Here is a 201,091-nt window from a genome sequence, read left to right as displayed (position 1 = left end):
TGGGTATATTCCACCGGCCGAGGCTGAGGCAAACTACTATCGGCAACTCGCCGAGAAGACCGAAACCCCGGTTTCACTTTAACTAACTGGCCTCCACGAAACCCGGGGCGATTCATTTCTAGCGGAAGAACTTGCTGGTTCTGTGTTGGTTTTTGCGTCATTGAAGACCGAAATCACACAAAGTGAGGCCGCCGCAATTCGTTCCATTGTGCAAACACAGCGTCGGCGGCGGTTAAGACGGCAGCCAAGTAGTCATGTAGTGGTCCTAACTGGCACGGAGTTGCTTTCAGAGCGAGGTGTCCCATCTTGTTGGGAAGGAAAAGGCGAATTACAGGAAAGACTCATTTCGGGCCATCGCACTTTCCACGAGCTGGCGGAATTGGCAGATGCGACTCAGCAAATCTATTTGGGTATGCCGGGGTGGTTCGATTGGTCTGAGTCTGAGCGGGCCAAAAGGCACGCGCGCAAGAAGGCAAAACCATGAGAGCAAGCCGAGTTGAGTCGGCGTTGGGCGTCATGCTTTGTTTGGTCTTTGCTAAATGCTTTGTTAGCAAAGGCCAAACAGCTATTTAAACAAAGCCATGCAAACCCCCTTCTCCCTCCGCATCTTCGTCGCCGACGGCGATCCCGACGGCCTGCGCATCGTCGACAAGTCCAACTGGATCGGCAAGGCGCTGGTGTTCCCGCGTGCGCTGCTGACGCAGGTCAAGGCCCGGCCCGAGCTGGCCCAGACCGGCGTGTACCTGCTGCTGGGGCCGCGCCCGGACGGTGAGGGCGATATGCTCTACGTGGGGGAGGGCGACCCGATCCGCCCCCGGCTGGAGAGCCACTATGCGCAAAAAGATTTCTGGACCCGCGCCATCGGCTTCACCACCACCACGGCCGGGCAGCTCAACAAGGCGCATGTGCAGTTTCTGGAGTCGCGCCTCATCGCTCTGGCCCGCGCCGCCAAGCGCATGCCACTAGACAACGCCAACCAGCCCGCCGAGCCGTCCCTCAGCGAGGCCGATCGGGCCGACATGGAAGTCTTTTTGGGCCACATGCTGGGCATGCTGCCGGTGCTGGGCGTGCACGCGTTTGAGCAAGCGCCCAAGGCCCCCGCCGCCAAGGTAGGCCCGGCGCTCACCTGCAAAGGCAAGGGCGTCCAGGTCACGGGCTACGAGGCGAGCCAGGGGTTTGTGGTGCGAGCGGGTTCACAGGCGGTGGCAGACACCGTGCCCAGCATGGCGCAGCACGTGCGCGGCATGTTTAATCTGCGCCAGGAGCTAATCAGCAACGGCGTGCTGGCGCTGCAGGGCGCGCTCCACCAGTTCACGCAGGACTACAGCTTTAGCTCCCCCAGCACGACTGCGGCCGTAGTGCTGGGCCGCAGTGCCAATGGACGGGTGGAGTGGAAGGCGGCGGATGGACGGACGTTGAAGGAGCTGCAAGAGGCGGAGGCCGCGCAGTAGCCCGTTTTGCTTCTGTTTTGATAGCTGCCTGGGCAAATTCCGCGAGGGCTGGAGCCTGATTTAACATGGAGCCGATGAAGACACTACCCATTCGCCTCACGCCCGGCCAGGACTTGCGCGCTGCGCTGGAGGCAGCGGTGCTGGCCCAGAACTGTCGCGCCGCCTTTGTGTTGTCCGGCATCGGCAGCCTGTCCCCGGCATCAGCCCACGCGGTTGACCGAGAGCATGGAAATCCTCACGCTATCCGGCACGGTGGCGGTGGACGGCAAAAAGACCGCATCCCACATGCACATGGCTATTTCCTCCGCCACAGGGGCAGGTGCTGGGCGGGCATGTGGCACCGGGTTGCATCGTGCTCACAGAGTTGGTGATACAGCATCGAAACTGACGTTTGCTGCGATTTTGATAGCTGCTTACGTAATTTTTGTGGGGGCTAGAGGCCAATTTCATTCATGACTTGCCTTGGAGTGGCAATTCATTTACATTCAATATTCGCGATTCACGAATATTAAATGTAAATGCAACTCAAACCCCAAGACTTCCTGGTAGCCCTCAAGCTGGTGGCTTGGGGTGAGCAGCGCTGGACGTACGCGCGGCTGGCGCAGGAGTTGGGCATCAGCGTGTCCGAGGCGCACGCCTGCATCAAGCGTGGGCTGCAGGCGGGGCTGTTGGTACAAAACTACCTGGCGTTGGATGCTGCGACCGTGGCACTTTCGGTGCAAGAGCCAACAGCCATTTACCGGGTTGCCCGGCGAAAGCGCCTGCGTGCCGATGCTTCCGCTGGCGAAGTGGCACAGAGCAAGGCCACCACGGCAGACAACCCCGTGCGCCCCCATTCAAAGCAACTTGCAGAGTTCGCCTTGCATGGCGCCAGGTATGCATTTGCGGCAGACAAAACGCCCTCCACGATTGGCGTGCCCACCAGCCACAGTGCGCCGGCTTTTGCAGGTGTATTTGCGCCGGGCTCAGAAGACTATGTTTGGCCACATCCCAATGGCTCGGTGCGTGGCGTGGGCGTAGAGCCACTACACCCCAGCGTGCCTTTCGCCGCCATGCAGGATGACAAGCTCTACGAAATGCTGGCTTTGTTTGACGCCCTGCGCGTAGGCCGCGCTCGCGAACGCGGTATGGCGCTGGACCGACTGCAAACACTTATCGACCCATCCGCACCAAAGAAAATAAAGGGCCCCATGTATGGCTAACCCAAACTTGGCTCTGTTGGTGGGCATGGCGAAGGCCATGGGCCCGCTGTGTGACAGGGTAGTCTTTGTGGGTGGCTGTGCTACGGGTTTGCTGATCAACGATCCTGCGCTGCTCCATGTGCGTGCCACTGAAGATGTAGATGCCATCGTGGAAGTAGCCACCCTAGTGGGCTACCATGCCTTGGCAGGGGAACTGATGCAGCGCGGCTTCAAACAAACCATGGCAGACAACACGCCGCCGTTTCGTTGGTACTGGCAGCGCATGCAGCTGGACTTGGTACCGTTGGATGAAAAAGTGCTTGGCTTTGCCAACCGCTGGTATCGCCCAGGATTCGACGCTGCTGTGCAAACCCAGGTCGCACCGGGCATGGCGCTGCGGCACTTATCAGCACCCTATTTCTTGGCAACCAAGCTTGAAGCTTTCAGTGACCGCGGCAACAATGATGTGTATGCCAGCCATGACCTGGAAGACATACTCACCGTGGTGGAGGGGCGCGCCGAGTTGGTCGAGGAGCTAGCCAACGCGTCTGCCGATGTGCGTACTTATGTGGCGACATGCATAGCCCAACTCCTTGGCCACTCTGATTTCGATAACGCACTGGGCGGCCTGCTCAGTCAGCCCAGTCGTGAGCCCCTTGTACGAGCAAGACTGCAGCAATTTACTCAATAGAGAACAGCATGAATACCACCACTAACTCCCTCGTCCAGAAGCTCTGGAATTACTGCAACGTGCTGCGCGACGACTGCATGAGCTATGGCGACTATGTGGAGCAGCTCACGTATCTGCTGTTTCTCAAGATGGCTGACGAACGCGCCCAGCCGCCCTACAACCAGGCCAGCATCGTGCCAGGGGCCTACTCTTGGCCGTCACTGTTGGCCAAGGATGGCGATGAGCTTTTCGACCACTACCGCCATGTGCTGGAGGCCTTGGGCCAGCAAAAGGGCACGCTAGGCCTGATCTTCGGCAAGGCACAAAACAAGTTTCAAGACCCGGCCAAGCTGCGCCGCGTGATCGTCGATCTGATTGATGCCGAAACCTAGACCATCTTGGGTGCAGACGTGAAGGGCGATGCCTATGAAGGCCTGCTGGAAAAAAACGCGCAAGACACCAAGAGCGGCGCAGGCCAATATTTCACGCCGCGTGCACTCATCCAGGCCATGGTGGACTGCATTGCGCCGCAACCCGGTGAACGCATTACCGACCCGGCCTGTGGCACGGGTGGTTTTTTGTTCACCGCACACAACTACATCACGGCGCACAACAAAAGCCTGACGCGCGAGCAGCTCAAGCACCTGAAGGAAAAAGCCTTCACGGGCTACGAGCTGGTGCAAGGCACGGCCCGCGTGTGCGCCATGAACATGATGCTGCACGGCATTGGCTCTGAAAAATCAGTGCCCGTGGTGGTGGGCGACGCGCTGGCCGCAGACCCCGGCGAGCGCTTTGAGGTGGTGCTGGCCAACCCGCCGTTTGGCAAGAAGAGCAGCACAGTCATCGTGGGTGAGGACGGGCGCACCAGCACCGAGAAAGACACTATTGAGCGTGACGACTTCTGGGCCACCACCAGCAACAAACAGCTCAACTTTGTGCAGCACATCAAGACCCTGCTGGCCACCCACGGCCGTGCGGCGGTGGTGTTGCCCGACAACGTGCTGTTTGAAGGTGGCGCGGGCGAGACCATCCGCAAGAAGCTGCTGCACGAGTGCGATGTGCATACGCTGTTGCGCCTGCCTACGGGCCTGTTCTATGCGCAAGGGGTGAAAGCCAATGTCCTGTTCTTCGAGAAGAAGGGCGCTAGCGAAACGCCTTGGACCAAGAAGCTGTGGATTTATGACTTGCGCACCAACAAACACTTCACACTGAAGACCAACCCGCTGCGCCGTGCAGACTTGGAAGAGTTTGTCGCGCTGTACCTGGCTGGCAACCGCAACAAACGCCAGGCCACGTGGTCACCGGAAAACCCCGATGGCCGCTGGCGCGCCTATGGGTATGACGAACTGGTAGCACGCGATAAAACCAGCCTGGATATCTTCTGGCTGAAGACGATTCATTAGCGGACAGCGACAACCTGCCCGCACCGGGTGTGATTGCCCTGGAAATTGTGGAAGACCTGCAGGCGGCGCTAGAGCAGTTCAAGCTGATTGCTGGTGATCTGGCCGAGGAAGCAATCGACTGGGTCTCGGGTTAACCGCATGGCAGCCTGTGCAAGAGTCCGGTGTAATGGCTTGATTCGCTGATAGACACACCGTTAGATAGAACCTTCACCCAGGAGCCCCCCACCATGCAACGCCGCCACGTCGTACAACTCGCCGCCACCACACTCGCCACTCGCTTGCTCGACGCCCAGGCGCAGGCCGCTTCCTTCCCAACCAAGCCCATCAAACTGGTGATCGCCTTTCCGGCAGGCGGCCCGACCGACATCACGATGCGTTCGTTGGCGGACGCCGCCAGCAAGATCCTGGGCCAGCCGGTCATCATCGAAAACAAGCCCGGTGCGGGCGGCACCATGCCGGCCCAGCAGTTACAGACCGCACCGGCCGACGGCTACACGCTGGCGCAGATTCCGTTGGGTGTGTTCCGGCTGCCCTACACCACCAAGATCAACTGGGACCCGGTGAAGGACATAACGTATGTGCTCAATGTCACCGGCTACGCGTTTGGTCTGGTCGTGCCGGCCGATTCGGCGCTGCGCACCTGGACCCATTTCGTAGCCTGGGCCAAGGCCAACCCCGGCATGTTGTCTTATGGCTCCACCGGCACACTGACCAGCCCGCACCTGACCATGGAGTTGATTGCGCAGAAGTTGGGGCTGGAGCTGTTGCATGTCCCGTTCAAGGGCAGTGCTGATCTGATGCAGGCCATTCTGGGTGGCCAGATCATGGCCGCGGCCGACTCCACCGGCTTTGCACCCCAAGTGGCCGCCGGCAAGCTGCGCGTGCTCAACACCTGGGGTGCCGAGCGGCTGGCCAAGTTTCCCGATGCGCCCACGCTCAAGGAGCTGGGGCTGGACCTGGTGCAGAACTCACCCTTCGGCATTGGCGTGCCCAAGGGTACCCCGCCCGCGATCGTCAAGCGCCTGCACGATGCCTTCAAACAGGCCATGGAGCAGGAGAGCTATGTGACCGCGTTGGCCCGCTACGACATGGTGCCGATGTACATGAACTCCGCTACCTACCTGAAGTTTGCGCAGGAGACCTTTGCCAAGGAGAAGGCCCTGGTGGAGAAACTGGGCCTGGCGCGCCAACCGCAATAACCCCAACCACGAGCCGGACGATGATTACCTTTTACAACCACCTGCACGCCCAGCACCAGGGCAAGGTCGAAATGTTCCGCGGCGCGCTGGTGCCCTGCTTTGAGGTGCCCGCCCGCGCTGACCATGTGCTGGCCGAATTGCAGCGCCGCAAGCTGGGCACGGTGCAGCACCCGCATGCGTTTGATGACGCGCTGCTGGAGACCATCCACAGCCCGCGCTACCTGCGCTTCCTGGCCACCGCATGGGACCAATGGGTGGTGCTGGACCCGGCCAACGCGGACAAGGACATCCTGCCCTCGGTCTGGCCCACGCGCACCTTCCGCACCGATGTGGAGCCCGACAACTTTGCCGCCAAGGTCGGCTTGTATTCGTACGACGCCGGCTCGCCGTTCACCGCGGGCACCTGGGTCGCGGCACGCGCCGGAGCCCACTGCGCTCTGAGCGCGGCCCAGCAACTGGTACAGGGTGACCGCGCCGCCTTTGCGCTGAGCCGCCCGCCCGGCCACCACGCAGGAGCCGACTTCTTTGGCGGCTACTGCTTTTTGAACAATGCGGCGCTGGCTGCACAGCATCTGCGCAATGCCGGCATGGCCAAGGTCGCGGTGCTGGACATCGACTACCACCATGGCAATGGCACCCAGGCCATCTTCTACGACCGGCCCGATGTGTTCTTCGCCAGCATCCACGGCGATCCTCGGACCGAATACCCGTTCTACCTGGGCCACGCCGATGAGACAGGTACTGGGGCAGGGCAGGGCGCCAACCTCAACATTCCGCTGCCGCGTGGCACGGGCTTTGCGCGCTGGTTGGAAGCGCTGGAGCACAGCCTGCGAGCCATCGAGCGCTTCGGCGCCGATGCACTCGTGGTGTCGATGGGCATGGACACCTTCGAGGGCGACCCCATCTCCGGCTTCACGCTGCAAAGCGCGGACTATTTGCGCGTGGGTGAGCGGCTGGCCGCTGCGGGCTTGCCCACCGCGCTGGTGTTCGAAGGAGGCTATGCGGTGGCCGAGGTCGGCGTCAATGCCGTCAACGTCTTGGAGGGATTTCTAGGGGCTTGACGCTGGGACGCCGCAGGCGCTAACCTCAGGCCGTGTACGCCACTGTGAAAACTATCCTGCTGATGTGATGGCTTTGCGCACCCTGCAAGGCTGGAAACCCAAGTCTGCCAAGGCTTCGCTGGCCATCATCGTCGTGGTGGCATCCACACTATTGATGGGCATATTCGCAGCCGGTAGCTACTGGATGACGGACCAGCGCCTCAAATCGCAGCGCGCCCAACTGTGGGCCCGGATGCAACGCCACTTGGCTCAGCCGGTGGCCACGGCACTGTGGAATTTCGACCTTCGGGGGGTGCATGCCGCGTTGAGCTCCGAGGTCGGCGGCTCTGTGCTCGGGTTGGCGGTCGTAGACGAAACCGGCAAAGTGGTTGCGCAGGTGGGCCAGACCCTCCCGTTGGCCGGCGGCACCTTGCCGGCCAACGCCGAGGTGCTGTCCATGGATATCCCCCAGGTTGAAGGAAATACGCTGGGCAAGGTGCTGGTCGCATGGTCCGACGCATCTCTGCGCCAAGCCCTCAATGCCACGCTTTGGCTGGCGTTGGCGCAGCTCATTGGGGTCAGCCTGGCGCTCTTGGGCGTTGTGTGGGTGGGTGTGGACAGGCTGATATTCCGGCGCGTGGAAGCATTGCAGCATGCGCTGGACCGCGCGGTAGGCCGTGACGCCGCCGCCGACATCGTTCCCCTGCCAGAAACCTCGGACGATGAATTCGGAGCCATCACACGCAGCATCAACGCCATCACGCAACGCCTGGGCGACGAGCTGGAGGCCGGCAAAGAGTCGGAGGAAGAAGCACGTGCCGCGCTGTCCAACATGGAGAACGCCCAAGAGGGCCTGGTGCAGGCCGAAAAGATGGCTGCGTTGGGGCGCCTGGTGGCGGGCGTCGCCCATGAGCTCAACACACCCATTGGCAACATCGTCATGGTCGCCAGCACGCAGCAAGAGGTTGCTAAAAGCCTGACGCGCTCGGTGGCATCCGGCGGGCTGACCCGCACCGCACTGACCAGTCTTGCCGGCCAGATCGACGAAGGCGCCGCCCTGATGCTGAGCAGCTCGCGGCGCGCGGCCGAGCTGATCCAGAATTTCAAGCAGGTCGCCGTGGACCAGACCACCGACCAGCTGCGCGACTTCGAACTGGACCGTCAGATCGCCGAGATGCTGTCCGTGATCTCCCACGTGCTGTCCAAGACGCCGATCAAGCTGGTGCAGCATCTGGAGCCCGGCATCGCCATGCACAGCTATCCCGGCCCGCTAGGCCAGGTGCTGACCAACCTGGTCATGAACGCTGTAAAGCACGGCTTTAACGACACCCAGCCCGGCACGATCACCGTGGCCTGTATGCGCCAAGGCGAGCGGGCCTGCATCACCGTGTCGGACGACGGTGTGGGCATCCCGGCGGAAAACGTCGGCAAGATCTTTGACCCCTTCTTCACGACCAAGCTGGGCCAGGGCGGCACGGGCTTGGGCCTGCACATCTCGCACAACATGGTTTACGGCCCGCTGGGTGGCCGCATGGCGGTGGTCAGCAAACCGGCTGGGGGAACCAGCTTCACACTGCTGCTGCCGTTATACGCGCCGGGATCCGACCGGCTCTGAGCTGTTTTTCTCTGACAGGAGATAGAGCCCTGATGGTGCAGAGCACCACGTTCGGGAACCAGGTATTACAGGCAGGTCATCGCCCTGCCATCGCTTGGGCTATGGCCGCCGCCACCTCCGCAAACCCCGCTCCACGCTCGCTGGGCGTGATGTAGCGCGGCAGGTGCGTCAGCTGGGTTTCAAAGCGGCGGATGTTGGCTACGCCTACGCTGTGCGTGAAGTGTTCGAACATGGCTTGGTCGTTGCCCGAATCGCCAACGAACACCCAGCGGTCGATCTCCTTTGCCAAGTCGCGCTGCAGCAGTTCGCGGGTGATCCAGTTGGCGCCCTGCCATTTGTTGAAATCGCCAAAGCAGCCGTGGATGTGGATGCTGCTGACGGTGGTGTGCATGCCAAAGCCCTGCAGCAGGTCCACCACGCGCTGCACGGTGTCTGGCGGCAGGCGGGCGTGCTCGTGGTAGTCGAAGGCCAGGTCGGTCTCGCGGCCGTCACTGTCGTGTGTGATGAAAGCACCGGGTACCTGGAACATTACCCGGGCGCCGATTTTTTGCATGCGCTGGCGGTTGTCGGCCAGCGTGGCTGCATCCTGTTGATACAATTTTGATAGCGGCTTACGCACGTCTGGCGAGGGCTGCAGCCCGTTTTGACCTAAAGACTTGGCTGGGACCAGCGCCACGGCACCGTTTTCGGCAACGATGGCATCCACCGGCCAGATGCCGGCAAACGCCTCGCACCAGCCCACCGGCCGGCCGGTGATGGCGATCACAGTCAGGCCCGCCGCCTGGAGTTGCGCCAGCGCCTGCAGGGCATCCGGCGTGATGGCGCCGTCGGTGGTCAGCGTGTCGTCGATGTCGGTGAACACGCCGGCAATGCTGCGGCGCTCACTGGCTGGCCAAAGATGCAGGGGGAGCATGTCAGGTAGGCGTTGGTATGCTGTGGCGGGAGTGCAAGTGTATCGGCGCCCCATCGGCGCCAGAGTCGCCAACTTTCCAGGAGATGCGCGTGCGAATGCCGGCCTTTAAAACCCTTTTGATTGCCATCGCCTTGTCCGTGGCATGGGCCTTGCCATCTGCGGCGCAAACCCGCGGCGACCAGGCCTTTACCTGCAACCGCGCAGCGGACAAGATCGACAGCATGATCGAAGAATGGCGTGACGACGTGGTGACGTACAAGGGGCAGGCCCAGAATGCCGCCGTGTTCAAGATGGCGGCCGAGCACCGCAAGGGGCGCTTGAAGGCCAACTTCAAGAAACACTGCAATGCACAGTGGGCCACGCACCAAGCCATTTTTGTGTGCTTCAGCGGGTCGGTATCGGCGCTGGGGCTGGCGCTCTGCCGTGCGCCTGACGACAACCCGAACAACTGGCAGTATTGATCTGCAGACAGCCCTGCTTAACCTGCAGTCTGCAATGCCAAGCCGGCGTGTTCGCGCAGCGGGTGAAAATGGATCTTGGGGAAGCGTTCCTGCGCCAGCCGCACGTCATACGGGCTGGTGCACAGATAGGCCAGCGTGTCGGCCGCGTCGCGCGCCATGCGCATCGGGTAGGCATCGCAAAAGGCTTTCAGCTCAGCGGGCGTGTCGGCGGTGATCCAGCGGGCACCGGTGTATTGGCAGCCTTCCAGCCGGATGTCGGCGTCGTATTCGCCCTTTAACCGGTGCTGTACCACCTCAAACTGCAGTTGCCCCACGGCACCCAGCAGCATATTGCCGCCGATTTCGGGTTTGAACACCTGGATCGCGCCTTCTTCGCCCAACTGCGCCAGCCCTTGTTGCAACTGCTTGGTGCGCAGCGGGTTGCGCAGCACCACGGTCATGAACATTTCGGGTGCAAAGAAGGGCAGGCCGGTGTACAGCAGGTTGACGCTGCCATCGGTAATCGTGTCGCCCAGTTGCACGCCGCCATGCGTCGTGAAGCCGACGATGTCGCCAGCGTAGGCCTCTTCCACAGCCTCGCGGCGCTGGCTCATGAAGGTCACCACGGAGGTTGGGCGCAGTTCCTTGGCGGTGCGCATGACCTTGAGCTTCATGCCGGGTGTGTATTTGCCCGACGCCATGCGCACAAAAGCGATGCGGTCGCGGTGGTTGGCGTCCATATTGGCTTGCACCTTGAACACCACGCCGCTGAAGGCCGGGTCCTCAGGCTGCACTTCTTTAACCACGGGCTGCCGGTTGACCAGCGTGTTGCTGATGCGCATCTGCGGGCTGGGGGCCAGGTCGACCAGTGCGTCCAGCACTTCCATGACACCAAAATTGTTGACGCCGGAGCCAAAGAACACCGGGGTCTGCTTGCCGGCCAGAAAGGCGGCGTGGTCCCAGGCGGGGGACGCACCGGTGGCCAGCTCCATGCTTTCCATCGCCGACGTCCATTCATGGCCAAAACGCTTTTCCAGCGCAGCCTGGTCGCTCAGCGGCATCGACTCAAATTCTTGCGGACGACGGTCCTTGCCACCGTCAAACACCGTCATCATCTGTGTGCGCAGGTTGACGATACCGCCGAAGGATTTGCCTTGGCCCACGGGCCAGGTCATGGGCACGCAGGGCATGCCGAGTTCGCGCTCGATTTCGTCCAGTATGTCCAGCGGCTCGCGCACTTCGCGGTCCATCTTGTTGACGAAGGTGATGATGGGCGTATCGCGCTGGCGGCACACTTCAATCAGGCGGCGGGTCTGGGCTTCCACACCGTTGGCCGCATCAATCACCATCAGTGCGGAATCCACCGCGGTCAACACGCGGTAGGTGTCTTCGGAGAAGTCCTTGTGCCCGGGCGTGTCCAGCAAGTTGACCACATGGTCGCGGTAGGCCATTTGCATCACGGACGATGCGACCGAGATACCCCGCTGCTTTTCAATCTCCATCCAGTCGGATGTGGCGTGGCGCGTGGCCTTGCGTGCCTTCACCGAGCCCGCAATCTGGATTGCGCCCGAGAACAGCAACAGCTTTTCCGTCAGCGTCGTTTTACCGGCGTCTGGGTGGGAAATGATGGCAAAGGTGCGGCGACGCTTGGTCTCGGCAAGAAAAGTCATGGAGGCGGGGGCTGCAAGCAGCGGCAGGGGCAAAGGGCGTGATTTTAAGGGAAGCCCCCCGGTCGCCCATCCTCAGTTGGCGTCCACCCCGATGAAGTCGGCCAGGGCCTTGGTTTCCAGTGCACCGAGTGCGCTGACGACCTCGCCGGTGCGCGCGTGCTTGGTCAGAATGAACGGGACCGATTCCACCTTCAGCTGGTTGAACAGGTCGGTGTTGCCTTTCAGGGCAGCAAACGTCGGTGCCGGGATGCGGCCCATGGTGATGACGCCACCCTTGCCTGCCATCATCGATGCCTCGTGGGACACCATGGCCTGCTGGGGATCGGCCGCGCCGAGTATGGCCGCCCCTTGCGGCGCGCTCTTGGTGTTCAGAATCGCAACCGGGATCCACACAAACTTGGCCTTGCCCAGCAGCGGCTGCGAGGTTTTCCACAGGTGGCCGCAGTGGGGGCATTGCGCGTCAAACATCACGTAGACGGTATTTGAGCTGCTGGTCGACCCCACGGTAAAGCCCTTGGTCTGGGTGCTGACCTGCTCCAGCGCCTGTGCGGGGTTGGCTACGGCGGGAGGAGGCGTTGCGTCCTTGGCCGAGGCCGTCAGGCCTAAAAGGGCCAGTGTGAGACCCAGGACAATGGTTTTGGTGCGTGTGAATCGTGTCATAGCGCGGAATATTACTCCGCTGCAGGGCGGCCGCTCGTTGTCACGATTGCGCAGTGTCCGCATAGCTCCGTATAATCCAAGACTTCCGAGGAGCGTTGCAGCTCGAACCCCTGACCTGGATGAAGCGAATTCAAGGCACAGGATGCGAGTGAGGCTCGGAACACGTTGTTTTCAATGAAGGCAACGCAAGTCAACGGCGCTCACCCACTGGTCTGTGCGGTGAGTCCATTTGCCCTGGTTCTCTCTGGATTCGCGCGTAGCCTAGTGGCCTCAATTTTTTATTGGAGCACACCATGAGCGCATTGAAACTTGTTTCCCAATTCGAAGACTACAAGATCGCTGATCTGAGCCTGGCCCCTTGGGGTCGCAAAGAGCTGACCATCGCCGAGACCGAAATGCCCGGTCTGATGGCCATCCGCGAAGAGTTCGCCAAGGCCCAGCCACTGAAGGGTGCGCGCATCACCGGCTCGCTGCACATGACCATCCAGACCGGCGTGCTGGTCGAAACCCTGCAAGCCCTGGGCGCCGAAGTGCGCTGGGCTTCGTGCAACATCTTCTCCACACAAGACCACGCGGCCGCTGCCTTGGTTGCCAAGGGTACGCCCGTGTTTGCGCACAAGGGCGAGTCGCTGGAAGAGTACTGGGACTTCACCCACCGCATCTTTGAATTCAACGGCAAGAAGGGTTCTGCTGCAGAAGGCCCCAACATGATCCTGGACGACGGCGGCGACGCCACGTTGCTGATGCACCTGGGTGCCCGCGCCGAGAAGGACATCAAGGTCCTGGCCAAGCCTGGCAGCGAAGAAGAAATCTGTTTGTTCAAGGCCATCAAGGCCAAGCTCAAGCAGGACCCCACCTGGTACAGCCGCCGCCTGAAGAACATCATCGGCGTGACAGAAGAAACCACGACCGGCGTCATGCGCCTGGAAGAAATGTCGGCCAAGGGCTCACTGGCTTTCCGCGCCATCAACGTCAACGACTCGGTAACCAAGAGCAAGTTCGACAACCTGTACGGCTGCCGCGAATCGTTGGTGGACGCCATCAAGCGCGCTACCGACGTGATGATCGCCGGCAAGGTTGCACTGGTCGCCGGCTACGGTGACGTGGGCAAGGGCTCTGCCCAGGCTTTGCGCGCACTGTCCGCCCAAGTGTGGGTGACCGAGGTGGACCCGATCAACGCGCTGCAAGCCGCGATGGAAGGCTACAAGGTTGTGACCATGGAATACGCTGCTGACAAGGCCGACATTTTCGTGACCGCCACCGGTAACAAAAACGTCATCACCTTCAAGCACATGCAGGCCATGAAGGACCAGGCCATTGTTTGCAACATCGGCCACTTCGACAACGAAATCGATGTCGCGTCGCTGGAAAAGCTGCAGTGGGACGAGATCAAGCCGCAGGTCGACCACGTGATTTTCCCCGCCACCAAGGGCAAGCACGGCAAGCCTGAGAAGCGCATCATCCTGCTGGCCAAGGGCCGTTTGGTGAACCTGGGTTGCGGCACTGGCCACCCCAGCTTCGTGATGTCGTCCAGCTTTGCAAACCAGACCATCGCCCAGATTGAACTGTTCACCAAGCCCAAGGAATACAAGTCCGGCAAGGTGTATGTGTTGCCCAAGCACCTGGACGAAAAGGTTGCCCGTTTGCACCTGAAGAAGGTGGGCGCGCAGTTGAGCGAGCTGTCCGACGAGCAAGCCGCCTACCTCGGCGTCAGCAAGTCCGGCCCGTACAAAAAAGACACCTACCGGTATTGATAGCCATCCATGCGCATTGACCAACTACTCGTTCAACGTGGCCTGGCCACTACCCGGTCGCAGGCCCAGCGCCTGATTGCCGATGGTGTGGAATGGCTGCACGGCGAGGCGTGGAAGCGCGTGGCCAAAAACGGTGACGAAGTACCTGAGACGGCCGACGTCCGTTTGCTCGACGACTCCGAGGCCCGCTACGTATCCCGCGGCGGCTTGAAGCTGGAAGCGGCGCTTAAACAGGTGGGCCTGTCGGTCGACGGACTGGCCTGCCTGGACGTGGGCCAATCCACCGGTGGCTTTACCGACTGCCTGCTGCAGCACGGCGCGCGTTTGGTCGTGGGAGTGGATGTCGGGTCAGCCCAACTGCACCCGCAACTGCGCGAAGACGGCCGTGTGCTGTGTGTGGAAAAGGTCAATGCCCGTAATCTGGTTGCTACAGATTTTGAAGCAGCATGTCTAAACTACACGGGGGCTGGCGGCCAGTTTGATCCAGAGGCTGAGGGCGCAGAGCCGTTTGTGCCGGAGTTTGATGTGGTGGTGGGCGATTTGTCCTTCATCTCGCAAACTTTGGTGTTGCCGGCGGTGCTGCCTTTCTTGAAGGCGGGCGGCACGCTGCTGTCTTTGGTCAAACCGCAGTTCGAACTGCAGCCAGGCCAGGTGGGTAAGGGTGGCATCGTCCGGGACGACGCCATGTACGCAGTAGTCGAGCAGCGCCTGCGCGAAACCTGCGCCGAGCTGGGTCTGACCGTGACCGCGTGGTTCGACTCGCCGATTGAAGGCGGCGATGGCAACCGCGAGTTTTTCATTTGCGCTAAAAAATCGTAAACCCTGTTGGGGCGGATGGTGGTGTGACGCAGTGCACGCGCCCCGTCCCTGACTGATTGGAAAGCTATGTCCGATACATCCCGCATCCCCCTGAGCGTGGAATTTTTTCCACCCAAAACGCCCGAAGGCGTAGCCAAGCTGCGCACGGTGCGCCAGCAGCTGTATGCCCTCAAACCCGAATTCTGTTCGGTGACCTTTGGTGCCGGTGGCTCCACGCAAGAGGGCACATTCAACGCGGTATCCGAAATATTGGCCGAAGGCGTTAGCGCCGCATCGCATTTCTCGTGCATTGGTGCCACGCGTAGCACGGTCCGCGCGCAGTTGGCCACGCTGAAATCAATGGGCGTCAAACGCCTGGTGGCGCTGCGCGGCGACCTGCCCAGTGGCTACGGCGCCGGTGGCGAATTCCATTACGCCAGTGAACTGGTGGCCTTTATCCGCGCCGAGACCGGTGACGACTTTTTCATCGAAGTGGCCGCCTACCCGGAGATCCACCCCCAGGCGCGTTCCCCGGAGAGTGACTTGAAAGCCTTTGCCGCCAAGGTGAATGCCGGTGCCAATTCGTCTATCACCCAGTATTTCTACAACCCGGACGCGTATTTCCGTTTTGTCGACGACGTAGCGGCGATGGGTTTGAACGTTCCGGTCGTGCCCGGCATCATGCCCATCACCAGCTCCACACAACTGATGCGTTTCTCGGATGCCAGCGGCGCCGAGATCCCGCGCTGGATACGCCTGCGGCTGCAAAGTTTTGGCGACGACACCGCGTCCATCAAGGCCTTTGGCCTGGATGTGGTGACCAGCCTGTGCGAGCAATTGCGAGCCGGTGGCGCACCGTCGCTGCACTTCTACACCATGAACCAGAGCGTCGCAACGATTGCGCTGTGTGAGCGCTTGGGGTTGACGGGCTAAACCCCTTCAAACTCCATTGCTGGCCGGTGCTCGTCGGCGCTGACGAACTGCCAGCGGCCCACAAAGCAGGCTGCCAGCCAGGCGATGGCGCCAATCAGGCCTATCACCAGCCAGGCGCTGAGCCAGTCGCCATCAAAAGCGCCAAACATGCAGGCACGCAAGCCCTTGATGACCCATGTGAATGGCAGCCAGGGGCTGACGGCCTGGTAGATGCCACCGGACAGTTCCACGGGCAGCACGCCGCCGGCCGACGACAGCTGCAGCACCATCAACAGCAGAACGGCGGCTTTGCCAGCGTCCCCAAAAGCGCGGGTGATGGCCACGATGAGTGTCAAAAAGGTCAGCGAACTCAGTACCAGCGTTAGTGCGTAAGGCCCCAGTTGCGCTACATGCAGTTGCAGCACAAATAGCGACATCAGCATGATGACCAGGGCCTGGGCCACGACCAGGCCCGCCAGGATGCCGAGTTTGCCCAGCAAGCGGGCGGGGCGAGACGTGCGGGCCGCGGCCTCGGGCAGTCGTCGCAGATGGAATAGAAAGGCCGACATCACCGCGCCCAGCCACAGTGAAGTGGCCAGAAAGTTCGGCGCAAAGCCGGCACCATTGTTCGGAACGGGCGCCACGATTTCTATGGCGGGTTCTACAGAATCGGCCAAGCCGCGCGCGCTGCCATCGGGCGCGCGCACGTCACCGGGTAGAGAGTGTTTCAACAGTTTTACGCCCGAAGCCAATTCTTTGGAGCCGGTCCTGAGCTGGGTCAGGCCGTTGCGCAGGTCTTGGGTACCAGCGCCGACGGACCGGCTGGCACCGGTCAGCTCATCCAGCTTCGCATCGGCTGGCACTTTGCTGGCCGCTGTGTGGATTCCGCCGCCCAATGCCGCCATGCCGTCGGTCAGCTTGGTAATGCCGGTGTTCAGGCGGACTGTTCCATAGTTCAGCTGCGTCTGGCCCAGGCGAGCGGTTTCCAGGCCCGTCGCCAGCTGCGTGGCCCCAGCCGTGAGCTGGGCAGCGCCCTCGGAAATGCGGGTACCCACGATGGGGATTCCCTTGGTTTCATCCCGCATCTTGGCGCTGCCATCAGCCAGTTCCAGCGCGCCGTTGTGCAGCTCCTGCAGGCCGCGGGCGAGGTTGGCATGGCCGACCAGCAACTCGGCGGGCCCGGCCTTGAGTGCGGCCAGATCTTGCGTAGACGGGCGCTGTTGGTCCATGGTGCGCAGGCCCGCACCCAGCTGTTTGACACCATCCGTCAGTTGCACGACGGCTGAGCCCAGCGTATCGCTTCCGGTGGCCAGTGTCTTGGACCCGGTTTCTGCCTTGGCCAAGCCTGCCTCGAGCTTGGATGCGCCGTCGTCCAGCGCTGCCACCGCTGTGCGCAGCTCGGCCAGCTTGTCGCGGGAACCCGTGACTGTGTTCAGTACCAATGACCAGCGGTTCTCATTGAGGTTGATGTTGACCTGGTGGCCCAGTTCAGACGCAAAGCGCTTGGCAATGTTGGCGCCGTTGTAGTTGTTTCCCTCAGACACGTACATCACCAATCGGCCGCCTGCGGCTTCCTGCCCCGGTACGGCGTTGGCGCTGAAGTCCTTGGGGATGATCAGTGCAAAGGCCAGCCGACCCTGGCGCACCGCGCGCTTGGCTTCGTCTTCTTCCAGGTAGTCGACAAAGCCGAAGGTTTTGCGCGCGCGGATCGAGGTCGCCACCTCTTGGCCCACATTCACATCCTGGCCCCGGTAGTTCAACCCCTGGTCCAGATTCACCAGGGCAGCCTTGAGGTCGCCGGTGTGGGCGGCGGGGTCCTGCACGCTGGACAGGTAGATCAGCGCATACAGCGCCGGGATGATGATGACCCCGATTGCCGAGACCTTGAGCTTGGGGAAACGCCTGAACAGCGTCGCCTCCATGCGGAAAACCGCAAAAGCATCGCGAAGCACGCGCATGGCCGACTCCTGACGCAGGCCCTAGCCGCCGGAGTCCAGCGTAAAGGCCGCGTTGGCGTCCTGCTTCAGCAGTTCCACCATTTGCGGCAAGGCCTTTTGCAGGCCGGCCTTGAGCGTGTGGGGCGGGTTGATGATGAACATGCCGCTGGCGGGCAGCCCGGGACGTATCACCTCGCCTTCGTCATCCTGCAGCAGCTTGCTGGATTTGACGGTGAGCGTGGCACCCAGCCAACTCTTGCCGGCCTTGTTGGCAAGCGTCTTGAGCTTCTTGGGCAGGTCGTGCGCTTCGGGGCGGGGGATGATGGGGTACCAAACGGCGTAGGTGCCGGTGGAAAACCGCACCAGGGCATCTGCCACCATCTCTGCGACACGACCGTAGTCGGTTTTGAGTTCGTAGCTGGGGTCGCACAGCAGCAGCGCGCGGCGCGACGGCGGCGGCAGGAATTTCTTGATGCCTTCAAAGCCGTCTTCGCGCAGGATGGCGATCTGGCGCCCGGCTTCTAGCTGGGCGATATTGGCAGTCAGCGTTTTGGTGTCGGTGGGGTGCAACTCGAACAGCTTCAGCTTGTCGCGGTCACGTTCCTGGATGACGCGGTGGATGATGAACGGGGAGCCGGGGTAGACCTTGTGGCTGCCGGTCTTGTTGAAGCTGGCTACCAGGTCCACATAGTCCTGCAGCAGCGGCGCAAATGGCTGCGCAGGCTTGCCGGCCATCAGCTTGAGAAAACCGTCGGCCGCCTCTGCGCTGGTCTGGGCGTAGTCGCCGTCCAGGCGGTACAGGCCGGCGCCGGCATGGGTGTCGAAGACGGTCAGCGCGGCGTCTTTTTGCGCCATGTGCCGCAAAACAGCCAGCAAAACGGTGTGTTTGAGGACGTCGGCGTGGTTTCCGGCGTGGAAGGCGTGGCGATAACTGAACATGCTTGGATGGTAACCGCCCTGGCCCCCCGGCTGATTTCTGAATGGTAAATTGGCATCCAGCCCTCGCCGGGCGCGCGTAAGCAGCTATTGTTTTGATAGTGAATCTGCGACGCCCCCAGTCTGCTGGCTGCAACAAAACCAGGCAGATATAGCTGTTTTTGGCCAAAACCCATATAATCGAGGGCTTCGCAGCGCTTTTGTGGCTCCGCGGCGAAGGCTTTTCGTAACGTCTTGCGACCGCGCGCCGAGTAACCCCACCTAAGAGATTCCCATCAGAGGAACGCCGACCGTGGAAAAGAGCCAACGTTCGCGGACTCACGTGGAGCCCGCCAAACCTCTCCTTTTTTAGGAATATCTCATGTCTACTTTCAGCGCAAAACCCGCTGAGGTCGTGCACGAGTGGTTTGTGATTGACGCGACCGACAAGGTCCTCGGACGAGTAGCCAGCGAAGTTGCTCTCCGTTTGCGCGGCAAACACAAGGCCATTTACACGCCTCACGTCGATACCGGCGATTTCATCATCGTCACCAATGCAGCCCAGCTGCGCGTCACCGGCGCCAAGTCGCTGGACAAGGTGTACTACCGCCATTCGGGTTACCCCGGCGGCATCTCGTCCACCAACTTCCGTGACATGCAAAACAAGTTCCCCGGTCGCGCTTTGGAAAAAGCCGTCAAGGGTATGTTGCCCAAGGGTCCCCTGGGTTACGCCATGATCAAGAAGCTCAAGGTTTACGGCGGTGCTGAGCACCCCCATACAGCCCAGCAGCCCAAGGTTCTGGACATCCCCGGTATTTCTCCCGCAGCAGTGAAACGTGAGGCAGCCAAATGATCGGTGAATGGAACAATGGCACCGGCCGTCGCAAATCCAGCGTCGCCCGCGTGTTTCTGAAAAAAGGCTCCGGCCAAATCGTCGTGAACGGCAAGGACATCTCCAAGTTCTTCGGTCGCGGCACTTCCATCATGATCTGCAAGCAGCCCCTGATGTTGACCAACCACGCTGAAACGTTTGACATCATGGTCAACGTCGCTGGCGGCGGTGAGTCCGGCCAAGCTGGTGCAGTGCGCCACGGTATCACCCGTGCCCTGATCGACTACGACGCAACGCTCAAGCCAACACTGAGCCAAGCCGGCTTTGTGACGCGTGACGCGCGCGAAGTGGAACGTAAGAAGGTCGGCTTCCACGGCGCTCGCCGTCGCAAGCAGTTCTCGAAACGTTAATCGACGCAACACCCCGTTGCAAATAGAGCGACCGCCAGGGTGCAAACCCTTGCGGTCGTTTTACATTGTGTTGTTAGACTTCGCGCTCCATGCGTTTCAAACTCCTACGCCGCCGCCTCACGATCAGTGCGCCCCGCATGGCTATACGCAGTGCCATGCCTTGGCCTTTTCGCTGGGCCATCGTCGCCATCGTGTTGGGGTTTTGTGCTGCCATCGGGCTGTGGGCCTTCGAGTTTGGCAAGGACATTGCCGGCTTGGAGAAGGGCTCCAAGGAAGAGATGCTGCGCTTGCGGACCGAGTTGACGGACGTCAGGGCAGAACTGGCAAAGGCCAAGCTGGATCGAGACCATGCACAGTCCATTGCCAACACGGCGGACACGCTGGTCACGGCCGAGAAGGCATCGCATGAAAGCCTGCTGGCGCAGCTGAAGCAACTGGAAGCGGACAACCGCACGTTGCGCGACGACCTGGGCTTCTTCGAAAGACTGATTCCTGCGGCCGGCGGTGACGGTTTGGCTATCCGCAGCATGCAGGCAGATTTGCAGAATGGCGGCAAGTTAAAATGGCAGGTGCTGGTGATCCAGTCGGGCAAGAACCCGGTGGAGTTCAACGGCCGGCTGGAGATATCCTTCTCCGGTGTACTCGATGGCAAGCCCTGGACTGCCAGCCTGATGGGTGATGCCCCCGCGATCAAGGTCAAGCAGTACGGCCGCATGGAGGGCCTGTTTGACATACCCGCGCAAGTCGTTGTGAAGGGCATGTCTGCCAAGGTGATGGACGGTACCGTGGTCAAGGCGACCCAGTCCATCAAGTTGTAATTTTCTTTGCCAAGGATGAATGCATGTTCAACAAAAAGAAACAGCCGGCGATCAAAAGCCTGATCGCCGAAGGCAGTGAAATTGTTGGCAACATCAGCTTTACCGACGGACTGCGGGTGGACGGCAGCATCATCGGCAACATTCGCGCCGGCGTTGAGGTGGCCAGCATCCTCGTGATTTCCGAAATCGCCAGCATTACTGGCGAGGTGGTTGCCGACCACATCATCATCAACGGCAGCGTCAAAGGGCCCATTTTTGCCCGAAAAATGCTCGAACTGCAGCCAAAGGCGCGTATCGAGGGCGATGTGGAATATGCGGCCCTCGAAATGCACCAGGGCGCCTTGATTACCGGACAGTTGCGCCCCATCTTGGGCGAAGGGGAAGAAAAGCCCACACTGAAACTGGCGGCAAATAACCAGTAACAGAATTCCCGAGCAATTTACCGTACTATTCCAGCTATTCCCCAGATTTCACCGGAGTCATCCATGAGTGCCCTAGCCGAAACCATCCCCACAGAAATGCCCGCGCCCATCCTGTTCACCGACAGTGCAGCGGCCAAGGTGGCCGACCTGATCGCCGAAGAGGGCAACCCAGATTTGAAGTTGCGCGTGTTCGTGCAAGGCGGCGGTTGCTCCGGCTTCCAGTACGGCTTCACCTTCGATGAAATCACCAACGAAGACGATACCGTGATGAGCAAGAACGGCGTGTCTCTGTTGATTGACGCGATGAGCTACCAGTACCTGGTCGGCGCTGAGATCGACTACAAAGAAGACCTGCAAGGCGCCCAGTTCGTCATCAAGAACCCCAATGCCACGACCACCTGCGGTTGCGGCTCGTCCTTCTCTTAATACAAAAGACGGACGCCCAGCCTAGGCTAGGTAGATCCCACCCAGTATGCGGGCGCCCAGTGCGCCCGTAACGCTTTTCAGGCTGGATGTTTTTCCCAGCATGGTCTGGCGGGCCAGCCAGGCGAAGGCCGTGGCTTCCACCTGTAATGGCGGCAAACCCAGTTCAGAAGATGAAGTGACGCGGCAGTGGGGCAGGGCTGCCTGCAAACGCACCATCAAATAATCGTTCAGCGCCCCGCCACCGCACACCACCAGGGTTTGGCAGCCGGGGCTGGTCTCCAGCAGGCTACTGGCACACGCCCGCACGGTCAGCTCTGTCAGCGTGGTCTGCACGTCCTGCGGGGGCACGCCTTCTACTTGCGTCAATTTGGCTGCCATCCATGGGCCGTTGAACAAATCGCGCCCGGTGCTTTTGGGTGGTGGCTTGGTAAAGAAGGGTTCGTCCAGAAAACGGGCCAACAGATCAGCGTTCACCCGCCCTAGTGCCGCCCAACGGCCTGCATCGTCGTATTCCTTCTCGGTGTGCGCAAGGCACCAGGCATCCATCAGCGCATTGCCAGGCCCGCAGTCAAAGCCCAGCAGGTCGGGCGCGGCCGGGTCCAGCACGGTGATATTGGAAATCCCGCCAATATTCAGCACAGCCATCACCTGGTCGGACTGGCCAAAAAAGGCCTGGTGAAAGGGCGGTACCAGCGGCGCCCCCTGACCGCCGGCTGCCACATCGCGACTGCGGAAATCGGCCACCACGGTAATGCCGCAGAGCTCGGCCAGCAGCGACGGGTTGTTGAGCTGCAGCGTATAGCCGGTGCCATCAAACTCCTGGGGCCGGTGTCGCACGGTCTGGCCATGGGCGCCAATGGCTTTCACCGCCTCCGCCCGGACACCGCATTGCGCCAGCAGGGCCGCAACCTGGTCGGCATACAGGCGGACCAGACCATTGGCGGCCAGCGCCGCGCGGTGCAGTTCGTTATCGGTGGGGGCGTTCAGGGCCAGCAATTCGGCCCGTAGCGCAGCGGGCATAGCTGCGCTGCTATGGCCTATTACATGGGGTTGGGGACCATCATCAAACTCCACCAGCACGGCATCCACACCGTCCAGCGAGGTGCCCGACATCAGGCCAATGTACAACCCGGACATTACAAACCCGACACGGTGTGACCCGTCAGGCTTACTGTGCGCTGCCCACTTGCATATAGGCCGCGGCAGCCAGCTGCGTGCGCACCTGGGCGGCCGCCTGGTTAAAGGCTGCGCGCGCCGATGCGGCGACCGGCATGGATTCGCTCTGCTTGGCAATCGTTAGCGGGTCTTTGTGCACGCCGTTGACGCGGAACTCAAAATGCAGGTGCGGGCCGGTGGCCCAGCCGGTCTGGCCGACGGCGCCAACGTTTTGGCTCTGGCTGACGCTTTGGCCGGTGCGCACGTTGATGCGGCTCAGGTGGGCGTAGACCGTAACATTGTTGTTGCGGTGCTTGACCATGACGACATTGCCGAATCCGTTCTGGGTGCCGGCAAATTCCACGACACCATCGGCGACGCTGCGCACGGCTGTACCGGTGGGTGCCGCATAGTCCACACCCAGGTGGGCGCGCCAGGTTTGCAGAATGGGGTGGAAGCGCATCTTGAAGCCGCTGGTCACGCGCGAGAACTCCATCGGTGATGCCAAGAAGGCGCGGCGCAGGCTTTCACCGGCCAGTGTGTAGTAGCCGCCCTTGCTCAGCGTGTGGCTGGCGGTCGATGCTGCGGCATTGCCGGCCGCTACCGGCTCCTGGAACCACATGGCCTGGAAGCTTTTGCCCGCGTTGACGAATTCGGCGCTCAGCACCCGGCCGGCGCGCATGGGCTCGCCATCGCCTTCCAGCGTTTCGTAGGTCACCGAGAAGCGGTCGCCCTTGCGCAGCGCGCGGTGGAAGTCGATATCGCCGGCGAAGATCTCCGCCAGCTGGATCGCAATGGTGTCCGGTATGCGGGCATCGTCAGTGGCGGCAAACAGCGATGTCTGGATGCTGCCGCTGGCCAGGCGCGACGAGGCCGTCATCGGCAGGGTTTCGAGCTTGGACTGGAAGCCGGTGCGGGTTTTCTCAATCGTCAGGCGCTTGAACATGCCGTCGTCTTCAGGGCTCCAGCGGGCGCTGAGCTTGAGCAGCGTATTGCTTTCGCTGGCTTCCACGGTGACGTTGCGGCCGGCGCGGCCCATCAGCGTCTGCTGGACCACGGTGTCGGAGCGTATGAAGGCAGCAGCCTGTGGGTCGTAGACGCCCAGGCGCTTGAGCAGGGTTTCGGCCGTGTCGGACGAGCGGGTGGCGTCGGAGCGGTACAGGCGCATGGCCTGGGTTTGCACGGCGTCGAACTGGCTGAGCAGTGGCAGGGGTTGGACGTCTTCCACAATGGTGCGCACCGGCAGATCGGCTGCGTCGGGCGCGAGGGAGGCCACGGCATAGGTGGCGCCCGCACCGCACAACAAGAGTGCGGCAATTGCGAGGCTGAGTTGCTTAGGATGGCTGTGTACAAGACGGGCGGCGGAGGCAAAAGAAACCTCGGCGGCCTGTAGCAGGCGTTGTATCAAAATTCAGGGCTCCATGGATTTGGGGGTGAGGCCGTGCGGCGCTACACCCCAAACTGCAACGCAGTCGCGACTAAAATCTAGCCGCCGACCATCAAACGCGGTTGCAGGAGGAAGGCCAGTATAGCGGCCTTCCGCACAGACACATCGATAAAAACCCTTATGAATCAAGCCCAAAGTCCCGAGTTAGTTGTAAGCGATCGTGTCCGTGAGGCCCTGGCTGTGACGCTGCGCGGTGTGGAAGAGTTGCTACCGCAAGACGAGTGGGTCAAGAAACTCGCCAAGTCTGAAGCCACCGGTAAGCCGCTGCGCATCAAGCTGGGTCTGGACCCCACCGCGCCCGACATCCACATCGGCCACACCGTGGTGCTGAACAAGATGCGCCAGCTGCAAGATCTGGGCCACACGGTCATCTTCCTGATTGGCGACTTTACCAGCATGATTGGCGACCCCAGCGGACGCAATAGCACCCGCCCGCCACTGACGGCTGAGCAAATCAAGCTCAACGCCGAGACCTACCGCGCCCAGGCCGACAAGATTCTGGACCCCACCAAGACCGAACTGCGCTACAACAGCGAATGGAGCGACCCACTGGGTGCCCGCGGCATGATCCAGCTGGCCAGCCGTTACACCGTCGCCCGCATGATGGAGCGCAACGATTTCCACGACCGCTTCAAGGCCGGCACCCCGATCGCCGTGCACGAATTCCTGTACCCGCTGATGCAGGGTTATGACAGCGTTGCTTTGAAGAGCGATCTGGAACTGGGCGGCACTGACCAGAAGTTCAACCTGCTAATGGGCCGCACGCTGCAGGCCGAATACGGCCAGGAGCCGCAATGCATCCTGACCATGCCGCTGCTCGAAGGCCTGGACGGCGTCGAGAAGATGTCCAAGAGCAAGAACAACTACATCGGCATTTCTGAGGACGCCAACACCATGTTCGCCAAGGTGCTGAGCATCTCGGACGTGCTGATGTGGAAGTGGTTCACGTTGTTGAGTTTCCAGAGCGAGGCTGCGATTGCAGCGCTGAAAGCGGAAGTGGACGGCGGACGCAACCCCAAGGATGCGAAAGTGGCGCTGGCGAAGGAAATCACGGCCCGCTTCCATAGTGCAGCCGCGGCCGATGCGGCCGAGCAGGATTTCATCAACCGCAGCAAAGGCGGTATGCCGGACCAGATCGACGAGATCAGCTTGCCGCTGGGCGAGGGCGGTGCCGCCTTGGGCATTGCCGCGCTGCTGAAGTCCGCCGGGTTGGCGGCCAGCAGCGGCGAAGGCAACCGCCTGATCGACGGCGGCGGTGTGCGGGTGGATTCCAACGTGGTCAGCGACAAGGGCCTGAAGCTGGCCGCTGGCACCTATGTGCTGCAGGTTGGCAAGCGCAAGTTTGCGCGGGTCACGCTGGCGTGAGTCAGCAGATATTTGCTATGGAATCAGGAGCTGCTTACGCACAGTCCACGAGGGCTAGCGGTCGTTTGTCCTTATGATCTCCGTGCTACAAAGGGTGAGCTCCGCCCGTGTTGATGTGGATGGGCAAACGGTGGGGTCAATTGGCGCGGGCCTCTTGGTGCTGGTCTGCGCCGAGCAGGGCGACACCCAGGCGCAAGGTGATAAGTTGCTGGCCAAGATTCTGAAGCTGCGCATCTTCAGCGACGCCAATGGCAAGATGAATCACAGCGTGCAGGACATGGATGGTGCGGGTACTGCGGGTGGCTTGTTGATCGTCAGCCAGTTCACGCTGGCGGCAGATGTGAGTGGTGGCAACCGCCCCAGCTTTACAGGGGCCGCAGCGCCGGAGGATGGAAGGCGTTTGTTTGACGGCTTTGTGGAGGCTGCGCGGCGCGCGCATGCGGTGGTGCAGACCGGCATCTTTGCAGCGGATATGAAGGTTAGTTTGGTCAACGATGGGCCCGTGACGATACCGTTGCGCGTCGCACCGGCGGTTTAAAGTGCTATTGTTTTAGTAGCTACTTACGCACATTCCGCGAGGGCTGCAGCCCGTTTTGTCTTGTGTCGCGCGGCCAGGAGCCTGGGCGCCAGTGCGTTCTGCTCCGTGTCCCCCGGCCTTCGGCCTCCTCCTTTACCTGCGCAGAACGCACTGGCACCCAGGCCCCTAGCCGGGCATCAGCGCGCCGTGTTCCCCGTTATCCCACACAGAGGGCAGGTGCTGCGCCAACGGCGCGTCCCACACGGCATGCACCCAGCCGCGCAGGCTGTTGACGAAGGCCATGCCCTGCACCCGGGGTAAATCGTCTAGGTGCACCGCAGCCTCCGCCACGCGGCCCGCCGCCAGCCAATGCGCACGCCCGACTCCGGGCAGCAGGCCGTAGTTGGCTGCCGGCGTAACCCAGCGGCCATCCAGCAGCAGGGCAATGTTGCCGCGGGTGCATTCGGTGATTTCGCCTTTGGCGTTCCACAGCACGGTGTCAAACACGGTGGAGTTAGTGGGCGCAAACTCTTCGTAGTGGGCTCGCCGAGTGGTCTTGTGGCGTACAAATTCGCTGCCGGCCAGCAGCATCGGTCGGGTCGCTAGCCCCAGGTGCACGGTGGCGGGCGTGGCGGGCAGTGCAAAGGCCTCGGCGCGGGGTGTGCCCCCAGCATCCAGCAGCAGGCGCACGCGCCAGGCCCCGCTGGGGTGCTGCTGGCTGAGCGCAGCCAATGTCTGTTGCACGGCGTCTGGCCGCCATACAAACCCGAAGTGTGCGGCAGACGCCGCCATGCGTGCCAGGTGGGCGTCGGCATGCTGCAGCTTTCCGTCGTGCAAAGCCAGGGTTTCCAGCAATTCAAAGGATTGGCTGGCCCGCGTCAGATACGTCTGCTTGTGCCGCCATTCCTGCCACTCGCCAGTAGCCTCGGCATCCGACGTGATGCCGCTGCCGGTGCCGGTGCGCAGGCGATCGCCCTGGGCCAGTACGGTGCGTATCGGCACGTTGAAGGTGGCGCTGCCGCCCGGGCGCACCACGCCGACGGCGCCGCAGTAGACGGCGCGGTCGCTATCTTCCAGTTCGCGTATCAGGCGCATGGCCTGCACCTTGGGCGCCCCGGTGACGGAGCCGCAGGGGAATAGCGCGGTGAAAACGTCCACCAGGCTCGTACCCGGGCGCGTGTCGGCGTGCACGTCGGTGACCATTTGCCACACGGTGGACAAAGCCTGCACGCGGCACAGCCCGTCCACAGTCACGGAAAACGGCTTGGCCAGGCGCGACAGGTCGTTGCGAATCAGGTCCACGATCATCACGTTTTCCGCTCGCTCTTTGGGAGAACTGCGCAGGGCCTCGGCCAGGGCGGCGTCCTCTTCTGGGTTGCGTCCGCGCGGCGCCGTGCCCTTCATCGGGCGCGTGACGATGTGGCCGTCGTGCCAGTCGAAAAACAGTTCGGGCGATGCGGAGAGCACCTGTTCTCCACCGGTGTCGATAAAGGCGGCGAAACCCCCAGGCTGGGCCTGGCGCATGGCGGTGAAAAGATCCCACGGGGGGGTGTGCAACTGACCGACATTGCGTGCCGTGAAATTGGCTTGGTAAATTTCGCCGTCGGCTATGGCCTGGTGCAGGCGGTTGAGCGCTGCATCGAACTGTGCGCGCTGAATGCCGGGCTGCCACGTAGCGCGGTGCGAAGCCTCAGCGCCCAGGGCCCAATCACAAAAGCTAGCCGTATGGGGGCTGTATGCCGCGTGGTCCGCCGTTGGCAGCGGCGCGTCGTGCACACCAAACCACGCCAGCGGCCCGGTCGCCGCGTGCACGGTTAGCGCTTTGTCAAAAGCCGGTGCGGCTTCGTAACGCAAATAGCCCACGCACCACTGGCCACCCCGTGCGCGCTCTTGCACCGCCTGAAGCACTGGTTTGATCTGGTCTAGCGTATGCGCAACCAAGACTTCCACAGGGTCGCCAAATGCGACCCGCAATGCGCCCGAGCCTGCGGGCAGGGCCTGGGCGTTCGTAGCGTTGAGCTTATCGGGCTGTGCGCTCGGTGGAGCCTGTATGGCGGCGAAGTCGATCAGTGCGCGCATGGTGAGGGTTGGAACTTAGGCTGCCGATTATGCTCAGGTGTTGGGACCCCTAGGGAGTGATGGCAGAAATGGCAAGAAAGCTACTGGTACAACATGGCGCGGCTCCTGCGCACGGCCAAGAAGCGGACACAACGCCGGTCAACAGTTTTGCGCCGTTGTCATGTCCAGGTGCGCGCGTGTTGATTCTGGGAAGCATGCCGGGCGTGGCGTCGCTAACGGCGCACCGGTACTACGCACACCCACGCAACCATTTCTGGCCGATCATGGGCGACATCGTTGGGTTTGATGCTGCCGCGCCGTATGCCGAGCGTGTGTCCGCGCTGACCTTGGCGGGTATTGCGGTGTGGGATGTGTTGCAGAGCTGTGTGCGACCCGGTAGCCTGGACAGTGCCATCCGGGCCGGCACGCGGGTGCCCAATGATTTCGCCGGATTTTTTGCCGAGCAGCCCGGCATCACACGCGTGTGTTTCAACGGGACCGAGGCACAGAACAGCTTTACCCGGCATGTGTTGCCAGGCTTGACCTTGGAGGGGGTGGATTGTGTGCGTTTGCCGTCAACCAGCCCAGCGCATGCTGTGGCCTTTGCGACGAAGCTGGCGGCGTGGCGGGCGGCCGTGGCGGGCCGGTAAACCGTCCGCCAGGGCGCCTTGTCATCGAATTACTGTTGTTGCTTGTTGCGGCGGCGGCGCGCTACGCCACCAACCAGTGCCAGACCAGCCAGCATCAGTGCATAAGTTTCAGGTTCTGGCACGGATGACACCATGTACAACTGATCCTGCGCATTGACCGTGTATTGGCCACGGTTGTCCTTGCTGTACAGGTTGAGTACGCGCACATTGCCGATGCCGCTCCAGGCGCCGGAGCTGACGGCCGTGGTAGCCATATTTTTGTAGTTGGTGGCCAAAGTGTTCATCGTGCCGAAAGATTCACCTTCCAGCGACCAAATAGCTTGCTGCACGGCCGTGTTCTTGGTGGCTTGGCTACCGTTGCCCCAGATCGCGCTGTTGGACAGGTTGGTGGTGAAGAACTGGGTGAACAACCATGCGGTGCTGGCGCTGATGGGGTCTTGGGTCGACGTGTGGCCGGATTCGGAGCCGGTGTACGTGCCGTAAGCGCCCGGTGCGTTGACCGTGTGGTTGGTCACGCCGCCCACGCGGTAAGTGGTACCAAAGCCGATGTGTTCGTTGAACTCCAGGCAAAAGCTCTGGAACGAATTGTTCCAGGTGCCAGACGCGCCGGATACTACCGATCCGTTAAACGCGCCGCCTGGGTTATTGCCGACGCCGTCGGCGAACTTGATGAGCGTGCCGGTAACAACCGTAGCTGCCGCCCATTGGCTGCCCGCAAGCAGAGCGACAGCCATGGTGGCCTTCAGAATCGTCCCGAGTTTTTTGTTGTTGCGCATAATTCGAATCCCTGATGAGTGACAGATGTAAATCTTTGTTACCCAGACTGTAGGGGTTCGCGCTGCTGCGGTAAATAGTCCGATCGGACTAAGCGCAACGTTAGCAAGCGCACCGTTCGCAACCGTCAATTGTTGGGTACCAGCTCCACCCGGCGGTTCTTGGCCTTGCCGTCATCGCTGGTATTGGGCGCAATGGGGCTGGCGAACGACACGCCCACCGGGGTCAAGCGTTTGCGGTCCGCCTTGTACTGGCTGGCCAGAATGGTGATGACCGCATCGGCACGGCGTTTGGACAGGTCCATGTTGGACGCGAACTCGCCGACGTTGTCGGTATGCCCCACGACCAGCAGCTTCAGTGCAGGCGAGCTGCTCAGCAGCTTGGCGATCTGGTCCAGCGTGTCCTTGGATTCGGGTTTGACATCGGCCTTGCCCGAATCAAAGTACAGGCCATACAGCGCGACGCGGCCATTGGTGGTGATGGACTGGGCCATCTCTTCGGCCTTGACCGTCACCATCTTCTGCTCCATGGCCTTGAGCTCCAGCACGTCCAACACGACGACCGTGCGGTTGGCAAATGCCTTGCAGTAGGTGCCGCCGTCCAGGCTGTAGGCCAGCACCGATACAAAGGCATTGGACTTGGGCAGCTCCAGCGCGGCATAGCGCTGCTCGCCGGTGCGACCAGTCTGGGCGCAGCTGCCGTTGGTAAAGGCCTTGTCCTTGATCTTGTCTTCGGGCGTCAGGATCATGGCGATGCTCTGGTCGCCACCGCCGCCCTCGCTGCTGCGGGTGCCGTCGCCACCGCAGTCGGGGCTCTTGCATTCAAACAGCGTTTTGCCGCCCTTGGCCGTGGCGTCGTTCTGGTAATTGCGCACGGCTTGTAGCGGCGACACATTGTCGGGCAGCACATAGACCAAGTGGGTACGCTTGCCTTCCAGTCCCTTGCTTTGCGCGGGCTCGAAGACGATGTTGTTGTGCGTATCGCGCTTGGCTTTGTCGGCAACGGGTTTCAGCGGCCCCAGCGGTAGTTTGAGCTCGTCGAAATCGCGGTTGTCTTGCGACACGATGAATGAGCCGGCAAAGCGGCCGATCAGCGGTGAGTCTTTAGCGCCGGGGATGTCGGCCTTGGGCAAGGTGGCATCGGCCAGCGCAACGCCGGCTAGCAGCAGGCCCGCAAGTGCAAGTCCAAATCGTTTCATAGTCCATCCTCCGGTTGGGTAATCTAAAATCTTTTGCTATACATTGCATAGCTGCTTACGCCCTACTGGCGAGGGCTATCGGCCAATTTGCCTAATACGGATTCTTGAAACTGAGCCGCGCCATGATCTCGGTCTCACGCATTTCCATGACCTGCGCATCCTCGTCTATCTCGTGGTCCCAACCCTGGGCGTGCAGCGTGCCGTGCACGATCAGGTGGGCGTAATGGGCTTGCAGCGTCTTCTTCTGCTCCTTGGCCTCGGCGGCCACCACGGGCGCGCACAGCACCAGATCGGCGCTGACCACTGGCTCCTGCGTGTAATCAAAGGTCAACACATTGGTTGCGTAGTCCTTTTTGCGGTACTCGCGGTTCAGCGTCTGGCCCTCTTCGGCATCGACGATGCGCACGGTGATTTCGGCATCGGTCTGCAGCGCGTGGCGAATCCACTTTTTGACCATGTGGCGGGGCAGGGCTTCGCGGTGTTTTTCAGGCCTGGCAAGGGCGCCGAATTGCAGGGACAGGGTGAGTTCGGGCAGCATGTTCTATAGAAAAAATCAGGATTTTTTGACCACCGGGCGGCGGCTGGGCGTGCGCAATTTTGGCAGGCCTACGCGCGATAGCTCTGGCTCTTCGTCCGGAATGGCGATAGACGGCAGCTCGTCCAGGCGCGCAGCGTCGTACGCATCCACGACGCGAGCCACCAGCGGATGGCGCACGATGTCAGCACTGGTGAGGTGCGTGATGGCGATGCCGCTCACGCGGCGCAGCACACGCTCGGCATCCACCAGGCCGCTGAGCTGGGTCTTGGGAAGGTCAATCTGGCTGATGTCGCCCGTGATGACGGCCTTGGCACCAAAACCAATGCGTGTCAAAAACATCTTCATCTGCTCGGGCGTGGTGTTCTGCGCCTCGTCCAGAATCACAAAGGCGTTGTTCAGCGTGCGCCCGCGCATGAAGCCCAACGGCGCGATCTCCAGCTGCTGCTTCTCAAACGCCTTGTGCACCTGGTCGTAGCCCATCAGGTCGTACAGTGCGTCGTACAGCGGGCGCAAGTAGGGGTCGACCTTCTGGTTCAAATCGCCGGGCAAGAAGCCCAAGCGCTCACCCGCTTCTACCGCCGGGCGGGTCAGGATGATGCGCTGCACCGCGCTGCGCTGGAGGGCGTCCACCGCGGCGGCCACGGCCAGGTAGGTCTTGCCGGTGCCGGCCGGGCCAATACCAAAGGTGATGTCGTGCTCGGCAATATTGTCCAGGTACAGCGCCTGGTTCTTGCTGCGGGGTTTCAGGTCGGCGCGGCGCGTGGCAAGGCTGGGGCCATCGCCTTCATTGGCCGAACCATCGCCCGACAGCATCAACTGCACCGTGGCAGCACTGATGGGCTTGGCCGCCAGCTCGTACAGCGCCTGCAGCATCTCCATGCCGCGCTGGGCCTTGGCCTTGGGGCCTTCGATCTTGAACTGCTCGTGCCGGTGGGCGATGCGAATCTCCAGCGCCCCTTCCATCGTGCGCAGGTGCTCATCGGTCGGGCCGCACAGGTGGGACAGGCGGGCGTTGTTGAGCGGTTTGAAAGTGTGTCGGAGGATCAAGCTGATAATTCCGGTCAGTAGAGAGCCGGGGGCTGACCAGCTCGCTGTTTAAAAAGGCCCCATCATAGGCAAAACAAACGTCAAACAATCTAGGGCACACGATGATCGGCAAACTCACAGGCATTCTCAGCGACAAAAACCCGCCCCAGGTGCTGGTGGATTGCGGCGGCGTGGGTTACGAGGTGCAGGTGCCCATGAGCACGTTTTACAACTTGCCCGCCAGCGGCGAAAAGGTGTCGCTGCTGACCCATTTTGTTGTGCGTGAGGACGCGCAGATTTTGTACGGCTTCCAGTCGGCAGAGGAGCGCGCCGCCTTTCGCGAGCTGATCAAGATTTCCGGTGTCGGCCCGCGCACGGCCTTGTCGGTGTTGTCCGGCATGAGTGTGGGCGAGCTGTCGCAGGCGGTGACGCTGCAAGAGGCGGGGCGCCTGATCAAGGTGCCGGGAATTGGCAAGAAAACTGCCGAGCGTTTGTTGCTGGAACTCAAAGGCAAGCTGGGCGCGGACATTGGCGCCAGCGCCACACTGGTCAATGATGCCCAGGTCGACATCCTGCAGGCTCTGCTGGCGCTGGGTTATAGCGACAAGGAAGCGGCTGCTGCGCTGAAGGCATTGCCGGCCGATGTGGGGGTTAGCGACGGGATCAAACTGGCGTTGCGGGCACTTGCAAAGTAGGGCTTATAAACATGTACACGTGACCCAGACGTGATGCACTTCTTTCAACAACACCGCGCTACCATTCTGGTGTGTGTGCTACTGGGCACGTTGGGTACGGATATTTTTGCCCAGCCCGTTCCAAAGCCCGCCACCCCATCATTGCCACAGACTGCGGCGCAGTGGCGGGATGCAGCTATACGCGACATTCAGGATGGGTACGCCATTACCGTAAAGAATCACCCCGGTACCTATGACCGCGCCAACCCCAATTTCGTAACGAATCTGTTGGCTGCGAAGCAGGAGGGACTGCTGCTGGCCGCGAAGGTGCACAACGGAGCCGGCTACACCGCCGCTGTCGACGCGTTCAATGTGCGCATACACGACGGCCATGCAGGCATGGTCACCAGACTAGACTCTTCGGCCCTGCCGCCCGAGCGTTGGCCTGGCTTTGTCACGGTATGGCGCGGCGACGCGCTGTACGTTGCTGCTGCAGAGTCAGGGCAACCCCCCGCAGGTGCGAAGTTACTGTCGTGTGACGGCGTGCCGATGTCCACACTGATTGCCAAAAATGTCTTCATGTTTATGGGGCGCATGGATGAGCCAGGAAATTGGTGGTCTCTGGCTCGCGCGGTGTTTGTAGACCGGGGCAATCCGTTCATTGCGCTGCCGCAGAGTTGCGATTACGAGGCGGGCGGCACGACAAGTACTCAGCAATTGACCTGGGTGCCCATGACCGACCAGGCCAGACAGTGGCTGTACGCCACTTACAACGGGGACCAATTGGCGGTCGGTATCACCGAGCCACGCGCCAAACTGTACTGGGTGGCCATGCCCACGTTCCAGCCCGATGACAAGCAACGCGACGCCTACCACGCTATGACCGACGAGGTCCACCAACAGCGGCAACGTTTTCTCCAGGCTGATGCCGTCGTCATCGATCTGCGCCACAACCACGGAGGCTCATCCATGTGGAGTCGTGAGTTTGCGGGCGCGCTGTGGGGTAAGGGACGGGTTGAACGACGCCTTCAGGCCTACTTTGCCAAGACCGAAGTGTGGTGGCGCGCATCCAAAGACAACACCATCTACGTGGAAAACTTGGTGAAGATGTTGACCCAAGAAAAGCAAACGGAAATCGCTCAATGGTTCAGGGGCTCTGCCACCGGCATGCGTAAAGCCCTAAGCGGGGGGCAAAAGTTTTTTATGGAAAAGCGTGCAGCACCGGTAGCCCAAGCTGCGGAACCGACGGTCGACGTGGCAGGTGACCCTGCGGCCTTCAACCAACCGGTGTATGTCGTGGTGCCAGGCCAATGCGCCAGCGCCTGTCTCGATGCCTTGGATGTGTTCACCCGATTCCCCAACACCAAATTGATTGGTGCACCCAGTTCGGCGGACTCCACTTACATGGAAGTGCGCTCTCAGACACTTGCGTCGGGCCGGTCAGTTGTCATCGTCCCCAACAAGGTGTATGTCAACCGGCCACGCGCCAATGGGCAAGTCTACAAGCCCCAGATTTATGTGAACGATCTGGACTGGTCCACCGCGAACTTTTTGGCCGTGGTGGAGAGGGATTTGCTTGGCACAGCCAAATAGCATCCAGACCCTGCCTGACTTTTATACTTCGCGTGTTGAAGAGAAAACATCATTTCCGAACATCGCTCCACCGTTGGATGAAGGCCTCAAGCAGCGTTCTCTGGTTTTCGGTCAAACAGCGGTACGGCAACGGAACTGCCCATCCAGATTTTTGAATCAGATAGCTTTGCATAAGCGGTGGTCAGCAATGACGCAGCAAACCTCGCTTAAAAGCTCCACTCTAGAGTTCAGCGTCGGCTAACCGGAATAACGATTCGGTTTGGCTTATTGGTAAGGCACGGCTTGACTCGCAGACGGCCCCATTCAACATTTTTGGATAATCGGTATACGAAAGAACTCATTTTTTAGTGGACAAGTTGTGTGTGCGCCCGTTTGCATCCACAAAGGCAAATTCGGTAACCTTAGGCTTCATGAATCGGGCGGACTCCTCTTTGGAAAGCATCGAAATAACATGGTAGTTCGCCGAATCAATGGTTGTCCGTTTTCGCTTTCCGTTTTCCCAGATGTAATTAACCATGAAGCGGCCACGCGCCACTGATATATCTGCCGGTGTGCAGGCTAGCTCTTCGCAAATCTCGTCATCGGTCCAATCGTCATTGAGATATTCAACAATCTTGGCCTGCTTTTGCAAGTAAGCATTTTGCATAGCCAGAGAATCCATATTCGCCCTTGAAGAGTGGTCGGTAACTTGTATCAAGCTACGTGGCGACGAATGGTGGAAACTCAATAACGATCCGCTGAAAACTACTGCGCTTCTCGCACCGCCCGCCCGTTGAGCGCCTGCACCGGCCGCGCATTGTTGGGGTACAGCTGGGTGAACAGCTTGTACTGCCCCTTGCTGATGGTGACGGGTTGCTTCATCACCATCCACAACACGCCCTCAGAGCAAGGCGGTGTCGTCAGCGAGCCCATGAACTGGTAGTAGCGCTGGTCGGTGGGCAGCAGCTCGGCCAGGTTTAGCAGGCCCGCGGGCATGCGCACGCGGTCGTTGGCATCCAGCGGCATATAGGTCCAGACCTTGTCCACCAGCGGGTTGGCGTTGCCTTCGTCCAGCAGCACGGCGACGACGGCCAGTTGCCCTTCGCTATTTTTGTGCACCAGGTGCGCCACCATGGGGAAGCGGCGGGAGTTGATCTGTTCTTCAGACGGTGTGTGGAAGTGGAACTGCAGCAGCCGGTAAGTGGAGCCGCGCACGGTGATGGCGTTTTCGCCCTGTACGTCCACTTGTATCGTGTGCCCGTTATTGACGACCGTGCCATTGCTGGGCGCGTACGCAAACTGCACCGGCTCGGCCGGGCCCTGCAGCGTGTTCCCGGCTTCGATGTTGATTGGCGACTGCCGCTTGCCGGTGGCGCAGGTGCCGAAGTCGGGCTTGAGTTTGCCCCAGGCCTGCGGACCGGTGTCGCCTTCATAAGCCCAATGCACATCGCCAGCGTGGGCGTTGGCCGTAGCAACAGTGGCGGCCGCGGGTGCATCCCCTGCAGCATGTCCGGCCACCGCAGCCGCGCGGGCCTGCTTGTATTGCGTGCTGGACAGTGCGCGCGCTGCAGTCGTCGCGGGCACAGGTGCCGTGGTGCGCGGGGGCGGCGGGGTTTTGTCCTCGACCGTGACGGTCATCTTTTTGCTGACCACCGTGGTGCCGGTCAGCGCAGCGCGAATCTTCTCAGCCATGTTGCTGCCATTGTTGGTGGGCAGGCTGTCCACTGGCGCAGTCTTGTCACGTGCTTCCTTGGACGCCGCCTTGGCCGGGGCGGATGCGCCAGCGGAGGCCGCTGGGGCGTGCGATGCGCCATGCTCGGCGGCGGGTGCCGCGCTGTCTGCCGCCCACGCTGCGCTGGGGCCCAGGACGATACTCAGAGCAATACTCAGAACGATACCCAGAACGACACCCGGAGCTGTACCCCGAGTCAGGCGCAACAGGGTGCGCGGGCCGGGTGGGGAGAGGGAAGTGGGGAGCAGGGTCATCTCCTTCGTATCGGCGCAAAGCCCGGCAACTTGAATTGTGGCGGTGGCGATGGCGGCTGTGTGCGTCCGGCCGCGCGCTATAGTGGGCATCCGCCAGCCCCCACTTCATGAACCTGTACCCGCCGTGAGCATCCAGACCGACGATTTCGCCGCCCCACCGTCCAAACGTATGGTGTCTGCCGCACCCACCTCGCCCCAGGAAGAGGCCATCGAGCGCGCGCTGCGCCCCAAGCTGCTGGACGAGTATGTGGGCCAGGCCAAGATCCGCGAGCAGCTGGAAATTTTCATCAGCGCCGCCAAGATGCGCGGCGAGGCGCTGGACCATGTGCTGCTGTTCGGCCCGCCCGGCCTGGGCAAGACCACGCTCTCCCATATCGTCGCCGCCGAGCTGGGCGTCAACCTGCGCCAGACCAGCGGCCCGGTGCTGGAAAAGCCCAAAGACCTGGCCGCGCTCTTGACCAACCTGGAAAAGAACGATGTGCTGTTCATCGACGAGATCCACCGACTCAGCCCGGTCGTCGAAGAAATTTTGTACCCCGCGCTGGAAGACTACAAGATCGACATCATGATTGGCGAAGGCCCCGCTGCCCGCTCCATCAAGCTCGACCTGCAACCCTTCACGCTGGTAGGCGCCACCACCCGCGCCGGTATGCTGACCAACCCGCTGCGCGACCGCTTTGGCATCGTCGCGCGGCTGGAGTTTTACACCCCCGAAGAACTTGCCCGCATCGTCAAGCGCAGCGCTGGATTGCTGAAGGCGCCGATGGACCCAGATGGCGGCTTTGAGATTGCCCGCCGATCCCGCGGCACACCCCGCATTGCCAACCGCCTGCTGCGCCGCGTGCGCGACTATGCGGACGTGAAAGGCAGCGGCCACATCACGCTGGACATTGCCAACCGCGCACTGGCCATGCTGGACGTGGATCCGCAAGGCTTTGACATCATGGACCGCAAACTGCTGGAGGCGGTGATCCACCGCTTCGACGGCGGCCCGGTCGGGTTGGACAATATTGCCGCCAGCATTGGCGAAGAGCGCGAAACCATTGAAGACGTCATCGAGCCCTATTTGATCCAGCAAGGCTATCTGCAGCGCACGCCGCGCGGGCGCATTGCCACGCTGGCGGCTTACCGGCACCTGGGCGTGGCGCCGCGCAATCCGCCCGAGGGTGCGTTGTTTGCCGAGTGAGGTCTGGGCGCTTCGGGATAGATTTATGCCAAATGGGCTTGGAACCCTCGAGTACTGTGCGTAACCAGCTATTAAAAAGGTAGCAATCCATGGAAGTCATTTTTGAAGTTCTGTTTGGATTCTTTGGCGAACTGATACTGCAACTCCTGGGCGAAATTCTGTTGGAGATCGGCCTGCACTCGGTGGCAGAGCCCTTTCGCAAAAAGCCTTCACCGTGGTTCGCGGCTATTGGCTACGCGTTCTTTGGCGCGTTGATTGGCGGCTTGAGCCTGCTGGTGTTCCCCGACTACCTGATGGCCAACAAGAGCCTGCGCGTGGCGAACACGGCGTTGTCGCCCATCGTCGCCGGCTTGAGCATGGCCGCTATCGGCAAGTGGCGCGCCAAGCGCGGGCAAGATGTGCTGCGCATTGACAAGTTTGCCTACGGCTACCTGTTCGCGCTGGGCTTTGCGCTGGTGCGGTTCTGGTTTGCGAGCCCGGGTTAATAAAGCCCCGGCGGGAAATTGCGGCTTCCACGCTTCACCGCTGCGGCGGCTATTCGCCGCCCGACACCCGCCCCCTTAGCTTCTTCACATCCCCCCGCACGGCCTTGCCCTCTAGGCGCTTGCGCTGCGAGCTTTTGGTTGGTTTCGTAGCTTTGCGCCGCTTCGGCAGCACGGCCACGCTGTCCACCAATGCCTGCAGGCGCTCGATAGCGTCCGCCTTGTTTTGATCCTGGCTGCGCGTGGTCTGGGCCTTGATGACAACGACGCCATCGGCGGTGATGCGCTGGTCGCTGAGGGCCAGCAGCCGTTCCTTGATGGTGTCGGGCAGCGAGGAGGCGGGAATGGCGTAGCGCAGGTGGATGGCGGACGACACCTTGTTGACGTTTTGCCCCCCGGCGCCCTGCGCGCGTATTGCGGAGAAGTCGATCTCGTCTTCGTTGATCGGTACCAAAGGGTTGGGCATGGAGCAGATTAAGGCGCGGCAGTAGGCGCTTGTTTGCGTGTGGTGGTGTAGATGTGCCAAACGGCCAGGAACATCGCGGCAATCGCCGGGCCGATGACAAAACCGTTGATACCGAACACGACCATACCACCCAGTGTGGTGATCATCACCACATAGTCTGGCATGCGCGTGTCCTTGCCGACCAGGATCGGGCGCAACATATTGTCGGCCAAACCGATCACCAGCACGCCCCAGGCGCACAACGCAATCGCTTGCCAGGTCGCGCCGGTTACGAACAAATACAGCGCTACCGGCAACCACACCAGCCCTGCACCAATCGCGGGCAACAGGGATAAAAATGCCATCACCACGGCCCACAGCAGCGCGCCGCCCACGCCCAGCACCCAGAATGCCAAGCCGCCCAGCGCGCCCTGGATGATGGCCACTACGAGATTGCCTTTGACCGTTGCTCGCACGACAGTCGTGAACTTCTGGAACAGTTCCCTTTTGTGCTCTGGAGCCAGCGGAATGGCTTCACGCAGCGCACGAGCGACGGAATCGCCATCGTGAATCAGGAAGAACGCCAGGTACAGCGTGATGAACAGGCTGGTAACGAAGTCAAACGTCAGCTGGCCGATGCTGAGCGCTTGTGTGGCGAGAAACTGGCTGCCCTGAGACAGTGCAGCGGCCAGTCGGCGCTGTAAGGCCGCGAAGTTGACGAGGCCCACGCGGTCAAGCAGCCCCGTCAACCACGACGGCAAGGCGTCGAACACGCCTTTAAAGTACACCGAGGGTTGTATCTCGCCAGACTCCAGTTGCTGGAAGAGCTGTGCGGCTTCGCTGGCCAGGGCTGCTGTCAGCAGAGCGAACGGAAAAATCAGGACCAGCAGCACGGCTAGTAGCGTCAGCAAAGCCGCCAGCGTGTGCCGCCGAGGGAACCGCGCCCGTAGCCGCCGGTACAGCGGTGCAAACAGCAGCGCGATGATGGCTCCCCACATGATGGCGCCATAAAAAGGCAGCAAGATCCAGCCCAGCGACAGGGTGACCACGATCAACAACGGCATCAGGGCACGGTTTTGAGAAGCCGCAGGGGCTTGTTCTTCGCTGGGGGGCATAGGGTCGTCTTCGCAGGCAGCCGGGATTGGCGGGTTCATCGTAGCAGCCCCGTCTGTGCGATGGACCCGGTTAGGGGTGAGCGACTACGGGCGAGGTGGGCGCGCGTTGTGCACGATCAGCAGTTGCGCCGCATAGTAGGTCGCCAGAATCCACAGCGATGACAGCGCCACTGGCGTTACAAACTTGTTGATGGCGATCAGTGAATCGCTGACCATGAAGATGCAAGCGCCCAGCGCCACCCAGCTGGCACCACCGTCGTCGGGTGATGCGGTGGCCCGGCCAATGGCCTGCGCCGCCATCAGCGCGATGACGCAGACGTAGGCCGCCACAGCGATCTTCAGCACCGGGTCATTGAGGCCGCTCCAGACGATGGCGTACATGGTTGCTCCCACGGCCAGCACCCAGGCCAGCGCCTTCTTGCTGGGGAACCAGGTCTGGCCCTGGCCGAACAACGCGATGTAGAACAGGTGCGCCACCAGGAAGGACGCCAGACCGGGTATGAAGTAGTTTCCGGGCAGCATGAGGAACACGTCCCCGACCAGCGAGAACACCAGCGCAGCGATCAGCAATGCGGTAAATCGGCCTGTAGCCCCCGTGGAGTGACCACGAGCAGCTATGAAAATGATAGCGATCACCATGGTCAGCGGTTTGAAGAGCATATAGCCATCCATCAGCCCCAAGGCACCGAGCGTGGCCAGGGTGCCGCTTTCTACCACCAGCACCTCCAGCATGGACAGCCTGCCGTGCATGAAGTGGCCGTTGGCCCACAGGCCGGCCGCTATTGCGGCGCCCCAAATGGCGACTTGGCCAAAAGCTAAGGTGTCTACATGCCACAGCAGGGCTGGCACCGCGACCAGGGCCATCGCAAACTGCAGGCCGGCAAACCATTGCTGTCCCTTGCTGAGCGGCGGGTCATACAGCGACACCGATGCCAGCGCGAAGGCCGGCTTGGGCTGCGTGCGGGCCATCTCGGCGCTTTGCCAGCCGGGGGGCTTGAACCAGAGTTTGATCTTGTCACCCCAGTTGGGCGTGCGCCACGAGTCCTTGACCAGCGACCAATAGGTGTCGGCGTTGGCCCACAGCGGGTCCCAGCTGTTAAGTAGGCCACGGGTGCCGTAGACGCAGGGCTCGGTCTCTTCGCGGAATGTGCCAAACAGGCGGTCCCACAGTACCAGGATGCCGCCGTAGTTCTTGTCAATGTACGGGTCATTCACTGCATGGTGCACGCGGTGGTTGCTGGGCGAGCAGAACACCCGGTCAAACCAGCCGAGCTTGCCCACTTGCTCAGTGTGCACCCAGAACTGGTACAGCAGGTCGATCAGCGCCACGGTGCCAAACACCACGGGCGGCACGCCGGCCAGTGCCATCGGCAGGTAGAAGATCCAGCCAAACAAAAAGCCGGTGGATGTCTGGCGCAGCGCAGTGGTCAGGTTGTAGTTTTGGCTCTGGTGGTGCACCACATGCGCGGCCCAAAACAGCGCTACCTCGTGTCCCGCCCGGTGCAGCCAGTAGTAGCAAAAGTCGTAGAACACCAGCGCCAGCAGCATGCCGTACCAGGTGCTCCAAAACTCCAGTTGCGGATATAGCGCCAATGCGTTGAAGGTCAGCACATAAATGCCGATGCTGAACAGTTTGCTCAAGAGTCCAGTGACCTGGCTCAGCATGCCCAGGCTGATGCTGTTGATGGCGTCGTTCAGCCTGTAGGGCCTTTGCCCGGCGGTGCGGCTACTGGGGCGGCGGCTCCACAGCATTTCCAGCGCGATCAGCAGCAGAAAAACGGGGGTGGCGAAAACAATGACTTTGCTCATACCCGTATTTTCGCCGAGCGGATGCTTTGCAAAATACGGGGCAACCCTATGTGCGGGTCGCCGCGATGGGTTGGGCGCCGTCCGTCGCGCTTGACCCCAGGGGCCCTCGCGCCCATACTTTGGCGGTGTACGTATCAAAGTGAGAGAGTCTATGAAAACCAGGAAGCTTTGCCTGGCCCTGTGTGTGGCGCTTTCTTTGGGTGGCTGTGCCGCCCCCGTCACGTACAGCGCGCCGCCTGCTGCCGTGTGGCAGGACAAGCTCTTTGACTACGACCGTTCGCTAGTGACCGAGACGAAAGAGGACTTGTTTGCGCTGGACCCTGAGATCGTGCAGAGCCTGCGCGCAGACGATGGAGGCGTTCGTTCCTCCGAGCGCCGCCTTAACAAACTGGTTGCGCGGCTGTATGGGCGCAATGGAATACAACTGTCCTATGCCACTGGGCATACCACCAACGCCTCAGAGACCTGGCGCAACAAGCGTGGTGATTGCCTCTCCCTTACTGTTCTTGCGTATGCCGCGGCGCGATTCCTGGGCATTGATGCGCAGATGCAGGAAGTTGACGTCCCCGCCGCCGTAGACCGGCGTGATGGCGTCGATTTCGTCAGTGGCCATGTCAACGTCGTCGTCCGCAACGAGTCGGAAGTCCTGCTCAATGGCCAAGTCTTTGGGGTTGGAAGTTTCGTCATCGACTTCGAACCGCAGGTAGGCTCGCGTCGGCATGGTCGGCGGCTGTCGGAAGAAGAAATCCTCGCGCGCTTTTACAACAACCGTGGGACCGAGTACTTGGTACAGAAAGACGATGCCCGCGCGTACGCGTACTACCGCGCTGCCATCGACGCTGCTCCGAATTTTTCCCCTGCGGTTGCCAATCTGGCGCAGCTCTACATCCGAAGGGGCCAGTTGCCTGGGGCCGAGCAGTTGCTGAGGCACGCCATGTCGCTCGGTGCCGCGTACTACGGGCCGATGCGCAGTCTCCATCAGTTGTTGTTGACACAAGGGCGCAATAGCGAGGCGCAATACTACGCACAACTGCTGGCCAAACGCCAGGATGAGGACCCCTACTATTGGCTGAGCCGGGGGATCATCGCGCTGCGGGAGGCACGGTTTGGTGCTGCAGTCAGCGCTCTGGAGCGTGCGGAGTCACTGACCACGGGGTTTGAGGAAATCCACTACCACTTGTCCTTGGCTTACTCACTGAATGGCCAGCGCGAAGCGGCCAATAAACAGCTCTCGGTATTGAGGAATCTCGACCGCGAGGACCCCGGCGTCGCCCTACTGAGCAGAAAGCTGAGCGCGGTGGCGAGTTCTAGGCCCGTGCATTAAGTCGCGCATCGGGATCACCTATTCACCGCCGCGTGGTGGCGTAAATGGCTTTCGATAAAACTGCTGATGAAGTAGTAACCGTGGTCATAGCCCGCGTGGCGGCGTAGTGTCAACGGCTGCCCGGCCTGCGCGCAGGCTTGCTCCAACAGGTGCGGGTGCAGCTGGGTCTCCAGAAACTTGTCGCCCAAGCCCTGGTCGATGAGGATGCCCTGCGCAAACAGCGGGCTGCTGCGCAAGCCCATCAGCGCCGATGCATCGTGTTGCTGCCAAGCATCCACCGCATTGCCCAGATACGCGCTGAAAGCCTTGTGGCCCCAGGGGCACTGGCTGGGTGCACAGATGGGCGCCAACGCAGACAGCGATCGGAACCGGCCCGGGTGGCGCAGCGCCAGCGTCAGCGCGCCATGGCCGCCCATGGAGTGACCGGTTATCCCCAATCGCTCTGTGTCTATGGGCAACGCGTCGCCAATCAGCGGCACCAGGTCTTGCAGCAGGTAGCTCTCCATGCGGTAGTGCATGGCCCAGGGGGCCTGCGTCGCATCCAGGTAGAAGCCTGCGCCCAGTCCCAAGTCCCAGCTATCGGCTTCACCGGCAACGCCTGCACCGCGCGGGCTGGTGTCGGGTGCGATCAGCGCCAGGCCCAGTTCAGCGGCGACACGCTGCGCGCCGGCTTTGGTCATAAAGGTTTCTTCGGTGCAGGTCAGCCCCGCCAGGTACAGCAGACCGGGAACCGGGTGGCTGCTCGCTTGTGGCGGCAGGTAGACGGAGAACCTCATCGGCAAGCCGATGGCAGCCGAGTCATGCTGGTAAAAGCGCTGCACGCCGCCAAAGCAGGCATGCTCGCTCAGGAGTGTCAACGATGGCTTAGTCATTGTGCTATTGAATGCATAGCTGCTTACGCTATACCGGCGGGGGCTACAGCCTGATTGGTCAAAACAAAACGACGCCGCGGATGGACTCGCCGCTCTTCATCAGATCGAATCCCTTGTTGATGTCTTCCAGCGGCATGGTGTGGGTGATCAGGCTGTCGATATTGATCTTGCCGTCCATGTACCAGTCCACAATTTTGGGTACATCGGTACGGCCGCGTGCGCCGCCAAAGGCTGAGCCTTCCCACTTGCGGCCGGTGACCAGTTGAAACGGCCGCGTGCTGATCTCGGCACCGGCTTCGGCTACGCCGATGATGATGCTGCGGCCCCAGCCCTTGTGCGTGCACTCCAGTGCCTGGCGCATGACGTGGGTGTTGCCAATGCACTCAAAACTGTAGTCGGCACCGCCATCGGTCAGTTGCACGATCGCATCCACTACATTGCCACCCGCCGCTTCGATGTCCTTGGGGTTGATGAAATGTGTCATGCCAAACTGGCGGGCCATCGCCTCACGTGCGGGGTTGATGTCCACCCCAATGATCTTGTCGGCACCCACCATCTTCAGGCCCTGGATCACGTTCAGGCCAATGCCGCCCAGGCCAAAGACCACGGCGTTGGCACCCGCTTCTACCTTGGCGGTGAAGATGACTGCGCCAATGCCGGTGGTGACGCCACAGCCTATGTAGCAAACCTTGTCAAAGGGCGCATCGCTGCGGATCTTGGCCAGCGCAATCTCGGGCACCACGGTGTGGTTGCTGAAGGTGCTGGTGCCCATGTAGTGGAAGATGGGGTCGCCATTGAGGCTGAAGCGGCTGGTGGCGTCGGGCATCAGGCCCTTGCCCTGTGTGCCGCGAATCAACTGGCATAGATTGGTCTTGCGGGAGAGGCAAAACTTGCAGGTGCGGCACTCGGGGGTGTACAGCGGAATGACGTGGTCGCCCTTCTTGAGCGTCGTCACACCGGGGCCTACGTCCACCACGATGCCCGCGCCTTCATGCCCCAGGATGGCGGGGAAGATGCCCTCAGGATCGGCGCCACTTAGCGTGTAGTAGTCGGTGTGGCAAATGCCGGAGGCCTTGATCTCCACCAAAACCTCGCCGAACTTGGGGCCTTGCAGATCTACGGTTTCTATGGTCAGCGGTTGGCCCGATTTCCAGGCGACGGCGGCTTTGGTTTGCATGGTGATATTCCTTTGTTTAGCTTAGTTGAGCCGACAAATCCGCGCCGGGCCGCCCCAAGCGGATTTAGCCCCCTCGGGGGGGCAGCGACCCGCGCAGCGGCGGAGCGTGGGGGCAATTTCATGTGCTTGTCTCGTCTAGTGTCGCGTCGTCCAAATGGCGGGTGTCGGACCAGCCGACCAAGCTCAATCCATCGGGCGTCCACAGCAGTCGGTTGATGGACGCATTGCCCAGGTCCCAGGTGCGAGGCGATTCAATCTCTTGCCGTGTTGCCAGGCGGTACAGCGCGTCCATGACGCCGCCGTGCGCCACCAGCACGATCTGCTCGCCCACATGCAAACCGGCCAGGATGTTGACCGTGCTGGCAATACGGTCGCGCACCTGCACCAGCGATTCGCCGCCGCGCGGGGCAAAGTTCGGGTCACGCTGGCGCCAGCGCAGCGATTCCTCGGGCCAGTCAGAGGCGACCTGCGCATAGGTCAGGCCTTCAAAAATGCCGAAGCCGCGTTCGCGCAGGCCGGCGTGGGCATGCACGGGGCGTGCGCCAGGGCTGGCGTTGCGGTTGGAGATGGCCGTTGCGGTGGCAAAGGCGCGGGTCAAATCACTGCTGTAGATGGCGGCCATCTCTTCGTCGGCCAAGGCCTCGGCGGCACGCTCGGCCTGCCACTGTCCACGTGCGTTCAGGCCAATGTCCAGGTGGCCTTGCAGCCTTGTCTCCACGTTCCACGCGGTCTCGCCATGGCGTATGGCGATGATGCGGGTCGCGCCAGTCATCTGCGCGGGGCTCACGCCATCAGGACCGACAGACCGGGCAGGCCTGACAGCTTGGGCGCTACGGGCTCTTCCTGGTCAAAGGCGGTGTCGCCGTCAGCGTCGGGTATGCCGGTGGCCTTGATGGCCTTGAAGTCGTGTTTGGTGTGGTCCATCAGGTGCGATGGCACAACGTTTTGCAGCGCAGTGAACATGGTTTCGGCGCGGCCGGGGTATTGCTTCTCCCACTCGCGCAGCATCTTGCCGATCTGCACGCGCTGCAGGTTTTGCTGGCTGCCGCACAGTGTGCACGGGATGATGGGGAACTGGCGGTGCGCGGCCCAACGGATCAGGTCTTTCTCGGCCACGTAGGCCAGCGGGCGGATGACGATGAATTCGCCGTTGTCGCTGTTGAGCTTGGGTGGCATGCCCTTCAGCTTACCGCCGAAGAACATGTTCAAGAAGAAGGTCTGCAACATATCGTCGCGGTGATGGCCCAGCGCCAGCTTGTTGCATTTGAGCTTGCGCGCCACGTTGTACAAAATGCCCCGGCGCAGGCGGCTGCACAGGCTGCACATGGTCTTGCCTTCGGGAATGTTTTTCTTGACGATGGAGTAGGTGTCCTGCGTCTCGATGTGGTACTCCACACCCAGGTTTTTCAGATACTCAGGCAGGATGTGGTCGGGGAAGCCGGGCTGCTTCTGGTCCAGGTTCACGGCGACGATCTCGAAGTTTATCGGCGCGCGCTGCTGCATTTTCAGCAGGATGTCGAGCATGCCGTAGCTGTCTTTGCCGCCGGACATGCACACCATGATGCGGTCACCTTCCTCAATCATGTTGAAGTCGATGATGGCCTGCCCCACCTGGCGGCACAGGCGCTTTTCCAGCTTGTGGGTTTCGTGGGCGGCGCGTTCCAGTGCGGATTGTTCAGCTTTGGTATCTGCGTTCATGGAGTTATCAAATCATCGACAGGTGTAAGGGCTAGTAATGGGTTGCGCTTGGGCTTGAATTCTGCTGCGGGGAACCACTGCGACACCTGCGCGGCCGGTGTTGGAGCCTGGATCAAGGATGCCAGTCGAGGCACGTAACCCAGTATTTTAATATTTTTATCGTTTCAGCTAGCAACTGGCACTAGCGCGTCTGTTAGCGATTGAAGCCTCTTGTGCTAGGGCTACCTGGCCGATTGAGAAATAACCCCACTGAGAGACGGTCCAGTCAAGCAACGGGCGCAGTACGGATTCAATCGCCAGCTGTAGCCGCTAATTTCCTAGCTTTCCAGTGACACGTGTTCATGGACGTCTGAAACAGCGCCTGTTGGTTGGGTTTGGTTTTATCTTATAACTCTTATGCACTATGCATTTATTTGAGGTTTTGCACCTCAGTTTGCTTGAGATACACCCGCCTTCGTTTCGCGTATGCCCAATTCCTGCTGTGCAAAGACGCGGTACTGTTTGGCGAGTGCGTCGCGTGTCAATGGCTGTGCGTCCAATTCAATCTTCATTGAGGCAACTTCGCCCAGCCGGATTCGGTTTTCAAGGTGGCTTGTCATTTGAACTGCGGCGAGACAGGCACCCAGTTTCTGATTCTCAGGGTTGGCGGACGCTGACGGCAATGTATCGGGTCGCGCCATTTCAAGTGCACGAAATGCATCTAGTTCTTCACGTAAGGGGTTCAGTACTTGGTCTCCCCAGCCCAAACGTTCACCTAACTTTACGCCCAAGGCCCGGCTGATGAGGGAACTCTGGTCACGAATCAAATTCGCGCCTATGTCATTGCAGACTTGCCTGCGATTGGGGTCGCGCAAAGCGGTGGTTTGGCAATAGTCCATTCCGCTTTTGTATTCCGGCAGGGTGAGGTTGGTGAACACACCGTTGACTAGCTTGGTCACCGCGGGGCGAACTGTGACGTTGTCACTCTGCATCGACTCGCTACTTTGCAGTCGCGACAGTGACGACAGGCCTAAATCGAATTTTTTTGCGCGTGAGAATCGGAACATCGCTTCCTCAAACTCGCCATTTCTTCTCTCGTTTGACGCTTGACCAGCAACATAAAGCCACGCAGTGCCGTTGCCGGGGTCTCTGTGAGCCCATTGAGTTGCAGAAATTTGAGAGCAATAGCCCCTTACTGGGCGGGCTTGTCTTTGGCAGGCATGGAAGGCGAGCGCGTATTGCCGTGGGTCGGTGGAATAGATCGCAAGTTTGGCGATTTCGTCAATGTTTTTGAACATTGCGGCTGCGGATGTGGCGTTTGCTTGTTGCAGGCAGAGCTCGGTGTCTTCACAGTTTTGATGCTGCCTGTCAAATTCGGCTCTGACTTTTGCCTCTAGGAATTGCGCGCTTACATACAGTGCAGCAGCCCGTTCCAGCGGGTCATTGGCGGCGACAGCGCGGGTCAATAGTCGATCAATTTCCGAGGCGCTTTCAAGGTATGCCAACTGTATTTTTGCCATGAAGGCTGCTCGAGCAACCAAGCTTAACGACAAGGCTTTGCACAAAGATTCGTCAAAGGCTGGCGGCTCCCCGTCTGTCAAGCCATTAGCGGTTGATCCTCCATCCCAAGTGCTGCTGGTGGGCAAACGCGAAGCAAGAGTGCTTACCGACGCGGCATCGGGCGATTTGATCGATGGATTTGCGGGCTTCGTGCGCTGATCGTCGTTGTGGTACACAACAAAGACCACCATCAAGGCCGAAAATACCAACAGCCCGGCCCACTGCTTGGAAGACATCTACTGCCTTACCACTGGCCCGCTTCGACGCGGATCGCCACTTCGCAGTCGTCAAAAATCTCCAGCTTGGCGATCTTGACGCGCACGCCCAGCACGCCGGGCAGTTGCATCAGGCGGTGGGCCAGCTTGCCGATCAGGGTCTCCAACAGGTTCACGTGTTCGGCCGTGCATTCGTTGATGATGATCTGGCGCACCTTGCGGTAGTCCAGCACGTGGTGGATATCGTCGTCATGTGGCAGCAGGGGCTGGGCGCCCAGGCTCAACTCGGCGTCTACCTGTATCGGCTGGGGCGCGAGTTTTTCGGACTCCAGAATGCCCAGGTTGGCATTGAAGCGCAGGCCGGTCAGCGTCAGTGTCTGGTTTCCCGTGGTGTGTTGCATGGTTGGTAAGGCTTTCACATCAGGGAAAAATCGCGCTCAAAGCGCATCAGGTGTTGGCCGCCGTCGACCAGCAGCGTGGTGCCGGTGATGGATTGGTTGGTCAGAGCAAACAGCACGGTGGCCGCTACGTCCTGCGGGGTAGAAGATCGGCCCAGCGGCGACAGCTTGTGCAGGGCCTGGAACTTATCATCGCTGAGCATATGGCTGGTCAGCGTCAGGCCCGGCGCCACGCCGACGACGCGCACCAGCGGGCTCAGGGCCATGGCCAGCATGGTGTTGGCGGCCTCCAAAGCGGCCTTGGACAGGGTGTAGCTGACGAAATCGGGGTTCTGGTTCCACAGCTTTTGGTCCAGCAAATTTACGACTGCGCCACCGAAGGGCTGTGTCCCAGGGGCTGCACCGGGCCGGCGCTGACTCAGGTGCGCATGCAGGGCCTGGGCCAACAGAATCGGCGCGCCGGCGTTGCTGCGCATGTGCTTTTCCAGTGCCGCAAAGCTGAAAGTGGCGCTGCTGTCATGCTCAAACGTGGATGCGCTGTTGACCACGGCGTCCACATGCCCCATGGATTGGATGACGGTTGGCAGCAGGTTGCGCACCGCGGTTTCGTCGGAAAGGTCAGCATGAAAAGCGGCTGCACCCCCAGTCAGGTGGCCACAAGCAGCTACGGTTTTTGTAGCATCTTCCAGCGAACCCCGGTAGTGCACGGCGACACGCCAGCCAGCCGCTGCCAGCGCCAGCGCGATATCGCGGCCCAGGCGCTTGGCAGCGCCCGTCACCAGAACGGTGGGCACGGATGTGCGGGGTGCGGTAGTGGGGGACATGGGATGAAAGGAGGCTGGGGGATGGTAGAAGCTCCGATTTTAACGACCCGGCCATTCCTCGGCCACAATACGCCCCGCCAAAGCGCTGTACAGCGCTGCCCCCTTAACCCAGTCTCTCTTCATGATTTCTATCAAAGACAAGCCACTCGTGCAATGGATGATCGGTTTTGCCGCGCTGGTGGCGCTGACCGTCGTGCTGCTCGTGGGCTACACCTTGCTGGTACTGGCGCCAGGCTTGCCCAGCCTGGAAGCCGTGACCGATTACCGGCCCAAAATACCTTTGCGCATCTACACCGCGGACAACGTGCTGATCGGTGAATTTGGCCAGGAACGCCGGGATTTTGTGTCCATCGAAGACACCCCGCAGATGCTGAAGAACGCCTTGCTGGACATCGAAGACGAGCGCTTCTACAGCCACAGCGGCGTGGACTTCAAGGGTGTCTTGCGCGCGCTGGTGTCTGATGTGACCGGCGGCGTCAAACAGGGCGGCTCCACGATCACGATGCAGGTGGCACGCACCTTTTTCTTGAACCAGGAATGGACGCTGCCGCGCAAGCTGAAGGAGACCCTGCTGTCCTACCGCATCGAAAACGCACTCTCCAAAGACAAGATATTGGAGCTGTACATGAACCAGATCTACCTGGGTCAGCGCAGCTATGGTTTCTCCAGCGCAGCGCGCACCTACTTCGGCAAGACTTTGCCGGAGTTGAGCATTGCGCAACATGCGATGCTGGCCGGTCTGCCGCAAAACCCCTCGCGCCACAACCCGGCTGTCAACCCAGAGCGCGCTAAGAAGCGGCAAATGATGGTGTTGAAAAACATGCTGCGCCTGGGCCACATCACCCAGGCCCAGTTTGACAAGGCCAGCGTGGAGCCCATGCCCATCAGCACCAGCCCCAGCGTGGAGGCGCACGCCGCCTTTGTGGCCGAAATGGCCCGCCAGAATATGGTGACCCAGTACCAAGATGCCGCGTACACGATGGGCCTGAAGGTAGTGACCACTGTCAACAACGCAGAGCAGTTGGCTGCGTACCAGGCGGTGCGCCGCAATGTGCTGGCCTACGACCAGCGCCACGGCTACCGCGGCCCTGAGGCTTTCATTGAGTTGCCTGGAGACGAGGACGCGCGCGATGACGCCATCGACGCATTGCTACAAAAACACCCAGCCAGCGACGGCCTGCTGCCTGCGGTCGTGACCGAGGTGGCGGGCAAGTCGCTGAAGGCTGAGTTGGCCTCCGGCGAATCCATACAGATCAGCGGCGCGGAGCTGGGGTTTGCGGCGGGCGCCCTGCAGGCCAATGCCAACAAGGCCGTGCGCCTGCGCCCCGGAGCGCTGGTACGCGTCACGCAAAACGCCAAGCAGAAGTGGGTGATGTCGCAGATGCCGGAGGTGGATGCGGCCTATGTCTCGCTGAACGCGCAGAGCGGCGCGTACCGCGCGCTGGTGGGCGGCTTCGATTTTCGGCGCAAGAACTTCAACCACGCTACCAGCGCCTGGCGCCAGCCGGGTTCGGCCATCAAGCCTTTCATCTACTCCGCTGCGCTGGAGCGTGGCTTTGCCCCGGCCACCATCATCAATGACGTCCAACTGTCGGCTACGTCCAACGAAAACCTGAAGTGGGACCCGCGCAACGACGATGGCAAATACGACGGCCCCATCCGTATGCAGGACGCGCTGGCCCAGTCCAAGAACGTGGTGTCGGTGCGCATCCTAAAAGCCATAGGCGTGCCCTATGCGCTGGAATATCTGCCGCGCTTTGGCTTCGAGGCAGACAAGCACCCCGCCAACCTGACGCTGGCGTTGGGAACTGGCTCCGTCACGCCGGTGCAAATGGCCAGCGCGTACGGCGTGTTTGCCAACGGAGGCTACCTGGTCAAGCCCTGGCTGGTACAGCGCGTCAGCGATGGGCGGGGCAAGGTGCTGTTTGAATCGGACCGCACGCCTGCGCCGGCAGAAAGCGCGCGCGCGATCGATGCCCGCAATGCCTTTGTCACCGACAGCATGCTGCGCGAAGTGACGCGCACGGGGACTGGCGCGTCGGCCAACCAGAAGCTCGCGCGCCAGGATTTGGCCGGCAAGACCGGCACGACCAGCGACGCAGTGGACGGCTGGTTTGCCGGTTATGCCAACAACATCGTATCGGTGGCGTGGATGGGCTATGACGAACCCCGCTCCCTGGGTGGCCGCGAATTTGGCGCCACGCTGGCATTACCGATCTGGATAGACAGCATGCGCCAGGCGCTAGTGGGTTCTGTGGCCAGTGAACGCCCAGTGCCGGACCAGGTGATCCAGGTGGATGGGCGATGGGCTTTCAGCGAATTCGACAGCGACGCCGGGGTCAAGACCCTGGGGCTGGACGAGCCGGTGGCCGAGTAGGGGAACACTATGACGTCGAGCCGCAATGAAACCTTGCTGCAACGCAGCCGCGCCGCCGTGTGGCACCCGTGCACGCAAATGAAACACCACGAGTCGCAGCCGCTGGTGCCCATCGTCCGCGGCGAGGGCGCCTGGCTGTTTGATGCCGATGGCAAGCGCTACCTGGATGCTGTCAGCTCCTGGTGGGTCAATCTGTTCGGCCATGGACACCCGCACATCAAGTCCGCTTTGCACGACCAATTGGAGCGCCTGGACCATGTGATGTTGGCCGGGTTGACGCACGAGCCTGTCATTGAGTTGTCGGAGCGCTTGGCACAGTTGACCGGTCTGGGCCACGCCTTCTATGCCAGCGACGGCGCCAGCGCCACCGAGATCGCGTTGAAGATGAGCATGCACTACTGGGGCAACCAGGGCCGGCCCGAGAAGAATGGCTTTGTGAGTCTGGCACAGGGCTACCACGGTGAGACGGTGGGCGCGCTGGCGGTTACCGACATCCCGCTGTTTCGCAGTGCCTACGCGCCCCTGGTACGCGGTGGCGCCGTGGTGCCCAGCCCCGATGCGCGCCTGGCAGCGCCGGGCATGGATGCCGAGCAACATGCCGAGTCGGCGGCGCAGGGGCTGGAGATTTGGCTGCAGCAAAACCATGCGCAAACCGCTGCGCTGATCGTCGAGCCCATGGTGCAGTGTGCTGCCGGCATGGCCATCTACCACCCGCACTATCTGCGCCGTGCGCGGGCTCTTTGCACGGAGTATGAAGTGCACCTGATTGCTGACGAAATCGCTACCGGCTTTGGTCGCACCGGCGAGCGTTTTGCGTGTGAATTGGCCGGCATACGTGCTGACTTCATCTGCCTGTCCAAGGGCCTGACCGGTGGCACTTTGCCTTTGTCGGCCGTGCTGACCACCGATGCGATCTACGCGGCGTTTTACGATGACGACACGGCTCGGGGGTTTCTGCACTCACACTCGTACACCGGCAACCCGCTGGCGTGCCGTGCGGCATTGGCCACGCTGGATTTGCTGGACGATGCCCAATTGTTACGTAACCGCGACACGGCCCAGCGCCTGAGCCAAGCTGCGCAGCCGTTGGACGCACATCCCAGCCTGCAGAACGCCCGCCGTCTGGGCATGATTTGGGCATGGGATGCGGTGACCGAAGACCCGCTGTTTTCGCGCCGCTTCCACCATGCCGCGCTGGACCGAGGGCTGCTCTTGCGTCCTATAGGCCGCACGCTGTATTTCATGCCACCGTATGTCATAAACGATGCGGATATGGCCCATCTGGTGGAGGGCAGTCTGCAGGCTTTGCACTGCGCGCTGACATGAGCATCCTGCAAAGCGGGGCGATGCCCCAAGGCGCCGCGTGGTTTGTGACTGGCACCGACACGGGTGTGGGCAAGTCGCTGGTGGCGTGCGCGCTGATGGTTCATCTGCGTGCGCGTTATGGCCGCATCGCTGGCATGAAGCCGGTAGCCGCCGGTTCGGAGCGTGCACCTGACGGTGGGTGGAGCAATGAAGATGTGCTGGCTTTGCAAGCCGCCGCAACGGTGGATTTGCCGCGGTCTTTGGTCAACCCCTATTTACTGCACGCACCAGTGTCGCCCCATATCGCGGCACAGCGGGACGGCGTCAGCATTGAGCTGAACACCGTCGTGGACGCCTGCACCAAGCTGCGTGCGCAGACCGATGCGCTGGTTGTAGAGGGCGCAGGTGGCTTTCGTGTGCCGCTGTCCGATACGCAGGATGGTGCGGACCTGGCTGTGGCGCTGGACCTGCCCGTGGTGCTGGTCGTCGGCCTGCGCCTGGGCTGCTTGAACCATGCCGTGCTGACGGCAGAATCCATCACCACCCGCGGCCTGCGCTTGGCGGGCTGGGTGGCCAACCATATTGATCCGAATATGCCGGAGCAGCAGGCCAATATCGCCTGGCTGCAATCGCAACTGAACGTGCCGTGCCTCGCCGACCTGCCGCATAGCGCCGCACCTGACGCGCAGCAGATGGCCGCGCACTTTGACTTGCCGCAGGAATTTTTTGCATGAGCGTGCTCGACAGCCTTTCCGAAGAGATTGACTCGCTGGATAGCGCGAAATTGCTGCGCGTGCGCCGTACCGTGCAAGCGGTGCAGGGCGCCTACCTGCGCGTGGATGGCCGCGACATGCTGGCCTTTTGTGGCAACGACTACCTGGGTCTGAGCCAGCATCCGGCGGTGGTAGAGGCCGCACAACAGGCCGCGAGCCGCTGGGGCGTAGGCGCCACTGCGTCACCGCTGGTGTGTGGCCACAGCGCGTCGCACGAAGCGCTGGAGGCCGAACTGGCGGAGTTTTTGGGCCTGCCCCGCGCGCTGTATTTCGCGTCCGGGTTCACGGCCAATGTGGGTCTGGTGCCGACACTGGTGGGCCGTGAAGACGCCGTGTTTTGCGACGCACTCAACCATGCCAGCTTGATCGACGGCGCCCGCCTGTCGCGCGCGCAGATCGGCGTCTACCGGCACGCGGACCTGCGGGCGCTGGAGAGTCTGCTGCAGGCATCCGCGGCGCGCCGCAAGCTGATCGTTACCGACGCCGTCTTCAGTATGGATGGTGACATTGCCGACCTGCCCGCGCTGGTGCGCCTGGCCGAACAGTACGACGCATTGCTGCTGGTCGACGACGCGCATGGCTTTGGCGTGTTGGGTGCCAGCGGCCGCGGCATTGCGGAGCATTTTGGCGTGCAATCGCCGCGCCTGATCCTGATGGGCACGCTCAGCAAGGCCGCTGGTTCAGCCGGTGCCTTTGTCGCCGGCGATGCCCGAGTCGTGGAGTTGGTGATGCAGCGTGCACGCAGCTATATTTTTGCGACCACATCGCCAGCCATGGTGACCGAGGCCTTGCGGGCCAGCCTGCACGTGATACAGACCGAGGGTTGGCGGCGCCAGCGCCTGCAGTCGCACGCGGCGCAATTGCGCGCGGCCTTGGCCGACCGCGCGGACGTGGGTCAACTGCTGCCCTCGATCACTCCCATACAGCCGCTGGTGATCGGCGAAAACGCGCAAGCGCTGGAGCGCATGGACCAGCTGTGGGCACACGGCATCTGGGTGCCGGCGATTCGCCCTCCTACCGTGCCGGCCAGTACGGCGCGCTTGCGCATCTCACTGTCAGCAGCACATAGCGACGCGGATGTGGACCGACTGATCAACGCGCTCCTCACCAAGGTCTAGGGGCCAGGGCGCCCAAGCCTTCTGCGCAGGTAAAGGAGGAGCCCGCAAAGCGGGCGGGGGACACGGAGCAGAAGGCTTGGGCGCCCTGGCCCCTAGACCGCACCCAAGCCTCGCTCCTTGAAAACCTCTTGCGCCGCAAACAGTCCGTTCAAGGCAGCAGGAAAACCAGCATACACAGCCATCTGCATCATCAATTCCACAATTTCGTCGCGGCTGCACCCCACGTTGAGCGCCCCGTGCACATGCACCTTGAGCTGGGGTGTGGCGTTGCCCAGCGCCGTGAGTGCAGCAACGGTTGCAATCTCGCGCGACTTCAAATCAAGTTGGGGCCGCGAATAGATATCGCCAAATGGAAACTCGATCAGGTAGCGCGCAAAGTCAGGTGCGATCGGTGCCAGCGCGTCGATGACGCGTTGCCCGGCTTCGCCGTCGATCTCACGCAATTTTTCCAGGCCGCGCTGGTAGCGTGTGTCATCGTGGGAAGAGGGTACTGTCGAGTCGGGTGCATTCATTTTTTGGATGTGGGTTTCACCCTGCCACCTGTCCGCATCGACTGGCGGTACACGCCAATCTTGTCGTCCAGCGCCGCAAGGTTGTGGGAAAGCTCCTGGATACTGACCAGCAGACGTTCGCGGTGGAGCTCAAGCACCGCAAGCCGTTGTGGCACCGTCATCACCCCCTGCGAACGCAATACCGCGTACTGCCTGATCTCGGCCAGCGGCATGCCCGTGGCCTTGAGCCGCAGCACAAAGGCCAGCCACGCGACATCACTGGCGAGGTAACGCCGGTGGCCGTTGGCCGCGCGCGTGGCGGGCGCCAACACCTCTGCCTTTTCGTAAAAGCGCAGTGTGTGCTGGCTGACTCCGCTTTGTTGCGAAAGCTCGCCGATGGAGAGTGTGGTGGTGTTCGTAAAAGTGGTCACGCATGCATCTTAAAAGTTAGAGCCCACTCTAAGTCAAGCACTACAGTCGCCGCCGGGCCGCCCCAGGGCGACTACAGCCTCCTTAGGGGGGGGGGAGTTCCGCACTCGCAGTGGCAAGCGTGGAGCACAATTTACGCGGCTATGGCGTGCAGGCTTTCCAGCACCCCGCCCTGAGAACGCATGCCCGGGATCGCTCCGGGGTGCCGCAACTTTGAGGCCTTGCTAACTGACCGGCCCCGCTCGCCTGGATGCAGCGCGCTGGGACCCTACGCGGCCCATAATTTTCCACTGCGCCAGCTGGTGTTGCCGCTCCAGAACCCCCATGGTGTCACGGCGGCTTTCGCGCAGCAGCTTGTGGTAGTTCTTCACCCGTTCCGGGCTGACCTGCGCGCGCACGGCACAGCCGGGCTCATTCTGGTGCTGGCAGTTGCGGAAACGGCAGGTGTGGGCCAGCGTGCTGATGTCCTCAAACAGCTGACCCAAGGTGTAGCCATCTACATCGGGCCGCAGCGTGCGCACGCCCGGTGTGTCGATGACGCAAGCGCCGCTGGGCAGCAGGTGCAGGGTGCGCGCCGTCGTCGTGTGTTTGCCGCGGCTGTCGTGCTCGCGCACCGCGCCGGTGTCCTGTGTGGCGCTGCCCAACAGGCTGTTTGTCAGCGTGCTTTTTCCGGCGCCGGACGAGCCCAGTAGCACCAGGGTTTGGCCCGGTGACAAATAGGGTTGCAGGGTCGCTGGTGCATCTGCACTTCGCCCGTCCACAGCGACCACATCCACATGCTGGCCGACGCGCGCGCGCACCGCCTGCACGCGCTGCTGCACGCTGCCGCAATCCGCCTGCTCCGCGACATCGGCCTTGGTCAGTACGACCACCGGCAGCACGCCGCTGCTGCCCACCAGTGCCAAGTAGCGCTCCAACCGTTGCAGGTTGAAATCCAGGTCCAGGCCCATGACCAGCAACGCGGTATCCACATTGCTGACCACGGTGTGGCGGCTGCCGTCCGCATCGCGGCGCACGATCTGGTTCAAGGGTGGCACGCGGGCAGCGACCCAGAGCTGGCGGTGCGCGTCCTCTGTGCACAGCACCCAGTCGCCCACGGCCAGTGCACTGCCTTCGTCCAGCAGGTTTCGGGTCAGGCGCGCGGCGCAACGGGCGGATCGTTGTACGTTGCCATCGTGCACCTCCACTGTTTCGCGGTGCACCGCGGCGGCGCGCATCCACTGGGGTGCTGGTACGCCAGTGTCGTTGTTGTCGGCCACATCAGCAGTGGCCAGGCTTTGCGCCATGGCTGGAGTCAGTCCCAGGCGGCGCAGTGTCTCAAAAGAAAATTCGATATGCATGATCGTGTGTGTATGTCTTTGCGTGACCCTGCAGCCAGGCGTGCGAAAACAGCACGCCATAAACGGCGACAGAGCCAAATTAAAAATGGAATAGGCGGAACCGGCTGGCGGCCCGACAAAGACAGAGATCACACACACGCCCCGTGCAACAGGGCGAAAACCAGCGTTGGTGGTGTTTAGTTCAGGTAACGCGGGTGGTTGGCGAACTCAAGCATCTCAGGCGGCCAGCACGCAGGAGGAGGCAGGTGTATGAACAATCATGGAAGCACTCCTTCACGGTGGGGTTGAGAACAGTTGCCGTGCGGCGCGGGGCCGCTGCGGATGTGAAGGCGCAATTGTGTAGACATGGGTTTGGCTTGTCAACGCATGGCCGTGTGGCTGGTGCCGTTTTGCAACAGGGCCGTGGCGCCCTGCCATAGCCCCGCTTGGGGGACAATTCATGCCGCTATGACGACACCACCACTCCACCATTCCACCGGCGCTGCCATGCAGGCGCATATGCAACAGCTGATCAATGCCAGCGGCGGCTGGATAGGCTTTGATGCCTTCATGGAGCAAGCCCTGTATGCGCCCGGCCTGGGCTACTACAGCCGTGGTGCCACGGTGTTTGGCGCCATGCCGCAGGGGGGCAGCGACTTCGTCACCGCACCCGAGATGACACCCTTGTTCGGCCAGGCCTTGGCGCGCCAGATTGCACAGGCCCTGCACGTGACCGGTACCGATGAGATCTGGGAGTTTGGTGCTGGCACCGGCGCGCTGGCCCTGCAGATATTGGATGCGCTGGATGCCTTGGGCGTGCCGCTGCGCCGCTACACAATTGTGGATTTGTCGCAGCCCTTGAAAGAGCGCCAGCAAGCCACACTGAAAGCACACACCACCCGCGTGCAGTGGGTCGATGCCTTGCCTGCCGAGATGCGCGGTGTAGTAGTCGGCAACGAGGTGCTGGACGCGATGCCGGTCAAGCTGCTGGCCCGCACGGGCGGTGTGTGGCACGAGCGCGGCGTGGCGTGGGATGCCGCAAACGCGCGCCTGGTTTGGGCGGACCGGCCCACTGAACTGCACCCACCCGACGAGGTGGCCGGTACACACGACTACGTGACCGAGATTCATCCGCAGGGCGAGGCCTTTGTGCGCACGCTGGCCGACCGTTTGAAAGCCGGTGCCATCTTCCTGCTGGACTATGGTTTCCCCGAGCGCGAGTACTACCACGAGCAGCGACACATGGGCACTGTGATGTGCCACCGTGCCCACCAGGCAGATGGGGACCCGTTGGTGTTGGTGGGTGAGAAGGACATCACGGCCCACGTCAACTTCACCGGCATCGCCGTGGCCGCCCAGGACGCCGGCCTGGAGGTTTTGGGTTACACCAGCCAGGCGCACTTTTTGATGAACTGCGGCTTGGTGGATGCGATGCAGGCGGCGTCCCTTGCGGACCGCGTTGCAGCGCAAAAGCTGATCCTGGAGCACGAGATGGGCGAGTTTTTCAAGGTTATCGGTTTGACCGTGGGCAGCGCGTGGGACCCCATGGGTTTCAGTCGCGGAGACCGCACGCACCGGCTGTAACCAGGTGGGGCACTTCACGTATGCGCCCGCAGCGGGGCTGGGGTAAACGCCGCCGTTCGTGTCCTCCGGCCTTTGGCCTCCCCCTTTACCTCACTTTGGCGTTCACCCCAGCCCCGCTGCTCGATGGTCGAGAGCCTAGAACGCCAATTGCAAGCCGACCTTCACGGTACGTCCCGGCAGCGGCGCCTTGCCCGGTGCGCTCTGCGTCAGGATGGACGTGGCCGAATAGGCCAGCACGTCGCCGACGTTATCCAGGCGGGCGAACCACAGCGCGGTCGTCGTACCCATTTGCTGGCGGTAGCTCAGTGATGCGTTGACCAGGGTGTAGGCCTGGCTCGCCAGCTGTGTTGCGGGTCCGTCGGTCTGGGCCCGGTTGTGGTTGGCGTCCAGCCGCGCGCTCCATGCGCCTTGTGCCCACAGCAGGGACGCCCCCACGCGCACCGGCGCAATGCGGGGCAGCCATTCGCCGGTGGCGGTGTTGACGGCCCGCACCCAGTCGCCGTGCAGTTCCACGTCCAGCGTTTGGGCGGCGTCCAGCAGGCGCATCTTGCCGCTGGCCTCAATGCCGGTGAAGCGCGCCGGCACCTGGGTGTAGACATATTCGGGCAGGACATTAGCGCTGCCGCCGGACTCTACCGATTTGCCGCTGCCGTCGTCCGTAACGCCTGTACCGCCCGCACCATTGCCCTCGGTATCGCGCAATACGCCAGTGGCCTGCTGCGACAGGTAGTTGTTGAACTGGTTTACGAAAGCGCTGACCTTGAACGTGTGGTGGCCTTGCTTCCATTGCGCGCCGATGTCCATATTGGTGGATTGCTCGGCCACGGCCTGGCTGTTGCCCACCTCGTAGGCGTGGGTGGCGATGTGCGGGCCGTCGGCAAACAGTTCGTAGTCCTTGGGTGCGCGTTCGCTGTAGGCAATGTTGGATGTCAGCTGCCAGCCGGGGGCTGCATTCCACAACGCGCCCAGCGCCAGGCTGCGTGGCTGGAAGCTGCGGCTGGCCGGCACGAAGCGCGCCACCAGCGGGTTGCCACTGGACTCCACCTGCACCGATTCCAGACGTGCGCCCAGACTGAAGCGGCCCCAGTCCAGCGGCAATTCTTCAAAGGCAAACACAGCGTTTTGTTGAGTGCGGCTATAGGGCGCAAATGCCTCGCTGCCATCCGCGGAAAAGCGCACTGATTCGCTGTGCAGGCCCAGCACGCCTTCCCACGCGCCCAGCTTGGCGTGGCGCGCGGTGATGCGCACATCGCTGCCGGTGTTCTTGAACACGGTGCCGGGCTCCGTGTCGTTGTACTCCGCGTGCTGGTAGTCGCTCTGGCTGGCGCGTAACTTGACGCTCTGGATCCAGCCGGGCAGTTGGTCGACGTCCCACTCCAGCGCCGCGCGGTTGGAACGCATGCCTATCGTCACAGCATCCTCAGCCACGGTGCCGTAGGTTGACGAATAGCTACTGACCGATGCACCCAGGCGGCTGTGGCCAAAAAACAGGCTGCCGCCCAGCGCACCGCCCTGCGCCTGTGCGCTGGAGTTGCAGATGGCGTTGGCAACGGTGGGGGCGCCGGGTTTCTCGCAGGCCAGGGCGATGGGTACGGCGACATCGCTTGAGCGGCGGTTGAAGGCATCGGCATGCAGTGTGAAGCGGTCGGTGCCGGTCTCCAGCAGCACAGCACCGGAGCGTGCGGCGTCGCCGCTGGCGGCTTCCAGGTTCAGTTTGCCTGAGACACCGCCCTTGGCATCAAACACGCGCTCCTGCGGGATGCGGTTGTCGATGACATTGACGACGCCACCCACGGCGCTGCCGCCGTACATCAGCGCGCCGGGGCCGCGCAGCACCTCGATGCGCTCCATCGAGATCGGGTCGGAGGGCACGGCGTGGTCATTGCTCAAACCCGAGGCGTCGATGCTGGCGCCGCTGTTTTGCAGGATGCGCACGCGGTCGCCATCCAGCCCGCGGATGATGGGGCGGCTGGCATTGGGGCCAAAGTAGCTGCTGCTGACGCCGGGCGTGCCGTCCAGCGTCTCGCCCAGCGTGCTCTTGGAGCGCAATAGCAGGTTAGCCCCCGAGTAGCTGTCGGTTGGTGCTATTAAATCCGTAGCGCCCAGCGGGTTGCCGGTGATGGTGACTGCGGGCAATGCGGCGTCTGTACGCGGGGCGGCGGATTGCGCACTGGCACTGGCAGCGCCCAGGCTGGCAAGCGTGGCGACCATGGCCAGGCTCAGGGGGTGCAGGGGAAAGGCACGCGCGGTGGCGGTGCGGTTAAAAAGGCGTGTCATGGCAATGTCCGTTGAATCTGAAAAAAATGCAAGGCTCCCGCAGGCCAAAAGGCAGCGAGAGGCTGGAAAGGCAGGGATTCAGCGGACGGAAGGGGGGCCACGCGCCTGGAACAGCGCGTGCCAGCGGGCCACGGCCAGTGCATGGCTGACCCGCACAATCTGGGGCAGGTTTACCAGGCCCAGCACCACCGCGGTGGCGGTGTCTACACCATCGGCGTGGCTTAACTGGTCAAATAATTGGCAGTCGGCGTCGGCATGGTGGTTCGAGAACAGTTTGGCGGACAGGGTTTGCACCTGGACCCGCTTGGCGGTATGGCCTGCGTCAAAGTGCACCATGCGGTGCCACAGGCCCAGACTCTGGGTCCACAGCAATGCCAGAACCAGGAGGCCGGCCAGCACCAGCCGCGCCGTGCGTTGGCGGTCGGTGTGGTGGGCGGTGGCGAGCTTGTGGTGCACGGGCGGGAGTCTACAGGACGGCGCACGGCTCCTTGAATCGGGGGCCATTAGCCCCACCTGCTGCGCTCAGCCAACAAACTATCTCCCCATGACCGAATCCCTGCACATCGTGTGTCCGCATTGCCACACCACGAACCGCGTCAAGACTGCGGACCAGGCCAAGGCGCCGGACTGCGGTAGCTGCCACAAGCCGTTGTTTGTGGCGCATTCTGTGGCGCTGGACGAGGCTGCGTTTGACCGCCACATCGGGCGTAGTCAGATTCCGGTGTTGGTGGACTTCTGGGCGCCGTGGTGCGGGCCGTGCCGGCAGATGGCGCCGGCGTTTGAGCAGGCGGCGGCGCAGCTGGAGCCGCATGTGCGCGTGGCCAAGGTGGATACCGAGGCGGTGCAGAACCTGGGAGCGCGGTTCAATATCCGCAGCATTCCTACGCTGGCGCTGTTTGTGGGCGGGCGGGAGGTGGCGCGGCAGGCTGGGGCCATGGGGGCTGCTGACATTGTGCGGTGGACGCGGGCGCATTTGCCTGCTTAGCGTGTGCTGGCCCGTAGGCTGGGCGGCAGAGCGTTTTGCTCCGTGTCCCCCGGCCATGCAAGCATGGCCTCCTCCTTTACCTGCGCAAAACGCTCTGCCGTCCAGCCTACTGGATGCTGTTGGCTACCGCTTCGACGCGTGCCTTGTGGATCCATTCGCCGATCTTTGGGCCTGTAGCCCCCGCCTGCTGTGCGTGAGCAGCTATCAAATCTGTAGCAACCGATTGTGCCCTTTGCAGCGCGGCTGCCAGGCGTGGGGCTTGCGGATAGGGGTTGCCGTCCATTCCTAGGCGGCCACGAGCATCGCATTCGCAGGCCAGCAGGATCTCGGCAAAGCGGGCCGGCTTGCGAAAGGCATCACAACGTTCCAGCAGGCGCACGATCGCCGCTGCGTTCAGCGATTCGCTGCGGTGGATGTTGCCGTGCTCGCGCGCCACCACCTCGGCCAACTCCTTGCATTCGACCGGGATGCGCAGGCGCTGGCAGACGGTCTTGAGCAGCTTGACGCTGCGTTCCTCATGCGCGATGTGGCGGGGCAGCACGTCGGCTGGCGTCGTGCCCTTGCCCAGGTCGTGCACCAGGCAGGCAAAGCGCACGGCCAGTGGCGCTTGCAGCTGGGCTGCCATATCGACGACCAGCATCACGTGCACGCCGGTGTCGACCTCCGGATGGTGCTCCACGCTTTGCGGCACGCCCCAGAGGCGGTCCAGCTCGGGTAGCAGGCGCGCCAGGGCGCCGCAGTCGCGCAGCACGGCGAACATGCGCGAGGGTTGGGCTTCCATCAGGCCGCGGGACAGTTCCTGCCACACGCGCTCGGCCACCAGGTGGTCGGCCTCGCCAGCCTCCACCATCTCGCGCAGCAGGGTCTGCGTTTCGGGCGCCACCGTGAAGTCGGTGAAGCGTGCCGCGAAGCGGGCCAGCCGCAGGATGCGCACCGGGTCTTCGCGGAAGGCCGGCGTAACGTGGCGCAGCACTTTGTCAGCAATGTCCCGGCGCCCACCGTAAGGGTCGATCAGGGCATCTTCTTGTATGGCAAACGTGGCTGCAGCCCTCGTCGGATGTGCGTAAGCAGCTATTGAATTGATAGTGAGATCGCGGCGGGCCAGGTCTTCTTCCAGCGTCACATCGGGCGCGGCGTGCACCGCAAAGCCGTGGTAGCCCGGCCCGGTGCTGCGCTCGGTGCGGGCCAGCGCGTACTCTTCCTTGGTCTGTGGGTGCAGAAACACCGGGAAATCCTGGCCAACCTGCAGGTAGCCCTGGTCCAGCAGCTGCTGCGGTGTGGCGCCCACGACCACCCAGTCGCGGTCCTGCACGGGCAGGCCCATCAGGGCATCGCGCACGGCGCCGCCGACCAGGTAGGTTTTCATACTGGATTCAGGGCTTGATTCGATACGGTTCTTCAAAATCCAGAAAATCCTTTTCGGCTAGCGCTTGCTGGATCCACGCGGCCACGCCGGGCAAGGCGGAGACGCGGTCCACGTAGGCGGCTACGGTCGGAGGCACGGGCAGCGCGTAGGCCTTCAGGCGCATACAGACGGGCGCGAAGTAGGCATCGGCAATCGTGAAGCTGCCAAACAACAGGGGGCCGCCGTGTTCGGCCAGCAATGCCGTCCACATGTCCACCAAGCGCTGCACGTCGGCGCGCACGGCGGGCTTGTCGCGCCAGATCAGCGCGCCGGCGTCTGCCAGGTCAGCTTCGATGTTCATCGGGCAGTTGCCCCGCAGCGCGGTGAAGCCGCTGTGCATCTCGGCGCAGATGCTGCGGGCCCGGGCGCGAGCGGCCGTGGTTGCGGGCCAAAGTTGTTTGGTGGGGAACTGCTCGGCCACATATTCGGCAATGGCCAGCGTGTCCCAGATCGCCAGGTCGCCGTCGACCAGCAGCGGCACCTTGCCGGTGGGGGAGGCACCCTGCAAAGTCTTCTTGAAAGTGGAGTCGGCGTCGAAGGAGTCGAAGCGCACCATGACTTCTTCGAACGGAATGCCGGCCTGCTGCAGCAGTACCCATGCCCGCATGGACCAGGAAGAATAATTTTTGTTGCCAATGTAGAGTTTCAGCATAGTTTCATCTTAGTAGGGGCTGCCATGTTACGGCCGGGGTGCCATCGGATTGATGACGAACCGCGCCCCCATTGATGCTTACGGCAGGTCCAGCCCGGTATCCACCGTGGCGGCGTCCTTGGGGCCAATGGTGCCCAACCGTGCTTTCAGCGACTGGGGCTGGCCAGTGATCAACGCGGCGTAGTTGACGGTGTTGGCCAACACCTTCTTCACGTAGTCACGGGTTTCGTTGAAGGGTACGTTCTCAGCCCAGATGGCGCCCTCCATGACCGGACCGCCGGTCTGGCCACGCCAGCTGCGCGGGCGGCCCGGGCCGGCGTTGTAGGCGGCTGCTGCCAGCGGCATGGAACCGTCAAAGCTGTCCAGCACCAGCTTCAGGTAGCCGGTGCCGATGGCGATGTTGGTGTCGCGGTCGTTGATCTGGTATGGCTGAAAGTTGGTCAGGCCGATCTTCTTGGCCGTCCATTTGGCCGTGGCGGGCATCACCTGCATCAGACCCGACGCGCCAACGCCAGACTTGGCGTCCATGATGAAGCGGCTCTCCTGGCGGATCAGTCCGTAAACGTAAGCCGGGTCCAGGCCGATGTGGTGGGAGCGGGACAGTACCGCGGTCTTGAACGGCATCGGAAATCGCTGGTCGGCATCTATGGCCTGCCGGGTGCGTTCGCTGGTGTTGATGCAGCGGTCCCATACCTCGAAACGGCAGGCCATGTCGGCTGCGGCCAGCAGCGCGCGGTCGTCCATGCCGCCGCGCACATGCAGGTTTGTGCTGTAGTTCCACTCGCGCACGCCTTCGGCCCGCAAGCCCATGTTGATGGCATACAGCGCGCGGTTCAGGCCGGGGTTCAGACGGGCGGCCTCCTTCTCTTCGCCGAGCAGCGGTGTCGGTTTGGCTGGGGTTGCGATACGCAGGCCCAGTTCTTCTTGCGCCAGCTGCTCGTAGAAGCCGCGGGAACTGGCAATGCTTTCAAACAGTTGTTGGGCCTGGGCGCGGGCGTTCTCGGAATTGGGCTGCTGAGAGCTGGGTTGTTGCGAGTTGGGTTGTTGCAGTAGTGCGCGGGCGCGCCAATAGACCCAGGTCGGCTCGTTGCGCAGTGATTCGGGCATGGCAGCGATGGCGCTCAGCACCTGCGGCCAGCGGCCCATGCGCAGCGCGGCGCGCACCTGCCAGGCCAGGTGGTCTTCGTGCATGGCGCTGGCCTGGCCATTGGCAAAGTAGCCAGCCGCATCGTTGGACAGCCGTTGCGCGGCACGCTTGCCGATGACACCCCAGACCCAGCTGCGCTCTTCGTCGGTCAGCTGGGTCTTCCAGCGCAGCTTGTTGATCTCGGTGGCCGCTTCCAACGGGTCCTGCGTAGCTTGGCGTATCAGTGCCAGCGACACCAGTTCTCGCGTTTTGGGCTGGAAGGCGGTGAGCTTGTCGTTGAGGTATTTGCCGGGGTTGAGGTAGATATCGTTGAGCTTGGGCAGCGAGCTCGGGCTGACGATTCCCACAGCCTGTGTGACGACGCGCAGGCGGTCGTTCTCCATACCCAGGCGGGCGCGCTGCCAGGCCATAGGCGTAGCGGTAGCCGGCTGGTCCCTGACCAATTGTTCAGCGGCCGCAGCGCAGCCTTCGTCAGCGTCTTTCAGGTTCAGCCAGTTGTCCTTCACCAGGGCCGTGTTGTCGACACCACTGGCCATGTGTTCCGCCAAGAGGGCGTAGCAACGCACCGACTTGTCGTCGTTCATCCGGTACAACGGGTATTCGCGGTTGAAGGACGCCCAGTCGCGGTTGCGGCCATACTGCAGCAGCAGCTCGGCACGCAGCCGGTCTTCCTGGTAGCTGCCGCTGTAGCGGTTGAAGAATTCCTGGATCTCGGTGGGGCCCGCTTCGTCCAGCCGGGCCGATAGGTCCCAGTAGGCGGCCCAGGGCTCCAGCACGTGGCCGCGCACCTGGGGAAGCAGCGCGATCAGACGCTTGCGATCCCGAATTTTGTACGATTGCGCCATGTCCAGAAGGACGCTGTCGGCGCGTGAACTCTCCCGGTTCTGCGCGAACGCTGGAGCGGGAGTGGACACCAGAGTCACGCCAATGAGCGCTATCGATGTCAGAATGGCTGAAAACTGCATGTGGGAGATTATGGACAACTCAGATGATTTGAAAGCTGCGGCAAAGAAAGCCCTGCGCAAACACTTGCTTGAACAACGCCTGAACCTGCCCGACCGGCTACAACAGGCCGATCTTTTGCAGCAGGTCATGCGCATCTGGCTGGTGGGCCGGCCCGACACCGTCATCGGTGCCTACTGGCCCATCAAAGGCGAGTTTGACCCGCTGCCCGCGCTGCACCGCTGGAAGGAAGACGGCGAGCTGCTCGACCAGCCCCAGCTGCGCCGCATCGGCCTGCCGGTGGTCAACAAAGAACACAAGACCATGACCTTCCACGCCTGGTACCCGGGCTGCCCGATGGAAGAGGACGCTTATGGCATCCCCAAACCCAAGGACACCGAGGTCATCACCCCCACGTTGCTATTTGCTCCCTGTGTGGGCTATGGACCGGGCGGATACCGGTTGGGCTATGGCGGCGGCTTCTATGACCGCATGATGGCTGCGTTGGACCCCAAGCCGTTCACTGTCGGGCTGGGCTATGGCGTGGGCTTTGTCGAAGACTTCGAGCCCGAGCCGCACGATGTGCCGCTGGACGCCATTCTTAACAACCACGGCGTCGTCTGGCCGGTGTGACCCTGACGGAATGTGGGGTGGGCAGGGGGCCTAAGAGCGTTTCTTGGATGCTGTTTTGCTGACTGGCTTCTGCGGCGCGGGTCGCTTCTCTGCGGTACGTGGTTTGGGCGTCTTTCTGGTCGGTTTGGCCGCCTTTGCGCTCAGCGCCGCCTCCATCGCCAGTCTGGCCCAGGGCGCCATGGCGTGCGCCGCGTCCATGGCTTCTTCGGGTGCGCTGTAGTAGTTCATGCCGCGGGACACCGTCTCGCCATCTTTGGTGGAGGCATAGGTAAAGCGCTCGCAACCCGCGGCCTCCCACTGGGGGCGGTTGTCATCACTGGCCTTGAGCCACAGCTTTTCGCCCGAGCCCAGGTCGGCAATGATGGCGATGGTCAGCCCATCGGTGCTGATACCCCAGCCACCAAACATGCGTTTTGCCGTGCAGGAGCCGGCGCTGGACAGAAGTTCGCAGCAGTATTGTGCGAAGTCGGAGTGGGTGCTGGCCATGGGTGGTGTGTATCTGTTCAAGGCTTTTGGTTGGCCAGCGCGCGCGCGTCGCCCTCGTAGCCTTGCAGGGCTTTGAGCAGACGTGTGCGCTGGGCGCTGGTGCTGGTGTTGTGCAACGCAGCCGTGGTGCTACAACTTTCATCGGTCAACCGGTCAATGTACTGGCGAAAGGCCGGGTCTGGTGCCTTGAGCGTCCGTTCGAGCAAACCTCGTATTTCAGACGCTGCCTGGGCAGCAGGCACGCGTGCCGTACGCAACCCAGTGAGCACCTGGATGGCGTCCTGATGGCGGCGCAGCATTTCGCGGTGTTGCCTGGGGCCGTCGAAACTGGAGGCCTCGATACGGGCTCGTACGGTGGCGATCTGCTCGGGCTCAAGGCTGCCGTACAGCGATTCGGCACGCTCCACAATCTGCTTGACACGCCGGTCCGTCCGCTCGGCCAAGCTACCTTCGAGCCACTCTTCGCGCCATTTCTTGTCGCGCTTGTCGAACTCCCGCGCCACCTGCTCTACCTGGCCCGCTTGCAATGTCGGCGCAATGGCCGCGATAGCAGGCGCTGCCCGCTCCAGCGTGACCTGGACGCGCGTCTGCAACTCCGCCACCATGCTGCACACCTGTGCGGGCGTTACAGGTTTTGGTGCCATGGCCTGCAGTTCTTTGAGCGTCTGGATCAGCAGCGGCAGCTCTTCCTTGCGGTGCCAGTCCTGCACGGCCTGCAGATCAGCCTTTATGCGCAGGCTTTGCTGCCCATCAAAGTCAAAATAACTGTCCAGCCACCAATACGCCAGCGAGGGCGCATTGTTATAACCCAGGCGTACCGCGCTGCATCCCACCGCGGTCAGCATCAGCACCACCGCGCAGATAATGGATGCTGACCGAACAGATACACGCACAATAGAAGAAGGCATTGAAAGGGACATGCAAGTGACTTCCGGATTACAGGTTCAAAAAAACACAGCGTTGGAGCAGCAGGCCATTGATGTGGTCATTATGGCGGCCGGCAAAGGTACGCGCATGAAGAGCAGCCTGCCCAAGGTGCTGCACCCGCTAGCCGGGCGCCCCTTGCTGGGCCATGTGCTGGACACGGCGCGGGCATTGCAGGCCCGCCAGGCGGTGGTGATCACCGGCCACGGCGCTATAGAAGTTGAAGCGGCTTGCGCACGCTACACGGGAGCTACAGCCCAGTTGGCCATAAATTTTGTACGCCAGGAGCCGCAGCTGGGCACCGGCCATGCAGTGCAGCAGGCGGTGCCTGTAGTGGGCGACGATGGCGTGGTGCTGGTGCTCTCCGGCGATGTGCCGCTGACGCAGCCCTCCACGCTGCAACAACTGCTGGCCGCCAGTGCCGGCAGCAAACTGGCCTTGCTGACATTGGAGATGGACGACCCCACGGGTTATGGCCGCATTGAGCGCGGGCCAGACGGTGCGGTGCGGGCCATCGTGGAGCACAAGGACGCCAGCGCCGAGCAGCGCGCCATCACCGAGATCTACAGCGGCATCATGGCCGTACCGGCTGCGCAGTTGAAGCGCTGGCTGGCCCGGCTGGACAACAACAATGCACAAGGCGAGTACTACCTGACCGATATCGTGAAGTTTGCCGTGGCCGACGGTGTGCCCGTGGTTGCGCACACGATTGGTGACGCGGTGCAGGTGGCCGGCGTCAACAGCCCCGTGCAACTGGCCCAACTGGAGCGTGCCTACCAGTTGCAGCAGGCCCATAGCCTGATGGACGCAGGCGTGCGGCTGGCTGACCCGGCGCGGCTGGATGTGCGGGGCAGCCTGCTGTGCGGGCAAGACGTCTGCATCGACGTGAACTGTGTCTTTGAGGGGCAGGTTACGCTGGGCGCGGGGGTGTCGATTGGTGCCAACTGCGTGATTGCCAACGCCACGATCGAAGCCGGCGCCGTCATCCACCCGTTCACCCATATCGATGGGGAAAAGCTTGGGGTCACGGTGGGCGCCGGTTCACTGATTGGCCCATTTGCCCGCCTGCGGCCGGGCGCGCGCCTGGGTGCTGAGGTGCACATCGGCAATTTTGTCGAGGTCAAGAATTCGACGTTGGCCCATGGCGCCAAGGCCAACCACCTGGCGTACCTGGGGGACGCCACGGTCGGCGAGCGCGTCAACTTTGGTGCTGGCAGCATCACTGCCAATTACGACGGCGCCAACAAGCACCGTACGACGATTGAGGCGGACGTGCACGTTGGCAGTAACTGCGTGCTGGTGGCGCCCATCACACTGGGCGCCGGCGGCACGGTGGGTGGTGGTTCTACGTTGACCAAGGACACGCCAGCGGGCGCATTGAGCGTGGCGCGTGGCAGGCAGGTCAGCATTGCGAACTGGTCGCGTCCGCAAAAGGCGCCCAAAGCCTGACGCAAGGCAGTATGAGCACAATGGCGGATTCGCCCGACACCCGCATTGCCGCACTGCAGGCCGAGCTGGATGCACTGCGCGCAGAGATGCAGCACTTCAGCTTTGCGGTTTCGCACGACCTGCGAGCGCCGCTGCGCCACATCGTGTCTTATGCGCTTATGGTCCAGGAAGACGCCGGCCCAGTTCTTGGTGAAGAGGTGCGGGAGTTTTTGACGACCATCACCGACTCCGCCCGACATATGGGCGTGTTGCTCGATGGCCTGGAGGCAGTGTCACGCGTGGGGTCTACGCCGCTGGAGATAGGCCCGGTGTCGTTGCAGGAGTTGGTGCAGTCTTCATGCCGTACTGTGGCCATGCAAGACTCTCCGCGTACCGTGGAGTGGCGTATTTCCCCCGATCTCCCCCAGGTGCAGGCAGATGCCACGCTGCTGCACCAGGTCTTGCTGGAGATACTGGGCAACGCGCGCAAGTTCAGTGCGGTACGTGAACAGCCTGTCGTTGAGGTACGCGCTGTGCCAACGGAAGCGGATGACGATGTGGTGCTGCAGATACGTGATAACGGTGTGGGTTTCAACCCGGCGCAACATGCGCAATTGTTCAAGGTGTTCGGGCGGTTGCACAGCGCCCGGCAGTTTGATGGTATCGGCACGGGCTTGGTGCTGACGCGCAAGATGCTGGAGCGTTGGGGTGCAACGGTGTCGATCGCAGGGGTATTGGACGGGGGTTGCAGCGTGCAGCTGCGCTTGAAGCGCGGGTAAGCGCGCGGCGTACTATTGCGCGGCGGCGTGGGCCGTCAACGCCGACACGAAGCGCCCTAGTATCACCGGTGATGCCGCCGTGTGGAACGCCTGGTGCCGTGCCCGCTCAGACAGCTGGTCAAATTCGGCGGATGGTGTGTAGGCCAAGCGCAGCGCGTCTTCCCATTGCGGGATGGGTGCATGCGCATCGATCAGTATGCCGCCGGCACCGACCGTATCGGGCAGGGCACCGCGCGTGCTGGCAACGACGGGAATGCCATTGATCTGCGCTTCCACCACGGTGCGACCGTAAGCCTCTTCCCAAATGCTGGGCATCAGCAGCGTGCGGGCGCGGGCGTACACGGTGCGCATGTCACGCGTAGGAGCTTCCCATTCGATGTTGTGCAGGCGGGCCGCGCGTTGCATGCAGTAGGCACGCCACTGCGGGTTCAGGCCCCAGCTTTCAGATACCAAGAAAGGTATGTCCGGACAGGCCGCGGCCAGCGCAAACATGATCTCTACGCCCTTGATGGGTGTGGGATTGACGAACAGCACGCGATCACCCCGAACATTGACCAAATAGCGTTCGGGCAAGACCAAAGGCGGCACCACGACGCTGTCTATGCCACACAGCGCGCGCCAGCGTTGGGCGGTGAATTCAGAATTGCTGAGGTACAGAATGGCTGGGTCGGGTACAAGGCTGCCCCCCAGTTGGTGTGTCTCCACGTTGTGCAAATATACGGCTGTGGGCCTGCCGGTGTCCAACGCACAGACCACCATGGGTAGCAGCGTGGTACCGCTTTGCACAACGATGATGGAAGGGTTCCAACTGGCGGCCAGCAGAGCCAGATCATGCACGGGATCGGCGACGCGGAATACCGGGTAGCCCAGGTGCTCGTCGCACTGCGCGCGGGCCGGCAAACCCGGTGCAGCGTGCTCGCGTAAGCCGCACAGCACGGCCACTTCTGCGCCAATGCCCAGCAAGGCCGTACATAGGTCATCGGTGGTTGTTTGTAGCCCGCCAACGACTTCGGGCAGATGCGGGTATACCGACGCGAAAAGTACCCGCATGTATCAGAAGATCAGGACTGGACCTGTACCGCCGGGTTGCCCAACAAATCGCGCAGGGTGTTGCCTGGGTTCTGGTCGCGGATGCCGTCGTTAGCGTTACGGGTGCGATCGGGTGCGAGGGATGAGTTCGGAGTATTCAGTCCATCGGGGCGGTCGTTGGTGCTGATCAGGTTGCCAGGACTGCCTTGCGGGGTGGTCTGTTGGGTTTCGAACCGATTCACCAACTCAGCCATATCGGTTGCAGAAACACGGACCGGATCTGAGGCCCCATTGGTTGACACCGTCACCGAGAACCCGGGGCGGGTTACGGTATGAAGCAGTTCACCATTGGGGTTGGCGACCTGCATATGTTCACCGAACAGAAACACCCCGCGGGTGGTGTCAGCTTGCGCATCCACCAGCGTGATACCGCCGCGAATACCGATGGTCGCTGTTGGAGTGCGTATTTGTGCGGCGCTTCTGCCCTGCGGCGTGATGAATTTGCTGACGAATCCTCCGACCGCGCGCAGTGAGCCTTTGAAAAGGTTTACTGCAATATTGCCTTGCTGGGCCTCGGGACGAAATACAAACTCGTCGATAACCAGTTCGGAATTGGGGCCAAGGGTCATGGACGACCTGTCCATGAACAAGATGTGAATCACACCCGTACTGTCGGTCCTGAAGCGTTCACCAGATGTGACCGCACTGCCGATGTAGACCACCCGCTCATTGCTGACTGAGAGAACGCCCGGTCGGGCAGCCGAGGTTATGCCTATCTGCCCTGCGGGTGGCGTGGCGGCAGTGGCTGCGACTGGCAGCGTACCGGTCGCGGCTACTGCTGCGGCAGCCAGCCACCAGTCATTGATGTCCATGGGGGGCGGTGGTGGGGGCATAGCGTTCTCCTGCCAGGGGTCAGTATTTCCAGACCACACCCACTGTGCCAGCGGTGTTGGTGTTGGTGTAGTTCGGAATATTGGAGGGCGTGTTGGCGTAGTCCAACTGCAACTGCACGGAAAGGTCCCGTGTGACGGGTATCAGCTGAACCGCAGTCCAGCGCCATTCTGTGTCTTTGCGTACCGTGCGGGCATCGACCGTGGGGTCGGCACCGCGGTAGTCGCGCTGCAGTGCATTGACGGAAAGAGTAGTCGTCCAGGGCAGGCCCGTGGACGAAGTGGGTGATGCATAGCTAAGTGTGTATGCGAGCCGGACCTGCGGGCCTTTGAATGCGGTATGGGGGGCATTGCCGTCAAAATCAACATAACCCAGTTCTGCGACCAGGAACTGGTTGACCCCCGTTTCCACCGTGGCGTTGACCTTCAGGCCTTGGCGCGATCCGCCCAGTACTACCGAGTTGGCGACATCGTTGCGCGACGAAAACGCAAGGCGGCTGTTTTCATAAGCGCCGCCCCACAACACGGTTTCGGATGTGCGGAAGTCTCCGTCCACGCCCCAGCCACCCGCGTTGAAATACACATTGCCGTTGGCCGCTGCGGTGCCAAATATAAGATGGGGGCGGAGGTTAAGTGTCGGTGCCGACAGACGTATGGGTTTGAAGCGTACGCCGGTGCTACCGGCAACCAATGCCACGTCCGTTGGCTTGCCCGATCCAGCTTCGCTGTTGTAGCTGCCGACCGAACTGTAGTGGTTGGCAAAGGCCACAACCGATGTGACGATGGAGGCTTCGTTTTGCTGGTCCAGGTCAAATGCGTGATTCAGCGCGGCCCATGCATGTACGTCTGTGTCCGACCTGGGTCCGGCGTCTCGGCCGCGTGCCACAGCATTGCCCAGGTAGTACACGGTACCGCTATCAGACGCCGCTGTTGGATTGCTTTGAGATCGCACCCCCAGCAGGATGCTGCCGGACACCTGCGACCGCTGGTTGCGGGCCAGCACTTCACGCAGCAGCAATTCCGCCTGGCTCTTTTGTTGCGGGTCCAGGCGAGGGTCAGCGATGGCTGCGCGCAGATAGGTTTCTGCAATGGCGTAAGAACCGAGCCGGAAATACAGTACACCCAGCTCCAGACGGATGCTGGCTGAAGCGTCTGGCGACACCAGCAAACTTTCCAGCGCGGCGATACCGCCTTCGAAGTTGCCGGAGCGAACCAGCAGGCTGGCGTATTTGCTATGGGCCTCGACGGAGCCTGCCTTGCCAATCACCTCCTGGAAGGCCTGTTCGATTTCTTGGGGTGCGGGTGTGTTTTGGGCGATAGCCGGGGCCGCGATTGCCGAAAGACATAGCGCTATTGGCGCCAGGTGCTTGGCCAAAATGGGTGTCCGTTGATCAATCATGGTTCATATCCCTGAAAGAAGGCCGCGCGGTTTCCCGTAGGAGTTCGCTCCAAACGGGAAAGATCTGACCAGCAGGGAAACAATATAGCAGGAAGCCTTCATGTTGAATAGCTGAGACTCAGGTGTGTTACCAATAAGCCCAACTCGCGTTTGTCGTCGGAGTTACCCAGAGCATGGGGCGAAATCGGGTTTAGCGGCCGGAAGTCAAGCAACATGGTTGCGCCGTCTGCCAAGTGCGGCGCCGCGACCCGTACGGTGTGCAGGGTCTGGTGTCCACATACCAGTGTGGTTGCGACGGTGCCGTTGACCAAGAGTTCCGCTTGGGTCGTCGGGTGCTGCGGCCCGACCAGCCCTTGGGCCAGAATTTCGATCACCAGATCCTTGCCATCTTCACACCCAGTGACCAAGGTTAACGACAACTGGGCGCTGGACGCAATGGTCCAGGTGCCGCCATCGGATGAAAAATCCCAACCCTGGCGTTGGTACAGGGGGGCATTGCCCCCCAGGCGAAAATCGATGGGGTCGCCCGGTCGGTAGCGACCGGTTTGCTGTGTAGACGTATTAGCAGCCGGCCTTAATCCCCGGTTGTTGCCTGTGACCACCAGATAGGTAGGATCCAGCTGTGCGGCCGTGTAACCACCATAAATGGTCTGGCCGTGGATGGCCGTATGGCCAAAGAAGGATGGTGGCGAAACAAGGCGCTGCGCAGGCACCGGCGGGAGAGGGGGCGACTGGGTGCTCGCACTGATGTGGTTGACGGCATGGCCCAGCAGTGGGTGTTCGCCCCTCTTGACTAAAACCGCCAAGGCGTCCTCGCGCTGGGCCAGGGACCAGCGCGAGGATTGGCTGTCGAAGCAATGCGCGGACGCCAACTGGCCCAGCAGCGTGGCCAGGCCCTGCTGGTCAATGGCCAGGCGGGCACCACTGCGACCAAACCGCAGGTCACGGAGAAACTCCCGGGTGGTGGAAATGCCGGGCAACTCCAGGTCGGCGGGCTGGTAGTGCAGGTCTTCGATGCAGTAGATGCCACCCGGCGCCAGGTGCGAAAACAAGTTTGCAAGCGCAATTTGCTGGTGGTGGGAGGCGTGGCTGCCGTCGTCAATGATGATGTCAAAGGCGCCACCCGTCTGCTCGACCAACGTTGCCAGGTCGGCAGGGTTGGATTGGTCTCCCTGGAAGATGTGTATGCGCGGCTCCGATAGCTGGCGAAAATCCTCGATGTCCAGACCAAATATGCTGGCCTGCGGCAGGTATTGGGCCCACATGCGCAAGCTTGGGCATCCGATTTCGGCTAACCGGCCCCGCCTGTCCTCCTGGGTTTGGCCATGTACCAGACCGATTTCCAGGATGCGGATCGGTAGATGACGCACACGTTCCAACAAGGCGGCATAGATTCGCGTGTAGCCGTGGGCGCACAATACAGAGTCGCCCTTGTCGCTGCCAGCCTGGTTAGCCAAATGGGTTAGTTCATGGATTGGCATATGGCATAGCTGGAGAAGCGGTTGATCCAGTCCGTTGCGCTGAGGCGGTTGACCATGGCCGCGATCACCGCATTTCCATTGCGCAATTGGGCTAGTTCCTGGCGGATGGCGTTGCGCTGCGCCTGCACACATTGCATGGCCGCAGCTTGGGCGAGTGTCAGGGTTTGCAGTAGCGCAGGTGGCAATTCATGTTGCGCTTCAAAGCGTGGAGCAAAGTCATCGCCGATCGGGTCTAGGCCGGTGGCGGTGCCATGTGGGGCGGTGTTGAGCATCTCGATGGCCAAGCTCCATTTGTCGAGTTCGCTGGTGCGTATCGCCGACTGGAATCGGAAATGGGGATCCCGCTCCAACGCAAGGCTGTCGAATGCCTGGTATTGATGGTTGTCAATGTGGACCAGTGCAAAAAAATCTATGGGCTGTGCCGTTGACTGGCTGAACCGCCACCAGGAAAGTCCCGTCGACACAAGGTCACAGACCAGTGCCTGGTCGAGGCCGTGCTTGTTGAAGTAACGGGCAAACCCTTCGACATCCGCAGCCAAGGCGGCTCTGGATACATGGACCAGATCTGAGTCCTCCTCGGGATGGAGCGCCAGGAATATTTCACTTAAAAACTGGCAGTCCCGTGACAGGAACAGAATATTCTTCTTTCCACAAACTTCACGTTGCATGCGGACCGCTTTGGTGGCGGTACACAGTAGGGGAATATTAAATCCGACGAAGTGGTTCCACAGCTCTGCTTCCAGCGTGTCGGGTACATACGGGTTGGCCAGGCGTAGCCGGCGAACCATTCGGCTGATGGTTGGCAACCCAATGCCGTCGAGATACTGTTCTGTGCCACTCTGAGCTGCGCCGGTGTAATGGCTGGTCGGAATGCCGAACCGCTGCGGCTGTTCTACGTCTGCATGCGCGTTGTCCCCAAGATGCCGGAGAATCAACCAGCGTTTGGTCAGTTGCGGCCAGATGGTTGCCTGGTGCTTGCCGGCATTGCTGACGAACAGGTGTACGAACCGGCGCAGTCCCACGTGCTGCAGCAGGCTGCGCAGGATGGTAGCAGGCAAGTACATGTCAGACACCACCAGATCGAAATCGCGTACGGCTGCGATGTTTTCTGCGATGGGAATCGCATTGTCGAACTCTGCCTCGATTTCCGCCGCCATCAGCCTTTTGGCCACGTGTGCTTCGCAGTAGCCCGTAGCGCACAGCCGACGGTAGATCGTAGACAGGTCAAAACTTTCGCCAGTGGAAAAGACTGCCTGTTCGGCCTGCATGCGCGCCGTTGAAAAGTCTGCAAGACCCATTGCAAGGCCTAAATCGGAAAACAGGTTGACCGGGCTGATGCAGGCACGCGCAACCAGCGTATCAAACAAGTCGAAGGATTGAACGGTTTTGCGTAGCGGTATCACAGTGGCAGCCATACTACCTGTGTTTCGCTAGTGCGTGAAAAGGCCGCGCAGCGCTGCCTCAAAGGGCTGGGTTGCATAGGCCTCGCGGGTCTTGCGCTGCATTGCATGGCATATCTTGCGCCACTTTGCAGCGTCTGTGTACAGCACTGCGATTGCTGCAGCAAACGCCCGTGCGCCATCGGCGGCCAGGATCTCCTGCCCGGCTTGCCATCCCAGCTGGTCTACGAGCAGTGGAGTTGCCACGACAGGAATGCCGTTGCAGCCAGCCTCGATGACCTTGGCTGGTACACCGGCTGCAAAGCGCGTGGGCGCAACAAATACTCGGTGCTGGTCGTAACACGGTGCCAAGTCTTTGACGCGTCCCACGAGCTGGATGCGGTCACTGGCCAGGGCGGCTACGGGGCCCGATGTACAGTCACCGACGATATCCAGGTGCAGGTCGAGCGTATGCTCGGCGTGTAGAAGCGGCAGGACTTCGTTGCAGAACCACAGCAGGCTGTCTTCATTAGGCGTGCCCGCATGCACTGCACCCACAAAGAGCAAACCCTCGCGTTGTGTCCAGTCGGGCGTTTCTGCCCGGGTTTCCATTGCATGCGTCAGAAGGTGAACCCTGCTCGCGCCGGCCGTGCGGACGATGTGGGCTTCGCTAGCCGATACACAAATGACGGCGTCTGCCCTCAGCGTCAGCGCCAATTCCCTTTGCAGCAACTCTTGTGCAGCCTGTGGGGGAAGGGGATTGCCGCTCAAAGCGGCCTTGGCGATGTCGCGTAATGCAAATAGGGCCTCTGTGTCATAGATGACTTTCATGCCGATGAACAGCTTCGGACACCTGATTCGCAATGCGTCCACGATCACCATATTGGGCGAGCGGCTGACCAGCACAAAGTCATACACCCCAACACGCTGCAGCAAGAATTCTTCAAGGCCCGCTGCGCCAACGTCCAGCATGACTTCCACCGTCTCCGGCACTGTGGTGTAGACCGCGCGCCAATCTTCGTGGATCTCCCACATGGGAAACAGTGTCACGTCGCAGGAGCTTGCCAACGCCTGCAGAATGATTCTCGCGCGGGGCAGACCACCGCCGGCCGGGGCGTGCGGCACGCAGTTGTCGATGACCAGAACGCGAGTCCTGCGCACGACCCGCCATCGGTCCAGGTGCGGCGACGCCTGCAGAGGCCCGGGCCTATCGGCCAGGCGCTTCTGGTGGCGTGCGCTGAAGCGCTTGCAGTTGTTCTCTATCATCGCGACCGCATCCTGGTTCGATGCTGCGCTCCCCCACTCGAAGTGCGAGATCCACACGCTGGGGTCATAGACCACTCGGTGACCCGCGTCCCGCATGCGCATGCAAAGATCGGAGTCCTCGTAGTAAGCGGGTGCGAAGGTCGGGTCGAAGCCGCCCAACGTCGTCCACACCTCGTGACGAACCATTAGGAATGCGCCGGAGCAGAAGTCTACGTCGCGCACAAAGCTAAACGCTGGAAGCTTAGGGTCTTGCCCACGGCCATAGCCTGCTGTTGCACCACCCGCGTAGGCGATGCATCCGGCTTCCTGCAGGCTCCCGTCGGCCAGCACGATGCGCCCGCCCACTGCTCCGATGCTCTGATCCGAATCCAAACGAGCCAAGGCCTGGCGCAGGGCACCGGCCTGCAGAATCGCGTCGCTGTTCAGGAACAGGATGTGTCTGCCGCTTGCCAATGCCGCCCCTTGGTTGGCGGCGTACAGAAAACCGAGGTTGTCGGCATTGCGGACGATGCGGGCACCATTCAGGCGGTCTAGCAAACGCTCGGTGTCCGTGCCCGACGCGTTGTCCACGATGATGGTTTCGAAGTGCACGTCTGACTGATCAGCCAACGCAGATAAGGCCTGTCGCGCCAAACCGGCCTGTTTGAACAGCACGATCACCACAGAGACGTCTATCGGGGGTGCAGTACCTATAGGGGGCGGCGCAAAGTCCAGGCGAGCGCCGTTTCTCAACCAACCTTCCCATTGGCGCTGAGCCATGGCGCGAACGCGCTCCTTGGGACTTGGCGCGTCCGACACAGCCTGTGCGCTTTGCTTCCACTGCTCGCATGCTGATTCTATGGCTTGGGCAACCCGTGCACCCCGGACCAGTTGCGATGCTGCAACTTCGCTGCGCAGACGCGCGCGCAAACTGGCCAGCGATTCGAAATCGGCTGCTAGCGCGCACACGGTGTCGATATAGCCGGCTTCGTCCGACGCCGCCCACTCTGTATGCCCCAGGGATCCAAGAATGGAGATGCCTTGCCGAGCTCCAGGCCAGTTGCCGGCCAGGGTAACGAATGGAACCCCCATCCACAGCGCATCCAGCAGGCAAAGGCCGCCGTTAGCCGGAAAGCTGTCCAACGCAATATCAATGTCGTAATAGCCGGACAGGTAGTCTTGGTATGCACGTTGCGCTCTGAACGACACGCGGTTGCGATCCACCCCGCCGGCGAACAGCACACGATTGAGGTCACTGCCGAACTGCGCGCTCTGACCGTGCTCACCCATGAACACCAGGCTCGCGCCGGGTAAGCGCTGAAGTAGCCGGCACCAGACCTCTAGAGTCCTCGGCGTTATACGAAAGGCTCTCACGGCGCAGCCCAGGGTGATGTTCGCGCTTGCAAGTCGTGGAAGGGGCGTGATCGGTGGCGAGCAAGGCGGTGGCTGCCAACACCATTGACCCCCGGGTATCCTAGTGATCCTTTCTTCGTAGTAGGCATCGTTGGGTTCGGGCACGGCATAGACATCGGACAGCATGTGGTCAAAAACGCCGCCACCACTGCACCATGTGCCCAACCAGGCGCATTGAACCGGCGCAACCCTGTGGGCAAATTGCCGCAGAACTTCGTCCTGACCCAGGAAAGGCGCCACTCCCACCGTATCTATCGCAACGTCGATCTGGTTGACATGCATCGATGCCGCTAGGTCTTGCCCTTCCAACGCCTCCAAATACACTTTTTCGGCAAGGCCACCCAGGCTATCGCGTGCGACGTCGCAGTACAAGAAGACGTCTACTGTATCGAAGTTGTGTGCTGCCAGTACGCCTGTCAGCAGCGATCGGTGAAAGTGCGCTGCGACATACGCGATACGCAACCGCTTTGGGGCAAACCGGTCCGGCGCACGCTGTGCAAGGGGATAAGCGCCACATTGCATCACCAACTGCCGATTCCATTTACGAGATCGGAGAGCCAGCTCTGATGCGGACACCGAGCTTTGCGTACCCAGCGCATATAGTGCCGACGCCTGCAGGAACCCGTCATCCGGAAAATCGTTGTTTGCTAACTCAATGAGAGCGAGAAATTCGAGATGGGTACCCCGCGCTTGGCATGAGTCCAAGGCTGATTTATAGAGGCTGAGCCTTTGCGCGCGTGGCAGGCCAGTCAGTGACTTCAACGCCTTTCGGTTGCCTTGGGCCGCCATAGTCATTAACAGCGGCGCAGTCTTTTCGACCAACTTGCGATGGCGCAACAGTTCGGTGCAAACAGCGGCCGAGTTTGCCCAGTGGTCGGACCCGCGATCCAGCAATAACTTCGCATGCAGCAGTTTTAGATGGGGATCGTCCGGATGTGCGCAACGGGCCTGTAGCAGGGTGGCCACGGCCGCATCCGGGTCTCCGGCGAAGGCCTGTGTCTCTGCCCACTCGTGGAGACAAACGGGGTTTTGGGCGTCCGCAGCGCAGGCTTGCTGGAACGCTCGGGCTGCCTCCCCAAATCTTCCACCGCCGCGCAGTATCCACCCCAGTTGTTGAAAAAGTGGTGCGGCAAAGTCAGGCTCACATGCCAGCGCCAACCGCGTGAGGCGCTCGGCCTCTCGCAAATGCCCCTGTGCATGGCGCACGTGGCCGAGTGCGTGGAGAGCTTGGGACGACCGTGGATGTTGCGCTACTGCCGCTCCTGCCAGCACTGCCGCCTCGAGTGTGTCATGGCACGCTACCAGAATGAACGCTACTTGTACACCGAGATCGGGCAGGTTGGGGCACCGGATCTGCAACTGCTTTAATGCGCTACGGGCATCGTCCAGCTGACCGCTTTCTACGCCTAACCAGGCTGCCAAAATCCAGGCCTCCGGCCGGTAGACCTGGTGCCGCAAGGCCCGGTGCACAGCTACCCTAGCAGCGCCAATTCGTCCACGTTTTTGCAAAGTTTGCGCGAGCAAATACCATAGAAATTCATTGGCGCGGTCCTTGGCCAGCAGCTGATGAACGCGGCGTCGCGCAGCGGCGATGTCTCCGATATCCAGTGCCGTTTGCACTTGCCATTCGCCCAGCTGCGCGTGATGGGGCTGGCGATCTAGGGCGGCAGAAATGACGGCAGCAGCGTCGGCGAATTGATGCCTGGCGCGCAGGTACCGGGCGAGCATGATCGCTGCATCGGCGGTGGCTGGGTCAGCAACCAGCGCCCCGCGGAAGTGATCTGCAGCAGTCTCGTTGTTGCCCAAGCCCTGTTCGGCGATCCCCATCAATAAATGGGCGTCAGCACACTCGGGTTGCCGCTTGATCAACTGTTCGGCAATGTCTTTCACCTCTGCAAACGCTTGTGCGTCCCGGTAGTGCCAAGCCATGGCCAACAGAACTTGCTGTGATTGGGGGAAAAGTTGCACAGCGCTTTGCAAAATGCGATGGGCTTGGCGGTGCTGGCCTTCTTCGTTGAGCGCTCGCGCCAGATGCACGTAGGTTGTTTCGGACTGTGGAGCTGTCTGCAGTGATTCTTCTAACAGCGGGATGGCCTGCGCTGGCTGCCCCTGCAGCAACAAAAACCAGCCCAACTGTGTTTGCCGCTCGGGGGTTGACCGCCGATCCAATGCGTGCCGTATCCAAGCCGTGGCCTGCGCCATTTGGCCCTGGTCATGGTGTAGCCACGCGAGTGTGGCTGCGGCATCGTCAAGCGCAGGGTTAATGGCCAAGGCCCGATCAAGATGCTGTACGGCCGCGTCGAGCTGTCCCTCCTTGAGCGCCAGAATCCCGACACGCCATTGCAAGACTGCTTGTTCCGGGAAGCTGGCAAGGGCGGGAGTCAGCACATCGGCGGCGGCCTGCAAGTCTCCCTTTTCGATGAGAAACCAGCCCAGTGCTGCGCAACTGCTCACTCTCTGCATGGGATGCTGTGCCTGCTGCCAAGCGTCTCGGGCACTGGCGATGGCCTTGTCCAACTCGCCCTGCTCGTAGAACAGCCAAGCCATCTGGCAAAGTTTGTCGATCTCCAGGACCAAATTCAAGTCTGCACCTGCTTGTCTTGCAAAGCCCATGTTGGGCCGACTGTGGGTCAAAGCAGTCTACCCGAGTGGCAACTGGTCTAGATCCATCCCTTGCCTAGTCGAACGGCCTATTGCCGAAAACTCACTGGACAGGACAATCCGCGGCTGTGCCGCTTGGCACATTAACCCGTCAACCAAACTGTATTCAAACATGACAAACACTTTTCGCGCCGCTCTGTTGGCTTTCGCTGTAGTTATTTCAGGTTTCGCGAATGCAGCGCCCTTCGCTAACGGAAGCTTCGAATCCCAAAATTTAAGTCAAAGCTGGGTGGGATATCTCTACGGAGATGCGGCTTTTAATCAATCGGTCGGTTACGGCCCCGTGGCCGTGGAGGCGCCTGGTTGGTCCTTTTCTTATACATCCGGTCTGTCGTATTCCATTACGACTGGCCCACAATTGTGGAGCGGCACGGCTAAGGACGGAGACGTCTATGGCTTCCTGCGGCTTTCCGGGGCGTCGATAAGCCAAACGTTTGACGCCGTTGCCGGTAGCTACACATTTTCCTATGATTTGGAGCAACGTACTAATTACCGAGTTGGTGGTCCGCAAACTGTCTCAGTGTTGTTCGACGGCAATACTATTTGGTCTGGCACGCCCGGGGATACCTGGAGTTCCTATTCGTTCACTGTGAATAACCAAGCTGCGGGTTCCCATACGATAAGCTTCGCCGGCACAAATCTGAACAATGCTTCCGATACGTCGGCCTTTATTGACAATGTGGCGTTGGCCGTAACACCTTCTGTACCAGAGCCGGAGTCTTTTGCCATGATGCTTGCGGGACTTGGTCTTTTGGGAACGACTGCACGTCGTCGTAAAACGTACCTCTGATCTAGCCTGAATGTCCGGCAGCTGAGCGTCGGCTCACACCAACGGCAACTCAGCTCCAAACTTGCTGCGTTTGATACTGAAGAAGGCCTTGGTATTGCGCACATTGGCATCGCTGGTGAAGAGCCGCTGTGTTAGCGCCTGGTAAGCTGGCATGTTGGCTGCGTGGACCACCAGCACAAAATCGGGTCCGGGTGACACGCGGTAGCACTGCTGCACCGCGGGATCGTCTGCAACCCGTGCCTCAAAATTTCCTAAGGCTTGTGCGTCTTGTCGGTCCAATGTGATCTCCACAATAGCGGTTAGACCGAAGCCCAGCGTATTGGCCATCTTTTCCGGGTTCAGGATAACGATGTGGCGTTCGATGAGCCCGGCTTCGTGCAGTCGCTTGACGCGCCGCAGACAGGTCGGTGGCGATGTGCAGACCTGCTCAGCGAGTGCCTGGTTGCTCAAGCTGGCGTCCTTTTGCAGAAGCGCCAGAAGTTGTTTGTCCACTTCGTCTATGGATGTTGATTTCATTTATAAAATAAAATTTGGATAAAAATTACACTTTCGGGATCTAGTGAAATTATTATTCAATATTCATAAAATTTAGGAAATAAATTTCTTAAATGCGGCACTACGATTCCCTATCTTCGAATTTTCAAACGGGAGTGTGCGTATGTGTGGCATTGTTGGTGCGGTTTCGACTCGCAATATTGTTCCGGTCCTCGTTCAGGGGCTGGAACGTCTGGAATACCGGGGTTATGACTCCTGCGGCGTCGCCGTTTACGCGCAGGATGCGGGCCACTCTGGCCTGCGTCGGGCACGCAGTACATCGCGCGTTGCGGAGCTGGCAGCACAGGTCGCTGCCGGAGGCGATTCAGCCGGCTTGGCAGGTAACCTTGGGATCGCCCACACCCGGTGGGCCACACACGGCGCACCATCGGTCAGCAATGCACACCCCCACTTCAGCCATGGCTCAGGGGCCGACGCGCACCAGCGGCCCGGCCGGATCGCGTTGGTACACAACGGAATCATCGAAAACCACGATGAGTTGCGCGCCACGTTGAAGGCCAAGGGCTATGGATTTGTCAGCCAGACGGACACCGAAGTCATTGCACATCTGGTGGACAGTTTGTACAACGGCGATCTGTTCGAAGCTGTACAGGCGGCTATCGGCCAACTGCATGGAGCCTATGCTATCGCCGTGTTTTGCAAGGACGAGCCGCACCGCCTGATTGGCGCTCGCGCCGGTTCGCCGCTGATCCTAGGTGTTGGCAAGGACGGGCAAGAGCATTTTTTGGCCAGCGATGCGATGGCCCTGGCGGGCGTCACCGACCAGATCGTGTACCTGGACGAGGGCGATATGGTGGACGTGCAGCTGGGCAAATACTGGTTGCTCGACAAGGCGCGAAAGGCTGTAACCCCCGCGCAGCGCCCGGTCAAGACTGTGTTGGCGCATAGCGGCGCGGCCGAGCTGGGTCCGTACCGCCACTACATGCAGAAAGAGATCTTTGAGCAGCCCCGCGCCATTGCCGATACGCTCGAAGGCGTCGAGGGCATAGTCCCCGAGCTGTTCGACTTGCAAATGAACCACAAGCCGGGCGCCAACGCCGCGCGCGTATTTGCAGAGATTGACTCGGTGCTGATTCTGGCGTGCGGCACCAGCTACTACAGTGGCTGCACCGCCAAGTACTGGCTGGAGAGCATTGCCAAGGTGCCGACCCAAGTGGAGGTAGCCAGCGAGTACCGCTACCGCGAATCCGTGCCCAACCCCAAGACGTTGGTCGTCACCATCACACAGTCGGGCGAGACCGCGGACACGCTGGCCGCGTTGCGCCACGCCCAAAGCCTGGGCATGCGCCATACGCTGACTATCTGCAATGTGGCGACGAGCGCCATGGTGCGCGAATGTAGCCTGGCCTACGTGACGCGCGCCGGTGTCGAAATCGGTGTGGCCTCCACCAAGGCCTTCACCACGCAGTTGGCCGGCTTGTTTCTACTGACGCTGGCACTGGCGCAGGCCAAGGGGCGCCTGTCCGACAGTGAAGAGCAACGCCACCTGAAGGCCATGCGCCACCTACCGGCCGCGTTGCAGGCCGTACTCGCGCTGGAGCCGCAAATCATCAGCTGGTCGGAAGACTTTGCCAAGAAGGAAAACGCGCTGTTCCTTGGCCGCGGCTTGCACTACCCGATTGCAATGGAAGGGGCGCTCAAACTCAAGGAGATCACCTATATCCACGCCGAGGCGTACGCCGCTGGCGAGCTCAAGCACGGCCCGCTGGCTCTGGTGACCAGCGAAATGCCGGTAGTGACCGTTGCTCCAAATGACGCGCTGCTGGAAAAACTCAAGAGCAACCTGCACGAAGTCCGGGCCCGAGGAGGGGTGTTGTATGTGCTGGCGGACGCCGACACACGCATCGAGAGCGGTGAGGGCATGCACGTGATCAGAATGCCTGAGCACTACGGCGAGTTGTCGCCGTTACTCCACGTCGTGCCGCTGCAATTGCTGGCATACCACGCTGCTTGCGCGCGGGGAACTGACGTAGACAAACCTAGGAATCTGGCAAAGAGCGTCACCGTGGAGTAGTCGTGTATTTGCTCTGTTTCTAGTGCTGATCGTGTTGTCAAGCAGCATGAGGTCCCGCTCGTCTACTAATCGGTGAATGAAGAAATTGTGAATCTGCGAAACAATGGTGGTCAGTTTTCGGCGGCGGCAACATACCTCAATGCCCAGGCCATTGAGCCAACGCCCCCAATGGTGGGCCGATCCACAGGCTTCCATGATCACCAGATTCACATCTCGGTTGGCAAACCAGCGTTCAAACTGGGTGCGTGTGAGGCGGTGTGTTTCAACCACGCGCCATTGTTCGGGGGAGTCCATGCATCAATTGAGAGGACAGTCCCGGTAAGCCGGGTGTTAATATTTGAAGGACCACTTCGAGCCACGTATTTATGGTGGCCATGGCTTGAATAAAGGTTGCCCTTAAGGGCGAGTCCTTTGGGTTCAGGTTCTGGGCGTCGCGAAACTCTTCATCAGCGTTGCAGTCCTTGGGTGTGCTGGCGAACAACGATGAATTGCGGATGGAGTTTTGTGTTGGAGAACACAGACGCGCAAAGGCCTCCAAAGTAGGCTGAATCATCGCCTATTCACAAGGATGTCTATGTCCCGAGTCCCGATGTTTTTGATCGCTGATGCGAACTCGCCAATGCGACGCACTATCCGCGGCATGTTGTCGGACTGCGGTTTCTCTGAAATCCACGAGGTCGACAACGGTGCCGCCGCGCTGCAAAAACTGAAGGCCAAGAAGTTCGACTTCTTGATCACTGATACCGTGCTGCCTGGTCTGGACGGTTTTCAATTACTGACGGCAATTCGCACTGATCCCCGGCTCCACCCTCTGCCAGTTCTATTGGTGACTGCCGAGGCGAGTGCGAGCAGCGTAGTACACGCTGCTCAGCAAGGCGCCTCCGGATACATCGTGAAGCCGTTTACGCGGGCCACATTGGAAGAGAAGATCGCATTGATTTGCAAAAAGCTGCAGGTGCCTACGCCTTCGACGTGCCTAGCCTCTGCTATCGAAGCCTAATGCATTGTATTCAGTGGAGAGAACTTTGCTTTCGTATGAGGCATCCAAATAGCGATCAGATGTACCTACCCAGTTTGCTATCGGGGACTCTGATAGCGCATAAGGCTCTGTAGCTCAATGAGTACCAACGCGGGAGGATCGACGCCTCGACAATCCCGGGCCAATAGGGGTACCCGCAGTAGCGGTGCAAACAAGACTACGAAGACCGGCGCATCACGCAAAGTAGGCGACCTTGGTAGCGCTGCGCCGGACGCAAAACCGCTGACAGATTTTATTCAGGTAAGAGGTGCGCGCGAGCACAACCTGAAGGATGTGAACGTGGACATTCCTCGCAACGCACTTGTGGTCTTCTCAGGTATTTCTGGCTCGGGCAAATCCTCATTGGCGTTCGGAACACTCTTTGCTGAAGCACAACGGCGTTACTTTGACTCTGTATCGCCCTACGCCCGACGCTTTATAGACCAAGTAGGTGTACCTGATGTCGACAGCATCGAGGGGCTTCCACCCGCTGTTGCCTTGCAGCAGCAGCGCGGCGGAACAAGCACGCGCTCCACCCTGGGGTCCATCTCCACCATTTCCAATTTGCTACGAATGTTGTACTCCCGAGCTGGCACTTACCCCGCCGGGCAGAGCATGCTGTTCGCCGAAGACTTTTCTGCGCAAACCCCGCAAGGTGCTTGCCCGGTATGCCACGGACAAGGCCACGTGTACGCGGTTACTGAAAAATTGCTGGTCCCCGACGACTCTCTTTCGATTCGCGAGCGCGCTGTGGCCGTGTGGCCGCCAGCTTGGCATGGGCAGAACTTGCGCGACATACTCGTCACACTGGGCTACGACGTGGACGCCCCGTGGCGCGACCTGCCTAAGAAAGACCGAGACTGGATACTGTTCACCGACGAGCAGCCTACCGTCCCGGTGTACGCCGGGTTTACGCCGGCAGAAACACGAGCGGCGTTGCGCCGCAAGATGCAGCCAAGCTACCAGGGCACCTTCACCGGCGCCCGCAAGTATGTTGCGCAAACCTTTGCCACAACCACCAGCGCCCTGATGAAGCGGCGTGTCGCGCGGTTCATGCAGGGGCAGCTGTGTCCCAGTTGCCATGGCAAGCGGCTCAAGGCGGAGGCGCTGTCCGTCACGTTTGCGGGCTTTGATATTGGCGCGCTGTCGCAACTGCCGCTCACCCAGGTCGCCCGGGTCCTGGGTCCGGCGGCCCAAGGCCAGTTCGCTTCAATGGAGGGCGACGCAACCCGTGCAAATACTGCACCGAAGCCCCGTCGCCGGATAGCAGCTGGTGAACCGCATGCGGGCGCTGACGATGTGCTGCGCACGCCCGACCTCTCTGAAGAAAAGCGCATCGCTGCCCAGCGCATTGCGCGCAATGTGCTGGACCGTATTGAGACCTTGCTGGAGTTAGGCTTGGGCTACCTGTCATTGGAGCGCAGCACGCCTACGTTGTCTCCTGGCGAGCTGCAAAGGGTGCGGCTGGCCACCCAGATACAGTCGAACCTGTTTGGAGTCGTCTACGTGCTGGATGAGCCGTCGGCAGGCCTGCATCCGGCCGACAGCGAGGCTCTCCTGGCGGCGTTGAAGCGCTTGCTTGCCGCCGGCAACTCGCTCTTTGTTGTAGAACACGACCTGGCAGTGATGCGGCAGGCTGACTGGATTGTGGACGTCGGCCCCGGCGCCGGCGAAAAGGGTGGTGAGGTCGTCTACAGCGGTCCCCTTGACGGCCTGCGCACGGTGTCCACATCGCACACTGCCCACTATTTGTTTGCCGAACCAGCGCTTCAAACGCGGGGACTCCGGTCGCCACAAGGCTGGTTGAAGCTGACCGCCGTGGATCGCAACAACCTCCGTCAAGTCGATGCGGCGTTTCCGCTGGGAGTGGTCACAGCAGTTACCGGCGTCTCGGGCTCCGGCAAGTCCAGCTTGGTCACGCAGGCGCTTGTCACACTCGCGGCCAACCACTTGGGCCATGCAGTAACGCCGGCCGACGAGGACGAAGCGGAGGAACCCGTGCCCACGCGCACCGTCGTGCTCAACGGACAGCTCAGCGGCGATTTAGAGTTAGTCCGCCGCTTGGTGCAGGTGGACCAAAAGCCCATTGGCCGCACCCCACGCTCCAACTTGGCAACCTATACCGGTCTATTCGATACGGTGCGCAAGCTGTTTGCCGGGACTGCAACTGCGCGCAAACACCGTTGGGCTGCTGGCCGGTTTTCTTTCAACGTGGCGGGTGGGCGCTGCGAGACCTGCGATGGTGAAGGTTTTGTCAGCATCGAACTGTTGTTCATGCCCAGCGTGTTTGCGCCCTGCTCGACTTGCCATGGGGCACGTTACAACGCAAAGACGCTGGAGGTGCAGTACAAAGGCAAGAACATCGCTGAGGTATTGCGCTTAACGGTGGACGATGCCTGCAGCTTCTTTTCAACTGAACCCACGGTACTCCAACCGCTCAGGCTGTTGCGCGACATTGGTCTGGGCTACTTGCGCCTGGGACAGCCTGCGACAGAATTGTCAGGCGGCGAAGCCCAGCGGATCAAGCTCACTGCCGAACTACATGGACAAAGCAAAGGCCAGACGCTGTATGTGCTGGACGAGCCGACAACCGGACTGCACCCTGCGGACGTGGACCGCTTGATGGGTCAACTCCACGCCTTGGCAGATGCCGGCAACACGATCGTATTAGTCGAGCACGACATGCGCGTGGTTGCGGATTGCGATTGGGTCATCGACATTGGGCCTGGTGCAGGTATCGAAGGAGGCCGTATTGTCGCCACCGGTACACCTGCACAGGTCGCTAAAAATGGGAGCAGTCTGACTGGCCGGTACTTGCGAAGCAACTGATAGCGTATCCGTCTGCGCTAAGCGCTGGAGAAGTACCTGACGGACGCTTCGCTGTGCGGCAGGGTGGCCCATCGCACAGAAAAAACGGTAAGTCAGACATAGCATGCATCGACTTACACCCTCTAGGAGATCTCTCATGTCCGACAACAGGCAGAAGACCGGCCACAAGACAGTTCCCGCATAAACACCAGCGAAGACTATGAAGTCCGGTACTGGACTGAAAAATTCGGTGTCACGGCTCAAGCACTCAAGGAAGCGGTAAAGGCGGTCGGTTCATCCGCCAAGGCCGTCGAAGACCAACTCAAAAAGTCCCGCTAGCCCAGCCGGATGGAGCCACCAGGATGGTTGGGCATTACCCGCATCGTAAGCGCGCCCACGTCGTTCAATAGAGCCGTCCCTTTTTGCTATAAAATACGTAGCACTACGCTCGATGAGAAGCGAAGTTTTTAAAGGTAAATCCAAATGGCAACTGCAAAGAAAATCATCTCGAAGGCCCCAATGAAGGCCCCAGCTAAAGCTCCAAAGGCTTCCGCTAAACCCGCCGCCAAGAAGGTGGTTAAGGTCTCGAAAGAGGTCAAGGCCATCGCAAAGCTCAATGAGAAGATTGCTAAGGTCACAGCGACCCTGAATGCACTCAAAGCTCAGCGCACTACCCTGAAGGAAGCTCAAGCTGCGGCGAAGTCAGCGATAACTGCAGCGCCAGAGAAGCGCGCTCTTGCCAAGGCTAAAAAGCCCGCACCAAAGCCCTCAAAGAAGTAAATCACTTCTTCCTGAAACGGCCCGTCAAGGGCCGTTTTTTCATTGCAGTTGCAGGCGTTTGTCAATGACCGCAGCTAAGCATTCAGCGGCTTTCTCCTATAGCACGATCATCATGGCCGCACGCACAAGAGAATGCAGAGGAGTTCGTCTGTGTCATTGGTGAAGTAGCCGCTTGGATCGACGGCTATATTTACCCGATTCCCTCGGGTGATCTGGCGGCGTTTCCGGCCGGCACTGGCATTTCGCACTGCTTCATCAATAACAGCGGCAATGAAGTCCTCTTGCTCGTTGGCGGAGAAGCGCCGAAGCAGGGCAGCAGAATTTTCTATCCGCTGAATCCAGCGCGTCGCTCCGACATAAGCGAATCGAACCGGTGGACGGATTCAGAGCATGCCGTTTTCCCACATCCATTCAGCTACCGTTCACCCAGTCCCGCGCAAGATGCCCCCATACCAACCCAAAGAGGCATCCTATGAAACGTCTTGCTATCGCTCTCGCATGTACTGTTGGCGCTTTTGTTGCGCAGGCAGACACCTTCTTTGACAACGCCCGCGTGCGCAGCGCCGAGCCGCAGTATGAAAACGTCACCGTGCCGCGCGAAGAGTGCCGCACCGATTGGGTGACTCCGCCCCCGCGCGTCTACAACGAAGGCCCTCACTATGGAGGCGTGGCACTGGGTGCGCTGGCCGGTGGCGTGGTGGGTAACCAGGTTGGCCGCGGCAGCGGGGGCGGGGGTCGCGAGGCTGCCACAGCCTTCGGCGCGCTGGTGGGAGCCATTGCCGGCGACCGCATTGCCAGCAATAACAATTACCGCTACGCGCAAGTCCAGGAAGCCCCGCGCCAGGTCAACCGCTGCCAAGTGGTCAACGATGTCCAGGCACGCCTGACCGGTTACAGCGTGGCTTACGACTACCGTGGCCAGACCTACACCACCCTGATGCGCGAAAACCCCGGTCCGTACCTACAGGTGCGCGTGTCAGTCGACCCCGTTGGCCCTGTCCTGCGGTAACCCGCTCTTGCGGTAGTACGATGATGCCCATGACTTCCCGCATTGCACGCTCGCTGCTCGTCGCCTTTATGCTGGTCTGCGCGCCCGCGTGGGCCGACATAGGCCGAGATGAAGCCGCTGCTGCCGCCCGACAGGCGGAGGGTGGGCGCGTGCTGTCGGTGGACAAAGCCCAGTTCGGCAATAGGGCAGCTTGGCGCGTCAAGCTAGTCACTGCGGGTGGCGAGGTGCAGGTGGTGATGATCGACGCCGCCACGGGAAAGCCGCTTTAATTTTAATGCGCCTGCTGCTGATTGAAGATGATGCGCCGCTGCGGCTCTCGCTCGCACTGCGTCTGGAGGCCGATGGCTACCGGGTGGACCAGGCCACTGATGGGGAAGACGGCCTATTCCAAGCACGCGAGTACCCAGTGGACCTGGTCATCGTCGATCTGGGTCTGCCCAAGCTCAATGGACTCACGGTTGTACAACGGTTGCGCGCCGATGGCAAAGCCTTACCCATCCTCATCCTGACTGCGCGCGGCAGTTGGCAAGACAAGGTGGTGGGTCTGGAGTCGGGCGCCGACGACTACCTGGTCAAACCGTTTGAATACCCCGAGCTGGCAGCGCGCGTCAAGGCGCTGCTGCGCCGCGCCATGAAAGCCGCCACCGCTGTACTGACCGTGGGGCCGCTCAGCCTGGACATTGCTGCGCAGGCCGCCCACCTGAACGGTGCGCCCATGGAGCTGACGGCGTTTGAATACCGTGTGCTCGAATTCTTGGTACGCGAGCGTGCACGCGTGGTCAGCAAGCAAGAGCTTTCCGATTACCTCTACCCCCACGACCAGGACCGCGACAGCAATGTGCTGGAGGTGCTGGTGGGCCGCCTGCGCCGCAAACTGGATCCCGAAGGCGCGCTGGCTCCGATAGAAACCTTTCGCGGGCGCGGTTACCGCTTCACCCTTGAATGACGCGGGTCGCCCCACATGAGGTTTTACGCGTTGTCGATCCGCGCGCGGCTGATGGTGGGCGGTGCCGTGGTGTTGCTGTCATTCATGGCCGTGGTCGGCGTGGCCCTGCAACGTGCCCATACCGATGGCGTGCGCGCCGCGCATTACGCCCGTTTGCAAAGCACGGTGTACCTGCTGCTGGCCGGGGCTGAGTTGGACGCTGCGGGCGCGCTGGTTATGCCGACCGAGTTTGCCGAACCACGCCTGTCGCTGCCTAGCTCGGGCCTCTACGCCCGCATCGTCAATGTGGCGCGGGGTGAGGCATGGCAATCGGCATCCACCCTTGGGCTGACTCTGCCCTTTGATGGCGACGTTCCGGTGGGTGCGTGGCGTTACGACACGTTGCAGGCGCCTGCGGGCGCATTCTTGTCAGCCACTTACGGCGTGCGCTGGGCAGGGCAGGGCAAGGCCAGTGTGCGACTGGTGTTATCGGTGGTGGAGAGCAGCGTCGCGTTCGATCGCGAAACGAGGGCCTTTCAGCGCACGCTGTGGGCTTGGCTGGGCGGGGCGGGTCTGTTGTTGTTGCTTTCGCAGACCTTGCTGTTGCGCTGGGGCTTGGCGCCGCTTGAGCGAGTGTCGCAAGAAGTTGCCCGTATTGAAAGCGGCGAACAGACCGAGGTGCAGGGTCGCTACCCCAGCGAGATTGCCGCCCTCACCGGTAACCTCAACACCCTTATCCAACAAGAGCGGGTGCGTCAGACGCGCTACAAAGAAGCGCTGAGCTATCTGGCCCATAGCCTGAAAACGCCGCTGGCCGTGCTGCGCTCCGCCCTGGGTCAACCCGACCAACTGGCTGACACCGTGGCGCAACAGGTGAACCGCATGGACCACATAGTGCAGCACCAACTGGGCCGCGCCGGTGCTAGCGGCGCAACGCGTTTTGCGCCTTGGCTGGCGCTGGCGCCAGTAGTGGGGCGCATTTGCGATTCGCTGGCCAAGGTATATGCCGACAAGCAGTTCGCCTTCACTGTCGATTGTCCGCCCGACCTGACGTGGCGCATGGACGAGGGTGACGCCTTCGAGATGCTGGGCAATGTGATGGACAACGCAGCCAAATGGGCCGCGGGGCGCATTGACGTGCGGCTGTGGCGCGAGGGTGGCGCCCTGCGCATCCGCGTGCAAGACGATGGCCCCGGCTTTACCGATACGCAGGCCGTGCTGCAACTGCATGTGCGCATGGACGAAAAAGTGCCCGGCCACGGCGTGGGTCTGGCCGTGGTGAACGACCTGGTGGCCAGCCACGAAGGCACGCTGGCGCTGGGGGCTTCGGCTTGGGGTGGGGCGCAGGTGGACATTGCGCTGCCTGTAGCCGTGAAACACGGTGTTACTTTCATAGGGTCTTAGTTGGAGGGAAATAGGGGCCAGCGGCCAGTTATGTTGCCTTGGTTCAGTTTGCGTTCATGCACCAGGGCGCAGCATGGGGCCCTGTCAACCCAAGGAGCAATCCATGAACCGCATCGTTATCCTCAAGTCTCTTGCCGAAGCAGCTTTGGCGCTGGGCACTTTGGCGGTCGCCTCCACGGCCCATGCACGCGACGATGTGCAATTCTCCATCACGCTCGGAACCCCTGACGTCTATGTGTAACCAGCTCCAGTCTATGCGTACCCTCGTCCCGTGTACGTGCAACCGGCACCGGTCTATGTGCAGCCCGAGCCGGTGTATGTTCAGCCCCAGCCTGTATATGCACAACCGATATCGAGCTATATTTATCCCCGCCCTGTCTACTACACGCAATCGGCCCCTGTGTACGGTGGTTGGGGCCATCAACGGCAACGCCACCACCACGGTCGCGACATTAACAACCGAGGCCCCATGGATGACTATGACGATGACGGCATTCCCAACCGCTATGACCGTTTCCCGGGCAATCCGAAGTGGCGGTGAGCGGAAATGTGTTTGTCAAACTGAAGCCACGGGGTTATTTCAGCGGTCACCACAGGGCAGCCCAGCGCTACCAGGTGGGGCTATGGCAATGTCTGGAGTGTGTGGCGGATTCAACCGGAGCCGGCTCGGTATCAACCCGGCGCGTGCGTATACCTGCGGTGATGAGCACAAGGACTTTAAGGCCGCGATCGCCGCCGGCATGCACGCCTTCATGGTGTCATACGGCTTTGAAGACTACACGCGCCTGACGGAAAGATTCCAAGTGCCAGAGGAGGTCATCTCGCGGACCCCCGAGGAGCTGTGCGCGCGCGTTCTGCATGCATTGGACTTGCAGGCCTCCCCGCGAGGCGATTCACAGAACTGACTTGTAGCCCCGATAGCATCGCCGGCGATCCTCGATGACGAGGCCTTTCAGACTCTGATGGGAGCCCATTTTGCCCATGCATCGCACTTTCTATCTTCTCCTGATCGTGCAATTCATTTCGACCATCGCAGACAACGCCTTTCTCATCATTGCCATTGCCAGGGTCATAGAACTGGCCGCTGCGGACTGGGTAACACCGGTGCTCAAGATTGGCTTTACCGTTTTCTATGTGTTTCTGGCCCCCTTTGTAGGCCCGCTGGCCGATGCCATTCCCAAGGGCCGGGTCATGCTGCTGGCCAATGCGCTCAAGGTGGGCGCCGTGCTGCTATTGCTGGGCGGCATCGACCCGATCCTGGCCCTGCTGTTCGGCGGACTGGGTGCCGCCATATACGCGCCGGCCAAATACGGGCTGATCACGGAGCTGTTGCCGGGCAAAGACTTGGTGCGTGCCAACGGGTTTTTTGAGAGCACGACGGTGTGTGCCGTTATCTTTGGCACGGTGCTGGGTGGCCTGCTGATCAGCCCCGCCATGCCGCACATCGATTTGCCGCCGGAGTATGCGCATTTTGGCAGCGCGCCTACCGAACTGGTGGCCGGCATGCTATGCCTGCTGGGCCTGAACGTGCTGGCGCTGGCGCTGAACTTTGGCGTCAGCGACAGCGGCAAGCGCTACCCCCACCATTCCTTCCACCCGGCGCGCATCGTTCGGCGCTTCTTCCAGGAGAACGCCGTGTTGTGGCGCGACCCGCTGGGCGGTATTTCCATGTCGGTCACCACCCTGTTGTGGGGTGTTGGCGCCACCTTGCAATTGATCGTGCTGCGCTGGGCGAACGAAGCCCTAGGACTGACCCTGGCGCAGGGCGCCTATTTGCAGGGCGTTACAGCGTTCGGTGCGATCGCAGGGGCCGCGCTGGCCAGTCGCTTTGTCGCGCTGCACCAGGCGATCAACGTCCTGCCTTTGGGCGTGGTGATGGGACTGTTGTTTCCGGCCATGCTGGCGGTGCATTCCATAGAGATGGCGGTCGTGCTGCTGATACTGCTGGGCACGCTGGCTGGCTTCTTCATCGTGCCCATGAATGCCTTGCTGCAACACCGCGGTTGCACACTGCTGACGGCGGGGCGTTCGATTGCCGTACAGGGCTTTAACGAAAATGGCGGCATGCTGGTGATGCTGGCGGTCTATGCCGTGGCCACTGCGCTACAGCTTTCGCTGCACAGCCTGATCTGGAGTTTTGGGCTGCTGGTGGCAGGCTGCATGGCCTTTGTCTTGGTCAGCCAGTACCGGGCTCGCTTTCACCGCCGGGCCGCCCCAGGGTGAAACACGCCTCCGCAGCGGTGGGCGTTCGGGCTGACAGTCTTCAAAATTTCAACAAAGCATCATCAAACTGTTATGTGGGGTCGGTAGCCTCAGGGGCGTGAACCCTCCGAACGAACTGTTGATAGAGTCCTTTGCCGCGCGCCCGCCCAGCCTGCGTATTGCCGTGGTGACCGAGACATTCCCTCCCGAGGTCAATGGCGTGGCCATGACGCTGGGGCGTATCGTAGACGGCCTGTTGGCGCGCGGCCACGCGGTGCAGGTGGTAAGACCCCGACAGGTCAAGGAAGGCCAGTCTGCCGCCCGTACCGGCCTCGACGAAGTGCTGTCCCGGGGCATTCCCGTACCGGCCTATGGCGAGTTGCGCTTTGGCCTGCCGTCCAAAAACCGCCTGGTCAAGCTGTGGAGCGAAAAGCGCCCCGACATCGTCCATGTGGTGACTGAAGGCCCTTTGGGCTGGTCCGCTGTGGCCGCGGCGCGCGCGCTGCATCTGCCGGTCACCAGTTCTTTTCATACCAATTTCCACAGCTATTCGCAGCATTACGGCATTGGCCTTTTCAAGAAAACGATTGAAGGCTATTTGCGCAAGCTGCACAACCGCACCCAGGCCACGCTTGTGCCCACCCGCGCCATGGTGGCCGAGCTGGAAGCCCGCGGGTACCACAACGTGGGGCTGATGTCGCGCGGCGTGGCGATTGAACAGTTCAGCCCGTCCAAGCGATCGGCAGAGCTGCGCAGCAGCTGGGGTGTGGCGGATGACGCTCTGGTGGTGGTGCATGTAGGCCGCCTGGCCAAAGAGAAGAACATCGCGCTGGTGATTGCTGCCTTTCGCGCCATTCAGGCGAGGGTACCGGCGGCGACCATGGTGTTTGTGGGTGATGGACCGCTGCGCAAGCAGGCCCAGGAATCATGCCCAGAGGCCATCTTCGCCGGTGTGCGCAAGGGTGAAGACCTGGCGCGCTATTACGCATCGGGCGACATGTTTGTCTTCCCCAGTCTGACCGAAACCTTTGGCAATGTCGTGCCCGAGGCCCTGGCCAGTGGGCTGGCGGTGCTGTCCTACGCGCATGCGGCCGCCAAGGAGTTGATCGTGACTGGGCGCAACGGCGTGCTGGTGCACGGCACCGAAGAGCTGGATTTTGTGGATGCAGCCGTGGCGCTGGCGGTCGACACAGCGCTGCAACGGCAACTGCGCCAGGCGGCTCCGGCCAGCGTCGCCCACCTGGCATGGGATGCCGTGTACGACGGTTTTGTGGAAACACTGTCCGGCGTGCTGGAGCGCCACGGCCGCCAATTCGGCCCTGCGCGTCCCCAGGCTGCGGCTACACCCCTGAGCCCTTCCAGCGCATGAGGGCTTGACCCATGCGCACATGGTCGCCATCGGCCAGACCGTCGCACAAGTCGAATCCCTTGGGCGCCAACACGATGACGGTGGAGCCGTGCTGAAACCAACCCATCTCCTGCCCTTTGGTGAACGGTGCATCACAGGCCACGGTCGTCGGACCTTTGTAGCGCAGATGGAACAACACATCCAGAAAGTGCAGCCGTATGCTGGCCACGAGAATCGCGGCAACCGGCACCAGGGCCACACGTTGTCCGGCACAAGGACCATCGCCACCCAGCCGGGTGCGGATGAAGGCCCGCTCATTTTTGCAAAACAGTTTCTCGACCCGGCCCAGCGCAATCGGGTTGACGTTCCAGGTGTCGCCCGAGAAGTAGCGCACGCGCTCCACCGTGCAGTCAAAGGGCGCGTGGAAACGGTGGTACATGCTGGAGGTCAGGCGCAGGGTGACGAAGCTGCCGTTCACCCAGTCGGCGATGTTTTCCTCTTCCCCCAGCAGGTCTTGCAGCGTGTACGGAAAGCCCTTGGCCTGAAAAACACGCGTGCCCTCTATTGGCCCGTGGGCGCCGACGATGGCGTCTACCGGACTGCTCATCACCAGCGGGTCCATCGCCACCGGGCGCAGGCCGGGTTTGAGCGCGCGGGTGAAACAGTCGTGCATGCTGGTGAAGCGGCTCTTGCTGGCTTCGCTCAGGTCCAACGCCGAAAAATATTTCCAGATCGCAATCGACAGGTCTCGCACTACGGGTTGCTCGATCTTGCTGAACCAACCAATAAATTGCGTCAGCCAGCGGCGCGGCAAGCGGTTGGTCAGCAGGAAGTTCAAGTCCTCTTGGTTCAGGATGGAATGGATCTGTTGGCGCAGGCTCATGTCGTGGAATCTCGCAGTGTGTTTGTTATGAAAAAAGGTGTGCCCCGTGAATGAAATGATTGGTATGAATACCCTGTTGCTCTATGGCGTCAGCACCGCCGCGTTTGTACTGGGTCTGCGGCGCGTGCAGCAGCGCGCCGAGTTGTCGCTGGCCAAGCACCGATCGCTGGCGGGCCACCCGCGCATAGCACGCCGCGTGGCTGCGCTGTTGCCCAACTACCGCTATAGCGAGGATGAAGCTTTTGGCGTGGATGGGGCGCCACCCGACGTGGTTGCCAAGCGCCGACTGGCCTTTGAGGCATTGGTGATGGAGATCAGCCGACGTTTCCCCAAGAGCCTGAAGGAAAGTGCGGACGTGGCCAGCGGCCTGTCGGACCTGCAATTTGTCAGCGCCTACCGCATACCGTTTCAGTTCAGAAACCTGGCGGAGCGTGGTCTGAAGACGGGGTCGTTTGTGCAGGCCACCAGTGGCGTCACCATCACCGATCTGGACGGCAATCCCTTCTATGACCTGACCGGTTCCTACGGCGTCAACCTGTTTGGCAACGACTTCTACAAGGAATGCATTGCGCAGGGCGCCGAGGCAGTGGGCACGCTGGGCCCGGTGCTGGGCTCCTACCACCCAGTGGTGGCGGATAACGTGGCGCGCCTGAAGCGCATCTCGGGCATGGACGAAGTCTCGTTCCACATGTCGGGCACCGAGGCGGTCATGCAAGCCGTGCGCCTGGCGCGATACCACAGCGGCCGCGACAAGATCGTGCGCTTTTGCGGCTCCTACCATGGCTGGTGGGGCGACGTGCAGCCCGGCATTGGCAACCCTGCCACCGAACGCGACACATTCACGTTGAAAGAAATGGGTAACGCAACATTGCGGGTGCTGCGCAAGCGCAAGGACATCGCCTGCATCCTGGTCAACCCGCTGCAGGCCCTGCACCCCAACGCAGCCGCGCCGGGCGACTCGTCTTTGGTGGACAGCGGGCGCAAGGCCAACTTCTCGCGTGCCGACTACACACAGTGGTTGCAGGAGTTGCGCACCATCTGCGACGAGAAATCCATCGCCCTGATTTTTGACGAGGTGTTTGTCGGCTTTCGCCTGGCCCCGGGTGGGGCGCAGGAGTACTTCGGCGTGCGCGCTGACATGGTCACCTATGGCAAGACCCTGGGTGGTGGCTTGCCGATTGGCGTGGTGTGCGGCAAGCGCACCTGGATGCAGCGCTTCAACCACGCAGCCCCGGCCGACATCTGCTTTGCCCGCGGCACCTTCAATTCGCACCCTTATGTGATGGGCGCCATGAATGCTTTCTTGCAGCGCCTGGACAGCGCTGCCATTCAAGCGGTGTATGCCAATCTGGATGACACCTGGAACCGGCGTGCCCAGGCGCTGAACTTGCGCCTGCAACAGGCAGGTCTGCCGGTGCAAGTGGCCAATCTGTCGTCGATCTGGACGGTTTTGTACACGCAGCCCGCCTGCTACAACTGGTTGTTTCAGCACTATTTGCGCCTGGAAGGCCTGGCCTTGAGTTGGGTGGGAACGGGCAGGATCATTTTCAGCTTGAACTACACCGAAGCCGACTTTGACGCGGTGGCCGATCGCTTTGTACAAGCTGCCCACAAGATGCAGCAAGATGGCTGGTGGTGGAGCAACGCTGCGCTGACCAACCAATCCATCAAGCGGCGCATCCTGCGCGAGATGCTGGTGGCCAAGCTGTAAGCCCCAGGCCTGCCCCGCAGCAGGGCAGGTTGCTGCACATCAGGTCTGGTGCACGCCCTTGCGCGGCTCAATCAGCTCGCCGCGCAGCAGGGCCAGCGGGGCCTTGTGGTACAGGTAGATGTCGTGGAAGGGGTCGGTCAGTATCTTGGTCATCCAGACCAGCCCTGACATCACGTCCTTCAGAAAGAACAGGTGTACGGTCCTGAAAACCAGGCCACCCACACCAATCCACAGCCAGATCCAACCCGTGCTGTGAACAAATCCGTCCAGGCCGGGGCGGGGTTCCAGCAGTCCCATCAAGCTGGGGTCAATCATCAACACGAGTGGGGCAGCGGCCCAAATCGTCAGCAACACAATTTTGCGGCGCAGGTTGTAGCCCACCTTGATGGCCTCCTTGTGCTCCTGTGAGGCTTGGTTGACCTCGTCATAACCCAGTGGCTCAAAGAAGAAGTGCCCCGACTGCCGTGTGGTCATGGATACCAGCCAGGCAATCAGCGCTGCCACGGCAGGGTCCTTGAACAGCATGACATACGCCACGACAAAGCTGATGGCGCTGACCAGATGCAATGACTGGTTGATGCGGCTGTGGTGGTAGTAGCGGTGGTCGTCCCAGCGCTGGATGGCAAGTTGCCTGAAAAATTCGGACATGGATTGATCGCTCCTGTGCGCGCCAATTTAGTGGCGGTGTGTGGCAGTGTCGTGACAGCCTAAGTGACAGTTCCATGAAAGTGGCGCCCCCACGCGCCACCGCTTCGCCGGTCGCTGTCCAACGCTAACGGCCGATGGCCAAATATTCAAATCCCATGCCACGTACCACTTGCGGGTCGTAGAGGTTGCGGCCGTCAAATATCACCGGCTGCTTGAGCGTGGCCTTGATGGTGTCAAAGTCCGGGCTGCGGAATTCCTTCCACTCGGTCACGATGATCAGCGCATCGGCGCCATTCAGACACTCGGTCTGCGAAGTCGCAAAACGCAGGTGCGGCTCGTTGCCATAGACGCGCCGCGTGGCATCCATGGCGACCGGGTCGTAGGCGGTAACTGTCGCGCCTGCGGCCAGCAAGTCGTTGATGACCGTCAGGCTGCTGGCCTCGCGCATGTCATCGGTGTTGGCTTTGAAAGCCAGGCCCCACAGCGCGAAGTGGCGCCCTTGCAAATGGCTGCCAAACCGCGCTTTGACCTTCTTGCCCAGCACGTGTTTTTGCGCCTGGTTGGCGGACTCCACGGCATTGAGGACCTTGAGGTCTATGTCGGCGGCAAAGGCTGCGGAGTGGATCAGGGCTTTGACATCCTTTGGGAAGCATGAGCCGCCATACCCGGCCCCGGCGTACAGGAAGTCGTAGCCAATGCGTGGATCGCTGCCAATGCCCTTGCGCACGCTCTCGATGTCGGCGCCGATCTTTTCTGCCAGATTGGCCAGCTCGTTCATGAAACTGATGCGCGTGGCCAGCATGGCGTTGGCGGCGTATTTGGTCAGCTCAGCGCTGCGGATGTCCATCAACACCATGCGCTCGTGGTGACGCTGAAACGGGGCGTACAGCGCCCGCATGTTCAGCGCGGCCTGCTCGTCTTCATAACCCAGCACAATGCGACCCGGCCGCATGAAGTCGTCAATCGCGGCGCCTTCCTTGAGAAACTCCGGGTTGGATACGACGCTGAACGGGGTGTCCACACCCCGCGCCTTCAGCTCTTGCTGGATCGCTGCCTTGACGGCATCGGCCGTACCCACCGGCACCGTGCTCTTGTCCACGACCACTTTGTAGTCGTTCATGTAGCGGCCGATATTGCGCGCCGCTTCCATCACATAGTGCACATCGGCGCTGCCGTCCTCGCCCTGGGGCGTACCCACGGCGATGAACTGCACGGTGCCAAAGTGCGTGGCGACCTGTACATCGTTGGTGAAGTGCAGGCGCCCTGCGCTGGCATTGCGCCGCACCATGTCTTGCAGGCCAGGCTCGTAAATTGGTATCTCGCCGTTCTGCAGGCGGCTGACCTTGTCGGCGTCCGTGTCAAAACACATCACATCGTTGCCCACCTCTGACAGGCAGGTGCCGGTGACCAGGCCAACATAGCCCGTTCCAATGACGGAGATTTTCATATGCGCAGGCCCGATCAGAGTAAATCTGAACAGTTTGTCCGTGCAGTGCGAAAGTTTTGTGACGGCCGTGAAGGGGTAGAGCTTCTGTCACACCTTCGACATACTTCTGTCGCAATCGTCACGGCGTGCTATGAAAAACGATATATATTGTTTATACCGTTGACAAGCGCATCCCTTGCAGTGCACGATGGCGACATGTCAACCGAAGTGCTTATGTGGTGGTGTTTGCTTTGCGCAATCAGTGTGGTGAATTTGGTTGGACTGTCTCTTTCAGTACCAGCACTCGTGCGACGTCACGGCAGTCTGCCTGCTGAAGTCTATGCCGCTAGGCGGTTGCAGTTGTTGCTCTCAGCAGGATATGTTTTGGGCTGCGCCTATCGCTCGGCCCTGCCGGTCTACGATGTGCAGCGGCTTTGCCTTGTTGATTCCTGGATGTCTAGTGTCATTGTCGGCAGAACAGTCGCGACCGTTGCCGAAATCTGTTTTGTGACGCAGTGGGCGTTGTTGTTGCATGAGTTGTCACGCGCGACGCAGAGCAAGATAGGTTGCGCGACGGCGTGTGGCATTGTCCCAATAATCGCCCTTGCGGAAGTCTTCTCGTGGTACTCGGTTCTCACGACTTCGAATATCGGCCATGTGGTTGAAGAGTCGCTCTGGGGTGTCAGTGCAGCTTTGCTGGTGGTAAGTTTGGCGAGCATCTGGCCCCGGTCTTCCTTACCCTTGCGCCCCTATCTTGCGGTGTTTGGCTTGGTCGGTGCAGGATACGTCTGGTACATGTTCGCTGTGGATGTACCGATGTACTGGCTTCGTTGGCTATCGGATGAAGCGAGTGGGCGGATGTATCTCGGAGTTGTGCAGGGAATTGTTGACGCATCTTCGCGATGGGTCGTCTCACACAGGTGGCAGGATTGGCAGAGCGAAGTGGTATGGATGTCGCTGTACTTCAGTGTCGCGGTTTGGCTTAGCATTGCCTTGGTGCATGTCCCATTGCTGGAGCGTCGAGGAGTTCCGATGCATTGAGGCATTGGCGAAATGGAGCCAATCTTGTCGTCCTTGTCGAAAAGCCGCTACTTTCGGGCCAGCCATACGCCGAAGACCGTCAAAGCCATGCCTACCAATGCCAAGCCTGTCAATGTTTCGCCGAACAGTGCCCAGGCAATCAGTGCGGTAGTGGGGGGTGTGAGGTAGAAAAGACTTGCGATGTTCACTGCACTGCCGCTGCGGATCAGCACGTTCAGCAGGCTCACAGCACCTAGCGATAACACCAACACCAGCCAGCCCAGCGCAAAGAGGAAAGAGCCTGTCCAGTGCACCTGCATGGTTTCGGTCTGGGCCGCTGCCAGCGCCGTGACGGCCAAGCAGGGCAAAAACTGGACCACCGAACCCGAGCGCAGGTCAAAAGAATGACAAAAGCGCTTTTGGTACAGGGTGCCAACGGTGATGCCCAAAAGTGCCACCAGAGCCGGCATAAGCATGGCCCACAACGCACTCCCTGTTGCGTTGGCGACCAGCTTGTGCGCAACAACCAACCCCACACCCACAAAGCCCAAGGCCAAGCCAGCCCATTGTGTTGGACGTACCCGTTCGCCCAGTAGCGCGCCTGCTCCCAAGGCGGTCAGCACCGGCTGCAGCCCGACCACAAGGGCGGTGACGCCGGCAGGCAAGCCCCGGCTGATGGCCGTGAACACGCCGCCCAGGTAAATCGCATGGACGAAGAGTCCTGACACTCCGATGTGAAACCACTCTCGCGTCGTACGTGGCCAAGGTGCACGGGTGAGCCAGGCGACGGCTCCCATCAGCACCAGGACGACCAGGTAGCGTATGGCTAGGAAGGTCAGCGGTTCCGCATCTGGAAGTCCGAATTTGGCTCCAATGAATCCAGTGCTCCACAGTGCGACAAAGAGCAATGGCAAGAACGTAGCCAGCGTGTTGGAGCGGGTGACTGTTGCGTTTGAGGGCATCCACCGAGTATAGAAACGCTGACCGCGGCAAGCTCAAGAGGCGCTGATTTCGGTCTTTCGCTCAATGATGCGTGACACCAGTCCATACTCAACTGCTTCCTCAGCCGATAGCCATCGGTCCCGCTCGATGTCGAGGAGCACCACCTCCAAGGACTTGCCCGTTTCACGCGCGATCGTACGTGCGATGCGTTCGCGGGCTTTGACGATTTCGCGGGCTTGTATCGCTATGTCGCTGGCCGGCCCACCGGCACCTCCGCTGGGCTGGTGGATCAGAAAGCGCGTATTCGGCAGGCAGTAGCGCCGCTCGCGCGACACTGCCAGGTACAGATGGGTGGCGGCGCTGCCGACCCAACCGGTCCCAATTATGTTCACTGGCGCGGCAATGAAGCGCAGGACGTCGTGGATGGCGTCTCCTGATTCCAAATGCCCCCCCGGTGAGCTGACCAGCACATCGATGGGGTCGGCGCTCTCTGCGTCCAGAGCAATGAGCCGGCGCGTCACGTCGGCGGCAGTGGTGTCGGTGATGGAGCCGAAGATCAGCAGAGTTCTGGCCTTGAAGGCTTTTTCCTCTAGGTAAGTGGTGCGCCGCTCGCTTGTGCTGGCTTGCGGCGTTGTATCGGGGGCATTCATGATCAGGTCCTCATAAAAGACATTTAGGCTTCTAGCCCTCGTGGGATGCGCGTGAGCAGCTATTTAATTTGTAGCGTGCCTTGCGTTGTTTTTGGTGAGGCTTCACCGGGCCGCGGCCTTCATAGCGTGTCAAAACCGGGCCTTTAGGAAAACCGTCGGTCCGTCAAGCTTCAGATTCAACTTTCCGTTGTCGGCATCCGAGTCGACTTTCACGCGGGTCGCGCTGTACTCCGCGCCCACACCAACGTGCTCTGAAAAAAACCACTCCGCACCGATGGCACCGTTGTATACGTGGCCGTGCACGTTGCCACCGGCCTTTTCAATGCCGGACAGGTCGACATACATCCTGGCCTTTGGAGAAAACGCGTGGCGCCACCCGAGCTGTACCATCGGCGCAACGGCGTCAGCGCTGTAGGCGGCATTGCCAGAGTCGGAGGAATTGTTGAGGGTGTTTACCGCGCTGCCGTCCAACCCGAAGCGAATGCGATAGTAGGCGGCACCGAGTCCAAGGCCGATCACGTCTGAGCCGTGGCCGAACCACCATTTGTAAGACGCATTTGCCAGATCGAGGGCCACGTACCCGGAAGCACTTCCCGAAAGGGTGACGCCAGTTTGGTCTACGGAAGATGAACGGTTCAGGCTATCTGAATACCTGCGGTAGAACCCATAGTAGTCCAGCGCGAAGCCCTGGCTTTCGCCGAGCAAGAAGTCGAGTTTTACACGTGGGATAGCGACTTGGTGCGAAGAAATGTCACCCGAGTTGACTGTGCCGAACCGTGTGTTGGTACTGACGTTTGCTTCTGGATTGACGATGTAGTTCCCGACAGAAATGCTTGCGGTGTCAAGGGCTTCTGACTGCTGTGCAAAGGCGCCCACCGGTGCGGCTTGTGCCGCCCAAAATATCGCCAGTAGCGACATACGCCGTAAAGAAGGTGTGCAAGTCATCATGTTCTAGGTTTTGCAATTGATACACAGAGGGCTGATCGGCGCCCTTTGCCTCCATACAACTGTAGAAATGCGCAAATACCCCGGTCTGTGCGGTCATGCACACAGGCGCAAACGCAACGCCATACGCATAAGTCAGCACATGCCATGCCCGTTTTTCGGCCAAAATACAGTGGCAGCTAAGGTGCCCGTATTGCCGTGTGCAGGGGCGAACTAATGATCTGGGAGCGAAAATACATGAGTAATTGGACGCCACCGCCGGTGGATACGTCAAAAGTGGAGTCTGCAAGATACGCGCTCGTTCGGCGACTGGGCTACGTATTTCGCCATCACTTGGTTGTGAATCTGCAACCGCTTAGCATGGTGTGCCAGGTCATGCGCCATCGGATGGGCGCTACCCCGGTAGACGTGCCTGCCTTGCTTGACAGTGTGGACCAAGTTGAACGGCTCGTCCGAGCATCTATTGATGCCAGCACTGAGGTGGTGTCATGGCTCACCGCTGAGACCCAGTCGGGCGTGCCCCTTAGCAGTGTCGTCGCTGAGTGTCTTTCCAATGTACGCAGCAGTTTCTCTTTTCGCGGTTTCGCGATCCATTACGAAGATGCCCTAGAGGACAGGCCTGTTAGTCAAACGGCTGTGAGAGAAGTCCTGACAGCTGCGTTGATCGCAGCAACCGATCACGCAAAAGGCTGGAGCGAGCTGGTGGTAGGGGTATCAACCGGCGAAGATGCAGTTGAGATATCCGTCGAAACGCGCCAAGGCTCCCAAGCTTCGCATAGAGAACGTGATGCCTACCGTTTGCTCGATTGGGACGACGTGCAGTGGTTGGCCAACGCACACGGGCTGTTGGTTGAGCAAATTTCCCCAGAGTTGGTCAAAATACGCGTTCCGCATATGGGTTAAGTTGGATCAAGTAGGCGTAAATGTTCGGCTGGCAGTATTTCCATACACATGCAGTTGCTTAAAACGTATATTGTCGAGGACAGCAAAATCATTCGGGACAGCTTGATTGCTGCGCTTGAGGAAATGGCGCCCATCCAGGTTGTGGGCTATGCAGAGGATGAACTTGCTGCCGTGCGGTGGCTGAATGATGGTGAAAACCAGGCAGACCTCGTCATCGTAGACATCTTTTTGAAGCAAGGCTCGGGGCTTGGGGTTTTGGGCTCCACGAACCGTGTGCAAACGCTTCGAACCATGGTCGTGTTGAGTAACCACGCTACGCCCGAGATACGGCGCAAGTGCACTGAGTTGGGTGCCAACAGGGTGTTCGACAAGTCCAATGAGTTGGACGCCCTGATGCTTTACTGCGAGCGCTTGGCGTCAGGAGAGGTGGGCAATAGCGTGCGAAGCGAACTGAGCTGATCTAGGGCAGCCAGTTCGCTCAAACAACGCCCTTACGCTGCCAGCGGCAAGGGTAGCAAGCGCTGGTATTCCTTCTTAGATACGGCATAGCATTCGCAAGTTTTTTCTTCCAGGCGTTCGCGATCAAGTACAACAATGTGTCCGCGACGATAGCGGATAAGTCCTTCATCCTGCAGCTTATGCGCGGCAACTGTGATTCCCTCACGCCTCACGCCGAGCAAGTTGGCCGCCAATTCGTGTGTCATATCGAGCTCGTCGGATGGCAGGCGATCCAGGCCCAGCAGAAGCCGGCGGCAAAATTGCTGGTCGATTGAGTGGTAGCGATTGCAAACGGCTGTCTGGGCCATTTGTGCCAGCACTGTTTGGGCGTAGCGCATAACAACTTTCATGACTTCGCAGCAGGTTTCAATTTCCGCCTTGACAAAGCGTGTGCTGAGACGGAAAGCGCGTCCGGCGCTCTGTACAACCGCGTCCGTAGCGGCAGCGTCTGATCCCAACAAGGTGGAGATACCCACAACGCCGTCGTTGCCAACCACCGCTACCTCAGCCGATGCACCTTCTTGGGTCATGGTCATCAGCGAGACGATGGCGGTGGTGGGAAAGTACACATATTCGGGGTCACGGCCGCAAGCAAACAGGATTTGGCCGCGTGACAGCTCAACCAATTCCATGCGGGGCTGCCAACGATTCATATCCTCCCGGGGCAAAGCGGCCAGCAACTGATTTTGTTGTACGCCAAAGGGGTATTGGTGTGTTGTTCCCATGGGAGCTCTCCTTGGATTGTGTGAGGCTCTATCGTCCCGGAATAGGCAGGAAGCCGTAATAGGCGAACACCGCGAACGGATGTCGGACTTGTCCTACAAGGCTAAGCCAGGGGGAACGTCCTCAAGCGCCTCACGAAGTCGCCGCAGTACTGGGGTTTCAGCAAAGGGGTCTGCAAGAAGATCGTTCACCGTCCAGCAGCGCCAACTCGCCGTTGCACCGCTCGGAGAGACCACGTACAACCTGCGCAGCCGCCAGCTTTCATCCTTGTAGCGGCCGCTATTGATGCGTTGAGCGCTGGCTCCAGCCGGTACGTCATCACCCCTATTCTGTCAAGGCGTAGCGAGGCTGCAGTATGCGCAGCAGGCTGGTCAGTTCAAAGGGTTTTTGAAAATAGTGATCCACCAAATTGAAGGTATCGGTCACCCGCATATCGTTGGGATCCAAGCCAGTCATGGCCAGCAGAATCACGTCATCCCCGGAAGTCGCGCGGAGTCGCTTGGCGAGCTCCAGGCCATCCATACCCGGCATGCAAATGTCGAATAGCACGCAATGGGGCTTGAAGCTATGCATAACCGCGATAGCCTCATCGCCATTATTTGCAGTCTTGGCTTCCATGCCATACGTCTCCAATGCCATGGCAAGCGTATCCGCGTTGTCGGCGAGATCGTCAACAATGGCGACACGCAAGCGTTCGCTGGAATTGGGGCTCATATCTCTCTGCAACTTTCGGTGGATTGGGGAAGAGGGTGCACGACTTGAAGCCGTCGGGGTGCTAGTCCGGTAACCGCCTCTACAGTAACTGGTGTTGACAGGCGCGTCAACTCAAAGCAGCGCAAAGCGCGCACGGGTAACACTTGGATACATTTCTGTTGGACGTGCGCGCCGATGTAGAGAACCATGGCCTTTGTCCAATGCCCGCTCCTGTAATATTGGTCGGCCAAGAGACACGGTTTGCTACCGAAAAAGGTCAAGTGTCTGTTCTTTTCGACGGAATTCTCACCCTAGGGAGATATATATGGATCAGGCCGTTCGAGCACTGCCGAAGACACCCGCGGCACGCAAGCGTTCAAAACCCCAGCCAGAATCGATGACAAGTGGTCAGGGTGACGCGGCCGAGACGCGGTCTCGGCAAATATTGGCAGCCTTGATGGCGTTTGAAGGGGGCGACTTTACCGCGCAGTTGCCTACCGTTTGGGGTGGAACTGATGGCCGCATTGCGGAGTGCTTCAACCGAACCATTGGCAACGCCAAGCGCCTCACACTGGAAACTTTCCGCGTCAGCTCTACGGTGGGAAAAGAGGGGCGGCTTTCGCAGCGCATGTCCGTTCCCGGAGCCTCAGGCAGTTGGGTGGAGCAGGTCGATTCGCTCAATACGCTCATAGACGATTTGGTCCGCCCAACGACGGAAATCGCCAGAACGATTGGCGCGGTTGCGAAGGGTGATCTGGGCCAGTCCATGGACTTGCAGGTTGATGGGCGTGCGCTGAAGGGCGAGTTCTTGCGCTCAGCCAAGCTCGTCAATTCGATGATCGAACAGCTGTCTGTGTTCACGTCCGAGGTGACGCGCGTGGCCCGCGAGGTAGGCACCGAGGGCAAATTGGGAGGCCAGGCCAAGGTCAAGGGTGTGTCTGGCGTCTGGAAAGATCTGACGGACTCTGTTAACCAGATGGCCGGCAATCTGACGGCGCAGGTGCGCAATATTGCTGATGTGACGATCGCGGTTGCCAATGGCGACTTGTCCAAAAAAATCACGGTCGACGTGCGCGGCGAAATTTTGCAATTGAAGGAAGCCACCAACACCATGGTGGACCAATTGCGCTCCTTCGCATCTGAGGTGACCCGCGTTGCGCGCGAGGTGGGTACCGACGGGCGCTTGGGTGGCCAGGCCGTGGTTCCCGGCGTGGCCGGCACGTGGAAGGACTTGACCGACTCGGTCAACTCCATGGCCAACAATTTGACATCCCAAGTCCGCAATATTGCGACTGTCACCACCGCCGTGGCGCGGGGTGACTTGAGCCGCAAGATCACTGTGGACGTGAAAGGCGAAATTCTGGAGCTCAAGGAAACCATCAACACCATGGTGGACCAGTTGAACGGCTTCTCGTCGGAGGTGACCCGGGTCGCGCGCGAGGTGGGTACCGAGGGCAAGCTGGGCGGCCAGGCCGTGGTGCCGGGTATCGCCGGCACGTGGAAAGACTTGACCGACTCGGTGAACTCCATGGCGTCCAATCTGACGGGCCAGGTGCGAAACATCGCGGGTGTGGCCACTGCGATTGCCAAGGGCGACTTGTCGTCCAAGATCACAGTGGAAGTCAAAGGAGAAATCCTAGCGCTGAAGGAAACCATCAACACGATGGTCGACCAGTTGAACGGTTTTGCGTCCGAGGTCACGCGGGTTGCGCGGGAGGTGGGCACCGAAGGCAAGCTGGGCGGCCAGGCCCAGGTGCCTGGCGTGGCTGGCACGTGGAAGGACTTGACCGACAACGTCAACTTCATGGCGTCCAACCTGACAGGCCAGGTGCGCAATATTGCCGACGTGACCACTGCGGTGGCGAACGGCGACTTGTCCAAAACCATCACGGTGGACGTCAAGGGCGAAATTCTGGAGTTGAAGAACACCATCAATACGATGGTGGACCAGTTGAATGGTTTTGCCTCTGAGGTCACCCGCGTTGCGCGCGAGGTCGGCACTGAAGGCAAGCTGGGCGGCCAGGCACAGGTGCCGGGTGTGGCCGGCACGTGGAAGGATTTGACCGACTCGGTGAACTTCATGGCGTCCAACCTGACCGGGCAGGTCCGCAATATTGCGGAGGTGACCACGGCCGTGGCGCGGGGTGACTTGTCCAAGAAAATCACCGCTGACGTGCGCGGTGAGATTCTGGAACTGAAGAACACCATCAACACGATGGTCGACCAGCTGAACGGATTCGCCGGCGAGGTCAGCCGTGTGGCGCGTGAGGTGGGTACCGAAGGCGCCCTGGGCGGCCAGGCCCAGGTGCTGGACGTGGCCGGTATCTGGAAGGATCTGACGGACAACGTGAACTCCATGGCTTCCAACCTGACAGCCCAGGTGCGCAATATTGCCGACGTGGCCACCGCGGTGGCCAACGGCGACTTGTCCAAGAAGATCACGGTGGACGTGAAGGGTGAAATCCTGGAACTGAAGAACACCATCAACACGATGGTCGACCAGTTGAACGGCTTCGCCGGAGAAGTGACCCGTGTTGCTCGCGAGGTAGGTACCGACGGCAAGCTGGGCGGCCAGGCCCAGGTGCGGGGCGTGGCCGGCACGTGGAAAGATTTGACCGACAACGTCAACTCCATGGCCAACAACTTGACGGGCCAAGTGCGCAATATTGCTGACGTGACCACGGCGGTGGCCCGCGGCGATTTGTCGCGCAAGATCACGGTTGAAGTGAAGGGCGAGATTCTGGAACTGAAGAACACCATCAACGTCATGGTCGATCAGCTGAACGGCTTTGCGTCCGAGGTAACCCGGGTTGCGCGTGAGGTGGGTACCGAAGGCAAGCTGGGCGGCCAGGCGCAGGTGCCGGGTGTGGCTGGTACGTGGAAAGATTTGACCGACAACGTGAACTTCATGGCGTCCAACCTGACGGGTCAGGTGCGCAATATTGCCGACGTGGCCACGGCCATTGCCCGCGGAGACCTCTCCCGCAAGATCACGGTGGAGGTCAAGGGAGAGATTCTGCAGCTGAAGCAAACCATGAACACCATGGTGGACCAGTTGAACGCCTTTGCCGGCGAGGTCAGCCGCGTGGCGCGCGAGGTGGGCACCGACGGCAAACTGGGCGGCCAGGCCGCGGTCGAAGGTGTGGCCGGTACGTGGAAAGATTTGACCGACAACGTCAACTCCATGGCCGCCAACCTGACCGGCCAGGTGCGCAATATTGCCGAGGTGACGATTGCGGTGGCCAACGGCGATTTGTCCAAAAAGATCACCGTGGACGTGCGCGGCGAAATTCTGGAGCTGAAGGAAACCATCAACACCATGGTGGACCAGTTGCGCTCCTTCGCGGCCGAGGTGAGCCGCGTGGCGCGAGAGGTCGGTACCGACGGCAAGCTGGGCGGCCAGGCGCAGGTGCCAGGCGTGGCCGGCACGTGGAAGGATTTGACCGACAACGTGAACTCCATGGCCAACAATTTGACCGGCCAGGTGCGCAATATTGCCGACGTGGCCACCGCCATTGCGCGGGGCGACTTGGGCCGGAAGATCACGGTGGACGTGAAGGGCGAAATTCTGCAGTTGAAGGAAACCATGAACACCATGGTTGACCAGCTCTCGGCCTTTGCGTCCGAGGTTACGCGGGTGGCGCGTGAAGTAGGTACCGAGGGCAAGCTGGGCGGCCAGGCTGCCGTGCCAGGTGTGGCGGGCACGTGGAAGGATTTGACCGACAACGTGAACTCCATGGCCTCCAACCTGACCGGTCAGGTGCGCAATATTGCCGAGGTGACGATTGCGGTCGCGAATGGTGACTTGTCCAAAAAAATCACCGTGGACGTGCGCGGCGAAATCTTGCAGCTCAAGGAAACCATCAACACGATGGTGGAGCAGCTTCGCTCCTTCGCATCCGAAGTGACGCGGGTCGCGCGTGAGGTGGGTACCGAAGGCCGCTTAGGCGTGCAGGCCGTGGTGCCCGGTGTGGCCGGTACCTGGAAGGATTTGACCGATTCGGTCAACACCATGGGAGCCAACCTGACATCCCAGGTGCGCAATATTGCCGAGGTGACCACCGCAGTAGCCCGTGGTGACTTGAACCGCAAGATCACGGTGGACGTCAAGGGTGAAATTCTGGAGCTGAAGAACACCATCAACACGATGGTCGACCAGTTGAATTCGTTTGCCGGTGAAGTGACCCGTGTGGCGCGTGAGGTGGGTACCGAGGGCAAGCTGGGCGGCCAGGCCCAGGTGGGCGGTGTGGGCGGCACATGGAAAGATTTGACCGATAACGTCAATTTCATGGCGTCCAACCTGACCGAGCAGGTGCGCGGCATTGTGAAGGTGGTGACCGCCGTGGCCGACGGTAATTTGACACAACGGCTGACGGTGCAGGCCAAGGGTGAAGTGGCGGCGCTGGCCGACACCATCAACGGCATGACAGACACGCTGGCCATTTTTGCCGACCAGGTGACGAACGTTGCACGTGAGGTGGGTGTGGATGGACGCTTGGGTGGCCAAGCAAATGTGCCGGGTGCGGCCGGTACCTGGAAAGACTTGACCGGTAACGTGAACCTGTTGGCCGCCAACTTGACGACCCAGGTGCGTGCGATTGCCGAGGTGGCCACCGCGGTGACCAAGGGCGATTTGACGCGTTCCATCCAGGTGGATGCCAAAGGCGAAGTGTCCGAGTTGAAGGACAACATCAACACGATGATCTCCAACCTGCGCGAGACCACGGAAAGTAACCGTGAGCAGGACTGGCTGAAGACCAATCTGGCGCGCTTCACCGGCATGTTGCAGGGGCAACGCGAGCTCAATACCGTGGGGCAGATGCTGCTGTCCGAGCTGGCCGTGCTGGTGGGCGCACACCAGGGCACGGTGTACCACTTCAATATTACAGAGGAGCAGGTTGGCGAACTGGCTTTGTTGTCGAGCTATGCCCAAGACCAGAGCGTTCCCCTCTCCAAGAAGTTGAATCTGGGTGACGGCTTGGTAGGCCAGTGCGCCTTGGAAAAGCGGCGCATTTTGCTGACGGATGCGCCACCCGATTTCGTCACCATCGCGTCCAGCCTGGGCCGATCGCGCCAGGTCAGCGTCGTGGTGTTGCCGGTGCTGTTTGAGAACCAGACCAAGGCCGTGATCGAGCTGGCCTCTCTGCACCCGTTTTCGGTGGTGAATTTGAACTTCCTCGACCAGTTGGCATTGAGCATTGGCGCTGTGTTCAACACCATTGAAGCAACGATGCGCACAGAAGGTCTGCTCACGCAGTCCCAACAGCTGACAGCGGAACTGCAGTCCCGACAAAGTGAATTGCAGCAGACCAATGAAGAGCTGGGCACCAAGGCGCGGCTACTGGCCGAACAAAATGCCGAGGTGGAGCGCAAGAACGCCGAGGTGGAGCAGGCGCGTGGCGCGCTGGAAGAAAAAGCTTCGGAGCTGGCTCTGACATCCAAGTACAAGTCGGAATTCCTGGCCAATATGTCGCACGAATTGCGCACACCGTTGAATTCGATTCTTATTTTGAGCCAACAGCTGGCAGAAAACGCGCCGGGCAATTTGTCTGGCAAACAGGTTGAGTTCTCGCGCAACATCAACTCGTCTGGCTCTGACCTGTTGCACCTGATCAATGACATCCTGGACTTGTCGAAGATCGAGTCGGGCACAGTCACGGTGGAAGTGGAAGAAATCTCTTTTTCGGGGTTGCGCGACAACATTGACCGCAACTTCCGCCACGTCGCGGAAGCCAAGAGCCTGCCGTTCCATATCAATTTTTCCGACAACCTGCCGCGCTCGATGGACAGTGATCCCAAGCGTCTGCAGCAAATTTTGAAGAACCTGCTGTCCAACGCCGTCAAATTTACATCCCAGGGGCAGGTGGAAGTGCGTGTGGGCCTCGCGACCCGCGGCTGGACTGCCGACCATCCTGTGTTGCGTCAGGCGCAGCAGGTGGTTTCCTTTGCGGTGGAAGACACCGGAATCGGTGTTGCCCCAGAGAAGCAACGCTTGATTTTCGAAGCCTTTCAGCAGGCGGATGCAGGCACGTCGCGCAAGTACGGTGGAACGGGGCTGGGCCTTGCGATCAGTCGCGAACTGGCGGCGCTATTGGGCGGTGAAATACGGCTGACCAGCGTGCATGGAGAGGGAAGCGTGTTTACCCTCTATTTGCCGCTGCACTATGCAGGCCCTGAGGGCATGACAGTGGCAACAAGCTCCCAGCAGCAATCGATCGATGCTGTTCACGCCGTCGTTACATTGCCGACGGCGCGCGAGGAGCACATCGCAGACGACCGGGACGATGTGTCACCAGGCGATCTGGTGCTGTTGGTGATCGAAGACGACCCCCACTACGCGCGCATCTTGCTTGGATTGGCGCGCGACAAGGGGTTTAAAGGAGTTGTCGCCACCAAGGGCGCCCATGGTCTTGTGTTGGCGCGCCAATACCAGCCGGCCGCCATCTCTCTGGACATATTTTTGCCCGATATGTTGGGTTGGACCGTGCTCAACCAGCTTAAGCTGGATCCGGGCACACGTCACATACCGGTGCAGATCGTCACGCTGGAAGAGGAGCGGCAGCACGGCTTGTCCCACGGTGCTTATTCGTATTTGGTCAAAGAGCCCACCACGGCCAACCTGGAGCTCGCGTTTGACCGTATCAAGGAATTTACGAAGCCGCGCAACAGGCGTTTGCTGATCGTTGAGGACAATGATGTCGAACGTGATGCCGTCGTAGAGCTACTGGGAGATGACGACATTGAAACCGTCGCCGTCGGCAGTGGCAGCGCGGCGTTGTCCGCCATGCGTGAAAAGAGTTTTGATTGTGTGGTGCTGGACTTGCGCTTGCCCGACATGACGGGTTTCGAACTGTTGGAGCGGGTTCAGGCCGAGCCGCTTCTTGCATCGGTTCCGGTTGTCGTTTTCACCGGCAAAGACCTCAGCCGCGATGAGCAAACCCGGCTGCAATCCATGGCGAAGAGCATTGTGCTGAAGGATGTGCAATCGCCCGAGCGCTTGCTCGATGAGACTGCGCTGTTCTTGCATCGGGTTGTAACGGCGCTGCCGTTGCACAAGCAGGCCATGCTGGACAGGTTGCACAATTCCGCCGAAATCTTGCGCGGCCGCAGTGTGCTGGTGGTGGATGATGACGCGCGCAACATCTTTGCGTTGACTTCGGTGTTGGAAAACCACGATGTCAATGTCATCAGTGCGACCAACGGACGCCAGGCCATCGACATATTGGAAAACACCCCAGAGCTGTCCATGGTGTTGATGGACATCATGATGCCGGAGATGGATGGATATGAGACGATGCGAGAAATCCGCAAAAAGCCGCAATTCCGCACTCTCCCCATCTTGGCACTGACTGCCAAGGCCATGAAGGGCGACCGGGAGAAGTGCCTGGACGCGGGTGCCAGTGACTATATTGCCAAGCCCGTGAACACCGACCAGTTGCTCTCATTGATGCGGGTTTGGCTGTACCGGTGAAAAGACTGCCGATGATCACTAAAACTACGTTGGACACCGAGACACCCGCCCCGCTGCGTGTCAATATTCTGCTGGTGGATGATGAGCCGCGGAATTTGGCTGTGTTGGAAACTGTCCTGGATGATCCAAGCTACCGTCTGGTGCGCGCCAATTCTGGCGATGAGGCACTGCTCGCGCTGATGGCTGATGAGTTCGCGGTGTTGGTGCTGGATGTGCGAATGCCAGGCATGACCGGTTTTGAGTTGGCGCAAATGGTGAAGGAGCGGCGCAAGACAGCCCGTATCCCCATCATCTTCCTGACCGCTTATTACAACGAAGACCAGCATGTTCTGGAGGGCTACACCAGCGGGGCAGTTGACTATTTGCACAAGCCGGTGAACCCGTCGGTGCTGCGTTCTAAAGTTGCGATATTTTCAGAGTTGCACCGTAAAACCTTGGCACTGGAACGCGCCAATGCAGCCCTCGTAGAAGAAGTTGCGGAGCGGTGTAGCGCTGAGGCGCGCCTGGGCGAGCTCAATGCCACGCTGGACCGTCGCGTTACCGAGCGTACAGAGGCCTTGCGCTCTAGCGAAGCGCGGCTGCGGGAAGCGGACCGACGCAAGGATGAGTTTCTGGCGACACTCGCACATGAGTTGCGCAACCCCTTGGCTCCCGTTAGAAACGCCGTGCACATCTTGCGACAAAAAGGCGCCATGACGCCCGAGACAAAGTGGGCCGCGGAAATCATTGAGCGCCAAATTCGAAGCATGGGTCGTCTGGTTGATGATCTGATGGATACCGCCAGGATCAACCAGGGAAAGATAGAGCTGCGGCCCGAACGCATTGAGCTCGCGCGTGTCTTGGGGGATGCTGTTGACGCCTGCCGTCCTTTCATAGACGAGTGTGCCCACTCATTGAAAGTAGAAGCTGATTGCGGGCAGGTGTGGCTGAACGCCGACGGTATCAGACTCACCCAGGCTTTCATGAACCTGTTGCACAACGCGGCGAAGTACATGGCGCGCGGCGGCTCGATCGGGGTAACCATCCAACCGCGCGAGATCGATGTTGTGGTCACTATCAGGGACGCTGGTATCGGCATCGCCTTCGAAAGGCTGCACAGCATTTTTGATATGTTTTCCCAGGTCGAGTCCGCGTTGGAGCGCTCACAGGGTGGTTTGGGCATCGGCCTCACCTTGACGCGACGGCTGGTGGAGCTTCATGGCGGCACTGTTGTGGCGCACAGTGCTGGCCTAGGGCACGGTAGCGCGTTCGAGGTGACATTGCCACTGGCCGAGCAGCGGCCTGAGGATGAAGATGGCGCGTCAGCCAACCCGCAGCTGCCCCCGGTGCCGCAAGCGGACGGACGGCTCCGTATTTTGGTTGCAGATGACAACCAGGACAGTGCCATTACGCTGGCATTCCTGCTGGAGGCGATGGGCCACAGCGTCCGCCACGTCCATGACGGAGCGGCGGCCGTGGAGATGGTCGAAGGCTTCGATCCGCAATTGGTGGTGCTTGACATCGGCATGCCCAAGCTCAATGGATACGAGGCCTGCAAACAGATTCGCAAATCGGCGGGGGGGAGTGCGCGGACCATCGTGGCCGTGACTGGCTGGGGTCAACCCAGTGACCGGCGCACATCCCAGGACGCGGGCTTTGACCGGCATCTTGTCAAGCCACTCGATCTGGCTGAGTTACAGGCGGTGATCGCCACCGTGCTGTCGGCGCACCAAGGGCGGTAGAAACAGCTGCAATGCTTGGCGCGCAGTGTGCGCCAGCAGACGATCAAGCGCGCAGAAAAACCTAAACTGACGGACATGGAATCAACACGTAAGTCAGACGGCATGGAAGCCCTCATGGGGTGTGCGGGATGGAGCAACGTGTCTGCGCTGTCTGCTACCGGCGTGGTTCAAGCCAGCCAGCTGGAGCGCTACGCTGCCGTACTCAATGCAGTAGAGATCAACTCGTCGTTTTACCGCGCGCACCGCCAGAGCACCTATCTGCGTTGGGCGGACAGCGTGCCGACGGCGTTCCGCTTTTCTGTCAAATTACCGCGCACCATCACACACAGCTTGCGACTGTCTCGGGCAGACGCACTGTTGGCGCAGTTTTACAACGAGACGTCGGGCTTGGCAGAAAAGCTGGGATGCGTGTTGGTGCAATTGCCGCCCAGCTTGCAGTTGGAGCCCGTGGCTGCAGATGCGTTCTTTGCAACCATGAGAACCCTGTTTTCTTGCATGATTGCATGCGAGGCACGGCATGCAACGTGGTTCGCGGCCGACGCGACTGCAATACTCCAGGCACAAGGCATCACCCGGGTTGTTGCGGACCCACCGAAAGGGCAGAGCGGACCACATGAGCCGACGACCCCGGCGTCTTACACCCGCTTGCATGGGTCGCCCCGCATGTACTACTCTTCATACCCGGACGCTTATCTCGCAGAAGTAGCCGATCGGTTGGCTGTTCAGGCAAAAAGAGTGCATCCGTCCTGGGTCATTTTCGACAATACAGCCTCGGGCGCCGCCTTGCACAACGCCCTGGCACTCCAGGCGCTGCAGCAGGGCGTACCGACCGAGACCTAGCCGCGCGGGTCAGCCGATTGAATCGGCCATCAACTCCTCTTTGCGGGCTGCCATCTCAGCACCCAATTCGGACATGTCCAAATTGGCGGCTTTTGCCTTGGGGAACATTTCGGATTGCTCCTCCTTTACGTGGTGCTTCACATACTCGGATAGCACTTTGATCTTGGCATCGAACATCTCGCCGTCGGGTGTTTGCCCCTCAACTTGGGCAATAAGTGCTTTCAACGTGGCGTGCTCTACGGTGGCCTCGGGAACGAGTTCCTTATCTTTCAATGCGTTTTTGACCGCAGGATAAAAGATCTCTTCTTCCACTTGGGCGTGTACGGTCAGTTCTTGGCAGATACGTGCAACAAGCTCCGTCTTTTTATTGGTGGAGCGCGTTTTCTCGTATTCATCGAACAGATCGCTGACCAATTTATGGTCGGCACGCAGCATGGTGATGGCGTTCTGCGAAGCAGGTTTTGTTGTGGAAGAGTTTGTTTTCTTCACGGGCGTGGAAGTGGACATTGGCGATGTACTTTCTGTAATGGATTAAGGACGGGGATGGGTGTAATAGCTGCATCTAGCGCAGAAACAGCGCAATCAAGATGATGATGGGAATCGGTATGCCGAGCAAAAATAGGATCACGGAACGCATAAGTACTCTCCTTTGGTTGCGGACAAAAAAATGGGGGCTTTGCTTTATGCCGGGGAGACGTTGTCTCGCTCTCGCCCTCCGAGCGTGGCGGTGAAGCTGGCGATAAACGCGCCGCACAGAAGCGCAATGAAGAGCCACAGCGACGCCTGGATACCCGCTTTGCGGGCCTTGTCTGCGGCGTCCGCTGCGGCGGCCTTTGCTTTAGACATGCTGGACTGCATGGCGGTATAGGTATCGGTCACCCGGCGCTCTGCTTCTGCCGGGGGCAAGCCGGTACGCTGTGAAACCAGTTGTCCCACGTAGCGCGTGTCTTGAGGGGCCATCTTTTCTGCGGTGGCCGCATTGACGAAGATGCGTGTGACTTCGGCTACAGGCAAAGCTGCGTTGTCTTGGGCTATAGATGTGGCGCCCGGTGCTGCGGTGGGTACAGCGGTCGTTGAGGTGAGCTGCGGCTCCTTGCGGAACAGTGAATCCACCATGTAAGCCATGGGGCCGGAATCGTCCGAATGAGGGTGCATAGCTGTAGCAGCTACACCTTTGCCCGCGCTGACCGCACCAGAGGCGATAGAAGCCGATGCCTCTGTTGCCGCGCCGACCGCACTGGCCGTCGCTGACAGCAGTATCGATGCCGTCACGAGCGTTGCTACAGCCCACGCCAAGAGGCCGTGAGCAGTGTCACGGAAGTACACCTCGTCAGTGTGGGCGGCAGCCCAGCGCGTGCGCAGCCTGCCAGCCAGGTAGCCGCCCAGCGCACTGGCGCAAAGTTGGGTAACGGTAACCCAGACAATGCTGGATACGCCGAAGGTAGAGGCCTGCACACCTCTTTGCGCCCAAGGGGACACGGCCGACAATCCCAGACCTACCCCTAATGACAGCAACACCAACGAAGCGGCTGCCGCAATCGCGGCGCCTGCGAATATCGCGCCCCACGAGACAGCAGAAGGGCTATCTGCGGTCTCCACATAGGTAATGTCATTAGGTGTCATGCGAGCTCCTGGATAGTTTGTATTGACACGAACGATAGGCGCCTGGTCGGAATTGGTCCGTGCGCTGCGCTACAGAAATGCGTAAACCTGCGACGACACAACGTGCCTTACTTAGCCGCTAACTGTTTCAAAACGGCGTCGCCGATCAGTTGGTGCAGTGCTGGCGTCGGATGAAAGTCATCGGCAAATGCGTAGCTCTGCCACCAACTGGCCGACCCTTCGCCGGATGGGATGTGGGATGAAAGGTAGGACACATTGCACACAAGGACTGTTGCCGGCTGGCTGAGACTTGGCAGGCCCACCCGATCAAGCCCGGCGGTCACCTTTGGACAGACTGGGGTGGTGGTGTTTGTCAGCCCATACTGCGACGGATGTGTCAGGATTTGCGTGAAAAGGCTGTTCAGATCAACGGTATGCACCGAGCCGTTGACAAAGCCACTGGCAAGCGCGCTGTTGAAGGCCGACGTCCATGCGCGCACGGTAATTTCTGCTGCATCCCGTGGCGCAGTACCCGGCTGTGCACCCAGTGCGGCCATGACACCTGCAAACAGCGGCGTGGTGCTGATGTCCACCGCATTGAAGACGATCACCTTGCGAACGCCTTTGGCGAGTACTTTGCTTTGAATGGTTTGTACAAGCTGCTGCGCCAGTGCCTGCGCGTAGGCCGAAACAGCTGCATTCAAACTGTTGGCAGTAGGTGTGTCGGTCACCAGCGCGCGCACGGTTGCAGGTGGCAGCACGGTAGAGAGTTTGTCTGTCAGCGTGTTGATACCCTGTGGAGTGGTTGCCCCCAGATAAGCGCCTAACAGATCAGCCAGGTCGTTTGCGCCCCCGTCCACGATGACGATGTCCGCCGCTGTTAGCGATGCAGAGGCGACCGAGATTTGGTCCAGTATGGACAGTGGGTTGGCGCCGTCGACAGCTGAACGGCTATCTCCGCGGGTGTTGATACGACCCCCGGCGACTGCATAGTTGGTACAAGCCGTGTTCGGCAAGAAGCCTGAGCCAGCAAAGTTGAAGTAGGGGCAAAGTGAGCCGCCGCCTAGGCCGCTGGCGACGCGCTCCGACATGACTTCGTGCGGCTTTCCCTTATCTGAATTTTGGACGGTAACCTTGAAGCCGAAAGTGCCGCTGTCCATCAAGCTGTCGCCAAAAACCTTCACCACCGGCTGGGTGGGTGGCTCAGGATCGCGCTTAACCTCATCTTGGGTTCCCCCGCCGCATCCAACAACCAACAGCGCGCTGGTAATGGCAGCAACCGACGATAGAACCCATGTGCGTGCAAACGCGTTATTGCCCATAGCTTGAAATCTGCCTCAATGGAACAATATCGACAGATGAAGGATGTATGCCGTTGACGCGGCAGTTGCGCACAGCAACACGAGGACGTAGGCCAAGCCAGCGCGCGCGTAGTCGCTCTCTGGGTCTGAGGCGTCTGAATCTGAAGTTTCGTTTTGCATAGATTTCTCCATCGTCTTCCAATTGGGTGGGTACCCAAAGATATCCAGCGGTTTGCCACGCTTCTGTACGGTGTGCCACAAAAGCTTGGAAGCCGACGCGCTGCACTGCGTCGCGGGGAGGGTGCGGTGACCCACAGACGCCGCTGTCGGTAGAGATAACGATAGCTTTGCCGTGCCGACATCCAGCTAGCTAGAAACACCAGACCCGGGCGTTGGCAGAGGCGAATACATAACCTACTTTTACAAGTGAGCCGACTATGCAAACTGCAGAAACTATTGAACGCAAGATTGCCAACCGCGATCCCCTCACCGGTGCGCCCGGCGCCCACCCCGTGGGTACAGGTATCGGTGCGGCACTGGGCGGGGCAGCCGCTGGTGCGGCAACGGGCACGGTCGCTGGACCGGTAGGTACGGTGGTCGGCGCTGCTGTAGGCGCCATCGTGGGTGGGCTGGCTGGAAAGGGCGTCGCAGAGACGATGGATCCAACCGTTGAATATGCGTACTGGCGTGACAACTACGCTAGTCGACCTTATGTGTCAGAAGGCGGAACATTCGACGATTACGGACCTGCATACGTGTTCGGCATCCATTCCTCGGCGAAGTTCGATGGACGCACCTTTGACGAGATCGAACCTGATATGGCCCGCGAATGGGAAACCGTGCGCGGCGGGTCCAACCTGACATGGGACGGTGCGCGGGACGCATCCCGTGATGCGTGGGAGCGTGCACGCTTGCCGCGTTAGGGCGTGTCGCCGCCGGCCACGAGTAGCGCGGCTAACACATCCGCAGCCCTTTCGCACTGTGTGCCGTCCACGTCCAGGTGTGTGACGGCGCGCACTGTGCGGGGCCCAAAGGCATTAACCAGCACTCCCTGTTCGCGGGCTCGTGCGCTGAGAGCGGCCGCGTCCAGCGCAACAGACGCCGGCAGATGGAAAACGATGATGTTGGTCTGGACCGTTGCCAAATCCAGCTGCACCGGGTAGCCTGCCAGCAGGCGCTCTGCAAATGCCCGCGCATTTGCATGGTCTTGCGGCAAGCGCGCCAGATGGTGGTCCAGCGCATACAGAGCCGCGGCACTGAAAATGCCGTTCTGGCGCATCGCTCCGCCCAGGCGTCGCCGGTGTCGGTCGGCAGCGGCAATCAGATCCCTGGACCCGGCCAGCATGGAGCCACCGGGTACACCCAATCCTTTGCTGAAAGCGACAGCCGTCAAATCGAAGGGGGCTGCCAGCGTGGCAAGCGTTAATCCGCTGGCGGCGCTGGCATTCCACAGCCGGGCGCCATCCAGAAACGTGGCCAGACTCAGCTCGCGGGCGGTAGCGCAGATGCGAACCACTTCAGGCTGCGGCACGACGACACCACCCGCGCGGTTGTGCGTGTTCTCGACCTGGACCAGGGTCGTTGTCGGGAAGATTGCAAAGTTGCGCGGCTTGGTCGCAGCCCGCAGCGCATCCGCAGTGAAGATTCCGCCGTGCCCGATTTCGTGGATCTGCACGCCGGCGTTGGCCGCGGCGCCACCGGCTTCGTGCCAGGCGGCATGCGATTCGCGGCGGGCCACCACCTCGTCACCGGGGCGCGTCAGCGTGCGCAGCGCCGCCTGGTTGGCCATGGTGCCGCTGGGTAGCCACACAGCCGCTTCCTTGCCCAGCAGCTCGGCCACGCGTGCCTGCAGCCGGTTGGTGCTGGGGTCTTCGCCGTACTGGTCGTCACCCACCTGGGCCGATGCCATGGCCGCGCGCATGGCGGGGGTAGGGCGGGTGACGGTGTCGGAGCGCAAGTCTATGGGTGTTGGCATGGGTTTTACATGAGAAATTGGCCGCTAGCCCTCGTGGAACGTGCGTAACCAGCTATGAGTTTTATAGCATCCAATAAAACGACCTATTGCGCAAAGGCTGGGAAGGCGGGCAGTTTGCCGACGTCGCGCGCATCGTGCTGGATGACCACCGTGGCCTTGAGGTTGGCGGCGGCCTTCTTGAACCGGTCCAGCGATGCCAACGTGTCCCCACGGTGGGTATTGAAGACCGGCACGCCGTTGCTTTCGTAGTTTTCGTGGAAGTGGCTCAGGTCGCCGGTGAGCAGCACATTGCCCTTTTCCTTCAGCCGCACCAGCAGGCTGTGGTGGCCCGGCGTGTGACCTGGGGTGTTGATAACGACCACGCTGCCATCGCCGAACACATCCTTGTCGCCGGCCAGCGGCTCGATCTTGCCGGCGCCGCTGCTCCAGTGGGTGAACGGTGCCGTGTTGATGCCGGCAGCGGGTTTGGGCGCGCTGACGGCGTCCCAATCGCCCTTGCCGATCAGCACGGTAGCACCCGGGAAGGAGGGCAGTTGTCCGGTGTGGTCGCTGTGGTAGTGGCTAATCCCTACGTACTTGATCTGTTCGGGCTTCAGGTTGAGTTGCGCCAGCTGGTCAACGATGCTGACCTTCGGCGCCGGGGCGCCTGCGCTCATGGAGTGGCCAGTGTCCCATAGCATGTAGTCGCTACCATGGCGGATCAGGTAGCAGCTGTAGGTGAACAGCACCTTGACGTCGTTGTAGGCATAGGAATCGGAAAAGCGTGCCACATCGTTGAGCACCGGTGTGCCGCACTCAATGCGCGCCAGCGTCAGATCTGGCTGGGCTTGTTGGGCTGCCGCGGGCAGGGCGGCAAAGGCGCTGATCAAACCAGCCAGCATCGTTAGGGTGTGTGTGCGGGGCATTACTTTCTCCTGTCGTGTGGGGGCCGTGGGTACGGTGCGACGGAGTGTATCGATTCAAGCGCCGTGCTGCAGCCAGCGGCCGGAATGGGGGCACACGCTACCGGCTACGCCGTCCACCCAGACCTGCTCTGTATCCAGCAGCGCCGCGTTGGCAGTGTCTGTGTCGAGGCAGATCTCAAGCGCGTGCACGATGGCATCATCCTCAATAGGAAGTTCCCAGGTTAGAAACACCTGGGTGCGATCCTGGTCGGCGGGGAAGTGCGCCACATCAAAACCATCGCTGTTGCGGTCTATGACGGCGTGGGGCTGGCCCGTGTCGAACACCACGGCGGTGCCCCGGGTCAATGGAATGCGTTGGCCGGTGAATGGAAAGTGGAGGTCCAGCCCGCGGTCTTCGCTGAGGAAGAGATTGCAGAAGGCCGATCCGCCGTACTGCGCGCCATCGTGGTGGTAACGCGCGCCGCGGCAGGCCATCAATGCAATGTCGCCAGAGGCGAAGGCTTGCTGCAGGCCGAGTGTGCGCATCCAGTCGCGCATGGCGGTCACGCAATCTGCGTAGTTGGGCCAGCGCGCACGTGCACGCGCCAGCGGCAGCACCTCCACGTCTCCGGGTTCCAACTCCAGTTGTACCGTCACCTCGCGGAGCCAATCAGCAGCCAGCCTTGCAGGCGGCGCCGGAACATCCAGGGCGCCTGTCAGCACGATATTGCCCACGCTGCGGCTGAGCATGGTGTCGCCAGTGCGGTAGTAGGCGGTGTGCAGGGTATTGCGCATGAATAGAAGTGTAGAGGTGGCGACTTGTTCGATCGCGCCGTGTAAAAAAAAGTAAGTCAAGTCAACTTTGTGACGCAAGTGCCGTTGTAGTTGAACGTGTCGCTCATCTACTAGATGTTCGAGGCGGAAACGTACAGCCATGAAAGTCAAGCACAGCCGCACTAACAACAACGCTGTTGCAAAGACTGCCACAAAGCCAGTGGACGCTGCGACCCAGTAGGCTTAATCAAACTGATGGTCGGTTTGAGGGCGCCGGGGAAACCCGGCGCCCTTCTTCATCGTTTTTATTTTGCGCAGTGGCATACCGCATAATTCGCGGCCCATGCCAACCACCCGTCCCTCCACCGTTGCCTTGCTCGCCTGGCTTAACCGATTCTTGCCGGCATCGATGACGATCCAGGCCTCCGAACGCTGGCGGATTGTTGCAGGGGCCGCGGTGGGGATCTTGTTCACGGGCCTTTTGAGCAAGTGGATCACTCCGGGCACTACGCCATGGCTGATCGCTCCCATAGGTGCCAGCGCTGTACTGGTTTTCGCGTTGCCTGCAAGTCCGCTGGCCCAACCATGGCCCGTGATCGGTGGGAATGCAGTATCGGCGCTGGTAGGAACGGCGTGTGCGCTGCTGGTGCCGGACACCGTTGTCGCTGCTACGCTGGCGGTCGCCCTTGCCATCGGAGCCATGATGTACCTGCGGTGTCTGCACCCGCCCGGTGGCGCTGCCGCATTGCTGGTGGTGCTCGCTCACAGCGATACCTGGTCGTTTGTAGCGTTTCCGGTGGTCTGCAATTCGCTGCTGCTGGTAGCCGTAGGGCTGGCCTTCAACACGATGACCGGACGCCCCTACCCCCACAAGCATGCACTGCAAAAGGAAGCCACACCGGCCGAAGGCTCTCGCCGCTTCACGCGCGAAGACCTGAACGTGGCGCTGCAGCATTACAACCAGGTGATAGACGTAGACCCCGAGGATCTGGTGGAGCTGCTGCAATATGCCGAGGCTGCTGCCTACCAACGAACCTTGGGCGAATTGCGCTGCAAGGACATCATGACCCCCAACCCGCAAGTTGTGGAATACGGCACAGGGCTTGGTGAAGCCTGGGCGCTGATGCGCAAGTACCAGGTCAAGGCGCTGCCCGTGGTAGACCGGGCGCGCAGGGTGGTGGGTATCGTCACCGTCGCGGATTTCCTGCGCCACGCCCGCCTGGAAGACCACACCGGCTTGGCAAGCCGCCTCCAGAGCATGCTGCGTCCATCAGGGCTCTTGCACAGCGACCGCCCCGAAGCGGTTGGACAAATCATGACCCGCAAGGTGCGGGTTGCCAGTGCAGACCGGCATGCGGTCGAGTTGCTACCTCTGTTTTCGGAAGCGGGGCACCACCACCTTCCCATCATTGACCACGAGAACCGTTTGGTTGGCATCTTGACGCAATCGGACCTGGTACGGTCATTGAGCAAAGCGGTGCAGCCGTGACGCCATGCGTCGGCAGTGCCGTGCGATACTAAAAAAAGGAATCCTATGGACAAGGGACGTTAAGCCATGGCTAGTTTGGGAAAAGTAGGATCGGCGGCAACTATCAACGATGTCGCAGAGCGTTCCGGTGTATCGATCAAAACCGTTTCGCGTGTCATTAACCAGGAGTCCGGGGTTCATCCGCTGACGCGCGAGCACGTGCTCAAAGTGGTGGCTGAGTTGAAATACCGGCCCAAGCTGTCGGCGCGCAGCCTGGCCGGCGCGCGGTCCTTCCTGATCGGTCTCTTGTACTACGACCCCAGCGCGGCATTTGTGGGTGACGTGCAGCAGGGCGCCACGCTGCGTTGCCGTGAAGCGGGTTACCACCTTGTGGTCGAATCATTGCACAACGACGCACCGGACCTTGCCCAACAGGTCGCCCGCATGGTCAGTGCGCTGCAGCCCGACGGCATGATCCTTACGCCACCGCTGTGCGACAACCCTGCCGTGTTGAAGGCGCTGCGGGAGAACCAGACCCCCTGTGTCTTGCTGTCGCCCGCGCGTGATGTCAAGGGCATGGCCAGCGTGCGCATGGACGATGCCAAGGCCGCCGAAGAGATCACCAATTTGCTGATCAGCCTGGGCCATGAACGTATCGCTTTCATCAAGGGGCCGCCCGACCAGGCTGCCTCAGGCCTGCGTTACCAGGGTTACTTGCGCGCCATGAAGGCGCACCGAATTCCGGTGGAGCAAGAGTTCGTATGTCAGGGCGATTTCGTGTTTGCCTCCGGTGTAGAGGCCGCACACCAATTGATCAGCCGCCGGGTTCGCCCCACGGCCGTGTTTGCCGGCAACGATGACATGGCTTTGGGCGTGCTCTCCGCCGCCCAGCGCCTGGGTCTGACTGTTCCTGGCGATTTGTCGGTCGCAGGCTTCGACGATTCACCGGCAGCCAGTCTGATATGGCCACCCTTGACGACGGTGCGCCAGCCCAAGAACGCCATGGCGCGGGTTGCTGTGGAGATGCTGATTGCGGCCAACCGCAATGATGCACCCGAGGCGACGGCGGATACCCTGCACCGCGTACTGCCCCATGAGCTTGTGGTCCGTGATTCCACCAGTACGTACAAAGCCAACGCGACAGGCAAGCGGCGCTGAGGCGGCGTTGGCACCTGCCACGCCCCTGCATTTCATCAGACGGGGCGGGCGCATAGGCCGCTGACAAGCGAACGGTGGGTGGGCAGATCGGCCAGCGCCCGATGCCCCATTTTTTGAATCATGTTGAATTCGTGGCGCGCCTCGTCCATGCGCGGGTAGGCAGCACGGCTGGGCCCCAGATCGGTTTTGAACTCCATACCGTACAACACATATTGCCAACTCGATGGCGGGTACATCTCTAGGTCGACGACAAAGTCCAGGCGGTGGGGCGGGCGGCAGCGCCACATGCTCAGTTTTTCTTTCAAGGTGTCGGGAATGGTGTGGGCTGCAGTGTTGTCCAACCAGAATGGGGAGTCAGTGCGCTGGGTCAGGCAATAGTGCATCTTCACGAAGTCCACGATGCGCTCGTAGCGGGCTAGCATCAATTCGTTGAACAGCTTGGCGACTGGCGCCAAGTCGCCGTCGCGCGGAAACAAATAGCTGACCAGGTAAGCCGCGGTTTCTATCAGACCGATCCCCGAGGACTCCAGTGGCTCCAGGAAACCGCCCGACAAACCAACCGCCACGCAATTCTTGATCCAGTGCACGTCACGGTAACCCACGTTCAGCTTTAGCTTGCGCGGCGCCATTGCATCGCCCGCTGGACCAATGTATGAGCGCAGCACTTGCTCCGCACGTGCATCATCGGTGTAGCGGCTGGAGTAGACGTAGCCTATGCCGCGCCGTTGTTGCAGGCCAATGTCCCAGGTCCAACCGGCTTCGTGCGCGGTGGAGATGGTGTAGGAAGGTATCGGCGTGTCCACGCCGGCGTAGGGCACCTGCATGGCCAGCGCGCTGTCAACAAACAACACGTCATTGATGTTGCGAAAGCGTGAGCCCAAGGCCTTGCCGATCAACGCGGCGTGGAAACCCGTGCAGTCAATGTACAGATCAGCGGTAAGGGTGCCGCACTCCCGCGTCACGACGCCTGCGATGGCGCCGTCTTCTGCCAGTGTGACCGTGTCAACCGTGGCAATGGTGTGTGCAACACCCAGTGACTTGGCGTGTGTGGCCAACAAGGCTGCAAAGCGCCCTGCATCGAAATGGTAAGCGTAGTTGAGTGGGCCCAGGTAGTCGCCATCACTGGAGCGCTTGGGGCCGTGCGACGCATCGGCCACGCGCTTCTGCATCGTGCAGGCCTCTGCAAATGCAGCGCCATTATCGTCCGCGCCCAACAGCCAGTAGGGCAACAAATCTGGTCCACCGGCGCGCTGGCTTGGCAAGCTGAATGGGTGGAAGTAGTGGCCCGTTCCTGGTGTGCCTGGCGGGCGTACCCAATCTACAAATTGAATACCTTGTTTAAACGTGGCGTTGCACTCGCGGATGAACCGTGCCTCGTCGATCCCAATGGCTGCAAGCGTGCCCCGTATGGACGGAAACGTGCCCTCGCCGACGCCGATGATGCCGATGTCGGTGGACTCGACCACCCTGATCTGAACACCTGCGCCCGCTGCAATGCCGAGAGTTCTGGCCAGAAAGGCGGCGGTGAGCCAACCTGCTGTTCCACCACCGACGATAAGTACATTTTCAATAGGTTTCACGGGTTCGTCCTTTTGCGATCAATGTGGATTTGAGCAGAAGAAATTCGCAAAAATTCAGGGTTAACCCGAACGTTTGCAGCAACAAAAACACACCAAATAGACAGCGTTGTCATTTTTGTTGACAGCGCTGTCTAAATTGTTGCATTATCGGCCCACTCCGACGACGAACGCAGCGTTTCGGCAGTGCACAGATAACATCAACACAGACAGGAGACAAAAGTGAAGAATCCAGCATCCCGGTTACGAAAAGGTTTAGCGTCCCCCATCCAGCTTGCCATCTTTACGCTATTGGCCGGCGCCGGTTCTGCGTACGCACAAGCCAAAGTGGATGGCTCTGATGTTGCGTTGCCCGAAGTGGTTGTGACCGCAACCAAGCGCCTATCGACTTTGCAAACCACGCCGATCGCCGTGACGTCGATCAGTGCTGCCGAACTGGACAAGCACCACGTCCAGACCGTGCAAGACATTGCGGCCCTCGTGCCCAGCTTTCAGGGCACGACCCAAGGAGATCACGGCGTCATCACCATGACACTGCGGGGCATCGGCAATGACAGCGCCAAGACCGAATACGCTGACCCCGAAATCGCCATCTTTGTCGACGGCATTTACGCGCCGCGCGCGGAAGGTGCAGCGTCGCTGTTGTTTGACATGGACTCCATCGAAGTTCTGCGCGGACCGCAGGGTACCTTGTGGGGGCGCAATTCCACCGTGGGCGCGGTGAACATGCAGACCGCCAAACCAGTGCTGAAAGAACAATTCGGTAGCGTGCAGGGCGGCCTGGGCAGTTTCAACAAGATCAGCGGCCGCGCCAACTTCAACGTGCCGTTGGGTGAGACATCTGCGATGCGCGTGGCGGTAGTGCACGAGGCGCACGATGGCTACGTCGACTACCAGACCCCCACCCGCTACACGGTGGCACAGCAGCAGGCCGCATATCTGGCGGGCGGTGGCACGTTGGCCAACTTCCAACCGATCAACTACAACCTGTTCACGCAGGGTGGACAAAAATACAACGCACAGGACCAAAGTGCGGCCCGTGTCAGCTTCTTGTTCAAGCCGTCGAATGCCTTGTCGTGGAACGTGTCGTACGAGAAGTTCATTGACCGCGGTACACCTAGCATGGACTTAATGCAGACCCCCCGTGCAGGCCAAAGCCTGTGGTCGGCGCTGATTGACACAGCGCCCTATCTCAAGCGCGATGTCGACACCGTTCGCAGCCGTTTGGATTACGACCTGGGTAACATGAGCCTGGCCTACACCGCCGGCTATTCCCGTTTCACCGGGTCGAGCACCTTTGACCAGGACCGTGGTATCAACGTGCCCACCAGCTTCAACACCGGTGGCAGCTACCAGGAAGACCGCACCAACTGGTCTACCTACACCAACTACAGCCATGAGTTGAGCTTGCAATCCACGGGCAAGCGCGACGTGGACTGGATCTTGGGTGCTTATTACGCTGCGGAAGACAATGGCATTCGTTTTGACATCCCGATCATCAACGGTACGCAGCAAGGCACCGTAGGCTGGCAAGGTTCTTTCATCCAGCCCAAAGAAACGGTGAAGTCGGTCGCCGTGTTTGGCCAGGTCACCGCGAATGTCAGCGACGCGTTGCACCTGACCGGTGGTTTGCGCTTCACGCAGGACGAGCGCGAAAACGTTGGTGGTCGTGGACATGGTTGGGCCTATGACCCCGCCGTGGCTGGTCGCCCCATCGACCCCGGCCTGGACCCCGCACAGCCGGGTTCCGGGTTCAACAGTGGTTGCTGCAATGACGGTAAGTACAACAACAGCAAGATGACATGGCTGGCCCGAGTGAACTATGACATTAGCAAGGACACCATGGTGTACGCCAGCGTGTCCACCGGCTTCAAATCCGGCAGCGTGCAGGATGGTGGCGCAACTTACAAACCGGAGACCCTGACCAATTATGAGTTCGGTACCAAACAGAGCTTTCTGGGCGGCAAGGTCAAGTTCAACAACGCTATTTACTACTCGGACTTCAAGGACTTCCAGTTCTCTGCGCCAGTGCTGAATGCGGATGGAACCCGTTCCTTCCTGACGGACAACGCTGAGGGGGCCAAGGTGTCGGGCTTCGAGTCTGAAATTTCCGCCAAGCTCACACCGGATGACCGCGTGCAGGCAACGCTAGCGTTCATCGATACGAAGTTGGGCAAGCTGATCGGTCTGAGCAACGACTACAACCTGCCGGCGCCTTGCACGATCATCGTCATCGGTAACGGATGCCTGGATGTGACCGGCAACCGCCTGGCGCACGCGCCGACCTTCTCGGCAACGGTTCAGTACGAGCACACATTCCGTTTGGGAGACGGCGCCTCGCTGACACCGCGCATCAGCCTGCACTACGAAACCGACAGCTGGTTGAGTATCTTCAACTACGGCGAACTGGACAGGCAGGCCGCCTACACGCGCACGGATCTGGGACTGCGCTACAACTCGGGCAAGTCGTGGTACGCGGACGCGTTCATCCGCAATGCGGAAAACGCCAACATCAAGACCAGTGCTGCAGGTGGGCCAACCATCGCTACGGCCGTGGCGCAGTACATGCCGCCACGCACCATCGGCATCAACGTCGGCTACAACTTCTAACCGCCAGCCGGTTAAGTAAACCGCCGCCTGTGCGCGGCGGGCGCCCTGCGATTTCAATGGGGTTCCGATTCGGGGCGGATCGGTTGGGTGTCGCCATCCTCTTTAGCGGCGGCACCCTTTTTTGACGCCACATTCAGCGTCTCCACACGCACCAATTCCTTGACTGCATCCATGACATCGAACGTCTCCACATTACCGTCACCGATTGACCTGTGCCAGAGCTTTCGCCCGGACTTCCAATGGGGAGCGGCCACCAGCGCAGCCCAGATAGAAGGCGCCGCACACACCGATGGCAAAGGTCCTTCGATTTGGGATAGCTATTGCGCACAGCCGGGCCGCATCAATGATGGCTCCAATATCGACATCGCCTGTGACCACTACAACCGTTTTGAGAGCGATGTCGCGCTGATCAAAGGACTGGGCCTGGACGCGTATCGTTTCTCCATCGCATGGCCCCGCGTGCAACCCACCGGTGAAGGCCCGTGGAACGAGGCTGGCTTCGCCTTTTACGACTGCTTGATCGATGCGCTACTCGCCGCAGGCATACGCCCGCACGTAACCCTTTACCACTGGGATCTGCCGTTGGCGCTGCACCAGCGCATTGGCGGATGGACCTCGCCGGCCATCGTGCCACTGTTCGCGGAGTATGCGCGCGAAGTAGCGCGCCGCTTTGGCCCCCGTCTTGCCAGCATTGCTACATTGAATGAACCATGGTGTGTGGCTACGCTGGGTTACGAGACCGCGCAGTTCGCACCAGGCGGGACCAGCCGCGCAACGGCAGCCCAGGTTTCCCACCACCTGATGATGGCGCATGGCGCCGCTATCAAGGCCATGCGCGAAATGTGCGCAACGCCACTGGGTGTGGTGCTGAACCACACGCCGGCATTCCCGGCCGAGGCCTTGGAGGCTGACCGGCATGCGGCGCGTATTGACGATGGGCTGAACGTGCGCTGGTATATGGACCCTATCTTCCGGGGTAGCTACCCGGCGGACATTCTGGAATACCTTGGCACTGACGCACCAACCGTTGCGACCGAAGATTTGGCTTTGATCCACCAGCCATTGGATTTTCTGGGTGTCAATTTTTACACCCGTAGCTTCATCAGCACGCAACAGCCACCTAAAGCACCGCCTGGACGGCAAGGGTTTACCGACATGGGGTGGGAGATTTACCCTAAAGCGCTGACCCAGCATCTGGTGCGGATTAGCCGCGAATACTCGCCCCCGCCAATCTTCATCACCGAAAACGGCATGGCCAATGCGGATCAAGTGATCGACGGTCGTGTGCCGGACAAAGAGCGCATCACCTATTTGCGCGAACACCTTGCAGCGTTGGCAGTGGCCATTGAGCTGGGTGTAGACGTACGCGGCTATTTCTACTGGAGTCTGTTCGACAACTTCGAATGGAACTCGGGCTACACCAAGCGTTTCGGCCTGTTTCATGTGGACTACGCTACGCAAACCCGCCTCGCCAAAGACAGTGCGCATTGGTATAAAAGCTTCATTGCCGACTTTAAGGCGCGGCCAAGTCATTCATAAAGTCGAGCACCCAAGCCAGCGAAGCGTTCCAGTTGATGGCCACCTCGTTGACCGAGTAGGCGTCGATGTGGTCCGACCAGCATGTGGCCGGTCGTGCAATACAGCTTGCTAGCTGCTTGGCCGCAAGCGGATCCTGCAGGCCAGAGTTGGGGCCACCGCTCAATGCGCCTGGCGGAGCAAAGGGCAACGCGGGGCCTAGCGCACTTGCCCCAGAAACGATGATGCGGGTATTGGGCCGCTACGCTACCCGAGCCAGTTACAAACGACATTGAAAACGTATTGCGTCCGAAGAGGTAGTCAACGCCCTTTGTCACGCCATCTGCGTACACGCGGTCCTTGCTGAAGGCGTAGGCCAAACCCATCAACAGCAGCCGGTTCGCAACGCCTCCATTCGATCCCCAGTCGTACATGGTCTGCGCAAGCGGGGTTGAGTAGCCTGATGCGTGTTGGGTGCGCAAATGCGTTGTCGCGATAGCGATGATCTGCGCTTGGGCGGCAGCCCGTCGACCCGCGGTGGCGGGCGTCACCACCGTGGCCAAAGACGCCAATCCTGCCAGCTCCGTATTCGCCCAGTTGAAATCGGTGCGGGTGATTGCATAGGCGTCAATGATTGGCAGGTAGCGGTCCTCGCCCGTTGTGAGAAGAAGCTCAACAGCTGCCCAATAGAACTCGTCGCCCACAGTGGCGTCGTCGTACGCACCGCCGCCATTGTCATAACCACCGCGGTAAATATCCGTAGGGTTCAGCAGCGCCGCATCCCAGGCTGACTTGGCGGCGTATAGGCACTTCTCTGAAAATGCCGGGTCTAAGTATTTCCAGATGCGCGCCGCCTGTGCGGCAGTAGCCGCCAAGTTAAGCGTGGCAGCGGTTGACGGGGGAACTAGTGCCCGCCGTTGTGGGTCTTGGTCTGGAGCGGTTGGCAACCCGGTCCAGCCAACATCGTGCACTTTGTGGTGCACCATACCCGCCATGGCTTGCCCCTCGGGGACCTGCATTGCCAGCATGAACTCCAGCTCCCAACGCACCTCGTCCAGCAGGTCTGGTATGCCGTTCGTGCTTTCCGGAATATTGAGCATGCTGTCTCCCAAGCGTACCGTGGTTCCCCAGAACAAGCCCCGCTCGTACATGTTCATCAGCGTCCACACCGATATGCCAGCGTTTACAACGTACTTACCATGGTCACCCGCGTCATACCAACCTTTGGGAACATCCAGTGTGTACTGGCAGGTTCCCTCCCAGCATGGGACCTTGAAGTCACCCCTGTTTGCGCCTTGGTTGATATGACCCGCCGCCCGTGCCCACTTGCTGTGGGACACAAAGGATGTATTTCCACCTCCCGTGAACTGTGTGGCAATCGCGATACCACTGCGGTTGTGGTAGAAATATTTCAGCGCGTCGTACAGTGGCGCGCGAAACAGCGCACGCGAGATAGCAAATGGGTAGCTTGTGTCGTCGCCGACTGTCAGGACAAAGCCGAAGCCAGTCGTGGTCACCGAACCGAAGTCGATCTGCTGAACCAGGTCTCCACTCGAAGCGTCTGGCATACCGACCGAAGTATTTCCGCTCGCTACGGTCTTGCCGTCCTTGTGCAGCCACCATTGGTGCGGCGCGGTACCGTCAGTCTTGTAGCTTGCAGTCTTGGCGCTATGGGGTAGGTAGCCCAACTGGTTCACTCTGGGGTTTCCAACGTCGGCGTGCACAACGAGAGAATTCCCCTGCAGAAGAACGATGAGCAGTAATGGAACGCTGGCTTGAAGCTTGAACATATAAGTCCAGAGGTGAAATCGGGGAGGCTTTCGCGTATCTACTAAGCCAATCGTACGGCAAAATCAAAAAAATAGACAGCGCTGTCATAAATCAAAGTATGATGCGCTCCATATGAAAATGAACAGTCCTTCCTTCGTCACTTTGTTGGAGCTGTGCAGAAGTCTGCCAGCGGGTTTTCAATGGGGGGCGGCAACAAGCGCCGCCCAAATCGAAGGTGCGTTTGACGAGGACGGGAAGGGGCGTTCCATCTGGGACCAGTTCTGCACCGAGCCCGGGCGGATCAACGACGCGTCGGACATCCGCATTGCCTGCGACCACTACCACCGCTACGCGCAAGACGTGGGCCTGATGAAAGGCCTTGGTTTGGATGCCTACCGGTTTTCCGTAGCCTGGGCGCGGGTGCAGCCCTCTGGGCGTGGGGCCTGGAATGAGGCCGGTTTTGCCTTCTATGACCGCCTTCTCAATGCGTTGGGCGAAGCCGGGATCAAACCCCATCTCACGCTGTACCACTGGGATCTTCCACAAGCTTTGCAGGAAGACTTTGGTGGCTGGGAATCGCGCAAGGTCGTTCCGCTATTTGCCGCATATGCAGCCGAAGTCGCGCGGCGGTTTGGCGACCGGGTCGCGAGTATTTCCACACTGAACGAACCCTGGTGTGTTGCGACGCTGGGTTACGAGGTTGCGCAATTTGCGCCGGGAAAAGCAAACCGTGCGATGGCGATGCAGGTATCACACCATTTGATGATGGCCCACGGCGCTGCAGTGCAAGCGATGCGGGCGGTCACCCAGGCGCCGCTAGGGGTTGTGCTGAACCACACGCCAGCGTTTGCGGCCGACGTGCTGGAGTCAGATCGCAGAGCCACGCGTATTGACGATGGTCTCAATGTCCGCTGGTATATGGACCCTGTCTTTAGGGGCCAGTATCCGGCGGACATTGTGGAATACCTCGGAGCAGATGCACCGGCCATCGAGGCGGGTGATCTGGCCCTTATCCACCAGCCGCTCGACTTCCTGGGCATTAATTTCTACACGCGCAGCTTCATCAGTACGCAAACGCCGCCAACGCCTGCTCCGGGCAAGCGGGGCTTTACTGATATGGGTTGGGAGATCTACCCCGAGGCGCTGACGCAGCATTTGGTCAGACTCTCGCGCGAATACGCTCCGCCGCCAATCTTCATCACCGAGAACGGCATGGCCAATGCGGACCAGGTGGTGGATGGCCGCGTGGCTGACGTGGAGCGCATCCAGTATGTCGGTGACCACCTCAAAGCGCTGGCCCGTGCCGTCGAACTGGGCGTTGATGTGCGGGGATACTTCTACTGGAGTCTGCTGGACAACTTTGAGTGGAACTCCGGTTACACCAAACGTTTCGGACTCTTCCACGTCGACTATGCAACACAGCAGCGCCTGGCCAAGGACAGTGCCCTCTGGTACCGTGACTTCATAGCCGCATTCAAATCAAGCCGGGGACTTGTATGACACCAGCAACCCAGAAAAAACGTTCGGCGCTCTCCTGGGTGCCAAGCTCTTACCTGGCCGAGGGCATTCCCTTTGCGATGGTGATATGGGTTGCGGGAACCATGTTCAAAGACCTGGGCCATAGCGACAGTGAGATCACGGCGGCCACCGCCAGTGTTGGCATCATGTGGTCCCTGAAACCGTTGTACGCCGGGTTTCTGGACATGTTCAAGACCAAGCGTTTCTGGGTCATTGCGATGCAGTTGGTCATGGCGGCCTTGCTGGGCCTGTGGGCCTCGTCGCTTGCGGTGCCGAACTACTTTGTGTTCAGCATCCTCGTACTGTGGGTGCTAGCCTTCGCCTCAGCCACCCAGGATATTTGCATTGATGGCGTGTACATCACGTCGCTGGACCAGCGGGCACAGGGAAAGTTCATGGGACTCCAAGGCGCCTTCTGGAATGCCGGACGCATCTTTGCCACAGCAGCGGTTGTCGGAGTTGCAGGCTACTTGCAGAAGAAGGGCATGGACGCCAAGGGTGCTTGGGCCATGGCGCTGTCCGTCAGCATGGGCGCTATGGCGCTGCTGGCGGCCTACCACTACTTTGTGCTACCGCCGGGGTCGGTGCCGAACCGCCCCATGAACGCGGCAGCGGTCGTCAGCACCTTCAAGGACCAGTTCCTGGACTTCGTGAAGAAGCCGCATTTGTTGGGCATGCTGATGTTTGTGTTCCTGTTCCGTATGGGAGAGGGCTTTTTGCTGATCGAGGCGCCGCTCTTCATGCAGGGCTCTGTCGCTAACGGCGGTTTGGGCATGTGCGCGACGAACGCGATCAGCGCAGCTTGCCCGCATCTGCTGGAAGACAAAGCACTCATCGATGGCTTTATCAGCACCGTTGTGAGCCTTGCCTTCGGCATGCTGGGTGGCATTTTTGCCGGCCGGTATGGGCTGACTCGCACCACTCTGGTGTTTATGGCCGTGTGCCTGAACCTTCCCCACATCACCTTCTATATCCTGAGCTGCCTGGTATCCCCCGGCGCGCCAGTTTCCCTGCCGGTCATCGCAACCCTGGTGACGATAGAGAAAGCCGGCTACGCCTTTGGCTTCGTAGCCAATATGCTGTATATGATGCAGCAGATCTCACCCGGCAAGTACCACATGACGCACTATGCTTATTGCACGTCGATCATGAACCTGGTGCTGATCCCCACGCAAATGGCCAGTGGCTTTCTGGCGGACCACATGGGCTTTCAGACCTTCTTCCTGGTGGTCATGGCAGCGTCGATACCATCCGTTCTGGGCGCCTACTTCGCGCCGTTTCCTAACAGCCGCGGTGGAGGGCTTGAGCAGAGCCCGGCGCACCATTGACGCCGCGGTGAACGGCGAGTAACTGCGCAGCTGGGCCCGCCTAACAAGGCGCCGACACCAGTCCGGGGGGAAGTAACCAATGGTAAAAGCCGTCAACGGAGTATCTTGATTCACGTTGAACGGCAAGGCTTGGGCAGAAGCTCGGCTAGCTGAAGGCGGTCGGAGCCGTTACGACTGTCGTTTGGAAACTGCGAGAACACCATGTTGAAAATCAAGCGCTGGATGGCCGTTGCAGGACTGGCTGTGGCGATGGCGGGTGCCGCGCATGCGCATCATGACGACGACGAAGACGACACGTTCGATGCCGCGTTCGCTCCTGGCGTATTTGGGCAGATCTTCCTGGGAAACAATCCGCCTCCGCCGGTGTGGAATGTCCAGCCCGTGATCGTCGGTCAGCCTGTCTACGGCGCTACCCCCATCTATTTGTATGTGGCCCCAGAAGAGTACCGCGATTGGGGCCGCTACTGCATCCGATACCAGGCCTGCGGCCGCCCCGTGCATTTTGTCCGTGTGGACCAAAGCGATCGCTGGTGGGAGAACCGCGCAAGAGACCCACGTGGGCTTGGCCGCTATGACTTTGAAGAAGCTCGCCGCATTCAGCAGCGTCGCGACCGGTATGAATGGCACGAGCGCAACGAACGCCGAGACCGCGATGAAAGGCGTGAACAGCGCGAACGCGCTTCCCGCGAGTTCAACCAAGATCCGCGCTTCGAAGCTGCCCGCGGCCAACGCTAAATCAGAAAATTCAGCACTGCTTCGAGGTGCTGGTCGTAGTCGCTGAGCGCGTGGTCACCACCCGGCAGCAGCTTGATGGCGGCCCCCACGTAGTGGCCTGTCATTTCACGCCAGTCCAGCACTTCATCGCCTTTGGCGATGACTGCAAAGTAGCGATCGGGTTTGGTGATGCGCGCAACCTCTAGCGCCAGCAGCTCGTCGACATGTAGCTGTTCAAAATTGAAATGCAGCTTCGGGTCATGCCACACGGTCTGGTCACCCAGGTGCTTGGCCAGATCACGTGCCGGCCGGACCGCTGGATTCAGCAGCGCGGCCTTGCAGCCCCAGCGTTCAGCCAGCCAGGTTGCATAAAACCCGCCCAGGGATGAGCCAATGACCGCCGTGGTGTCTAGTGGCCAAGCTGCAATTGCTTGCAACAACCCTTCCATGGCTTGCTTGGGCGACACCGGCAGGGCAGGGCATAGCCATGTCACATTGGGGAAACGTTCGGCCACAGCAGCGGCCGTCATGCGCGCCTTGGTCGACGCGGGCGATGAGCGAAAGCCGTGCAGGTAGAGCAGGTGGGTGGTGGGCGTCGCCTTCATGCTGAAAGAAGCATTGGTTTCGGCAAGGTACGGATTTGCCGAATGCTGGCACGATTCCACGCCCAGCCAGCCAGCAACAGTGCGCCTACGCCACCAATGCCCATCGCGAAGCGCAGCCCCAGATGCTCTCCCACATAGCCCCCTGCGATCGCTCCCGGCCCCGCAGGTATCAGGATCAGCCAGCGCATAGTGCTCGTCATTCGGCCCAACAAGGGTTCGGGGGTAACGGCCTGGCGCAACGCAAGGAAATTGATAAACAGGAGTACTGCACCCATACCAAAACACATCAGCATCAAAATAAACGACGCTACAGCCCAGACGCCGGTTGGCACCAGTGCCAGTTGCAGCCAGCCCACGCCACAAACCAGGAAACCGAGCACCAAGCAAGGGCCTGGGCCAATGCGGCGCGAAATGCGGCTGCCGAAAATGCTGGCCAGGACGGTACCGACCCCCAAGCCCACGTAGCACAAGCCCACTTGGTTTTCATTTAAACCCAGTTCGCGGGTGGCGTACAGAATCTGCACCACCATCGCACACTGGTGAAAGAATTGCCAAGCACCCACAGATACCGCAAGGGACACCAACAACGGTTGGCCAGCGACAAACCGCAGACCCTCTTTCAGGTCGCGCCCAAAATGGGTTGCCTCGTTGCTTACGCGGTTCTCGGTCACCTTTAAACCGCGCAGAATGAATACGCTGAAGGCCAGCAACAGGGCGTCCGCCAGTAGTGCGAACGGTGCTCCCACCAGCTTGATCAGCGCCCCAGCCACACCTGGGCCTGCGACTTCCGCACCCGAGGAAGCCAAGGCGTTCTTTGCATGGGCCTCGACCAGCCGCTCGCGTGGCACCACCTGGGTCAATACGATCTGCGCTGCCGTGCCAGCCGTCACGAAAACACAGCCAATGGCAAAGGCCACGAGGTACAAGAACTGCATGTTCAGCAAGTCGAAATACCAGGCCAGCGGCACACTTGCCAGCACCACAGCTATCAATCCCTCGCCAATCACGTAGACGGGCAGCTTGCGTACCCGGTCCAGCCAAACACCAGCGGGCAACGACAGCAGTACAAAGGGGAGCAACTCCATCGCCGTGAGGATTCCCATCTGTGATGGCGTTGCCTGGAGCAACACTGCCGCAGTCATGGGCAGTGCCAGCATGGTGATCTGGCCACCAAAGGAGCTGATCAGAATAGACAGCCAAAGACGCCGGTACGTGGCGTCACGCAGCAGGTCGTTGACAGGGAGCGCTAGCCACTTTAGACGCCATTGCGTCCATAGCGAACGCCCGGCGCTTGTGGCATTGGGCGACATAAATAAGGGGTGGTTGTGACGTCCCGAAAAATACTTCGGGTGTCTGCGTTGATTCTAATCTTCAGTTGACCGCCGGCGTGCCCAGTGGCCGGTCCAGGATCTTTAACCGGTTGGCTACATCCGCCTTCACCTTGAACAACTGCGCCGGCCGGTGCGCACCGCCCACGCGCTGGCCTTTGCATTCTTCCAAGACGTCCATCTCAGTCAGTTTGCGACGGAAGGCGCTCTTGTCTAGCGCCACGCCCATCACGTGTTCGTAGGTTTCGTGCACCTGGGCAAAGGTGAATTGCTCGGGTAGCAGGTAGCAGGGCAGCGTGGAGTAAGAGCTTTTGTCGCGCAGGCGTTTGAGTGCCATGTCAAAGATGCGGTTGTGGTCGAACGATAAACGGGGCACCGCATTCACGTCCACCATGTCAAAGCCAAAGCCCGGTGCGGCCGCCTGTGCGCTGGCCAACACGGTCTGGTCTACCAAAGCAAAGTAGCCCAGGCTGACCGACCAGCCACGCGGGTCGCGCGCGCCATCGGCAAAGCTGTAGAGCTGCTCCAGATAGGGTGGCACTATGCCCGTCTTGCTGCGCAATACACGCAGCGCGGCGGCTAGGCTATCGGCGTCTTCCTGCTTGTGCACATAGCCACCGGGTAGCGCCCACTGGCCCGCAAAGGGTTCTTGAGGGCGGCGGCTCAGCACCACGTGGAGCTTCTTGTCCCGCAGCGCGAACAGCACGACGTCCACGGTAACGATGATGGTCCAGTCGGGATCGGGGGTTGGCATGGTTTTTTCATTTTAGCCATTAACAGCACAGCGAGGCCCTCGCTTGTGGTCGGCACCGAGGAGGGTTCAAAAGGATGTTCTAGTAAATCAATTCCTCAGTCTTCAGAAATACTTAATTTCAAAATACAAATAACTATCTTACACTCAGGGTGTCACCATACCGAAAGGGGCGTCACCATGAAGGTATCCACCAAAGTTCACCTGTTCGTCATCGATCCACAAAACGACTTTTGTGACATTCCGGTGGGCGAGCAACCCGCCGATCCGCTGTCAGACAGTCGCAAGCTGGCGCCTGCGTTACCGGTCATTGGCGCGGACCAGGATATGAAGCGCCTGGCCGGCTTCATAGACCGCGTAGGCAACGAGCTGTCTGGCATTCACGTCACGCTGGATTCGCACAACCCCATTGACATTGCCCACCCCACGTGGTGGACCAATGGCGAAGGCCAGGCGCCTGCGCCGTTTACTGTCGTTACGTCCAAAGACATCGCGGCAGGTCTTTGGCGCTCACGCAATCCGTTGTTGCAAGAGCGCAGCCGCCAGTACGTCGAGCAGTTGGAATCGGCCCAACGTTATGCACTGGTCGTGTGGCCTGAGCACTGCCTGATTGGCCACTGGGGTCACAACGTGCACGCCGCGGTGGCGCAGTCGCTAGACGCATGGGCGCGCAAAAAGCTGGACGTGGTGGACTATGTGACCAAGGGTACCAACCCCTTCACCGAGCACTACTCCGCTGTGCAGGCCGAGGTGCCCGATCCATCCGACCCCGGCACGCTGCTCAACAGCCGGCTGATTCGCACCCTGTCCGAAGCAGACGTGGTCATCGTCGCAGGCGAGGCACTGTCGCACTGCGTGGCCAACACGGTGCGCGACATTGCCAACAACTTTGGAGAAGAGAACATCCCAAAGCTGGTGTTGCTGACCGACTGCTGCAACAGCGTGGGTGGCTTTGAGCAACTGGGCACTGATTTCGTGGCTGAGATGTGCGCACGTGGCATGAAGACCGCGCGGTCGACGGACTTCGCGCTCTGAATCGGCACCTAGAGAGTCATCCGGCGCCGGACTCTTGTATGCAGAATCCGCCTCTAGCCCCCGTGTAACGCGCGTAAGCAGCTATCAATTCAATAGCGCACCGGGCGCGGGCAACGGGGGCTGGGTTGACGCCCCCGCCGTCACTTTCTCAAACCGCGCGTGGTAGTCCCCCCGCTCCGTCCCCATCCACCGGTCCCACCAGGTAAACCAAAGCCCATAGTTGCCCTGCGCCGTCTCGTGGTGCAGATGGTGGTGGGTCGTCGTCGTGAAGCGCCCACCCAACCAATGCCGGGCAAAGCCGCGCGGCATGGTCTCTATCGACAAGTGTCCGTGGGCATTGCGCACGATCTGGTGGAGGGTAAAGACCAGCAGCACTAGCCCGTGCAAGGGCACCACCAGCAGCGCCAGCGGCGTCACCAGGCTGTTGATGAAAGCTTCCACGGGATGGAAGGCGTAGGCCGCCCACGGCGACGGGTTGCGCGAGCGGTGGTGCACGCCGTGCACGCGGCGAAACAGCCAGCGGCTGTGCAGCAGGCGGTGCGTCCAGTAGAAGTAGAAGTCGTGCCACAGCAGCATGGCTGGCAGGCTGAGCGCCAGCCACCAGTAGCCGTACTGGCCGGGCTTGAAGTAGACGACCATGTCGCCGCGCAGGATGCACGCAAATACGACCAGGCCTTGGGCCGAGAAGATCAGCAGTGTCGACAACGAATACGTGATTTCGCGCCGCATGTCCGTGCCCGTGGGCCAGCCGGCAATCACGCGGTGCGCCAGGCGCTGGTGCAGCCACTTGTGCACCACCAGCCAGAGCAGCAAGGCTGCGACCACATAGTAAAGTCCTTCACGGACGAAGTTGGCGGCGAACGCCCTGCCAAGCCAGCGCCATGCGTTGGGGTCTGTCCAGATATCCATCAACATGCCGGCATTATGCGCATCTGCGACGGCTTGAATACTCAGATGCGGTGGCCGACGATGGTGACGGTTTCAAGTACCGCGACGTGGCGGGACTGGTTGGCCTGGGCCAGTGTGGCTTCTGTGGCAACGCTGTCGAACGTCATCAGCATGCTGCCGTTGATGACGACGGCCATCATGACGGCGAAGGTAAAGCTGGCCAGACGTGCCGTGCGATTCGAGGATGTGAACATTTTCTATCTCCAGATTCAGGCCACTGCGGCCCGTTGAAGAGAATGTATTTCTGCCCAACGTGGATTGCATGCGTTATGCGACGAACTGCGGCTGGACGCGATGCCTAGGGTAAATACTGAGATGGACGGCGACGAAAAGTTGAATGGGTTTAACCCCGTCATGGGTTTCTGTTCGTTTAAGCTGAATCCGCAACTCTCTGAAAGACGCCGCATGCAAGCCCATCCAATCACTCGCACGGTCCGCACCGCCCCTCGCATCAAGGTCGCGCTTTGCGGTCTAGCCCTCGCGGCGTGTCTGCCGCTGCCCGCCCAGGCCTTCTGCGGCTTCTATGCGGGCAAGGCCGATGCCAATCTCTTCAATGAGGCCAGCCAGGTCGTGGTGGTGCGCGACGGCAAGCGCACGGTCCTGTCGATGCTCAACGACTACAAGGGCCCCTTGAGCGAATTCGCGCTGGTGGTGCCGACACCCACCACGCTGCAAAAAGGGCAGGTCCGGGTGGCCGACAAGCTCACGTTCGAGCGGCTGGATGCCTACAGCAGTCCACGCTTGGCGGAATACCATGACAGCGATCCGTGCCAGGTGCGCTTCAGTTGGGGTAGCGACGCATATCCCCGACCGCCCATGCCGGTAGCCATGGCGGCACCCGTTGCAATGTCACGCAACGCGGACGCCATGAAACGCGACAATGCGCTGGGCGTGACGGTAGAGGCACAGTACACGCTGGAGGAATACGACATCGTCAGCCTCTCGGCCACGCAGTCCGATGGGCTGGAGACCTGGTTGGGTGAAAACGGCTACAAGATCCCCAAGGGTGCCAGCGCTGCCTTGAAGCCCTATATCACCCAGGGCATGAAGTTCTTTGTGGCCAAGGTCAACCTCAAGGAACAGCTCAAGACCGGCTACACCACGCTGCGCCCGCTGCAGTTTGCGTTTGAGAGCGACAAGTTCATGCTGCCCATGCGCCTGGGCATGCTCAACGCCGCGCCCGACAAGCCGCAGGATTTAATCATCTACCTGCTGACCAAGGACGGCCGTGTGGAGAGCAGCAACTACCGCACGGTCAAGCTGCAAGCCAATGTCAACTTGCCGTTCTTCATCAAGCCCAAGTTCCAGGATTTCTATAAGGCGCTGTTTGACAGCCAGGCCCGCAAGGAAGACCACCGCGTGGTGTTTACCGAATACTTCTGGGACATGGGCTGGTGCGACCCTTGTGCCGCCAACCCCTTGACCAAGGACGAGCTGCGCGGTGCGGGTGTGTTCTGGACAGACGGCAATCCACAAGACAACTTCAAGGCCATGACTATGCCACCCGGCCCCGCCATCAAGAGCCTGCTGCCCCCCAGCGTGGGTGGCGGTGCCCAACCCGTGGTGCTGACCCGCCTGCACGTACGCTACACGCCCAACACCTTTCCCGAAGACCTGATGTTCACACAGACCAAGGACCGCCAGAACTGGCAGACCCGCTACGTGGTGCAAAACCCGTATGACAGCAACGTCGCGCAGTGCAGTGCCAAGGTCGGCCAGATGGACTGCGAGGCCATGTGCAAGCCGCGCGTGGCGCAGGTCTTGTCCGCGCCCACGTTTGAAGGCCAGAGCGCGTTGTACCGCGACAAAGACCCGCTGGCCCTGCAGCGCGATTGCGTCAGCAGCTGCGTGGCCTCCAAGCGGGCGGGCATAGACAGCGCGGCGCGCTACTACCAGATCGACCTGCCCAAGCGCCTGGACACCGAGAAGCTGACCGTGGCCCAGCTGACCGGTTGGAAGCTGAGCACCATAGACGCCATGCCCGGTGCGGACCGCTTCGCCGGCATCGCGATCAGCGGGCCACAGAGCGCGGCACCGGCAGGGTCCTGGTGGGCGGCATTGTTTGGCAGCAACAAAACGCAATAGGGGAGCTTGCTATGAATACAGTAGTGGCACACGCATATCCCGCGAGGGCTAGCGGCCAGTTCTTCATATGGCTTCGTCGGGGTTGGCCCCAGTTGGATGCACGCTGGTTCCAGATTCTGTTTCTGGCCAGCTTCCTGGCCCTGGGTGCGCTGGCGCGCGCCTTTGCGCTGACGCCGGTGCAGGTGCTGTTGACCTTTGGCAGCGCCTTGTTGACACAGGCCGCATGGCAGTGGGGCTTGGACCTGCCCGGCAAACGCAACTGGGGTGGCTACCTGAGTGCGCTGATTTCCAGCTTTGGCATTTGCATCCTGGTGCGGGCCGAAAACGCCTGGGTACACCCGGTGCTGGCCTGCGCCGCGATGAGCAGCAAATATCTGATACGCGGTGGCCCTGCAGCCTGCCGTAGCCATTTGCTGAACCCCGCCAACTTCGCTGCGTTTGCGGCCTGGGCCTGGCTGCCCGGTGCATGGCTGAGCCCTGGGCAGTGGGGGTCGGAGAGCCTGGCCGCGTTGTGGTTCATGGCGCTGGGTGGGCTGGTGACGCAGCGCATCAGCCGCTGGGATGTGTCACTGACATTCCTGGCCAGCTGGGCACTGTTGTTGGGTGCGCGCCTGTGGGTGCTGGGCTACGCGTGGGACCCCGGCGCGGCCATGTGGGTGCAGCAGGCCAGCAATGGTGCCGTGTTGTTGTTCGCCTTCTTCATGATCTCGGACCCCATGACCACGCCGCAGCGCAAGTGGGTGCGCATCGCCTACGCAGTGCTGGTGGCGGTGGGCGCGTTTGTGTGGCAGTTCATGCTGTTCAAGCCCCACGGTCTGATCGTGGTGTTGTTCCTGGCGAGCTGGACGGTACCGCTGTGGAATTGGGTCTGGCCCCAGCAGCGGTTTGCATGGGCAGAGGGGCGCGCCCGCGTCTGAACGCGGCAGTTGGGGTTGCGGCCGGGTACGATGGCGCACCCCAACCTCTACAGGCTCTGCCCCATCCCATGGCGTCTCGAATCTCTTTTGTCGCCCTGTTGGCGTTGTGCGCGGTCTTTGCATCGCCAGACGCACAGGCGCAGATCGCACCGTCCACGGCACCCCAGCAGTTTGCCCAGATGGGCGACCTGCAGCTGGAAAACAAATTTGTCATCCGCAACTGCGCCATCGGTTACCGCACGCTGGGCACGCTGAATGCCAACCGTTCCAACGCAGTGGTGTTCCTGACCTGGCACACGGGCAAGAGGAAGATGCCTTGTCTATGTTTGGCGCCAAGGGCCTGTTCGACCCCGCACCGTACTACGTGGTCATCATCGACGCCATTGGCAACGGCGTGTCGTGTTCGCCGTCCAACAGCCGGGCGCAGCACGGCACCAAGTTTCCGACGTTTACAGTGCGCGACATGGTGGCATCACAATACCGCCTGCTGACCGAGAAGCTGGGCCTGCAGCATGTGCATGCGGTCATGGGCTATTCGATGGGCGGCATGCAAACCTTCCAGTGGATGGTGAGCCACCCGGACTTCATGGATGTGGCCATTCCCATCGCCGGCACGCCGCGCCAGTCCAGCTACGACATGCTGTTCTGGCGCAGCCTGGAACTTACGTTGCTGAATGAACCCAGCTATGCCAAGGGCCGCTACAAGAAGCAGCCCTCCATGGCCGCGCTGCAGACCGTGTTCATGATGAACGTCACCACACCCGAGCACCGGGTGGCCAACACCAAGCCGCAAGACTTTGAAAAATTTTTCCAGCAGGCCGCAGCGCTGGACCCCGAAGCGGGTGACGCCAACGACTGGCGCTGGCAAACCCGCGCGATGCTGGCGCAAGACGTGGGGGATCTGACCCAGGCAGCGGCTAGGGTCAAGTCACGCGTGCACATCATCAGCCCGCGCCAGGACCACATCGTCAACCCGCTGGCCGCGCTGGAGTTTGCGCAGCTGCTGAAGGCAGACGCCACGGTGCTGGAGGGCAACTGCGGCCACTGGGCGGTGAACTGCGAGATGTCTAGGGTGCGGCCGGAGGTTGAAGCGGCACTGCAAGCGGGGCGTTGACGCAACCACTGCCTTTCGGGCTGGGCTTATGCCAAATCAGGCTGCAGCCCTCGTGCAGCGTGCATAAGCCGCTATCAATTAAGGAGCAGTCTGGCGCTGTGTCACCGGCAGGTAGAAGGTCAGGTTGCCCCAGAAGCTGTCCCAGTCCACGCCCTCTTCCTCGCCGTCCACGGCGGCAATCATGTGCACCACGCTGACCATCCAGTCGCCGCCATATGGCAGGTTGAATGTCACTTCGCCCTGGGCAGACGTGACGGCACGGATCATTACCAGTTGCCCCTGGTGCTTATGCCAAGCCTTGACCAGTGCGCCGGCCAGCGGCTGGTTGTCAAAGACGATGCGCACCGGCAGTGGGTCACCCGGTGCCAAGGCTAGCGGGTTCTGCAGCGGCGTGATCTCCAGCCGCTGGCTGGCGTGCACGGCATAAGTCGGATCGAGCGCCCGCACGGTTCGCTGCGTGGGCCCCACTTCGATCAATGTCTTGATGTGGCGGCGGTAGCGTTCGCGCGCCGGCTGGCTAGCCGTGCCGGCCAGTTCTCGTTGTGTTTTCACGAAATCCAATCCTTCGTCGTGTAAATAGGCGTGGAACTTGCCTGCGTCCAGCGTGATGTGCTGGGGCGCGCTGTCATAGGTCAGCAGGTGGGTGCCTGGGGTATCCAGAGCAAGTTGCACTTCGGCTTCGCGCTCCTGCGCGGGCAAGAAAGGCTGCAGGTCTTCGACCGGGTTATTGGCCGAGAAATGGCGCAGCCGCTGCGTGGTAGGGATCGAGAAGCCTGCGGCTTCGCCGGTAAAAAACTCCCCTACCTCCAAGCGCAGCGTCACGGCATCGCCCAAGGTCTGCGGTGAGGCAATGGGCTTGAACCAGAACTCGTGCGCCTGGAGTGCGGGCGCCAGGCTTAGCAAGCCAGCCAGAAGGGCGTGGCGAAAGGTGGTGAGGGTGTACATGTGCTGGGGGTAAAAAAACAAAGACCACCGCACGGCGGTGGTCTTGTCATTTTCGCCCGATGGCGCTTAAGTCGTTTTAGATGTCCGACGGTTCGGCTGTGTCATCTGTAAAGAGCTTGGCATTGCCGACGATCTGTGGATCGCTGGTCTCACTGGTTGCGGCAATCTGGGCCTTTGCATAGTCGATGACCCCCTTGACGCTCTGTTCGACCGCCACGGGCAGGTCGGTGCCCATTACGACTGCGGGAGGTGCGGGCTCGCTGCTCCCGCCGCCGCCTCCACAGGCGGCCAAGAGGGCTATGGTGCCCAGTGCCACCAGCAGCAATTGCTTTCTAGAACTTGTTTGCATGTTGCAGTCCTCAGGTTGATGGTTGGTTACTGGGTGGTGCCGCCATTGGGGGTGTTGAGGTACGGGAAGCGTGTCAAGAATGGCACGGTTGCCTGGTCAACGCCATCGTGGATATTGGCAGATGTGGCACCCAGCGGCACGCTGGAGGGCTTGCAAGCCGATGTCAACGAAGGCACACCGGGCACGCCATTCAGACCCAGGCCGTTGTTGTCGCCATTGATCACGCACAGGCCACCCAGAACAGCGACCAATGCGATGTCGACCACGTCATCTTTAGGACGGCGTCCGTTGGGGAAGCCAGCCAAGTCTTTGGCGGCACCCAGGTTAGCAACGCCACCGACGCGCAACACCTCTCCAGCTACGCCCAGACGGTTCTGATCGGCAAACTGCACGGGTGCAATGGCCGTGTTCAACCGCAGCACTTCTGATGGGGTCGCGTTGGTCGGTTTGTTGACGCCAGCGATACCGGTCAAGAACACGGTTGCAAGATCCGTACGTGGCAGGTTGGTGGGGGCCAGTGCCTTTGTATCTCCAGTCAAGACAAGACCCAGCAATGCTGGCAGCGTCGGGTTGGTGACGTAGGTCAGGAACTGTGTGTCGTCTTGTGGCTTGGAGCCGTTGAACTTGTCCTTGTCGGGCAAGCCGATGACCAGCTCGTTAACCAAGGGGTTGCCCAGGCGCGAGACCTGAACCCAAGCGCCGCCAGCCTTTTCACTGGTCTGGTGTCCGGATGCGGGCTTGCTGTTGAGCAAGCGGGTTTGCCGCATGCTGGCTGTAGTCCAGCCGCCGATGACCGGGTCTGCACCAGCGGTCAGGCAGTCCTTGTGCACTTCCAGGGCGATGGATGTGATGTTTTGCTTCTGGATGTAGTGCTGACCACCCATGCCCGCGGCGTCTTTGTTAGCGGGGTCGAGCAAGAATGCGGCAGGCGCGTTGACCAAGTCGAACACGGTGCCCAGGTTCACGGCAAAGCCTTCCTGGCGTTGTCCTACAAACACGTAGCCGGTGTCTTTGCCAGCAGGGCAGCCGGGCACCTTGATGGCATGCACATGCTTCTGTGCGTAGGCTTCGTACGCGGCAGGGCTACCCAGCGTCTTGACGCCGATGTAGTCCACGGGCTTCTCGAAGGTGTTGGATCCATCAGCAGCCTTGATTACTGCCTGTGACGTACCCTTGCGGCGGTCGCCGCGGACCATGGCCACGGTGTAGGTCTCGTTAACATTCAGGTTGGGATCCGTAACCTTGCTGACGGTGCCGGCCTGGATCAGCGGGATGGCAACACTGGATCCGCCAATGGTCAGCGGCACACTATTGAGTTTGTTGTTGAAACGGAATTGAAACGTGATGTCTTCCTTGGCATCGCCGTTGTTGTCCAGGTGGATTTCATACAGTGCATTGGGGTCCATTGCAAAGTAATTGGGGCCTCCGTACGGCCCTTGCAGCGGCTGGTAGTTAGCGATCATCGTGACGTAGTCGCTACGTCCTCCGGTACCCGTAGCGCTAACGCCTTCATAGCTGCGGAACATATAAAAGTCTGTGCCATCAACCTTGGGGCTGGTGGTGATAAACGGGGCTTCACGGTGGCTGGACGCCATGGCCGCGCCGGCCGAGATCAACAGTACACAAGCTTTTGCGACGGTTCCAAATTTGAATTGCATGTTTGACTCCTTGGGTGACAAAAAACGGGACGTTTTCGGGTGCAGCAGCCCAGTCGGACGAACGGCACTCCCTGTTAGTACGGGAGGGGCATGCAACTGGATTCAACATTTTTAAAAAATACTGAACACCGGTGGTCGGCCGCATCTGTACGGGGCGATCCTGGGTTGGCCAAAAGGGTAGGTCTGTACGCTTGCAAACAAATAGCAACCGTGGTCCAGGCTGTTGCCGCTGGGGTTAACCCTAGTATGTTGCTCGCGGTATTGGCGCACATTCGGGGCTGTGGGCAGTGAAACCCATGCACATGAAGAATATTTACGGCAGGGCTGAAATTTATTCAGCCACCTTGCCAGCGGTCTGTCAGCCTTCAGAAGGAGGAAGTTGATAAATTGGCGCGGAGGAGTAAACGCGCAGACGTGGTTTTTTACATCAACAGGAGACAACATGCATATTCGTTTCACGAAACTGGCTTCCCAAGTGGCAATGACATCAGCGCTGCTGTACATGTCTGGCGCAGCCCTGGCGGCCGACGCGATCAAAATTGGAGTTGCCGGTCCTTTCACCGGCGGCTCGTCCTCCATGGGAGTGAGCATGCGTGACGGCGTTCGCTTGGCCGTCGATGAAATCAACAAGGCCGGTGGGGTGCTGGGCCGTCAACTCCAAGTGGTCGAACGCGACGACGAGGCCAAGAACGAACGCGGTGTGCAAATCGCACAAGAACTGATCAACAAGGAAAAAGTCACCGCTACGGTGGGCTACATCAACACCGGCGTGGCACTCGCGTCGCAGCGCTTCTTCCAGGAGGCCAAGATCCCGGTCATGAACAACGTTGCCACCGGCTCTGCCATCACGCACCAGTTTGACGACCAGCCCGAGAATTACATTTTCCGCAATTCCGCGCACGACAGCATCCAGGCGCCGATGATTGTGGAAGAGGCTATCACCCGCCGCGGGTTCAAGAAGGTGGCCATCCTGGCGGACTCCACGAACTACGGCCAACTGGGCCGCGCCGATCTGGAGAAAGCGTTGGAGCTCAAGGGCATCAAGCCCGTGGCAGTGGAAAAGTTCAATATCAAAGATGTGGATATGACGGCGCAGCTGCTCAAGGCCAAGGAGGCGGGCGCAGAAGCCGTGCTGACCTACGGCATAGGCCCTGAGCTGGCGCAAATCGCAAATGGCATGACCAAGCTGGGTTGGAAGGTGCCCATGGTCGGTAGCTGGACGTTGTCCATGGCGAACTACATCGACAACGCCGGCCCCGGTGGCGAAGGTGCGCGCATGCCGCAAACCTTTGTGCAAGAGCCCACCACGCCCAAACGCCAGTCCTTCATCATCAGCTACCTGAAGACTTTCAACCCCAAGAACGCACGCATCGACTCGCCCGTGTCGGCCGCGCAAGGCTATGACTCCATCTACCTGCTGGCTGCCGCCATCAAGCAGGCTGGCTCCACCGAAGGCCCCAAGATCAAGGCCGCACTGGAAGACCTGAAGGCGCCGGTGGAAGGTGTCGTCACCACCTACAACAAGCCCTTTACTGCCAAGGACCACGAAGCCATCACGGCCAATATTCCTGTGTTCGGCGAAGTCAAGGGCCAGCGCGTGGTCTACGCCTATGCCGATGATTTCAAGAAGGCCTCTGAAGTTCGCGTCAAGGACGTGAACGCCAAAGGCGCCTTGGCGGTGAAGAAGTAAGTCGTTCAGCTTCGTCGCATGCCATGAAAGCACCGCGCCGGTCTTGTTGACTGTCGCGGTGTCTTTTTGTGGCCCGCGGTTCGTGTGGTCGGTTGATATTTTGGTGAGTGCAATCTATGGAAATCCTGCTTCAACTGGTGTACAGCGGTATCGCACTGGGCATGATCTATGCGGTCATCGCCTTTGGTTACCAGCTAACCTTCCAGACTTCGGATACGCTTAACTTCGGCCAGGGCGACGCGCTGATGCTGGGCGCCATGGTGGGCCTGACGCTGGTCAATGCGGGCGTCAACTTCTGGCTCATGCTGCCCATCGTCATTGTTTTTGGCATGCTGCAAGGCGGCATCGTGGAGTGGATAGGCGTGCGCCCGGCCATCAAGATCAAGAGCGAATTTGGCTGGATCATGTCCACCATCGCTTTAGGCATCATCTTCAAGAATGTGGCCGAAAACATCTGGGGCCGCGACGACCTGAAGTTCCCGTCTCCGCTGCCCGAGGCGCCGATGAAGGTGCTGGGCGCCAATGTGCTGCCCATGGAAATACTGGTAGTGGTGGGCGCCGTGCTGATGATGCTGGCGGTGGAATTTTTCAACCGCAAAACCATTTACGGCAAGGCCGTGGTCGCCACGTTCAACGACCGCGACGCGGCCAAGCTGATGGGCATCAACACCGGGCTGGTGATCACCTTCTCGTACGCGCTGTCTTCTGCCACCGCAGGCTTTGCCGGCGCGCTGATTGCACCGCTGACGCTGACCGGTGCCACCATGGGCGCGGTGCTGGGCCTCAAGGCCTTTGCCGTTGCCATCATTGGCGGGCTGACCAGCGGGCTAGGCATCATCGTGGGCGGCATCATTTTGGGCGTGGCTGAAACCACGACCGGCTTCTATATCTCCACCGGCTACAAGGATGTGCCGGGCCTGGTGCTGTTACTGCTGGTGCTGGCGTTCAAGCCCTCCGGCCTGTTTGGCAAAACTGCGATCAAGAAAGTCTGACTCCATGAACCGCAAATCGTTTATCACGGCGGTGGCAGGCTTGACGCTGCTCGCCTGCGCGCCGTTTTTCACCAGCAACTCGTACTACATCCACATGATCGGCACGATCATGATCTACGCCATTTTGCTGTTTGGCCTGGACATCGTCGTGGGTTACACCGGCCAGGTGTCGCTGGGCCATGCCGGCTTGTTTGGTGTGGGCTCGTACACGGCGGGCGTGCTGTTCATGAAGCTGGGTGCGCCGCTGTGGCTCATCATCCCCACCAGCATTGCGGTGACGGCCGGGTTTGGTGCGCTGCTGGCCCTACCGGCCTTGCGCGTGTCAGGCCCGTACTTGGCCATGGTGACATTAGCCTTTGGCACCATCATCCAGATCCTGATCAACGAGATGGACTTTCTGACCGAAGGCCCCCTGGGCATCAAGATCCCAAAGCCTTCCATCGGAGGCATGCAATTCACAGAAAACGGGTTTTATTGGCTGGTTTTCGCGCTGATGGTGTTGTCATTGGTCGTCGCAGACCGCATTCTGCGCTCACAACTCGGGCGCGCATTCGAGGCGCTGCGCGGTAGCCCGGTGGCATCGGATTGCATGGGCGTATCGGTCTACCGCTACAAGGTGTATGCCTTCGTCATCAGCGCTGGGTATGCAGGTCTTGCTGGTTGTCTATACGCGTATTCAGAGCAATACATTTCGCCCAACACCTACAACTTTGAGTTGACAGTGATGTTCCTGCTGGCCGTCATCATGGGCGGGCGAAAGACCCGCACCGGCGCCTTGCTGGGTGCGGCCATCATCGTAATCTTGCCCAAGCTTTTGGATGACCTGGAACTGTTCCGCATCGTTGCGTCCACACTGGCCGTGCTGATGCTGGTAGGCGGCGCCATCGCCATCGCCAGAAAGATGACCACACCCAAGGCCATGGCTGTGCCCGTGGTGGGCACGATTGCATTGGCAGGGTTCTCGTTTTGGTTGCAGTCCATCACCGACTGGCGGCTCAGCATCTTCGGCTTGATGATTCTGTTCGTCGTGTATTACCTGCAGGACGGCATTGTTGGCTTTGTACGCAGCCTGTTCCTGCGCAAGGGACGCAACGCGGCTGACAGTGCAGTGCGCGCGGCCGATCCGTCCAAGGACTCCATCATGGTCGCCGCCAACACCGGCCATGTGGCGGCTGGCAGCGACCTGCTGGTGGCCAAGGGTGTGCTGATGCAGTTTGGCGGCTTGAAGGCCATCAACCTGGTGGACCTGAATATCAAGCGCGGGACCATCCACGGTCTGATCGGTCCCAACGGCTCGGGCAAGAGCACGATGATGAATGTGTTGACCGGCATCTACGTGCCTACGGCGGGCAGTGTGGACTTTGCAGGGCGTTCGGTGGTGGGGCGCACCTCGTCCGACATCGCGTTATCCGGCATAGCGCGCACCTTCCAGAACGTGCAGCTGTTTGGCGAGATGACGGCGCTGCAAAACATCCAGGTGGGTCTGCACCATAGCTTTGCCAGCAATATCGTCGACGTGTCCCTGCACAGCCCGCGCTACAAGCGCGAGGAAAGCGCATCGGTACAGCGCGGCCTGGGGCTCATCGATTTTGTCGGCCTGACCGGCCTGGCCCACGAAGAGGCGCGCAACCTGCCGTATGGCAAACAGCGCCTGCTGGAAATTGCCCGCGCGCTGGCGCTGGACCCTCAGTTGCTGCTGCTCGATGAACCGGCCGCCGGCCTGACCGCGCCCGACATCAAGGAGCTTGTCACCATCATCCGCAAAATCCGCGACCACGGCATCACCGTGATCCTGATCGAGCACCACATGGACGTGGTGATGGCGATCTGCGATGCGGTCTCCGTGCTGGACTTTGGCCAGAAGATTGCCGAGGGCAAACCGGCCGAAGTGCAGGCAAATGAAAAAGTCATCGAGGCTTACCTCGGCGGCACGGCGGCTTAACTGCGCGGGACACCCATACCATGTTGCAAATCAAGAATCTCGAAGCCGGCTATGGCAAGGTGCAGGTGCTGCACGGCATTTCCATGGACATCCCCAAGGGGAAAGTCGTCACGCTGATCGGATCCAACGGCGCGGGCAAGACCACGACGATGCGTGCCGTGTCCGGCATGATCAAGCCTACGGCGGGCGAGATCAGCCTGCACGGCAAGCGCATCGACGGACTGGAGTCGTACGCCATCGCCAAGCAGGGCCTGGCGCATTCGCCCGAAGGCCGGCGCGTATTCGCCACGATGACGGTGACCGACAACCTGATACTGGGCGCCTTCCCGCGCCTGACCGGCAGCCGCCCCAAGGGCGATGTGGCGGGTGATTTGGAGCGGGCGATGGAGTTGTTCCCCCGCCTCAAGGAGCGGCGCAACCAGCTGGCCGGCACGCTGTCGGGTGGCGAGCAGCAGATGCTGGCCATGGCCCGCGCCGTGATGCTGAATCCCGAGATCGTGCTGCTGGACGAGCCGTCCATGGGCTTGGCACCCATTCTGGTGGAAGAGGTCTTCCGTATCATCAGCGACCTCAAATCCCGCGGCGTAACCATGCTGCTGGTGGAGCAGTTTGCCGCAGCCGCCCTGAAGGTGGCCGACTACGGCTATGTGCTGGAGAACGGCCGCATCTCGGTGCATGGCGAAGCCAGCAAGCTGCGCGATGACCCCGCGGTGAAGGCCGCCTACCTGGGCGGCGGCCACTAGATCAGTTGACGTCCACCAGCGCTTTGACGATGGTGTAGGGCCCGGCATAACTGCCGGTCCCGTTCTTGAAGCCCTGCGTCACCGCATCGCGCCGGAAAGTCAGCACAAAACTCAGCGGGTTGTAGCTGTCCGACGGCGCGGTGCCGGTGCTGGATGTGGGCGTCTGGTCGATCATGTGTTTGAACGTGGCATTGCTGCTGCCCACGCCGGTGGCATCCACTGCAAAGATGTCACTGGAATTCAGCGCGCTGCTGAACTGGTAGGCCCCGGTAGCGGACCCAATCAGCTTGGTCTTGGTGGTCGTGATCGTGCGGTCGCTGAACTTGAAAGTGTCTCCGGCGGTCAGGTAAGACAGGCGCACGCTGTTGGCGTTGAAGCGCGAGCCGCTGCCAAAGTTGCTCGCCGTGGCCTCGGCCACAAACACACCACCGGTGCCGTAGACCGTGGCTACATCACCATTCAGGTACAGCGCCGTGTTCTGGTCTATGCCATAGGCCACGTTGGGGCCGATATTTTTCAGCGCTGCCAGCAGGCGGCCTAGCCGGCCAGAGCGGCTGGCGCGGTTATCAAAGTGCGTGTCCACATTCGCATTCGGCACAAAGCCAAAGCCCTTGATCTTGGTGCCAAAGTCGATGTTGCTGGGGTGGCTCAGGCAACTGGGTGCCGGCGTGCCATCGGATGCGGGTGCTACGTACGGGCAGTTGGCCGGCGTGATGGCGCGCAGCGTATTCTGGTTCAGGTAGCCAATGCTGATGCCTTCGCCATACGAGGTGCTGGGCGCAATCGCCGTGCCGGCCGAATCCCCGGCGTAGATGAAGTTGCCCGCCGCATAGCGGGCGCGGATCGCGGCCATCAGGGGCCGGTCCGATCCATCGTCGTTGAGGAAGGTGCGCGCCAGGCGCGACTGGTCGCCGCCAATCACATAGACCAGGTCCGCCTGGTTGATGATGGCGATGTTGGCCTGCCCGGTGGTACTGGTGTTGCCCGAGTTGCTGGCATAGGTGTCGTGGTGGCTCAGTATGTGTTTGGGCGCAAAGCCGTGGCGCTGGAACAGGTTGTAGTATGACCACGCGCCACTGGCCGTGTCGTTGGTGAATTTGTCCACGCCATCGGCCTGGTTGACTGCAGCAGCGGTGATGATGGCCACGCGCGGGCAGGGCGTGGTGTTCCAGTTGGTATCGCAATTGGTCACGCTGTTGATGTTGGGCGTGTTGGTGTTCTTGCCGGTCGCCTGGCGCAGGCCTGCGACAAAGATGCCTGCGTTTTCCTGCAGGACCAGGCCGCCGTTGAGCCACACCTTGCCTGTGACCACGCTGGTGACGGGTGGATCTGCAGGCGGCGTGCCGGGCAGTGTGACTTTGAGTGTGTAGCTGCCGGAGCCCTGGTAGCTCTTGACGCGAACGAAGTAGGTCCCGGCCGTGGTCACCGTATAGGAGCCGGTCTCGGGGTTATTGGACGTGGACTTGTACGTCAATGGTGCGCCGGTCACACCGTAGAAGTACCAGTCAAAATCCACGCCACTGCCGTGCGACAGGCTGATATCGATCTGCCCCGGTGTGTTCACCACCACCTTGTACCAGTCCAGGTCGGAGCTGCTGGACATGGAGCCATTGATGGTGACCCCACTGCATAGACCCGTGCTTGCGGTGGCATCGGTATTGTTGGGCTCTATTTCGGTTGTCAGGCATGCCGTGGCGCTACCGCACCAGAAGCTGCTGAGCAACGACACGGCGAGCACATGTTTCCAAATCGCTCTCATTTTTGAATCCTTCAATTGGCGTGGCTGAATCTGGGTGGGGGGATCCACACCACGCCAATGTATTGATATTTACATAAATAGTAAATATGAAAAAATAAGTACAAACCCTCGCAATGTGTTTCCGCGCCAGGGCGACGCCTGCGTTGCGGTGCAGCAGATACCGTCCGGGGCAGAGGCGCTACAGCGCCCGCGCTACCCGGATACCCACCCGGTCCGTGGCATGCAGAGGGCTGTTGTAGTAGCGGCTGGCGCTGCGCAGGCGCGCAAGGCCGTCGTACCACGAGCCGCCGCGCGCCACGCGCTTATTGCAACTGCCGCCTTGCCAGGGCTTGTCGTCCTGAGGCGCCTTACCGTGGCGGGGGTCGGAGGGTTCGATGACGCCCCAGTGTTCGTAACAGTCCTGCACCCACTCCCACACATTGCCGTGCATGTCATGCAGGCCCCACGCATTGGCGCGCAGGCGGCCGACCGGGTGCAGTGCATTGCCGCTGTTGTCTCCAGACCAGGCGGACTGGCTGGCCTGCGCTGCGTCGCCAAAGCTCCAGGCGGTTGTCGTGCCGGCGCGGGCGGCGTACTCCCATTGCGTTTCGCTCGGCAGGTAGTAGTTTTTGCCAGTGGTGCGGCTGAGCCATTGCACATAGCTTTGGGCATGCTGCCAGCTGACGCCGACGATAGGATGCTGCGCCGCCTCGACCGATGCGCCCAGTTGCGTGAACAGCCGGCGGTCTGACTGCCACAGCGGCGCGGCGCATGCGCTGGCCTGTACGCAGGCCATGTACTGGGCGACCGTGGTCTCATAGCGGCCTATTGCAAATGCGGCGATGCGCACACCCTTGCGAAGGCCTTCGTCGCTATCACGGTCTGCCTCTTGCGGCGGCGAGCCCATGGCGAAACTGCCCGCCGGTAGCACCACCAGTTCCGGGCAGTCGGCGCAGTCGTGCAGCAGCTTGGGGCTGGGCTGCGCACTGATGGCAATACAGGGCAGGAGCAAGCAAAGGCCAGACACAGCGGCACGGCGCAGCGTGGCGAAAAGGGAGGGGCAAAATTGAGCGTGTGTCGTCATGCCCCATTCTTGCATCCCCGGCAGTAACTGAATGTAATTTCGGGCTGTAGCCCTCGTGCAGCGCGCGTGAGCCGCTACTATAACCATAGCGACTGGTAACACGTCGCCGGAGTCCTTTCCGCCTGCAACCCCCATTTTTCGTCTATGCAAAACATCTCTCTTTACTTCTCCCGATGGATATGCGCGCTGGCGCTGTGCGTTGCGCTGCCTGCCATAGCCGCTACCGCTTACGTCGATGCGCCCGGCGCCACCGACCATCCGCTGGTGGGCCGCTTCAACGGTGCCGTGCTCTACAAGGCCGGCGTCATCAGCTACGAACGGGTTGACGTCAAGTTGTCCGACAAACGTACCGAGTCGGCCGAAGGCAAAGTCTTCAACTACTACTACCTCGGCCCCAAGGGGCATTCGGATCTGGAAGTCTTCAGAAACTACCAGCAATCGCTGGAGAAGCAGGGTTTCACATTTCTGCACGTCTGCGAAGACGGCACTGCGTGCATGAAACAAAATTTGTCGGCGAACGCCCAAAAGTGGACCGATGACTCCCGTGCGTTCGTGGGCGGCAGTTTCTACATGAACAATTTAAGTGGTCGGCCCTTCCGTTTCCTGATGGCGCGCCTGGCCCGGCCCGCGGGCGATGTGACGGTGGTGTTCACGGTACGCGGCGGCTATTGGTCCGACCGCGGCTTTGACACCGACTACTTTGTACAGGTGATTGAGTCCAAGCCCATGCAGGGCGACCAGGTGAGCCTGGTCAAGGCGGATACCTTGGGCAAGGGGCTGGCCGCCGAGGGCAGGGTTGCGCTGTACGGCATCTTCTTTGACACGGCCAAGGCCGACATCAAGCCGGAATCCACGCCGCAGCTCGAAGAGATGGCCAAGCTGCTCGCGCAGTCGCCCAAGCTGCAGGTCTTCATCGTCGGCCACACCGACAACCAAGGTGGTGTGGATGCCAACCTGGCACTGTCGCTGCGCCGTGCGCAGGCGGTGGCTGCTGCGCTGACCAAGGACTACAAGGTCGATGCCGCCCGCCTGTCACCCCGTGGCGTGGCCAATTTTTCACCGATGGCCAGCAATGATGCAGACGCCGGCCGTGCCAAGAACCGCCGCGTGGAGCTAGTGGCGCAGTAGACTGCAACAGGTTTCCCAATAGAACTGTTTTGTGGGCAGGAGCGGCGGTATGCATTTCATCGTTGTGGGCGCGGGCGCCATTGGCTGCTATGTAGGCGGGCGGTTGGCGGCCGGCGGGCAGCAGGTCAGCCTGGTCGGCCGGCCCGGCATTCTGGGCGAGATCGCGATGCATGGGCTGACGGTGTCGGACATGGATGGTTTCCAGGCCCACGTGCCAGCAGACCGGCTGCGGTTTGCGGTGTCGGTGGCCGATATTGACCGCAGCGGCGCACCGGTTGTGCTGCTGTGCGTGAAGGGCGGCGCTACGGCGCAGGCCGCAGCCGAAATAGCAGCCGTCTTTGGCGCCGGCACGCCGGTCATCTCGCTGCAAAACGGTGTCGACAATGTGCAGCGCATCCGCCAGGCCGCACCACAGCTGGACGTGGTGGCCGGCATGGTGCCGTACAACGTGGTGCTGAACAGCCCGGCCAAGGTGCACCGAGCAACCACCGGCCATTTGCAGATAGGCCCATCGGCCCGCAGTGCGGAGGTGGCAGCCTGCTGTGAAGCGGCGGGCCTGCCCATGGTGGTGGTGCCCGATATGCAAGCTGTGCAATGGGGCAAGCTGCTGCTCAATCTGAACAACCCGGTCAATGTCCTGTCGGACCTGCCACTGCGTGAAGAGCTGATGGACCGCGACTACCGTGTGGTGCTGGCGGCGCTGCAGACTGAGGCCCTGAGCGCGATGGATGCCGCGGGCATAGTGCCGGCCAAGGTGGCCAGTGCACCGCCGCGCCTGCTGCCCAAGGTCTTGCGCCTGCCGGATTTTTTATTCAAGCTGGTGGCCGCCCGCATGCTGCGCATAGACCCCACGGCACGCTCTTCCATGTGGGACGATGTACAAAAGGGCCGCACCACCGAGATTGACGACTTGTGCGGTGCGGTGGTGCGGCTGGCCCGGCAGCACGGTACGCCAGCGCCAGTCAATGCACAGGTGCTGCAGTTGATCCCTTCGCACCGGGCTGGCATGCGTGTCACTGGTGGCGAGCTTCGCGGCTTGCTCAAGCTGTCTTGAAACTGTTTTTACTTCGACGGAACCTATTGCCATGAATCTCTCATCTTTTGCCCGCGTGCGACTCACCCAGGCGCCGACGCCATTCGAATTTCTGCCCAACATCACACGGCTGCTGGGTGGCCCCAACATCTACATCAAGCGGGATGACAACACCGGCCTGGCCACCGGCGGCAACAAAACCCGCAAGCTGGAATTCCTGATTGGCGATGCACTGGCACAGGGCGCGACACACATCGTGACCCAAGGCGCGACGCAGTCCAACCATGTGCGCCAGACCATTGCTGCGGCCAACAAACACGGCATGAAAACGACCGCTTTACTGGAAGAGCGTGTCAGCGGTGCGCACGCCGACTACTACAACAGCGGCAATGTCTTGCTGGACCAAATCTTTGGCGCCACGCTGGAGACCCGGCCGGCCGGGCTGGACATGAACAACGAACTGATTGCGGTTGGGGAGCGCCTGCGCGCTGCGGGTGAAAAGCCCTATCTGATTCCCGGCGGCGGCTCCAACCCCATAGGCGCGCTGGGCTATGTAGTGGCCGCACACGAGATCATCAGCCAAACCAACGAACTCGGCCTGCGCGTGGACTGTGTCGTGCATGCGACGGGCAGCACGGGCACACAGGCCGGCCTGGTGGTGGGGTTGCAGGGCGCCAACAGCCGCATCCCGGTGCTGGGCATCAGCGTCCGTGCGTCGCGCGAAAAGCAGGAAGAAAATGTTCGCAAACTGGCCCGCCAGACCTGGAGCCTGCTTGGTGCGCGGGGCGCCTTCCCCGACGATACCGTGGTGGCCAATGCCGACTACGTCGGCGGCGGATACGGCGTACCCACCGATGGCATGGTCGAGGCGGTGCAACTGCTGGCGCGCCACGAAGGCATCCTGCTAGACCCGGTCTACAGCGGAAAGGGCTTTGCCGGCCTGGTAGACCTGGTGCGCAAAGGCCACTTCACCAAGGGGCAAAACATCGTGTTCCTGCACACCGGGGGCGCGGTTGGCCTGTTTGGCTACCGGGACGTGTTGGCACCTCAAGCGGCGTTTTGATCGGTGGCTGATCTGGCAGAGGCGACCGATATAGCGCCGTTGATTGGTGTGCTGGGCGGCATGGGGCCGCTGGCCACGCTGGACTTTTTGCAGAAGCTGATCGCGTCCACACCCGTGCGGCGCGACCAGGACCATATTCCCACCGTGGTGTGGAACGTCCCCCAAATACCTGACCGGCAGAAGGCATTGGCCGGCACCGGCGAATCACCGCTGCCCGCGATGCTGCACGGCATTGCGCAGCTCAATGCGGCGGGGGCGACCCGCATCGTCATACCCTGCAACACGGCACATGCGTGGTTTGACGCCTTGGCCAGCGCCAGCCTTGCACCCATCATCCACATCGTGCAAGCAAGCCTGGATGCGCTGGACGCTGCGGGCGGTGTATCTGCAGGCACTGTGGTGGGGCTGGTCGCCACACGCGGCACGCTGGACGCCGGCCTGTACCGATCGCACCTGGAGGCGCGTGGCATTCGTTTTGTCGTCAACACACCGCAGGAGCTCGACACGCTGTTCACGCCGGGTTGCTATGCCATCAAGCAGGGCGCGCTGGAGCGGGGTGGCCAGCTGCTGGAACAGGCATCTCAGCGTTTGGTGGACCGCGGCGCGACACGCTTGGTGATGGCTTGCACGGAGGTGCCGGTGGGGCTGGCCCACATTGCGTCGGATTTGCTGGCTGTCAGTATCGATCCGACGCAAGCCCTGGCAGATGCTTGCCTGGCCTATTGGCGAAGGGGTCCTCACACTTGACAGGCTTCGCGGGCACGAAACGCGCTTGGGGTGCAGGGCTTGAGTTTCCTTAGCCGGGTCTCACTGTTTTTTTGCGAGGTAGCCTGAATAGGCTAAATGTTCCACGCCATCTACGGTCACCACGCGCACGGTCTCGCCGCCCTGCGCCAGCGGTCCCAGTGCCCGGGCGTGGGTGTCCGACACCGGCATCAAGACGACGCGCAGCGTTTCGCCGGGTGCATCGGATGTGTTGAGCGCCAGCATCAGATAACCATGCTCTTCAACCAGACGGATGCGTTCCGCAACCTTGGGGTCCAACCCCAGATTGGTGATGGTGTAGTCGCCCAGGCGCTTGCGCCATAGGGTGAGATCAGGCGGTGGAGCAATGCGCTGACCCACCAGCATTTCTTGTGCGCCAATGCGGGCTATCAACAGGTCGCGCCCGCCTTCATCGGATCTGTAGGTGAACCCCATCTCGCTCAGAGGACCCAGATTAGGGTGGATGAAACCCAGCAGGGTGTAGTCCAGACCCAGCAGGCCGTCGGTGCGCATGCGTAGATCGAAATTCCGGCCCAACGCTTCAAGCTTCAGGCGTTTTCCTTCAGCGCGAATTTTGACCAGCCCCCACGTCGTTGTGTAGTCACCGGCATAGTCTCGCAAAGCCGATGTGGGCACAGCACCATCCGCCCAGCCCGTCGGGGTGTACGCGGGCTGCTGAATGCCGGTCTTGGCTTGCAGGGCCAGTTTCAGTGTCTCAGTGGCTATCCGGTCAACCACCCCTTGCGCGCTGTTGGAGTTACCAAGCACAACCACGCCCAGCTTGTGCTGCGGCAACACGTACAAGGCGCTGCGGAACATGCCTATGCTGCCGCCGTGGTGTGCTACGGGTCCAGCATTCTGTATCGTGGATTTGCCGAAAGAGCTCAGCATCCAGCCCAGGCCCACATGGAAATTGGAGTCCAGTGGGACCGCCGTGTTCTGCGGGCGCAGCATCTCGGCGACGGTCTGCGGCTTCAAGATCTGTTGGTCGCCTGAAGCGCCATCGGCGAACACCATGGCCATAAAGCGGCTCAAGTCGTTGACGCTGGAATTGAGTCCACCGGCGGGCACATCCCGCAAGGGGATCTCCGGCACCGCTTCATTCTTGCGGTATCCGAGTGACATCTGGGCCGAAGCCGCAGGCCCGGTATCGAACGAAGTGTGGGACATTCCCATAGGCGCCAACACGGACTGCCGCATGTACTGCGCGAACGGCGTGGCACTCTGCGTCTCTACAACCCTGCCTACAAGGGATATGCCGACGTTGGAGTAAGAAAAGTGCTGGTCCGGCATGTAGGCCACGTATTCGTCGGATAGCTCCTGTTCCAGCTCGGCAAATGGGCGGGGCTCGGGGTTTTGAAATCCCTTGAGCCGGTCGCGTGGCAGGCCGCTGTGGTGGGTCATCAGCTGGCGCACTGTCATCGCCGCCTGCGGTTGATACGTCTTGGGCGCAAAGCCCGGGAGGTATCTTTGTAGCGGTTGGTCTATGTCGATGCGGCCTTGTTCTGCCAGTTGCATGGCAGCTGTGTCCGTGAACAGCTTGGAGATGGAAGCGACCCGGTACAGGGTGTCTGCGCTAGCCGGTATTTTTTTCCCCACGTCAGAAAAACCAAAGCCTTGCGCCCAGACAATCCGTTGGTCGTCCACCAGCGCAATGCTGAGGCCCGGCACCCCATGTTTGGCCATTTCATACTGGATCAATTCGGTGGCGTAGGCCTGGGTTTGACCGTAGTCGCCGCGGGCGATGGTGTCAGGACGGGTGGGTGCGCTGGCGCAACCAGCCAAAACGGTAAGACACAGAGCAAGTGGAAGTAGTTTCATGGGCAGGTATTTGCGGTGGAACAGGCAACTATTAACGTCGGAGCAGGTTTACCAAAGTGGGTCAGAAGGCATATGCCACGCCTATCAACCCCGTAACGTAGTATCTTTAAGACCGACGGATTCTGCCGGTGCAAACCTTGGGCAGTTCTAAAGACGAATGCAGCACTTGGACCGGTGCCAGCGAGGCGGGTCTTAGGGTTTGCCCAAGGTTGATGCCCACATAATCAGGCATGCATATCTTGTTGATTGAAGATGACTTGGACCTGGGGGGTGCCTTGCAGCAGGCGCTCAAATTGGAGGGTATTAGCAGCGAGTGGTTGCGCCGCATCGTGGATACGCCGCGTAGCCTTGATCGCACTGCCCTTGACTGTGTATTGTTGGACCTGTCCCTGCCCGATGGAAGCGGATTCGATCTGTTGTCTCGTTGGCGCAAGCAAGGCAGCACCGTGCCGATCGTGGTGATTACGGCCCGCTCCGCGTTGGAAGACAGGTTGACCGGGTTGGATGGTGGAGCGGATGATTTCGTCGTCAAACCCTTTGCAACCGCTGAGTTGATTTCTCGTATTCGAGCGGTATGCCGGCGCTCTGCGCAACAGGCCAGCGAAATCTGGGCCTTTGGTGACATGTCTATCGAGCCGCGCCGGTTTGTAGCCACGATCAACGGGATCGAGTTGGACCTCTCCCCACGCGAATTTCGTCTGCTGTTGGAGTTGGCGCGTGAGTCCGGGGCCGTGGTGCCCAAAGGCACGTTGGCCAAGCGTTTGGAGCCGCTGGGTGACCCGGTGGACTTTGCCACGGTCGAGGTGCATATGTCCAACTTGCGTCGCAAGATTGGTGCGCAGCGCATCGTCACGGTTCACGGCGTTGGCTATTACTTTCAGCCATGAAGCGTTTGTTGCAACCCACTTTGCAGCGCAGGGTGCTGTTGGCCATGTCGCTGGCGTTTGTGCTGGTTTGGTTGGCGCTGGTGGTCCGTGGTGTCTACGTAGGGACCGACGCAGAGCGGCGTGATACGAGAATCAAGAGGCTGAGCACGCTGGTTTCAGAACAGGTATCGCGATTTGAAAATGCAGCGCAGGCCAGTGCATTCATAGGTGGCGTGGCGCGCCTGCAAAACGACATTTACCGTGTAGATGGTTATCCTGCGGCGCTGGTTCTGTTTTTGTGGGACAAGCAGGAAAGCCTGGTCTACGCATCGGAGGAAGCGGGCCAAGATGCCTTGCATGGAACATTTGGCGCCGTCAGCAGGGTGGATATCCATGGCCGTGCATTCGATGTTTTTCGGGTTGAATCGCCGCGTTGGAATGTCGTGGTCGCCCAGGCAAACGCGGGTACGCAGTGGGTGTCCATCGCGATTGCCAAGGCCTTGTTGCCCGATCTTCTGCTCGCCTATGTGCTGGCATTTCCAGTCATATGGCTGGCGGTGTCACGCGGCATGCTGCCATTGCGCGACATGTCGTCCCGTATCCGTGCACGCAGTCCCGATGACCTGTCGAGCACCGGGATTGTTCCCAAGTATGGAGAGATGAAGCCGCTTCAGCAGGCGTTGGACGCCCTGTTGGATAGGCTGCGCAACAAAGTGGCCCGAGAGACCGCATTTGTGCAAGAGGCTGCGCACGAGTTGCGCACTCCGTTGGCAGTGATCTCAGCACAAGCGCACGTGCTGGTTTTGGCTCAAGACTCCGCAGCGCGGGTCGACGCTGAACAGCGGTTGGACAGGGCGCTGGCGCGTACATCGCATTTGATTGGTCAATTGCTGCAACTAGCCCATATGGATGCAGAGCGCGGCTTGGACGCGGTCGACGTAGATATTGCCCAAGAAGTACGGGCTGAGTTGGCTCTGCTGGTTGCAGGTGCCCTACAGCGGGGTATTGAGGTGAGTCTGCAGGCACCTGATGCGCTGTGGGTATGTTCGGAGCGCGAAACCTTCAAGTCTATCTTGCACAATTTGGTGGGCAACGCCATTCGTTATGTCGAGCCGGGCGACAAGATTGTTGTGAGTCTGGCTGAGCACGGTGGTTGCCTGCTATTGACCGTGGCAGACAACGGCCCCGGTATTTCTGCTGACCGGCGAGAACTCGTCTTTGAGCGCTTCCACCGCGGGACCGACCACGCTTCGCCCGGTGCCGGATTGGGGCTGGCCATCGTCAAGCAGGCCTGTGTACGGCTGGGCGGCAGTGTGCACATCGAGGACGGACTGGTCGGCAAAGGTTGCCAATTCGTCGTCAGTTTGCCCGCCGTCTCAAAGACAATAGCGAGCTGAAACGGTCACCAACATTCAACGCCGAATAATGACAAAACCAAATTCACCCACTTCCGTATCGCCTTCCCGCCTGATCTATGGCTGCATGGGCCTGGGCGGCGGCTGGAACCATGACCCGTTGCGGCCCGAAGATGTAGCCCACGCGCAGGCTGCGGTAGAGGCCGCGCTGGATATCGGCATCACGCTGTTCGACCATGCCAACATCTACACACTTGGCAAGGCCGAGCAATGCTTTGGTGCGCTGTTCCAGCAACGCCCCAGCCTGCGCCAGCACATGCAGCTACAGACCAAGTGCGGCATACGCTTTGCCGATGCCGGTGGACCCAAGCGCTACGATCTGTCGGCCGAGCACATCATCGACGCCGTGCATGCCAGCCTGCGCCGCCTGCGCACTGACTACATCGACATACTGATGCTGCACCGGCCCGATCCTCTGATGGACCCCGACGAGATCAACACCGCGTGGCGCACGCTGTTTGAGGCTGGCAAGGTGCGTCAGTTGGGCGTATCCAACATGCACGCGGGCCAGTTGCGGCAGTTGGTGGCCGGGTTGCAGACCCCGCTGGTGGCAAACCAGCTGGAGATGAGCTTGCTGACCACCGATTGGCTGGATGCCGACACCTGCTTCAACGACGCGCAGGGTCTATCGTCCCGGGTCTGGGGCGACACGCTGCACTACTGCCAGAGCCAGGGCATTGCATTGCAAGCCTGGGGCTCGTTGGGCAAGGGCTGGTACAGCGGCGGGGCGCCTAAGGATGCATCCCCGGCGGTGGTCGCGACGGTGCAGTTGGTGCAGCAGTTGGCGCAGGAGCACGGCGTGGCGCCAGAAAGCATCGTGCTGGCCTGGTTGCTGAGGCACCCGGCGCGCATACAAGCTGTTATAGGCACGGCCAACCCCGAGCGCATACGCGCCTGTGCGGACGCGCAGCGGGTGGTGCTGACCCGCGGGCAATGGTACGCGCTGTACCAGAGTGCGCGGGCGCGGGAGCTGCCTTGACCATGCTGGACACCACCCGCATCCAGGCCATTTCGCTGGATCTGGACGACACGTTGTGGCCCATATGGCCGACCATTCAGCGTGCAGAGCAGGCGCTGGCGGCGTGGCTGGCCGAGCGTGCGCCGGGTGCCGCCGCCGTGTTCGCAGACAAGGATGCGCGCCTGGCACTGCGCGCCCACGTGCTGCAGACCCGGCCTGAGCTGGGCCACGACCTGAGCGCCATCCGGCGCGAATCGATCCGCACTGCGCTGCAGCGCGCGGGCGAGGATGCTGGTCTGGCGGAGCCGGCATTTGACGTGTTTTTTGCCGAGCGCATGCAGGTGGAGCTGTATGCGGATGTGTTGCCGGCGCTCACTGCCCTGGCTGCGCGTTTTCCGTTGATTGCAGTTTCTAATGGCAACGCCAACGTGGCGCGCGTCGGACTGGGGCAGTTCTTTGCGCACAGCCTCAGTGCCAGCGGATGTGGCATCGCCAAGCCCGATGCGCGCATCTTCCACGCGGCGGCCCGTGCGGTGGGTGTGCTGCCGGCCGATGTGCTGCACGTCGGCGACGACGCGGCGCTGGATGTATTGGGTGCCCTCGACGCTGGTCTGCAGGCGGTGTGGGTCAACCGCGGCCAGCATGCGTGGACCCACGCGGCGCGGCCGCACCATACCGTTGCGACCTTGGCGGAGCTGGCTGCGCTGCTGGGTGGTTCTGCGTCCCACGGTTGACGGCGGGCTAGCCGGTAGGATGCTATGAAAATAGTAGCTGCTTACGCTAGCTAGACGAGGGCTACAGCCGTTTTTTGCTTGCAGTTTCTGCGCTTCCAAAGGGTGCCGTATCGTGTGTGGGCCAGGTTTTCAGTCGCCCATTAAGTTAATTGCAAAATGCAATTAACTGATACAATCCCTTCAATAGACGCAAAACACAGCAACTACTGGCGTCGAACGAACACTTTCATAAGCCACCGTTTTCAGGAGTCGCGATGATGCCCCAACCAGAGATGTTCCGGCCAGTGATACACAGTTTGCTGGAGACAGACCTGTACAAGTTCACGATGCAGCAGCCCATGTTGCACTCCATGCCGACCAACCAGGCCGAGTACAGCTTTGTCTGCCGCAATACGCCGGCATTCCCGCTGGCCGAGTTGGCATCAGATGTGAATGCCCAGCTGGACGCCTTGTGTGCGCTGCGCTTTACCGATGAAGAGTTGGCCTATCTGGGCGCGCTGCGCTACCTGTCGTCGGATTACACCGACTTTCTGCGGCTGTTCCAGTTTCAGCGCCGATTCATAACCGTCAGCACAGAGGGCGATACGCTGCACGTGGTCGCCAAGGGGCCGCAAGTACATGTGATGGGTTTCGAGATCTACGTGCTGGCCATCGTCAATGAGCTGTATTTCCGCCGCCTGGCACAAGGCCCCGCCCGGGTCGCCGCGCTGACGGAGGCCCGTGCGCGCCTGCAGGCCAAGATCGCCCAGTTGCGCGACTACGCAGCCAACGGCGAGACGCGCCGCCATCCGTTCGAGTTCTTCGATTTCGGTGTTCGCAGGCGCTTTTCGGGCGCATGGCAAGAAGAAGTGACGACCACGTTGGCCCGTGAAGTGCCGCAGGTCTTCAAAGGCACATCCAACGTCTACCTGGCCAAGAAGCTGGGCCTGGTACCCATCGGCACGATGGCTCACGAATACCTGCAGACCTTCCAGGCGGTGGGTGTGCAGCTCAAGGGCTTTCAGAAAGCGGCGCTGGAAGCCTGGGTACAAGAGTACCGCGGCGACCTGGGTGTGGCACTGACCGATGTGGTCGGCATGGACGCCTTTCTGGCCGACTTTGACCTGTACTTTTCCAAGCTGTTTGATGGTCTGCGCCACGACAGCGGCGACCCGGTGGAGTGGGGCGAGAAGGCCCTGGCCCACTATTCCAAGCTCAAGCTGGACGCGCACGCCAAGCGCCTGGTGTTCTCGGACGGACTGGACGTACCCACGGCCATCGACCTGCACCGCCACTTTGCCGACCGCGTGCAAACTGGCTTTGGCATCGGCACCAACCTGAGCAATGACACAGGGCTCAAGCCCCTGAACATAGTGATGAAACTGGTCCACTGCAATGGCCAACCCACGGCCAAGCTGTCCGATTCGCCTGGTAAGACGCTGTGCGATGACCAGACCTTTCTGGCCTACCTGCGCCAGGTTTTCAACAAGACCGACTAAGCTCGAACACCATAGCGAGGACCCACTATGCTGCGCATCACCAGTGCCCAAATCAACCCCACGATTGGAGACATCACCGGCAACATCGCGCTGATGCTGCGCGCCGCGCGCCAGGCGCGTGATGATGCCGCAGACATCGTGGTGTTTCCCGAGATGAGCCTCACGGCCTACTACCCCGGTGACCTGCTGGACGATGCCAATTTTCAGGCGCGCATTGAGGCGGGCTTGGCCCAGCTGCAGATGGCGACCCGAGAAACGCCCGCGCTGTACTGGGTAGTGGGTGCGCCGTTGCGCCGAGTAGGCGTTGGCAAGCCGTTCTACAACGCCCTGATCGTGCTGAAGAATGGTGAGGTGCTGTTGCAATACGCGAAGCAGTTGCTGCCCACTTACAACATCTTTGACGAGCGTCGCCACTTCGAACCCGGCCCGGATGTGGCGCGTGTGCTGCGGGTGGGCGATGTGCAGATCGGCCTGATGATCTGCGAGGACGGCTGGAACGACGAGGGGCTGGATTACGGCGTGAACCCCTTCCAGCGCTTGGCCGATGCCGCGCCCGATCTGGTGGTCTCCATCAATGCCAGCCCCAGCAACATCGGCAAACGCGAGCAGCGCCACACGGTGTTTGGATCGGCTTGCAGCAAGCACAAGCTCCCGCTGCTGTACGTCAACCAGATTGGCGGGCACGATCAATTGGTGTACGACGGCGCATCGTTTGCGGTGGATGCCCAGGGCGTCGTCGTGTATGAGGCGCAGCGCTTTGCAGAAGATGTGCGCACGCTGAGTTTTGACCCAGTCAAGCGGGCTTTCTCACTGGCTACAGGTGCTCCGTTGGCGGCGGTACTGCAGTCCGGGTTGCCCACGATGGAGTTCTACCGCCAGCAGATTGTGCTGGGGCTCAAGGACTACGCGCGGCGTTGCGGCTTCACACAGGCGGTGGTGGGTTCCTCCGGGGGTATCGATTCCGCGCTGACGCTGGTCCTGGCGGCCGAGGCGCTGGGTGCAAGCAATGTGGTCGGCATCACGATGCCGTCCAAATTCTCCAGCGAGGGCAGTGTGTCGGACTCGGCGGTGCTGTGCCGCAACCTGGGCGTCACGCTGATCGAGCATCCGATCAAATCCATCGTCTCGGCCTTTGAGGCAACCTATGCCGCGTCGTTTGGCGAAGCGCTGCAAGGCCTGCCGCTGGAAAATCTGCAGGCCCGCGTGCGCGGCACGACGCTGATGGAATACTCCAATCGCTTTGGCCATCTGCTGCTGACCACCGGCAACAAGAGCGAGGTGTCGGTCGGCTATTGCACGCTGTACGGCGACACCAATGGCGGCTTGGGGCTGATCGGCGATCTGTTCAAGACCGAGATCTTTGAGCTGTGCCGCCATATCAATACCGCGGCGGGGCGGGAGCTGATACCGGCTTCCATCATTGAGAAACCGCCGTCGGCCGAACTGGCGCCCGGGCAAAAGGACACCGACAGCCTGCCGCCCTACGAGGTGCTGGACGAAATACTCAAGCACCTGATAGAAGGCGATCGCCTGCCACAGTGGGAGCGGGCGTCTTGCGATGCCAAGATGGCCGAGCTGCGGGCCACGCCCGAGGGAACTGCCCTGGTCATCAAAATTCAAAAAATGATCGCCCGGAATGAGTACAAGCGCCGCCAGGCACCGCCCGTGCTGCGGGTGCGGGGCAGGGCCTTTGGCAGCGGTCGCCAGGTACCGATAGCCGCCGTTCAATACGCTTAACCTGATCACCTGAGGCAACGCACCATGCAAGACTCCACACCCAGCGCGCCACCGGGCACGGCCATCATCGTGGGCCGTTGGCAACTGTTCCACAAAGGGCACGAGACGCTGCTCAAGGCCGCGCTGGCGGCAGCGCAGCAGGTGATTGTGGTGATTGGTTCTGCGTTTCGCTCGCGCGATGTGCGCAACCCGTTCAACTGGGAAGAACGCCGCGCCATGGTTCAGGCCGCGCTGCCACCGGAGGACGCAGGCCGCGTCACTTTTTTGCCGGTGCGTGACTACTTTGACGACGACCGCTGGAACGCGGCAGTGCGCGAAGGGGTGCGGCAACTCACCGGTGGCCAGGGCCCGGTGACGCTGGCGGGTTTCAAAAAGGACCACACCAGCTACTACCTGGACCATTTCCCAACCTGGGCGCGGCAGGAAGTGCAGCAGGAGTTCGACATTGACGCCACGTCGCTGCGCAACGTGTTCTTTGAGGGGACGGATCCGGACGCGCGGCTGGCGGTGCTGCGCCCGCATGTCCATGCCAATGTGTTGGCCTACCTGCAGGCCTGGTCGCGGCTGCCGGTGTATGCGCAGCGAGTGAAGGAGCACAACACGGTAGTGCAGTACCGCAAGAAGTGGGCGGCCGATGTCTACCTGACGGCAGATGCCGTGCTGGTTGCCAATGGGCACGTGCTGCTGATACGCCGCGGCGGCGACGTGGGCAACGGACAGTGGGCGCTGCCGGGTGGTTTTGTCGACAAGGGCGAACGCTTCTACACAGCAGCGCTGCGCGAGTTGCACGAGGAGACCGGTTTCAAGACACTGGAATCCACGATGCGCCAGGCTCTAAAGGCCAGCCAGGTGTTTGACCACCCGCTGCGCAGCGCGCGCGGCCGTTTGATTACCCATGCCTTTCACTTTGACCTGGGCAGCATCCGTTTGCCTGAAATCCGGGGCGCGGACGACGCGATGGAGGCCAGGTGGATCCCCATTTCCGGCCTGGCGGAGCTGGAAGACCAGTTGTTTGAGGACCATGCGGCCATCCTGGACCGGTTTGTTGGCGTGTACCGTTGACGCTGGAAGTGAAAAAACGCACCAATGCGGTGCGAAAGCCGGGTTTTTAGGGAAACTCCGCATTTATTTGCAGATTTTTTTGAAAATAGGCCTAAATAACCCTCTAAATCTGCCGTTAAGAAACTTACGTCTACGAAGAAAAGTAAGTGGAGGGGCCAAAAGCCCAAACAAAATGCAGTTGCCAACCATTGATCGAAGCCCTCATCTGCGCCCCAGCGGCGTGGATGCGGTTTCGTCTGGGGCAAACAGGGTGATACCGGTGGCCCCGGTGAACCCTGCGGTGAGTGCGCATCCCAGCCTGGAGCCGGTACCCAGTGTCGTGAACCTGGTGAACCCGGCGCTGCATACCAGCGAAGGCCAGGCCATTTATTCCAGTGTTTCCGATCCAGCAAGGCCCGGTACCGAAGCGGCCACGGCGCCCAAGGACTGGACCATCCACAGGCCGGAGACCGAAAAGGTGGAAGACCCGCCGCCCAAACCGATGTACCAGCTGCTGATGGACCACATCAAGAATCTGTGGACGGCCAGTGCCAGTGCCGTGCAACTCGAACAGGTCAACAACCAGCTGAATCCGCCTGTGCCGGCGACTCCATCCGATACGCCGGGCAACCTGGCCAAGGAAGTGCTGGTTTACGACCCGCACACCATCAAAAAGAACGAACGCCTCTGATCGCCGCACGGCGATCGGTTGGTGCCGTGTTTTAACATCGGGGCCATGCATACCAGCGCCCTCGTACTCTTCTCTGGTGGCCAGGACTCCACAACCTGCCTGGCCCACGCCCTGCAACGCTACGAACGCGTTGAAACCATTGCCTTCGACTACCGCCAGCGCCACAGCGTGGAACTGAATGCGCGCCTGGTGGTGATGCAGGAAATTCGCGCACAGTTTCCGCAGTGGGCCCACAAGCTGGGTGAAGACCATATGCTGGATTTGGCCGTGTTGGGCGCTGTCAGTGAGACATCGCTAACCCGTGACACCGCTTTCCGCATGGAGAGCACCGGTCTGCCCAACACCTTTGTGCCCGGGCGCAACTTGCTGTTCATGACGCTGGCGGCCGCGGTGGCATACCGGCGGGATTTGCAAGTCATCGTCACCGGCGTGTGTGAAACAGATTTCTCCGGCTACCCCGATTGTCGCGATGACACGATGAAGGCCATGCAACTGGCGCTATCCCTGGGCATGGACAAGCGCTTCCTGATTGAAACCCCGCTGATGTGGATAGACAAGGCGGCCACCTGGGCTTTGGCGCATGATCTGGGCGGCCAGCCGCTGGTAGACCTGATCGTGGAGCACACGCACACTTGTTACCTGGGTGACCGGGCGCATCGCCACGCCTGGGGCTATGGCTGCGGTGAGTGCCCAGCCTGCGTTCTGCGCGCCAAGGGCTTTGCCGGGTTTTCGGCCACTTAAGCGCGCATCAATCCGTCCAGCGATTTGTCCCACGCGAAGCCGGGGAATAGCTGGTCCAGTTCGGCCATGTGCAAGCCTTGGCTGGCACGGAACACCTGGGCGAATACTGCGCGGTAGTCATGGCGCACTGGCAGGTCGCGGCCTTCATGCAAGTTGGCAGATGCCAGTCCATCCCACGCACCATGCCAGCGGCCGCCGTTGACCTTATTGCCCATTAACCATAGGGCGTTGCCGTGGCCATGGTCGGTGCCGCGGGTACCGTTTTCTGCCGTGGTGCGGCCGAATTCACTGCACACCATGACAACATCATTCGGCTGTGAAAAGTCCCGGCGCAATTGCACCAACGCCGCCGACAGGTTGCCCAGGTTGTTGGCTAGCGCGCCCGTTACACCGCCCTGGTTTGCATGCGTATCCCAGCCACCGGCCGACAGGAAACCCAGGCGCAGTCGCTTGTTCTGGCGCATCAGGGTCCCCAGGTGCTGTGCATCCAGCAGCAAACCTTGTGCAGGGCCTGCGCCGTTGTTGGCCGCCTGCATTTGCGCGCTGTCCATGGCATGGCCATCCGCATCCATGCTCAACATGTTCGCGGTCTGCGCACGGCTGTCGGCACCAGCCCGAAACGTGCGCGACAGCGCGTCATCGCCTGCATAAAGCTGCATGACTGCATCGCGCGTGCGCGGATTGCCCAGTGCGCCTTGGCGGGTTGCAGCTTGTCCTTTAGGAACGAGTTGAACGGCTGCACTACCGGCCAGAATCAGAGGATTGGCCTCGCCAACGCCGATGGCTGCTGCAAGGCTGCGTGAGCCGCTGCTCGTATTGCGGGCAGGGGGCACGCCGTCTTGCAAACCCGCCAGGGTATTCATCCAGCCGTTCGCATGGCTGTTTTTGCCGGGAATGCCTGTTTCCCAATGGTGTTGCGCGTCAAAGTGCGAACGCGTAGCGTCGGGCGAACCCGCCGCCGGCACCACGCCAAGAACCCCTTCTTTCCACAGCGGCAACAAGTCGGCCATTGCGGGGTGAAGACCGAACTGTGCGTCCAGGGCAAGCGCAGTCTGGCTGCTGCCGTCGGGCTTTGGAATGGCAATGTTGGGCCGAACTGCGTAGTAGTGTGCATCGCCGTGGGGTACCAGGGCGGACAGCCCATCGTAGGCGCCGCGCAGGAACACCAGTACCAGGCGTCCCCCACCTCCCGTTCGTTTGGCGCCGTCGTCCTGGGCCCATACGGCAGGCATAGCCCAGGCCGCAGAAGTCGCTGCAAATGCTTGCAACAGCCGGCGGCGGTGAAGGCTACGCATGTGAGGGACAAGGGGGGTGTCGATTTGCTTGGACATGTTGGGGTGCCTTCTACTTGTACATGAAGTCGGGGCTGGCCAGCACCAGACCAGGGCGCATGGCAGTGCTTTCCTTGGCTAGGGCGTCGCGGGTCGCCGAGCCGAGATATGGCGTCAAGAACTCCAGGTCCTGCGGCTTCCGCGCAAGGGCCAGCGCAAAGTCGGCGCGGCGGGTCAGCGCCTCAGGGACCAGCCAGCTAGCAGCATCGAATTTGTAACCATCGGGTGTTTGCCAGCCGTGCATGGGCTGGCCTGCGTTGGCCAGGAAGCCCAACGTCAATACCACGTTGCGGCGGTAGGGCTCGCTTCCCAGCTGTTCTTGGGCAGCCCCTTGGGTGGCTGCTAGTGCGGAGCAGGCGTAGTCCATCGGCGTTTTGAACAGGCGGTTGCCGGGCAGCCAGAAATCCGGCGACTCCAGCACCGTGCGCATCACGGCCCGCAGATCACCCTGGGTTGCGCTGAAGCTGCGGCTGATGCGCTGTACCAATTCGGCCGATGGCTGGTCCGCTACAAAGAATTGGGCCAACCGCAGGCTGACACGCTTTGCCGTTGCCGGGTGGCGTGCGAGCATGCGGATGGCGTCTTCCCCCTCCAGGACGCCACTGCGCGCGGGAGCGGTGGGAAAGCGTTGCCCCAGTACCCGCTTGTCGGCGCGATCGTGCAGGCGTTGCGCAAAGCGAAAACCGGACGCGTCGTCTCGCGATACGGTCCACCCAGTGAGCACGCGTGCTAGTTCCCGCACGTCGGTCTGGCTGTAACCGCCGTCTACGCCCAGCGTGTGCAGTTCCATTAGCTCCCGGGCATAGTTCTCGTTGAGTCCGCGGACTTTGCCCTGCGGCCCTTGCGTGCCGTCCGCAACGCTTTGTGCCTGGTCCAGGTATAGGAGCATGGCGGGGTGGCGGGCGCTGGCCAGTAGCAGGTCTTCAAACTTGCCAAGGGCATGGCGGCGTGCCACGTTGACGACGTAGTGGCCGGTGAACGGCCGCACGGCCCCTTTACCGATGAACACATTGAGGTGGTTGAACCAGAACTCGGTCATACGCGCGAGCAGAGGGTTCTCCAGCTCGGGTTGGCTACAACTGCTGAGGCGCCATGCAGCCGCTTGCTGCACCAGCATGCGGCTGAAGTGCTCGGGGTCACGTGGCTCCGAAAATTCCATGCGCCTGGCCTGCGCGGGATCCGGCGCTGCTTCTGACGTCGTACGGCTTTTGGCCCGCAATTCCCGTTCTCGTTGAAAGCCTTCGTATATGCGCGGGAGCGCTGCGTTGAAGTCAGCTAGTTCCGGCGCGATATGGGGTGGTTGTTGGCTGGCGCTGAATGCCGCGTCAACTTGTTGTAGCGCCCATTCGCGCGGGCTGCGCGTAGCTTGGACCGCCCGTACCAGAGAAGGGGTGGGGCCATATCCCACACGGGCCATTGCGCGCCAGGCTTGTGCGTCCAGGGAGAGCGTAGAGTTGGAAGAGGGGGCAGGAAGCCCAAGCGCTGTTGGTGCCGCACTTTGCGAGAAGACCAGACCGGGTCCCAGGTACGTGGACGCTGCAAGGGTTTGCAGAACGGCCCGTCTTGAGGGATGGTGGGCGAGGGTGTTGTTCATGGGCCAGTCCTTTGCGCAGGGAACATCGTTGTCTAACGCGATGATGTACCGGATAGGCGACGGCACACGCCCGGCTTTACAAACCTTTACGGCAAGCGTGGCACCGCAATAGCCTACCCGTTTCGTACGCCGCTGGCCACATGCCCCGAGGGCACGTGACGGGCCGCTGACTCGATGTGCCCGGTCTGGTCGTCGAAAAAGAAATCCGGTTCAAACTCGCGCAGGAATTCACCCTTGTCCAGCCCACCCAAAAACATGGCCTCGTCGATCTCGATGTTCCAGTCCATCAGTGTGCGAATCGCGCGCTCGTGAGCGGGCGCGCTGCGGGCTGTGACCAGTGCTGTGCGGATGCGCATGTGTGGCGTGGCGGCCTGTTGCATTCTGTGCAAGGCGACCAGTAGCGGCTTGAAAGGACCGTCCGGTAGCGGCAACGCGACCTTGTCCATCTCGTGTTGCTGAAATGCGTTCAGCCCCTGCGATTGGTAGACCCGCTCTGCCTCATCGCTGAAGAGTACGGCATCACCGTCGAACGCAATCCGAACTTCAGTGGGGTGGGCAACGCTGGCGTGTGCAGACCGGGGGTAGACTTGGGCAGCAGGCACGCCGGCCTCTAGCGCGGCGCGTACATCGCTGAGGTGGGTACTGAGGAACAAATTCGCGTGCAGGGGCTTGAGATAGCGCCAGGGTGGTTCGCCGCGGGTAAACGAGCAGCGGATGATCGGCAGAGCATAGTGCGCAGCCGATTTCATGACGCGCAGGCCGCTGACGGGATCGTTGCGCGAAAGGATGACAACCTCGACCTTTTGCGACGCTGTGTCATTGAAGGCAAGCAGCTTTTGCACCAACGAGAACGCAACGCCGGGTTTGGCGGGAATGTCCAGCCGCTCCAGTTGCAGGCGCATGTAGGCCGTGTCGTCTGATTGTTCGAAGACCTGGTTCTCTTCCTCGAAATCAAACAGCGCGCGGCTGGAGATCGCCACCACCAATTTGCCGTCCAGAGATATTCCCATGTTGGACTTTCCGATCAGCGTTGCAGGAACATGCGATAGACCGGGTTATCGGTTTCTTCCACATAGGGGTAGTCCAGCGTTTGCAGGAACTTGGCAAACGCCTTGTCGTCCGTCTTGGGTACTTGCAGGCCTACCAGAATACGACCGTAGTCCGCTCCCTGGTTGCGGTAGTGGAACAAGCTGATGTTCCAGCCGGGCCGCATCAGGCTTAAAAACTTCATCAGTGCGCCGGGGCGTTCGGGGAACACAAAGCGCAGCAAACGCTCGTTCTCCGCCAGCGCAGAATGGCCGCCAACCATGTGGCGAATGTGCTCCTTGGCAAGCTCGTCGTGGGTCAGATCCAGCGTCTGGAAGCCGTGCTTTGTGAAGTTAAGCGCGACCTTGCCAGACTCCCCTTTGCCCTGCGTGGTCAGGCCTACAAACACATGCGCCTTGGCAGCATCGTTGATGCGGTAGTTGAACTCCGTCACGTTGCGCGGACCACCGGGCAGCTCGCCAATCAACTCGCAAAAACGCTTGAAGCTGCCACGCTCTTCAGGGATCGTGACAGCGAACAGTGCCTCGCGTTCTTCACCAACCTCGGCACGTTCCGCAACGAAGCGCAAACGGTCGAAATTCATGTTGGCGCCGCACAGGATGGCGGCGTAGGTTTCGCCCTTTGTCTTGTGTAGAGCGACGTATTGCTTGACGGCCGCAACAGCCATGGCGCCGGAGGGTTCGACGATGCTGCGGGTGTCGATGAATATGTCCTTGATAGCGGCGCACACGGCGTCCGTGTCGACAACCACAAACTCGTCGACCAGGCCGCTGGCGATCCGGAATGTCTCTTCACCGACCAGCTTCACTGCTGTGCCATCGGCAAACAGGCCCACATCCTGCAGCGTGACCCGTTTCTTTGCCGTCACGGACTGCAGCATGGCGTTGGAATCGCTGGTTTGCACACCGATGACCTTGATGCGTGGGTCTACCGCCTTGATGTAGTTCGCAACGCCAGAGACCAGACCACCTCCGCCAATGGCCACAAAAACGGCGTCCAATGCGGGGCGGGCGGTCACGTCCTCTGGGCCTGTTGATCCGCGTTTGTGTAGCGTTTGTACCTGGCGCAGAATCTCCATTGCAATGGTGCCTTGCCCCGCGATGACATCCGGGTCATCAAACGGGTGGACGAAGGTCAATCCCTGCTTCTTTTGCAGTGACAGAGAGTGGGCATAAGCATCTGAATAGCTGTCGCCGTGCAGCACCACTTCACCGCCAAACCCACGCACCGCGTCAATCTTGACCTGGGGCGTGGTGGTTGGCATCACGATGACCGCCCGTGCGCCCAGCTTGTGCGCGCTGAGTGCGACACCTTGCGCGTGGTTGCCGGCAGACGCACAAATCACGCCCTTGGCCAGTTGCTCGGCGCTGAGTTGCGCCATTTTGTTGTACGCGCCTCGCAATTTAAAGCTGCGTACCGGTTGCTGGTCTTCGCGCTTGAGCAGCACCGTGTTGTGCAGGCGCTTGCCCAACTGCTTAGCCGGCTCTAGCGCGGATTCTGTTGCCACGTCGTACACACGGGCCGTCAGGATTTTCTTCAGGTAGTCGTCAGGCGTCAGGTGTTGGGTGGCTTTGGTCGTCATGGCAGAGGGGCGAATGTTGACGCGATGATAATCGCCACCATCCCGCGAATGCGGTTTGCTTACACGCCAAGGAGTGAGGACATGGAATGCACAGTCAGCTGGACTGGGGGTTTAGGAACCCGTTCGGCCATGGGTTTTGTTGCCGAAACCGGTAGCGGCCACACGCTGGTCATGGACGGCGCGCCTGACGCCGAAAAGCCGGAAAGCGGTGGCCAGAATTTGGCGCCCCGGCCCATGGAAACAGTTTTAGCCGGCACAGGCGGTTGCACGGCCTATGACGTTGTTCTGATCCTCAAGCGCGGACGCCATGCTGTGCAAGGCTGTAGCGTCAAACTCACGGCAGAGCGTGCGCAAACGGAACCCAAGGTGTTCACCAAAATCCATATGCACTTTACGGTGACTGGCAAGGGTTTGCCAGCCGTCGCAGTAGAGCGGGCCATAGCGCTCAGCCACGAGAAGTATTGCTCAGCGAGCATCATGTTGGCGAAGATGGCCGAAATTACGACCAGTTTTGAGCTTTTAGAGGCTTAAACGTGGTGCGCTACCGTGGTCATGACTTTGGCCGCGGCACGCATCAGATTTTTGACGGGTTGCGGTAATTCGATGGCTCCCGCGTCTTGGGCAAGCCGGGCGTGGCGCAGCTCGTCATCCCGCATCTGCGCCACAATGGCCCGCGACGCGTGATCGCCAGCGGGTAATTGGTCGAGGTGACTTTGTAAGTGGGCACCAACTTGAAGCTCGGTTTCCACGACGAAACCCAGACTCACCCGGTCACCCAGGCGCCCGGCCAATAATCCCAGGCCAAAGGCTCCGGCGTACCACAGGGGGTTCAACAGGGAGGGGCGGGCGTGCAATTCATCGAGGCGCTGCGCCGTCCAGGCCAAATGGTCGGTTTCTTCGATGCTGGCCTGGGCGAATTGCGCGCGCAAGGAGGGGTTGTTGGTGGACAGCGCCTGTGCTGCGTATAACGCTTGGGCGCACACCTCGCCAACATGGTTTACCCGCATCAGCGCTGCCGAAGTGCGGCTCTGCGACGCATCCAGCTGGGTTGCGTGCTCCGCAACCGTCGGACAGGCGTGCGCCGCATGCGGTTTGGAGAACAGTGTGCGCAAGGCGGAACCAGCGGCATTCAGCAGCGAATCCATTGGGGAAACTCCGTAAAAAGATCGGTGCGCCAGTCTAGCGCGATTGCAGTGTAGCAAGGGGGAAACAAATTGTTGCAACCCTGCAACGGATGCCCGCGGATTTCGGGTTTTTACGGGCTTTTTAAGGTCAATGCTTTGCCAAATAGGCATGGGTCTGGTGCAATACACCCAACTTCCTGAACTAGGAGGTTGGCCCGGGGTTCTGATCCCGTAGGACCTGAGCCCGCTGTTTAACCTTTTTGAGAAACCCGAAATGAAAAAAACCCTCATCGCTTTGGCCGTTTTGGCCGCTTCCAGCGCCTCGATGGCGCAAGTGACGCTGTACGGCGTTGCTGACCTCTCTTTGGGCGCCATTGGTAACGTTCCTGGCGTCAAAAGCGACCTGAATATGAAAGCCAACGATTTCAGCAATGATGGCAATAGCCGTTGGGGCATCAAGGTTGTCGAAGATCTTGGTAGCGGCCTGAAAGCTACTGCTCAGTTCGAGCAAAACATCAATTACGAAACTGGCGCCACTGGCACCACCGACTCACGTTACGCTTACATCGCTTTGGATGGCGGCTTCGGTCGTGTCAAGGCTGGTCGTACTTTGAGCCCCACTTTCTTCGGCGTTGTTGCCTGGGAACTGACTGGCGCTGCTAATTTTTCCGCAGTTGCTAACCAATTCGGTTTTGCTGGTGCTAATTCCCGCAACAGCCGCGAATTCAGCTACACCACACCAAACCTGGGTGGTTTCTCCGGTACGCTGGGTTACGTGACTGAAATCGACGGCATGGAAAACGGAGTTGACTCTGCGGTCGCAAGAGCTACAGGTCTCTCCATTCTTGGTAATCCTGCCGGAGCGGCTGCGGCAATTAATGCCTTGGCTACAGCTCCCTTGGGCAGCAAGATCGACGCAAACTTGGTCTACGCTGCTGGCCCCCTGGCAGTTGGCCTGTCCTACTGGAAAAACGACAAGGTTGCAGCAGGTGCTTCTACTGATGGTAACTACGCTCTGGGCGCTAGCTACAACTTCGGTGGCTTTACCGTTGCCGGCAGCTTCCAGGATCCAGCTGGTGATTCCCAAGGTTTCACACTGGGTGCATCCATCCCAGTTGGCGCATGGAAGTTCACAGTTGACGTTGCACAAGACACCGGTTTCGACGATACCGATTACCTGTTGTATGCTGGTTATAGCCTGAGCAAGCGCACCACGCTGTACGCTGACTACCGCCGTGACGGGAAGTCTGGCAAGTCTGCCAAGAACGCAGCTGGCGCGATGGGCCTGAAGTCTGCTGTTGATGCTGACTTATACGGTGTTGGCGTTCGCATGAACTTCTAATCTGACGCTGGCTTCGGCCAGTTGAGGGTTTCAAGTCAAAAGCCCCCGCTGCGGTAACGCAACGGGGGCTTTTTAATTGGTGTGGGTGCTTGTCAGGTGTAGCGTTTGCTGCGTAAATTGCCTTTCATTTCGCGCAGCAAGGGTTGAAGCCGGTCGCCGCCAATACGCAGTGCCACGCAGGTGGCCAGAATGTCGATGATCATCAGGTGCAGCAGACGCGACACCATGGGGCTGTATTTGTCAAAACTCTCGGGGTGGTCTGCACTGAGATGTATGTGGCCGGCGCTCGCCAAGGGTGAGCCGCTGGCCGTGATGACAATGGTTGTAGCCCCGTTCTTGCGTGCGATATCACAAGCGTCCATCAGGTCACGGGTGCGTCCCGAGTTACTGATGACCACCACGCAATCGCCCGGGCCGAGCGTGGATGCACTCATGACCTGCATATGGCCGTCGCTAAAAGACACCGTGTGGACGCCCAGACGGAAAAACTTGTGCTGCGCATCCTGCGCCACCACGCCGGAGTTGCCCACGCCAAAGAACTGGATGCGGTGTTTGCCCTCGTAGGCCGCCATCAGTGCCACAACTGCCTTCTCCAGCGCAATCGTGCTGGCCTCGTTGCGGTACTTCAAAAACGCAGCCACCGTGTTGTCTATGACCTTCACCATCACGTCCGACGTCTTGTCGTCGGTGTCCACACTGCGGTGGATGAAGGGTACGCCTTCGTTGACGGTGCCTGCCAGTTTGCGTTTAAAGTCCGCCAGCCCGTCGTAACCCACACTGCGGCAGAACCTTACAACGGTGGGTTTGCTGACATGCGAACGATCTGCCAGCACGCTGACCGGCAACTTGGCAAACGCCCGCGGGTCGGCCAGGCAAAGCTTGCCTACACGCTGCTCCGCAGGGGCCAGAGATGGCAGAGCGGCCTGGATGCGGTCTAGCATGGCAAAGCACTAGCCCATTGGGGGGCAGCGAAGTACGCGAAGCGACGAGCGTGGGGGGCCATATTTAGCTTTCTTCCGACCAGCAATAGCCATCGCGGGCGATCATAGCGCTCGAGGCACTGGGTCCCCAACTGCCCGCCGCGTACATGCGCGGGCCTTGGGCGTCGTTGGTCCAGTGGTTCATGATGGGTTCGACCCAGCGCCAGGCTTCTTCCTGCTCGTCGCTGCGCACAAACAGGTTCAGGCGGCCGTCGATGACGTCCAGCAGCAAGCGTTCATAGGCGCCGACGCGCTCGGAGCCAAAGCGTTTGTCAAAGTCCAGGTCCAGCTGAACCGGTACCAGGGCCTGTGCGGCGCCAGCCTTGGCCTGGCGGTTGTTTTGGCCTTGTGCCAGCAAATGCAACTCCAGCCCGTCCTTGGGTTGCAGGTTGATGACCAGGCTGTTAGCTACGCCGATTTGCGAATTGAAGATGGCATGCGGCGTCGGCCGGAAATTGACAACGATGTGGGCATCACGACCGGTCAGGCGCTTGCCGGTGCGGATGTAAAACGGTACGCCGGCCCAGCGCCAGTTGGCGATCTCGGTGCGCAGCGCCACAAAGGTTTCGGTATTGCTCTGAGGATTGACGCCCAGTTCTTCGCGGTAACCCGGCACCTTGGCGCCATCGATGCTGCCAGAGGAATACTGCCCCCGCACCACGTCCTGCGCCAGCGTTTCCTGCGTCCAGGGCTTCAGCGAACGCAGCACCTTGAGCTTCTCATCGCGGATCGCATCGGCATGCGAGTTGATGGGCGGCTCCATGCCAATGGCGCACAGCAGTTGCAGCGCGTGGTTCTGCACCATGTCGCGCAGCGCGCCGGTGGTCTCGTAGAAAGCGCCACGTTTCTCCACGCCCAGTTCTTCAGAAATCGTGATCTGGATGTTGGCGATGTGCTCACGGCGCCACAGTGGCTCAAACAGCGCATTGCCGAAACGCAGCGCAAACAGGTTTTGCACCGCGGGCTTGCCCAGGTAATGGTCGATGCGGAAAACCTGCTTTTCCTCAAAATACTGGCGCACCGTGTGGTTGATAGCGCGGTTGGATGCCAGGTCGTGGCCCAGAGGCTTTTCAAGGACGATGCGGGTGTGCGGCGTGTTCAGCTTGGCGGCGGCCAATTGCTCACATATCGTCGTGAACAGACTGGGCGCGGTGGCCAGGTACATGACCACGGTATCGGCGTTACGGGCTTGCAGTGTGCTAGCCAGGTGGGCGTAATCATCGGGCTTGGAGAGGTCCATGCGGACAAAATCCAGCAGCGCTGCGAAACGGGCGAATTCCTCGGCGCTGGGGCGTTTGGCCAGGTCCACCTTGTCAAACCGCGACTGGATCAGGCTTCTGTACTGCTCCGCACTGAGGTCATCGCGCCCCACACCTATGATGCGTCCGCCCTCGGGCAGTGAGCCATGGCGAAATGCCTGGAACAGCGCCGGCATGAGTTTGCGCCAGGCCAGATCACCCGTGCCACCGAACAAGACAAGATCAAAGCTCATAGAAAATTTTGAAGTTACATGAAATTAGACACGGTAATGTAACTTTGTTTCACGGATAATTCAACCCATGAATCAACTCGACGCACTCAAAGCCTTTACCACCGTCGTGGCGGACACCGGCGACTTCAAGCAACTCAGCGCCTTCCAGCCGCAGGACGCCACCACCAACCCCTCTCTGATCCTCAAGGCCGTCCAAAAGCCCGATTACGCGCCCCTGCTAAAGGACACAGTCGCCAAGTTCCGCGACCGCCCACTGGATGAAACCATGGACCGCCTGCTGGTGCGTTTCGGTTGCGAGATCCTGTCCATCATCCCCGGCCGCGTATCCACCGAGGTCGATGCCCGTCTAAGCTTTGACACCAATGCCACCGTTGCGCGTGGCGAACGCCTGATCGAGCTGTACCAGGCCCAGGGCATCCATATCGACCGCGTGCTGATCAAGGTTGCTGCCACCTGGGAAGGCATACAAGCCGCTGAGCAACTGGAACGCAAGGGCATCCACACCAACCTGACGTTGCTGTTTGCGTTTTGCCAGGCAGTGGCCTGCGGCCAGGCCAAGGTGCAGCTGATTTCCCCATTTGTCGGCCGCATTTACGACTGGTACAAAAAGTCCGCCGGCGCCGCATGGGTAGAGGCCGAACGTGCGAATGCCAACGATCCTGGCGTGCAGTCGGTGACCCAGATCTACAACTACTACAAAAAGTTCGGCATCGCCACCGAAGTCATGGGCGCGAGCTTTCGCAATGTGGGTCAGATCACGGCGCTGGCCGGTTGCGACCTGCTGACGATCAGCCCCGATTTGCTGGCCACGCTGGCCGCCACCGAAGCGCCGCTGGTGCAGTCGCTGGACGCCGCCCGCGCGCAGCAGCTGGACCTGCAGCATGTGCACTACGACGAAGCCGGCTTCCGCTTGGCGCTGAACGAAGACGCGATGGCGACCGAAAAGTTGGCCGAAGGCATTCGCGCTTTCTGCGTGGACGCTGTCAAGCTTGAGCAGCTGATGTTGGCCGCGTAAATCCTATCAAGTTAAAGACAATTACCCCATGACCCGTGTACGTTGTGACCGCACCGCCGCCTGGGGTGCGCTGGAAGCCGCCTTTGCCGATGGCGCCCGCGCGCTGGATGTGCGCCAGGCCTTTGCCGCCGACACCGAGCGTTTTGCGCGCTTCAGCCAGTCCGCACCCCATGTGTTTGCCGACCTCTCCAAGAACCTGCTGGACACGGACACCGAAGCCCTGTTGCAGAAGCTGGCGCGCGAATGCGGTGTGGAAGCGCACCGCGATGCAATGTTTGCCGGCGAGGCCATCAACAGCACCGAAGGCCGTGCTGTGATGCATTGGCTATTGCGCTATCCGGCTGTAGCCCTCGTCCAGAGAGCGCAACCAGCTATCAAAAATGTAGCGACTGAGTTGAGCCTGGTCCACGCCACGCTGGACGCCATGCTCGCCTACGCGCAGACCGTGCGCGACGATGCGGCCATCACCGACATCGTCAACATCGGTATCGGCGGCTCGGATCTGGGGCCACAGATGGCGGTGCTGGCGCTGGATGCGTTTGCGATCCCTGGCAAGCGCTTCCACTTTGTGTCCAATGTGGACGGCCACGAACTGGACGCGGTGCTCAAAGAGCTCAAGACCGAGAGCACGCTGTTCCTGATCGCCAGCAAGACGTTCACCACCATCGAGACCATGACCAACGCCCGCTCGGCCAAGGCCTGGTTCGCGGCGCAGGGTGGCACGGACACGGCGCGGCATTTCGCAGCGTTGACGACGAATGTGGAAGCGGCCAAGGCCTTTGGCATCAGCACCACGTTTGGTTTTTGGGACTGGGTGGGTGGCCGCTATTCGCTGTGGTCGGCCATTGGCTTGCCGCTGGCGATTGCGATTGGGCCGCAAGGCTTCCGCGCGTTCCTGGCCGGTGCGCACGATATGGACGAGCACTTCCGCACCGCCCCATTGGCCAGCAATCTGCCAGTGCGCCTAGGCCTGCTCGACGTGTGGTACCGCAACTTCCACGGCTTCACCAGCCGCAGCATCGCGCCCTACCACAGCGCATTGAAGCGCTACCCGGCGTATTTGCAGCAGCTGGAGATGGAGAGCAACGGCAAGCGCGTGGATGCATCCGGCGATGCCCTGCCGTTCGCTACATCGCCGGCGCTGTGGGGCGAGCCGGGCACCAATGGGCAACACGCCTACTTCCAAATGCTCCACCAGGGGACGGATGTGGTGCCGGTGGAGTTTGTTGCGGTGAAAAAGGAGCGCCACACCCTGCAGGGCCACCAAACTTTATTGCTGGCCAACGTGCTGGCGCAGGCACAGGCCTTGATGGCGGGCAAGGCCGACGCCGGCGGACACAAGCATTTCACCGGTAACCGGCCCAGCACCTTGTTGTTGTTGGATGAGCTCACGCCCACGACGCTGGGTGCCTTGATTGCTTTGCAGGAGCACAGGGTGTTTGTCAGCGGCTCCGTGTGGGGCATCAACAGCTTTGACCAGTGGGGGGTGGAGCTGGGCAAAGTGTTGGCCAAGGATGTGGAGGCGCGTTTGCTGAGCGGCAACGGTACAGGGTTGGATGGGTCAACCGCAGGGCTGCTGGTGCATCTGCGGTCCTAGCTTGCGTTGAGGCGCGGGGCTTGGCGCATTGCGGAGACAACTGGGCGGGAGACGCATGAATTTTGTATTCGATTTCGGCGCAGTATTATTCACATGGAAGCCGGCGGATTTATTGTCCGATTGCTTTCCAAAGCGGGCCCCAACGCCTGCGTCGGCTGCCGCGCTGGCGACGGCGGTTTTTGCCCATGCGGACTGGAAAAATTTTGACCAGGGCCTGTTGGCCATGGACACGGTGATCCGGCGTACCGCGCAGCGGCTCGACCTAGACGTCAGCCTGTTGAGAAATCTGGTGGAGCACATTGGCGAGCGCCTGCAGCCCATGCCTGAAACGGTGGCCCTGCTCGAGCGCCTGCATGCGCTGCGCGACCAACGGCCCGATCTGCGCCTGTACTACCTGTCCAACATGCCTGTGCCCTACGCCCGTGAACTCGAGCGCCGCCACGCCTTCCTGCAGTGGTTCGATGGCGGAATCTTTTCGGGAGACGCTTTGCACGTCAAGCCCGACCCGGCGATTTACCAATTGCTGCAATCCCGCTACGGGTTGCAACCTGAGCAAACCATATTCATCGACGACCTGCCAGATAATGTGCTGGCCGCCCGTGCCCTTGGCTGGCGTGGCATCCAATTCGTCTCTGCCGTGCAACTGCAGGCCGATGTGTCTGCACATCTGGGGTCATCGTAAAACGGGCTGCAGCCCTCGTCCAATGAGCGTAAGCAACTATCAAAAAAGTAGCGTCAAGGCAGAAAGCTCTGCCGCATTCGCTCTTGCTGCCGCTGCCTTAATTTGCCTCCGTGTGTAAGGCCAATTGACTGGACTTGAGGGATGTGTTGCTCGCACCCCATATCTAGGGTTTAACTGGGTGTAACAGTTGGATACATGTCATTAAACTGACTTTTCCCCCGTTATTTTCCCGACCCGAAGGCTATCCACCCGAAATATCCAACGGTCTAACCCCTAACTCAGGAATCTGAAGTACCGAAACATGGCACACTTTTCCAAAACTAAACATAATCTCAAGCCCGTCGTGCTTGCAGTGCTAGCCCTGACCTTTTTGCAATCCGCTACGGCGCAAACCGCCCCGCAAGATGGCGCGGCGCCTGCCGCCAAGCCTGCTCCAGACGCCGCCCGTGTGGCCGCAGATGGCAAGACGCTGGACACGGTTGTGGTGTCTGGCTCACGCATCAAGCGCGACAATTTCAACACCCCTGCGCCGATCACCATCATCCGCAACGAAGATGCGGCGCTGGCCGGCTTTACCTCTACAGGACAAGTGCTGCAAAGCACGGGCGTCACTGGGGGCCAGGGCCAAATTAACAACGCCTATGGTGGATTTGTGACCGAGGGTGGCCCAGGCGCCAACACTATTGGCCTGCGTGGCTTTGCTCCCACGCGCTCCCTGGTGCTGCTGAACGGTCGCCGTTTAGGCCCTTCCGGCTCGCGTGGATCGGTTGGCGCGGCCGACCTGAATACGCTGCCCAGTGCCATCGTGGACCGCATTGAAGTCTTGAAAGATGGCGCCTCGTCCATTTACGGATCAGACGCCGTGGCCGGTGTGATCAATATCATCACCAAGAAAAATCTGACGTCGGTCACCGTGGAAGGCGGCACATCCCGCACACAGGATGGTGGTGGCACTTCGAACACCTTCGCTATCTCTGGCGGTCATGTCACGGACAACATGCGGTTCCTGGCCTCTTACCAAGTCAACCAGCAAGAGGGTCTGACTCTGGGTCAACGCGACTGGACAAAGTGCAACACCGACTACCGCCGGACCAACACAAACGGCGTATTGGGAGAATGGGGTAGTTTCGACTTTATTGACCCGACTACTGGAAAGCCTAAGTGCTACCCGATCAGTGGCACAGGCTCCAACGGCGTCACCATCAATACCCTGGGCACTAGCAGTCGCACGGGAGTTGGTGCCCCCGGCTCGGTTGGCTCCTCGTTCAACCGCTGGCGCCCGAATGCATCGGTGACGACTGGTTTGGTCGGTTATGAAGGCGTAGGCGGCGGGGCGAACAGTCTTGGAGTGCGCGATACCTTTGATGTGCGCACCTTGAATCGCCATATTCTGTCCCCGGCGCGCAACCAAAACCTGTTTCTCCAAGGCGGCTTGGATTTGCATGCGCTGGGAGATGCCGAGCTGTATTTCGAACTCATGTTGAGCCACCGGGATTCCAGCCAGACGGGTTTCCGCCAGTTGTCTCTGGATTACATGCGCGGCAGCCCACTCATCCCGGCCAACCTTGCCTTCAGCAACTTCCTTGGCCCCCAGCCCACCACGAACGGAGCCAACGTCGGCGTGCGAGCCTTCATCGGCTTTGGTAATGACGAGAGCAGCCAATCGATTGATTTTGGCCGCGCCGTGACAGGTTTGCGTGGCGCGGTAGGCAGCACTGGGTGGGATTACGACGTCTCGTTCACGTCCAGCCAAAGCCGTGCAGCCTACACTTTCAACTCGTTCCTGACGGATCGTTTGGCACAAAGCTCTAACGTGGTGGCCAGCGGCGCAGGTTTTGCCTGCGTAAACCCGGCCAACGGCTGCGTTGCAGCACCTGCCCTGACCGCCGCAGTGATCGGTGGCCAGTTGCCTGCCAACTGGGTGAATTACGTGTTCCAGCCCGTTACTGGCAATACAGCGTACAGAGAAGATGTGCTGAGCGCATCTGTCACAGGGCCTTTGTTTTCGCTGCCGTATGGCAAAGTGAAGGCTGCTTTTGGAGTGGAAACGCGCAACTCATCGATTGACGATACCCCTGCTGCGGATTCCCAAGCCGGCAACCTGTACAACTTGACGTCTTCTGCAGTTACGCGCGGTAGCGACCGGGCCAATGACGTGTTTGGCGAGGTCGAGGTGCCATTGCTGAAAAACGTGCCCGGCGCTCAGGAATTGACTGCGAACGTGTCTGGGCGGTGGGCCAATTACGAGTCCTATGGTTCTGGTTCCACTTACAAGGCCGGTATGTTGTGGACGCCCGCCAAGTGGCTGACTTTGCGCGCCACCAAGGGTACTTCTTACCGTGCTCCCGCGTTGTTCGAACAGAATTTGGGCGCCACATCAGGTTTCCTGAGCTCCAATACTGACCCATGCAACAACTGGGATGCTTCTACAACCGTCGGTACTGCACGCCGTGCCAACTGCCAGAGCGAAGGGCTCCCGGCTGGCTTTACCGCAACCCAGGGTGTTACCGTTATCAGCTCCGGCGGACGTGCTGCGGGCCTGAAAGCAGAAACCTCGGACAACAAAACGGTGGGCTTTGTTCTTCAGCCAGAGTTGCCAACCGGATGGGGTGACTTCTCCCTGTCTGTCGATTACTTTGACATCAAGGTTGACAACGGTGTTGCACGCGCAGGTGCGTCCGACATCTTGACACGTTGTTATGACGATGCGGCATTTCGTGGGGGCGGTGGTTTTTGCCGCTTGATTGCGCCACGCAATCCTACGACCAATGCCCTCACGGTTAACGACAGTTACGTCAACCTGGCCACCGACATCGTACGTGGCAACGACATCACCGCACGGTACACCAACGACGTCGGCCTCGGACGTCTGGACCTGAATCTATCGGTAACGGAGTTCAGAGAACAGGCCAACAAGTTGTTTGCTGACGATCCGCTCCAGAATCGTAACGGCACCCTGACGCGACCCAAGTGGTCGGGCGCTCTGGACGCTAGGTACACGGTGAAGGAGTGGACCTATTCCTACAGTGCGGAGTGGGTTGGACAAACTTCAAGCTACGAATTCTTAGGTGAAGACGGGGCAACCAGCACCTTCAAGCTGGATACACCCAACTATTTGCAGCAGTCGGCATCGGTCCGGTACAAGGACGCGGTTGGAAAGTGGAGCGTTACGCTTGGTGTTCGCAACCTGGCTGATGTGAAGCCTCCTTCGATCTCTGCACAGGCCGGCTACAACCGAGTGGGCAATGCCCCCCTGTACAGCGGTGTTGACTACGCGGGCCGTCGCTTCTTCCTGAACGCCTCAAAAACGTTCTAATCATCGCTTCCCAAGGCCCTGGCAACTGTGTTGCCAGGGCCATTTTTGTTTGAGGATTGATAGTGAAAACAGTAGCTTCATCAGTAAGAGCGATCGGATTTTGTGCTGCATTCGTGTCGGCGTTTGCAGGTCAGACGTTTGCACAAACCGCCGCCGCGCCCTCTGCGGCCGTTCGTGTTCCGACAATCGCGCAACTTGCGCAGTTTCCCGCTATGACGGGTTTTCAGATTTCGCCCGATGGCAAGCACATGCTTGCCATTGAAAGCGCGGGGGATATGCGCAACATCGTGGTCTGGAAGCTGGCCGATCTGTCGGCACGCCCCACCGTGATCAGTGCCAAGAATATGCAGATTCGCAGTGCGGCATTCTTGAAGAATGACATGTTGCGAGTGGACTTGATGCAGCCTTACGACCTCCGTGGTGACGATTTGGTGAAGACTTTCATCAACAAATTGTTATTTACGGATCTGGAAGGGAAAAACTGGATCGAGCCGATGGCGTCAGCCGAAATCGCCCGTTCGGGCAGTGCCAAACTCCAGGCAGCACTTGCAGTCCCATCGGTGTTGAGCCGCATGCTGGCTGACCCAGACCATGTCGTGCTGGAAAGTGACTCGAGGGGCGACAACCGGGACTTGTTCCGTTACAACATACGTACTGGCACTTCCAACCGGTTGATGCGGCTGGGCGAAACCGATGGCCAAGTGTGGGTCAATGCAGCGGGGGTGCCGTGGGCAAAGTCACGTTTTGGGTCCGATGGGGGCGGTGCCTTTATTGCCATCGATTTCCGTTCGACCGAAGGCCGATGGGAGGAGCACTTTCGCAACTATGTCAAAAATCGGGATCTGATCGATGTCATAGCGCCAGGAGCAAAACCCAACATTGCCATCATCCAAAACAATATGGGCCAGGAGTTCGCTGCCATTTACGAGTACGACATCGCAGCGAAAAAAACATTGTCCAAACTGTTTGAACACAAGTTCTTTGATGCAACGGGTGTGCGCAGTATGGACAAGGATGACAATGCGCCAGGGCAGGAAGGATTTGATGGCTTTACCTACGCTGGGCTGTTTGGAACCGACTCGCATTGGGAGAATCCGGAAATTGACACGGTGATCAAAGGCGTTGCGCAGGCTCTGGGTATCAAAGAAACCAGCCAAAAGCTGATGGCCGTGTCGGGTTCAAGCCAAGCGGAGGTACGCTCGTTGGACGGCGTCACAGTCCGTTTGGTACGGCGTGTAGCGGGTGAAACTCCAACCTATTTGTTTCGGGTCAGCGGGCTCAACTACCCCACCGAACACTACCTGCTGCACAAGCAAAAGCTGCAACTGTTGGCCAAAGAATACCCAACCATCGACCGAGCTGCTTTGGGTACTTCGCGCTTTGTTTACTACCCTGCACGGGATGGGCTCAACATCCCCGCCTATCTGACAGTTCCGAATGAAAAGCTGTGCGGCCCTGGGCCTTACGCCGCAGTGATCCACCCGCACGGTGGGCCTTGGGCTCGCGACACCATGAATTTCGACGGGTCCGGCTGGGTACCTATGCTGGTATCGCAGTGCCGGGTAGTGCTGCAGCCCCAATACCGGGGGTCTGCTGACTGGGGTCGCACACTTTGGCTTGCTGGTGACCGCGAGTGGGGTCAAAAAATGCAGGACGACAAAGACGACGGTGCCAAATGGCTGGTAAGTGAAAAACTGGCGGACCCAAAGAGAATGGCGATGTTTGGCTTTTCGTATGGTGGATACGCTGCTTTTGCGGCCGCCGTGCGGCCCAACGATTTGTACAAGTGTTCCATCGCAGGCGCAGGGGTATCGGATATCGACAGGATTTGGGCCAGGTTCTACAGTAACCCTATTTTCAAAGAGCGACAGGCACCCACTGTAAGCGGTCTAAGCCCACTGTCACAGGCCGACAAAATCAAGATCCCCATCATGGTCTACCACGGCGAGCGTGATCAAATCGTTCCGCTGATTCAATCAGAAATGTTTGTAAACCGAGCCAAAGCCGCGGGTAAACCGGTTGAATTCCATGTGCTGAAGGACTATGCCCATGGCCCCGCCTGGACGCGTCAAATCATGACGGACCAGTTGACCATCATCAGTGACTATTTGAAAGCTGGTTGCGGTGGGGGCGGGTTGTGACGATGTCGCACTACTGGAACTCGCAGGAATAGTCGAATATTCACATAAACAAAAAACCCGCCCGGTTTACACCCGGCGGGTTTTTTGTTTTCGTGTCGAGAGCACTAACGCTACTCGACGCGGCATGAGGGTGCAGGGCAAGGCGCAAACGCGCTGACAGTACCACCGGTACGGCAAGCGTTTGCATCGCCGCCATGCGCCCTCAGGCAAGAAGCAAAGGCAATTACATGCCCATGCCGCCCATACCACCCATGCCGCCCATTCCACCCATGTCGCCGCCGCCCATGCCGCCGCCGCTTTCAGCCTTGGGGGCTTCAGCAACCATGCACTCGGTCGTCAACATCAAGGACGCGACAGACGCTGCGTTTTGCAGGGCTGTACGTGTCACCTTGGTGGGGTCCAGGATACCCATTTCGATCATGTCGCCGTAGGTTTCGTTTGCAGCGTTGAAGCCGTAGTTGCCCTTGCCGGCCAACACAGCTGCCACCACCACAGACGCTTCACCGCCGCCGTTGAACACGATTTCGCGCAGGGGCGCTTCAATCGCTTTCATCACCAACTTGATACCGGCTTCCTGGTCGGCGTTGTCGCCCTTGACCACGCCAGCCGTTTGCTTGGCGCGCAACAGTGCAACACCGCCACCAGCCACAATGCCTTCTTCGACCGCAGCGCGGGTAGCGTGCAGTGCGTCTTCAACACGGGCTTTCTTCTCTTTCATTTCGACTTCGGTGGCAGCGCCAACCTTGATCACGGCAACACCGCCGGCCAGCTTGGCCACGCGCTCTTGCAGCTTTTCACGGTCGTAGTCGCTTGTCGCTTCTTCGATTTGCACGCGCACTTGTTTGACGCGGGCTTCGATGTCGGCAGCAGCACCAGCACCGTCGATGATGATGGTGTTTTCCTTGCTGACTTCGATGCGCTTGGCAGAACCCAGATCAGCCAGAGTCACTTTTTCCAGCGACAGGCCGATTTCTTCAGCAATCACCTTACCGCCAGTCAGGATGGCGATGTCTTCCAACATGGCCTTGCGACGGTCACCGAAACCTGGAGCCTTGACAGCCACAACCTTCAGGATGCCGCGCAGTGTGTTCACAACCAAAGTTGCCAGGGCTTCGCCATCGACATCTTCAGCAATGATCAACAAAGGACGGCCAGCCTTGGCGACTTGCTCCAGCGTAGGCAGCAGGTCACGGATGTTGCTGATCTTCTTGTCGAACAACAGCACAAACGGGTTGTCCAGCAAAGCGGCTTGCTTTTCTGGGTTGTTGATGAAGTAGGGCGACAGGTAGCCGCGGTCAAACTGCATGCCTTCAACCACTTCGAGTTCGGATTCCAGCGACTTGCCGTCTTCCACGGTGATCACGCCTTCTTTGCCGACCTTGTCCATTGCGTCTGCAATGATCTTGCCGATGGTCTCGTCGCTGTTAGCGGAGATGGAACCGACCTGGGCGATTTCTTTGGAAGTGGTAGTCGCCTTGGAAGACTTCTTCAGCTCAGCAACCAGGGCCGACACGGCCTTGTCGATACCGCGCTTCAGGTCCATGGGGTTCATTCCTGCGGCCACGTACTTCATGCCTTCGTGCACGATGGCTTGTGCCAGCACGGTAGCCGTGGTGGTGCCGTCGCCAGCGATGTCGGAAGTCTTGGAAGCAACTTCCTTGACCATCTGCGCACCCATGTTTTGCAGCTTGTCTTTCAGTTCGATTTCCTTGGCCACGGACACACCGTCCTTGGTCACGGTGGGGGCGCCGAAAGAGCGCTCCAGAACCACATTACGGCCCTTGGGGCCCAGGGTCACTTTGACCGCGTTGGCCAAAATGTTCACGCCTTCAACCATGCGTGCGCGGGCTTCGCCGCCGAAAATTACGTCTTTTGCTGCCATGATAGGCTCCTAAATAAGTGAAATGAACCGCTAGCCCGCGTGGATATAGCGTAGCCAGCTATGAATTTGATAGTTACTTGGCTTCGACAACCGCGAACAGGTCGTCTTCCTTCATGACCAACAGCTCGTCGCCGGCAACCTTGACGGTCTGGCCGCTGTACTTGCCGAACAGAACACGGTCACCGACCTTGACGTTCATGGCAATCAGATCACCCTTGTCGTTCTTCTTGCCTGGGCCAACGGCCAAGACTTCGCCTTGATCCGGCTTTTCAGCAGCGCTGTCAGGAATGACGATGCCGGAAGCAGTCTTGGTTTCGTTTTCGACGCGCTTAACAATCACGCGGTCTGCCAAAGGACGCAGTTTCATGGGGAATCTCCTGGTTTTGAAACAATTACAAACTCAACGTGCGCCAACTTTACGAAGTTGGCGCTCATTAACTTGCGGCGGCGGGTGGTGTTAGCACTCATTGCCGACGAGTGCTAATGATAAAGGTATTTCTGGCAATTTCAAGCCCGACCAATGGATATCTGGCCGACACCGGGTGCGATTGCTGTCGCAAATCCTGAGGACCACTACCGCGATGCCGCTGCCGCCAGAATTGCTGTTGGGCATAGAGACGGCGGATGATGTAGCGGTCTACCAGCTCAATGCCGAGCAGGCGCTGATCGCCACTGCAGTTATGCGGCAGGCCGGGCGAACCGTGCCACAAACCGGCGGTCCCGCCAGTTTTTGAGCCACCACAGCCAGCGCCCCTGGGCACTGAAACTGCGCCAGCTGCCGACGGCGTAGCGCGCACCACCAGACAACAGGTTCAGCGCGGTACCAGGCGGTTGGTGGGGTTTGAGCACCGTGCTTGCGATGGCCGCCGCCAAGTTGTGGGCAAGCGTGTACCCCGCGTCTGCAGCAAGGGCCGCACTGCGCGCGATGGCATGGTCCTCCCGATGCGTGCCGGCGTCTTGCGCCGCGAACACCCGGCTATGGCTGGTGGAGCGCTGGTACATATCTATTGCAGGAAAGCCATGCGCATCCAGCGCCAGACCACTCCCAGCTAGCCACAGGGGCGCCTGCATACCCAACGTCAGCAGTGGCACATCGCAGGCCAGATCGGCGCCACAGGCCAGTTGCACGCTGCCTGCCTTCAAGGACAAGGCCCTGTCTTGCAACACGGTTACCTTGCACTTCTTCAGCAAGCGCACCAGACGGTTTTGCACCGGTGGCGCATACCGTGCGCCAAGTGGCTCTGCGCCACAGACCAGTGTGACAGCCGCGTTGGGCAGACGGTGGCGGGCAGCCAGCGCCAGTTCAACCCCGTCTGCACCCCCCCCAATCACCGCCACGCGCAATGCACGCTCTTCACCCAAGGCCACTACGCGGGGCCACAGCGCGGCGAAAGTCTCGATGGGACGCAGAAACAAGCCATGCTCGCGCGCACCGGGCATTTGGAACTCCAGGGCACTGCGGTCCTGGATGGGGCTGGGGTTGATCGACAGCCAGTCAAACGCCAGTGCACTGCCGTCATCCAGTTGCAGCACATGCTGAACCATGTCGACCGCGGTTACGCTACGGTCGATCCAGCGGATGCCGCTGCGCTGAACCAGCGGTTGCAGGGGTATCGTGCAATCTTCCAGCGCGTAGTGCCCAGCCACAAAACCCGGAACCATGCTTGGCACCACCAGGCTGGCTTGTGGTGCCACCAGAACCACCTGGGTCTGTGCCAAGGGTTGCGCGGCCAGCTGCGCCAGAACCTGCAGATGCGCATGGCTTGCACCAACCAATACCAATTGTTGGGCCCCGCGCGTGGCGGTATCGGGTGTGTGGCTGGTCAGCGCAGTCATGGCCAGTATTGTTTCATGGGCAGCAATGTTTCCCCCACACGTCGCAAGTGAAGTTCCAAGGGACAAATAGTCAACTGGCGCCGAATCGGTCTGTTATTGGTATCAAAAATACAAGACTCGACGCCTGTTCGCGATCCGTTTGCGCGAGCCGTGCGGTCAGTCTCCGGGAGCCTTGTTGGTGGGGAATGTCGCCATTTTGCCCAATGAGTGGACGCCGCCCATCCGTAGGAACCGGGCAGGCCCCTTGCAACGCTCAGCTGACCGTATTCTATTGGTGTAAACCCGAGGTTTTGCGTGAACTGTATCGTCCACTGGTATGGGAAAACCACCATTTTTTGCCAATTGTTGAGTATAAAAAGCAACAATCGGGTAAACACCGTAGACATTGAACCTAAGTGGTAGCATAGTGGCATTCATATTAGTTAATTGGTATTTGAGTAGTAAATGCCGCCAATTGATTGGTATCGCCAAATAAACGATTAAACCCAACCACCACCCTAAAAGGAAATCATGAAGCTAACTCGTACCCCCATAGCCTCGGCGGTCGCAGTTGTTCTCATGGGTGCCATGGCCACAGGCCACGCCCAACAGACCGCAGCCCCAACTGAAATGAACGCAGTCACCGTGACAGGTATCCGTGCGTCACTGCAAACAGCGGTCACCATCAAACGCAACGCTACGTCCATCGTGGACGCTGTGTCTGCCGAAGACGTGGGCAAGCTGCCAGATACCGATGTGGGCGAGGCACTGGGTCGCATTCCGGGCGTGTCCGTGGGCCGTGCGTTCGGCCAGGGTGCATCGGTCTCCGTGCGCGGCTCTGACCCGCAAATGACCTACACCACATTGAACGGCCAAACAGTTGCTTCTACCGGCTGGTATGACCAACAGGCAATTGACCGTTCGTTCAACTACTCCTTGCTGCCATCCGAGTTGATTGGCGGCATGGAGGTCTACAAATCCACCCAAGCCGACATCACCGAAGGCGGCATTGGCGGCACCGTGATCGTCAAAACACGCAAACCGCTGGATATGCCAGCAGGTACCGCGTTTGTGAGCGCCAAGGTCGGCAAGGGCACGGTCAGCACCGAGTTGAACAAGGACATTTCGGGCCTGTTCAGCTGGAAGAATGACGAAAAGACATTTGGCGTGTTGGTGGCGGCGGCGGTTGAAAATGGTGAGTACATCCGCCGCGGCGTCGAGGCCGATGGCCGCTGGTCTGCTGACGTGGGCCCCACGACATTTGTGCAGGACCGCAAGCGCCAGGCACTGAATGTCAACCTGCAAGCCAAACCCAGCGCATCGCTGGAACTGGGCTTGAATTTGATGAAGTTGCAACTGGATGCCAACAACTCCAATTCCACACACTACATCTTCCAGGGCAACGAAGCGCCCAATTGCACACAAGTTAACGCAGCAGGGCTGTGCGTGATCAGTAACACAACAGCCGGAAACTCCAAAGACGCGTTCTACCAAACCTGGGCCCGTGCAGCCAAGATGACATCAGACAGTGTTGCATTCAACGCCGCGTACAAAGGCGAAGGCTTCAAGCTCGCAGGCGTGGCTGGAACAACCAAGGCAGATGGCGGTACATCGTTGACCACCAACTACGGTTACTACGGCGGCGCATTGCCCAAGTGGACCGGTAACATCAATGCAACCGGCAAGGAAATCTCGATCAACCCGACTTCCAGCCAGGCCATCACGATGGCTAACCTCCCCGCGACTGCGAGCCCTGAAACCTGGGCTTCTACCCGCGGACCCAACACCGACAAGGAAGATTTTGCACAAGCAGATTTGACCGTTGAGGTCGACTGGGGTGCACTGACCGCCTTCAAGACCGGTGTGCGTTCGTCCAAGCACACGTTCACCAAGAATACAGAACGCGCGTTGTTTGGCACCGTAGTACCCGTGCCAACTTCCAGCCTGTACAGCGGCACAGTAGCAATGGGAACCAATGGCTGGGATTCTCCCAAGCCAAATGTGGACGCCATGCTGGCCAACACCACCCGCAACATCACCGGTTTTGTGACCGAACGCGGCGGGTACGGCGAGATCAACGAAAACAACACAGCCGTGTACGGCATGTTTGAATTCGAGAGGGGCCCGCTGCGCGGCAACTTTGGTCTGCGCTACATCAGCACCGACGTGACCGGTGAAGGCTACAAGCTGGACGGCACTGCGGTCGCTCCAGGCGACATTGGCCAGAACGCTGGCTGGGGAACCGCCAAGACCACACAGAGCTCCAGCTACAACGACACACTGCCAAGCCTGAACGTCGTGTACGCCCTGGACAAGAGCACCAATCTGCGCTTTGCAGCAGCCCAGGCCATCACGCGGCCTAACTTCGACAACATGTTCCTTGCAACCCAGGCCGGTTTCAACGACACGGTGAAGAACAATGAGTCGGTGACCTTGGGCAGCGTGGGCCTCAAGCCCATGAAGTCGACGCAGTTCGATCTGGGTGTGGAGTACTACTACGGCAAGGGCAACCTGGTGTCGGCGAACTTGTTCCACAAGACCATCGACAACTTCATCACATCCACCACGACGCCTAACCAGAAAATCGGTGCGGTCAGCCCCGACACTGGCCTGGACAACTGGACTGTGAACCGCTTCATCAATGCCGGCGGCGGCAAGATCAACGGCATCGAGCTGCAGGTCAACCATGGTTTTGACAATGGCTTCGGCGTGGTTGCCAACTACACCTTTGCCGATGCAACGGCACCGGGTGCCAGCTACTCCGACCAGTTGAACATCTTCACGATGTCTTCCAAGCACAATGCCAATCTGGTGGGCTACTGGGAAGACAAGATCTACTCTGCACGTCTGGCATACAACTGGCGCTCCGAGTACATGCTGCGTGAAACCGGCTACTACGGCAACCGTTTCCACGATGCCTACGGTACGCTGGACCTGAGCCTGGGCTGGAACATCACCGACAAATTGAAGCTGGCATTTGAGGCCACCAACCTGTTGAAGGCCAATGACATCCAGTACGGTGCAGCCAGCGCCAAGAACGCTACACGCCAGTCCCTGGCCGATGGCTACCCAGCATGGTCTTTCATGGGTGAAACCACCTACAAGGTCAGCCTGAGCGCCAAGTTCTAATCGTGTGAACCTATCGAAAAGCCCGGCTCGTGCCGGGCTTTTTTTGGTCTCGATGCAGATAGAAAGTTGGAATAGTATGAAAGTAAAGAACATAGCCATCATCGGCGGCGGCACGGCTGGCTGGCTGGCCGCCAACCACCTGGCGGTGGAACTCCGGGCCGAACCGGACATACGCATCACGGTGATTGAGTCACCCGAAATCGGCATCATCGGCGTGGGCGAAGGCACGGTCCCCCACCTTAAGAAGTCGCTGATGAAGTTCGGTATCTCCGAGGCAGAGTTGCTAGCCCAGTGCGACACCACGTTCAAAAACGGCATCAAGTTTGTGGACTGGATGCAACCGTCGGCCAGCAACCCGGACAACGCGTACTACCACCCCTTTGCATCCCCCTATCCGGGTGGTGTCGACGCGACGGCTTTGTACCTGAACAATCCCCAACACATGGCGTTCTCCGATGTGACCGATGCGCCCACGTTGTCCGACGCGATGCGCTCGCCCAAGCGCGTATCGTCCGCACCGTTTGAAGGGGCCACCAACTACGCCTACCACTTCAACGCCGTGAAGTTTGGCCAGCTGCTGGCCAACAACGCCAGAAACAATTTGAAGGTATTGCACAAGTCCGCCACGATTGTGGATGCCCGGCTGAACGCCGATGGTGATGTGGACTACCTGATCAGCAAAGAAGGCGAGCATCTGGCGTTTGACTTCTATGTCGATTGCTCCGGTTTTCACTCCCTCATACTCGGGAAAATCCTGGGTGTGCCTTTCATCGACAAGTCGTCCCAACTCCTGACCGACACCGCCATCGCGGTTCAAATTCCCACCGAAGGGCGCGGCGAAATCCCGCCCTACACCTTGGCCAAGGCGCACAGCTGCGGATGGCTGTGGGACATCCCCCTGACCAACCGCCGTGGCGTGGGCTTCGTCTATTCCAGTGCGCATATGAACGAATCGGCAGCCCTACAGGGGCTGGCAAACCACCTGCAATGCGATGCCGAAAAGTTGAGCCCACGCAAAATCCCCATGCGTATGGGCTACCGTGAAAAATTCTGGTGCAAAAACGCAGTGGCGCTGGGCCTGGCCCAGGGCTTTGTGGAGCCACTGGAGGCCACCTCCATTTTTGTGACCGATTTTTCCGCCGAACTGTTTGCGCGCAACTTTTCGGTCGACAAAGACACTCTTTCGGTGGCGGCGGACTATTGCAACAAGGTCGTGTCCTACACCTGGGAGCGGGTCATGGACTTTGTGCAAATGCACTACTGCATCTCAGACCGACGGGATTCTGATTTCTGGCGTGCAGTGACGGGGGAGGCCAAGTGTTCGGATGTGCTGACGGAACGGCTCACCCGCTGGAAAGTCATTCCACCCAAAAAATCCGATTTCTTCAGTCGCTTCGATCTGTTTGATGTCGACAACTATCTATACGTGCTCTACGGTATGAAAT

At 60.5% G+C, this 201,091-nt stretch carries 174 protein-coding genes, 3 pseudogenes and 1 riboswitch (1 of these 178 cut by a window edge); of the genes and pseudogenes, 97 read left to right on the top strand and 80 right to left on the bottom strand.

What is annotated here, in order from left to right:
• Nucleotides 1-581 precede the first annotated feature (581 nt).
• From AC097P_RS14185 to AC097P_RS14145, 9 genes are all read left to right on the top strand, one after another.
• Nucleotides 582-1,451 carry a GIY-YIG nuclease family protein gene (locus AC097P_RS14185; protein WP_479611057.1) on the top strand — a complete coding sequence of 290 codons (870 nt, stop codon included), beginning with the start codon at nucleotides 582-584 and terminating at the stop codon, nucleotides 1,449-1,451.
• 65 nt (nucleotides 1,452-1,516) lie between these two features.
• Nucleotides 1,517-1,822 carry a PPC domain-containing DNA-binding protein gene (locus tag AC097P_RS14180; protein WP_479611056.1) on the top strand — a complete coding sequence of 102 codons (306 nt, stop codon included), beginning with the start codon at nucleotides 1,517-1,519 and terminating at the stop codon, nucleotides 1,820-1,822.
• 147 nt (nucleotides 1,823-1,969) lie between these two features.
• Nucleotides 1,970-2,653, top strand: a complete 684-nt coding sequence (locus AC097P_RS14175; protein WP_479611055.1) for a hypothetical protein — start codon at nucleotides 1,970-1,972, stop codon at nucleotides 2,651-2,653.
• Nucleotides 2,646-3,323, top strand: a complete 678-nt coding sequence (locus AC097P_RS14170) for a hypothetical protein (RefSeq protein ID WP_479611054.1) — start codon at nucleotides 2,646-2,648, stop codon at nucleotides 3,321-3,323. The genes AC097P_RS14175 and AC097P_RS14170 overlap by 8 nt, the downstream gene beginning before the upstream one ends.
• Nucleotides 3,324-3,331: 8 nt before the next feature.
• Entirely contained in the window at nucleotides 3,332-3,694 is a 363-nt protein-coding gene (locus tag AC097P_RS14165; protein ID WP_479611053.1) for a type I restriction-modification system subunit M N-terminal domain-containing protein, read from the top strand.
• 6 nt (nucleotides 3,695-3,700) lie between these two features.
• Nucleotides 3,701-4,705: an HsdM family class I SAM-dependent methyltransferase gene (locus tag AC097P_RS14160; protein ID WP_479611052.1), complete on the top strand. Its 1,005-nt coding sequence runs from the start codon at nucleotides 3,701-3,703 to the stop codon at nucleotides 4,703-4,705.
• A 227-nt stretch (nucleotides 4,706-4,932) separates the two neighbouring features.
• The gene (locus AC097P_RS14155; RefSeq protein WP_479611051.1) at nucleotides 4,933-5,904 is read left to right on the top strand and encodes a tripartite tricarboxylate transporter substrate binding protein; all 972 of its coding nucleotides are present in this window, start codon (nucleotides 4,933-4,935) and stop codon (nucleotides 5,902-5,904) included.
• A 20-nt stretch (nucleotides 5,905-5,924) separates the two neighbouring features.
• On the top strand, nucleotides 5,925-6,965 hold the full coding sequence (locus AC097P_RS14150) for a histone deacetylase family protein (protein ID WP_479611050.1): 1,041 nt from the start codon (nucleotides 5,925-5,927) through the stop codon (nucleotides 6,963-6,965).
• 67 nt (nucleotides 6,966-7,032) lie between these two features.
• Nucleotides 7,033-8,559, top strand: a complete 1,527-nt coding sequence (locus AC097P_RS14145) for a sensor histidine kinase (protein WP_479611049.1) — start codon at nucleotides 7,033-7,035, stop codon at nucleotides 8,557-8,559.
• 76 nt (nucleotides 8,560-8,635) lie between these two features.
• Here the strand turns inward: AC097P_RS14145 and AC097P_RS14140 are convergent, their stop codons facing one another.
• Complete coding sequence (locus AC097P_RS14140) at nucleotides 8,636-9,472, bottom strand: HAD-IIB family hydrolase (protein WP_479611048.1); 837 nt, start codon at nucleotides 9,470-9,472, stop codon at nucleotides 8,636-8,638.
• Between the two features lie 89 nt (nucleotides 9,473-9,561).
• Between AC097P_RS14140 and AC097P_RS14135 the strand changes: the two genes are divergently transcribed.
• Nucleotides 9,562-9,933 carry a hypothetical protein gene (locus tag AC097P_RS14135; RefSeq protein ID WP_479611047.1) on the top strand — a complete coding sequence of 124 codons (372 nt, stop codon included), beginning with the start codon at nucleotides 9,562-9,564 and terminating at the stop codon, nucleotides 9,931-9,933.
• 17 nt (nucleotides 9,934-9,950) lie between these two features.
• On the opposite strand, the gene AC097P_RS14130 is transcribed toward AC097P_RS14135, so the two are convergent.
• Complete coding sequence (locus AC097P_RS14130) at nucleotides 9,951-11,582, bottom strand: peptide chain release factor 3 (RefSeq protein ID WP_479611046.1); 1,632 nt, start codon at nucleotides 11,580-11,582, stop codon at nucleotides 9,951-9,953.
• A gap of 72 nt (nucleotides 11,583-11,654) precedes the next feature.
• Nucleotides 11,655-12,242, bottom strand: coding sequence for a DsbC family protein (locus AC097P_RS14125; RefSeq protein WP_479611045.1), 588 nt, complete (start codon nucleotides 12,240-12,242; stop codon nucleotides 11,655-11,657).
• Between the two features lie 81 nt (nucleotides 12,243-12,323).
• Nucleotides 12,324-12,451: riboswitch (S-adenosyl-L-homocysteine riboswitch) on the top strand.
• Between the two features lie 84 nt (nucleotides 12,452-12,535).
• Here AC097P_RS14125 and ahcY point away from each other — a divergent pair.
• The 3 genes from ahcY to metF all read left to right on the top strand — a co-directional run bounded on the left by ahcY (nucleotide 12,536) and on the right by metF (nucleotide 15,727).
• Nucleotides 12,536-13,996, top strand: coding sequence for an adenosylhomocysteinase (ahcY, locus tag AC097P_RS14120; protein WP_479611044.1), 1,461 nt, complete (start codon nucleotides 12,536-12,538; stop codon nucleotides 13,994-13,996).
• Between the two features lie 9 nt (nucleotides 13,997-14,005).
• On the top strand, nucleotides 14,006-14,815 hold the full coding sequence (locus AC097P_RS14115) for a TlyA family RNA methyltransferase (protein WP_479611043.1): 810 nt from the start codon (nucleotides 14,006-14,008) through the stop codon (nucleotides 14,813-14,815).
• 66 nt (nucleotides 14,816-14,881) lie between these two features.
• Nucleotides 14,882-15,727 carry a methylenetetrahydrofolate reductase [NAD(P)H] gene (metF, locus tag AC097P_RS14110; RefSeq protein WP_479611042.1) on the top strand — a complete coding sequence of 282 codons (846 nt, stop codon included), beginning with the start codon at nucleotides 14,882-14,884 and terminating at the stop codon, nucleotides 15,725-15,727.
• On the opposite strand, the gene AC097P_RS14105 is transcribed toward metF, so the two are convergent.
• Nucleotides 15,724-17,664, bottom strand: a complete 1,941-nt coding sequence (locus AC097P_RS14105) for a YhgE/Pip domain-containing protein (protein ID WP_479611041.1) — start codon at nucleotides 17,662-17,664, stop codon at nucleotides 15,724-15,726. The two genes, metF and AC097P_RS14105, sit on opposite strands and share 4 nt — an antisense overlap.
• A 21-nt stretch (nucleotides 17,665-17,685) precedes the next feature.
• Entirely contained in the window at nucleotides 17,686-18,582 is an 897-nt protein-coding gene (locus AC097P_RS14100) for a 23S rRNA (adenine(2030)-N(6))-methyltransferase RlmJ (RefSeq protein WP_479611040.1), read from the bottom strand.
• 358 nt (nucleotides 18,583-18,940) lie between these two features.
• On the opposite strand from AC097P_RS14100, the gene rplM reads away from it, so the two are divergent.
• From rplM to erpA, 5 genes are all read left to right on the top strand, one after another.
• The gene (rplM, locus tag AC097P_RS14095) at nucleotides 18,941-19,411 is read left to right on the top strand and encodes a 50S ribosomal protein L13 (protein WP_209397632.1); all 471 of its coding nucleotides are present in this window, start codon (nucleotides 18,941-18,943) and stop codon (nucleotides 19,409-19,411) included.
• Complete coding sequence (rpsI, locus tag AC097P_RS14090; protein WP_479611039.1) at nucleotides 19,408-19,800, top strand: 30S ribosomal protein S9; 393 nt, start codon at nucleotides 19,408-19,410, stop codon at nucleotides 19,798-19,800. Before rplM ends, rpsI begins: the two co-directional genes overlap by 4 nt.
• An 89-nt stretch (nucleotides 19,801-19,889) precedes the next feature.
• On the top strand, nucleotides 19,890-20,618 hold the full coding sequence (locus AC097P_RS14085; protein WP_479611038.1) for a DUF6776 family protein: 729 nt from the start codon (nucleotides 19,890-19,892) through the stop codon (nucleotides 20,616-20,618).
• A gap of 23 nt (nucleotides 20,619-20,641) precedes the next feature.
• Nucleotides 20,642-21,040: a bactofilin family protein gene (locus tag AC097P_RS14080; RefSeq protein WP_479611037.1), complete on the top strand. Its 399-nt coding sequence runs from the start codon at nucleotides 20,642-20,644 to the stop codon at nucleotides 21,038-21,040.
• A 63-nt stretch (nucleotides 21,041-21,103) separates the two neighbouring features.
• Entirely contained in the window at nucleotides 21,104-21,466 is a 363-nt protein-coding gene (gene erpA / locus AC097P_RS14075) for an iron-sulfur cluster insertion protein ErpA (protein ID WP_394784678.1), read from the top strand.
• Between the two features lie 21 nt (nucleotides 21,467-21,487).
• Here erpA and AC097P_RS14070 read toward each other — a convergent pair whose 3' ends face one another.
• Nucleotides 21,488-22,603: an anhydro-N-acetylmuramic acid kinase gene (locus AC097P_RS14070; RefSeq protein ID WP_479611036.1), complete on the bottom strand. Its 1,116-nt coding sequence runs from the start codon at nucleotides 22,601-22,603 to the stop codon at nucleotides 21,488-21,490.
• Between the two features lie 31 nt (nucleotides 22,604-22,634).
• Nucleotides 22,635-24,029, bottom strand: coding sequence for a peptidoglycan DD-metalloendopeptidase family protein (locus tag AC097P_RS14065; RefSeq protein ID WP_479611035.1), 1,395 nt, complete (start codon nucleotides 24,027-24,029; stop codon nucleotides 22,635-22,637).
• 159 nt (nucleotides 24,030-24,188) lie between these two features.
• On the opposite strand from AC097P_RS14065, the gene tyrS reads away from it, so the two are divergent.
• Both tyrS and dtd read left to right on the top strand, forming a co-directional pair.
• Nucleotides 24,189-25,433, top strand: coding sequence for a tyrosine--tRNA ligase (gene tyrS, locus AC097P_RS14060; protein WP_479611034.1), 1,245 nt, complete (start codon nucleotides 24,189-24,191; stop codon nucleotides 25,431-25,433).
• Nucleotides 25,434-25,506: 73 nt separating this feature from the next.
• Nucleotides 25,507-25,971 carry a D-aminoacyl-tRNA deacylase gene (gene dtd / locus AC097P_RS14055; RefSeq protein ID WP_479611033.1) on the top strand — a complete coding sequence of 155 codons (465 nt, stop codon included), beginning with the start codon at nucleotides 25,507-25,509 and terminating at the stop codon, nucleotides 25,969-25,971.
• 165 nt (nucleotides 25,972-26,136) lie between these two features.
• Here the strand turns inward: dtd and pabB are convergent, their stop codons facing one another.
• A complete protein-coding gene (pabB, locus tag AC097P_RS14050; RefSeq protein ID WP_479611032.1) occupies nucleotides 26,137-28,029 on the bottom strand; it encodes an aminodeoxychorismate synthase component I in 1,893 nt (630 codons plus the stop codon).
• A gap of 68 nt (nucleotides 28,030-28,097) precedes the next feature.
• Between pabB and AC097P_RS14045 the strand changes: the two genes are divergently transcribed.
• The gene (locus AC097P_RS14045) at nucleotides 28,098-28,658 is read left to right on the top strand and encodes a DNA-deoxyinosine glycosylase (protein ID WP_479611031.1); all 561 of its coding nucleotides are present in this window, start codon (nucleotides 28,098-28,100) and stop codon (nucleotides 28,656-28,658) included.
• A 29-nt stretch (nucleotides 28,659-28,687) separates the two neighbouring features.
• Here AC097P_RS14045 and AC097P_RS14040 read toward each other — a convergent pair whose 3' ends face one another.
• The 4 genes from AC097P_RS14040 to AC097P_RS14025 all read right to left on the bottom strand — a co-directional run bounded on the left by AC097P_RS14040 (nucleotide 28,688) and on the right by AC097P_RS14025 (nucleotide 32,215).
• Nucleotides 28,688-29,434 carry a PEP-CTERM sorting domain-containing protein gene (locus tag AC097P_RS14040; protein WP_479611030.1) on the bottom strand — a complete coding sequence of 249 codons (747 nt, stop codon included), beginning with the start codon at nucleotides 29,432-29,434 and terminating at the stop codon, nucleotides 28,688-28,690.
• Between the two features lie 125 nt (nucleotides 29,435-29,559).
• Nucleotides 29,560-30,630, bottom strand: a complete 1,071-nt coding sequence (locus tag AC097P_RS14035; protein WP_479611029.1) for an OmpA family protein — start codon at nucleotides 30,628-30,630, stop codon at nucleotides 29,560-29,562.
• A 91-nt stretch (nucleotides 30,631-30,721) separates the two neighbouring features.
• Nucleotides 30,722-31,168, bottom strand: a complete 447-nt coding sequence (gene ybeY, locus AC097P_RS14030; protein ID WP_479611028.1) for an rRNA maturation RNase YbeY — start codon at nucleotides 31,166-31,168, stop codon at nucleotides 30,722-30,724.
• 15 nt (nucleotides 31,169-31,183) lie between these two features.
• Nucleotides 31,184-32,215 carry a PhoH family protein gene (locus tag AC097P_RS14025; protein ID WP_479611027.1) on the bottom strand — a complete coding sequence of 344 codons (1,032 nt, stop codon included), beginning with the start codon at nucleotides 32,213-32,215 and terminating at the stop codon, nucleotides 31,184-31,186.
• 101 nt (nucleotides 32,216-32,316) lie between these two features.
• Here AC097P_RS14025 and ruvA point away from each other — a divergent pair, with 101 nt between their 5' ends.
• Both ruvA and AC097P_RS14015 read left to right on the top strand, forming a co-directional pair.
• Complete coding sequence (ruvA, locus tag AC097P_RS14020) at nucleotides 32,317-32,889, top strand: Holliday junction branch migration protein RuvA (protein ID WP_479611026.1); 573 nt, start codon at nucleotides 32,317-32,319, stop codon at nucleotides 32,887-32,889.
• A 33-nt stretch (nucleotides 32,890-32,922) separates the two neighbouring features.
• Nucleotides 32,923-34,461, top strand: a complete 1,539-nt coding sequence (locus tag AC097P_RS14015; protein WP_479611025.1) for a S41 family peptidase — start codon at nucleotides 32,923-32,925, stop codon at nucleotides 34,459-34,461.
• Nucleotides 34,462-34,798: 337 nt separating this feature from the next.
• Here AC097P_RS14015 and AC097P_RS14010 read toward each other — a convergent pair whose 3' ends face one another.
• Together AC097P_RS14010 and AC097P_RS14005 are read right to left on the bottom strand one after the other, a co-directional pair.
• Nucleotides 34,799-35,122, bottom strand: coding sequence for a hypothetical protein (locus AC097P_RS14010; RefSeq protein ID WP_479611024.1), 324 nt, complete (start codon nucleotides 35,120-35,122; stop codon nucleotides 34,799-34,801).
• 83 nt (nucleotides 35,123-35,205) lie between these two features.
• A complete protein-coding gene (locus tag AC097P_RS14005; RefSeq protein ID WP_479611023.1) occupies nucleotides 35,206-36,426 on the bottom strand; it encodes a carbonic anhydrase in 1,221 nt (406 codons plus the stop codon).
• Nucleotides 36,427-36,550: 124 nt separating this feature from the next.
• On the opposite strand from AC097P_RS14005, the gene ruvB reads away from it, so the two are divergent.
• Nucleotides 36,551-37,612 (top strand): Holliday junction branch migration DNA helicase RuvB, encoded by a 1,062-nt coding sequence (ruvB, locus tag AC097P_RS14000; RefSeq protein WP_479611022.1) that lies wholly within the window; start codon nucleotides 36,551-36,553, stop codon nucleotides 37,610-37,612.
• Nucleotides 37,613-37,701: 89 nt separating this feature from the next.
• Nucleotides 37,702-38,097, top strand: a complete 396-nt coding sequence (locus AC097P_RS13995) for a hypothetical protein (protein ID WP_479611021.1) — start codon at nucleotides 37,702-37,704, stop codon at nucleotides 38,095-38,097.
• 49 nt (nucleotides 38,098-38,146) lie between these two features.
• On the opposite strand, the gene arfB is transcribed toward AC097P_RS13995, so the two are convergent.
• The 3 genes from arfB to AC097P_RS13980 form a co-directional block, all read right to left on the bottom strand.
• On the bottom strand, nucleotides 38,147-38,560 hold the full coding sequence (gene arfB, locus AC097P_RS13990) for an alternative ribosome rescue aminoacyl-tRNA hydrolase ArfB (protein WP_479611020.1): 414 nt from the start codon (nucleotides 38,558-38,560) through the stop codon (nucleotides 38,147-38,149).
• Between the two features lie 8 nt (nucleotides 38,561-38,568).
• A complete protein-coding gene (locus AC097P_RS13985) occupies nucleotides 38,569-39,654 on the bottom strand; it encodes an AI-2E family transporter (protein WP_479611081.1) in 1,086 nt (361 codons plus the stop codon).
• An 84-nt stretch (nucleotides 39,655-39,738) separates the two neighbouring features.
• Nucleotides 39,739-41,463 (bottom strand): lysoplasmalogenase family protein, encoded by a 1,725-nt coding sequence (locus AC097P_RS13980; RefSeq protein WP_479611019.1) that lies wholly within the window; start codon nucleotides 41,461-41,463, stop codon nucleotides 39,739-39,741.
• Between the two features lie 151 nt (nucleotides 41,464-41,614).
• Here AC097P_RS13980 and AC097P_RS13975 point away from each other — a divergent pair, with 151 nt between their 5' ends.
• Nucleotides 41,615-42,787 (top strand): tetratricopeptide repeat protein, encoded by a 1,173-nt coding sequence (locus tag AC097P_RS13975; RefSeq protein ID WP_479611018.1) that lies wholly within the window; start codon nucleotides 41,615-41,617, stop codon nucleotides 42,785-42,787.
• A gap of 14 nt (nucleotides 42,788-42,801) precedes the next feature.
• On the opposite strand, the gene fghA is transcribed toward AC097P_RS13975, so the two are convergent.
• The 7 genes from fghA to AC097P_RS13940 all read right to left on the bottom strand — a co-directional run bounded on the left by fghA (nucleotide 42,802) and on the right by AC097P_RS13940 (nucleotide 49,510).
• Nucleotides 42,802-43,659, bottom strand: coding sequence for an S-formylglutathione hydrolase (gene fghA, locus AC097P_RS13970; protein ID WP_479611017.1), 858 nt, complete (start codon nucleotides 43,657-43,659; stop codon nucleotides 42,802-42,804).
• Nucleotides 43,660-43,717: 58 nt separating this feature from the next.
• Entirely contained in the window at nucleotides 43,718-44,836 is a 1,119-nt protein-coding gene (locus tag AC097P_RS13965) for an S-(hydroxymethyl)glutathione dehydrogenase/class III alcohol dehydrogenase (RefSeq protein ID WP_479611016.1), read from the bottom strand.
• A gap of 118 nt (nucleotides 44,837-44,954) precedes the next feature.
• Nucleotides 44,955-45,608 (bottom strand): histidine phosphatase family protein, encoded by a 654-nt coding sequence (locus AC097P_RS13960; RefSeq protein WP_479611080.1) that lies wholly within the window; start codon nucleotides 45,606-45,608, stop codon nucleotides 44,955-44,957.
• An 11-nt stretch (nucleotides 45,609-45,619) separates the two neighbouring features.
• The gene (gene ttcA, locus AC097P_RS13955) at nucleotides 45,620-46,534 is read right to left on the bottom strand and encodes a tRNA 2-thiocytidine(32) synthetase TtcA (protein WP_479611015.1); all 915 of its coding nucleotides are present in this window, start codon (nucleotides 46,532-46,534) and stop codon (nucleotides 45,620-45,622) included.
• A 428-nt stretch (nucleotides 46,535-46,962) separates the two neighbouring features.
• A complete protein-coding gene (locus tag AC097P_RS13950; RefSeq protein ID WP_479611014.1) occupies nucleotides 46,963-48,309 on the bottom strand; it encodes a hypothetical protein in 1,347 nt (448 codons plus the stop codon).
• Between the two features lie 8 nt (nucleotides 48,310-48,317).
• Nucleotides 48,318-48,689 carry a dihydroneopterin aldolase gene (locus AC097P_RS13945; RefSeq protein WP_479611013.1) on the bottom strand — a complete coding sequence of 124 codons (372 nt, stop codon included), beginning with the start codon at nucleotides 48,687-48,689 and terminating at the stop codon, nucleotides 48,318-48,320.
• Nucleotides 48,690-48,703: 14 nt separating this feature from the next.
• Nucleotides 48,704-49,510 carry an SDR family oxidoreductase gene (locus tag AC097P_RS13940; protein WP_479611012.1) on the bottom strand — a complete coding sequence of 269 codons (807 nt, stop codon included), beginning with the start codon at nucleotides 49,508-49,510 and terminating at the stop codon, nucleotides 48,704-48,706.
• Nucleotides 49,511-49,631: 121 nt separating this feature from the next.
• Between AC097P_RS13940 and AC097P_RS13935 the strand changes: the two genes are divergently transcribed.
• The 4 genes from AC097P_RS13935 to bioF are packed head-to-tail and all read left to right on the top strand — an operon-like array spanning nucleotide 49,632 to nucleotide 55,083.
• On the top strand, nucleotides 49,632-51,887 hold the full coding sequence (locus AC097P_RS13935; protein WP_479611011.1) for a penicillin-binding protein 1A: 2,256 nt from the start codon (nucleotides 49,632-49,634) through the stop codon (nucleotides 51,885-51,887).
• A 9-nt stretch (nucleotides 51,888-51,896) separates the two neighbouring features.
• Nucleotides 51,897-53,213: an adenosylmethionine--8-amino-7-oxononanoate transaminase gene (gene bioA, locus AC097P_RS13930; RefSeq protein ID WP_479611010.1), complete on the top strand. Its 1,317-nt coding sequence runs from the start codon at nucleotides 51,897-51,899 to the stop codon at nucleotides 53,211-53,213.
• The gene (gene bioD / locus AC097P_RS13925) at nucleotides 53,210-53,926 is read left to right on the top strand and encodes a dethiobiotin synthase (RefSeq protein ID WP_479611009.1); all 717 of its coding nucleotides are present in this window, start codon (nucleotides 53,210-53,212) and stop codon (nucleotides 53,924-53,926) included. Before bioA ends, bioD begins: the two co-directional genes overlap by 4 nt.
• Nucleotides 53,923-55,083 (top strand): 8-amino-7-oxononanoate synthase, encoded by a 1,161-nt coding sequence (gene bioF / locus AC097P_RS13920; RefSeq protein WP_479611008.1) that lies wholly within the window; start codon nucleotides 53,923-53,925, stop codon nucleotides 55,081-55,083. The genes bioD and bioF overlap by 4 nt, the downstream gene beginning before the upstream one ends.
• Nucleotides 55,084-55,175: 92 nt before the next feature.
• Here bioF and AC097P_RS13915 read toward each other — a convergent pair whose 3' ends face one another.
• From AC097P_RS13915 to rsgA, 3 genes are all read right to left on the bottom strand, one after another.
• Nucleotides 55,176-55,595, bottom strand: a complete 420-nt coding sequence (locus AC097P_RS13915; protein WP_479611007.1) for a carboxymuconolactone decarboxylase family protein — start codon at nucleotides 55,593-55,595, stop codon at nucleotides 55,176-55,178.
• Nucleotides 55,592-56,005, bottom strand: a complete 414-nt coding sequence (locus tag AC097P_RS13910) for a MerR family transcriptional regulator (RefSeq protein ID WP_479611006.1) — start codon at nucleotides 56,003-56,005, stop codon at nucleotides 55,592-55,594. Before AC097P_RS13910 ends, AC097P_RS13915 begins: the two co-directional genes overlap by 4 nt.
• Nucleotides 56,006-56,227: 222 nt before the next feature.
• On the bottom strand, nucleotides 56,228-57,343 hold the full coding sequence (rsgA, locus tag AC097P_RS13905; protein WP_479611005.1) for a ribosome small subunit-dependent GTPase A: 1,116 nt from the start codon (nucleotides 57,341-57,343) through the stop codon (nucleotides 56,228-56,230).
• A 447-nt stretch (nucleotides 57,344-57,790) separates the two neighbouring features.
• Between rsgA and AC097P_RS13900 the strand changes: the two genes are divergently transcribed.
• Nucleotides 57,791-58,906, top strand: coding sequence for a class I SAM-dependent methyltransferase (locus AC097P_RS13900; protein WP_479611004.1), 1,116 nt, complete (start codon nucleotides 57,791-57,793; stop codon nucleotides 58,904-58,906).
• Between the two features lie 135 nt (nucleotides 58,907-59,041).
• Here the strand turns inward: AC097P_RS13900 and AC097P_RS13895 are convergent, their stop codons facing one another.
• Entirely contained in the window at nucleotides 59,042-61,183 is a 2,142-nt protein-coding gene (locus AC097P_RS13895) for a TonB-dependent receptor domain-containing protein (RefSeq protein WP_479611003.1), read from the bottom strand.
• Nucleotides 61,184-61,261: 78 nt separating this feature from the next.
• Nucleotides 61,262-61,639 carry a hypothetical protein gene (locus tag AC097P_RS13890; RefSeq protein WP_479611002.1) on the bottom strand — a complete coding sequence of 126 codons (378 nt, stop codon included), beginning with the start codon at nucleotides 61,637-61,639 and terminating at the stop codon, nucleotides 61,262-61,264.
• An 88-nt stretch (nucleotides 61,640-61,727) separates the two neighbouring features.
• Here AC097P_RS13890 and trxC point away from each other — a divergent pair, with 88 nt between their 5' ends.
• Nucleotides 61,728-62,168 carry a thioredoxin TrxC gene (trxC, locus tag AC097P_RS13885; RefSeq protein ID WP_479611001.1) on the top strand — a complete coding sequence of 147 codons (441 nt, stop codon included), beginning with the start codon at nucleotides 61,728-61,730 and terminating at the stop codon, nucleotides 62,166-62,168.
• Nucleotides 62,169-62,274: 106 nt separating this feature from the next.
• On the opposite strand, the gene AC097P_RS13880 is transcribed toward trxC, so the two are convergent.
• The 3 genes from AC097P_RS13880 to AC097P_RS13870 all read right to left on the bottom strand — a co-directional run bounded on the left by AC097P_RS13880 (nucleotide 62,275) and on the right by AC097P_RS13870 (nucleotide 66,337).
• Complete coding sequence (locus tag AC097P_RS13880) at nucleotides 62,275-63,534, bottom strand: multifunctional CCA addition/repair protein (RefSeq protein ID WP_479611000.1); 1,260 nt, start codon at nucleotides 63,532-63,534, stop codon at nucleotides 62,275-62,277.
• 7 nt (nucleotides 63,535-63,541) lie between these two features.
• On the bottom strand, nucleotides 63,542-64,225 hold the full coding sequence (locus tag AC097P_RS13875) for a glutathione S-transferase family protein (RefSeq protein ID WP_479610999.1): 684 nt from the start codon (nucleotides 64,223-64,225) through the stop codon (nucleotides 63,542-63,544).
• A 78-nt stretch (nucleotides 64,226-64,303) separates the two neighbouring features.
• Entirely contained in the window at nucleotides 64,304-66,337 is a 2,034-nt protein-coding gene (locus AC097P_RS13870) for a lytic transglycosylase domain-containing protein (protein ID WP_479610998.1), read from the bottom strand.
• A gap of 10 nt (nucleotides 66,338-66,347) precedes the next feature.
• Between AC097P_RS13870 and AC097P_RS13865 the strand changes: the two genes are divergently transcribed.
• Nucleotides 66,348-66,947, top strand: a complete 600-nt coding sequence (locus AC097P_RS13865; protein WP_479610997.1) for a 5-formyltetrahydrofolate cyclo-ligase — start codon at nucleotides 66,348-66,350, stop codon at nucleotides 66,945-66,947.
• A 30-nt stretch (nucleotides 66,948-66,977) separates the two neighbouring features.
• Here the strand turns inward: AC097P_RS13865 and AC097P_RS13860 are convergent, their stop codons facing one another.
• Entirely contained in the window at nucleotides 66,978-67,433 is a 456-nt protein-coding gene (locus tag AC097P_RS13860; RefSeq protein ID WP_479610996.1) for a TfoX/Sxy family protein, read from the bottom strand.
• Between the two features lie 17 nt (nucleotides 67,434-67,450).
• The gene (locus tag AC097P_RS13855) at nucleotides 67,451-68,353 is read right to left on the bottom strand and encodes a DUF6279 family lipoprotein (RefSeq protein WP_479610995.1); all 903 of its coding nucleotides are present in this window, start codon (nucleotides 68,351-68,353) and stop codon (nucleotides 67,451-67,453) included.
• A gap of 70 nt (nucleotides 68,354-68,423) precedes the next feature.
• On the opposite strand from AC097P_RS13855, the gene glmU reads away from it, so the two are divergent.
• Nucleotides 68,424-69,806 (top strand): bifunctional UDP-N-acetylglucosamine diphosphorylase/glucosamine-1-phosphate N-acetyltransferase GlmU, encoded by a 1,383-nt coding sequence (glmU, locus tag AC097P_RS13850; RefSeq protein WP_479611079.1) that lies wholly within the window; start codon nucleotides 68,424-68,426, stop codon nucleotides 69,804-69,806.
• An 11-nt stretch (nucleotides 69,807-69,817) separates the two neighbouring features.
• Nucleotides 69,818-70,564, top strand: a complete 747-nt coding sequence (locus tag AC097P_RS13845; RefSeq protein WP_479610994.1) for a sensor histidine kinase — start codon at nucleotides 69,818-69,820, stop codon at nucleotides 70,562-70,564.
• Nucleotides 70,565-70,576: 12 nt separating this feature from the next.
• Here AC097P_RS13845 and AC097P_RS13840 read toward each other — a convergent pair whose 3' ends face one another.
• The 6 genes from AC097P_RS13840 to AC097P_RS13815 form a co-directional block, all read right to left on the bottom strand.
• Nucleotides 70,577-71,614 (bottom strand): glycosyltransferase, encoded by a 1,038-nt coding sequence (locus AC097P_RS13840; RefSeq protein WP_479610993.1) that lies wholly within the window; start codon nucleotides 71,612-71,614, stop codon nucleotides 70,577-70,579.
• An 11-nt stretch (nucleotides 71,615-71,625) separates the two neighbouring features.
• Entirely contained in the window at nucleotides 71,626-72,486 is an 861-nt protein-coding gene (locus tag AC097P_RS13835; protein WP_479610992.1) for a FecR family protein, read from the bottom strand.
• Nucleotides 72,487-72,505: 19 nt separating this feature from the next.
• On the bottom strand, nucleotides 72,506-73,882 hold the full coding sequence (locus AC097P_RS13830) for a tetratricopeptide repeat protein (RefSeq protein ID WP_479610991.1): 1,377 nt from the start codon (nucleotides 73,880-73,882) through the stop codon (nucleotides 72,506-72,508).
• 98 nt (nucleotides 73,883-73,980) lie between these two features.
• On the bottom strand, nucleotides 73,981-75,363 hold the full coding sequence (locus AC097P_RS13825) for a hypothetical protein (RefSeq protein WP_479610990.1): 1,383 nt from the start codon (nucleotides 75,361-75,363) through the stop codon (nucleotides 73,981-73,983).
• Nucleotides 75,345-76,778, bottom strand: coding sequence for a hypothetical protein (locus AC097P_RS13820; protein WP_479610989.1), 1,434 nt, complete (start codon nucleotides 76,776-76,778; stop codon nucleotides 75,345-75,347). The genes AC097P_RS13825 and AC097P_RS13820 overlap by 19 nt, the downstream gene beginning before the upstream one ends.
• Nucleotides 76,779-76,793: 15 nt before the next feature.
• Nucleotides 76,794-81,983, bottom strand: a complete 5,190-nt coding sequence (locus AC097P_RS13815; protein WP_479610988.1) for a tetratricopeptide repeat protein — start codon at nucleotides 81,981-81,983, stop codon at nucleotides 76,794-76,796.
• A gap of 190 nt (nucleotides 81,984-82,173) precedes the next feature.
• Between AC097P_RS13815 and AC097P_RS13810 the strand changes: the two genes are divergently transcribed.
• Nucleotides 82,174-82,851 (top strand): FxDxF family PEP-CTERM protein, encoded by a 678-nt coding sequence (locus tag AC097P_RS13810; protein WP_479610987.1) that lies wholly within the window; start codon nucleotides 82,174-82,176, stop codon nucleotides 82,849-82,851.
• A gap of 33 nt (nucleotides 82,852-82,884) precedes the next feature.
• Here AC097P_RS13810 and AC097P_RS13805 read toward each other — a convergent pair whose 3' ends face one another.
• On the bottom strand, nucleotides 82,885-83,367 hold the full coding sequence (locus tag AC097P_RS13805; protein WP_479610986.1) for an Lrp/AsnC family transcriptional regulator: 483 nt from the start codon (nucleotides 83,365-83,367) through the stop codon (nucleotides 82,885-82,887).
• A gap of 142 nt (nucleotides 83,368-83,509) precedes the next feature.
• Between AC097P_RS13805 and glmS the strand changes: the two genes are divergently transcribed.
• From glmS to AC097P_RS13730, 15 genes and pseudogenes are all read left to right on the top strand, one after another.
• Entirely contained in the window at nucleotides 83,510-85,420 is a 1,911-nt protein-coding gene (glmS, locus tag AC097P_RS13800) for a glutamine--fructose-6-phosphate transaminase (isomerizing) (RefSeq protein WP_479610985.1), read from the top strand.
• Between the two features lie 574 nt (nucleotides 85,421-85,994).
• A complete protein-coding gene (locus AC097P_RS13795; protein WP_479610984.1) occupies nucleotides 85,995-86,420 on the top strand; it encodes a response regulator in 426 nt (141 codons plus the stop codon).
• 117 nt (nucleotides 86,421-86,537) lie between these two features.
• A complete protein-coding gene (locus tag AC097P_RS13790) occupies nucleotides 86,538-89,267 on the top strand; it encodes an excinuclease ABC subunit UvrA (protein WP_479610983.1) in 2,730 nt (909 codons plus the stop codon).
• Nucleotides 89,268-89,396: 129 nt separating this feature from the next.
• Nucleotides 89,397-89,585: a DUF3606 domain-containing protein gene (locus AC097P_RS13785; RefSeq protein WP_479611078.1), complete on the top strand. Its 189-nt coding sequence runs from the start codon at nucleotides 89,397-89,399 to the stop codon at nucleotides 89,583-89,585.
• Nucleotides 89,586-89,729: 144 nt separating this feature from the next.
• The gene (locus tag AC097P_RS13780) at nucleotides 89,730-90,026 is read left to right on the top strand and encodes a hypothetical protein (RefSeq protein WP_479610982.1); all 297 of its coding nucleotides are present in this window, start codon (nucleotides 89,730-89,732) and stop codon (nucleotides 90,024-90,026) included.
• An 80-nt stretch (nucleotides 90,027-90,106) separates the two neighbouring features.
• The gene (locus AC097P_RS13775; protein WP_479611077.1) at nucleotides 90,107-90,502 is read left to right on the top strand and encodes a cupin domain-containing protein; all 396 of its coding nucleotides are present in this window, start codon (nucleotides 90,107-90,109) and stop codon (nucleotides 90,500-90,502) included.
• Nucleotides 90,499-91,035 (top strand): glycine zipper 2TM domain-containing protein, encoded by a 537-nt coding sequence (locus AC097P_RS13770; protein ID WP_479610981.1) that lies wholly within the window; start codon nucleotides 90,499-90,501, stop codon nucleotides 91,033-91,035. The genes AC097P_RS13775 and AC097P_RS13770 overlap by 4 nt, the downstream gene beginning before the upstream one ends.
• A 29-nt stretch (nucleotides 91,036-91,064) precedes the next feature.
• The gene (locus tag AC097P_RS13765) at nucleotides 91,065-91,304 is read left to right on the top strand and encodes a PepSY domain-containing protein (RefSeq protein WP_479610980.1); all 240 of its coding nucleotides are present in this window, start codon (nucleotides 91,065-91,067) and stop codon (nucleotides 91,302-91,304) included.
• 5 nt (nucleotides 91,305-91,309) lie between these two features.
• Nucleotides 91,310-91,981, top strand: a complete 672-nt coding sequence (locus tag AC097P_RS13760; protein WP_479610979.1) for a response regulator transcription factor — start codon at nucleotides 91,310-91,312, stop codon at nucleotides 91,979-91,981.
• 15 nt (nucleotides 91,982-91,996) lie between these two features.
• Nucleotides 91,997-93,364, top strand: a complete 1,368-nt coding sequence (locus tag AC097P_RS13755) for an ATP-binding protein (RefSeq protein ID WP_479610978.1) — start codon at nucleotides 91,997-91,999, stop codon at nucleotides 93,362-93,364.
• A 103-nt stretch (nucleotides 93,365-93,467) separates the two neighbouring features.
• Nucleotides 93,468-93,605, top strand: a complete 138-nt coding sequence (locus tag AC097P_RS13750; protein WP_479610977.1) for a hypothetical protein — start codon at nucleotides 93,468-93,470, stop codon at nucleotides 93,603-93,605.
• Between the two features lie 21 nt (nucleotides 93,606-93,626).
• Nucleotides 93,627-93,905, top strand: a pseudogene (locus AC097P_RS13745) (hypothetical protein); the annotation flags it as partial.
• 82 nt (nucleotides 93,906-93,987) lie between these two features.
• A complete protein-coding gene (locus AC097P_RS13740; protein WP_479610976.1) occupies nucleotides 93,988-94,269 on the top strand; it encodes an HAD family hydrolase in 282 nt (93 codons plus the stop codon).
• A gap of 76 nt (nucleotides 94,270-94,345) precedes the next feature.
• Nucleotides 94,346-95,587 carry a lysophospholipid transporter LplT gene (lplT, locus tag AC097P_RS13735; protein ID WP_479610975.1) on the top strand — a complete coding sequence of 414 codons (1,242 nt, stop codon included), beginning with the start codon at nucleotides 94,346-94,348 and terminating at the stop codon, nucleotides 95,585-95,587.
• A 97-nt stretch (nucleotides 95,588-95,684) separates the two neighbouring features.
• On the top strand, nucleotides 95,685-96,935 hold the full coding sequence (locus tag AC097P_RS13730) for a glycosyltransferase family 4 protein (RefSeq protein WP_479610974.1): 1,251 nt from the start codon (nucleotides 95,685-95,687) through the stop codon (nucleotides 96,933-96,935).
• On the opposite strand, the gene asd is transcribed toward AC097P_RS13730, so the two are convergent.
• Complete coding sequence (gene asd / locus AC097P_RS13725) at nucleotides 96,907-97,797, bottom strand: archaetidylserine decarboxylase (protein ID WP_479610973.1); 891 nt, start codon at nucleotides 97,795-97,797, stop codon at nucleotides 96,907-96,909. The two genes, AC097P_RS13730 and asd, sit on opposite strands and share 29 nt — an antisense overlap.
• Before the next feature lie 64 nt (nucleotides 97,798-97,861).
• On the opposite strand from asd, the gene AC097P_RS13720 reads away from it, so the two are divergent.
• The gene (locus AC097P_RS13720) at nucleotides 97,862-99,508 is read left to right on the top strand and encodes an aminotransferase class III-fold pyridoxal phosphate-dependent enzyme (protein ID WP_479610972.1); all 1,647 of its coding nucleotides are present in this window, start codon (nucleotides 97,862-97,864) and stop codon (nucleotides 99,506-99,508) included.
• A 39-nt stretch (nucleotides 99,509-99,547) separates the two neighbouring features.
• Here the strand turns inward: AC097P_RS13720 and AC097P_RS13715 are convergent, their stop codons facing one another.
• Nucleotides 99,548-100,156, bottom strand: coding sequence for a hypothetical protein (locus AC097P_RS13715; RefSeq protein ID WP_479610971.1), 609 nt, complete (start codon nucleotides 100,154-100,156; stop codon nucleotides 99,548-99,550).
• A 124-nt stretch (nucleotides 100,157-100,280) separates the two neighbouring features.
• Nucleotides 100,281-101,603: a UDP-glucose dehydrogenase family protein gene (locus AC097P_RS13710; protein WP_479610970.1), complete on the bottom strand. Its 1,323-nt coding sequence runs from the start codon at nucleotides 101,601-101,603 to the stop codon at nucleotides 100,281-100,283.
• A gap of 195 nt (nucleotides 101,604-101,798) precedes the next feature.
• Between AC097P_RS13710 and AC097P_RS13705 the strand changes: the two genes are divergently transcribed.
• Nucleotides 101,799-102,623 (top strand): hypothetical protein, encoded by an 825-nt coding sequence (locus AC097P_RS13705; protein ID WP_479610969.1) that lies wholly within the window; start codon nucleotides 101,799-101,801, stop codon nucleotides 102,621-102,623.
• Between the two features lie 47 nt (nucleotides 102,624-102,670).
• On the opposite strand, the gene AC097P_RS13700 is transcribed toward AC097P_RS13705, so the two are convergent.
• The 3 genes from AC097P_RS13700 to AC097P_RS13690 form a co-directional block, all read right to left on the bottom strand.
• On the bottom strand, nucleotides 102,671-103,564 hold the full coding sequence (locus AC097P_RS13700; protein ID WP_479610968.1) for a DMT family transporter: 894 nt from the start codon (nucleotides 103,562-103,564) through the stop codon (nucleotides 102,671-102,673).
• A gap of 33 nt (nucleotides 103,565-103,597) precedes the next feature.
• Nucleotides 103,598-104,194, bottom strand: a complete 597-nt coding sequence (locus AC097P_RS13695) for an ATP-dependent Clp protease proteolytic subunit (RefSeq protein ID WP_479610967.1) — start codon at nucleotides 104,192-104,194, stop codon at nucleotides 103,598-103,600.
• A 129-nt stretch (nucleotides 104,195-104,323) separates the two neighbouring features.
• A complete protein-coding gene (locus tag AC097P_RS13690) occupies nucleotides 104,324-105,112 on the bottom strand; it encodes a hypothetical protein (protein WP_479610966.1) in 789 nt (262 codons plus the stop codon).
• Nucleotides 105,113-105,376: 264 nt separating this feature from the next.
• Between AC097P_RS13690 and AC097P_RS13685 the strand changes: the two genes are divergently transcribed.
• The gene (locus AC097P_RS13685) at nucleotides 105,377-106,042 is read left to right on the top strand and encodes a hypothetical protein (protein ID WP_479610965.1); all 666 of its coding nucleotides are present in this window, start codon (nucleotides 105,377-105,379) and stop codon (nucleotides 106,040-106,042) included.
• Between the two features lie 48 nt (nucleotides 106,043-106,090).
• Entirely contained in the window at nucleotides 106,091-106,501 is a 411-nt protein-coding gene (locus tag AC097P_RS13680) for a response regulator transcription factor (RefSeq protein WP_479610964.1), read from the top strand.
• A 32-nt stretch (nucleotides 106,502-106,533) separates the two neighbouring features.
• On the opposite strand, the gene AC097P_RS13675 is transcribed toward AC097P_RS13680, so the two are convergent.
• Both AC097P_RS13675 and AC097P_RS13670 read right to left on the bottom strand, forming a co-directional pair.
• Nucleotides 106,534-107,265: a Crp/Fnr family transcriptional regulator gene (locus AC097P_RS13675; RefSeq protein WP_479610963.1), complete on the bottom strand. Its 732-nt coding sequence runs from the start codon at nucleotides 107,263-107,265 to the stop codon at nucleotides 106,534-106,536.
• Nucleotides 107,266-107,587: 322 nt separating this feature from the next.
• Nucleotides 107,588-107,977 (bottom strand): response regulator, encoded by a 390-nt coding sequence (locus AC097P_RS13670; protein WP_479610962.1) that lies wholly within the window; start codon nucleotides 107,975-107,977, stop codon nucleotides 107,588-107,590.
• A gap of 436 nt (nucleotides 107,978-108,413) precedes the next feature.
• On the opposite strand from AC097P_RS13670, the gene AC097P_RS13665 reads away from it, so the two are divergent.
• The 3 genes from AC097P_RS13665 to AC097P_RS13655 all read left to right on the top strand — a co-directional run bounded on the left by AC097P_RS13665 (nucleotide 108,414) and on the right by AC097P_RS13655 (nucleotide 117,988).
• The gene (locus tag AC097P_RS13665; RefSeq protein ID WP_479611076.1) at nucleotides 108,414-115,427 is read left to right on the top strand and encodes a HAMP domain-containing protein; all 7,014 of its coding nucleotides are present in this window, start codon (nucleotides 108,414-108,416) and stop codon (nucleotides 115,425-115,427) included.
• A gap of 11 nt (nucleotides 115,428-115,438) precedes the next feature.
• On the top strand, nucleotides 115,439-117,148 hold the full coding sequence (locus tag AC097P_RS13660; RefSeq protein WP_479610961.1) for a response regulator: 1,710 nt from the start codon (nucleotides 115,439-115,441) through the stop codon (nucleotides 117,146-117,148).
• 75 nt (nucleotides 117,149-117,223) lie between these two features.
• Nucleotides 117,224-117,988 (top strand): DUF72 domain-containing protein, encoded by a 765-nt coding sequence (locus AC097P_RS13655; protein ID WP_479610960.1) that lies wholly within the window; start codon nucleotides 117,224-117,226, stop codon nucleotides 117,986-117,988.
• Between the two features lie 9 nt (nucleotides 117,989-117,997).
• On the opposite strand, the gene AC097P_RS13650 is transcribed toward AC097P_RS13655, so the two are convergent.
• The 4 genes from AC097P_RS13650 to AC097P_RS13635 form a co-directional block, all read right to left on the bottom strand.
• Nucleotides 117,998-118,495, bottom strand: a complete 498-nt coding sequence (locus AC097P_RS13650) for a hemerythrin domain-containing protein (RefSeq protein ID WP_479610959.1) — start codon at nucleotides 118,493-118,495, stop codon at nucleotides 117,998-118,000.
• A gap of 174 nt (nucleotides 118,496-118,669) precedes the next feature.
• The gene (locus AC097P_RS13645) at nucleotides 118,670-119,611 is read right to left on the bottom strand and encodes a hypothetical protein (RefSeq protein WP_479610958.1); all 942 of its coding nucleotides are present in this window, start codon (nucleotides 119,609-119,611) and stop codon (nucleotides 118,670-118,672) included.
• 107 nt (nucleotides 119,612-119,718) lie between these two features.
• On the bottom strand, nucleotides 119,719-120,912 hold the full coding sequence (locus tag AC097P_RS13640; protein ID WP_479610957.1) for an SGNH/GDSL hydrolase family protein: 1,194 nt from the start codon (nucleotides 120,910-120,912) through the stop codon (nucleotides 119,719-119,721).
• Between the two features lie 15 nt (nucleotides 120,913-120,927).
• Complete coding sequence (locus AC097P_RS13635; protein WP_479610956.1) at nucleotides 120,928-121,071, bottom strand: hypothetical protein; 144 nt, start codon at nucleotides 121,069-121,071, stop codon at nucleotides 120,928-120,930.
• A gap of 257 nt (nucleotides 121,072-121,328) precedes the next feature.
• Here AC097P_RS13635 and AC097P_RS13630 point away from each other — a divergent pair, with 257 nt between their 5' ends.
• The gene (locus AC097P_RS13630) at nucleotides 121,329-121,814 is read left to right on the top strand and encodes a hypothetical protein (protein WP_479610955.1); all 486 of its coding nucleotides are present in this window, start codon (nucleotides 121,329-121,331) and stop codon (nucleotides 121,812-121,814) included.
• Here the strand turns inward: AC097P_RS13630 and AC097P_RS13625 are convergent.
• From AC097P_RS13625 to AC097P_RS13615, 3 genes are all read right to left on the bottom strand, one after another.
• Nucleotides 121,811-122,866 carry a threonine aldolase family protein gene (locus AC097P_RS13625; protein ID WP_479610954.1) on the bottom strand — a complete coding sequence of 352 codons (1,056 nt, stop codon included), beginning with the start codon at nucleotides 122,864-122,866 and terminating at the stop codon, nucleotides 121,811-121,813. The two genes, AC097P_RS13630 and AC097P_RS13625, sit on opposite strands and share 4 nt — an antisense overlap.
• Nucleotides 122,867-122,949: 83 nt before the next feature.
• Entirely contained in the window at nucleotides 122,950-123,771 is an 822-nt protein-coding gene (locus AC097P_RS13620; RefSeq protein ID WP_479610953.1) for an N-acyl homoserine lactonase family protein, read from the bottom strand.
• Between the two features lie 54 nt (nucleotides 123,772-123,825).
• A complete protein-coding gene (locus AC097P_RS13615) occupies nucleotides 123,826-124,545 on the bottom strand; it encodes a hypothetical protein (RefSeq protein ID WP_479610952.1) in 720 nt (239 codons plus the stop codon).
• A 322-nt stretch (nucleotides 124,546-124,867) separates the two neighbouring features.
• On the opposite strand from AC097P_RS13615, the gene AC097P_RS13610 reads away from it, so the two are divergent.
• Together AC097P_RS13610 and AC097P_RS13605 are read left to right on the top strand one after the other, a co-directional pair.
• A complete protein-coding gene (locus tag AC097P_RS13610; RefSeq protein ID WP_479610951.1) occupies nucleotides 124,868-126,013 on the top strand; it encodes an HPP family protein in 1,146 nt (381 codons plus the stop codon).
• 66 nt (nucleotides 126,014-126,079) lie between these two features.
• Entirely contained in the window at nucleotides 126,080-127,150 is a 1,071-nt protein-coding gene (locus tag AC097P_RS13605) for a LacI family DNA-binding transcriptional regulator (protein ID WP_479610950.1), read from the top strand.
• Between the two features lie 35 nt (nucleotides 127,151-127,185).
• Here the strand turns inward: AC097P_RS13605 and AC097P_RS13600 are convergent, their stop codons facing one another.
• Nucleotides 127,186-128,730: a tryptophan halogenase family protein gene (locus AC097P_RS13600; RefSeq protein WP_479610949.1), complete on the bottom strand. Its 1,545-nt coding sequence runs from the start codon at nucleotides 128,728-128,730 to the stop codon at nucleotides 127,186-127,188.
• Between the two features lie 219 nt (nucleotides 128,731-128,949).
• On the opposite strand from AC097P_RS13600, the gene AC097P_RS13595 reads away from it, so the two are divergent.
• Both AC097P_RS13595 and AC097P_RS13590 read left to right on the top strand, forming a co-directional pair.
• Nucleotides 128,950-131,337, top strand: coding sequence for a TonB-dependent receptor (locus tag AC097P_RS13595; protein WP_479610948.1), 2,388 nt, complete (start codon nucleotides 128,950-128,952; stop codon nucleotides 131,335-131,337).
• Nucleotides 131,338-131,508: 171 nt separating this feature from the next.
• A complete protein-coding gene (locus tag AC097P_RS13590; protein WP_479610947.1) occupies nucleotides 131,509-132,876 on the top strand; it encodes a GH1 family beta-glucosidase in 1,368 nt (455 codons plus the stop codon).
• On the opposite strand, the gene AC097P_RS13585 is transcribed toward AC097P_RS13590, so the two are convergent.
• Both AC097P_RS13585 and AC097P_RS13580 read right to left on the bottom strand, forming a co-directional pair.
• A complete protein-coding gene (locus AC097P_RS13585) occupies nucleotides 132,851-133,039 on the bottom strand; it encodes a glycoside hydrolase family 9 protein (protein ID WP_479610946.1) in 189 nt (62 codons plus the stop codon). The two genes, AC097P_RS13590 and AC097P_RS13585, sit on opposite strands and share 26 nt — an antisense overlap.
• Before the next feature lie 49 nt (nucleotides 133,040-133,088).
• Nucleotides 133,089-134,642 (bottom strand): annotated as a pseudogene (locus tag AC097P_RS13580) (glycoside hydrolase family 9 protein); the annotation flags it as partial.
• Between the two features lie 118 nt (nucleotides 134,643-134,760).
• On the opposite strand from AC097P_RS13580, the gene AC097P_RS13575 reads away from it, so the two are divergent.
• The 3 genes from AC097P_RS13575 (at nucleotide 134,761) to AC097P_RS13565 (ending at nucleotide 138,203) form a co-directional block, all read left to right on the top strand.
• A complete protein-coding gene (locus AC097P_RS13575; protein WP_479610945.1) occupies nucleotides 134,761-136,122 on the top strand; it encodes a GH1 family beta-glucosidase in 1,362 nt (453 codons plus the stop codon).
• A complete protein-coding gene (locus AC097P_RS13570) occupies nucleotides 136,119-137,468 on the top strand; it encodes an MFS transporter (protein WP_479610944.1) in 1,350 nt (449 codons plus the stop codon). Before AC097P_RS13575 ends, AC097P_RS13570 begins: the two co-directional genes overlap by 4 nt.
• A 201-nt stretch (nucleotides 137,469-137,669) precedes the next feature.
• The gene (locus AC097P_RS13565) at nucleotides 137,670-138,203 is read left to right on the top strand and encodes a hypothetical protein (RefSeq protein ID WP_479610943.1); all 534 of its coding nucleotides are present in this window, start codon (nucleotides 137,670-137,672) and stop codon (nucleotides 138,201-138,203) included.
• Here the strand turns inward: AC097P_RS13565 and AC097P_RS13560 are convergent.
• The 3 genes from AC097P_RS13560 to AC097P_RS13550 form a co-directional block, all read right to left on the bottom strand.
• Nucleotides 138,200-138,787 carry a YqiA/YcfP family alpha/beta fold hydrolase gene (locus tag AC097P_RS13560; protein WP_479610942.1) on the bottom strand — a complete coding sequence of 196 codons (588 nt, stop codon included), beginning with the start codon at nucleotides 138,785-138,787 and terminating at the stop codon, nucleotides 138,200-138,202. The two genes, AC097P_RS13565 and AC097P_RS13560, sit on opposite strands and share 4 nt — an antisense overlap.
• On the bottom strand, nucleotides 138,784-140,097 hold the full coding sequence (locus AC097P_RS13555) for an MFS transporter (RefSeq protein ID WP_479610941.1): 1,314 nt from the start codon (nucleotides 140,095-140,097) through the stop codon (nucleotides 138,784-138,786). The genes AC097P_RS13560 and AC097P_RS13555 overlap by 4 nt, the downstream gene beginning before the upstream one ends.
• A 61-nt stretch (nucleotides 140,098-140,158) precedes the next feature.
• Nucleotides 140,159-140,869 (bottom strand): NUDIX hydrolase, encoded by a 711-nt coding sequence (locus AC097P_RS13550; RefSeq protein ID WP_479610940.1) that lies wholly within the window; start codon nucleotides 140,867-140,869, stop codon nucleotides 140,159-140,161.
• A gap of 177 nt (nucleotides 140,870-141,046) precedes the next feature.
• Between AC097P_RS13550 and AC097P_RS13545 the strand changes: the two genes are divergently transcribed.
• A complete protein-coding gene (locus AC097P_RS13545; protein WP_479610939.1) occupies nucleotides 141,047-141,901 on the top strand; it encodes a cysteine hydrolase family protein in 855 nt (284 codons plus the stop codon).
• Nucleotides 141,902-141,985: 84 nt separating this feature from the next.
• Here the strand turns inward: AC097P_RS13545 and AC097P_RS13540 are convergent, their stop codons facing one another.
• Both AC097P_RS13540 and AC097P_RS13535 read right to left on the bottom strand, forming a co-directional pair.
• Complete coding sequence (locus tag AC097P_RS13540) at nucleotides 141,986-142,816, bottom strand: sterol desaturase family protein (RefSeq protein WP_479610938.1); 831 nt, start codon at nucleotides 142,814-142,816, stop codon at nucleotides 141,986-141,988.
• Nucleotides 142,817-142,851: 35 nt separating this feature from the next.
• The gene (locus AC097P_RS13535; RefSeq protein WP_479610937.1) at nucleotides 142,852-143,043 is read right to left on the bottom strand and encodes a hypothetical protein; all 192 of its coding nucleotides are present in this window, start codon (nucleotides 143,041-143,043) and stop codon (nucleotides 142,852-142,854) included.
• Between the two features lie 211 nt (nucleotides 143,044-143,254).
• Between AC097P_RS13535 and AC097P_RS13530 the strand changes: the two genes are divergently transcribed.
• From AC097P_RS13530 to AC097P_RS13520, 3 genes are all read left to right on the top strand, one after another.
• Complete coding sequence (locus AC097P_RS13530; RefSeq protein WP_479610936.1) at nucleotides 143,255-144,934, top strand: DUF2330 domain-containing protein; 1,680 nt, start codon at nucleotides 143,255-143,257, stop codon at nucleotides 144,932-144,934.
• A gap of 11 nt (nucleotides 144,935-144,945) precedes the next feature.
• Nucleotides 144,946-145,851: an RnfABCDGE type electron transport complex subunit D gene (locus tag AC097P_RS13525; RefSeq protein WP_479610935.1), complete on the top strand. Its 906-nt coding sequence runs from the start codon at nucleotides 144,946-144,948 to the stop codon at nucleotides 145,849-145,851.
• Between the two features lie 322 nt (nucleotides 145,852-146,173).
• On the top strand, nucleotides 146,174-146,965 hold the full coding sequence (locus AC097P_RS13520; RefSeq protein ID WP_479611075.1) for an alpha/beta fold hydrolase: 792 nt from the start codon (nucleotides 146,174-146,176) through the stop codon (nucleotides 146,963-146,965).
• 78 nt (nucleotides 146,966-147,043) lie between these two features.
• Here AC097P_RS13520 and AC097P_RS13515 read toward each other — a convergent pair whose 3' ends face one another.
• The 3 genes from AC097P_RS13515 to AC097P_RS13505 form a co-directional block, all read right to left on the bottom strand.
• Entirely contained in the window at nucleotides 147,044-147,910 is an 867-nt protein-coding gene (locus tag AC097P_RS13515; RefSeq protein WP_479610934.1) for a DUF4198 domain-containing protein, read from the bottom strand.
• A 76-nt stretch (nucleotides 147,911-147,986) separates the two neighbouring features.
• Nucleotides 147,987-148,259 (bottom strand): hypothetical protein, encoded by a 273-nt coding sequence (locus AC097P_RS13510; protein ID WP_479610933.1) that lies wholly within the window; start codon nucleotides 148,257-148,259, stop codon nucleotides 147,987-147,989.
• 26 nt (nucleotides 148,260-148,285) lie between these two features.
• A complete protein-coding gene (locus AC097P_RS13505; protein WP_479610932.1) occupies nucleotides 148,286-149,917 on the bottom strand; it encodes a DUF4331 domain-containing protein in 1,632 nt (543 codons plus the stop codon).
• A gap of 481 nt (nucleotides 149,918-150,398) precedes the next feature.
• Between AC097P_RS13505 and AC097P_RS13500 the strand changes: the two genes are divergently transcribed.
• From AC097P_RS13500 to AC097P_RS13485, 4 genes are all read left to right on the top strand, one after another.
• Nucleotides 150,399-151,607: an ABC transporter substrate-binding protein gene (locus AC097P_RS13500; protein ID WP_479611074.1), complete on the top strand. Its 1,209-nt coding sequence runs from the start codon at nucleotides 150,399-150,401 to the stop codon at nucleotides 151,605-151,607.
• A gap of 116 nt (nucleotides 151,608-151,723) precedes the next feature.
• The gene (locus tag AC097P_RS13495; RefSeq protein WP_479610931.1) at nucleotides 151,724-152,599 is read left to right on the top strand and encodes a branched-chain amino acid ABC transporter permease; all 876 of its coding nucleotides are present in this window, start codon (nucleotides 151,724-151,726) and stop codon (nucleotides 152,597-152,599) included.
• A gap of 4 nt (nucleotides 152,600-152,603) precedes the next feature.
• Nucleotides 152,604-154,541, top strand: coding sequence for a branched-chain amino acid ABC transporter ATP-binding protein/permease (locus AC097P_RS13490; protein ID WP_479610930.1), 1,938 nt, complete (start codon nucleotides 152,604-152,606; stop codon nucleotides 154,539-154,541).
• 20 nt (nucleotides 154,542-154,561) lie between these two features.
• Complete coding sequence (locus AC097P_RS13485; protein ID WP_479610929.1) at nucleotides 154,562-155,284, top strand: ABC transporter ATP-binding protein; 723 nt, start codon at nucleotides 154,562-154,564, stop codon at nucleotides 155,282-155,284.
• A 1-nt stretch (nucleotide 155,285) separates the two neighbouring features.
• On the opposite strand, the gene AC097P_RS13480 is transcribed toward AC097P_RS13485, so the two are convergent.
• A complete protein-coding gene (locus AC097P_RS13480; protein ID WP_479610928.1) occupies nucleotides 155,286-157,043 on the bottom strand; it encodes a pre-peptidase C-terminal domain-containing protein in 1,758 nt (585 codons plus the stop codon).
• A gap of 178 nt (nucleotides 157,044-157,221) precedes the next feature.
• Nucleotides 157,222-158,106 (bottom strand): formylglycine-generating enzyme family protein, encoded by an 885-nt coding sequence (locus tag AC097P_RS13475; protein WP_479610927.1) that lies wholly within the window; start codon nucleotides 158,104-158,106, stop codon nucleotides 157,222-157,224.
• Nucleotides 158,107-158,250: 144 nt separating this feature from the next.
• On the opposite strand from AC097P_RS13475, the gene AC097P_RS13470 reads away from it, so the two are divergent.
• Genes AC097P_RS13470 through cuyB form a run of 4 tightly spaced genes read left to right on the top strand, consistent with a single transcriptional unit; the run spans nucleotide 158,251 to nucleotide 162,077 of the window.
• Entirely contained in the window at nucleotides 158,251-159,234 is a 984-nt protein-coding gene (locus AC097P_RS13470) for an OmpA family protein (protein WP_479610926.1), read from the top strand.
• Nucleotides 159,235-159,283: 49 nt separating this feature from the next.
• Nucleotides 159,284-160,288 carry a 2-dehydropantoate 2-reductase gene (locus tag AC097P_RS13465; RefSeq protein ID WP_479610925.1) on the top strand — a complete coding sequence of 335 codons (1,005 nt, stop codon included), beginning with the start codon at nucleotides 159,284-159,286 and terminating at the stop codon, nucleotides 160,286-160,288.
• 31 nt (nucleotides 160,289-160,319) lie between these two features.
• A complete protein-coding gene (gene cuyA, locus AC097P_RS13460) occupies nucleotides 160,320-161,330 on the top strand; it encodes a D-cysteate sulfo-lyase (RefSeq protein WP_479610924.1) in 1,011 nt (336 codons plus the stop codon).
• A gap of 3 nt (nucleotides 161,331-161,333) precedes the next feature.
• A complete protein-coding gene (cuyB, locus tag AC097P_RS13455; RefSeq protein WP_479610923.1) occupies nucleotides 161,334-162,077 on the top strand; it encodes a cysteate racemase in 744 nt (247 codons plus the stop codon).
• Between the two features lie 60 nt (nucleotides 162,078-162,137).
• Here cuyB and AC097P_RS13450 read toward each other — a convergent pair whose 3' ends face one another.
• Nucleotides 162,138-163,916, bottom strand: a complete 1,779-nt coding sequence (locus AC097P_RS13450; protein ID WP_479610922.1) for a serine hydrolase domain-containing protein — start codon at nucleotides 163,914-163,916, stop codon at nucleotides 162,138-162,140.
• A 230-nt stretch (nucleotides 163,917-164,146) separates the two neighbouring features.
• Here AC097P_RS13450 and AC097P_RS13445 point away from each other — a divergent pair, with 230 nt between their 5' ends.
• The 9 genes from AC097P_RS13445 (at nucleotide 164,147) to queC (ending at nucleotide 173,577) form a co-directional block, all read left to right on the top strand.
• Nucleotides 164,147-164,803, top strand: a complete 657-nt coding sequence (locus AC097P_RS13445) for a response regulator transcription factor (protein ID WP_479610921.1) — start codon at nucleotides 164,147-164,149, stop codon at nucleotides 164,801-164,803.
• Complete coding sequence (locus AC097P_RS13440; RefSeq protein WP_479610920.1) at nucleotides 164,800-166,179, top strand: sensor histidine kinase; 1,380 nt, start codon at nucleotides 164,800-164,802, stop codon at nucleotides 166,177-166,179. Before AC097P_RS13445 ends, AC097P_RS13440 begins: the two co-directional genes overlap by 4 nt.
• A gap of 28 nt (nucleotides 166,180-166,207) precedes the next feature.
• Nucleotides 166,208-167,176, top strand: a complete 969-nt coding sequence (locus AC097P_RS13435) for an aldo/keto reductase (RefSeq protein WP_479610919.1) — start codon at nucleotides 166,208-166,210, stop codon at nucleotides 167,174-167,176.
• Between the two features lie 2 nt (nucleotides 167,177-167,178).
• Entirely contained in the window at nucleotides 167,179-167,889 is a 711-nt protein-coding gene (locus tag AC097P_RS13430; RefSeq protein WP_479610918.1) for an HAD family hydrolase, read from the top strand.
• Between the two features lie 254 nt (nucleotides 167,890-168,143).
• A complete protein-coding gene (gene pncB / locus AC097P_RS13425) occupies nucleotides 168,144-169,367 on the top strand; it encodes a nicotinate phosphoribosyltransferase (RefSeq protein WP_479610917.1) in 1,224 nt (407 codons plus the stop codon).
• A 27-nt stretch (nucleotides 169,368-169,394) separates the two neighbouring features.
• Nucleotides 169,395-171,104: an NAD+ synthase gene (locus AC097P_RS13420; RefSeq protein ID WP_479610916.1), complete on the top strand. Its 1,710-nt coding sequence runs from the start codon at nucleotides 169,395-169,397 to the stop codon at nucleotides 171,102-171,104.
• Nucleotides 171,105-171,128: 24 nt separating this feature from the next.
• A complete protein-coding gene (locus AC097P_RS13415) occupies nucleotides 171,129-172,166 on the top strand; it encodes a bifunctional nicotinamide-nucleotide adenylyltransferase/Nudix hydroxylase (protein WP_479610915.1) in 1,038 nt (345 codons plus the stop codon).
• A gap of 172 nt (nucleotides 172,167-172,338) precedes the next feature.
• Nucleotides 172,339-172,836, top strand: a complete 498-nt coding sequence (locus tag AC097P_RS13410) for a hypothetical protein (protein WP_479610914.1) — start codon at nucleotides 172,339-172,341, stop codon at nucleotides 172,834-172,836.
• A gap of 45 nt (nucleotides 172,837-172,881) precedes the next feature.
• Nucleotides 172,882-173,577, top strand: coding sequence for a 7-cyano-7-deazaguanine synthase QueC (gene queC, locus AC097P_RS13405; protein ID WP_479610913.1), 696 nt, complete (start codon nucleotides 172,882-172,884; stop codon nucleotides 173,575-173,577).
• On the opposite strand, the gene AC097P_RS13400 is transcribed toward queC, so the two are convergent.
• The 4 genes from AC097P_RS13400 to ilvA all read right to left on the bottom strand — a co-directional run bounded on the left by AC097P_RS13400 (nucleotide 173,574) and on the right by ilvA (nucleotide 179,131).
• Nucleotides 173,574-174,908: a DUF1501 domain-containing protein gene (locus AC097P_RS13400; protein ID WP_479610912.1), complete on the bottom strand. Its 1,335-nt coding sequence runs from the start codon at nucleotides 174,906-174,908 to the stop codon at nucleotides 173,574-173,576. The two genes, queC and AC097P_RS13400, sit on opposite strands and share 4 nt — an antisense overlap.
• 13 nt (nucleotides 174,909-174,921) lie before the next feature.
• Nucleotides 174,922-176,502 (bottom strand): DUF1800 domain-containing protein, encoded by a 1,581-nt coding sequence (locus tag AC097P_RS13395; RefSeq protein ID WP_479610911.1) that lies wholly within the window; start codon nucleotides 176,500-176,502, stop codon nucleotides 174,922-174,924.
• 113 nt (nucleotides 176,503-176,615) lie between these two features.
• Nucleotides 176,616-177,512: a 5'-nucleotidase gene (locus AC097P_RS13390; RefSeq protein WP_479610910.1), complete on the bottom strand. Its 897-nt coding sequence runs from the start codon at nucleotides 177,510-177,512 to the stop codon at nucleotides 176,616-176,618.
• A 14-nt stretch (nucleotides 177,513-177,526) separates the two neighbouring features.
• Entirely contained in the window at nucleotides 177,527-179,131 is a 1,605-nt protein-coding gene (ilvA, locus tag AC097P_RS13385; RefSeq protein WP_479610909.1) for a threonine ammonia-lyase, biosynthetic, read from the bottom strand.
• A gap of 81 nt (nucleotides 179,132-179,212) precedes the next feature.
• Between ilvA and AC097P_RS13380 the strand changes: the two genes are divergently transcribed.
• A complete protein-coding gene (locus AC097P_RS13380; protein WP_479610908.1) occupies nucleotides 179,213-179,662 on the top strand; it encodes an OsmC family protein in 450 nt (149 codons plus the stop codon).
• Here AC097P_RS13380 and coq7 read toward each other — a convergent pair.
• Entirely contained in the window at nucleotides 179,659-180,276 is a 618-nt protein-coding gene (coq7, locus tag AC097P_RS13375; protein ID WP_479610907.1) for a 2-polyprenyl-3-methyl-6-methoxy-1,4-benzoquinone monooxygenase, read from the bottom strand. The two genes, AC097P_RS13380 and coq7, sit on opposite strands and share 4 nt — an antisense overlap.
• 253 nt (nucleotides 180,277-180,529) lie before the next feature.
• Here coq7 and AC097P_RS13370 point away from each other — a divergent pair, with 253 nt between their 5' ends.
• Nucleotides 180,530-181,597 (top strand): porin, encoded by a 1,068-nt coding sequence (locus AC097P_RS13370; RefSeq protein ID WP_479610906.1) that lies wholly within the window; start codon nucleotides 180,530-180,532, stop codon nucleotides 181,595-181,597.
• A gap of 92 nt (nucleotides 181,598-181,689) precedes the next feature.
• Here AC097P_RS13370 and AC097P_RS13365 read toward each other — a convergent pair whose 3' ends face one another.
• Both AC097P_RS13365 and zwf read right to left on the bottom strand, forming a co-directional pair.
• Nucleotides 181,690-182,538: a MurR/RpiR family transcriptional regulator gene (locus AC097P_RS13365; RefSeq protein ID WP_479610905.1), complete on the bottom strand. Its 849-nt coding sequence runs from the start codon at nucleotides 182,536-182,538 to the stop codon at nucleotides 181,690-181,692.
• Nucleotides 182,539-182,602: 64 nt separating this feature from the next.
• The gene (gene zwf, locus AC097P_RS13360) at nucleotides 182,603-184,069 is read right to left on the bottom strand and encodes a glucose-6-phosphate dehydrogenase (RefSeq protein WP_479610904.1); all 1,467 of its coding nucleotides are present in this window, start codon (nucleotides 184,067-184,069) and stop codon (nucleotides 182,603-182,605) included.
• 67 nt (nucleotides 184,070-184,136) lie between these two features.
• Between zwf and tal the strand changes: the two genes are divergently transcribed.
• The 5 genes from tal to AC097P_RS13335 all read left to right on the top strand — a co-directional run bounded on the left by tal (nucleotide 184,137) and on the right by AC097P_RS13335 (nucleotide 192,820).
• On the top strand, nucleotides 184,137-185,084 hold the full coding sequence (gene tal, locus AC097P_RS13355) for a transaldolase (protein WP_479610903.1): 948 nt from the start codon (nucleotides 184,137-184,139) through the stop codon (nucleotides 185,082-185,084).
• 28 nt (nucleotides 185,085-185,112) lie between these two features.
• Nucleotides 185,113-186,681 (top strand): glucose-6-phosphate isomerase, encoded by a 1,569-nt coding sequence (gene pgi, locus AC097P_RS13350; RefSeq protein ID WP_479610902.1) that lies wholly within the window; start codon nucleotides 185,113-185,115, stop codon nucleotides 186,679-186,681.
• Between the two features lie 55 nt (nucleotides 186,682-186,736).
• Entirely contained in the window at nucleotides 186,737-187,363 is a 627-nt protein-coding gene (locus AC097P_RS13345; protein ID WP_479610901.1) for an HAD family hydrolase, read from the top strand.
• Between the two features lie 301 nt (nucleotides 187,364-187,664).
• The gene (locus AC097P_RS13340) at nucleotides 187,665-190,679 is read left to right on the top strand and encodes a TonB-dependent receptor domain-containing protein (RefSeq protein ID WP_479610900.1); all 3,015 of its coding nucleotides are present in this window, start codon (nucleotides 187,665-187,667) and stop codon (nucleotides 190,677-190,679) included.
• 212 nt (nucleotides 190,680-190,891) lie between these two features.
• Complete coding sequence (locus AC097P_RS13335; RefSeq protein ID WP_479610899.1) at nucleotides 190,892-192,820, top strand: alpha/beta hydrolase family protein; 1,929 nt, start codon at nucleotides 190,892-190,894, stop codon at nucleotides 192,818-192,820.
• 223 nt (nucleotides 192,821-193,043) lie between these two features.
• On the opposite strand, the gene groL is transcribed toward AC097P_RS13335, so the two are convergent.
• Together groL and AC097P_RS13325 are read right to left on the bottom strand one after the other, a co-directional pair.
• The gene (groL, locus tag AC097P_RS13330) at nucleotides 193,044-194,702 is read right to left on the bottom strand and encodes a chaperonin GroEL (RefSeq protein ID WP_479610898.1); all 1,659 of its coding nucleotides are present in this window, start codon (nucleotides 194,700-194,702) and stop codon (nucleotides 193,044-193,046) included.
• A gap of 73 nt (nucleotides 194,703-194,775) precedes the next feature.
• Nucleotides 194,776-195,069, bottom strand: a complete 294-nt coding sequence (locus tag AC097P_RS13325; protein ID WP_479610897.1) for a co-chaperone GroES — start codon at nucleotides 195,067-195,069, stop codon at nucleotides 194,776-194,778.
• A gap of 181 nt (nucleotides 195,070-195,250) precedes the next feature.
• Here AC097P_RS13325 and AC097P_RS13320 point away from each other — a divergent pair.
• Nucleotides 195,251-195,376 (top strand): annotated as a pseudogene (locus tag AC097P_RS13320) (selenide, water dikinase SelD); the annotation flags it as partial.
• A gap of 4 nt (nucleotides 195,377-195,380) precedes the next feature.
• Here AC097P_RS13320 and AC097P_RS13315 read toward each other — a convergent pair.
• Nucleotides 195,381-196,538, bottom strand: coding sequence for an FAD-dependent oxidoreductase (locus AC097P_RS13315; RefSeq protein WP_479610896.1), 1,158 nt, complete (start codon nucleotides 196,536-196,538; stop codon nucleotides 195,381-195,383).
• Nucleotides 196,539-197,048: 510 nt separating this feature from the next.
• Here AC097P_RS13315 and AC097P_RS13310 point away from each other — a divergent pair.
• On the top strand, nucleotides 197,049-199,646 hold the full coding sequence (locus tag AC097P_RS13310) for a TonB-dependent receptor (RefSeq protein ID WP_479610895.1): 2,598 nt from the start codon (nucleotides 197,049-197,051) through the stop codon (nucleotides 199,644-199,646).
• A 76-nt stretch (nucleotides 199,647-199,722) separates the two neighbouring features.
• Nucleotides 199,723-201,091 carry the 5' portion of a tryptophan halogenase family protein gene (locus tag AC097P_RS13305; RefSeq protein ID WP_479610894.1) on the top strand. 188 nt of this gene lie beyond the right edge of the window, so the window shows 1,369 of its 1,557 coding nt (coding positions 1-1,369); its start codon is at nucleotides 199,723-199,725; its stop codon lies beyond the right edge, outside the window.

Source organism: Rhodoferax sp. ZS1R8, from assembly GCF_056521325.1.
The sequence above is the reverse complement of the archived record's forward strand: the minus strand, read 5'-3'. Positions and strand labels throughout refer to the sequence as shown.

Coding starts and splice junctions, on each gene's coding strand:
- AC097P_RS14185 (WP_479611057.1), top strand. CDS start 582: ATGCAAACCCCCTTCTCCCTCCGCATCTTCGTCGCCGACGGCGATCCC.
- AC097P_RS14180 (WP_479611056.1), top strand. CDS start 1,517: ATGGAGCCGATGAAGACACTACCCATTCGCCTCACGCCCGGCCAGGAC.
- AC097P_RS14175 (WP_479611055.1), top strand. CDS start 1,970: ATGCAACTCAAACCCCAAGACTTCCTGGTAGCCCTCAAGCTGGTGGCT.
- AC097P_RS14170 (WP_479611054.1), top strand. CDS start 2,646: ATGGCTAACCCAAACTTGGCTCTGTTGGTGGGCATGGCGAAGGCCATG.
- AC097P_RS14165 (WP_479611053.1), top strand. CDS start 3,332: ATGAATACCACCACTAACTCCCTCGTCCAGAAGCTCTGGAATTACTGC.
- AC097P_RS14155 (WP_479611051.1), top strand. CDS start 4,933: ATGCAACGCCGCCACGTCGTACAACTCGCCGCCACCACACTCGCCACT.
- AC097P_RS14150 (WP_479611050.1), top strand. CDS start 5,925: ATGATTACCTTTTACAACCACCTGCACGCCCAGCACCAGGGCAAGGTC.
- AC097P_RS14145 (WP_479611049.1), top strand. CDS start 7,033: ATGGCTTTGCGCACCCTGCAAGGCTGGAAACCCAAGTCTGCCAAGGCT.
- AC097P_RS14140 (WP_479611048.1), bottom strand. CDS start 9,472: ATGCTCCCCCTGCATCTTTGGCCAGCCAGTGAGCGCCGCAGCATTGCC.
- AC097P_RS14130 (WP_479611046.1), bottom strand. CDS start 11,582: ATGACTTTTCTTGCCGAGACCAAGCGTCGCCGCACCTTTGCCATCATT.
- AC097P_RS14125 (WP_479611045.1), bottom strand. CDS start 12,242: ATGACACGATTCACACGCACCAAAACCATTGTCCTGGGTCTCACACTG.
- ahcY (WP_479611044.1), top strand. CDS start 12,536: ATGAGCGCATTGAAACTTGTTTCCCAATTCGAAGACTACAAGATCGCT.
- AC097P_RS14115 (WP_479611043.1), top strand. CDS start 14,006: ATGCGCATTGACCAACTACTCGTTCAACGTGGCCTGGCCACTACCCGG.
- metF (WP_479611042.1), top strand. CDS start 14,882: ATGTCCGATACATCCCGCATCCCCCTGAGCGTGGAATTTTTTCCACCC.
- AC097P_RS14105 (WP_479611041.1), bottom strand. CDS start 17,664: ATGCGCGTGCTTCGCGATGCTTTTGCGGTTTTCCGCATGGAGGCGACG.
- AC097P_RS14100 (WP_479611040.1), bottom strand. CDS start 18,582: ATGTTCAGTTATCGCCACGCCTTCCACGCCGGAAACCACGCCGACGTC.
- rplM (WP_209397632.1), top strand. CDS start 18,941: ATGTCTACTTTCAGCGCAAAACCCGCTGAGGTCGTGCACGAGTGGTTT.
- rpsI (WP_479611039.1), top strand. CDS start 19,408: ATGATCGGTGAATGGAACAATGGCACCGGCCGTCGCAAATCCAGCGTC.
- AC097P_RS14085 (WP_479611038.1), top strand. CDS start 19,890: ATGCGTTTCAAACTCCTACGCCGCCGCCTCACGATCAGTGCGCCCCGC.
- AC097P_RS14080 (WP_479611037.1), top strand. CDS start 20,642: ATGTTCAACAAAAAGAAACAGCCGGCGATCAAAAGCCTGATCGCCGAA.
- erpA (WP_394784678.1), top strand. CDS start 21,104: ATGAGTGCCCTAGCCGAAACCATCCCCACAGAAATGCCCGCGCCCATC.
- AC097P_RS14070 (WP_479611036.1), bottom strand. CDS start 22,603: ATGTCCGGGTTGTACATTGGCCTGATGTCGGGCACCTCGCTGGACGGT.
- tyrS (WP_479611034.1), top strand. CDS start 24,189: ATGAATCAAGCCCAAAGTCCCGAGTTAGTTGTAAGCGATCGTGTCCGT.
- dtd (WP_479611033.1), top strand. CDS start 25,507: ATGATCTCCGTGCTACAAAGGGTGAGCTCCGCCCGTGTTGATGTGGAT.
- pabB (WP_479611032.1), bottom strand. CDS start 28,029: ATGCGCGCACTGATCGACTTCGCCGCCATACAGGCTCCACCGAGCGCA.
- AC097P_RS14045 (WP_479611031.1), top strand. CDS start 28,098: ATGGCAAGAAAGCTACTGGTACAACATGGCGCGGCTCCTGCGCACGGC.
- AC097P_RS14040 (WP_479611030.1), bottom strand. CDS start 29,434: ATGCGCAACAACAAAAAACTCGGGACGATTCTGAAGGCCACCATGGCT.
- AC097P_RS14035 (WP_479611029.1), bottom strand. CDS start 30,630: ATGAAACGATTTGGACTTGCACTTGCGGGCCTGCTGCTAGCCGGCGTT.
- ybeY (WP_479611028.1), bottom strand. CDS start 31,168: ATGCTGCCCGAACTCACCCTGTCCCTGCAATTCGGCGCCCTTGCCAGG.
- ruvA (WP_479611026.1), top strand. CDS start 32,317: ATGATCGGCAAACTCACAGGCATTCTCAGCGACAAAAACCCGCCCCAG.
- AC097P_RS14015 (WP_479611025.1), top strand. CDS start 32,923: ATGCACTTCTTTCAACAACACCGCGCTACCATTCTGGTGTGTGTGCTA.
- AC097P_RS14010 (WP_479611024.1), bottom strand. CDS start 35,122: ATGGATTCTCTGGCTATGCAAAATGCTTACTTGCAAAAGCAGGCCAAG.
- AC097P_RS14005 (WP_479611023.1), bottom strand. CDS start 36,426: ATGACCCTGCTCCCCACTTCCCTCTCCCCACCCGGCCCGCGCACCCTG.
- AC097P_RS13995 (WP_479611021.1), top strand. CDS start 37,702: ATGGAAGTCATTTTTGAAGTTCTGTTTGGATTCTTTGGCGAACTGATA.
- arfB (WP_479611020.1), bottom strand. CDS start 38,560: ATGCCCAACCCTTTGGTACCGATCAACGAAGACGAGATCGACTTCTCC.
- AC097P_RS13985 (WP_479611081.1), bottom strand. CDS start 39,654: ATGCCCCCCAGCGAAGAACAAGCCCCTGCGGCTTCTCAAAACCGTGCC.
- AC097P_RS13980 (WP_479611019.1), bottom strand. CDS start 41,463: ATGAGCAAAGTCATTGTTTTCGCCACCCCCGTTTTTCTGCTGCTGATC.
- AC097P_RS13975 (WP_479611018.1), top strand. CDS start 41,615: ATGAAAACCAGGAAGCTTTGCCTGGCCCTGTGTGTGGCGCTTTCTTTG.
- fghA (WP_479611017.1), bottom strand. CDS start 43,659: ATGACTAAGCCATCGTTGACACTCCTGAGCGAGCATGCCTGCTTTGGC.
- AC097P_RS13965 (WP_479611016.1), bottom strand. CDS start 44,836: ATGCAAACCAAAGCCGCCGTCGCCTGGAAATCGGGCCAACCGCTGACC.
- AC097P_RS13960 (WP_479611080.1), bottom strand. CDS start 45,608: ATGACTGGCGCGACCCGCATCATCGCCATACGCCATGGCGAGACCGCG.
- ttcA (WP_479611015.1), bottom strand. CDS start 46,534: ATGAACGCAGATACCAAAGCTGAACAATCCGCACTGGAACGCGCCGCC.
- AC097P_RS13950 (WP_479611014.1), bottom strand. CDS start 48,309: ATGTCTTCCAAGCAGTGGGCCGGGCTGTTGGTATTTTCGGCCTTGATG.
- AC097P_RS13945 (WP_479611013.1), bottom strand. CDS start 48,689: ATGCAACACACCACGGGAAACCAGACACTGACGCTGACCGGCCTGCGC.
- AC097P_RS13940 (WP_479611012.1), bottom strand. CDS start 49,510: ATGTCCCCCACTACCGCACCCCGCACATCCGTGCCCACCGTTCTGGTG.
- AC097P_RS13935 (WP_479611011.1), top strand. CDS start 49,632: ATGATTTCTATCAAAGACAAGCCACTCGTGCAATGGATGATCGGTTTT.
- bioA (WP_479611010.1), top strand. CDS start 51,897: ATGACGTCGAGCCGCAATGAAACCTTGCTGCAACGCAGCCGCGCCGCC.
- bioD (WP_479611009.1), top strand. CDS start 53,210: ATGAGCATCCTGCAAAGCGGGGCGATGCCCCAAGGCGCCGCGTGGTTT.
- bioF (WP_479611008.1), top strand. CDS start 53,923: ATGAGCGTGCTCGACAGCCTTTCCGAAGAGATTGACTCGCTGGATAGC.
- AC097P_RS13915 (WP_479611007.1), bottom strand. CDS start 55,595: ATGAATGCACCCGACTCGACAGTACCCTCTTCCCACGATGACACACGC.
- rsgA (WP_479611005.1), bottom strand. CDS start 57,343: ATGCATATCGAATTTTCTTTTGAGACACTGCGCCGCCTGGGACTGACT.
- AC097P_RS13900 (WP_479611004.1), top strand. CDS start 57,791: ATGACGACACCACCACTCCACCATTCCACCGGCGCTGCCATGCAGGCG.
- AC097P_RS13895 (WP_479611003.1), bottom strand. CDS start 61,183: ATGACACGCCTTTTTAACCGCACCGCCACCGCGCGTGCCTTTCCCCTG.
- trxC (WP_479611001.1), top strand. CDS start 61,728: ATGACCGAATCCCTGCACATCGTGTGTCCGCATTGCCACACCACGAAC.
- AC097P_RS13880 (WP_479611000.1), bottom strand. CDS start 63,534: ATGAAAACCTACCTGGTCGGCGGCGCCGTGCGCGATGCCCTGATGGGC.
- AC097P_RS13875 (WP_479610999.1), bottom strand. CDS start 64,225: ATGCTGAAACTCTACATTGGCAACAAAAATTATTCTTCCTGGTCCATG.
- AC097P_RS13870 (WP_479610998.1), bottom strand. CDS start 66,337: ATGCAGTTTTCAGCCATTCTGACATCGATAGCGCTCATTGGCGTGACT.
- AC097P_RS13865 (WP_479610997.1), top strand. CDS start 66,348: ATGGACAACTCAGATGATTTGAAAGCTGCGGCAAAGAAAGCCCTGCGC.
- AC097P_RS13860 (WP_479610996.1), bottom strand. CDS start 67,433: ATGGCCAGCACCCACTCCGACTTCGCACAATACTGCTGCGAACTTCTG.
- AC097P_RS13855 (WP_479610995.1), bottom strand. CDS start 68,353: ATGTCCCTTTCAATGCCTTCTTCTATTGTGCGTGTATCTGTTCGGTCA.
- glmU (WP_479611079.1), top strand. CDS start 68,424: ATGGCGGCCGGCAAAGGTACGCGCATGAAGAGCAGCCTGCCCAAGGTG.
- AC097P_RS13845 (WP_479610994.1), top strand. CDS start 69,818: ATGAGCACAATGGCGGATTCGCCCGACACCCGCATTGCCGCACTGCAG.
- AC097P_RS13840 (WP_479610993.1), bottom strand. CDS start 71,614: ATGCGGGTACTTTTCGCGTCGGTATACCCGCATCTGCCCGAAGTCGTT.
- AC097P_RS13835 (WP_479610992.1), bottom strand. CDS start 72,486: ATGCCCCCACCACCGCCCCCCATGGACATCAATGACTGGTGGCTGGCT.
- AC097P_RS13830 (WP_479610991.1), bottom strand. CDS start 73,882: ATGATTGATCAACGGACACCCATTTTGGCCAAGCACCTGGCGCCAATA.
- AC097P_RS13825 (WP_479610990.1), bottom strand. CDS start 75,363: ATGCCAATCCATGAACTAACCCATTTGGCTAACCAGGCTGGCAGCGAC.
- AC097P_RS13820 (WP_479610989.1), bottom strand. CDS start 76,778: ATGGCTGCCACTGTGATACCGCTACGCAAAACCGTTCAATCCTTCGAC.
- AC097P_RS13810 (WP_479610987.1), top strand. CDS start 82,174: ATGACAAACACTTTTCGCGCCGCTCTGTTGGCTTTCGCTGTAGTTATT.
- AC097P_RS13805 (WP_479610986.1), bottom strand. CDS start 83,367: ATGAAATCAACATCCATAGACGAAGTGGACAAACAACTTCTGGCGCTT.
- glmS (WP_479610985.1), top strand. CDS start 83,510: ATGTGTGGCATTGTTGGTGCGGTTTCGACTCGCAATATTGTTCCGGTC.
- AC097P_RS13795 (WP_479610984.1), top strand. CDS start 85,995: ATGTCCCGAGTCCCGATGTTTTTGATCGCTGATGCGAACTCGCCAATG.
- AC097P_RS13790 (WP_479610983.1), top strand. CDS start 86,538: ATGAGTACCAACGCGGGAGGATCGACGCCTCGACAATCCCGGGCCAAT.
- AC097P_RS13780 (WP_479610982.1), top strand. CDS start 89,730: ATGGCAACTGCAAAGAAAATCATCTCGAAGGCCCCAATGAAGGCCCCA.
- AC097P_RS13770 (WP_479610981.1), top strand. CDS start 90,499: ATGAAACGTCTTGCTATCGCTCTCGCATGTACTGTTGGCGCTTTTGTT.
- AC097P_RS13765 (WP_479610980.1), top strand. CDS start 91,065: ATGACTTCCCGCATTGCACGCTCGCTGCTCGTCGCCTTTATGCTGGTC.
- AC097P_RS13760 (WP_479610979.1), top strand. CDS start 91,310: ATGCGCCTGCTGCTGATTGAAGATGATGCGCCGCTGCGGCTCTCGCTC.
- AC097P_RS13755 (WP_479610978.1), top strand. CDS start 91,997: ATGAGGTTTTACGCGTTGTCGATCCGCGCGCGGCTGATGGTGGGCGGT.
- AC097P_RS13750 (WP_479610977.1), top strand. CDS start 93,468: ATGAACCGCATCGTTATCCTCAAGTCTCTTGCCGAAGCAGCTTTGGCG.
- AC097P_RS13740 (WP_479610976.1), top strand. CDS start 93,988: ATGGCAATGTCTGGAGTGTGTGGCGGATTCAACCGGAGCCGGCTCGGT.
- lplT (WP_479610975.1), top strand. CDS start 94,346: ATGCATCGCACTTTCTATCTTCTCCTGATCGTGCAATTCATTTCGACC.
- asd (WP_479610973.1), bottom strand. CDS start 97,797: ATGAGCCTGCGCCAACAGATCCATTCCATCCTGAACCAAGAGGACTTG.
- AC097P_RS13720 (WP_479610972.1), top strand. CDS start 97,862: ATGAATACCCTGTTGCTCTATGGCGTCAGCACCGCCGCGTTTGTACTG.
- AC097P_RS13715 (WP_479610971.1), bottom strand. CDS start 100,156: ATGTCCGAATTTTTCAGGCAACTTGCCATCCAGCGCTGGGACGACCAC.
- AC097P_RS13710 (WP_479610970.1), bottom strand. CDS start 101,603: ATGAAAATCTCCGTCATTGGAACGGGCTATGTTGGCCTGGTCACCGGC.
- AC097P_RS13705 (WP_479610969.1), top strand. CDS start 101,799: ATGTCAACCGAAGTGCTTATGTGGTGGTGTTTGCTTTGCGCAATCAGT.
- AC097P_RS13700 (WP_479610968.1), bottom strand. CDS start 103,564: ATGCCCTCAAACGCAACAGTCACCCGCTCCAACACGCTGGCTACGTTC.
- AC097P_RS13695 (WP_479610967.1), bottom strand. CDS start 104,194: ATGAATGCCCCCGATACAACGCCGCAAGCCAGCACAAGCGAGCGGCGC.
- AC097P_RS13690 (WP_479610966.1), bottom strand. CDS start 105,112: ATGTCGCTACTGGCGATATTTTGGGCGGCACAAGCCGCACCGGTGGGC.
- AC097P_RS13685 (WP_479610965.1), top strand. CDS start 105,377: ATGAGTAATTGGACGCCACCGCCGGTGGATACGTCAAAAGTGGAGTCT.
- AC097P_RS13680 (WP_479610964.1), top strand. CDS start 106,091: ATGCAGTTGCTTAAAACGTATATTGTCGAGGACAGCAAAATCATTCGG.
- AC097P_RS13675 (WP_479610963.1), bottom strand. CDS start 107,265: ATGGGAACAACACACCAATACCCCTTTGGCGTACAACAAAATCAGTTG.
- AC097P_RS13670 (WP_479610962.1), bottom strand. CDS start 107,977: ATGAGCCCCAATTCCAGCGAACGCTTGCGTGTCGCCATTGTTGACGAT.
- AC097P_RS13665 (WP_479611076.1), top strand. CDS start 108,414: ATGGCGTTTGAAGGGGGCGACTTTACCGCGCAGTTGCCTACCGTTTGG.
- AC097P_RS13660 (WP_479610961.1), top strand. CDS start 115,439: ATGATCACTAAAACTACGTTGGACACCGAGACACCCGCCCCGCTGCGT.
- AC097P_RS13655 (WP_479610960.1), top strand. CDS start 117,224: ATGGAATCAACACGTAAGTCAGACGGCATGGAAGCCCTCATGGGGTGT.
- AC097P_RS13650 (WP_479610959.1), bottom strand. CDS start 118,495: ATGTCCACTTCCACGCCCGTGAAGAAAACAAACTCTTCCACAACAAAA.
- AC097P_RS13645 (WP_479610958.1), bottom strand. CDS start 119,611: ATGACACCTAATGACATTACCTATGTGGAGACCGCAGATAGCCCTTCT.
- AC097P_RS13640 (WP_479610957.1), bottom strand. CDS start 120,912: ATGGGCAATAACGCGTTTGCACGCACATGGGTTCTATCGTCGGTTGCT.
- AC097P_RS13635 (WP_479610956.1), bottom strand. CDS start 121,071: ATGCAAAACGAAACTTCAGATTCAGACGCCTCAGACCCAGAGAGCGAC.
- AC097P_RS13630 (WP_479610955.1), top strand. CDS start 121,329: ATGCAAACTGCAGAAACTATTGAACGCAAGATTGCCAACCGCGATCCC.
- AC097P_RS13625 (WP_479610954.1), bottom strand. CDS start 122,866: ATGCCAACACCCATAGACTTGCGCTCCGACACCGTCACCCGCCCTACC.
- AC097P_RS13620 (WP_479610953.1), bottom strand. CDS start 123,771: ATGCCCCGCACACACACCCTAACGATGCTGGCTGGTTTGATCAGCGCC.
- AC097P_RS13615 (WP_479610952.1), bottom strand. CDS start 124,545: ATGCGCAATACCCTGCACACCGCCTACTACCGCACTGGCGACACCATG.
- AC097P_RS13610 (WP_479610951.1), top strand. CDS start 124,868: ATGCCAACCACCCGTCCCTCCACCGTTGCCTTGCTCGCCTGGCTTAAC.
- AC097P_RS13605 (WP_479610950.1), top strand. CDS start 126,080: ATGGCTAGTTTGGGAAAAGTAGGATCGGCGGCAACTATCAACGATGTC.
- AC097P_RS13590 (WP_479610947.1), top strand. CDS start 131,509: ATGACATCGAACGTCTCCACATTACCGTCACCGATTGACCTGTGCCAG.
- AC097P_RS13575 (WP_479610945.1), top strand. CDS start 134,761: ATGAACAGTCCTTCCTTCGTCACTTTGTTGGAGCTGTGCAGAAGTCTG.
- AC097P_RS13570 (WP_479610944.1), top strand. CDS start 136,119: ATGACACCAGCAACCCAGAAAAAACGTTCGGCGCTCTCCTGGGTGCCA.
- AC097P_RS13565 (WP_479610943.1), top strand. CDS start 137,670: ATGTTGAAAATCAAGCGCTGGATGGCCGTTGCAGGACTGGCTGTGGCG.
- AC097P_RS13560 (WP_479610942.1), bottom strand. CDS start 138,787: ATGAAGGCGACGCCCACCACCCACCTGCTCTACCTGCACGGCTTTCGC.
- AC097P_RS13555 (WP_479610941.1), bottom strand. CDS start 140,097: ATGTCGCCCAATGCCACAAGCGCCGGGCGTTCGCTATGGACGCAATGG.
- AC097P_RS13550 (WP_479610940.1), bottom strand. CDS start 140,869: ATGCCAACCCCCGATCCCGACTGGACCATCATCGTTACCGTGGACGTC.
- AC097P_RS13545 (WP_479610939.1), top strand. CDS start 141,047: ATGAAGGTATCCACCAAAGTTCACCTGTTCGTCATCGATCCACAAAAC.
- AC097P_RS13540 (WP_479610938.1), bottom strand. CDS start 142,816: ATGTTGATGGATATCTGGACAGACCCCAACGCATGGCGCTGGCTTGGC.
- AC097P_RS13535 (WP_479610937.1), bottom strand. CDS start 143,043: ATGTTCACATCCTCGAATCGCACGGCACGTCTGGCCAGCTTTACCTTC.
- AC097P_RS13530 (WP_479610936.1), top strand. CDS start 143,255: ATGCAAGCCCATCCAATCACTCGCACGGTCCGCACCGCCCCTCGCATC.
- AC097P_RS13525 (WP_479610935.1), top strand. CDS start 144,946: ATGAATACAGTAGTGGCACACGCATATCCCGCGAGGGCTAGCGGCCAG.
- AC097P_RS13520 (WP_479611075.1), top strand. CDS start 146,174: ATGTTTGGCGCCAAGGGCCTGTTCGACCCCGCACCGTACTACGTGGTC.
- AC097P_RS13515 (WP_479610934.1), bottom strand. CDS start 147,910: ATGTACACCCTCACCACCTTTCGCCACGCCCTTCTGGCTGGCTTGCTA.
- AC097P_RS13510 (WP_479610933.1), bottom strand. CDS start 148,259: ATGCAAACAAGTTCTAGAAAGCAATTGCTGCTGGTGGCACTGGGCACC.
- AC097P_RS13505 (WP_479610932.1), bottom strand. CDS start 149,917: ATGCAATTCAAATTTGGAACCGTCGCAAAAGCTTGTGTACTGTTGATC.
- AC097P_RS13500 (WP_479611074.1), top strand. CDS start 150,399: ATGACATCAGCGCTGCTGTACATGTCTGGCGCAGCCCTGGCGGCCGAC.
- AC097P_RS13495 (WP_479610931.1), top strand. CDS start 151,724: ATGGAAATCCTGCTTCAACTGGTGTACAGCGGTATCGCACTGGGCATG.
- AC097P_RS13490 (WP_479610930.1), top strand. CDS start 152,604: ATGAACCGCAAATCGTTTATCACGGCGGTGGCAGGCTTGACGCTGCTC.
- AC097P_RS13485 (WP_479610929.1), top strand. CDS start 154,562: ATGTTGCAAATCAAGAATCTCGAAGCCGGCTATGGCAAGGTGCAGGTG.
- AC097P_RS13480 (WP_479610928.1), bottom strand. CDS start 157,043: ATGAGAGCGATTTGGAAACATGTGCTCGCCGTGTCGTTGCTCAGCAGC.
- AC097P_RS13475 (WP_479610927.1), bottom strand. CDS start 158,106: ATGACGACACACGCTCAATTTTGCCCCTCCCTTTTCGCCACGCTGCGC.
- AC097P_RS13470 (WP_479610926.1), top strand. CDS start 158,251: ATGCAAAACATCTCTCTTTACTTCTCCCGATGGATATGCGCGCTGGCG.
- AC097P_RS13465 (WP_479610925.1), top strand. CDS start 159,284: ATGCATTTCATCGTTGTGGGCGCGGGCGCCATTGGCTGCTATGTAGGC.
- cuyA (WP_479610924.1), top strand. CDS start 160,320: ATGAATCTCTCATCTTTTGCCCGCGTGCGACTCACCCAGGCGCCGACG.
- AC097P_RS13450 (WP_479610922.1), bottom strand. CDS start 163,916: ATGAAACTACTTCCACTTGCTCTGTGTCTTACCGTTTTGGCTGGTTGC.
- AC097P_RS13445 (WP_479610921.1), top strand. CDS start 164,147: ATGCATATCTTGTTGATTGAAGATGACTTGGACCTGGGGGGTGCCTTG.
- AC097P_RS13440 (WP_479610920.1), top strand. CDS start 164,800: ATGAAGCGTTTGTTGCAACCCACTTTGCAGCGCAGGGTGCTGTTGGCC.
- AC097P_RS13435 (WP_479610919.1), top strand. CDS start 166,208: ATGACAAAACCAAATTCACCCACTTCCGTATCGCCTTCCCGCCTGATC.
- AC097P_RS13430 (WP_479610918.1), top strand. CDS start 167,179: ATGCTGGACACCACCCGCATCCAGGCCATTTCGCTGGATCTGGACGAC.
- pncB (WP_479610917.1), top strand. CDS start 168,144: ATGATGCCCCAACCAGAGATGTTCCGGCCAGTGATACACAGTTTGCTG.
- AC097P_RS13420 (WP_479610916.1), top strand. CDS start 169,395: ATGCTGCGCATCACCAGTGCCCAAATCAACCCCACGATTGGAGACATC.
- AC097P_RS13415 (WP_479610915.1), top strand. CDS start 171,129: ATGCAAGACTCCACACCCAGCGCGCCACCGGGCACGGCCATCATCGTG.
- AC097P_RS13410 (WP_479610914.1), top strand. CDS start 172,339: ATGCAGTTGCCAACCATTGATCGAAGCCCTCATCTGCGCCCCAGCGGC.
- queC (WP_479610913.1), top strand. CDS start 172,882: ATGCATACCAGCGCCCTCGTACTCTTCTCTGGTGGCCAGGACTCCACA.
- AC097P_RS13400 (WP_479610912.1), bottom strand. CDS start 174,908: ATGTCCAAGCAAATCGACACCCCCCTTGTCCCTCACATGCGTAGCCTT.
- AC097P_RS13395 (WP_479610911.1), bottom strand. CDS start 176,502: ATGAACAACACCCTCGCCCACCATCCCTCAAGACGGGCCGTTCTGCAA.
- AC097P_RS13390 (WP_479610910.1), bottom strand. CDS start 177,512: ATGGGAATATCTCTGGACGGCAAATTGGTGGTGGCGATCTCCAGCCGC.
- ilvA (WP_479610909.1), bottom strand. CDS start 179,131: ATGACGACCAAAGCCACCCAACACCTGACGCCTGACGACTACCTGAAG.
- AC097P_RS13380 (WP_479610908.1), top strand. CDS start 179,213: ATGGAATGCACAGTCAGCTGGACTGGGGGTTTAGGAACCCGTTCGGCC.
- coq7 (WP_479610907.1), bottom strand. CDS start 180,276: ATGGATTCGCTGCTGAATGCCGCTGGTTCCGCCTTGCGCACACTGTTC.
- AC097P_RS13370 (WP_479610906.1), top strand. CDS start 180,530: ATGAAAAAAACCCTCATCGCTTTGGCCGTTTTGGCCGCTTCCAGCGCC.
- AC097P_RS13365 (WP_479610905.1), bottom strand. CDS start 182,538: ATGCTAGACCGCATCCAGGCCGCTCTGCCATCTCTGGCCCCTGCGGAG.
- zwf (WP_479610904.1), bottom strand. CDS start 184,069: ATGAGCTTTGATCTTGTCTTGTTCGGTGGCACGGGTGATCTGGCCTGG.
- tal (WP_479610903.1), top strand. CDS start 184,137: ATGAATCAACTCGACGCACTCAAAGCCTTTACCACCGTCGTGGCGGAC.
- pgi (WP_479610902.1), top strand. CDS start 185,113: ATGACCCGTGTACGTTGTGACCGCACCGCCGCCTGGGGTGCGCTGGAA.
- AC097P_RS13345 (WP_479610901.1), top strand. CDS start 186,737: ATGAATTTTGTATTCGATTTCGGCGCAGTATTATTCACATGGAAGCCG.
- AC097P_RS13340 (WP_479610900.1), top strand. CDS start 187,665: ATGGCACACTTTTCCAAAACTAAACATAATCTCAAGCCCGTCGTGCTT.
- AC097P_RS13335 (WP_479610899.1), top strand. CDS start 190,892: ATGACGGGTTTTCAGATTTCGCCCGATGGCAAGCACATGCTTGCCATT.
- groL (WP_479610898.1), bottom strand. CDS start 194,702: ATGGCAGCAAAAGACGTAATTTTCGGCGGCGAAGCCCGCGCACGCATG.
- AC097P_RS13325 (WP_479610897.1), bottom strand. CDS start 195,069: ATGAAACTGCGTCCTTTGGCAGACCGCGTGATTGTTAAGCGCGTCGAA.
- AC097P_RS13315 (WP_479610896.1), bottom strand. CDS start 196,538: ATGACTGCGCTGACCAGCCACACACCCGATACCGCCACGCGCGGGGCC.
- AC097P_RS13310 (WP_479610895.1), top strand. CDS start 197,049: ATGAAGCTAACTCGTACCCCCATAGCCTCGGCGGTCGCAGTTGTTCTC.